Annotated in this window: 239 protein-coding genes, 4 pseudogenes, 1 riboswitch and 3 other annotated features (2 of these 247 only partly in view); of the genes and pseudogenes, 161 read left to right on the top strand and 82 right to left on the bottom strand. The window is 35.9% G+C overall.

Annotated elements, in window-relative coordinates:
* Both DN393_RS06030 and DN393_RS06025 read left to right on the top strand, forming a co-directional pair.
* Positions 1-16, top strand: partial view of a ferritin-like domain-containing protein gene (locus tag DN393_RS06030; protein ID WP_149173365.1) — the 3' end only. It extends 425 nt beyond the left edge of the window; 16 of the gene's 441 nt are visible here — the last part of the coding sequence; its start codon lies beyond the left edge, outside the window; the stop codon is at positions 14-16.
* A 324-nt stretch (positions 17-340) separates the two neighbouring features.
* Positions 341-1,483 (top strand): fused response regulator/phosphatase, encoded by a 1,143-nt coding sequence (locus tag DN393_RS06025; protein ID WP_149173364.1) that lies wholly within the window; start codon positions 341-343, stop codon positions 1,481-1,483.
* Between the two features lie 39 nt (positions 1,484-1,522).
* Here the strand turns inward: DN393_RS06025 and DN393_RS06020 are convergent, their stop codons facing one another.
* The 3 genes from DN393_RS06020 to DN393_RS06010 all read right to left on the bottom strand — a co-directional run bounded on the left by DN393_RS06020 (position 1,523) and on the right by DN393_RS06010 (position 5,543).
* The gene (locus tag DN393_RS06020) at positions 1,523-2,380 is read right to left on the bottom strand and encodes a CheR family methyltransferase (protein ID WP_064473792.1); all 858 of its coding nucleotides are present in this window, start codon (positions 2,378-2,380) and stop codon (positions 1,523-1,525) included.
* A gap of 16 nt (positions 2,381-2,396) precedes the next feature.
* On the bottom strand, positions 2,397-5,087 hold the full coding sequence (locus DN393_RS06015) for a response regulator (protein ID WP_149173363.1): 2,691 nt from the start codon (positions 5,085-5,087) through the stop codon (positions 2,397-2,399).
* 204 nt (positions 5,088-5,291) lie between these two features.
* On the bottom strand, positions 5,292-5,543 hold the full coding sequence (locus DN393_RS06010; protein WP_064473794.1) for a hypothetical protein: 252 nt from the start codon (positions 5,541-5,543) through the stop codon (positions 5,292-5,294).
* Positions 5,544-5,765: 222 nt separating this feature from the next.
* Here DN393_RS06010 and DN393_RS31420 point away from each other — a divergent pair, with 222 nt between their 5' ends.
* From DN393_RS31420 to DN393_RS05995, 4 genes are all read left to right on the top strand, one after another.
* On the top strand, positions 5,766-5,906 hold the full coding sequence (locus DN393_RS31420) for a hypothetical protein (protein ID WP_001004564.1): 141 nt from the start codon (positions 5,766-5,768) through the stop codon (positions 5,904-5,906).
* 36 nt (positions 5,907-5,942) lie between these two features.
* Entirely contained in the window at positions 5,943-6,473 is a 531-nt protein-coding gene (locus DN393_RS06005) for a general stress protein (RefSeq protein ID WP_001100080.1), read from the top strand.
* Between the two features lie 166 nt (positions 6,474-6,639).
* The gene (locus DN393_RS06000; protein ID WP_064473795.1) at positions 6,640-6,843 is read left to right on the top strand and encodes a DUF4028 family protein; all 204 of its coding nucleotides are present in this window, start codon (positions 6,640-6,642) and stop codon (positions 6,841-6,843) included.
* A gap of 138 nt (positions 6,844-6,981) precedes the next feature.
* Positions 6,982-7,293, top strand: a complete 312-nt coding sequence (locus DN393_RS05995) for a YbjQ family protein (protein WP_000637510.1) — start codon at positions 6,982-6,984, stop codon at positions 7,291-7,293.
* 791 nt (positions 7,294-8,084) lie between these two features.
* Here the strand turns inward: DN393_RS05995 and DN393_RS05990 are convergent.
* Both DN393_RS05990 and DN393_RS05985 read right to left on the bottom strand, forming a co-directional pair.
* Positions 8,085-8,390: a hypothetical protein gene (locus tag DN393_RS05990; RefSeq protein ID WP_064473796.1), complete on the bottom strand. Its 306-nt coding sequence runs from the start codon at positions 8,388-8,390 to the stop codon at positions 8,085-8,087.
* Between the two features lie 117 nt (positions 8,391-8,507).
* Positions 8,508-9,503: a zinc-dependent alcohol dehydrogenase family protein gene (locus DN393_RS05985; RefSeq protein WP_064473797.1), complete on the bottom strand. Its 996-nt coding sequence runs from the start codon at positions 9,501-9,503 to the stop codon at positions 8,508-8,510.
* 349 nt (positions 9,504-9,852) lie between these two features.
* On the opposite strand from DN393_RS05985, the gene DN393_RS05980 reads away from it, so the two are divergent.
* From DN393_RS05980 to DN393_RS05965, 4 genes are all read left to right on the top strand, one after another.
* A complete protein-coding gene (locus DN393_RS05980) occupies positions 9,853-11,070 on the top strand; it encodes a sensor histidine kinase (RefSeq protein WP_098103373.1) in 1,218 nt (405 codons plus the stop codon).
* On the top strand, positions 11,060-11,704 hold the full coding sequence (locus DN393_RS05975) for a response regulator (RefSeq protein WP_064473799.1): 645 nt from the start codon (positions 11,060-11,062) through the stop codon (positions 11,702-11,704). The genes DN393_RS05980 and DN393_RS05975 overlap by 11 nt, the downstream gene beginning before the upstream one ends.
* 159 nt (positions 11,705-11,863) lie before the next feature.
* Positions 11,864-12,298 carry a hypothetical protein gene (locus DN393_RS05970; RefSeq protein WP_064473800.1) on the top strand — a complete coding sequence of 145 codons (435 nt, stop codon included), beginning with the start codon at positions 11,864-11,866 and terminating at the stop codon, positions 12,296-12,298.
* A 104-nt stretch (positions 12,299-12,402) separates the two neighbouring features.
* Positions 12,403-12,801: a hypothetical protein gene (locus DN393_RS05965; RefSeq protein WP_064473801.1), complete on the top strand. Its 399-nt coding sequence runs from the start codon at positions 12,403-12,405 to the stop codon at positions 12,799-12,801.
* A 66-nt stretch (positions 12,802-12,867) separates the two neighbouring features.
* Here the strand turns inward: DN393_RS05965 and DN393_RS05960 are convergent, their stop codons facing one another.
* The gene (locus tag DN393_RS05960) at positions 12,868-13,008 is read right to left on the bottom strand and encodes a YflJ family protein (RefSeq protein WP_000273536.1); all 141 of its coding nucleotides are present in this window, start codon (positions 13,006-13,008) and stop codon (positions 12,868-12,870) included.
* Positions 13,009-13,161: 153 nt separating this feature from the next.
* Between DN393_RS05960 and DN393_RS05955 the strand changes: the two genes are divergently transcribed.
* On the top strand, positions 13,162-13,524 hold the full coding sequence (locus DN393_RS05955; RefSeq protein WP_000582796.1) for a hypothetical protein: 363 nt from the start codon (positions 13,162-13,164) through the stop codon (positions 13,522-13,524).
* A gap of 24 nt (positions 13,525-13,548) precedes the next feature.
* Here DN393_RS05955 and DN393_RS05950 read toward each other — a convergent pair whose 3' ends face one another.
* The gene (locus DN393_RS05950; protein ID WP_000539550.1) at positions 13,549-13,734 is read right to left on the bottom strand and encodes a YhzD family protein; all 186 of its coding nucleotides are present in this window, start codon (positions 13,732-13,734) and stop codon (positions 13,549-13,551) included.
* A gap of 334 nt (positions 13,735-14,068) precedes the next feature.
* On the opposite strand from DN393_RS05950, the gene DN393_RS05945 reads away from it, so the two are divergent.
* From DN393_RS05945 to DN393_RS05850, 19 genes are all read left to right on the top strand, one after another.
* The gene (locus DN393_RS05945) at positions 14,069-15,310 is read left to right on the top strand and encodes a metallophosphoesterase family protein (protein WP_064473802.1); all 1,242 of its coding nucleotides are present in this window, start codon (positions 14,069-14,071) and stop codon (positions 15,308-15,310) included.
* Positions 15,307-18,231, top strand: coding sequence for an ATP-binding protein (locus tag DN393_RS05940; protein WP_103656027.1), 2,925 nt, complete (start codon positions 15,307-15,309; stop codon positions 18,229-18,231). The genes DN393_RS05945 and DN393_RS05940 overlap by 4 nt, the downstream gene beginning before the upstream one ends.
* Positions 18,232-18,272: 41 nt before the next feature.
* A complete protein-coding gene (gene yhaM, locus DN393_RS05935; RefSeq protein WP_064473804.1) occupies positions 18,273-19,217 on the top strand; it encodes a 3'-5' exoribonuclease YhaM in 945 nt (314 codons plus the stop codon).
* Positions 19,218-19,712: 495 nt separating this feature from the next.
* The gene (locus tag DN393_RS05925) at positions 19,713-20,042 is read left to right on the top strand and encodes a hypothetical protein (RefSeq protein WP_000566281.1); all 330 of its coding nucleotides are present in this window, start codon (positions 19,713-19,715) and stop codon (positions 20,040-20,042) included.
* 676 nt (positions 20,043-20,718) lie between these two features.
* A complete protein-coding gene (locus DN393_RS05920; RefSeq protein WP_103656028.1) occupies positions 20,719-21,666 on the top strand; it encodes a ring-cleaving dioxygenase in 948 nt (315 codons plus the stop codon).
* Between the two features lie 27 nt (positions 21,667-21,693).
* A complete protein-coding gene (locus tag DN393_RS05915) occupies positions 21,694-22,671 on the top strand; it encodes a ring-cleaving dioxygenase (RefSeq protein ID WP_064473806.1) in 978 nt (325 codons plus the stop codon).
* Between the two features lie 188 nt (positions 22,672-22,859).
* The gene (locus DN393_RS05910) at positions 22,860-23,954 is read left to right on the top strand and encodes a response regulator aspartate phosphatase (RefSeq protein WP_064473807.1); all 1,095 of its coding nucleotides are present in this window, start codon (positions 22,860-22,862) and stop codon (positions 23,952-23,954) included.
* Positions 23,954-24,208 carry a Phr family secreted Rap phosphatase inhibitor gene (locus tag DN393_RS05905; RefSeq protein ID WP_064473808.1) on the top strand — a complete coding sequence of 85 codons (255 nt, stop codon included), beginning with the start codon at positions 23,954-23,956 and terminating at the stop codon, positions 24,206-24,208. Before DN393_RS05910 ends, DN393_RS05905 begins: the two co-directional genes overlap by 1 nt.
* Positions 24,209-24,445: 237 nt before the next feature.
* Entirely contained in the window at positions 24,446-25,318 is an 873-nt protein-coding gene (locus DN393_RS05900) for an alpha/beta fold hydrolase (RefSeq protein WP_064473809.1), read from the top strand.
* A 76-nt stretch (positions 25,319-25,394) separates the two neighbouring features.
* A complete protein-coding gene (locus DN393_RS05895; RefSeq protein WP_000449229.1) occupies positions 25,395-25,595 on the top strand; it encodes a sporulation YhaL family protein in 201 nt (66 codons plus the stop codon).
* Between the two features lie 214 nt (positions 25,596-25,809).
* On the top strand, positions 25,810-26,661 hold the full coding sequence (locus tag DN393_RS05890) for a DUF2935 domain-containing protein (RefSeq protein ID WP_088047884.1): 852 nt from the start codon (positions 25,810-25,812) through the stop codon (positions 26,659-26,661).
* Positions 26,662-27,010: 349 nt separating this feature from the next.
* Positions 27,011-27,460, top strand: a complete 450-nt coding sequence (locus DN393_RS05885; protein WP_064473811.1) for a helix-turn-helix domain-containing protein — start codon at positions 27,011-27,013, stop codon at positions 27,458-27,460.
* Positions 27,461-27,548: 88 nt separating this feature from the next.
* Entirely contained in the window at positions 27,549-28,109 is a 561-nt protein-coding gene (gene glpP / locus DN393_RS05880; RefSeq protein ID WP_000394295.1) for a glycerol uptake operon antiterminator GlpP, read from the top strand.
* A gap of 223 nt (positions 28,110-28,332) precedes the next feature.
* Positions 28,333-29,154, top strand: a complete 822-nt coding sequence (gene glpF, locus DN393_RS05875; protein WP_064473812.1) for a glycerol uptake facilitator protein GlpF — start codon at positions 28,333-28,335, stop codon at positions 29,152-29,154.
* 12 nt (positions 29,155-29,166) lie between these two features.
* Positions 29,167-30,657, top strand: a complete 1,491-nt coding sequence (gene glpK, locus DN393_RS05870) for a glycerol kinase GlpK (RefSeq protein ID WP_064473813.1) — start codon at positions 29,167-29,169, stop codon at positions 30,655-30,657.
* 133 nt (positions 30,658-30,790) lie between these two features.
* Positions 30,791-32,473: an aerobic glycerol-3-phosphate dehydrogenase gene (gene glpD, locus DN393_RS05865; RefSeq protein WP_064473814.1), complete on the top strand. Its 1,683-nt coding sequence runs from the start codon at positions 30,791-30,793 to the stop codon at positions 32,471-32,473.
* A 222-nt stretch (positions 32,474-32,695) separates the two neighbouring features.
* Positions 32,696-33,229, top strand: a complete 534-nt coding sequence (locus DN393_RS05860; protein ID WP_064473815.1) for a sigma-70 family RNA polymerase sigma factor — start codon at positions 32,696-32,698, stop codon at positions 33,227-33,229.
* 4 nt (positions 33,230-33,233) lie between these two features.
* Positions 33,234-33,641, top strand: coding sequence for a PadR family transcriptional regulator (locus DN393_RS05855; protein WP_064473816.1), 408 nt, complete (start codon positions 33,234-33,236; stop codon positions 33,639-33,641).
* A gap of 7 nt (positions 33,642-33,648) precedes the next feature.
* On the top strand, positions 33,649-34,914 hold the full coding sequence (locus tag DN393_RS05850) for an FtsW/RodA/SpoVE family cell cycle protein (RefSeq protein WP_149173362.1): 1,266 nt from the start codon (positions 33,649-33,651) through the stop codon (positions 34,912-34,914).
* A 6-nt stretch (positions 34,915-34,920) separates the two neighbouring features.
* Here DN393_RS05850 and helD read toward each other — a convergent pair whose 3' ends face one another.
* Positions 34,921-37,257: an RNA polymerase recycling motor HelD gene (gene helD / locus DN393_RS05845; RefSeq protein ID WP_149173361.1), complete on the bottom strand. Its 2,337-nt coding sequence runs from the start codon at positions 37,255-37,257 to the stop codon at positions 34,921-34,923.
* 277 nt (positions 37,258-37,534) lie between these two features.
* On the opposite strand from helD, the gene DN393_RS05840 reads away from it, so the two are divergent.
* The gene (locus DN393_RS05840) at positions 37,535-37,780 is read left to right on the top strand and encodes a hypothetical protein (RefSeq protein ID WP_064473819.1); all 246 of its coding nucleotides are present in this window, start codon (positions 37,535-37,537) and stop codon (positions 37,778-37,780) included.
* Positions 37,781-37,998: 218 nt separating this feature from the next.
* Here the strand turns inward: DN393_RS05840 and prsA (DN393_RS05835) are convergent, their stop codons facing one another.
* Positions 37,999-38,865, bottom strand: coding sequence for a peptidylprolyl isomerase PrsA (gene prsA / locus DN393_RS05835; protein ID WP_064473820.1), 867 nt, complete (start codon positions 38,863-38,865; stop codon positions 37,999-38,001).
* A 279-nt stretch (positions 38,866-39,144) separates the two neighbouring features.
* On the opposite strand from prsA (DN393_RS05835), the gene DN393_RS32370 reads away from it, so the two are divergent.
* On the top strand, positions 39,145-39,258 hold the full coding sequence (locus DN393_RS32370; protein ID WP_002007073.1) for a hypothetical protein: 114 nt from the start codon (positions 39,145-39,147) through the stop codon (positions 39,256-39,258).
* 30 nt (positions 39,259-39,288) lie between these two features.
* On the opposite strand, the gene DN393_RS05830 is transcribed toward DN393_RS32370, so the two are convergent.
* Positions 39,289-39,483, bottom strand: a complete 195-nt coding sequence (locus tag DN393_RS05830; RefSeq protein ID WP_000172690.1) for a hypothetical protein — start codon at positions 39,481-39,483, stop codon at positions 39,289-39,291.
* A 118-nt stretch (positions 39,484-39,601) separates the two neighbouring features.
* Between DN393_RS05830 and DN393_RS05825 the strand changes: the two genes are divergently transcribed.
* Positions 39,602-39,937: a DUF1878 family protein gene (locus tag DN393_RS05825; protein ID WP_064473821.1), complete on the top strand. Its 336-nt coding sequence runs from the start codon at positions 39,602-39,604 to the stop codon at positions 39,935-39,937.
* Between the two features lie 5 nt (positions 39,938-39,942).
* Here DN393_RS05825 and DN393_RS05820 read toward each other — a convergent pair whose 3' ends face one another.
* The 3 genes from DN393_RS05820 to DN393_RS05810 form a co-directional block, all read right to left on the bottom strand.
* A complete protein-coding gene (locus DN393_RS05820) occupies positions 39,943-40,500 on the bottom strand; it encodes an HTH-type transcriptional regulator Hpr (protein WP_000834920.1) in 558 nt (185 codons plus the stop codon).
* A gap of 298 nt (positions 40,501-40,798) precedes the next feature.
* A complete protein-coding gene (locus DN393_RS05815) occupies positions 40,799-41,161 on the bottom strand; it encodes a YtxH domain-containing protein (RefSeq protein ID WP_000030297.1) in 363 nt (120 codons plus the stop codon).
* 185 nt (positions 41,162-41,346) lie between these two features.
* Positions 41,347-41,781 (bottom strand): HIT family protein, encoded by a 435-nt coding sequence (locus DN393_RS05810; protein WP_001016840.1) that lies wholly within the window; start codon positions 41,779-41,781, stop codon positions 41,347-41,349.
* Positions 41,782-42,340: 559 nt separating this feature from the next.
* Here DN393_RS05810 and ecsA point away from each other — a divergent pair.
* Genes ecsA through ecsC form a run of 3 tightly spaced genes read left to right on the top strand, consistent with a single transcriptional unit; the run spans position 42,341 to position 45,009 of the window.
* A complete protein-coding gene (gene ecsA, locus DN393_RS05805; protein ID WP_064473822.1) occupies positions 42,341-43,084 on the top strand; it encodes an ABC transporter ATP-binding protein EcsA in 744 nt (247 codons plus the stop codon).
* A complete protein-coding gene (gene ecsB, locus DN393_RS05800) occupies positions 43,077-44,288 on the top strand; it encodes an ABC transporter permease EcsB (protein WP_098102753.1) in 1,212 nt (403 codons plus the stop codon). The genes ecsA and ecsB overlap by 8 nt, the downstream gene beginning before the upstream one ends.
* A gap of 13 nt (positions 44,289-44,301) precedes the next feature.
* The gene (gene ecsC, locus DN393_RS05795; protein WP_064473824.1) at positions 44,302-45,009 is read left to right on the top strand and encodes an ecs operon protein EcsC; all 708 of its coding nucleotides are present in this window, start codon (positions 44,302-44,304) and stop codon (positions 45,007-45,009) included.
* A gap of 39 nt (positions 45,010-45,048) precedes the next feature.
* Here ecsC and DN393_RS05790 read toward each other — a convergent pair whose 3' ends face one another.
* Complete coding sequence (locus DN393_RS05790; RefSeq protein ID WP_075310498.1) at positions 45,049-45,201, bottom strand: sporulation protein YjcZ; 153 nt, start codon at positions 45,199-45,201, stop codon at positions 45,049-45,051.
* 156 nt (positions 45,202-45,357) lie between these two features.
* On the opposite strand from DN393_RS05790, the gene DN393_RS05785 reads away from it, so the two are divergent.
* From DN393_RS05785 to DN393_RS05755, 7 genes are all read left to right on the top strand, one after another.
* On the top strand, positions 45,358-45,939 hold the full coding sequence (locus DN393_RS05785; RefSeq protein WP_149173360.1) for a TetR/AcrR family transcriptional regulator: 582 nt from the start codon (positions 45,358-45,360) through the stop codon (positions 45,937-45,939).
* Between the two features lie 8 nt (positions 45,940-45,947).
* Positions 45,948-46,133 (top strand): hypothetical protein, encoded by a 186-nt coding sequence (locus tag DN393_RS05780; protein WP_064473836.1) that lies wholly within the window; start codon positions 45,948-45,950, stop codon positions 46,131-46,133.
* A 206-nt stretch (positions 46,134-46,339) separates the two neighbouring features.
* Positions 46,340-46,816, top strand: coding sequence for a PH domain-containing protein (locus DN393_RS05775; protein ID WP_064473826.1), 477 nt, complete (start codon positions 46,340-46,342; stop codon positions 46,814-46,816).
* A complete protein-coding gene (locus tag DN393_RS05770; protein ID WP_098102751.1) occupies positions 46,809-48,248 on the top strand; it encodes a PH domain-containing protein in 1,440 nt (479 codons plus the stop codon). The genes DN393_RS05775 and DN393_RS05770 overlap by 8 nt, the downstream gene beginning before the upstream one ends.
* Before the next feature lie 190 nt (positions 48,249-48,438).
* Positions 48,439-49,092: a DUF975 family protein gene (locus DN393_RS05765; RefSeq protein WP_098102750.1), complete on the top strand. Its 654-nt coding sequence runs from the start codon at positions 48,439-48,441 to the stop codon at positions 49,090-49,092.
* A gap of 182 nt (positions 49,093-49,274) precedes the next feature.
* Positions 49,275-49,718, top strand: coding sequence for a hypothetical protein (locus DN393_RS05760; protein ID WP_098102749.1), 444 nt, complete (start codon positions 49,275-49,277; stop codon positions 49,716-49,718).
* Positions 49,715-49,978 carry a CPCC family cysteine-rich protein gene (locus DN393_RS05755; RefSeq protein ID WP_098102748.1) on the top strand — a complete coding sequence of 88 codons (264 nt, stop codon included), beginning with the start codon at positions 49,715-49,717 and terminating at the stop codon, positions 49,976-49,978. The genes DN393_RS05760 and DN393_RS05755 overlap by 4 nt, the downstream gene beginning before the upstream one ends.
* A gap of 65 nt (positions 49,979-50,043) precedes the next feature.
* Here DN393_RS05755 and DN393_RS05750 read toward each other — a convergent pair whose 3' ends face one another.
* On the bottom strand, positions 50,044-50,427 hold the full coding sequence (locus DN393_RS05750) for a hypothetical protein (protein WP_098102747.1): 384 nt from the start codon (positions 50,425-50,427) through the stop codon (positions 50,044-50,046).
* 332 nt (positions 50,428-50,759) lie between these two features.
* Here DN393_RS05750 and DN393_RS05745 point away from each other — a divergent pair, with 332 nt between their 5' ends.
* Together DN393_RS05745 and DN393_RS05740 are read left to right on the top strand one after the other, a co-directional pair.
* A complete protein-coding gene (locus DN393_RS05745) occupies positions 50,760-51,296 on the top strand; it encodes a TetR/AcrR family transcriptional regulator (protein ID WP_098707984.1) in 537 nt (178 codons plus the stop codon).
* Between the two features lie 171 nt (positions 51,297-51,467).
* Positions 51,468-51,560, top strand: a riboswitch (cyclic di-GMP riboswitch).
* A 59-nt stretch (positions 51,561-51,619) separates the two neighbouring features.
* A pseudogene (locus DN393_RS05740) lies at positions 51,620-55,828 on the top strand (SpaA isopeptide-forming pilin-related protein); the annotation flags it as partial.
* Between the two features lie 567 nt (positions 55,829-56,395).
* Here DN393_RS05740 and DN393_RS05730 read toward each other — a convergent pair.
* From DN393_RS05730 to DN393_RS05715, 4 genes are all read right to left on the bottom strand, one after another.
* Entirely contained in the window at positions 56,396-56,854 is a 459-nt protein-coding gene (locus DN393_RS05730; protein WP_098111966.1) for a CcdC protein domain-containing protein, read from the bottom strand.
* Positions 56,855-56,954: 100 nt separating this feature from the next.
* Positions 56,955-57,623 carry a response regulator gene (locus tag DN393_RS05725; RefSeq protein WP_064476893.1) on the bottom strand — a complete coding sequence of 223 codons (669 nt, stop codon included), beginning with the start codon at positions 57,621-57,623 and terminating at the stop codon, positions 56,955-56,957.
* Positions 57,620-58,777 (bottom strand): sensor histidine kinase, encoded by a 1,158-nt coding sequence (locus DN393_RS05720; RefSeq protein WP_098111967.1) that lies wholly within the window; start codon positions 58,775-58,777, stop codon positions 57,620-57,622. Before DN393_RS05720 ends, DN393_RS05725 begins: the two co-directional genes overlap by 4 nt.
* A gap of 233 nt (positions 58,778-59,010) precedes the next feature.
* The gene (locus DN393_RS05715; RefSeq protein WP_064476891.1) at positions 59,011-59,529 is read right to left on the bottom strand and encodes a hypothetical protein; all 519 of its coding nucleotides are present in this window, start codon (positions 59,527-59,529) and stop codon (positions 59,011-59,013) included.
* 234 nt (positions 59,530-59,763) lie between these two features.
* Here DN393_RS05715 and DN393_RS05710 point away from each other — a divergent pair.
* The 6 genes and pseudogenes from DN393_RS05710 to DN393_RS05685 form a co-directional block, all read left to right on the top strand.
* A pseudogene (locus DN393_RS05710) lies at positions 59,764-60,171 on the top strand (transposase); the annotation flags it as partial.
* A gap of 438 nt (positions 60,172-60,609) precedes the next feature.
* Positions 60,610-60,975 carry a hypothetical protein gene (locus tag DN393_RS05705; RefSeq protein WP_098103606.1) on the top strand — a complete coding sequence of 122 codons (366 nt, stop codon included), beginning with the start codon at positions 60,610-60,612 and terminating at the stop codon, positions 60,973-60,975.
* On the top strand, positions 60,962-61,402 hold the full coding sequence (locus DN393_RS05700; protein ID WP_098111968.1) for a hypothetical protein: 441 nt from the start codon (positions 60,962-60,964) through the stop codon (positions 61,400-61,402). The genes DN393_RS05705 and DN393_RS05700 overlap by 14 nt, the downstream gene beginning before the upstream one ends.
* A 525-nt stretch (positions 61,403-61,927) precedes the next feature.
* Positions 61,928-62,389, top strand: a complete 462-nt coding sequence (locus tag DN393_RS05695; protein WP_000486311.1) for a CarD family transcriptional regulator — start codon at positions 61,928-61,930, stop codon at positions 62,387-62,389.
* Positions 62,390-62,941: 552 nt separating this feature from the next.
* The gene (locus tag DN393_RS05690; RefSeq protein ID WP_000738547.1) at positions 62,942-63,088 is read left to right on the top strand and encodes a BC1881 family protein; all 147 of its coding nucleotides are present in this window, start codon (positions 62,942-62,944) and stop codon (positions 63,086-63,088) included.
* A gap of 265 nt (positions 63,089-63,353) precedes the next feature.
* The gene (locus DN393_RS05685) at positions 63,354-63,587 is read left to right on the top strand and encodes a hypothetical protein (RefSeq protein ID WP_000340042.1); all 234 of its coding nucleotides are present in this window, start codon (positions 63,354-63,356) and stop codon (positions 63,585-63,587) included.
* Between the two features lie 328 nt (positions 63,588-63,915).
* On the opposite strand, the gene DN393_RS05680 is transcribed toward DN393_RS05685, so the two are convergent.
* Positions 63,916-64,191, bottom strand: a complete 276-nt coding sequence (locus DN393_RS05680; protein WP_064476888.1) for a hypothetical protein — start codon at positions 64,189-64,191, stop codon at positions 63,916-63,918.
* A 976-nt stretch (positions 64,192-65,167) separates the two neighbouring features.
* On the opposite strand from DN393_RS05680, the gene DN393_RS05675 reads away from it, so the two are divergent.
* From DN393_RS05675 to DN393_RS05660, 4 genes are all read left to right on the top strand, one after another.
* Positions 65,168-66,040 (top strand): COG3014 family protein, encoded by an 873-nt coding sequence (locus tag DN393_RS05675; RefSeq protein WP_064476887.1) that lies wholly within the window; start codon positions 65,168-65,170, stop codon positions 66,038-66,040.
* Between the two features lie 249 nt (positions 66,041-66,289).
* Complete coding sequence (locus tag DN393_RS05670; protein WP_064476886.1) at positions 66,290-66,586, top strand: hypothetical protein; 297 nt, start codon at positions 66,290-66,292, stop codon at positions 66,584-66,586.
* 73 nt (positions 66,587-66,659) lie between these two features.
* Complete coding sequence (locus DN393_RS05665) at positions 66,660-67,136, top strand: PH domain-containing protein (RefSeq protein ID WP_088092249.1); 477 nt, start codon at positions 66,660-66,662, stop codon at positions 67,134-67,136.
* Entirely contained in the window at positions 67,129-68,547 is a 1,419-nt protein-coding gene (locus DN393_RS05660) for a PH domain-containing protein (protein ID WP_149173358.1), read from the top strand. The genes DN393_RS05665 and DN393_RS05660 overlap by 8 nt, the downstream gene beginning before the upstream one ends.
* 130 nt (positions 68,548-68,677) lie before the next feature.
* Here the strand turns inward: DN393_RS05660 and hmoB are convergent, their stop codons facing one another.
* Positions 68,678-69,181, bottom strand: coding sequence for a heme-degrading monooxygenase HmoB (gene hmoB / locus DN393_RS05655; RefSeq protein WP_002150035.1), 504 nt, complete (start codon positions 69,179-69,181; stop codon positions 68,678-68,680).
* Between the two features lie 128 nt (positions 69,182-69,309).
* On the opposite strand from hmoB, the gene DN393_RS05650 reads away from it, so the two are divergent.
* The 4 genes from DN393_RS05650 to hemY all read left to right on the top strand — a co-directional run bounded on the left by DN393_RS05650 (position 69,310) and on the right by hemY (position 75,054).
* On the top strand, positions 69,310-71,427 hold the full coding sequence (locus tag DN393_RS05650; protein WP_149173357.1) for a transglycosylase domain-containing protein: 2,118 nt from the start codon (positions 69,310-69,312) through the stop codon (positions 71,425-71,427).
* A gap of 189 nt (positions 71,428-71,616) precedes the next feature.
* On the top strand, positions 71,617-72,663 hold the full coding sequence (gene hemE / locus DN393_RS05645; RefSeq protein WP_000252608.1) for a uroporphyrinogen decarboxylase: 1,047 nt from the start codon (positions 71,617-71,619) through the stop codon (positions 72,661-72,663).
* Positions 72,664-72,677: 14 nt separating this feature from the next.
* Positions 72,678-73,613 carry a ferrochelatase gene (hemH, locus tag DN393_RS05640; RefSeq protein WP_064469230.1) on the top strand — a complete coding sequence of 312 codons (936 nt, stop codon included), beginning with the start codon at positions 72,678-72,680 and terminating at the stop codon, positions 73,611-73,613.
* A 19-nt stretch (positions 73,614-73,632) separates the two neighbouring features.
* The gene (gene hemY, locus DN393_RS05635) at positions 73,633-75,054 is read left to right on the top strand and encodes a protoporphyrinogen oxidase (protein WP_149173356.1); all 1,422 of its coding nucleotides are present in this window, start codon (positions 73,633-73,635) and stop codon (positions 75,052-75,054) included.
* Positions 75,055-75,093: 39 nt separating this feature from the next.
* Here the strand turns inward: hemY and DN393_RS05630 are convergent, their stop codons facing one another.
* Positions 75,094-76,446: a DUF4026 domain-containing protein gene (locus tag DN393_RS05630; RefSeq protein ID WP_098111604.1), complete on the bottom strand. Its 1,353-nt coding sequence runs from the start codon at positions 76,444-76,446 to the stop codon at positions 75,094-75,096.
* A 241-nt stretch (positions 76,447-76,687) separates the two neighbouring features.
* On the opposite strand from DN393_RS05630, the gene DN393_RS05625 reads away from it, so the two are divergent.
* Both DN393_RS05625 and DN393_RS05620 read left to right on the top strand, forming a co-directional pair.
* Positions 76,688-79,054 (top strand): DUF6359 domain-containing protein, encoded by a 2,367-nt coding sequence (locus tag DN393_RS05625; RefSeq protein ID WP_149173355.1) that lies wholly within the window; start codon positions 76,688-76,690, stop codon positions 79,052-79,054.
* Positions 79,055-79,157: 103 nt separating this feature from the next.
* Complete coding sequence (locus DN393_RS05620) at positions 79,158-79,457, top strand: hypothetical protein (protein ID WP_098102761.1); 300 nt, start codon at positions 79,158-79,160, stop codon at positions 79,455-79,457.
* 96 nt (positions 79,458-79,553) lie between these two features.
* Here DN393_RS05620 and DN393_RS05615 read toward each other — a convergent pair whose 3' ends face one another.
* Positions 79,554-80,408, bottom strand: coding sequence for a hypothetical protein (locus DN393_RS05615; protein ID WP_098102762.1), 855 nt, complete (start codon positions 80,406-80,408; stop codon positions 79,554-79,556).
* Positions 80,409-80,637: 229 nt separating this feature from the next.
* Here DN393_RS05615 and DN393_RS05610 point away from each other — a divergent pair, with 229 nt between their 5' ends.
* The 4 genes and pseudogenes from DN393_RS05610 to DN393_RS05595 all read left to right on the top strand — a co-directional run bounded on the left by DN393_RS05610 (position 80,638) and on the right by DN393_RS05595 (position 86,744).
* The gene (locus DN393_RS05610; RefSeq protein ID WP_098102763.1) at positions 80,638-81,039 is read left to right on the top strand and encodes a BlaI/MecI/CopY family transcriptional regulator; all 402 of its coding nucleotides are present in this window, start codon (positions 80,638-80,640) and stop codon (positions 81,037-81,039) included.
* Positions 81,040-81,041: 2 nt separating this feature from the next.
* Positions 81,042-82,991: pseudogene (locus tag DN393_RS05605) on the top strand (M56 family metallopeptidase).
* Between the two features lie 272 nt (positions 82,992-83,263).
* On the top strand, positions 83,264-83,836 hold the full coding sequence (locus DN393_RS05600; protein WP_061883872.1) for a TetR/AcrR family transcriptional regulator: 573 nt from the start codon (positions 83,264-83,266) through the stop codon (positions 83,834-83,836).
* Between the two features lie 214 nt (positions 83,837-84,050).
* Positions 84,051-86,744, top strand: a complete 2,694-nt coding sequence (locus tag DN393_RS05595) for a YhgE/Pip domain-containing protein (protein ID WP_149173354.1) — start codon at positions 84,051-84,053, stop codon at positions 86,742-86,744.
* Between the two features lie 47 nt (positions 86,745-86,791).
* On the opposite strand, the gene DN393_RS05590 is transcribed toward DN393_RS05595, so the two are convergent.
* Positions 86,792-87,505, bottom strand: coding sequence for a hypothetical protein (locus DN393_RS05590; RefSeq protein ID WP_064476874.1), 714 nt, complete (start codon positions 87,503-87,505; stop codon positions 86,792-86,794).
* 182 nt (positions 87,506-87,687) lie between these two features.
* Between DN393_RS05590 and DN393_RS05585 the strand changes: the two genes are divergently transcribed.
* Both DN393_RS05585 and DN393_RS05580 read left to right on the top strand, forming a co-directional pair.
* Entirely contained in the window at positions 87,688-87,900 is a 213-nt protein-coding gene (locus DN393_RS05585; RefSeq protein ID WP_002096814.1) for a hypothetical protein, read from the top strand.
* Between the two features lie 38 nt (positions 87,901-87,938).
* The gene (locus tag DN393_RS05580; protein ID WP_064476873.1) at positions 87,939-88,244 is read left to right on the top strand and encodes a DUF2087 domain-containing protein; all 306 of its coding nucleotides are present in this window, start codon (positions 87,939-87,941) and stop codon (positions 88,242-88,244) included.
* 34 nt (positions 88,245-88,278) lie between these two features.
* Here DN393_RS05580 and DN393_RS05575 read toward each other — a convergent pair whose 3' ends face one another.
* Positions 88,279-88,632, bottom strand: a complete 354-nt coding sequence (locus DN393_RS05575) for a PH domain-containing protein (RefSeq protein WP_141669148.1) — start codon at positions 88,630-88,632, stop codon at positions 88,279-88,281.
* A gap of 124 nt (positions 88,633-88,756) precedes the next feature.
* On the opposite strand from DN393_RS05575, the gene DN393_RS05570 reads away from it, so the two are divergent.
* On the top strand, positions 88,757-89,266 hold the full coding sequence (locus DN393_RS05570; RefSeq protein WP_064476871.1) for a GNAT family N-acetyltransferase: 510 nt from the start codon (positions 88,757-88,759) through the stop codon (positions 89,264-89,266).
* Positions 89,267-89,503: 237 nt separating this feature from the next.
* A complete protein-coding gene (locus tag DN393_RS05565; protein WP_064476870.1) occupies positions 89,504-90,520 on the top strand; it encodes a LacI family DNA-binding transcriptional regulator in 1,017 nt (338 codons plus the stop codon).
* A 39-nt stretch (positions 90,521-90,559) separates the two neighbouring features.
* Here the strand turns inward: DN393_RS05565 and yhfH are convergent, their stop codons facing one another.
* The gene (gene yhfH, locus DN393_RS05560) at positions 90,560-90,688 is read right to left on the bottom strand and encodes a protein YhfH (RefSeq protein ID WP_000567010.1); all 129 of its coding nucleotides are present in this window, start codon (positions 90,686-90,688) and stop codon (positions 90,560-90,562) included.
* Between the two features lie 179 nt (positions 90,689-90,867).
* On the opposite strand from yhfH, the gene DN393_RS05555 reads away from it, so the two are divergent.
* The 6 genes from DN393_RS05555 (at position 90,868) to DN393_RS05530 (ending at position 96,374) form a co-directional block, all read left to right on the top strand.
* Positions 90,868-91,602: an MBL fold metallo-hydrolase gene (locus tag DN393_RS05555; RefSeq protein WP_149173353.1), complete on the top strand. Its 735-nt coding sequence runs from the start codon at positions 90,868-90,870 to the stop codon at positions 91,600-91,602.
* Between the two features lie 9 nt (positions 91,603-91,611).
* The gene (locus tag DN393_RS05550) at positions 91,612-92,601 is read left to right on the top strand and encodes a lipoate--protein ligase (RefSeq protein ID WP_088047865.1); all 990 of its coding nucleotides are present in this window, start codon (positions 91,612-91,614) and stop codon (positions 92,599-92,601) included.
* A gap of 171 nt (positions 92,602-92,772) precedes the next feature.
* Positions 92,773-93,216, top strand: coding sequence for a hypothetical protein (locus DN393_RS05545; protein ID WP_088047864.1), 444 nt, complete (start codon positions 92,773-92,775; stop codon positions 93,214-93,216).
* 146 nt (positions 93,217-93,362) lie between these two features.
* The gene (locus DN393_RS05540) at positions 93,363-94,895 is read left to right on the top strand and encodes a fatty acid--CoA ligase family protein (RefSeq protein WP_064476868.1); all 1,533 of its coding nucleotides are present in this window, start codon (positions 93,363-93,365) and stop codon (positions 94,893-94,895) included.
* A 112-nt stretch (positions 94,896-95,007) separates the two neighbouring features.
* Positions 95,008-95,259, top strand: coding sequence for a hypothetical protein (locus DN393_RS05535; protein WP_064476867.1), 252 nt, complete (start codon positions 95,008-95,010; stop codon positions 95,257-95,259).
* Between the two features lie 89 nt (positions 95,260-95,348).
* A complete protein-coding gene (locus tag DN393_RS05530) occupies positions 95,349-96,374 on the top strand; it encodes an S-layer homology domain-containing protein (protein WP_149173352.1) in 1,026 nt (341 codons plus the stop codon).
* Between the two features lie 73 nt (positions 96,375-96,447).
* On the opposite strand, the gene DN393_RS05525 is transcribed toward DN393_RS05530, so the two are convergent.
* Complete coding sequence (locus tag DN393_RS05525; protein ID WP_088047861.1) at positions 96,448-96,993, bottom strand: TetR/AcrR family transcriptional regulator; 546 nt, start codon at positions 96,991-96,993, stop codon at positions 96,448-96,450.
* 168 nt (positions 96,994-97,161) lie between these two features.
* Here DN393_RS05525 and DN393_RS05520 point away from each other — a divergent pair, with 168 nt between their 5' ends.
* Both DN393_RS05520 and DN393_RS05515 read left to right on the top strand, forming a co-directional pair.
* Entirely contained in the window at positions 97,162-98,079 is a 918-nt protein-coding gene (locus tag DN393_RS05520; protein ID WP_149173351.1) for an alpha/beta hydrolase, read from the top strand.
* Between the two features lie 146 nt (positions 98,080-98,225).
* On the top strand, positions 98,226-99,332 hold the full coding sequence (locus DN393_RS05515; RefSeq protein WP_149173350.1) for a metallophosphoesterase: 1,107 nt from the start codon (positions 98,226-98,228) through the stop codon (positions 99,330-99,332).
* A 143-nt stretch (positions 99,333-99,475) separates the two neighbouring features.
* On the opposite strand, the gene DN393_RS05510 is transcribed toward DN393_RS05515, so the two are convergent.
* Together DN393_RS05510 and DN393_RS05505 are read right to left on the bottom strand one after the other, a co-directional pair.
* Entirely contained in the window at positions 99,476-100,366 is an 891-nt protein-coding gene (locus tag DN393_RS05510) for a type II CAAX endopeptidase family protein (protein WP_149173349.1), read from the bottom strand.
* 33 nt (positions 100,367-100,399) lie between these two features.
* Positions 100,400-100,753 carry a DUF5412 family protein gene (locus DN393_RS05505; RefSeq protein WP_149173348.1) on the bottom strand — a complete coding sequence of 118 codons (354 nt, stop codon included), beginning with the start codon at positions 100,751-100,753 and terminating at the stop codon, positions 100,400-100,402.
* A gap of 349 nt (positions 100,754-101,102) precedes the next feature.
* On the opposite strand from DN393_RS05505, the gene DN393_RS05500 reads away from it, so the two are divergent.
* Positions 101,103-102,080: an HD domain-containing protein gene (locus tag DN393_RS05500; protein WP_088047856.1), complete on the top strand. Its 978-nt coding sequence runs from the start codon at positions 101,103-101,105 to the stop codon at positions 102,078-102,080.
* 35 nt (positions 102,081-102,115) lie between these two features.
* Here DN393_RS05500 and DN393_RS05495 read toward each other — a convergent pair whose 3' ends face one another.
* Positions 102,116-103,240 carry an anti-sigma factor gene (locus DN393_RS05495; RefSeq protein ID WP_088047855.1) on the bottom strand — a complete coding sequence of 375 codons (1,125 nt, stop codon included), beginning with the start codon at positions 103,238-103,240 and terminating at the stop codon, positions 102,116-102,118.
* A 5-nt stretch (positions 103,241-103,245) separates the two neighbouring features.
* Positions 103,246-103,731: an RNA polymerase sigma factor gene (locus DN393_RS05490; RefSeq protein ID WP_064476859.1), complete on the bottom strand. Its 486-nt coding sequence runs from the start codon at positions 103,729-103,731 to the stop codon at positions 103,246-103,248.
* A 137-nt stretch (positions 103,732-103,868) separates the two neighbouring features.
* On the opposite strand from DN393_RS05490, the gene DN393_RS05480 reads away from it, so the two are divergent.
* Complete coding sequence (locus DN393_RS05480) at positions 103,869-104,771, top strand: AraC family transcriptional regulator (protein WP_088047854.1); 903 nt, start codon at positions 103,869-103,871, stop codon at positions 104,769-104,771.
* Between the two features lie 199 nt (positions 104,772-104,970).
* Here the strand turns inward: DN393_RS05480 and DN393_RS05475 are convergent, their stop codons facing one another.
* Positions 104,971-106,713 (bottom strand): sensor histidine kinase, encoded by a 1,743-nt coding sequence (locus DN393_RS05475; protein ID WP_098111241.1) that lies wholly within the window; start codon positions 106,711-106,713, stop codon positions 104,971-104,973.
* 9 nt (positions 106,714-106,722) lie between these two features.
* The gene (locus DN393_RS05470) at positions 106,723-107,427 is read right to left on the bottom strand and encodes a response regulator transcription factor (protein WP_149173347.1); all 705 of its coding nucleotides are present in this window, start codon (positions 107,425-107,427) and stop codon (positions 106,723-106,725) included.
* A gap of 140 nt (positions 107,428-107,567) precedes the next feature.
* Here DN393_RS05470 and DN393_RS05465 point away from each other — a divergent pair, with 140 nt between their 5' ends.
* From DN393_RS05465 to aceA, 12 genes and pseudogenes are all read left to right on the top strand, one after another.
* On the top strand, positions 107,568-108,425 hold the full coding sequence (locus DN393_RS05465) for a CPBP family intramembrane glutamic endopeptidase (protein WP_064476855.1): 858 nt from the start codon (positions 107,568-107,570) through the stop codon (positions 108,423-108,425).
* 149 nt (positions 108,426-108,574) lie between these two features.
* Positions 108,575-108,874, top strand: a complete 300-nt coding sequence (locus DN393_RS05460) for a hypothetical protein (RefSeq protein WP_064476854.1) — start codon at positions 108,575-108,577, stop codon at positions 108,872-108,874.
* Between the two features lie 11 nt (positions 108,875-108,885).
* Positions 108,886-109,074 carry a hypothetical protein gene (locus DN393_RS05455; RefSeq protein ID WP_064476853.1) on the top strand — a complete coding sequence of 63 codons (189 nt, stop codon included), beginning with the start codon at positions 108,886-108,888 and terminating at the stop codon, positions 109,072-109,074.
* Between the two features lie 134 nt (positions 109,075-109,208).
* Positions 109,209-110,477, top strand: coding sequence for a M48 family metallopeptidase (locus DN393_RS05450; protein WP_142387420.1), 1,269 nt, complete (start codon positions 109,209-109,211; stop codon positions 110,475-110,477).
* 135 nt (positions 110,478-110,612) lie between these two features.
* Positions 110,613-111,392 (top strand): annotated as a pseudogene (locus DN393_RS32600) (MCP four helix bundle domain-containing protein); the annotation flags it as partial.
* On the top strand, positions 111,387-112,340 hold the full coding sequence (locus DN393_RS32595) for a methyl-accepting chemotaxis protein (protein ID WP_412678090.1): 954 nt from the start codon (positions 111,387-111,389) through the stop codon (positions 112,338-112,340). The pseudogene DN393_RS32600 and the gene DN393_RS32595, both read left to right, overlap by 6 nt.
* A gap of 212 nt (positions 112,341-112,552) precedes the next feature.
* Entirely contained in the window at positions 112,553-113,455 is a 903-nt protein-coding gene (locus DN393_RS05440; RefSeq protein WP_064476850.1) for a DMT family transporter, read from the top strand.
* Positions 113,456-113,538: 83 nt separating this feature from the next.
* On the top strand, positions 113,539-114,210 hold the full coding sequence (locus DN393_RS05435; RefSeq protein ID WP_064476849.1) for an S-layer homology domain-containing protein: 672 nt from the start codon (positions 113,539-113,541) through the stop codon (positions 114,208-114,210).
* A 451-nt stretch (positions 114,211-114,661) separates the two neighbouring features.
* Positions 114,662-115,321 (top strand): S-layer homology domain-containing protein, encoded by a 660-nt coding sequence (locus tag DN393_RS05430; protein WP_064476848.1) that lies wholly within the window; start codon positions 114,662-114,664, stop codon positions 115,319-115,321.
* Between the two features lie 339 nt (positions 115,322-115,660).
* Complete coding sequence (locus DN393_RS05425; RefSeq protein ID WP_064476847.1) at positions 115,661-116,323, top strand: S-layer homology domain-containing protein; 663 nt, start codon at positions 115,661-115,663, stop codon at positions 116,321-116,323.
* 189 nt (positions 116,324-116,512) lie between these two features.
* On the top strand, positions 116,513-118,102 hold the full coding sequence (gene aceB, locus DN393_RS05420; RefSeq protein WP_064476846.1) for a malate synthase A: 1,590 nt from the start codon (positions 116,513-116,515) through the stop codon (positions 118,100-118,102).
* Positions 118,103-118,125: 23 nt separating this feature from the next.
* Positions 118,126-119,403, top strand: coding sequence for an isocitrate lyase (aceA, locus tag DN393_RS05415; RefSeq protein ID WP_064476845.1), 1,278 nt, complete (start codon positions 118,126-118,128; stop codon positions 119,401-119,403).
* Positions 119,404-119,494: 91 nt separating this feature from the next.
* Here aceA and DN393_RS05410 read toward each other — a convergent pair whose 3' ends face one another.
* Complete coding sequence (locus DN393_RS05410) at positions 119,495-120,286, bottom strand: phosphotransferase (protein ID WP_149173346.1); 792 nt, start codon at positions 120,284-120,286, stop codon at positions 119,495-119,497.
* Positions 120,287-120,659: 373 nt separating this feature from the next.
* Between DN393_RS05410 and cspA the strand changes: the two genes are divergently transcribed.
* Positions 120,660-120,863 carry an RNA chaperone/antiterminator CspA gene (gene cspA, locus DN393_RS05405; RefSeq protein WP_000301521.1) on the top strand — a complete coding sequence of 68 codons (204 nt, stop codon included), beginning with the start codon at positions 120,660-120,662 and terminating at the stop codon, positions 120,861-120,863.
* A 252-nt stretch (positions 120,864-121,115) separates the two neighbouring features.
* Here cspA and DN393_RS05400 read toward each other — a convergent pair whose 3' ends face one another.
* A complete protein-coding gene (locus DN393_RS05400; RefSeq protein ID WP_000391438.1) occupies positions 121,116-121,301 on the bottom strand; it encodes a hypothetical protein in 186 nt (61 codons plus the stop codon).
* Positions 121,302-121,585: 284 nt separating this feature from the next.
* On the opposite strand from DN393_RS05400, the gene DN393_RS05395 reads away from it, so the two are divergent.
* From DN393_RS05395 to DN393_RS05360, 6 genes are all read left to right on the top strand, one after another.
* Entirely contained in the window at positions 121,586-122,167 is a 582-nt protein-coding gene (locus DN393_RS05395; protein ID WP_064476843.1) for a competence protein ComK, read from the top strand.
* A gap of 389 nt (positions 122,168-122,556) precedes the next feature.
* A complete protein-coding gene (locus DN393_RS05380) occupies positions 122,557-123,150 on the top strand; it encodes a TVP38/TMEM64 family protein (RefSeq protein ID WP_000347517.1) in 594 nt (197 codons plus the stop codon).
* A gap of 56 nt (positions 123,151-123,206) precedes the next feature.
* Positions 123,207-123,770 (top strand): signal peptidase I, encoded by a 564-nt coding sequence (lepB, locus tag DN393_RS05375; protein ID WP_064476841.1) that lies wholly within the window; start codon positions 123,207-123,209, stop codon positions 123,768-123,770.
* Between the two features lie 116 nt (positions 123,771-123,886).
* Positions 123,887-127,402, top strand: a complete 3,516-nt coding sequence (gene addB, locus DN393_RS05370; protein WP_149173345.1) for a helicase-exonuclease AddAB subunit AddB — start codon at positions 123,887-123,889, stop codon at positions 127,400-127,402.
* Complete coding sequence (addA, locus tag DN393_RS05365) at positions 127,399-131,124, top strand: helicase-exonuclease AddAB subunit AddA (protein WP_149173344.1); 3,726 nt, start codon at positions 127,399-127,401, stop codon at positions 131,122-131,124. Before addB ends, addA begins: the two co-directional genes overlap by 4 nt.
* Before the next feature lie 12 nt (positions 131,125-131,136).
* On the top strand, positions 131,137-131,424 hold the full coding sequence (locus DN393_RS05360; RefSeq protein WP_064476838.1) for an RNA polymerase alpha subunit C-terminal domain-containing protein: 288 nt from the start codon (positions 131,137-131,139) through the stop codon (positions 131,422-131,424).
* A gap of 79 nt (positions 131,425-131,503) precedes the next feature.
* Here DN393_RS05360 and gerPF read toward each other — a convergent pair whose 3' ends face one another.
* The 7 genes from gerPF to DN393_RS05325 form a co-directional block, all read right to left on the bottom strand.
* Positions 131,504-131,719 carry a spore germination protein GerPF gene (gene gerPF / locus DN393_RS05355; protein ID WP_001141570.1) on the bottom strand — a complete coding sequence of 72 codons (216 nt, stop codon included), beginning with the start codon at positions 131,717-131,719 and terminating at the stop codon, positions 131,504-131,506.
* 42 nt (positions 131,720-131,761) lie between these two features.
* Positions 131,762-132,148 (bottom strand): spore germination protein GerPE, encoded by a 387-nt coding sequence (locus DN393_RS05350; protein ID WP_000902339.1) that lies wholly within the window; start codon positions 132,146-132,148, stop codon positions 131,762-131,764.
* 15 nt (positions 132,149-132,163) lie between these two features.
* Positions 132,164-132,358, bottom strand: coding sequence for a spore germination protein GerPD (gerPD, locus tag DN393_RS05345; protein ID WP_001102341.1), 195 nt, complete (start codon positions 132,356-132,358; stop codon positions 132,164-132,166).
* Positions 132,359-132,364: 6 nt separating this feature from the next.
* Entirely contained in the window at positions 132,365-132,979 is a 615-nt protein-coding gene (gerPC, locus tag DN393_RS05340; protein ID WP_149173343.1) for a spore germination protein GerPC, read from the bottom strand.
* A 68-nt stretch (positions 132,980-133,047) separates the two neighbouring features.
* Positions 133,048-133,254, bottom strand: a complete 207-nt coding sequence (gerPB, locus tag DN393_RS05335; RefSeq protein WP_048559586.1) for a spore germination protein GerPB — start codon at positions 133,252-133,254, stop codon at positions 133,048-133,050.
* A 14-nt stretch (positions 133,255-133,268) separates the two neighbouring features.
* Positions 133,269-133,490 (bottom strand): spore germination protein GerPA, encoded by a 222-nt coding sequence (gerPA, locus tag DN393_RS05330; RefSeq protein WP_001111187.1) that lies wholly within the window; start codon positions 133,488-133,490, stop codon positions 133,269-133,271.
* A 94-nt stretch (positions 133,491-133,584) separates the two neighbouring features.
* The gene (locus tag DN393_RS05325) at positions 133,585-133,764 is read right to left on the bottom strand and encodes an aspartyl-phosphate phosphatase Spo0E family protein (RefSeq protein ID WP_000462847.1); all 180 of its coding nucleotides are present in this window, start codon (positions 133,762-133,764) and stop codon (positions 133,585-133,587) included.
* Positions 133,765-134,010: 246 nt separating this feature from the next.
* Between DN393_RS05325 and DN393_RS05320 the strand changes: the two genes are divergently transcribed.
* A complete protein-coding gene (locus DN393_RS05320; RefSeq protein ID WP_154131398.1) occupies positions 134,011-134,910 on the top strand; it encodes a fumarylacetoacetate hydrolase family protein in 900 nt (299 codons plus the stop codon).
* A gap of 34 nt (positions 134,911-134,944) precedes the next feature.
* Here DN393_RS05320 and DN393_RS05315 read toward each other — a convergent pair whose 3' ends face one another.
* Positions 134,945-135,229 (bottom strand): hypothetical protein, encoded by a 285-nt coding sequence (locus DN393_RS05315; RefSeq protein ID WP_046956998.1) that lies wholly within the window; start codon positions 135,227-135,229, stop codon positions 134,945-134,947.
* Positions 135,230-135,338: 109 nt separating this feature from the next.
* Complete coding sequence (gene rocD, locus DN393_RS05310; protein ID WP_000616651.1) at positions 135,339-136,529, bottom strand: ornithine aminotransferase; 1,191 nt, start codon at positions 136,527-136,529, stop codon at positions 135,339-135,341.
* Between the two features lie 150 nt (positions 136,530-136,679).
* Between rocD and DN393_RS05305 the strand changes: the two genes are divergently transcribed.
* Positions 136,680-137,045 (top strand): YisL family protein, encoded by a 366-nt coding sequence (locus DN393_RS05305; RefSeq protein ID WP_000233490.1) that lies wholly within the window; start codon positions 136,680-136,682, stop codon positions 137,043-137,045.
* Between the two features lie 58 nt (positions 137,046-137,103).
* Here the strand turns inward: DN393_RS05305 and DN393_RS05300 are convergent, their stop codons facing one another.
* The gene (locus DN393_RS05300) at positions 137,104-137,658 is read right to left on the bottom strand and encodes a DUF2777 domain-containing protein (RefSeq protein ID WP_088047844.1); all 555 of its coding nucleotides are present in this window, start codon (positions 137,656-137,658) and stop codon (positions 137,104-137,106) included.
* A gap of 239 nt (positions 137,659-137,897) precedes the next feature.
* Here DN393_RS05300 and asnB point away from each other — a divergent pair, with 239 nt between their 5' ends.
* From asnB to DN393_RS05280, 4 genes are all read left to right on the top strand, one after another.
* Positions 137,898-139,745: an asparagine synthase (glutamine-hydrolyzing) gene (asnB, locus tag DN393_RS05295; RefSeq protein ID WP_149173342.1), complete on the top strand. Its 1,848-nt coding sequence runs from the start codon at positions 137,898-137,900 to the stop codon at positions 139,743-139,745.
* 188 nt (positions 139,746-139,933) lie between these two features.
* On the top strand, positions 139,934-140,893 hold the full coding sequence (gene hemH / locus DN393_RS05290) for a ferrochelatase (protein ID WP_064476831.1): 960 nt from the start codon (positions 139,934-139,936) through the stop codon (positions 140,891-140,893).
* A 59-nt stretch (positions 140,894-140,952) separates the two neighbouring features.
* Positions 140,953-142,419, top strand: coding sequence for a catalase KatB (gene katB, locus DN393_RS05285; protein ID WP_064476830.1), 1,467 nt, complete (start codon positions 140,953-140,955; stop codon positions 142,417-142,419).
* 60 nt (positions 142,420-142,479) lie between these two features.
* Positions 142,480-142,719: a hypothetical protein gene (locus DN393_RS05280; RefSeq protein WP_240368429.1), complete on the top strand. Its 240-nt coding sequence runs from the start codon at positions 142,480-142,482 to the stop codon at positions 142,717-142,719.
* Positions 142,720-142,884: 165 nt separating this feature from the next.
* On the opposite strand, the gene DN393_RS05275 is transcribed toward DN393_RS05280, so the two are convergent.
* Entirely contained in the window at positions 142,885-144,117 is a 1,233-nt protein-coding gene (locus tag DN393_RS05275) for an ammonium transporter (protein WP_064476828.1), read from the bottom strand.
* 212 nt (positions 144,118-144,329) lie between these two features.
* Here DN393_RS05275 and DN393_RS05270 point away from each other — a divergent pair, with 212 nt between their 5' ends.
* The 3 genes from DN393_RS05270 to DN393_RS05260 all read left to right on the top strand — a co-directional run bounded on the left by DN393_RS05270 (position 144,330) and on the right by DN393_RS05260 (position 148,284).
* Positions 144,330-145,643: an alpha-amylase family glycosyl hydrolase gene (locus tag DN393_RS05270; protein WP_149173340.1), complete on the top strand. Its 1,314-nt coding sequence runs from the start codon at positions 144,330-144,332 to the stop codon at positions 145,641-145,643.
* A 201-nt stretch (positions 145,644-145,844) separates the two neighbouring features.
* A complete protein-coding gene (locus DN393_RS05265) occupies positions 145,845-146,954 on the top strand; it encodes an RNA-guided endonuclease TnpB family protein (protein ID WP_149173339.1) in 1,110 nt (369 codons plus the stop codon).
* A 445-nt stretch (positions 146,955-147,399) separates the two neighbouring features.
* Entirely contained in the window at positions 147,400-148,284 is an 885-nt protein-coding gene (locus DN393_RS05260) for a helix-turn-helix domain-containing protein (RefSeq protein WP_088048320.1), read from the top strand.
* A gap of 861 nt (positions 148,285-149,145) precedes the next feature.
* Here the strand turns inward: DN393_RS05260 and DN393_RS05250 are convergent.
* Positions 149,146-149,637 (bottom strand): YajQ family cyclic di-GMP-binding protein, encoded by a 492-nt coding sequence (locus tag DN393_RS05250; protein ID WP_061678717.1) that lies wholly within the window; start codon positions 149,635-149,637, stop codon positions 149,146-149,148.
* A gap of 237 nt (positions 149,638-149,874) precedes the next feature.
* On the opposite strand from DN393_RS05250, the gene DN393_RS05245 reads away from it, so the two are divergent.
* Positions 149,875-150,729 carry a CvfB family protein gene (locus DN393_RS05245; RefSeq protein ID WP_064476825.1) on the top strand — a complete coding sequence of 285 codons (855 nt, stop codon included), beginning with the start codon at positions 149,875-149,877 and terminating at the stop codon, positions 150,727-150,729.
* 52 nt (positions 150,730-150,781) lie between these two features.
* Here DN393_RS05245 and prsA (DN393_RS05240) read toward each other — a convergent pair whose 3' ends face one another.
* Together prsA (DN393_RS05240) and DN393_RS05235 are read right to left on the bottom strand one after the other, a co-directional pair.
* A complete protein-coding gene (gene prsA / locus DN393_RS05240) occupies positions 150,782-151,639 on the bottom strand; it encodes a peptidylprolyl isomerase PrsA (RefSeq protein ID WP_064476824.1) in 858 nt (285 codons plus the stop codon).
* 130 nt (positions 151,640-151,769) lie between these two features.
* On the bottom strand, positions 151,770-151,901 hold the full coding sequence (locus DN393_RS05235; protein WP_001120851.1) for a DUF3941 domain-containing protein: 132 nt from the start codon (positions 151,899-151,901) through the stop codon (positions 151,770-151,772).
* Positions 151,902-152,001: 100 nt separating this feature from the next.
* Between DN393_RS05235 and DN393_RS05230 the strand changes: the two genes are divergently transcribed.
* On the top strand, positions 152,002-152,859 hold the full coding sequence (locus tag DN393_RS05230; RefSeq protein ID WP_064476823.1) for a YitT family protein: 858 nt from the start codon (positions 152,002-152,004) through the stop codon (positions 152,857-152,859).
* Positions 152,860-152,884: 25 nt separating this feature from the next.
* On the opposite strand, the gene DN393_RS05225 is transcribed toward DN393_RS05230, so the two are convergent.
* The 3 genes from DN393_RS05225 to DN393_RS05215 form a co-directional block, all read right to left on the bottom strand.
* Positions 152,885-153,082, bottom strand: coding sequence for a DUF3813 domain-containing protein (locus DN393_RS05225; RefSeq protein ID WP_000527398.1), 198 nt, complete (start codon positions 153,080-153,082; stop codon positions 152,885-152,887).
* A complete protein-coding gene (locus DN393_RS05220; RefSeq protein ID WP_000516816.1) occupies positions 153,083-153,223 on the bottom strand; it encodes a hypothetical protein in 141 nt (46 codons plus the stop codon).
* Positions 153,224-153,328: 105 nt separating this feature from the next.
* The gene (locus tag DN393_RS05215; RefSeq protein WP_071721617.1) at positions 153,329-154,138 is read right to left on the bottom strand and encodes a Cof-type HAD-IIB family hydrolase; all 810 of its coding nucleotides are present in this window, start codon (positions 154,136-154,138) and stop codon (positions 153,329-153,331) included.
* A 491-nt stretch (positions 154,139-154,629) separates the two neighbouring features.
* On the opposite strand from DN393_RS05215, the gene DN393_RS05210 reads away from it, so the two are divergent.
* Positions 154,630-154,809, top strand: coding sequence for a YjzC family protein (locus DN393_RS05210; protein WP_000531420.1), 180 nt, complete (start codon positions 154,630-154,632; stop codon positions 154,807-154,809).
* Positions 154,810-155,020: 211 nt separating this feature from the next.
* Positions 155,021-157,621 (top strand): ATP-dependent chaperone ClpB, encoded by a 2,601-nt coding sequence (gene clpB / locus DN393_RS05205; protein ID WP_098103609.1) that lies wholly within the window; start codon positions 155,021-155,023, stop codon positions 157,619-157,621.
* 37 nt (positions 157,622-157,658) lie between these two features.
* Here clpB and DN393_RS05200 read toward each other — a convergent pair whose 3' ends face one another.
* A complete protein-coding gene (locus tag DN393_RS05200) occupies positions 157,659-157,841 on the bottom strand; it encodes a YjzD family protein (protein ID WP_001211113.1) in 183 nt (60 codons plus the stop codon).
* 156 nt (positions 157,842-157,997) lie between these two features.
* On the opposite strand from DN393_RS05200, the gene DN393_RS05195 reads away from it, so the two are divergent.
* The 7 genes from DN393_RS05195 to DN393_RS05165 all read left to right on the top strand — a co-directional run bounded on the left by DN393_RS05195 (position 157,998) and on the right by DN393_RS05165 (position 164,082).
* Positions 157,998-158,732, top strand: a complete 735-nt coding sequence (locus DN393_RS05195) for a lipase family protein (protein ID WP_064476820.1) — start codon at positions 157,998-158,000, stop codon at positions 158,730-158,732.
* 29 nt (positions 158,733-158,761) lie between these two features.
* Entirely contained in the window at positions 158,762-159,634 is an 873-nt protein-coding gene (locus DN393_RS05190) for an NAD-dependent epimerase/dehydratase family protein (RefSeq protein WP_141556093.1), read from the top strand.
* A gap of 53 nt (positions 159,635-159,687) precedes the next feature.
* Complete coding sequence (locus tag DN393_RS05185) at positions 159,688-159,864, top strand: ComZ family protein (protein ID WP_001986215.1); 177 nt, start codon at positions 159,688-159,690, stop codon at positions 159,862-159,864.
* A 231-nt stretch (positions 159,865-160,095) separates the two neighbouring features.
* A complete protein-coding gene (gene fabH / locus DN393_RS05180; protein WP_001100551.1) occupies positions 160,096-161,028 on the top strand; it encodes a beta-ketoacyl-ACP synthase III in 933 nt (310 codons plus the stop codon).
* 31 nt (positions 161,029-161,059) lie between these two features.
* Positions 161,060-162,298 (top strand): beta-ketoacyl-ACP synthase II, encoded by a 1,239-nt coding sequence (gene fabF, locus DN393_RS05175; RefSeq protein WP_000412643.1) that lies wholly within the window; start codon positions 161,060-161,062, stop codon positions 162,296-162,298.
* Positions 162,299-162,404: 106 nt separating this feature from the next.
* Complete coding sequence (locus tag DN393_RS05170; protein ID WP_064476818.1) at positions 162,405-163,193, top strand: DUF2268 domain-containing putative Zn-dependent protease; 789 nt, start codon at positions 162,405-162,407, stop codon at positions 163,191-163,193.
* Between the two features lie 142 nt (positions 163,194-163,335).
* Complete coding sequence (locus DN393_RS05165; RefSeq protein ID WP_000966116.1) at positions 163,336-164,082, top strand: YjbA family protein; 747 nt, start codon at positions 163,336-163,338, stop codon at positions 164,080-164,082.
* Here DN393_RS05165 and DN393_RS31885 read toward each other — a convergent pair.
* The 3 genes from DN393_RS31885 to DN393_RS05155 form a co-directional block, all read right to left on the bottom strand.
* Positions 164,079-164,213 carry a hypothetical protein gene (locus DN393_RS31885; RefSeq protein WP_255295184.1) on the bottom strand — a complete coding sequence of 45 codons (135 nt, stop codon included), beginning with the start codon at positions 164,211-164,213 and terminating at the stop codon, positions 164,079-164,081. The two genes, DN393_RS05165 and DN393_RS31885, sit on opposite strands and share 4 nt — an antisense overlap.
* A gap of 74 nt (positions 164,214-164,287) precedes the next feature.
* A complete protein-coding gene (gene trpS / locus DN393_RS05160; protein WP_098850104.1) occupies positions 164,288-165,277 on the bottom strand; it encodes a tryptophan--tRNA ligase in 990 nt (329 codons plus the stop codon).
* 74 nt (positions 165,278-165,351) lie between these two features.
* Positions 165,352-165,568: a binding site (T-box leader), on the bottom strand.
* Between the two features lie 105 nt (positions 165,569-165,673).
* On the bottom strand, positions 165,674-166,054 hold the full coding sequence (locus DN393_RS05155) for a DUF3899 domain-containing protein (protein WP_001044992.1): 381 nt from the start codon (positions 166,052-166,054) through the stop codon (positions 165,674-165,676).
* 319 nt (positions 166,055-166,373) lie between these two features.
* Between DN393_RS05155 and DN393_RS05145 the strand changes: the two genes are divergently transcribed.
* The 5 genes from DN393_RS05145 to DN393_RS05125 all read left to right on the top strand — a co-directional run bounded on the left by DN393_RS05145 (position 166,374) and on the right by DN393_RS05125 (position 172,065).
* Positions 166,374-168,005, top strand: coding sequence for a peptide ABC transporter substrate-binding protein (locus DN393_RS05145; protein WP_064476817.1), 1,632 nt, complete (start codon positions 166,374-166,376; stop codon positions 168,003-168,005).
* Positions 168,006-168,132: 127 nt separating this feature from the next.
* Positions 168,133-169,062 (top strand): oligopeptide ABC transporter permease, encoded by a 930-nt coding sequence (opp3b, locus tag DN393_RS05140; protein WP_063224613.1) that lies wholly within the window; start codon positions 168,133-168,135, stop codon positions 169,060-169,062.
* Positions 169,059-170,075, top strand: coding sequence for an oligopeptide ABC transporter permease (gene opp3C, locus DN393_RS05135; RefSeq protein WP_064476816.1), 1,017 nt, complete (start codon positions 169,059-169,061; stop codon positions 170,073-170,075). Before opp3b ends, opp3C begins: the two co-directional genes overlap by 4 nt.
* 18 nt (positions 170,076-170,093) lie before the next feature.
* Positions 170,094-171,137: an ABC transporter ATP-binding protein gene (locus DN393_RS05130; RefSeq protein ID WP_000854348.1), complete on the top strand. Its 1,044-nt coding sequence runs from the start codon at positions 170,094-170,096 to the stop codon at positions 171,135-171,137.
* On the top strand, positions 171,130-172,065 hold the full coding sequence (locus tag DN393_RS05125) for an ABC transporter ATP-binding protein (RefSeq protein ID WP_064476815.1): 936 nt from the start codon (positions 171,130-171,132) through the stop codon (positions 172,063-172,065). Before DN393_RS05130 ends, DN393_RS05125 begins: the two co-directional genes overlap by 8 nt.
* A 146-nt stretch (positions 172,066-172,211) precedes the next feature.
* Here the strand turns inward: DN393_RS05125 and DN393_RS05120 are convergent, their stop codons facing one another.
* On the bottom strand, positions 172,212-173,606 hold the full coding sequence (locus DN393_RS05120) for an MATE family efflux transporter (protein WP_098103598.1): 1,395 nt from the start codon (positions 173,604-173,606) through the stop codon (positions 172,212-172,214).
* Positions 173,607-174,011: 405 nt separating this feature from the next.
* Between DN393_RS05120 and DN393_RS05115 the strand changes: the two genes are divergently transcribed.
* The gene (locus tag DN393_RS05115) at positions 174,012-175,658 is read left to right on the top strand and encodes a peptide ABC transporter substrate-binding protein (RefSeq protein WP_088048326.1); all 1,647 of its coding nucleotides are present in this window, start codon (positions 174,012-174,014) and stop codon (positions 175,656-175,658) included.
* A gap of 28 nt (positions 175,659-175,686) precedes the next feature.
* On the opposite strand, the gene DN393_RS05110 is transcribed toward DN393_RS05115, so the two are convergent.
* On the bottom strand, positions 175,687-175,890 hold the full coding sequence (locus DN393_RS05110; protein ID WP_000559978.1) for a hypothetical protein: 204 nt from the start codon (positions 175,888-175,890) through the stop codon (positions 175,687-175,689).
* 594 nt (positions 175,891-176,484) lie between these two features.
* On the opposite strand from DN393_RS05110, the gene spx reads away from it, so the two are divergent.
* The gene (spx, locus tag DN393_RS05105; protein ID WP_000258267.1) at positions 176,485-176,880 is read left to right on the top strand and encodes a transcriptional regulator Spx; all 396 of its coding nucleotides are present in this window, start codon (positions 176,485-176,487) and stop codon (positions 176,878-176,880) included.
* 49 nt (positions 176,881-176,929) lie between these two features.
* Here the strand turns inward: spx and DN393_RS05100 are convergent, their stop codons facing one another.
* Positions 176,930-177,604, bottom strand: coding sequence for a TerC family protein (locus DN393_RS05100; protein WP_000362605.1), 675 nt, complete (start codon positions 177,602-177,604; stop codon positions 176,930-176,932).
* 340 nt (positions 177,605-177,944) lie between these two features.
* Between DN393_RS05100 and mecA the strand changes: the two genes are divergently transcribed.
* From mecA to pepF, 4 genes are all read left to right on the top strand, one after another.
* Positions 177,945-178,628: an adaptor protein MecA gene (gene mecA, locus DN393_RS05095; protein ID WP_000350712.1), complete on the top strand. Its 684-nt coding sequence runs from the start codon at positions 177,945-177,947 to the stop codon at positions 178,626-178,628.
* A gap of 72 nt (positions 178,629-178,700) precedes the next feature.
* Positions 178,701-180,245, top strand: coding sequence for a cardiolipin synthase (locus DN393_RS05090; RefSeq protein ID WP_000799207.1), 1,545 nt, complete (start codon positions 178,701-178,703; stop codon positions 180,243-180,245).
* Positions 180,246-180,325: 80 nt separating this feature from the next.
* Positions 180,326-181,570 (top strand): competence protein CoiA, encoded by a 1,245-nt coding sequence (locus DN393_RS05085; protein ID WP_064476812.1) that lies wholly within the window; start codon positions 180,326-180,328, stop codon positions 181,568-181,570.
* Positions 181,571-181,621: 51 nt separating this feature from the next.
* Positions 181,622-183,448, top strand: a complete 1,827-nt coding sequence (gene pepF, locus DN393_RS05080; protein ID WP_064476811.1) for an oligoendopeptidase F — start codon at positions 181,622-181,624, stop codon at positions 183,446-183,448.
* A gap of 128 nt (positions 183,449-183,576) precedes the next feature.
* Here the strand turns inward: pepF and DN393_RS31415 are convergent, their stop codons facing one another.
* The 4 genes from DN393_RS31415 to DN393_RS05065 form a co-directional block, all read right to left on the bottom strand.
* A complete protein-coding gene (locus tag DN393_RS31415) occupies positions 183,577-183,750 on the bottom strand; it encodes a hypothetical protein (protein WP_046957017.1) in 174 nt (57 codons plus the stop codon).
* 230 nt (positions 183,751-183,980) lie between these two features.
* On the bottom strand, positions 183,981-184,874 hold the full coding sequence (locus tag DN393_RS05075) for a ClpXP adapter SpxH family protein (protein ID WP_064476810.1): 894 nt from the start codon (positions 184,872-184,874) through the stop codon (positions 183,981-183,983).
* The gene (locus tag DN393_RS05070; protein WP_000043382.1) at positions 184,874-185,272 is read right to left on the bottom strand and encodes a globin domain-containing protein; all 399 of its coding nucleotides are present in this window, start codon (positions 185,270-185,272) and stop codon (positions 184,874-184,876) included. Before DN393_RS05070 ends, DN393_RS05075 begins: the two co-directional genes overlap by 1 nt.
* 180 nt (positions 185,273-185,452) lie before the next feature.
* Complete coding sequence (locus DN393_RS05065; protein ID WP_064476809.1) at positions 185,453-186,031, bottom strand: CYTH domain-containing protein; 579 nt, start codon at positions 186,029-186,031, stop codon at positions 185,453-185,455.
* Between the two features lie 146 nt (positions 186,032-186,177).
* On the opposite strand from DN393_RS05065, the gene DN393_RS05060 reads away from it, so the two are divergent.
* The 4 genes from DN393_RS05060 to DN393_RS05045 are packed head-to-tail and all read left to right on the top strand — an operon-like array spanning position 186,178 to position 188,943.
* The gene (locus DN393_RS05060; RefSeq protein WP_001179996.1) at positions 186,178-186,549 is read left to right on the top strand and encodes a UPF0738 family protein; all 372 of its coding nucleotides are present in this window, start codon (positions 186,178-186,180) and stop codon (positions 186,547-186,549) included.
* A 30-nt stretch (positions 186,550-186,579) separates the two neighbouring features.
* A complete protein-coding gene (yjbM, locus tag DN393_RS05055; protein ID WP_064476808.1) occupies positions 186,580-187,218 on the top strand; it encodes a GTP diphosphokinase in 639 nt (212 codons plus the stop codon).
* Positions 187,219-187,236: 18 nt separating this feature from the next.
* Positions 187,237-188,034 (top strand): NAD kinase, encoded by a 798-nt coding sequence (locus DN393_RS05050; protein WP_000673190.1) that lies wholly within the window; start codon positions 187,237-187,239, stop codon positions 188,032-188,034.
* Between the two features lie 15 nt (positions 188,035-188,049).
* Positions 188,050-188,943, top strand: a complete 894-nt coding sequence (locus DN393_RS05045) for an RluA family pseudouridine synthase (RefSeq protein WP_064476807.1) — start codon at positions 188,050-188,052, stop codon at positions 188,941-188,943.
* A 47-nt stretch (positions 188,944-188,990) separates the two neighbouring features.
* On the opposite strand, the gene DN393_RS05040 is transcribed toward DN393_RS05045, so the two are convergent.
* The 7 genes from DN393_RS05040 to DN393_RS05010 all read right to left on the bottom strand — a co-directional run bounded on the left by DN393_RS05040 (position 188,991) and on the right by DN393_RS05010 (position 196,281).
* Entirely contained in the window at positions 188,991-190,379 is a 1,389-nt protein-coding gene (locus DN393_RS05040) for a peptidase G2 autoproteolytic cleavage domain-containing protein (RefSeq protein ID WP_064476806.1), read from the bottom strand.
* 155 nt (positions 190,380-190,534) lie between these two features.
* A complete protein-coding gene (gene prpE, locus DN393_RS05035; RefSeq protein ID WP_064476805.1) occupies positions 190,535-191,275 on the bottom strand; it encodes a bis(5'-nucleosyl)-tetraphosphatase PrpE in 741 nt (246 codons plus the stop codon).
* Positions 191,276-191,349: 74 nt separating this feature from the next.
* A complete protein-coding gene (locus DN393_RS05030) occupies positions 191,350-192,510 on the bottom strand; it encodes an FtsW/RodA/SpoVE family cell cycle protein (RefSeq protein ID WP_064476804.1) in 1,161 nt (386 codons plus the stop codon).
* Positions 192,511-192,656: 146 nt separating this feature from the next.
* The gene (locus DN393_RS05025) at positions 192,657-193,592 is read right to left on the bottom strand and encodes a glycosyltransferase family 2 protein (protein ID WP_088048328.1); all 936 of its coding nucleotides are present in this window, start codon (positions 193,590-193,592) and stop codon (positions 192,657-192,659) included.
* 6 nt (positions 193,593-193,598) lie between these two features.
* Positions 193,599-194,357: a class I SAM-dependent methyltransferase gene (locus tag DN393_RS05020; protein ID WP_064476802.1), complete on the bottom strand. Its 759-nt coding sequence runs from the start codon at positions 194,355-194,357 to the stop codon at positions 193,599-193,601.
* Between the two features lie 140 nt (positions 194,358-194,497).
* Entirely contained in the window at positions 194,498-195,343 is an 846-nt protein-coding gene (locus tag DN393_RS05015; protein ID WP_064476801.1) for a TylF/MycF family methyltransferase, read from the bottom strand.
* Positions 195,344-195,465: 122 nt separating this feature from the next.
* Positions 195,466-196,281 (bottom strand): BclA C-terminal domain-containing protein, encoded by an 816-nt coding sequence (locus DN393_RS05010; protein WP_149173338.1) that lies wholly within the window; start codon positions 196,279-196,281, stop codon positions 195,466-195,468.
* Between the two features lie 165 nt (positions 196,282-196,446).
* On the opposite strand from DN393_RS05010, the gene DN393_RS05005 reads away from it, so the two are divergent.
* From DN393_RS05005 to DN393_RS04960, 10 genes are all read left to right on the top strand, one after another.
* On the top strand, positions 196,447-197,547 hold the full coding sequence (locus tag DN393_RS05005) for a glycosyltransferase (protein ID WP_000932898.1): 1,101 nt from the start codon (positions 196,447-196,449) through the stop codon (positions 197,545-197,547).
* Positions 197,548-197,699: 152 nt separating this feature from the next.
* Complete coding sequence (locus DN393_RS05000) at positions 197,700-198,389, top strand: class I SAM-dependent methyltransferase (protein WP_001087871.1); 690 nt, start codon at positions 197,700-197,702, stop codon at positions 198,387-198,389.
* Positions 198,386-199,072: a glycosyltransferase family protein gene (locus DN393_RS04995; RefSeq protein ID WP_064476799.1), complete on the top strand. Its 687-nt coding sequence runs from the start codon at positions 198,386-198,388 to the stop codon at positions 199,070-199,072. Before DN393_RS05000 ends, DN393_RS04995 begins: the two co-directional genes overlap by 4 nt.
* Before the next feature lie 12 nt (positions 199,073-199,084).
* Positions 199,085-199,765: a glycosyltransferase family protein gene (locus tag DN393_RS04990; RefSeq protein ID WP_000651513.1), complete on the top strand. Its 681-nt coding sequence runs from the start codon at positions 199,085-199,087 to the stop codon at positions 199,763-199,765.
* A gap of 14 nt (positions 199,766-199,779) precedes the next feature.
* Entirely contained in the window at positions 199,780-200,517 is a 738-nt protein-coding gene (locus DN393_RS04985; RefSeq protein WP_000676179.1) for a sugar phosphate nucleotidyltransferase, read from the top strand.
* 8 nt (positions 200,518-200,525) lie between these two features.
* Entirely contained in the window at positions 200,526-201,071 is a 546-nt protein-coding gene (gene rfbC / locus DN393_RS04980; protein ID WP_088048331.1) for a dTDP-4-dehydrorhamnose 3,5-epimerase, read from the top strand.
* A 16-nt stretch (positions 201,072-201,087) separates the two neighbouring features.
* Positions 201,088-202,059, top strand: coding sequence for a dTDP-glucose 4,6-dehydratase (gene rfbB / locus DN393_RS04975; RefSeq protein WP_064476797.1), 972 nt, complete (start codon positions 201,088-201,090; stop codon positions 202,057-202,059).
* Positions 202,060-202,070: 11 nt separating this feature from the next.
* Positions 202,071-202,925 (top strand): dTDP-4-dehydrorhamnose reductase, encoded by an 855-nt coding sequence (gene rfbD / locus DN393_RS04970; RefSeq protein WP_000664550.1) that lies wholly within the window; start codon positions 202,071-202,073, stop codon positions 202,923-202,925.
* A gap of 109 nt (positions 202,926-203,034) precedes the next feature.
* On the top strand, positions 203,035-203,805 hold the full coding sequence (gene fabI / locus DN393_RS04965; RefSeq protein ID WP_000421885.1) for an enoyl-ACP reductase FabI: 771 nt from the start codon (positions 203,035-203,037) through the stop codon (positions 203,803-203,805).
* 141 nt (positions 203,806-203,946) lie between these two features.
* Positions 203,947-204,480 carry a spore coat CotO family protein gene (locus tag DN393_RS04960; protein ID WP_064476796.1) on the top strand — a complete coding sequence of 178 codons (534 nt, stop codon included), beginning with the start codon at positions 203,947-203,949 and terminating at the stop codon, positions 204,478-204,480.
* 60 nt (positions 204,481-204,540) lie between these two features.
* Here DN393_RS04960 and exsY read toward each other — a convergent pair whose 3' ends face one another.
* A complete protein-coding gene (gene exsY / locus DN393_RS04955) occupies positions 204,541-204,999 on the bottom strand; it encodes an exosporium assembly protein ExsY (protein WP_001277728.1) in 459 nt (152 codons plus the stop codon).
* Between the two features lie 125 nt (positions 205,000-205,124).
* Between exsY and DN393_RS04950 the strand changes: the two genes are divergently transcribed.
* Together DN393_RS04950 and DN393_RS04945 are read left to right on the top strand one after the other, a co-directional pair.
* Positions 205,125-205,484, top strand: a complete 360-nt coding sequence (locus DN393_RS04950) for a DUF1360 domain-containing protein (RefSeq protein WP_000899661.1) — start codon at positions 205,125-205,127, stop codon at positions 205,482-205,484.
* A gap of 101 nt (positions 205,485-205,585) precedes the next feature.
* The gene (locus DN393_RS04945) at positions 205,586-205,771 is read left to right on the top strand and encodes a hypothetical protein (protein ID WP_033657682.1); all 186 of its coding nucleotides are present in this window, start codon (positions 205,586-205,588) and stop codon (positions 205,769-205,771) included.
* A gap of 77 nt (positions 205,772-205,848) precedes the next feature.
* On the opposite strand, the gene exsF is transcribed toward DN393_RS04945, so the two are convergent.
* From exsF to DN393_RS04915, 6 genes are all read right to left on the bottom strand, one after another.
* Positions 205,849-206,352: an exosporium protein ExsF gene (exsF, locus tag DN393_RS04940; RefSeq protein ID WP_000492933.1), complete on the bottom strand. Its 504-nt coding sequence runs from the start codon at positions 206,350-206,352 to the stop codon at positions 205,849-205,851.
* A 167-nt stretch (positions 206,353-206,519) separates the two neighbouring features.
* Positions 206,520-206,990, bottom strand: a complete 471-nt coding sequence (gene cotY / locus DN393_RS04935) for a spore coat protein CotY (protein WP_064476795.1) — start codon at positions 206,988-206,990, stop codon at positions 206,520-206,522.
* A 143-nt stretch (positions 206,991-207,133) separates the two neighbouring features.
* Positions 207,134-209,200 carry an ATP-dependent helicase gene (locus DN393_RS04930; protein ID WP_064476794.1) on the bottom strand — a complete coding sequence of 689 codons (2,067 nt, stop codon included), beginning with the start codon at positions 209,198-209,200 and terminating at the stop codon, positions 207,134-207,136.
* Positions 209,201-209,299: 99 nt separating this feature from the next.
* Positions 209,300-209,722, bottom strand: coding sequence for a GNAT family N-acetyltransferase (locus tag DN393_RS04925; protein WP_046957039.1), 423 nt, complete (start codon positions 209,720-209,722; stop codon positions 209,300-209,302).
* Position 209,723: 1 nt separating this feature from the next.
* Positions 209,724-210,242 carry a YjcG family protein gene (locus tag DN393_RS04920; protein WP_000765870.1) on the bottom strand — a complete coding sequence of 173 codons (519 nt, stop codon included), beginning with the start codon at positions 210,240-210,242 and terminating at the stop codon, positions 209,724-209,726.
* Between the two features lie 92 nt (positions 210,243-210,334).
* Entirely contained in the window at positions 210,335-211,066 is a 732-nt protein-coding gene (locus tag DN393_RS04915) for an alpha/beta hydrolase (RefSeq protein ID WP_064476793.1), read from the bottom strand.
* A gap of 203 nt (positions 211,067-211,269) precedes the next feature.
* Here DN393_RS04915 and DN393_RS04910 point away from each other — a divergent pair, with 203 nt between their 5' ends.
* Positions 211,270-212,181, top strand: a complete 912-nt coding sequence (locus DN393_RS04910; protein ID WP_064476792.1) for a DMT family transporter — start codon at positions 211,270-211,272, stop codon at positions 212,179-212,181.
* 69 nt (positions 212,182-212,250) lie between these two features.
* The gene (locus DN393_RS04905) at positions 212,251-212,826 is read left to right on the top strand and encodes a Crp/Fnr family transcriptional regulator (protein ID WP_064476791.1); all 576 of its coding nucleotides are present in this window, start codon (positions 212,251-212,253) and stop codon (positions 212,824-212,826) included.
* Here the strand turns inward: DN393_RS04905 and DN393_RS04900 are convergent.
* A complete protein-coding gene (locus tag DN393_RS04900; protein WP_149173337.1) occupies positions 212,816-213,466 on the bottom strand; it encodes a DUF4386 domain-containing protein in 651 nt (216 codons plus the stop codon). The two genes, DN393_RS04905 and DN393_RS04900, sit on opposite strands and share 11 nt — an antisense overlap.
* 87 nt (positions 213,467-213,553) lie before the next feature.
* Between DN393_RS04900 and DN393_RS04895 the strand changes: the two genes are divergently transcribed.
* Positions 213,554-213,949, top strand: coding sequence for a PH domain-containing protein (locus tag DN393_RS04895; protein ID WP_088048333.1), 396 nt, complete (start codon positions 213,554-213,556; stop codon positions 213,947-213,949).
* A 24-nt stretch (positions 213,950-213,973) separates the two neighbouring features.
* Here the strand turns inward: DN393_RS04895 and DN393_RS04890 are convergent, their stop codons facing one another.
* Positions 213,974-214,372, bottom strand: coding sequence for an Ig-like domain-containing protein (locus DN393_RS04890; RefSeq protein WP_088048334.1), 399 nt, complete (start codon positions 214,370-214,372; stop codon positions 213,974-213,976).
* A 157-nt stretch (positions 214,373-214,529) separates the two neighbouring features.
* On the bottom strand, positions 214,530-216,008 hold the full coding sequence (gene putP, locus DN393_RS04885; RefSeq protein WP_048561494.1) for a sodium/proline symporter PutP: 1,479 nt from the start codon (positions 216,006-216,008) through the stop codon (positions 214,530-214,532).
* A gap of 306 nt (positions 216,009-216,314) precedes the next feature.
* Positions 216,315-216,552, top strand: a binding site (T-box leader).
* Between the two features lie 42 nt (positions 216,553-216,594).
* Positions 216,595-216,839, top strand: a binding site (T-box leader).
* Between the two features lie 52 nt (positions 216,840-216,891).
* Between putP and trpE the strand changes: the two genes are divergently transcribed.
* The 10 genes from trpE (at position 216,892) to DN393_RS04835 (ending at position 226,077) form a co-directional block, all read left to right on the top strand.
* Positions 216,892-218,310, top strand: a complete 1,419-nt coding sequence (trpE, locus tag DN393_RS04880; RefSeq protein ID WP_142315004.1) for an anthranilate synthase component I — start codon at positions 216,892-216,894, stop codon at positions 218,308-218,310.
* Complete coding sequence (locus tag DN393_RS04875) at positions 218,307-218,894, top strand: aminodeoxychorismate/anthranilate synthase component II (RefSeq protein WP_064476786.1); 588 nt, start codon at positions 218,307-218,309, stop codon at positions 218,892-218,894. The genes trpE and DN393_RS04875 overlap by 4 nt, the downstream gene beginning before the upstream one ends.
* Positions 218,891-219,916, top strand: coding sequence for an anthranilate phosphoribosyltransferase (trpD, locus tag DN393_RS04870; RefSeq protein ID WP_064476785.1), 1,026 nt, complete (start codon positions 218,891-218,893; stop codon positions 219,914-219,916). Before DN393_RS04875 ends, trpD begins: the two co-directional genes overlap by 4 nt.
* Position 219,917: 1 nt before the next feature.
* A complete protein-coding gene (gene trpC / locus DN393_RS04865) occupies positions 219,918-220,679 on the top strand; it encodes an indole-3-glycerol phosphate synthase TrpC (protein ID WP_064476784.1) in 762 nt (253 codons plus the stop codon).
* Positions 220,676-221,290: a phosphoribosylanthranilate isomerase gene (locus DN393_RS04860; protein ID WP_064476783.1), complete on the top strand. Its 615-nt coding sequence runs from the start codon at positions 220,676-220,678 to the stop codon at positions 221,288-221,290. The genes trpC and DN393_RS04860 overlap by 4 nt, the downstream gene beginning before the upstream one ends.
* Positions 221,287-222,480 (top strand): tryptophan synthase subunit beta, encoded by a 1,194-nt coding sequence (gene trpB, locus DN393_RS04855; protein WP_064476782.1) that lies wholly within the window; start codon positions 221,287-221,289, stop codon positions 222,478-222,480. The genes DN393_RS04860 and trpB overlap by 4 nt, the downstream gene beginning before the upstream one ends.
* Before the next feature lie 3 nt (positions 222,481-222,483).
* Entirely contained in the window at positions 222,484-223,260 is a 777-nt protein-coding gene (gene trpA, locus DN393_RS04850) for a tryptophan synthase subunit alpha (RefSeq protein WP_048561487.1), read from the top strand.
* A 74-nt stretch (positions 223,261-223,334) separates the two neighbouring features.
* Positions 223,335-223,694 (top strand): DUF4029 domain-containing protein, encoded by a 360-nt coding sequence (locus DN393_RS04845; protein ID WP_088048336.1) that lies wholly within the window; start codon positions 223,335-223,337, stop codon positions 223,692-223,694.
* A gap of 109 nt (positions 223,695-223,803) precedes the next feature.
* Complete coding sequence (locus DN393_RS04840; RefSeq protein ID WP_088048337.1) at positions 223,804-225,303, top strand: L-lactate permease; 1,500 nt, start codon at positions 223,804-223,806, stop codon at positions 225,301-225,303.
* 90 nt (positions 225,304-225,393) lie between these two features.
* Positions 225,394-226,077 carry a DUF2278 family protein gene (locus tag DN393_RS04835; RefSeq protein WP_064476779.1) on the top strand — a complete coding sequence of 228 codons (684 nt, stop codon included), beginning with the start codon at positions 225,394-225,396 and terminating at the stop codon, positions 226,075-226,077.
* Positions 226,078-226,091: 14 nt separating this feature from the next.
* Here the strand turns inward: DN393_RS04835 and DN393_RS04830 are convergent, their stop codons facing one another.
* On the bottom strand, positions 226,092-226,925 hold the full coding sequence (locus DN393_RS04830) for a hypothetical protein (protein ID WP_088048338.1): 834 nt from the start codon (positions 226,923-226,925) through the stop codon (positions 226,092-226,094).
* Positions 226,926-227,121: 196 nt separating this feature from the next.
* Between DN393_RS04830 and DN393_RS04825 the strand changes: the two genes are divergently transcribed.
* Positions 227,122-227,907: a zinc ribbon domain-containing protein gene (locus DN393_RS04825; RefSeq protein WP_064476777.1), complete on the top strand. Its 786-nt coding sequence runs from the start codon at positions 227,122-227,124 to the stop codon at positions 227,905-227,907.
* A gap of 19 nt (positions 227,908-227,926) precedes the next feature.
* Positions 227,927-229,162 (top strand): TcaA 3rd/4th domain-containing protein, encoded by a 1,236-nt coding sequence (locus tag DN393_RS04820; RefSeq protein WP_088048339.1) that lies wholly within the window; start codon positions 227,927-227,929, stop codon positions 229,160-229,162.
* Between the two features lie 45 nt (positions 229,163-229,207).
* On the opposite strand, the gene DN393_RS04815 is transcribed toward DN393_RS04820, so the two are convergent.
* The gene (locus tag DN393_RS04815) at positions 229,208-229,639 is read right to left on the bottom strand and encodes a hypothetical protein (RefSeq protein WP_064476775.1); all 432 of its coding nucleotides are present in this window, start codon (positions 229,637-229,639) and stop codon (positions 229,208-229,210) included.
* 199 nt (positions 229,640-229,838) lie between these two features.
* Between DN393_RS04815 and DN393_RS04810 the strand changes: the two genes are divergently transcribed.
* Positions 229,839-230,686: the 5' portion of an FAD-dependent oxidoreductase gene (locus DN393_RS04810; RefSeq protein ID WP_064476774.1), read on the top strand. It continues 487 nt past the right edge of the window; the window shows 848 of its 1,335 coding nt (coding positions 1-848); the start codon lies at positions 229,839-229,841; its stop codon lies off the right edge, out of view.

The raw sequence follows: 230,686 nt of genomic DNA, 5'->3' as shown, positions 1-230,686 counted from the left end.
GATGGTGTTAAATTAATAGTGGAAATTTACCCCACTTTAATGGGCAGTAAGACCCCCACCTCAAAATGCAGCGAAAGCAAAGAATTTAGGTGGGGGATCAACTGCCCATAAAAGTCCGATTGGTTCAACTAATAATCAGTGGGGGATGAAGAACCCCCCACTGATTAAAGTTTCACTTTATAGAGTGAAAGAACAAACCCTCATTTCTAGGGGGTTTGTTCTTTTGCTGTATAAATATGTTTGAGTAGGAAATTTTCATTTTGTAACTGAGTATGCAATACTAGAAAAATAGAAAATGATAATAGATTTACATTTTAAATAAGAAAAGGGGAAATAACTTGTGTCCATTTTAATTGTCGATGATAATCCGGTTAACATTTTTGTAATTGAAAAAATTTTAAAACAAGCCGGATATCAGGATCTTGTATCGCTTAATTCTGCACAAGAGCTTTTCGAATACATCCATTTTGGAAGAGATTCTTCCAGGCATAATGAAATTGATTTAATACTATTAGATATTATGATGCCTGAAATTGACGGACTTGAAGTTTGTAGGCGATTACAAAATGAGGAGAAGTGTAAAGATATTCCTATTATTTTTGTAACAGCTTTAGAAGATGCGAATAAATTAGCTGAAGCGCTTGATATAGGCGCAATGGATTATATTACGAAACCTATAAATAAAGTTGAATTGTTAGCGCGTATGCGTGTAGCATTACGCTTGAAATCGGAATTAAATTGGCATAAAGAACAAGAAGAAAACCTTCGTAATGAATTAGATTTAGCTACACAAGTACAAAGAAACTTATTAAGTAGCCCATTAAGAGAAGATCATATAAAAATTGAAGCAAGTTACTTACCTTCATTCAAACTAGCTGGAGATATGTATTATTGGTATAAAATCGATGAAAACCGCTATGGTATTATATTATTAGATGTGATGGGACATGGTGTATCTGCTTCATTAGTTTGTATGTTTATCTCGTCTGCATTACGTGAATCGATTAAATGTTTAATCGATCCAGAACTTGTCATTAAAGACTTAAATAAATATATGACCCTTTTACATAATGAAAATGACAATATCCCATATTATTTTACAGCGATATACTTAGTAGTGGATACAGAAAAGAGAACAATTGAATATGTAAATGCAGGACATCCTTCTGGGTACGTTTTAGTTGATGAAGCGAATGTAGTGGAACTAAATCGCGGGAGTTGTGCGGTAGGATTTTTTGATGAAATAAAAGTTGAAAAGACAGTTATACATTTTGAGAAGAACGCTCAAATCGCACTGTTTACAGATGGTGTTCTTGAAGCAATTGCAAATGATGAATTTGAGTCTGAAGAGAAATTACGTGCTTTTACAGAAAGAAAATGGGGAGATTTAGAAGAAGAGATAGAAGGGTTTTATAAGGAAGAACAGAAGAAAACACAATCAGATGATATGTGCCTAATTATGATACAAACGAATGCGAAATAAAAAGCGTATGAAATCCAAACAGAGGATTTCATACGCTTTTTATTGTATTTTTTGATAGATTTGTTCGTTAGGATTAAACTGGATATAATGCGGCATTATATGTGAAAAACGAAGAGTTTCTTTATTTCCTAAACATAGGAATCCATTGTGGCCTAAACTTTCATAAAATAGTTGCTGTACTTGGTTTTGAAGTTTACCTGTAAAGTAAATTAAAACGTTACGGCAAAGTATAATATGAAATTCGTTAAAAGATTGATCGGTTACTAAATTATGCTGCGCAAAAATAATGTTTTGTAACAGGGATGGATTAAAATAAGCAAAACGACTATCTGTTGAATAATAGTTAGAAAATGCTTGTGTACCGCCAGCTTGTAAATAGTTTTTCGTATAAGTTTGCATTTTATTTAACGGAAGGATGCCTTGTTTTGCTTTTTCTAACACATTTGTATTCATATCTGTTGCGTAAATAACAGCTTTTTCACTTAATCCTTCTTCGTGAAGTAAGATGGACATTGATAATACTTCTTCACCGGTTGCGCATCCAGCGTGCCAAATTCTAATTTCAGGATACTTTTTTAATTCAGGAATCACATGCTCTCTTAGTGCCTTAAAAAAAGCAGGGTTACGGAACATTTCAGTTACGTTAATGGAGAAATCATTTAATAACTGTTCTAAAAACCCTTCCTCATGAATTACTTTTTCAATTAATTTTGAAATGGTAGGGATATTAGAGAGCTGCATTCTATTACAAATTCTTCTATAAATAGATGTGCGAGCATATTGGCGAAAATCAAAGCCAGATAGTTTAAATACCGCTTCCAATAGTAATTCAATTTCTAAGTTCGTGCGCTTATCCATATCTACAGATGGGTCAAAATTATAATACTTATTTTCCACTTAAACTAAACCTCACTTATTTTATTAACCATACACTCATTACTGAATAGAGTTGATGTAAATTTAATGGTTTACTTATATAATCTGAAGCGCCAGCAGATAAACATTTTTCTTTATCATTTGGCATTGCTTTAGCAGTTAGTGCGATAATAGGTACTTCATGTAACCGTAAGTTCATTCGGATATGTTCCATCGTTTCATAACCGTCCATATTCGGCATCATAATATCCATTAAGATAAGGTCAATATTTGTATTGTTTTTTAGTATTTCTAAACACTCTATGCCGTTTTGTGCAGTAATAATGTTGGCATGTTGTTTTTCTAATGCATTTTGTAATGCAAATATATTTCGATGATCATCATCGACAATTAAAATAGTTTTCTCTTGGAAGACGTTATTTGTTTCTGCCGTCACAATAGTTTCCTCAATAACTTCAGCAGGAATAACATCTTCTATCGTTGCTGCGACTTCTAAATTGGATACTTGTATATCAGTTAACCCATTTGGAAGGTTAGGGATATATACGGTGAAAGTACTGCCTTCTCCTACGTTACTCTCTAACGTAATCCAACCACCTAATAATCTAGCAAACTCTTTACAAATAGATAACCCTAAGCCTGTACCACCATATTTTCGAATCGTTGCGCCATCTGCCTGTTGAAAGGCTTCGAAAATGAGTTGATGCTGTTCTTTTGCAATACCAATACCAGTATCTTTTACTGAAATTGTCATCCAATCTTTACTTATATACTGCATATCATGACTCAAATTAGTTGTTTCTATCGAATCGAAATGTAAAGTGACGGATCCTTTTTCCGTGAATTTAAATGCATTGGATAATAAGTTTTTAATAATTTGTTCAATCCGTTTTGCATCTGTGTAAAACAAATCAGGAATCGTATCACTGTCTTCAATCATAAATTCAACATTTTTTTGTGCAGCTATATGTAAAAAGTTTTGCTGCATATTTGCTGCCATGTCACTTATGTTCGTTGCTTCAAAAATCACATCTAGTTTTCCGGCTTCTACTTTAGATAAATCTAGTATGTCATTAATTAAAGTAAGTAAATCTTTCCCTGATGAATGAATAACGGTCGCTAATTCAATTTCATCATCGGATAAATGATTATCATGATTTTCTTTTAACATTTCAGATAATAGTAAAATACTATTTAACGGTGTGCGTAATTCGTGTGACATATTTGCTAGAAATTCTGATTTGTATTTTGAGCTACGTAATAACTCACTTGCTTTTTCTTCTAATTCTGATTTAGTAATTTGTAAGTCAGCTGTCTTTTGCTCGGCCTCTTCCGTTCTAGACTCTAGTTGTTCATTCGTTGTTCTTAATTCTTCGGCTTGCATTTGTAGTTCTTCAGCTTGCGTTTGCAATTCTTCTGATTGAACTTGTAACTCTTCTGTCATTGCTTGTGATTCATGTAAAAGAGTTTGAATTCGCATACGTCCCATAATACTATGGATCGTTAAACCTAGGTTATCAACAGTTTGTTGAATTAAATCTTGATGTAAGTCTGAAATCTCAGTTACACTTACTAACTCCATTACTGCAATCACTTCATCTTCAAATAAGATAGGGATGACTAGTAGGTTTTGAGGGCGTATTTCTAATAGGCCGCTAGTGACATAACGAAATTCTTCTGGTATTTCTCGAAGAATAAAGATTTGTTTTTCTAAAGCACATTGCCCAATTAAACCTTCACCCATTTTAATGGATTGTTTTCCGACATCAGAACCTTGATCGGCGAAAGAAGCTTTTTTCACATAGTAGACAGTTTCTTCAATTTCTTCACGTACATAAAATGCACCGCAAGAGGTTTGCGTTTTTTGTATAACTCCACTAAGAATTTTTTTACCTAACATCTCAATAGAAGGTACACCTTGATACATTAAAATTAATTCTGCAAGCTCGGTTTGTAACCACTCTCTTTTAGATATTTCGTCTAGTAGGTGGTTCGTTGTATGAGCAAGATCTTTTATTTCATCCCGCGTGTTTACATGAATTCTTTCAGTAATTTTTTCTTTAGAAGAAATGGATTTAATAGCTTGAATTACATTTTTAATCGTTTTTGTAATGGAATTCGAAATATAGAGTGAAATGATAATAGAAATACAAGAAAGTAAGAACAATAAACTGTATAACCAAATCTCTAATTTATTATTTTCAGTATCTAATTGTGCAGCTCTTTTTTTCGTTAGTTGCTCCTCTACACCACGGAAGTTAGTTATCTGCGATTGTAATGACTGAATTTGAGTCGTGTCGATTGCTTGTATGTTATTACTATTGTGATTTGTAATGAATGGGTGAATCTCTTTATTAATCCAACTATTGATGTTTTCATTAATCTGTTTTAATTTTTCTTGCTGAGAGGGGTTATCCTCTAATAGAGCAAAAAGATCTTGATAATGTTTTTCGTAATCCTTTTCCGCAGTGTTAAGGGATTGAACGTAATTTACATCATTAGAAGTAATAAATCCTTTCGCTTTATTTTCAATTGTTAGCAATTCTTTCTCCACTTGATTCGTTAAATTAAGAACTTTAAAATCGTGATCAATAATAAAATTACGAGATTTTTGTAGATTGGAAATCTCATTGTTTAACATAATGAAAGAAATAAGTAAGAACAAAATCATAACTAAATAACCAGCCATAATTTTGTAGCGAATACTAAATTTTGCTTTCGATTTCATTAAAAATTCCTACCTTCAAGGTTATTAAAAGTTTTCTATTGTAAAGAATGAAAAACGTAATATATATTATATCAGTTTTCATAAGGCCAAACTAGAAATCCCCCTATTGTATAAGGGGGTCTCGTTTTGAATAGAGGAAATCATTTTGAAATATAAACATATATGAAAAGTAACGATCGAGGGAATCGGGGGATAATAAAACTTTTAAGAAGGAAAGAGTGTGCTTAAAGCTTTTTTTGCATCTATTCCTTCAAAGATAAATAATACAAGCTCTCTCTTTTTTACAGTAAGGAAAAAGGATATTAATGTGCTTAAGCTTTTAATAGAAGTAAGTGTTCCATGTTTACTTATAAATAAATTAGTTTGAAATGTTGTCATTAAAGCATAAAAATGATGAATCTGCGTTATTGTAGGTGTTTCATTATAAAGAATAGTAGTAGATTGGATTGCATGCATCGAAATATTCCCTTCCATATAGTAAGCATAACAATATAAACATACCCGTTTTAAAAAATGTTAAACATATAAATAAGAAAAAATATAATTATAGTATTTTAGGTTTAGAAAGGGTTACGAAGGGTATACATATACTACAAAGAGATTGACTGAAGATGAATTATAAGATTTCTAGTCTATAAAAATATACTTTTACTTTAAATAAAAAGGAGTCTGGTATACATGAATGAAATGATGATTGATATTACATTTGATTTAATTTACTTGTTAAGTAGTTCGCTTGTAATCCTTTTATTATTCGCTTTTTTCGTAAATGGTTATGTTAATAAGAAGATTAGTGTATACAGAAATGAAGAAAGATAAAGATACACTATATAAAATTTTAGGAGGTTAATAGTTATGAATGTAGATAGAAAAATAGTAGGTGTTTTTAGAACAATTGATGATGCGGCATGTGTTATTAATGAATTAAATGATAAAGGATACTCGGCGGATAATATTTCAGCTATTGCGAAGGATCAAAAGGAAATTGAACATCTGGAAGAAAAATCGGGTGAAAAAGTGAATCATGAAACTGCACATAAAGCGGATATCTTTTCAGCGACAGGGCTTGTGGCAGGAGGAGTAGCAGGCGGACTCGGTGGTTTATTAACAGGTCTTGGTATACTTGCCGTTTCTGGAATGGGTCCAATCGTAGCAGCGGGACCTATCGCAGCAGCTATTGGAGGGGCCGGTATAGGCGGAGGAGCTGGAAGTTTAATAGGAGCATTTATCGGATTAGGAATTCCCGAAGAACATGCTAAGAAATATGAAGAATACATTTACGATGGAAATATATTAATTTTAGTAGATGCAAAATTAGATGATAAGTTAGAAATCTATAAAATATTTGATAAGCATAATGCTTATAACTCTGATTTCTTTAAATAATATTTACTTCACATATCAATGATGCAAAATATAAACATAGTGAATATCGTTTTTTGATCTTACAACTTTGGCGCGGCCGAGGAGTCGTATGACTATAAGAGAGGAAGGGCTTATAGTAAAAGATCAAGTTCTATTATGATATTAAAAAGGAAAGAGGTGTCTTTTCGTGATTGTAAAAATAGTAAAGGATAGTAGTAATAGTTTCCTTTGTACAGTTCAAAATCAAAATGGGGAGAAGTATGTAAAGAAATGGTTTCATAAACAGAAAAACAAGGAAGAAGTAGGGCGACCAACTTTTAAAGAAGTAGAAAAGGATTGGAAAGAAAATAGAGAATCATTTATGTATCCGAATGTTAAAGCAATTTATTAAGCATAATAGGCGCTTTAATCTTACAAAATTGTCACACTCCTGTAAGGTAATTCAATAGATTAGATACTTTTTCCGTGTCATAATAAAGACATAAGAAAGCGCATTAAAAAATTACAACTTATTAGGAGAGTGTCAGTCATGATTGTAACAACAACGTCTGGAATTCAAGGTAAAGAAATTATTGAGTATATTGATATTGTAAATGGTGAAGCTATTATGGGTGCAAATATTGTCCGCGACTTATTCGCTTCCGTTCGTGATGTTGTCGGTGGTCGTGCTGGTTCTTACGAAAGCAAGCTAAAAGAAGCTCGTGATATCGCAATGGATGAAATGAAAGAACTTGCAAAACAAAAAGGTGCGAACGCTATCGTTGGTATTGACGTAGATTACGAGGTTGTTCGTGATGGAATGTTAATGGTTGCTGTCAGTGGTACAGCTGTACGTATATAAGTAAATGAAAAACAGGCTCCCCCTTGAAGTTGATGCTTTGAGGGGATTTTTTTGTTTCATGATTAAAGTTAAAATGAAGAAGAGAGGATGGATTTTTATAAGTGGAAAAAATAAGATGAGGGCGAATGTACTAGCTTACTCAAATGATATAACCGTTTAAGTGATAAAGTTGAAAAGAAACTATAATTTACATATGTTTAAAGTGGCCAAAACTTTTTCGTCAAACGTTATTGTATAAAATGCTAGGATTGCTCCTAGCATTTCGTGAGGGGATATTGCACGGGAATTTAGACAATAAGCAGACGTACCCGCTTATTTCAAATGTAGTATATATTGTTTTCAAGGAGAAAAGTAAGAAGTACAACAATCTTTATATATGTATAATGAGAGTGTCAACTTTATGATAAATAATAAAATTGTTATTTGAGGTAAGGGGAGAAATAATGGTATGAATAACTTTAGAGGGTGTATAGTTTATAGAAATAAACGATTGAGCATGTAAGGCGTTGTATTACATAAAATTTATAAAGCATTGGAGGCAGTCACATTATGTTTTGGTTAGGATGTTTTTTAGGATATATTGTAGGTTCAGTTATTACATGTGCTCTACTTTACTATGGGTATAGATCCAATGAAAATAAAAAAGTGGATATACAAAAGAGGGAGGAGAGGAAAATCAATAAAAAAGGTGTATAGGATGTGAAAGGCAAGGTGATAGCATTGATGCAAAAGTAAAGGACAGTACATATTGTATATGACTACTATGTACTGTCCTGATTATTCTTTTTGGATTATGAAAAATTATCTCCTGTCTTACTATAAATTTCATAGGCGAAATAACCAAATAAATAGCCTATTCCGGCCCCTAAACTAACTGAAAGCAGGGAGAAGTCCGGGAAAAACATACCGAAAATCAAACCGATCATACAGCCAACAAGCATTCCCATAGGTATGAAACTATTTAATAACAGTTGAGCTTTTTGAGATTTTTTCTTACCTAATTTTCCGTTCTTATATTTATGTTCCAATCTTTTCATTACAAATACTACAATTCCACCAACTATTACAACAGGCGCGATTGCCGAAATGAACCACATGTGAAAATCTCCTTTTACCTTTTAATGGAATTATACCAGGTGTTTATAATTATATGTTTCTAAACGTATTATTTAGTCTATTTAAAAGGTCAATCAAAAAGACTTCTTCAATTGCATTTAATAACTCGTCAAAAACACTTTCCCTTTCGTTTTCTCAGCAGACTGCACGACATCAACTGCTGCTTTCACATCCGCTAAGTCATACGTAGAATGTACCGTCATAAAACGTAATTGCTTATTTTCTACTAAACGAATTAAGTGATGAAACGTTTCTTGCCATTTATATGGTGACACTTCTTTATTCCAATGTCGTAAGTGAAATATGTTCGCGTGCACTTTTGCTTTCGTGACAATCTCTGCCCAGTTCACTTGTATTCCTGATAGAAGACCGATCGTTAAAAAGTGCCCGTTTGGACGTAAGGAGAAAGCTAATGCATTTCCATCTGGTCCTCCGATAGAATCAATCGCAGCATCCGCACCGAGCCCGTTTGTTAATTCCATAACTGTTTCATAAAGTGGGGCAGTGGAAGTATCAATTACATACTTAGCACCAAGGCGTAGTAATTCTTCTGTATGCTTATTATTTCTTGTAATAGCAATTAATCGGAAGTTTAAAATTTGTGATAACTGTGCAAATAAATGTCCAATAGCGGATCCGCAAGCATTCACTAATAAAACGTCATTACGCTGTAAGTTTAACGTTTCTGTACATGTAACCCATGCCGTAAGTGGATTAATATACATTTGTGCCGCTGTGAAATCATCGATGGAATCAGGAATAGGGACTACAAAATCAGCTGATGTCTTCACATACTCTTGCCAAGTACCTTCGCCTCGTAACGGTAAAACACGTTTACCGATAAGCTCTCTAGTAACGCCCGTACCTACATCTTCGACAATACCAACACCTTCATAACCAGGTATGTTAGGTAAAGGGATTCTATGAGCGTATGCTCCGGTTATGGGAATTAAGTCAGATGGATTGATCGGTCTAACTAACATACGGATTAAAACTTCATTATCTTTTAATGGTTCTATATTTTTATATTCAACTTGTAATACATCTTTTGGGTTCCCAAACTCATGAAATCGAATGTGTTTTCCGTGCAAGATAAATGTGCCCCCTTAGTTTGATTGGGTTTATTATAGCATTTTCAGTTTAAATGATTATTTCATTAGCACTAAGTAAAAGGGAACAGAAAGTCGTCGTTTATACTTTGAGGAGATTTTGATTGTGCAAACTTTTAAAATATACATTAATTATGTAGCATTGCTGAATAATAATCTTACATAAATATCAATGCATTTCGATATACAATAATTAATATTTGTATTTGGTAATGAGGATGAAGAGGAATAAGTGACTTATCCCGCTATTTGTGGGAGTCGGGCTGTATGTAAAAGCCTTCACTTTATCAAAATGTAAGCTGTATCTTGTATAATATAATGGTGGAGGTCGAATATGAAAAAAATAAATTCAAATATAGATTTGGATAAAAATGTATTGGAAGCGGTATTTATTCCAAGAAGGTTTATTATTTTATGGATTACACTCGTATATATAGCTTCAATGCTTTTAGAATTTCGTAATAGTATTCTCTCAATGGATAGTTTCTTCTTTACAATAGTCATTGTTATTCATACTGTTTTTCATTGGTATGCTAGTTCATTAAGGAATAGGCAATTGTTATACTTCTTTTTTGTACAACTTTTCATTGTGTTTTTGGCTGCATTTATTGTACCAAATGCTTCGATAGCAATTTTTGTTGGATTAACACCTATTTTAATTGCCCAAAGTCTATATGTTTATCACAATATATTTAAAGTAATAGCAGTTTTTACTCTTATGTACGCCATATTTTGTACTGCAATTAGTATAAATTATGGTGTGAATAAATTAGCTATTCTTATTTCTATGTTTCTTTTAGTGTTAGCAATTATTATTCCTTTTTCTTATATTAATAAGCAGCAATTTGATGCACGTAATCGTATACAGAGTTATATTCAAGAGTTAGAGTCTGCATATATGAGAGTGGAAGAATTGACATTAGCTAATGAAAGACAGCGAATGGCAAGAGATTTACATGATACGTTAGCGCAAGGTGTAGCGAGCTTAATTATGCAATTGGAAGCAATAGATGCCCATATGCAAAAAGGGAATACAGTGCGATCTCAAGAGATTATGAAACAAACTATGATAAGAGCGAGACAAACTTTACATGATGCAAGGCTGGTTATTGATGATTTGCGTCATACTACCAATTCATTTAATAAAGCAGTAGAGGAAGAAGTTCAACGTTTTTCTGAGGCTACGTCTATACACGTGAGATTTACTATTCAAAGCCCTCCGCATATTTCAAGCGTAGTAAAAGAGCACTGCTTATATGTAATTAGTGAATGTTTAACGAATATCGCAAAACATTCGCAGGCAACAGAGGTAAATTTAAAAGTTGAATATATCGATGATCTTGAAAAACTTACTATTGAAGTTGAAGATAATGGAATTGGTTTTGACACTGGAGATATCGGTAAGAATCCTGGACATTACGGCTTAATTGGCTTAAATGAGCGTGTTCGATTGATGAATGGAGAAATACATATATTGAGTGAAAAGATGAAGGGTACGAAAGTGTATATTCAAGTACCTATCAATCATGAAGGAGATAGCCATGAAGTATAACGTATTAATTGTGGATGATCATTTCGTTGTAAGAGAAGGTCTGAAATTAATAATAGAAACGAGTGATTCATTTCAAATTATAGGTGAGGCTGCAAACGGAGAAGAAGCCCTTTCTTTCATAGAAAAAAAGAAACCTGATGTTATTTTAATGGATTTGAATATGCCTAAAATGAGTGGTTTAGAAACAATTGAGGCTTTGAATGAAAAACAAAACCATACGCCGATTATTATATTAACTACTTATAACGAAGATGAATTAATGTTAAAGGGAATTGAGTTAGGGGCAAAAGGATATTTGCTAAAAGATACGGATCGTGAGAATTTGTTTCGAACATTGGAAGCGGCTATTCGAGGTGAGATATTACTACAACCCAATATTATGGAAAAGATAGTGAATTATAAAAGGAAAGAAATACATGCTAATATGGTTGAAGAAAATAACTTAACAGAAAAAGAATTGTTTGTGTTGAAAGCTATTGCGCGTGGAAATAAGAATAAAGAAATTGCATTCGATATGGGAATAGCTGAGCGAACGGTAAAAGCGTATTTAACAAATATATACAATAAATTAGGTGTTAATTCAAGGTCAGAAGCAGTAGCTGTATCTATTGAAAGGAAATTAATTCATTTTTAAAACATTATATATGCCCAATCGTACATTATAGGCTTGCCCTTTTGTACGATTTTTTTATTTCTTTCTCATGTTATGCTTTAGAAAGTATGAGAGATTTAAGAACGCTCTAATTGCGTTACACAGACGTTTTTAATGTGGGAAAGGAAGAAGAATAATTAAATGGCAACTTTGTTTTTAATTTCTGTAGTAATTTTCTTTATTTGGCTGCAAAGCAAACAAACAAAATTAAACTGGATACATATTATTACTTTTCTCATGATGATAGGGATTATTACTTATACGGCGCCGCAACCAATGACTAGAGATTTACAAGCAGAGTTATTGGCAGTTATGCTTTTTTCTTTCGCTATTGGTGTTTGGCAAGGTGGGGGAATTACAGTCTGTTATGAGGATGGAATTTTATATATTACAAATGGAAAACAGTATTCCATTTCATGGATTCTCTTAATAATTGGCAACATAATTATTATTAATATATTTGAAGATGGATTTACATTTAATGGACCGTGGTTTCTTTTATGTAGTGTTGTCATGGCATCTGGGGTGAAAAACAGTATTCTATGTGTTCTGTACAAATTAACAGTGCGAAATTGAATAGGAAATCAAAGCTGTTTTCTTTTATCCCAACATAAAATGTATTGTTATAAGTTCATAAAAATGAGAAGAACGTATTGGAAGAATGGGGGGAGTTAACTTAGATGTTTTTACCTATTACTATATTTGATAGGTTTAATTGGCTGGGGAATGTTGCTTTCTCTTCAGAAAAGACTAGCAGGAATCGAGCACTTTCGAGGGCGGAAGAAAGCAATGTTAATTTGTGTGAAAATAAATGTAGAGATTCAGTTAATAATATTCATCAAAAAATAAATGTGGATGCTTTGGACTATAGTAATAGTCGTATATGGGGCCGTGCAGAACCTCATTCAACAATTATCATAACAAGTGGTGATATGTATGTTGGAAGCGGACGAGTTAATAAGTATGGAGAATTTAAAATATATACAAATGATTATCTGGAAGAGTATTTGGTACTAGAGATTCAGTTGATAATGGGTGGTTTCTATCAAGGAAGTATAACGGTAAAGTTAATAAGTTAAGGTATGATGATTTTCTTTTTATTTACTAAATAAAAAGGAAGCAACCGTAGTTGCTTCCTACATCAATTAAGCCGAAGCCTTCTTCATTCTCTCAAGTAAACTAGATAACACATGCGTACGATATGATTCTAGTTTTTTACCTTCGTAAGTACGAATACCTAATTTTTTAAGTTCTTTTACATACCAACCTTTGCTTCCGAAATACATGTGATCGCTCCCCTTCAACTTTGTTTTTTGTTTGTTCTGATCATACTTGGAGGTACGGGTATTAATGAAGGAAATGAATTTCGCGCGAAAATGGTTAACTTTGTTGCAAAAGACATATATACTAAGGATAGTATATAACGAGGTGGACAAGACGTGATTATAGAGAAGCACGAAATTCAAATTGACCAAATTACGAGCGGTAAAGTGAATATCTTTACTTTCTATAGGAATAGAAAGCAAGTTGATGATCATTTTTTACGATTGCAAGAACCATCGCTTACAGCAAACTACTTCTTCCATTTTCATTTTGATGCAGAGAGCTTGCATCTACTGCAGGAAGAGTTTCCGAGCGTATATCCGTACGCCGGTAGTGAAACGATTCACGACTGGACGGAAAAGATGAAAGCAGAATTGCAACATCAGATCCAAACAGGAAAATGGAATAAGCGCGTACGTATCGGTAATCGCATTCTAGATGTGGTGTTTACGTGGTGTGACGAAGATATAGTAGAGTAAAAAGAAGCGGATGACGCTTCTTTTTTAGCGCTGGAATAAAACGAGCTTACCTGCAGAAGATGTACAGCGATGTGTTTTTTCGTGCAATCCTTTTTCTTGTAAAATAGATTCACCTTTTGCTTTCGCTTCTTTTTCAGTTGCCGCCTCGAATGATTCATCTAATGCTTTTGAACCATCTTTTTCAAAGACTGTTAGAACGTATACTCCCATGAAAATTCCCTCCAATAATAAAAATCAGAATCTTATAACTATTTTGGCATAAATCACTAGAATATGCAAAGAAATATATGACATTGCGTGTTACAATAAAGTGAAACTTTAATAAGCAGGGGAGTTTTTTATCCCCTGCTTATTATTAGTTGAACCAATCGGGTATTTATGGGCAGTTAACTTTCAGATAAGCTTCTTTGTCTACTGCCCGTTAATACGGGGTAAGGTGAAACTGTAACTATTGGGGAGTCTATTCATGCCTACTTATTAAAGTTTTCAGCAATTTTAATATTGATAAAATGAAACTTTTGAAATATAGAAAGGATCGTTATTTGTGAAACAAGTGAAGTTTATACATGCGGCTGATTTGCATTTGGATAGTCCGTTTAAAGGGATGGAGATGAATGTACCACAGTCTGTTTGGGAGAGAATGAAACAAAGTACGTTTGAATCGTTCGAACGTATTATTGATAAAGCGATTCAAGAGCGCGTTGATTTCGTATTACTAGCCGGGGATTTGTATGATGCGGAGACGAGAAGTTTGAGGGCGCAAGTGTTTGTGCGCGAGCAAATGAAGAGACTGTCGCAGTACGATATCCCTGTTTTTATTATTCACGGTAACCACGATCATTTAGGGGGAAGCTGGGCAGCAATTGAGTTTCCGGAAAATGTTCATGTGTTTACGGAGCCTTATGTAGAAGAGAAATCATTTTATAAAAATGGTGAGCTATTCGCTTCTATTTACGGGTTTAGTTATTTACAGCAAGCGGTAACGGATAATATGACAGCGCAGTATATGAAAATGAGTGATGCGCCTTTTCATATTGGCATGCTTCACGGAAGTGTGGAAGGAGATGCAGAGCATAATCGCTATGCACCGTTTCAAATTCGTGAGCTGAAAGAAAAGCAGTTTGATTATTGGGCTCTTGGTCATATACATAAACGTGAAATTTTATTAGAAGAGCCGTGCATTATTTATCCAGGGAATATACAAGGGCGTCATCGTAAGGAAACTGGAGAGAAGGGCGCGTATCTTATTGAACTTACGAAACAGGGAACGCAATGTTCATTTTTCCATACAGCGGATGTTGTGTGGGATGAGGTAGAAGTGAGTATCGATGGACTGGAAACTGTTGATGAACTTATGACGGTGATATCAACCATGATGAATGAATGCCGAAGAGAAGAAGAAGGGACACTATTAACTGTCATATTTACAGGGCAGGGCCCACTTTCTCCTTATTTACGTGATGACAAGCGCGCGGAAGAGATTTTTCATATTTTAGCAGCGGGAGAAGAGCGAAAAGATTTCGTATATGCGATGAAGTGGAAAAATGAGACGGTTTCTTTTGCGGAAATCGAGCGTTTGAAAGAAGAAAATCATTTCGTCGGTAGTGTGCTAAAAGAGTTAGAAGCGTTCACTAATATGGACGGTGTGTTGCGCACGATTTGGACATCTCCTGTAGCGCGTAATAGTATTGAATCTTTTACAGAAGAAGAGAAGAAAGAGATTCAAAAGGAAGCGGAAAATATTATTTTAGAGCAATTATTCCAGCAAGAGAGGGATAAAAAATGAGAATTGAAAAACTCCATATTTATGGGTACGGAAAATTAGAAAATGTGGAAATGGATCTTTCAATGCTGACGGTGCTGTACGGTGAAAATGAAGCGGGGAAATCGACAATTCGCTCGTTTATGAAAAGTATTTTATTCGGTTTTCCGACGAGAGGACAGCGCCGTTATGAGCCGAAAGAAGGCGGCAAGTATGGCGGTGCGATGACTGTGCAAACAGAGAAGTACGGTCGTTTGAAAATTGAACGATTGCCAAAGACGGCAGCTGGTGAGGTGACCGTTTATTTTGAAGACGGAAAAACGGGCGGCGAAGAAATTTTACAGGACATACTAAGCGGGATGAATGAAAGTTTATTTGAATCTGTCTTTTCATTTGATATGCACGGTCTTCAAAATATTCACCAGCTAGGCGAAGCGGATATCGGCAATTATTTATTTTCGGCAAGTGCAGTCGGAAGTGATGCGTTATTACAGCTAGATAAAAAGCTAGAAAAAGAAATGGATCAGCGCTTTAAGCCGAGTGGTCGTAAACCAGAAATTAACGTGTCACTGCAAGAGATGAAGAAGCTTGAAGAGAAGATGAAAGAGTGGCAAGGGAAAATTGGCACGTATGAAAAGCAAGTGGAGCAGTTAAAAGAAAGTGAAGAGAAACTTGCTGCTGTTCGCGTGGAAAAAGAGAGTGCAGAAAAGCGAAAGCAAGATTATGAAATATTAGCTGCGCTTGAGCCTCTCGTTATTGAAAAGCGTGCGCATGAGAAAGTGTTACAAAACGAGAGCGGGCAATTTCCTGTAAACGGGATGGCGCGTTATGAAGCGATTAAGGCGAAGATGGAGCCGCTCCAATTACAAGTTGATTCGCTCTATAAAAAAATAGAGAATGTGCAATCGGAAATGGAATCGATTCAAATAGATGAAGAGTTTTTACAAAAAGAAAGTTATGTAGAAGAACTTCGTATGCAGCACATGTCTTACGAAAATGCACGCCAAGAAATGCGTGATATGACAGGAACGATTACGAATATAAAAGAAGAACTTACGGAGCTAGAGCAACAAATCGGTGCTACTTTTGAAAAAGAAACAGTTCTTTCGTTTGATATGAGTTTGGCAACGAAAGAGTTAATTACCCAAGCAGTGCAAAAGGCGCGCGAACTAGAAACGCAAAAAGCGCAGCTCGATGACCGTTTTAAAGTGGCGCAGGAGCAATTAGAAGAACAAGAAGAAAACATAAGACAGATTAAGCAACAAATGTTAGCGGAGGAAGAGCGAAATACGTTAGCGGAGAAAGAGAAGTCGTTCCAAGATGCGGCGTTTATCGGTATGGGCGCAGAGAGAATGAAGCGCAAGTATGAGGAAAAAGCAGGAGCAGCTATGCAAAAGAAAAAGCAGTGGCAAAGAGTTTGTCTTCTGTTACTTATTATTAACACGCTTGTTTTATTCACGAGTTTATTTATAGATAACCGCCTACTCTTATTTATTAGTGTCATTATTTTTGTAGGGATTGTTCTGGCCCTCGTTTTATATAAAGATCCGTCAAGTGGATTACAAGAAGAGTTTCTTACTCTTCAGCAAAGTGCTGGCGGGAGACAAAGTGAAGAAGCGATGTCTGTTCGCTATCAGTTAGAAAAAGATGAAGAGATTCGGAAGCTATTTGAGCGCGAGTCGTATAAGTTACAACAAATGGAACGAGCGTATGATAAAGTCGTTTCATCGTATGAGGAATGGGAGAGAGAAACGTTCCGCACTAGCGAACAAGTAGATGTGTATAAAATGCGCTATATGTTCCCTGAATTTTATACGTATGCACACATATTGCCAGCGTTTGAACGTATGGAAAAAATGCAGCAATTATATCGTGAGTTAGAGAAACAAAGCGCTCGGAAATCTTCATTATATGAAATGATTTCGCAATTTGAACATAAACTAGAAACTGTTATCGGTAGTGCGGAGTATAGTAAGCTGCACGAGGCACAAAGCCGTATGCAAAATGAGAAAGAAAAGCGCCAAACTTGTAAGCAGTTAAAAGAGAAGCTTACGGAATGGCAAGAAGAATATGAGTTCATGCAAGAGCAATTGAAACAACTGTTAGTAGAGCGAGATAGTTTATGGCATATCGCACATTCTACTGATGAAGAGATGTTTTTAGAAGCAGGTAAACTATCGGAAAAACGTGAAGATGCTGAGAAGCAAGTAGGGCGTTTATTACCGCAAATTGATTTGTTAGAACAGCGTTTAACGAGTTTATCATTAGCTGAACATTATGAGGCTGACGGTTATGAGGAAAAATTAAAGCAAGAACTGACAGTTGCACAAAACTGTCTTACGAAAGAGAAAGAACTGACAGAGCGCATGGCGAAACATCGTATGGAAATTGCGAATTTAGAAGAAGGTAGTACGTACGGTGATTTATTGCATGAATGGGAAATGAAAAAAGCGCAAGTACGTGAACAAGTGAAGAAGTGGGCTGCGTATGCGGCCGCAAAGACAGTGTTAACGAAAACGAAGCAATATTATCATGAAGTACATCTTCCTCGTATTTTACAAAAATCAGAAGAGTATTTCGTCTATTTAACAGGCGGACGATATAGTAAAATCTTTTCACCGTCAGAGGCGGAACCGTTCATCGTTGAGCGTAACGACGGTATGCGTTTTTACAGTCATGAACTAAGCCAAGCGACAGCGGAGCAGTTATATTTATCGTTACGATTTGCATTAGCGAAAACATTTGAGCATGACTATCCGTTTATTATTGATGATAGTTTCGTACATTTTGATGGGGTAAGGACAAATCGCACAATTGAACTAATAAAGGAAATTGCGCAAGATAGACAAGTAATCTTCTTTACATGCCATGTGCATTTACTAACGTATTTTACAGAAAAACAGATTATAAAATTAACGCATAAGCGTAAAGAAAATGAGTTGTAGTATGCTATACTAAAAGTAATTGATTTGGTGGAGGAATTCGAATGAAAAAGAAAATTGCAGAATATGAAGTTGGTGAACAAGTCGATGTTTTCTTGTTAATTAAAACAGCGACAAAAGGTTTAGCAAGCAATGGAAAGCCATTTTTAACAGTAATCTTACAAGATCCAAGTGGAGATATTGAAGCGAAGCTATGGGACGTATCACCAGAAGTTGAGAAACAATATGTAGCAGAAACAATCGTTAAAGTAGCTGGTGATATTTTAAACTACAAAGGACGTATTCAATTACGCGTGAAACAAATCCGAGTTGCGAATGAAAATGAAGTAACGGACATCTCAGATTTCGTAGAAAAAGCACCAGTGAAAAAAGAAGATATGGTCGAAAAAATTACGCAATACATATTTGAAATGAGAAACCCAAACATTCAGCGTCTAACAAGACATTTGTTAAATAAGCACCAAAACGAATTTTTAGAATATCCAGCAGCGACAAAGAACCATCACGAGTTCGTATCTGGACTAGCTTATCACGTCGTATCGATGCTTGATTTAGCGAAAGCTATTGCGGCTTTATACCCATCGTTAGATAAAGACTTACTATATGCGGGCGTTATTTTACACGACCTTGGTAAAGTAATCGAATTATCTGGTCCAATTTCCACAACATACACGTTAGAAGGAAATTTATTAGGCCACATTTCTATTATGGTGAACGAAATTGGTAAAGCAGCAGATGAGCTGAACATCGATGCAGAAGAAGTATTAATTCTTCAACACATCGTTCTTTCTCACCACGGAAAAGCAGAATGGGGTAGCCCAAAACCACCATTAGTAAAAGAAGCAGAAATTCTGCACTACATCGATAACTTAGATGCAAAAATGAACATGATGGACCGCGCATTAGGACGCACAAAACCAGGCGAATACACAGAGCGTGTCTTTGCACTTGATAATCGTTCGTTCTATAAACCGACGTTCCATAATTAATAATGTGAATCAAATGGCCTCATTAAGTGTTAATAAGCTTAGTGAGGCTGTTTTTTATTGAAAATGAAATAAAATAGTTAAGAAGTACGCATGGGTGTAACGAAGAACTAATAAAACATATCTTGCCACTAGAATGGGAGCATAGCAACTTTTTAGGTGAGTACCGCCAGCATTTCAGAAAAATATGCTAAGCAAAAAATACAATAAGCTGCCCATATGGGCAGCTTATTTACATAATTTTCGATATAGGAAGTAGTTTTAAGCATTAGGCAATATAAATTTCATTTCCTGGCTCTTATTTTCGGCGGGTTTTTAGCTTTCGCCAAGCTGAACCGCCAGTTAGCGAAAGGCAAGGCGGTGAATATATTTACAAAATGACAAAACTGTAAGAATACACGAATGTTTGTAAGAAAGTTCGATGTTTTCCTTTTTCTTTTTTTATTATAGTGAAAAAGAAGAACGAAATATTCTCTTATGTAGGAAAGGAAGATAATAATGATTGATCTATTAAACAAATGGATGTTAGAAAGTACAGGCAATTTCAATATCGTTGTAGGACTTACAGCACTTCTATTTTTGGGTTCAGTAATTGCACTTATTATTATTTATAAAAAAATTGGTAAACCAGATGAAAGAACAAATGCTATTTATTTTAAAATTATTTCTTGTATGTTTACTACTCAAATTCTAATGAATTGCATATTTATTTCTTTAGTTGGTAAAGATATCGAGAATTTCCGTCAAATCTTTATATTATTTGAAGCCTTTGTATTCTTCGTTGGAGCTATTTATTCGTTTAAATTATATAGACAGGAATACAAATAATTCACTTATAAGAAACAATAAAAAACAGTAGTGATTTTATACACTACTGTTTTTTATTGTTCATTTTCAAATGTAAACTTTTCATTTTTAGTTAACTGTATATTCTATACATATGAGGTTAACATAACGTCTCATTATCGGTAGCAAGGAAAAAGGAGAAGCCTGCTCTCACAAGGGAACCCTCTTTTTCTGCTCTATGAATCTATACATTTTTTTATACATTTCTATCCTGAAGGGGATTTTAAGATTTCTGTTTGTTACTGAATTAGCTGAAAAACTGTAAAAAACCTTGCATACTCTTAGCGTGTTTTTTGAATGCTGGCGATATCCTACATCCATCAACTTATGAATTTTATAATGTCTCCAAACCAAGAATTTCTTGTGTTTTTAGTCCGAAATTTTATGCAATAAAAAATATCTCGAATTTGAGATAAATAACTTGCTTTTTAATCACTTGAGTTGTAAAGTGATAGTAACGAAAGCGATTGAGTCATATGAAAAACATACACTCAATTGCTTTCGATTAAAAAAACGAAGTAACTTATTCAGTAAAAACTAAGATGAATTTACAAAAACATAATAAGCATAAATTGAAAAGTTAATAACCATATTATTTGTTGGAAATATTATTTTTTAGTTATCACTTGATTAGTAAAATGAAACGGAGGAATAAACAATGTATGAAATTAAAGGGCATCATCACATTTCAATGGTTACAAAAAACGGAAGTGAGAATAACCATTTTTATAAAAACGTACTTGGTTTACGCCGTGTGAAAATGACGGTAAACCAAGATGATCCATCCATGTATCACTTATTTTACGGAGATAGAACAGGAAGTCCAGGTACGGAACTATCATTTTTTGAAATGCCTTTAGTAGGAAAAACGTACCGTGGTACGAATGCAATTACTCGAATCGGATTACTCGTTCCTTCAGAGGAAAGCTTACATTACTGGAAAGAACGATTTGAGAAACTTGGTGTGGAACATAGTGAAATAACAACATATGCAAATCGTCTTGCTTTGCAATTTGAGGATGCGGAAGGTCTTCGTCTCGTACTACTCGTTTCAAACGGAGAAAAAGTAGAGCACTGGGAAACGTGGGAGAAATCCGAAGTTCCTGCACAGCATCAAATTCAAGGAATGGGTTCTGTGGAAATGACAGTGCGTAGACTTGATAAACTGGCGAATACATTAACAGATATATTTGGTTATACAGAAGTTAGCCGAAGCGATGAAGAAGCGGTTTTCCAGTCTATTAAAGGAGAAGCCTTCGGAGAAATCGTTGTGAAATATTTAGATGGTCCTACTGAAAAGCCGGGCCGCGGTAGCATTCACCATTTAGCAATTCGTGTAAAAAACGATGCAGAGCTAGCTTATTGGGAAGAACAGGTGATACAAAAAGGTTTCCATTCTTCTGGCATTATCGATCGTTTCTATTTTAAAAGCTTATACTTCCGCGAATCAAACGGAATCCTATTTGAAATTGCGACAGATGGACCAGGATTTACAGTTGATGGAGATGTAGAACATTTAGGAGGAAAACTTGATTTACCGCCGTTCTTAGAAGATCAGCGAGCAGAAATTGAAGCGAAATTAGCACCTATTGAAGAGAAAATATAAAATTAAAAACCATTGGAGGAATATAAAATGAACCAATTAAAAGGAATTCACCACGTTACAGCAATTACAAGTAGTGCAGAAAAGAACTATGAGTTTTTCACTCACGTTTTAGGAATGCGTTTAGTTAAAAAAACAGTAAACCAAGATGATATTCAAACGTATCATTTATTCTTTGCAGATGATAAAGGTAGTGCAGGAACAGATATGACATTCTTTGACTTCCCAGGTATTCCAAAAGGAGTACACGGTACAAATGAAATTTCAAAAACTTCATTCCGAGTGCCAACTGATGCAGCGTTAGCATATTGGGTAAAACGCTTTGACCGTCTTGAAGTAGAACATACAGGCATTAAAGAGCAATTTGGTAAGAAAACTCTTTCTTTCGTTGATTTCGATGATCAACACTATCAATTAATCTCTGATGAATTAGATAAAGGGATCGAATCAGGTACACCATGGCAAAACGGTCCAGTTCCATTAGAATATGCAATTACTGGCTTAGGCCCTGTATTTATTCGTATCGCAAACTTTAGTTTCTTCAAAGAAGTGTTAGAAAAAGTTCTATTATTTAAAGAGATTGCGCAAGAAGGAGAATTCTATTTATTTGAAGTAAACGAAGGCGGAAACGGTGCTTCTGTCATTGTAGAACATAATACGGTTCTTCCGGAAGCACAACAAGGCTTTGGTACAGTGCACCATGCTGCATTCCGCGTAGAAGATCGCGCTGTATTAGAAGAGTGGATTGAGAGAATCGGTAGCGCCCAACTTCCGTCATCTGGATATGTAGATCGTCACTTCTTCGAGTCATTATACGCAAGAGTAGCACCACAAATTTTATTTGAATTTGCAACAGACGGCCCAGGATTTATGGGGGATGAGCCATACGAAACACTTGGCGAAAAGTTATCATTACCTCCGTTCCTAGAGCCAAAGCGTGAAGAAATTGAAAAATTAGTTCGTCCAATTGATACAGTAAGAAGTACGAAGGAATTTATTAAAGAGTAAAATAGAAATAATAAGTAGGAGAGCAAGTAGTTTTAGCGGATCGCTGGAACTGCTTGCTTTTTTATTTGGGCTATAAAATTTTCTGACAATTGTTTTTCAATACATAGAAAAGAGGTGGTGATATACAATTTGAATAATTGTATAAATATCCTAATTTTGTAAGTTTGGAGAAAAGGGGATGCGAGTGTATGGGAGCAGATGTAGTAACACGGGAGCAAATGAAACATCCTTTAGATGATTGGTATCGTGTAATGTTGCAGCAAGATATAGAGAAAGCTAGGGAAATGAAGGAAGATATTGAGAGTGAATTTTCTAATGTAAAAGAGGATGGGGATTTATGGCTATATTACTCTTTATTAGATTTTAGATATAAAGTGCTGGCGGATGGCTTACAAATTACTAAAAATAGTTTTGATAAAATTGATGAAATTTATAAAACGTCTGAAAATCGTTTGTCATATTACTATTATTTTTTTAAGGCAATGCATGCAACTCTAATATCAAATTACAATGATGCAAGTAGATGTTATGAGAAGGCCAAAACACTAATAAAATATATTCCTGATGAATTAGAATATGGGGAATTCTGTTATCGTCTTTCTGCATTTTTCTACAATACAAGGCAACCAATGAATACAATGAAATATGTAAATAAAGCTAAAGAAATTTTTTCAAAACAATCAGGACAAGATATGAATATTGCTTTATCTCAAAATCTTTTAGGACTAACTGCCATACAAATAAAGCAATATGAACAAGCAGAAGAGTGTCTAAATTCAGCGATAGATATTCTACAAAAACAGGATAACGCTATATTGCTTTTAAGGGTACGTCATAATTTAGGATGGCTATACGCAAGTCAAAACCTTTCTGCACTAGCTATTCGACATCTTTCGGAAGTAACAGAGAAATTCCCAGCACATTTCAAAGCGATTTTCCTACAAGCTAGGGAACATTTTAAACTGGGAGAAACAAACATTGCTGAAGAATTAATTGATAGAGGATTAAATATTTGTATGGAGTTAGAAAATGAAGAGTATATACATCATTTTAGTATTTTAAAAGCAGTAAATGGTAATGTTCCTATTAAAGAATTAGAGCAGATTATCCTTAAAGGAATTACTTATTTTGATAAAGAATCTTTATATAGTTACACTCAGGAATATGTGGAAAAACTTGCAATAAAGTTTCGTGAGGATGCTAATTACATGAAAGCAAGTGATTATTTTTACAAAGCATTACAGGCAAAAGAGAAGAAGATAGAGAGAGGAGCATTAAAATAATGTTTAAAAAAATAGGTATGGCTGTAACTAGTATAGTGTTAGTTGGTATTGTATCTGTCGGTTTAAATAGTTCTTTTGTACAACAAGCGGAGCACGGTGATGTTCCAGCACCAGCAAGACCAGACTACGTTAACATTGGAGAGACAGGTGGAGCACCAGCAGATAATAGAGGCGATGGAGGAGCACCGGCCAACTTCAATAAAGGTGACGGTGGCGGTATTAGCAAGCAAGACTCACACGCTGACCATTTTTAAATTAAATAATAAAGTGAAGGGACCTCATAACGAGGTCCCTTTTCTTTTTGGTCGTAAAAAGAATTGACTTACTTTAAATATGTAACTATAATAGTTACAAAGTAACCATCACTAATGGCAATGAGTAATATTTTTTTAGTATAATTGTAACTATCGTGGTTACAGTTAAAAATAATCATAAAACAACCAAATAATGTAAAAACTTTAAGTAGCAACTTGAGAAAGGAGACGGGAATTTTGAAACGGTTTAAATTTTATTTCATTAGCGGTATTGTGCTCGTTTTGTTAATTGTATGTAACTTCGTTGATAAGCCGATTGCGAAGGTTGGAGAAGTGAAAAATACTGTTGTGATGAAGCTGCATACGAAAGAGAGTATGGCGCAAATTGATGGGCAGACGATTTACTTTAAGCAAATTGGTGAGGGGAAGCCGCCTTTACTTATGCTTCACGGGTTTGGTGGTTCTTCAGATGGGTTTAGTGATATTTATCCGGAACTTGTAAAGGACCATACGATTATCGCGGTTGATATTTTAGGATTTGGACGTTCTTCGAAGCCGGTTGATTTTCAGTATTCGTTTCCTGCGCAAGTGAATTTATATTATAAGTTAATGAAGAAACTCGGATACGATCAATTCGCAGTACTGGGTCATTCGATGGGCGGAGAGATGTCTCTAAATTTAGCGTATTTATATCCGGATGCAGTAACGCATCTCGTTTTAGCGGATTCTACAGGGATAGAGTCTTTCCAGCAAAAAGAAAGCTATGAAGTGCCACCGCTATCAACGGACTTACAAACTGTAACAGAGATTACAGATTATAATAAAAATGCAGTGAAAAATAGTCGCGATGATAAAGAGCATTATGATCAACTGACGAAAATGAGAGAGCGCCGCATTGCGATGGAAGCCGATAAAATTAAGGTGCCGACTTTAATTATATGGGGACGACACGATAAGAGCGTTTCTTGGAAAAATGGTGAACTGTATCATGAGCTATTTGCAAATAGTACGTTTCATATCATTGAAAAAGGATACCACGCACCGTTTCGTCAGGAACCAATAGAGTTTATGGAATATGTACAAGCGTTCTTCGCGAAGAATCCGCAATAAATTTTAAGCATAAATCCACTTCTTTCCTCATACAGTGAAACTAATAAGGCTTGTCTAAGGAAAGGAATGAAGTACAGTGGAAACTTTACCATGGTGGGTGTATCTTGTAATCGTCGGGATCGTATTAAGTGGCTACATGGTTTTATATACTTCAAAAAAAGAGCAAGAGATGGATAATGAGTTTATCGAAAAAGAAGGCGAAGTGTATATGAAGCGTTTAGAAGAAGAGCGAGAGAAACGGAATCAGGATAGTGATAAAGATTCGGTATTGCTTTAATAGACATTTTGAAAGGCTACCAACTAGGAGAACTTTACATCTAGGTGGTAGCCTTTTTTCTTTTTTTGGAGCAGTATATGTTCATCAAGCTAAGCTTATATAAGCTTAATTCTACATGTATATGATATTCATCATGAACTTTTATTGATGGTATTTATATATATGTTCACTCATAAGAATGGAAATAGCGCAGTATCTACAGGGGGGATTAACAATGCATGGGGATGAAACAACATTACATCCTGATACAGGTGTTACATCTGTAATGTTTGTTGAGCGTTCATTAAATGAAATTCGTTTTTGGTCTAGAATCATGAAGGAGCATTCTTTTTTTCTTCGCTTAGGGTTTAGATGTGAGGATACGCAACTAATCGAAGAGGCTAATCAATTTTATCGATTGTTTGAACATATCGAACAAATAGCGCATTCCTATACAAATGAAACAGATCCTGAGCAAATAAAAAGATTTAATTCAGAAGTACAACAAGCCGCAACTAATATTTGGGGATTTAAACGAAAAATTTTAGGGTTAATTCTCACGTGTAAATTGCCAGGACAAAATAACTTTCCACTGTTAGTTGACCATACAAGTAGGGAAGCTGATTATTTTAGAAAACGTTTAATACAATTAAATGAAGGGAAATTAGATGCTCTTCCTGATGCTATTATTAAAGAAAATGTTTTCTTTTTAAGGATTATGGCAGATCACGCTAAATTTATTGGTCATCTTCTTGATCCATCGGAAAGAAAGCTTGTAGATACAGCTCGGAATTTTAGTAATGATTTTGATGAATTGATGTATCAAGCAATTGACTTAGAATCTATGAAGCCACAATCCCAAACAGTCCCTCTTTTAGATCAATTTTTAGATCAAAATCGTGTGTCGGTTACATCTCTTCGGGATTTTAAGAAAACAGCGCGTGATTTAATTGAGCAATGTAAAATAAAGAGTATCATTCATCCGTTATTAGCAGACCATGTTTTCCGTGAAGCTGATAGATTTCTTGAAATCATTGATATGTTTGATGTTCATCTTACAAATATTCAATCACAACCTAGATATTAGAAGATAAGGAAAGATAATATTTTATTTTCAGCTGAGAAGTTAACAGTTTATGGTTAGCTTCTTTTCTTTGTGATGAAAATGTTTAAAAATGAAACTGTACGTTATTCTTTCTGGAGAATGATAAGAAAGGATGGCGTATTTTTTATGCTTAATCTAGTCTTAACTAGTATCTGTTCGTTATATTATTGTTCGGGAAATTATTATAGGAGCATATCATATGAAATATACACACTACATAGCGCCATTACAACCTGTAACGTAAAAGTTGCACAGCTAACGCAACGACAACTCGCTTTACTCTTCATCAGTTATTTGACCATACTAGACGTAGAGAGGTGATAAACACAGTATGATTTTTAGTGAACGTTTAAAACAAGAACGAGAGAAACGAAATTGGTCGCAAAATGATTTGGCTGAAAAAATTCATGTAAGTAGGCAGTCTGTTTCGAAATGGGAGACGGGAAAGAACTATCCGAGCATTGAAATTATTATTCATTTAAGCGATCTGTTCGGTATTACGATTGATGAATTATTAAGGAGTGACGAAGAGTTGACGCAGAAAGTAATTGAAGATAGTAAACAGTTAGCATATCCAAAATGGAAGGTGTTTTTCGATAGTTTATTTATGATGGGCGTATTTTTGTTTATTACAAAAATCGTTTTATGGATGTTAAATAAGTTTGCCGGAGCAAGCATTACACTTGTAGCAGATGCACCATATGTAATGAATTTTTTACCCCTCATACTAATGGTTATAGGTGGCACGGCTTCTGATAAGTTGAAGAAAATATATAGATAGAGGAAATAATTCCACCGCACTAGCTGTTCTTTCTACTCAAATTGTGTACTATAAAGGATAGGATGACATAAAGAAGGGGACATTTAGAATGGAATTTCATGAACAGAAGATTTTGCCGGCAGTGAGGCAAATTAAAGATTTGGAAAAGCTATTACATAGTTCGTATGAGTATATTGTTATTTTAGATATTCATGTTGGTCAATTGAAGAGTGTTGTGTCACTTGCGAAGCAGCATAGTAAAAAGGTGTTTTTACATGTTGATTTGATCCATGGATTACAAAGTGATGGGCATGCGACGGAGTTTTTATGCCAAGAATATAAACCGTACGGGTTACTTTCGACAAAGGCGAGCGTGATTATGAAGGCGAAGCAAAAGGGTGTCGTCTCTATTCAGCGCATCTTTTTAATTGATTCTAGCGCGATGGAAAAGAGCTGTAATTTGCTAGAAAAGACGAAGCCGGATTATATAGAGGTGCTTCCTGGTGCGCTAACGGATGTGATTGCTGAAGTGAAAGAGCGTACTGGTGTCCCGATTTTAGCGGGTGGTTTCATTCGTACTGTGGAAGATGTTGAAAGAGCTTTAAATGCTGGTGCGACAGCAATTACGACATCAAAAAAAGAACTATGGAAACATTACCAAAAAAAGTGACGAAAATGTGAAAAAATTCTGTTGACACCGCTTTCATGAAAGGTTAACATTATAGACAAGTTAATAAACGTGACGGAGAAAAGAAGAGATCCACATTTTATTGTTTCTATATATTATATAGAAGCATGTAAGCTGTGGATCTTTTTCTTTTGAAAAAACGAATGGCCATTCATTTTACCTCTATCACATTTGAACGCATTTAAATTGATTGTGGAGGGATTTTATGTCAGCATTTTTAGGGGAGTTAATAGGGACTGCATTGTTAATCTTACTTGGTGGCGGCGTTTGCGCTGGTGTAAGTTTAAAGAAGTCGTTTGCAAAAGATTCAGGTTGGATTGTCATTACAATGGGCTGGGGCTTAGCGGTAGCAGTTGCAGCGTACGCGGTTGGATCAATTAGTGGGGCACATTTGAATCCAGCTTTAACGATAGGACTAGCATTTAAGGGAGCGTTCCCATGGAGTGACGTACCAGGTTATATCGCAGCACAAATGATTGGGGCAATTATCGGGGCAGTTCTTGTATATTTACATTACTTACCACACTGGAAAGAAACAGAAGATCCAGGAACAAAATTAGGTGTATTTGCAACAGGTCCAGCAATTCCGAACACATTTACAAACCTTTTGAGTGAAATGATTGGAACATTCGTTTTAGTATTTGGTATATTAGCAATTGGAGCAAATAAATTTGCAGATGGTTTAAATCCATTTATCGTAGGTTTCTTAATCGTAAGTATTGGTTTATCATTAGGTGGAACAACAGGATACGCGATTAACCCGGCTCGTGATTTAGGTCCGCGTATCGCACACTTCTTCCTTCCGATTGCAGGAAAAGGCGGTTCAAACTGGAAGTATGCATGGATTCCAGTAGTCGGTCCAATTTTAGGTGGATCACTTGCAGGATTATTCCATCAAGTTGTATTTGAAGGAAAACAAAATGTAGCACTTATTTATGTGATTATTGCAACTGTGATTGTACTAGCAATCTCTTATATGACAAGTAAAAAAAGTGAAAGCAATACAAATAGTAGAAAAGTAGCATAGGGGGAAACCGATATGAAAAAATATATTCTTTCTTTAGACCAAGGAACAACTAGCTCACGCGCAATTCTGTTCAATAAAAAAGGTGAAATTGTTCATTCAGCTCAAAAAGAGTTTACACAACATTTTCCAAAGCCAGGTTGGGTAGAGCATAATGCACAAGAAATTTGGGGATCTATTTTAGCAGTTATCGCAACTTGCTTAAGCGAAGCTGATGTAAAACCAGAACAAATCGCTGGTATCGGTATTACGAACCAACGTGAAACAGCGGTTGTTTGGGATAAAACGACTGGAAAACCAATTTACAACGCAATCGTATGGCAATCTCGTCAAACAGTTGAAATTTGTGATGAGTTGAAAGAAAAAGGTTATAGCGAAACGGTTCGCGAAAAAACAGGTCTTTTAATTGACGCATACTTCTCTGGTACGAAAGTAAAATGGATTTTAGATAACGTTGAAGGTGCAAGAGAAAAAGCAGAAAACGGCGATCTATTATTCGGAACAATTGATACGTGGCTTGTATGGAAACTATCTGGTGGAAAAGCGCACGTAACGGATTACTCAAATGCATCACGTACATTAATGTTTAATATTCACGACTTACAGTGGGATGATGAGCTTCTAGACATGTTAACAGTACCAAAGAGCATGCTTCCAGAAGTACGTCCATCATCTGAAGTTTATGGCGAAACAATCGACTATCACTTCTTCGGTCAAAATATACCGATTGCAGGCGTAGCCGGTGACCAGCAAGCAGCATTATTTGGACAAGCTTGTTTCGGTGAAGGTATGGCGAAGAACACGTACGGAACTGGTTGCTTCATGTTAATGAACACAGGTGAAAAAGCAGTAGCTTCTGAGCATGGTCTATTAACAACAATTGCATGGGGAATAGATGGTAAAGTAAACTACGCATTAGAAGGAAGTATTTTCGTAGCAGGTTCTGCAATTCAATGGTTACGTGACGGAATGCGTATGTTTAAAGATGCAAGCGAAAGTGAAGTATACGCATCACGCGTTGCATCAACTGAAGGTGTATACGTTGTACCAGCATTCGTAGGTTTAGGTACACCGTACTGGGATAGTGAAGTACGCGGCGCTATGTTTGGTGTAACGCGCGGTACGACGAAAGAGCATTTCATTCGTGCAACGCTAGAATCTTTAGCATACCAAACGAAAGATGTATTATGCGCAATGGAAGCAGATTCAGGTATTGAACTGAAAACATTACGCGTTGATGGCGGAGCAGTTAAAAATAACTTCTTAATGAAGTTCCAAAGTGATATTTTAGATGTTCCTGTAGAGCGTCCGGTGATCAATGAAACGACAGCTTTAGGGGCAGCGTACTTAGCTGGTCTTGCAGTTGGATATTGGAAAAACCAAGATGAAATTAAAGAACAGTGGCATATGGACAAACGCTTTGAACCAACGATGGAAGCGGAAACAAGCGAAGAGCTATATGCTGGATGGAAAAAAGCAATTGAAGCAACAAAAGCTTTCAAATAATCATAAACAGTGTTATAATGGTGACAAGTTAATAATTCGGTAGGAGATTTGGAGAGACCACAACACGCTATAGAGGCGAAATCTATAGCGGAGTTCGTGGTCTCTTTTTTCGTTATCAAAGGGAGGAATTACCATGAAATTTTCAAGTAAACAACGTAAAGACGTATTAAACGGAGTAAATAAACAAGAGTTAGATGTGATCGTAATTGGTGGAGGTATTACTGGTTCTGGTATTGCATTAGATGGAGCAACACGCGGGTTATCAACAATTGTGTTTGAAATGCAGGACTTTGCAGCAGGTACATCAAGTCGTTCAACGAAGCTTGTACACGGTGGTCTACGTTATTTAAAACAACTTGAAGTGAAAATGGTAGCAGAGGTGGGGAAAGAGCGTGCAATCGTATATGAGAACGGTCCCCATGTAACAACACCAGAGTGGATGTTACTTCCGTTCCATACAGGCGGTACGTTCGGATCATTCAGTACATCAATTGGTCTTCGTGTATACGACTTCTTAGCAGGCGTAAAACGAAGCGAGCGCAGAAAAATGTTTAACCGTGAAGAAACATTAAACAAAGAGCCTCTTGTGAAAAAAGAAGGATTAAAAGGCGGCGGTTACTACGTAGAATATCGTACAGACGATGCTCGTCTTACAATTGAAGTAATGAAAGAAGCAATTGAACACGGTGCAAAAGCTGTTAACTACGCAAAAGTAGACGGTTTCTTATATAAAGATGGAAAAGTATGCGGTGTACGTGTAATCGATTTACTAGATGGCGAAGTATATGAAGTGTACGGTAAGAAAATTGTAAACGCAGCTGGCCCTTGGGTAGATACACTTCGTGAAAAAGATAACTCGAAAAAAGGGAAAGTACTTCAGTTATCAAAAGGTGTCCACTTAGTAATTGACCAAAAACGTTTCCCGTTAGGGCAAGCTATTTACTTCGATACACCAGATAAACGTATGGTGTTCGCGATTCCTCGCGGCGGAAAAACATACGTAGGTACAACAGATACGTTCTATGATAAAGACGCAGCTGTACCGCACATGACAACAGAAGATCGCACATATATCATTAATGCGATTAACTACATGTTCCCAAGTGTAAAAATTACAGAAAAAGATGTAGAATCAAGCTGGGCTGGTGTACGTCCATTAATTTATGAAGAAGGTAAGAATGCATCTGAAATTTCTCGTAAAGATGAAATTTGGACTTCTGAATCTGGCTTAATTACAATCGCAGGTGGTAAATTAACAGGATACCGTAAAATGGCTGAAATGGTAGTAGACTACGTAACAAACCTATTACAAAAAGAAGGTCATAGTGCATATCCGAAGAGCGACACGAAACATATGCCAATCTCTGGTGGACATGTAAGTGGTTCACACGGATTCCCAGCATTCGTTGCGAAAAAAGCAGACGAAGGTACGAAATCTGGTTTAACGAAAGCACAAGCAGAAGAATTCGCGAAATTCTACGGCTCTAACGTAGACGTACTGTTCGACTTAGCGAAAAAACATAAAGACGAAGCGAAAGAATACAACATGCCACTAGACGTTCTAATCCCACTTGTATACGCAATGGATTACGAAATGACAGCAAAACCAGTTGACTTCTTCGTACGCCGTAGAGGCGCTGTATTCTTCAACATCCACTGGGTATATGAGTGGAAAGAAGCAGTAATCAACTACATGGCTGCGAAACTAGGCTGGAGCAAAGAAGAGCAAATGAAATACACAGCTGAACTAGAAAAAGCATTAACAGACGCTGTAATTCCTGTAGATCAACAAGAGCAGGCAGCTGCATTAGCGTAAAATAGAGAACCACCTGAAGGGGAGCCTTTAGGTGGTTTTTTGTTTTATTATGAATGTGCTAAAGTCTCGATTAAAGTGTTGTATCACAATAAAAGGTTTACTCTTAGTGAAGAAAAATTAAAGTTAAAAAACGATACGGACACTATCATCCGTATTTTTTTATAAATTAATAAAACTTTTCCATACGGTGCGTCGTCTAATATATGGGGAGGAGGAAATGGTGTGGATGAATTAACGGTAGAAGCGTTTGAAATAGAAGATAAGGAACTCCTTATCGATGAAATCATGAATAAGTATGGACAAGAAGTCTTACAGCTTGTGTATTCATATGTGAATAATAAAGAGGTTGCTGAGGATGTAACGCAAGATATATTTGTGAAATGTTATAAATCTCTTCATACATACAAAGGGAAGTCGAATGTGAAAACGTGGTTATGGAGAATTGCGATTAATCAATGTAAGGACTATGTAAAAAGTTGGTATAACAAAAAGGTGATCGTGACAGAGGATGAATCGGCTTATATTGGGGTTCAAAATGATAGTGTCGAACAAACTGTCATTCAAAATGCGGAGGACCGTGAGCTCGCTTCTGCAGTAATGAATTTACCGATAAAATATCGAGAAGTCATTTATCTATTTTATTATGAAGAATTACCAATTAAAGATATTGCCATTGTAATAGACGTGAAAGAAAACACGATAAAAACGAGACTGAAAAAAGCGAAGGAGCTTTTGAAGAAAGGATTGGAGGAGTAATCAAATGGAAGATCGATTAAAAGGCCTGCGAAAATCAATGGAGAATACAACGTTTAAACATTTGAGTTTTTCCGATCAACATCGAAAGCAGGTGCGCGAAAAAATCAATGCTTTAAACGAAAAGGAAGAGGACATCTCTTTAGCAATTTTACAACTCCTCAGTAATGAAAAAACAGGATACGAATTGTCACAGTTACTACGAGGGAGAGGGATTCGAAAATTCGAAGGAAATGAAGGGTTTTTATATACCGTATTACATCGTCTAGAACAGAATCGTTTTATTCAATCAAGTTGGTATCATGAAGGAGCGAAATATTATCAATTAAATGATAAAGGAAGAAAGATGCTGCGAAAGGCAGAGAAAAATGCTACGAAGGTACAATTTATATTAAAAGGCTTAGTGCAGGAGTGAGGCGAAATTGAATAAAAAAGGGGAGCGTTTTGTAAGCGAAGTTACGAACCATATTAAATCAAAAGAAGCAAAGAGCTTTGTAGCAACTGAACTAGACTTTCACTTAAAACAGGCGAAGAACACATGGATAGAAAAAGGATTAAGTGAGGAAGTCGCTGAAAATAAAGCTGTGGAACAAATGGGAAGTCCGATTAAATTAGGGCAGGAGCTTAACAAACTACATAAGCCAAAGGTGGATTGGTTCTTACTTATTTTATTAGTGGCTGCTATGGGGTTAGGGTTTTTGCCAGTTTTAGCTTTTGAATATACGAATGATGTAATAATGAATAAGGTGATATTTGTTATTCTCGGTGTTATAACAGCGATTGGGATGATGTTACTTGATTATCGGAAATTAGAGAGAATGGGATTGTTGTTTTACACAATCGGAGTAGTTGTCCTGTTAATGCTATACTGTTTTCCAAACGCTTCAATGATTGGAGAACCGTTAATAAAAATTGGTCCAATTGCAGTTGACTGTTTAATGGCAGTACCTTTCTTTTTTCTAGCTTGGGCTTCTTTTTTCAATAATAATAGGCTAAAGGTTATACATCTTGTGGTTTTATATTTATTTTCTTTGTATTTATTTTTAATTGTATCCACCCTTTCGTCAATTTTTGTTTATATGACAATGGTATTCGTTATGCTTTGGTGGAGTAAGTTAGGAAAGAAAACGGCGTTGATTATTACGATTGTACCCATTTGTTTATTTATTATTAAGGCATCGGTATCCTGGTCTTCAGGATACCACTTAGATAGAGTTTTAGGGTATTTAAATCCTGAGAGTGATGCAGGTGGCGCAGGATTTATGTATATACGTTTAAAAGAGGTAATGTCGTCGGCTGGTTGGTTTGGTACATCTGGAGATACAAAGTTCATCCCTGCTGCGGATACTGATTTTGTGTTTGCAAGTTTGACTTACTATTATGGGTATGTGCTTGCGCTAATTCTTGTTTCCGTTCTTTCTCTTTTTGTAGCAAGATTAGTAATCATATCTTATAAAATAAATGACCGATATGGTAAATTGCTTCTCGTTGGAGGAATGACTCTTTTCGTAGTCCAGTTTATTTATAACGTGGGCATGATTTTAGGTTTATTACCGATTGCTTCTATATCGTTGCCTTTTATTAGTTATGGATTAACACCAACTGTATTCCATGCGCTTTTAATAGGGATCGTGTTAAGTGTATATCGACGTAAAGATATGTCGTTTAACATGAGAAAAACACCTTGATAATTATCAAGGTGTTTTCGTTATAAGCTCAAAACTCTCCGAATCAGCCCGAAGTATAAAAGGACTAACCTCGCCAACGCTATAAAGTTGCAGTTTATGCATCGCGCGCGTACAAGCAGTGTAGAACAATCTACGAACGCTCTCATCGCTGTACACATCTTTAGAAGCATCGTAAATAATGACAGCATCAAATTCGATACCTTTCGCTAAGTAAGCAGGGATCACGACAATGCCTTGCTCATACTCGGCTGAGTTACTTTTCACGAGTTTAATATTCTCGATATGACTAAGTGCTTCGTAGGCAGCGGCGCTTTCAGCTGCAGATTTACATATAATTGCGATCGTATTATGCTGCTCTTTTTGTAGTTCAGCAACTTTGGCAGTAATATGTTCGTGCAGTTCGCTGTCATTCGATACTTTCGTCACTGTAGGTTTCTCACCGTCACGTTCAAAGGCGTGAATGTTCTCTCCTTCCGGTACGAGAGCACGTGTAAATTCAATAATCGGTTTTGTTGAGCGATAGCTACGAGTTAAGTTGATACCGTTCGTTTCATCTGGTCCGTATAAGCTAGTAAGTGTATTGAAATTCACTGCTTCACTCGCATGGGCAAATATCGCTTGGTTAAAGTCTCCAAGTACAGTCATTCTTGCAGCAGGGAAGAGACGTTTTAAAAACTCAAATTGAAACGGCGAATAATCTTGTGCTTCGTCTACGAGTACATGTTTAATCGATCTATTCGTTTGGAAGCCTTCAATTAATTCTTTTAAAAGTAAGAATGGAGTCGCATCCTCATAATATAGCTTTCCTTCATCGAGCATGTTTACTGTTAATGAGCAAATGTCATCCCACTCTTTCGGTTTTTCCTCAGCAACCCATGATGCATCTGTGAAGAGTTGTTTATATATGCCTGTGAAGTTGATGAAGCGCAATGTTTGAACACCTTTACGAAGCGGCTTCAATTTTTTACGGACAATCATACGTCCAAGTACTTTCGTTTCTTTCTCAAAATCATTAAAGGAGTTGTCGTCAAACTCGCCTTTTTTCTGTAAATATTTATAAGCCTTTTGGTATTCATCTTTACTAAGTAATTCAATTTCCTCTTCTACCCAAGGCTTTTTCAGTTCTGTTTTTTCAATTGCATCTATTTGTTTATTTAGCCAATCCGTTAACTTTTCAATTCGATTATGGAAGCGGAGGGAGGAGTCAGTATTGTAAAACTGCTCTGTAATTTCTTTAGCAGAAGCAATTAACTTTCCTCTAAATTTCATTCCTCTAAATAGCATGCCTGAAGATTCAAGAGATTGTCTGTACGCTCGAATCATCTCGAAAAATTGGGTGGATGCTTTAAATCGAATGCTCGCATTTCTCGTTTTATAGGTAGGGCTATCCGTTTCAGTTAACATATATTCTAATTGTTCATAAGGATCTTCAACGTCAAATGACTTGCTTAGTCTATGGTTTAAATATTCTTGGAATGTCACTTGCTGCATATTTTCTTCACCGAGTTCAGGTAGTACGTTAGAAACGTAGCTGTTGAACATAGAGTTAGGGGAGAAGAGAATAATTTGATCCGCTTTTAACCATTCGCGATATTTATATAGTAAGTAGGCGATTCGTTGTAGGGCAGCTGACGTTTTCCCGCTACCAGCAGCTCCTTGCACGATAAGTAGTCGGCCTTCATCGTGACGAATAATTTCATTTTGCTCGCGCTGAATCGTAGCAACGATACTTTGCATATGTTTGTTCGTACCTTTTCCGAGCGCTTGTTGCAGAATTTCATCGCCAATTGTAAGACTCGTATCGAACATAGAATCAATCTCGCCATTTTGGATAATGTATTGTAATTTTTTCTCCACATTACCGTGGATTACGCCGCCTGGTGTACTGTATTCAGCCGGTCCTGGTGGATAATCGTAGTACACACTCGAAATAGGTGCGCGCCAGTCATATATAAGGAAGTTTTCTCCGCTTGCATCAGTAAGTGTAGCTACGCCGATATAAATTTGATCCGCAGCAGATTCTCCTTCTTCTTTGAAATCAATTCGTCCAAAGTAAGGTGCTTTATGCATACGTCGTAGTGCAGCAAGTCGATTAAAGGTGTGCTTATGGGTAATTTGTGTGACAGCTAGTGACTGAGCTTGTTGTCTTAAGTTGATAACTGTTTCAAGATAATCATCAAAAGTATCAGTATTCACTTTTACGTCATCCCAAAAGTGTTTACGAATATGGATTACTTCTGCCCGGCGTCTGCCAGTTTCGTTTTCCAGTTTATCAATTTGCGCCGTAATCGTTTCTATTACGGTATCCAATCGTTTTTGCTCTAAATCAAGTTTTTTGTTCATACGGTAAGCACTCCTTTAAAAGTGAAAAATAGAGGTTGACTGAAGATGTGTTTTGGTGTACAATTAAGATACGGATAAATACGTTCTGTATATTTTCTAAAGCGTGTTTCTGTACTAATTTAACATAGTTTTTTAATTTAATCAATGATAATAAGATAAACCTTGGTTCCGTGTGTGATGGAATCAAGGTTTTTGGTTTTTCTTTAAGAAAGAATTGAAATTTTGTCGAGGAGAACTTAAGTAAAGCATAAAAGAAAATGAGGAATAGGGGATACTGATGGAAAAACATTTTGAGGAAGCGCATCGCTTTTGTTCTCGTAATAGAAAACATTTAGAAAAAGATGTTGTATGTGGTTGTTTTTATTGTTTGGAAATTTTCAATCCAGGCAAAATTACAGAGTGGTGGGATGATGATAACACAGCAGTTTGTCCGCATTGTGGGATTGACGCTATTATCGGAGAAAGCTCTGGATTTAAAATCACAGAAATGTTTTTAAGTGAAATGCATAAAAGATGGTTTTAGTTAAATGAATGACAAAATCAACTTCTGTTAACGAAGATTATGTAAATATATAAGTAACTAAGATTTTACACGATCCATAAAACGAAAAAGATGTTAACCTTTCTGTAGAATCGGGGAAGTAATCATATAATTTCATTTATCCAATCTACACGTAATGTATCACGAGAAGAGAGCATACAAAAAAAGCTTGGGCCGAAGCCCAAGCTTTTTTCACTTCATTATTTCTTTTCTTCTTTCTTATCGTCAGCTTTTTGCTCTTTGAAAAGATCTTTTAAATCTTTATCGTCAACTTTTACGTCAGCTTTTTTGATTTCTTTCATCATAAGATCGTTCATGAATTCAGCGTCTTGTGCTTTCTTCGCAACTAGCTCTTTTTTCAGGTCAGCTTTTGATTGCTCGAATGGTTTTTCTGGCTCTTTAATGTCTGTAACTTTAATGATGTGGTAACCGAATTGTGTTTTTACAGGTTCGCTTACTTCATCTTTTTTCAGTTTATAAGTAGCATCTTCGAATTCTTTAACCATTTTACCATGTTCGATGAATCCTAAGTCGCCACCTTTTTCTTTTGAACCAGTATCTTCAGAGTATTGTTTCGCTAACTCTTCGAAAGATTTACCTTGTCCAAGTTCCTCTTTAACTTTTTTCGCAGTCGCTTCATCTTTTACAAGAATGTGGCTTGCTTTAACTTCAGGCTTGTAGTTATCTTTTAATTCTTTATCAGTGATTGTTTTCTCGATAGCTTTTTCTTGAGCTAATTGAGCACGCACACCAGTTTTTAAAGTTTCTTCTTTAATACCTTGTTGTTTTAATAGTGTATCGAATTGATCACCGTATTGTTTTTTCATTTCATCGAACTTTTTGTCTACTTCTTTGTCTTCAACTTTGTAGTTTTTAATAAGTACTTTTTCCATAACCATGTTGTTTAGTACTTGTTTACCAGCTTGTGTCTTCATTTGATTGTAGAACTCGTCTTTTGTAATGTCACCAGCTTTAGATGTAACGATTTTGTCTGATGATGATCCTGTTCCACATGCTGATAATGCGATTACACTTGTTGCGGCTAAGGCAAGCATAGCTTTCTTCATTCGATAAACACTCCTACTATTATGTATTTTTAATTTATCCTACACCAATGAATTTTGGTTCATAAGAGCCCGATTAAGTCTCACTGATACTTTTGCTTTTTTCGTTGGTAAAGCGCGCTTAACAGGGCTTACCGAGGCTGAGGATAAAGTTAAGATGCGTGTCATTTATTTCATAGTATAAGCAATATGTACAAAATTTAATATATCATATTTCGACTCAATTTCATATTGATAAAGAAAATTTAACCAGTACGTGTCAGATTTTGAAGGTGTTCCGTATTGGGCGCATGCCGCATATATAGAAAAGAGGAGGGGATGGGGATGAATTCTCAACTTATTTTATTACTTGTACTGTTTATTTTATTGGTTATAGTAGGTATAATTTGCTTATAGAGGAAAAAAGTGAGGAAGGGGCTTCCTTCCTCACTTTCCATGAAATATAATTTCTATATAACTAGAAATTAATAAAATTGTTATACATACATTGATAACCCGAAAGACACCGGGTTGGCGGCTCGCAGCTATTTGTTTTCGTTCACACAGTGTATGTGTCATAAAATTCGTGTAAAATATAACAAGAAGTGCGAATGCGACAAAAACAACTGTTATAAGTGTCATGAGGCGAGACCTCCTTTTGGCTAAAATACATATACTTTATATATTGTATCATACGATATTTTGTTCGTGTTATAAAATTCAGAAATAGAAGACTTTGTGTTAGAAAGTGAGGGAGAAAATGGACGTTGTTAGAAGATTAGAACAAGCTGAATACTACGTAGACCTACTATTTAAAATGATTGATGAAGAAAAGTGTCCATTTTATTCTTTAATCATAAAGAAAAAAGCTCGCAAAAAAGATGTTGAACGTATACTACATCTTTGTGAAATGCTGAACGAGCAATATGTAGTGGAGAAAGCAGAAGGGCTTCTTTTGTTCGATGCGCTGTTAGAGCAATTTGAAAAAGCGCTTCCACATCAGCTCGAAGTACACGAAACTGCGGAAGCGCTAGCAAAACAAGGTTTATTTAAGCCGCTTATGAATGAATTCTTAAGCATGATTGAGAATAAATAAATAGGTTACTTCTTAACTAACTTCTGATCGGATTCCGTAAAATTCTCCTCAATATTCTCTAATGATTTCTCAAAAATATCGATGAAGTCTTGTCCGTAAATGTTGCGCAAGATAGCGATAAGTTCGATATTTTCTGGGAACTTACCATAGAAATTACGAAGTGCAAGAGCCCCATTAAATACAGAGTTATTTTCAGGATCATACTCCTCCATTAAGCGAAGTAGTAATTCTTCCCCTTTGTCTGTAATCTCAATGTACGTATTTCGTTTATCATCTTCTTTTTTCGAGAACACAAGATAGCCGCGTTCTTCTAGCTTTTTCGAGAAGTTAAACGCCGTTGATACGTGCATAACTCCAAACTTAGCAATCTCAGAAATAGAAGCCCCTTTTAAATGATAAGCGATTGACAAAATATGATGCTCATTAATGTTTAAATCGTAAGGCTTAATCCACTGTTGCCAATCTTTCTCTACGCATTTCCATAACGCTTTCGATAATTGAGCAATGCGTTGGCTGAAAATCATCGCTTCTTTTACCGAGTAATCTTTTTCTCCACTTTTCATTTACTCACCCACTTTAACATTCTTTTTCATTACTATCTATTATGCCAGTAAAGTAAAAATTAATAAAGTCTTTTTGTGAGAATTGTGAAAATTTTTCGGAAAAATGACATTCTATACAAATCATGCATAAGCATGGAAGCGTTTTATGAGTCGTGAATACATGTGTTGTCCTTACATGTTAAGTGATAACATATATTGTAAATGCATAAAAACACGGCATATCTGTGTGATATGCCGTGTTAAGGTCAATTTATATAAAAAATATTTGTTATATGCAAAAAACTAAGCAGGAATTTGTTTACGCTTTTTCCGGAACAGCTTCTTGTAGTTTCTCAATTGATTTTTGAATGTCCAAAATTTCTTGCTCAATATGTCGTTTGTTTTGAGAAATATCTTGCTTCCAGTTAGAAAGCGTGTCTTGCATATCTTCTTTTAATTCTTGAAACACTTCTTTACCTTCCGAAGCAGTTTCAACGATTTGACGTTTTAATAATTTTGTATCAGCTGTAATATCAGCTAAAGTCTTTTTAATATCAGTTCCTTTTTCTTTCAGCTTACCGCGCATAGCTTTACCAGAAGAAGGAGTAGAGAAAAGAACGGCTAATCCAGCAACTGCTCCGCCGCAAATGACACCTGTAATAAAGGATTTAGCTTTTGACATAAAAGGAAACCTCCTTATTTTTTGTTCGTATTCATGATGTGAAAAAATATGCATATCTTTAAGACGAGGGAAAGAAAAGTGTGCAATGCACATTCCCTGGCATCTTGAATGGAGAAACAAGCCGTGCAATATGTAATCACTTTAGGAAAGTGGCTTGTTATGTATTACTTCTTATTATAGTGTCATTATTTCACACTATTTGCAATTGTACTTGCGATGTTTTGTAAATTTTCCATTGTGTATTCATTTTGATGTGATTTCCAAACAGCACCGAAACCATCGTTTTCACCGTAGCGTGGAATTAAATGAAGGTGGAAGTGGAACACAGTTTGTCCAGCTTTTTCACCGTTATTGTTAAGTAGGTTGAAGCCAACTGGATTAAACTCTGCTTTAATCGCATTTGCGATTTTCGGAACGACAGAAAAAATGTGTGATGCGATTTCTGGCGTTAACGCAAAAATGTCTTGTTTGTGAACTTTTGGAATAACAAGAGTATGTCCTTTTGTTACTTGACTAATATCTAAAAATGCAAGCACATGTTCATCTTCGTATACTTTTGAGCAAGGGATTTGCCCGTCAATAATTTTACAAAAAATACAATTATCCGCTGTATGGTTCATTGATCTCATCCTTTCAAGTAGCCTTAGCCGTATTTTACCATAATTATATAAGAGAACAAACACGAAAAACAGGAAGCTGAGTCAGCTTCCTGTTTTCTGAAGAGGGATTGAAAAAGCATTATCGTAATTTACGTTTCGCAGACACCTCATTTATTTAAGAAATGCACGGTAAATCGGCTAAAGTTTCCGCCGTAGACACCCCATTTTCAAGTGAAATGAATTGCAATCTTTATAAAAGGAAATTGTTTATTTTTTAAAACAGTATATGCTCTTTCGGAGACACCCCGTTTCTAAAATGAAACAAATGATCTGGTTATGTGTAAATTTCTTTGTCCAACATGGACACCCCATTTCATGATGACTTCACTATGTTGTTGTACTCATCAATTGGTGGTCGCTTTTTCAATGTGTTCCTTCTTCACTAATTATGATGTCCGCTTTCGTAAAAATATATGCGAACAAATTTAAATTTTTTTTGAGGGCATCGATACTATGTAGTACAGCGCTATTTTTGGTAAGATGAATATAGAATGAATACTAATGAAGAAAGTGGTGTCGTATGAGCGAGTTATTGCGTGTAGAAAATGTTACAGGAGGATATACGAAACGACCTGTACTAAAAGATGTTTCGTTCTCTGTGAATAAAGGCGAACTTGTCGGCTTAATCGGTTTAAATGGAGCCGGGAAGAGTACGACGATTAAACATATTATCGGTTTAATGGAACCAAAAAAAGGAGCTGTCACAATTAATGGGAAAACAATTCGTGATGATATGACAGCGTACCGTTCTAGTTTTTCGTTCATCCCAGAAACACCGGTATTATATGACGAGCTAACGCTAGAAGAACATTTGAAGTTAACAGCGATGGCGTACGGTGTCGATGAAAAACAATATGAAGAACGTGTAGGGCAACTATTACAAGAATTTCGCATGAAAAATCGTTTAAAATGGTTTCCATCTCATTTCTCAAAAGGGATGAAACAAAAAGTAATGATTATGAGTGCGTTTTTAGTGGAACCATCTCTTTATATTGTGGACGAACCTTTCGTTGGGCTTGATCCGTTAGCGATTCAATCACTTCTTCAAATGATGGATCAAATGAAAAAGAGCGGTGCAGGAATCTTAATGAGTACACATATTTTAGCGACGGCAGAGCGTTATTGTGATTCGTTTATTATTCTGCATCAAGGCGAAGTAAGAGCGAAGGGGACATTATCTGAACTGCAATCCGATTTTAATATGCCAGGTGCAACGCTAGATGATATTTATATTGCATTAACGAAGGAAGAAGATTATGAATAGCACAGCATTATGGAAAGAACGATTTCGTCACTTTCTAAAAGAAGTTCGTACATATAGTAAATACGTATTTAATGATCATTTGAAATTTATTTTCGTATTCATCATCGGCGCAGGAGCGTATTATTACCAGCAATGGTTACAAACGTTAACACCGTCGTTTCCGACAGCGCTCGTTATGGCAGTGTTGCTTGGACTCGTATTAACGGCCGGATCGATACAAACGTTATTAAAAGAAGCGGATCTCGTTTACTTGCTGCCAGTTGAACAAAAGTTAAAACCTTATTTTACAAAGGCATTTCTCTTTACGTTTATGATTCAGTTATACATAATCGCAATCGTAGCGGCAGCGCTTGCCCCGTTATACTTCCAGCAAATGAAGCAAACAGGAGCTGCTTACATATGGATTGTACTCGCGTTTGTCATTGTAAAAGCGTGGAACTTATTCGTCGCGTGGGAAAAATCATTTTTAACAGACCAAAATATACAAAGAGCTGATTGGTTCATTCGTTTTATTTTAAACGGATTATTTGTATACTTCCTTGTAGAGCGTACTTCCGTCATTTTTGTTGGCGGAATCGTCCTTCTCATGATGTTATACCTTGTAGTACTACATCAAATGGTGAAGGGAAAGCCGCTAAACTGGGAGTATTTAATTTCTGAAGAAGGTAAGAAGATGATGCTGCTGTACCGCATCGCGAATATGTTCGTTGATGTACCTGCATTAAAAGAAAGAGTAGCACGTAGAAAATGGCTTGATTTCATTCTTTCAATGATTGGTGAAAAGCGTACATATTTATACTTATATACAAGAACGTTTTTACGATCTGGTAACTATTTCGGTTTATATGTGCGTTTGCTCGCTCTTGGAGGAGTTATTCTTTACTTCATTCCATTTTTATATGGACGATTTATCGTAAGCCTTATTTTCCTATATTTAATCGGTTATCAGCTATTAACTTTATGGAAGCATCACCGCATGAAGATTTGGCTTGATTTGTATCCCGTCGGGGGAGAAGAGAAGAAGAAAGATTTTCTTGTCTTATTAAATACGATCCTTATTACCGGCAGCGTTGTATTTACAGTTATATTCGCCTTTGCGACGAAAAATTTCATGATGACGGGAATTTTACTAGTCGTAAGCATAGTATTTAGTATCGGTTTCGTTTATCAATACGGGGTGAAACGTATTGAGCGTTTAAATTGAAGGGAATGAACCTATGATTACATACGAAGAGAAGGTTATAAAAGAATTGGAACAGTGGAAAGCTACATTCATGAAAGATTCTTCGATGATGACACGGTTCTCTAAGAAAGTGCAGACGAAAGTACAACAGCTTATTCCGGCGAAAGTGCAAAAAGTATTAACAGAAACGATTCGGATGATGGTGCAAACAATTAGTGCCGGATCAAACTTTATAAAGCCAAAATTAAAAGAGACGAACTGGTCATTGCAAAGAAGAGACGACGAAGTACGTAAAAAAATGGATGAGTACAAAAAAATAGCAGCGGCAGAAGGAGCAGGGACGGGAGCTGGCGGTATTCTCCTTGGTCTTGCTGATTTTCCGCTTTTACTTGGCATTAAAATTAAATTTTTATTCGATGCAGCAACGTTGTACGGATTTGATACGAGCGATAAAGAAGAGCGCCTTTTTATCCTTCACGTTTTCCAACTTGCTTTTTCAAGTGACGATTACCGAAAAGAAATATGGAAAGCAATCGAAACGTGGGATACAGAAGAAGAAAATCATATGGACTGGGAAAAGTTCCAAACAGAGTACCGAGACTATATCGATTTAGCAAAAATGCTTCAGCTCGTACCAATAATCGGTGCCCCAGTCGGCGCATATGCGAACTATCAACTACTGCAAAGACTCGGAGAAGTGACGATGAATTGTTATCGTATGCGATTACTGAATAGAAATTAAAAAGAAAGCATCCTAAATTGTGGTTTAGGATGCTTTTTTTTAGAAGTTAATGCCGTTATAGCCAACTCCGACTACAATCAATACGATAAAGAGCACAATGAGTACTATATACCCACTACTAACGCTCTTGCCATCTTGTCCAGCTTCACCGCCACCAGTGCCACCACTACCGCCTTTACCGCCAAGTCCCATAGGAATATCCTCCTTATTGTTATAGGTTGCTTTTACTTTATACTTTTCTGCATTTACCAATAAATCCCTTCTGTTACTCTAACTAACTTGCAAATCATTTCGTTTCATTTTATAATTTATTTACCGACCGGTAAGTAAAAATAAGTGGGGTACAGTATGACAAAGAATTTACAAACATCGCAAAACATTGTAGAAGCATCATTTAAACTCATGGCAGAGCACGGCATTGAGAAGATGAGCCTTTCCATGATTGCGAAAGAGGTAGGTATTTCAAAACCGGCTATTTATTATCATTTTTCTTCTAAAGAAGCGTTAGTTGATTTTTTATTTGAAGAAATTTTTTCTGGGTATCATTTCGTGAGTTATTTCATTAAAGAACAATATACGAAAGAAAATTTTGCAGAAAAGTTAATCGCTGATGGTTTACATATGCTCTCTGAGTATGAAGGACAAGAAGGCATACTACGCGTCATAAATGAATTCATCGTAACTGCATTGCGAAATGAAAAGTATCAGAAACGCTTATTTGAAATACAAGAAGATTTTTTAAATGGTTTCCACGATTTATTGAAGAAAGGTGTGGAACTTGACGTTGTGTCACAACAGGCAACGGAAGAAAATGCACATACGTTAGCGCTCGTGATCGATAATATGAGTAATTACATGTTAATGGGATTCCAGTTAAAGTATAAAGAAATTTGGATTCGAAATGTGAAAAATGTAATGAAGGAGGAATAAAAGTGAAAATGCAAAAAAACTGGTGGCTCGGTTTTCTTGGATTCATTGGGCTTTATCCCGCATTAACGGGCAGTAAGACCCCCACCTCAAAATTCAGCGAAAGCAAAGAAGTTAGGTGGGGATCAACTGCCCGTAAAAGCCTGATTGGTTCAACTAATAATCAGTGGGGGATGAACAAAACCCCCACTGATTAAAGTTTCACTTTATAAAATACCAGGTATAATAGAGGCTTTTCAAGCGGATGGAAGTTGGCTGAAGTTAATCGGTTTCATTTGGTTACTTTGGTTCGGATATTTTATCCCTGAGAAGAAAGATAATTAAATTACAATTTTCTGTAAAGTTATGTAAAATATAGTTTGAGAGTATTCGTATATTAGATTACTAGATTTGGAGTGGTTACATGGATCCATTGAAAAATGAAATTCATCCTGACATGGTCAAGGTGTGGAAAGTTCGTGCTGTAATTGAAGAAGGGATCGGTATTCTTGTCATTTTAGCTTACCTTTTCCTCATGATAAAGTTTGATTGGTGGGCGTGGATTTTGTACGTGTTAATCGGCTTAACGGTTGCACTAGCACCATTTGAGTACTTCGTATTCCCGAAACTTCGTCAGCGTTATTATAGCTATCAACTAAATGAAGAAGAACTTGAAATTCAGCACGGTCTTTTCGTCGTAAAGCGCGTATTAGTACCGATGATTCGTGTGCAGCACGTGACGATTGAACAAGGGCCAATTATGAGGAAATATGGATTAGCAGAATTACACATTTCAACAGCGGCAACTTCTCACAGCATCCCAGGCTTAACGATGTATGAAGCAGAAATGTTGAAAACGAAAATTGCAGAATTAGCGAAAGTGAGTGATGAGGATGTATAAGAGGCAGCATCCCATTACGATGTTATTAGAATTAAAAATAACAGATTTTATACCACTCATTATTTTTATGTTTAGTTTAAACGGAAAGTTCCCGTTTTGGTATTTAATTCCCGCTGCATTCGGTTTACTTACCATCTTTTCAGCGTTTGAAAAATGGTATTACACAACATATTGGGTTGAAAATAACGTATTACATGTGAAACAAGGGCTCTTTGTGAAGAAGGAGAGCTACTTAAATAAAGAACGTGTGCAAACGATTAATACAAGTTCTAACGTGCTATATCAAATGCTTGGTTTAAAGAAAATTCAGATTGAAACAGCTGGTGGGGGCGATGATGCAGAAGTTAGCTTAGCTGGCATTACAGTAGAAGAAGCAACCGAGCTTATCGCAATGCTAAATGAGCCAACTCGAGAATTGAAAGCAGAAGAAATATCAGAAGAAGTAGTAGAAAAAGAAATCGTTACAGAGGAAAAGCAAGCGACAGAATACAAATTAACTTGGAAAGAAATTCTATTAGCATCTGTTACATCTGGGCAGTTTGGATTGCTATTTTCTTTAATATTCTTCGTTTATAATCAAGTGGATGAATACATTCCGAAATGGATAAAAAATAAAGTAGAGTCATATGTAATGGATCATGATATATACGGCTGGATTTACATGGTAGCTATTTTACTTGTCATTTCTTGGATGATATCCACAATCGGTTATGCGTTAAAACATGGAGATTTCACAGTGAATCGAAGAAATGATGAAGTCCGCATTTTGCAAGGATTACTTGAGAAAAAAGAACTCGTCCTAAAGTTACATCGTATTCAAGGTATTACGATAAAAGAAAGTATTTTACGTCAGCCATTCGGTTATTGTGCTGTGCAAGTAGAAGTCATTCAAAGTAAAGGACTGGGTGACGAGAAAGAAAAAGTTACACTGCATCCTATCATTCGAAAAGATCGCGTACAACAGTTACTTGCACATTTACAATTACCATACGAACTGAATACAAACATTATTTCATTACCAAAAGCAGCATTACGTCGTTACTTAATTGATAGTTTTATATTCTTCGCAATGCTAGCAATCCCGCTTACTGGAATAAGTATATACTTTGAAAAGTATTACATCATGTGGGCGTTGATTCCACTCGCGATCCTTATCTTTACACTTGGATACGGAACGTTTAAAACAAATGGTTACAGTGTAAACGGGGAGCAAATTACGCTTGTATATCGTAGCGTCGGAAAATATACAGGGCTTGTTAGAAGAAGACATGTCCAATCAATGGAAAAAACACAATCATATTTCCAGCGCCGAGCGGATTTATGTACGTATAAGTTCTCTAACGCATCATCGAATTATAAACTAGAGCATACGAGAGTAGAAGATGCGGAGAGAATGCAGAATTGGTATAAGAAGAGAATGAGTGAGAATTAACTTGAAAAAGCTTGCCTATTATGAAAGGCAGGCTTTTTTTATTATAGGAAAATGAGGGGCTTAATCCATATATTAGTACAGCTACAGCGCACATATATCGAAAAAGTAGTATACTTCTATTTCAGGGAAATCTGTGGAATTTTTCATATAAATGGTATACTAATATAGAAAAAATATTAGGAGGCTATATATGATAAGTCAGTTAAAAAGAGCAGCACTTGATGCATTAAAAGGAAAATGGGGGTTAGCGGTAGGGGCAACCTTATTAGTCGGAATCCTTATTGGAGCTGTTGAAATGCTAACCACAGGTATTTTCTCGATGTTTTGGGGTTGGGAAGAAGCAAATGAGTCACTTACAGTAACTATTATTGCAATGTTTATTATCGGTCCGTTAACAGTGGGTGCTTCTTATTTTGTTTTAAATGTAATTCGTGGGACTAATGCTCGTATCGGTCATATATTTAGATGGTTTAACGATGGAAGTAAGTTTATGAAATCGTTTTTAACATATTTACTAATGAATGTGTACTTGATTCTATGGACATTACTTCTTATTATTCCAGGTATTATTAAATCATTTTCTTATTCTATGACATATTTTATTTTGAATGATCATCCAGAATATACAGCGAATCAAGCGATTACTGAAAGTCGTCGTATGATGAATGGACATAAAATGGATTACTTTTTACTATGCTTAAGCTTCTTAGGTTGGTTCATTTTAAGTATTCTTACTGTAGGAATCGGTTTCTTATGGTTAGTACCGTATTTCTACACGACATCAGCTGCATTTTATGAAGAGATTTCAAAAGAATATTATAAAAAAGAAGACACTACTTTCTAATAACCACCTATCCCCTAAAGAATATAAGGCACAGATAGTTTAGATGTTCTGTTTATGGGGAGCACTTCAGGATAAGGTATAGGTTATTATATAAAAATTCGGCCCTCTATGTTTTAGCATAGAGGGCTATTTTTTCATGTGAAAATAATGAATAATATATGTGAAACAAAAAAGCGAGGTGAATGAGAGTGAGCAAGTTTTTAATTCCGTATTCATTTTCTATATTAAGTTTCTTTATTTCAGCAACAGCACTTGATTTATATGATAGGATGGGAAACAATAGTGAGCTGGTTTCGCCGAACATAATTGGTAAGATAATTCAATCTACTGCGCAAATGGGAGTCCTTACATTGTATTTCGGAGTACCTATTATTTTAGGTGGCTGTCTACTTGGTGAGTTATTGTTTAGAGGTATCATTTTACGATTTAAACTCAGCTATATTATATCTTTATTACTATATTTACTTTTAGCTTGTAGTATTGTTTCCGTAACGGTTGGGATTCCAACTACATATGAAGATTCTAATGTTTCTTTCATGGGAATAACTATGATTTGCGCTATTACATTCTTTGTGGGCCGGAATATATGGGAGAAAAAAGAAATGAATAATGGAGTGACAGAATGAAATACACATGTCCGTGCTGCGGGTATAGAACAATAGAAGAAGAACCACCAGGTACATATGAAATTTGTAATATATGTTATTGGGAAGATAATGAGGTTCAGTTTAACGATCCTGATTTTGAAGGCGGGGCGAATATAGTTTCGTTAAGACAAGCACAGAAAAATTTCATTGCATTTGGTGCTTGCGAGGAATACTTTGTGAAATCAGTTAGAAAGCCGACTAGTGAAGATGTGAAGGATGCTAGTTGGAAGCAAATTTAGTAAGGAAAATGTTATTACTCAATTTATCAGGAGTAATAACATTTTTTTATGCAATGATGAAAGAATTAACACCGTCTTATAAGATAAAACATTAAAGATGATACAGTAATAGGAAGGCCAGTATTCAGAAAGGTTTCTAAAGTAAAGGATAGAAAATCTCTGTCGTTAAACCACATAAAGAATAAATGACTGTAGGAAATACCTAACAATATAAATAAAGGAATTCCAATCTTTAATTCGTGACTTCTTTTTATTTTTCTATAACAAAATTCACCTAATAAACAACCGATAAGAACAGGGATGCTTCCAAGAATTGAAAACATAATAATAGATACCCAAATCGGTCCCCAGGAGTCAGCATAATTTGGAACTAGTGTATACTGTAAAACGTTCACAATGATAGAAAAAACCAGTAAGCATATTAAATAACTAATAGAAAATTTTTTCAATGGAATCATCCTTATAAAATTTCACTTTATTTTTATGAAAATATAAACCTCTTTAAATTATAGATTAAATATATAAGGATAATCAATTTGTATGCATTTCTTGTTTATGGATATATTTTCAACGAATATAAATGTATAGATGTATAGTCAATTGTGAGTGTTTGATGTTATCATATTGAATGATATGGAAATTTTTAATAGAAGAAGCAACGAACAATTCAAAGGTAGTGAAGCCTTTGTTGTATACAGAAAATATTTATTATTACTCAGCAATATTAAAAATAAGATACGTATTTATATAAATTTAGTAGAAATGGGGGTTTTAAAAAGGAATGAGTATAAGTATAACAAGGCAAAAGATTTTAGCAGCCGCTTCTCAAATTGTGCAATGTAAAGGGGTTGCTAAGTTAACTTTAGAAGCGGTAGCAAAAGAGGCGGGGATAAGTAAAGGTGGATTGTTGTATCACTTTTCAACTAAAGAAGCTTTAATAGAGGGCATGATACTCAAAGGGACGGAGGAGTATCAAGATGCTATTCACAATAAAGTAGCGGAGGACTTAGAGAAGAAAGGAAGGTGGGTACGCTCTTTTGTAGAGGAAAGATTAAGTAATGAGAGAAGAGTAGAAGAGCTAGGTAGTAGTATGATGGCAGCATTAATGCTAAAACCTGAATTACTTGAACCGTTACAACAATCATTTCAGCAACTGCAAAATAAAATAGAAAATGATGAGATAGATTCAGTTTGTGCCACAATTATTAGATTAGCGGCAGATGGATTATGGTATTCAGAATATTTAGGGGTTGGAAGACTAAGCCCCGAATTAAGAGAAAAAGTGATTCAAGCTCTTATTTGTAATTCGTATAAATAGAATATACGAACTATATAATGTAAAATAATTCACCATTGCTTATTTAATGCACTGGTGAATTATTTTTTTTATTAGAAAAATAGAACAATTTTATAGAGTATTGAATTATAACCGTCCAGACGGTATAGTAATATTTGGTTTAAGAGGAAAATGAAACAAAAAAAGAATAAAAAATATTTTTAGCACACTATTCGAAAGGATAGGCCGCAAAGCTTAGAGTCTACGGTAATACATATTGGTTACTAAGATCGTCTGGTTGCACATTTTTGATGCAACCGGACGGTCTTTTTTTGTTATATAAATATAAAAAATAGGAGGGAATTATGCAAATGAAAAGTACTAAAAGGCATATTTCGATGGTTTCATTAGTTTTTCTAGTATTATTTTCAGTACTAAATGTGTGGGCTCCAGTTATTCAAGCCGCTGTGATAAAAAATCCAGTGGACGAGATTAATATCTCCCGTACTGATGGTACAACGTCTGAACCATATCAAGCCTCAGATGGTATGAAAGTAGAAGTGAAGTGGTCAGCTAAAGAAAAAATAAAAAGTGGAGATCAATTCACAATTGATATGCCAAAAGAATTCAGAAAAGATCTTATGAATATGAGTTTTCCTTTAAAAGATGCTGAAGGAAAAACAGTTGGTACATGTGAGATGAAAAAGGGTCTATTGACATGTACTATGGGTGATTACGTAGAAGGAAAGAATAACATTAAAGGTTCTTTATTCGTAGAATTTTATTTTGGTCTAGAAGCATATGATGGTATTAAAAAAATCCCATTAGAATTTAACGTTGATGGTCAAATCGTAAATAAAGAAGTAAGTGTAAATAATACGACAGAGAGACCGAAGCCACAGCCCAATACAGATAATCTATTGAAATGGGGTTCTTATAATCAGGAAGACCCTTCAATTGCAGACTGGACGGTATATGTAAATGCAACTGGAACAGAAATGCAAGATCTTAAATTAACAGACACATTAGGACCTGGGCATGAATTAATTACAAATAGTTTAGTATTAGAAGAGGCTGTATTTGAAGATGGCTATGCACCAACAAATGTTAAGCCAGCAGATTTATCTAAAATTAAAATTAATGCAATGAAAACTGGATTTACAATTGAATTTCCAGACAGCTCAAAAGGTTATATTTTAAGATATAAAACAAAGATTACTAATCCTGCTGCAAAGCCTCATAAAAATACAGTGAAATTAGAAGGTAAAAATATTGTAACTGAAGAAAAAGTGGGAGAAGTATTCGTAAGTGGTGGGGGAGGAACCGGTTCAGGTGACGATAATCCACCTAGCATTGAAAAAAATATAGTAGATGAGAATGGTAAGCTTGTAGAGAATCAGCAGTTAACACAAATGGATCAAGCTATTCAATACCAAGTTGGTACACATATACCGAAAAATTCACCTAATTATACGTCAATGGTAATTAGTGATGATTTAGAAGATGTTTTAGAAGTATTAGAGGCAAAAGTATATGATCAAAATGGTCAAGATATTACTTCTAAAGGAACGTTAAATATAGATAAACAAAGAAGTGAAGTAACATTTGCGTTTGGTGAGAATTTTGACTATAAGTCATATGAAGACCAGGTAATTAACCTCAGCATTAAGGCGAAAATTAAAGCTAATGCAGATGTATCTTCTTACGTAGATAAGAAGATTCCTAATAAAGCGGAATTACATTTTGATGATAAAACATTAACATCGAAAGAAGTAATTGTTACGCCGCCTGAAGCTCCAAAAGAAGGTACAGTATCGATTCATAAAATAGATGCTGAGAATCCGAACAAAGGGTTGAAAGGTGCTGAATTTGAAGTTCGAAATAGTGCAAATGAAGTTGTTGCAAAACTGATAACGGACGAAAACGGCTTTTCAATACCTCAAACTTTAGCTCCTGGGACGTATAAAATTTATGAAACAGTAGCACCAGAAGGATATCAAAAATTAACAATTCCAGTAGAGGTTACGCTTCAAGCTGGTGAAACAAAAGCCATTGAAGTCAAAAATACTTTGCAAAAGGGTCAAATCGAATTAAAGAAAATTGATTCGGAAAATGGTGAAAAACCATTAGCAAATGCAGAGTTTGATATAGTAAAAGACAGTGTAGTAGTTGAGCATATTGTTACAGATAAAGATGGTAAGGCAATCTCTAAACCGTTAGCGCCAGGGAAATATATTTTAAAAGAAACGAAAGCGCCTGAAGGATACCAATTAAAAGAAACAGAGTTCGAAGTAAATGTAACAGGGGACGGCATATTCCCAATAACAGTAAAAAATGCAATGACAGACAAAGGTAATGTAGAAATTACAAAGGTGGACAAAGAAAACGGTTCAGTATTAGCGGGTGTCGAATTTGAAGTTCAAGATGAGAAAGGTGAAGTAGTAAAAAAAGTAACGACGGATAAAGAAGGAATGGCAAACGTTTCAGATCTTTCAGTAGGAAAGTACAAATTAGTAGAGACGAAAAGCTTACCAGGTTACAAGAAACTAACAGAGCCAGTATCGTTTGAAATTACAAAAGGTATGACGAAAGTCCTATCATTGAAAGTAGAGAATGAACAGTTAGATAAAGGTTCAGTAGAAATTACAAAAATAGATAAAGACAGCCAGAAAGCATTAAAAGGCGTAGTTTTCGAAGTACGAGATGAAAAAGATAAAGTAGTAAAAGAAGTAACAACAGATAAAGAAGGAAAAGTGAACGTTTCAGATCTTTCAGTAGGAAAGTACAAATTAGTAGAGACGAAAAGCTTACCAGGTTATAAGAAACTAAAAGAACCGGTATCATTTGAAATTACAAAAGGTATGACGAAAGTCCTATCATTGAAAGTAGAGAATGAACAGTTAGATAAAGGTTCAATAGAAATTACAAAAGTAGATAAAGACAGCCAGAAAGTATTAAAAGGTGTAGTCTTCGAAGTACAAGATGAAAAAGATAAAGTAGTAAAAGAAGTAACAACAGATAAAGATGGAAAAGCAACAATTTCAGATTTATCAGTAGGAAAGTACAAATTAGTAGAAAAAGAAAGCTTACCAGGATATAAGAAATTAATAGAGCCAGTATTGTTTGAAATTACAAAAGGCATGACCGAGATCTTATCATTAAAAATAGAAAATGAAATGGTAGATACGGGGAATGTAGAGATAACAAAGATAGACAAAGATAATAAAGCACTGCTAGCGGGAGTAACGTTCGTTGTCCAAGATGAAAAAGGTAACGAAGTTAAAAAAGTAACGACAGATAAAGAAGGAAAAGCAAATGTTGCAGATTTACCTGTAGGCAAGTATGAATTAGTAGAGATAGAAAGTTTACCAGGTTATAAAAAGCTAGAAAAACCAGTATCATTTGAAATTACAAAGGGCATGACCAAGATACTATCATTAAAAGTAGAAAATGAAATGATGGATACTGGAAATGTAGAGATAATAAAAATAGATAAAGATAGTAAAGCACCATTAAAAGATGTTGTATTTGAAGTACGTGATTCAAAAGGAAAAGTAGTAAGAAAAGTAACAACAGATAAAGAAGGAAAAGCAAACATTTCAGATCTATCTGTAGGAAGTTACAAACTAGTAGAAGTAGAGAATTTACCAGGCTACAAAAAATTAACAGAGCCAGTATCATTCGAAATTAAAAAAGGTATGACAAAAGTCTTATCATTGAAAGTAGAGAATGAACAGTTAGACAAAGGCTCAGTAGAAATTACAAAAGTAGATAAAGATAGTCAAAAAGCATTAGCAGGCGTAGTCTTCGAAGTACAAGATGAGCAAGGCAAAGTAGTAACGAAAGTGACAACAGATAAAGAAGGAAAAGCAAACATTTCAGATCTATCTGTAGGAAGTTACAAACTAGTAGAAGTAGAGAATTTACCAGGCTACAAAAAATTAACAGAGCCAGTATCATTCGAAATTAAAAAAGGTATGACAAAAGTCTTATCATTGAAAGTAGAGAATGAACAGTTAGACAAAGGCTCAGTAGAAATTACAAAAGTAGATAAAGATAGTCAAAAAGCATTAGCAGGCGTAGTCTTCGAAGTACAAGATGAGCAAGGCAAAGTAGTAACGAAAGTAAAAACAGATAAAGAAGGAAAAGCGAAAATTTCAGATCTATCTGTAGGAAGTTACAAATTAGTAGAGACGGAAAGCTTACCAGGTTACAAAAAGCTAAGCGAACCAGTATCATTTGAGATTAAAAAAGGTATGACAGAAGTTTTATTACTAAAAGTAGAGAATGAACAGTTAGATAAAGGTTCAGTAGAAATTACAAAAATGGCTGCTGAAAGTAAGAATGTATTATCAGGGGCAGTGTTTGAAGTTCATGACGAAAAAGGAAAAGTAGTAACGAAAGTAACAACAGATAAAGAAGGAAAAGCGAAAATCTCAGACTTATCTGTAGGTCACTACACACTTGTAGAAGTAGAAGCACCAAAGGGTTATGAAAAATTAACTAATCCAATTCCATTTGAAATTACAAAAGGAATGATAAGTCCAGTTCAATTAGAAGTATTAAACAAATTGACTTCTTTAGCACCACCAGGCCCAGAGAAACCAGAAACGACGGATCCAGAAAAACCAGAAACAACGGATCCAGAAAAACCAGAAACAACGGATCCAGAAAAATCAGAAACAACGGATCCAGAGAAACCAGAAACGACGGATCCAGAGAAACCTGTAACAACGGATCCAGAAAAACCAGAAACAACAGATCCAGAGAAGCCTGAAAAAGAATTACCGAAGACAGGACAGAAAATGCCTGTGGAACCATATATGGGAGCACTTCTTATTATGATGAGTTTTGGATTGCTCGTATTAGGTAGAAAACAGCAGAGATAATAAAAATGAAAAAGGTATCCTCAAAGTATTGGAGGATACCTTTTTTATTTGGCATAAAAAAACATTTAGCAAAAGGGGTAGCAGCACATGCCCATCAAGCTAAAAGTACGAATTACCCCAAAACAATAAGTACGAGCAAAATGCACAAAATTTTCGCTCTGGGGTATTTGCTTTTCTTAGCTTGATAGCAATGTGTTGGTGTTAGAAAAACACTGAAATTTGCTACACTACAAAAATTACCCTTAGCAATACTTAATGTTTTGAATGCATCAAACTTTTTGCTTTTAAGTATAGAATCACTCTTTTTATACACGCACTCGCCGCAATAAAGCAAAAAATACCATTCGTTACTAAGCCTAGCGCATACTGACTTGAACCTTTAAAAATATACGTTACGATAAAACGTAAAATAAATACAACAACCCATATACCTAAGGCGATATAAGAACTTTTAGCATAAACCTTCCCATTACTTTTATCGATTCGTATTATAGTTGTAGAACCACGCACAGCTCCTACAATTCCTCCAAGAGCAAGTAATACTACAAATAAACCAGTTTTGATTAATGTGAGATCATTAAATACATGAGTAAATGTATAGTATGCGATTAATACAGGAGCAATCCACATTCGTTGAAATTTCAATTCCTTTTCTTTTAGTTGAAGGAGAATTATAAGAATTAAAATAATAAGACCAGTTGTATTATCCATGCTATACTCTCTTTCTTTTTTATTATGATCTGTTTAATTTCAATTAGAAAAACACTATGTTAATTTAAAATTTTATTCTTTTTACTACATACAGCAGATATCACTTTACAATTTTTTTTCGAATTGCCATTACAGCTGCTTGTGTACGATCTGTTACATCTAGTTTTTGAAGAATATTGTGGATATGAGTTTTGACTGTCCCTTCGGAAACATAAAGGATTTTAGCTATTTCATGGTTTTGTTTTCCATAAGCTAATAATTGTAAAACATCAATCTCCCGCTTAGTTAGAGTTTCCGTATGTTCAAGTTCTTCGCTAACTAAATTATAATCATTATTATCGTGTTTTATAAATTGTGTAAAAGCTTGATTTGCTGTCGTGCTATTATAAATCATTGCCCCTTTATTCATAGATCGAATACTATCTAACATTTCCTCCGTTTCAGTATCTTTTAATATATAACCCACTGCACCAGCTCGAATACCGTCTAAGACATACTGTTGTACATCAAAAGTCGTCAATAGAACAACTTTTGTATTTGGTAATATACTCATAATGTTTTGGGTAGCCATAATACCTGATAAATCAGGCATTTGAATGTCCATAATTACCATATCTGGTGCAGTTTCTAAGGCAACTTTAATTGCTTCCTTCCCATCTTTACATTCCCCAACTATCTCCATATCATCTTGCATTTCAATAATATAGCATAGGCCTTTTCGAACAAATGGTTCATCATCAGCTAGCACAATACGAATCTTTTCTGTCATATTTCTCCTCCATTTTTCTGAATTGGAATAGTGGCTTCAACTCGAAGTCCTTTTGGTTCATTTAGAAAAAAGGAACAATTACCTCCAACTGATTTACAGCGTTTTATCATACCATTGAGTCCAAAGCCATATTCTAATGGCTTATCCCCTGTATATATACCATTATCATCAATTGTGAGTTTTACTACTCCGTCTATTTCTGTTACGTTTACAATAACAGAATCTGCATTAGAATGTCGTAAGACATTAGTTAAAGACTCTTGTAGAATGCGATACAGAATTGTACTTTCCTCCATCGTCCACTCTGTTATATTTCCAGCTTGAATGAACTCAATTTGTAATAAAGAATTCGCTTGAACCTGTGAAATCAATCCTTTTAATGAAGTAAGCCCGAGATCTTTTTCATCACTTGTCCATTCTCTAACAGCAACTCGGATTTCTTCCATTCCTTTTCGTGCCACCTTTAAAAGTTCTTCAACATGAACTTGGGCAGCAACAGGATCTTTCCTTAACATAATCTTAAGAGCCTGTAATTGAATAATAAGTGAGGTCATTTGATGTCCAAGTCCATCATGAATCTCTCTTGCTAATTTTGTTCTTTCCGTAAAAGCTGCATATCGCATAGAAAATACCGTTGTTTCTTGTAGTTCAGCATGTGCTTCGTCTAATTCTTTTAGTTGTTTTTGATTTTTTTGATATGCGTCTCTTAGCTTGGATGTACTTCGGATCGAGACATAGAGGCCGATAATAATTAATGTTTCTTGATAAGGAAACGTATTCGTATGTATAAATAGAATAATAACTATCCCTGTTATAGCAACTAAAATTGTCGTTACTCGTGTCCACTTTGGTTCTGCAGCGGCAAGAAAAACTATGAGTGGCCATAACGCATAATTCGGAAAATTTGGATGAGAAAAATATAATACACATGATATGCTTATTAATATACTCGTAAATAAAGCGTACTTCCTTGCATTCCACCAAGATTTTGGTGAATACAACATCCATAGATAAATTGTTACAAAAACGCTACAAACCCATATTGCAAAGGTACCATGAGGTGCGAAACCTTGATAAAAAAATACGCATAATAAGATGATTCCTATCGCATTTCCTGCATGACTATCAATAATTTTTAAAAATACTTTTTCCATGTACTTATTCCCTCCCAACCTTACTGTTTAGTTTCTATATTTTTTGGCTATAGATGAATATCAATTTCTTGATTTAAAGGCTGGAAATTTACAACTCCCAATTATAATAGTTCATAGATGAGTTAAATTCCTTTAATGCATATCATCTAAAATCTGAAATTAAAAGAATAATGAAGTAGTTAGTATAGTGTGTTTGTTTTACCTACTTCATTATGCAAAAGAAGTTGTTTTTCTTAACCTATTTCTTTAATTTGCTTTAGATTTTTTCTATATCTTTGTATCCTAATCACAATTCCAATAGTACGAATAACTACCATCGCAATTGTAAAAAATACGAAAGCAGGGGCTATAACATTAAAATCCAAATGATTCGATACCATGAAATCTACAAATTGTTGTGGATACCAGTCTGTCGCTACATAAGCTAATACGACACGCCATCCAAGTCCAATAATCCATAAACATAAATAAGGAATACCAGCAGTTACGTACGCTTTATTGTCAGAACCATATTCTACTTTCACTGTAAAAAGCATTAGCCCTCCCATGATCATGCCGACCATTGTCATGATTATGAGTGCGGTCATATTTGAACCTGAGGTAGGTATTTCCTCGACGAATAAATAAACACTTATACCACAAAGAATAAATGGCAATACAGCCTTTGTGGTTGTAAATACTTTCCTTCCGATTTGTGTTAATAATACAATTGTTAAAAATGCACCAATCATTATCCAAGCTTGAGTATTCAAATTAAAACCCCCATAAAGTATAAATTTATTGTTTATTTGCTTACTTACTGGAGGATTGTAACATCCCTAATATTTTAGAACATCTATCTGAAAGATGATTTTTTTGAATACCCTCTATCTATAGATAGAGTTTTTTATGATTCTTTTGTGAAAAAAGCCACTTGAATATATATAACTGGATATATGGGACGCATTGAAAAAACACTGTTTATCCTAGACTATATTTCTAGCGAAACTTTACGCTGGCAAATTGAAATTTTGTTCAAAACATGGAAATCTTTCTTTCAAATTCACAAGTGTAAAGAAATTAAGAAAGAACGCTTAGAATGCCATTTATATGGGCAACTTATTAGCATTTTACTCTGTATATCTACCATGTTTAAAATGCGTCAGTTACTCTTGAATAAGAAAAAGAAAGAGTTAAGTGAATACAAATCCATTTATATGATAAAGAATTATTATCTATTGTTTTACCAAGGATTACAAAAGGGCACCCAAGAATTATCAAAGATTTTCCTACGTCTGTTCAATCTTTTAGAGAAAAACGGACGGAAATCTCACCGTTACGAAAAGAAAACAGTCTTTGATATCCTAGGCGTTATGTATGAGTGTACGTTGTTAAAGGGTTTCAAAGTTGCATAATATTTTTCAAAACACCCTTTTGGTAGGTTTATTTGTTATGCATATTTTTAGTGTAGCCGTAGAAATTTCAAAAAAATACACTCACATATACCCTCTTGATATCCTTAGCTTGATGGGCATGTGGTGCTACCCCAATATACACTTTTTATAATGACATTGGATACTCTTCAACAACAATCCCAAAAGGTACACCTTTTGATACACGCTCCCATCCACAGTAAAAACATATATTCCTATAGATTTGATACAAAACATTATTCAATATTTGTAAATCCTAGTTGAACTTTAAATCAGAGAAAAAGGCATCCTTCTAATTTTCATTGAGAGCTGCGACTCTATTTTTATTTTCATTCGACAAAATATGACAATATACAAATAACTTGTTTACTACCATGAGATAAGAAATCTTACATTTTAACAACCGAAAGAGGTAATTACATGCAAATATTAATGTCATTATTCTTTATAGCTACAGTCGTTTCTTTTATATTAATGACTAAAGCTTCTAAGAAAAACCAAAGTAAAAAGAGGTATTTCATTTCCGGATTAGCATGCTTTGTGTTAATGATGATTTTTTACGCACTGTCTCCGAAAGAAGAAATCAATAAAAATGAAGCTAAAATCGCTAACACTGAGGTGAAAAAAGAAGATACACCTAAAGAAGGTGCTTCTAAACAAAAAGAAGAACAACAAAAAGCTGATGAGCTGAAAAAATTAGAAGAGAATCGTAAAAAAGAAGAGGAAGCCTATTTTTATAATAGGTGGTTTAATTTTAATTGCTTTTGGAGTTATGGGATGGAATAAGTATTCGGATTACAAATACGAAAAAGAACGTGCGCAAATTCATGCAGATTACGAAAAAGAACTTATAGAAATGGAAAAAGAACAAGCCAAACAGCTAGCTGCCGAAAAGAGTAGGTTAGAAAAGATAGAAGAACAAAATCGAAAAGAAGAAGCTAGACAGCAGCGTATGATGGATACTTTCAATAATTTACGTCGCGGTATGTCTTACGAAGAAGTTGCAGCAGCATTCGGTGAAGAAGGAGATTTAAAAAAACAAGGTACATATAGTAATGAATGGAAAGATTATATAAAGAATCATCCCTCTTATTTTTGGAACTATGACAGTATGTACAATATAGTTTGTGAGTTTAATTATAACAAATTAACCTCATGCAAGAAAAAGGAAATTGTGAAAGTAAAAGTAAACGGCAATTGGTATTATAATTAGGAGTAACGTCTCCAATAACAAAATATAGATTTTGTTCACTTTTACGATACATTTATGAAACATTCGTATGTTACGTTATATAAGTCCTTTTTTGAATCATTTTCATTCTGTCAAAAAGTCCCAGTCCCCTCTAGGGCTTTTTACGTTTAAATAAAGAAATGTACCGTATTTCTCAATGCACAACATTACTTAACGTGGTAAAATAATAATTGGATGGGAGTCCAATACATATTATTAAAATTAAAGTGGTTCAAGTCGGAGGAAGGCACCTTAGGGTGTCTTTTCTTTATGGAAAAATCCCTACATAAAATGTAGAGATTTCAGAATATAAGCGGGGAAATTCCTCTTCCCTTTATGCGGAATCTGACACACTCCCTATCATTTTTGGAGGTCTTTTTTACTTAATTTAATTTTTTTTTAAAAGTAGTTGACTACAAAAATATCTTTATGATATTATTAAATATTTGATAAAAAAACACATATATGTTAAAGTTAAGAAGGTTACCATATATGGAGGTGGATTATATGTTTCAAATTGGCGATAACATTGTTTATCCAATGCACGGAGCAGGTATAATTGAAGCCATAGAAGAAAAAGAATTCTCAGGAAAAAAACAACAGTATTATGTTATAAAAATGTCAATCAGTAATATGAAAGTCATGATTCCTATGGGGAAAATATTAAGTTCGAGTATACGCCCGGTTACTGATATACTTGCATTAAAACACATTATACACATTTTTCAGCATGGAGAATCAGATAGATTATTAACGTGGAAACAAAGGTATAAAGTGAACACGGACAAAATAAAAACGGGTGAAATACAAGAAGGTGCTGAAGTTGTACGTGATTTAATGCGTATGAAGAAAGAAAAGGCACTTAATACAAGCGAAAAAACAATGTTGGATAACGCACATGAATTTTTGATTAGTGAACTAGGATTAATTAAAGGGATCACTGAAAATCAAATAAAAAGTTTCTGTTAGGATTCATTATAGATAATGTATTACATCCCCCGAAAATATCCTGAATTTTTCGGGAATATGATGATTATTAAAAGTAAATCATTTCAAAGACATTCAACTTCTTCAACTCACTTTTAGAGTAGGAACCTCTTTTGTTATTACTTCAATCTAATCCATTTTTATTTTTAAATTTCTTTTACGAACGTTCGAAGTTTCATCAAATAACTCGATTAAATAGTCACTTGATTTTTGCAATCCTGATTCACACTGGCACGGACAAGGATCCGTAAGGATGAAAGAGAGGTAGGGCTTTCATTGTTTTAGGTAATATATTATCTAGGTCATTATTTCTAGAAGAAAAAACAATCGATCTCACCGCTATCTCTTTAAGAATTCTTTATATCTACTGAGACAGTGAATAGGTAATTGTTTATCTCTTCTTTACGTAAAATTGATAAACGAACTGGTAACACCATATGGTCAACTACAAAAAAATGGTTTCCAGACCAGGAAACCATTTTTAACTTCATTTACATAACAATAATAAATTAAGCAGTAAAAAGGAGTACACACATGAAAAAAATGTTAACAAAAGAATTAAGTAATGAATTAAAGAAGCGGGAAGGGATCATTTCTATTACAGTTGAGCCTTATGAAAAAATCGAAGTTGGTGGCATTCGTGTAGATGGACCAGCTGTTATTCTAATTAATCAAGAATAGTTGAATGCATGAAGAAAAGGATCAACCTTTAAAAGAAGGGAGGATCCTTTTTGTTTGCTACTTTTATCTGATGTGTTGGAGTTAAAACGGAAGGAGAGGGTCGGGATTATCATGGTGGAAAGCTTAATATTGGTAGGATTTCTTTTTACGTTATATAAATTAGTTGATAAAAAAATAAGCTGATTATTTAAAAAGATATATTCTTTCCCTTTTAAGGGCGAGATTTATTTGATAGTGAAATGGATAATGTAAAGGAGGAATTTAGATGGATGCAAGGAAAGAACGCATAAAATACAAGAAGATGTCAAAGAACTATGAACATATTTATTTAGTTTCGTTACTACTACTAATTGTACTTGTTTGTAGTAGTGTGGTTATCATAGGAGCGACAGGGGGAACATATGGAGTGTTTTTGTTGTTAGCAATTTTACTTAACGCACGTATTACGAAAGAATCTCAAAAAAAGTATGAGCACTATTCTAATAAAGGGCGTATTTAAAATGATACATAGCCTGAAAGGAACAACCTAGATGTACATGCAAAGTATCCCTATATCATTACCTATTAACTAGTAAAAAAAGAATTGTATATAAATAATTTAGGAATAGAAAACGTAACTTATTAAAATGTTATTTTCGTTCATATAATGAATTATCCTTCTAGCATATTTATAGATTTATATCATATAGTAAGAGAAAGAAGTCTTATAGAATGAGTTATTTGGAGGGAAATGACTTTAGTGAACAAAATATGGTAAGTGTACCCAATCCCTTAATTTGATTTATAACAGATTGGCGTCATAGACGACCAAATAAAAACACAGTGTTTTATCTCTGTGTTTCTTCAAATTTCCGTTTTTGAATATATGCTTGGGCATGAATAAGTTCTTCCTGAAGTTCTTTTAATTCTTTTATAGATTCTGATTCAATAGCGATGTAAGTAATAACTAAACTGATCATCATATCCATCTTGTCTACTATATTTTGAATGACCTGTTCAGAATGCTCTTTTTTAGGGTGTTGTATTGCCTTTAATACATTTTCCATATAATTGTTTTTTCTTTGCTGGATATCATAAATAAACTGTTTTGTGTTTGAGTTCATTTGTTGTTCCTCCGTTTTGGATATACTTCTATTCTATCATATTTGAATAGAAAATATTGGATTCCCTTAAATTCACACCTGTCTCGTACATCTCCTCAAATATACAAACTAATTCCTTAACTTACAGGGAACAAATCAAAAGGTGTCAATTTTATGTCTAAACATACAATTTTCTTTTTTAGGTATAGTGCCCCCTATTATATAATTTCACGTACTATATCAGATGTGTAAAATCTAATTCTTCAATAAGGGGTAGCACCAAAAGAACTCGATACAAATAAAAACAAAAAGGAAGACAAAGTTCGTCCTATTTTCTTAATGCGTTTATATCAAAAAAGTTAGCTATATATATTTAATGTGAAAGTAAAAGGTTAAAGGTCTTCGTAATGTTTGGGTGAAAAAAGAGTTATCTATGTAATTAATTTGAGTACTTTAAGAAAGAGGGCTTTTTCCTAAAGTATTCAAAGGATGATAGTCCAATAGCAGGTGGGAGATGAAACTCGTTTTAGCACTGTATTAACACCTTAAAATGTAGATAGGGGAAAATAATGTAAAAAAACTATTGTATGTATAAAAACCTTATGTTACATTTATGTTACAGGAGAGTTACGAAAGGTAACTTATATTACAGTTTGTTTTCTTTTGTTTTTCGGTATGTTACGAATTGTGGTTCGTATCCAATCAACCAAGAATATGTAAAGCTGAAAAAATAGCAAACTAAAAATAGTTTTTCTATGTGTATAAGAGTGTGTGTAGTAAAGAGCCTGGTGAGAACTTTACGCACATGATTAAAATTCCTTTCTGTCTTAAAAGAAGAAAACCAACTACCAACTATTTAGGAGTTTTAAGTAATGATAGTAAATGAAATGTACTTCCTTTCCCACACACAAAGTACATCTTTATTTTCAGTCTAATTACTACACAGACCTTTATACATATGAAGTTATTGTTTTAGGAACATATAGGGGGAGAAAGAATGAAGAAGTTATTAACGGTAATTGGAATTACATTTTTAATGTTAGCTGGATGTAGTAATGGAGATTTTGAAAAAGAAATGGATGCAGGGAAGACCGCGTTAACGAATAAAGAATATAAAAATGCCTTATCATCATTTGAAAAAGCGCTAGATGAGAAACAAGACGATTCAGATGTAATGGTGCTTGTAGAACAAACGAAAATAATGATTGAAGCAGTGAAGTTAAAAGAAGAAACAAAGGTAGAAGAATCAATCAAGTCATTTGAAAAAGTAGAGAACATGAAGGATGGGAATAATACACTTATAAAGCAGGCAAAGGAAGAACGAACAGCATTACTAGCTGTATTAGAACAAAAAAAGAAGTATAGTGAGCAATTGGCGAAAAGTGAAGAGTTAATAAGTAAGAAAAATTATGCAGAAGCGAAAGAGATAGTAAATAAGCTAGTTGCAGAAACAAAAGATAACAAGAATCTTGAAGAATATAATAAAAAAGCGGTAGGATTAGTTACTAAAATGAATGAAGAGGAAAAAACTGCAAAGAGTGAAGCGGCAGCGAAGGCACAAAAAACAAATGTAGTAACGAATCAAAAAGTAGCAACAGAAAAGACTCAAAAAACTGAGGCAGAAAAGAACCAAAAAGTAGAGACAGGAAAGAATCAAAATGCATTTACTTTTGAGAAAGCGAAAGAATATATTAAAAATGAATATAAAGAAGAATATGATTACACGCTAGAGAATACGCAAGTAGAGAATGGAAAGAAGTATTATCAAATTAGAGTGCGTACGACATATAAAATAGAAGGCGCAGCTGGAGCAGGATTTACTGGCGTATTGAAAGTATTCGAAGATGGTACAATTATTGAAATGCAATAAATCGATGAAAAAGGTATCCTCAAAGTATGTGAGGGTACCTTTTTTAGCATAAAAAAAGGCATCTAGCAAAAGTACTAGATGCAAATAAAAACACAAGGGAAGATAAATATCTTCCCGTTTCCCGTATGTAATTATATCAAAAAATTTATAAAAAACTAGCTTTATTTTTTATATAATTGAAGTGTAAAGCCATGAAAGTGTAAGATTACACTATTTTCATAGTGTTTTATTAAAAAAGGAGCTGCGTATATGATTAATTTTAAACCAGAAAATTTGAACCAACTATTAAAAGTGATGTTAATTAGTGCGAATAAGTCTTATGATGCGATTAAAGATTATGAATTTACGGGAGAAGCAGTAGTATTCCGTGTAGATTTCGAATATATTGACGTTTCTCTAATGATTGTAGATATGTTAGGAAGATCTGCTTCTAAATTTAACATTTTGCCATATGCCCGTCCGAATAGGAATGAAATAGATTACATTCAGTTTCAAGTGCATTCGATTAATGAAGGGAGTTTTAAAGAAATAATCGATACGATATAAAAACTATAATTTTACAAATATGTATATACCAACTAATATATAATTAATAAATTCATATAATTGGAGTGATGAAATGCAACCGTTAGAAAGGGAGATTCATTCTAATATGCTGAGAGTGTGGCGAATCCACGCTTTAATTGGGGCGGCGGTTATACTAGCAGTCGTAATTGCGTATTTCTTTTTTATGATCAATTTTAATTGGTGGGGCTGGTTGTTTGGCTTGCTAGTAACAGGAGCTATTACATTTATCCCGCTTGATTATTTTGTGTTTCCAAATTTACGTCAACGTTATTATAGTTACAGATTAAATGAAGAAGAGATTGAGATTCAAAAGGGAATGTTCATTGTAAAACGCGTACTTATTCCGATGATGCGTGTGCAGCACGTAACGATTGAACAGGGCCCAATTATGAGAAAGTATAATTTAGCAGAATTACATATTTCAACAGCGGCAACTTCTCATAGTATTCCAGGCTTAACGAAGGAAGAAGCAGAGCAGCTGAAAAGACAAATTGGAGAACTTGCGAAAGTGAGTGATGAGGATGTATAAGAGGCAACATCCGATCACAATTTTATTAGGTATTCGAGTTGCGACTTTGTTGCCTTTTATTTTTCTTGTTTTATTTCAATCTGATGGTCAAGTGAAACCTTGGTATCTCTTACATCTTGTTCTTTTATTTGTATTATTTATTATGGCAATTTTCTCAGCTATAAAATGGTATTTCAAAGTGTACTGGGTTGAAAATAATATTGTACATATAAAGCATGGTGTGTTCGTTAAGAAAGAAAGCTACTTAAATAAAGAACGTGTGCAAAATATTAGTACGTCTTCTAACATCATTTATCAAGTGCTCGGACTGATGAAATTAAATATAGAAGTAGCGGGCGGCGGTAGTGAGCCAGATGTGATGTTAGCTGGTATTAAAGAAGATGAAGCGAAGGAACTGATTGCTTTATTAAATAAAAAAAGAAGCGCTGCGAGTGAAGAAGTACCCATGCCAGAAGAAAGTAAGACGATTTATCAGTTAACGATGAAAGAGATTTTAGCAGCTGCCATTACGTCTGGTAGATTCGGATTAGTTTTTTCAGGATTACTTCTTATTTACACAGAGTTTAATCAATTTCTTCCAGAATGGCTCATAAATAAAGTGGAAGCGTATGTGATGGATAACGATGTATATCAATTAATCGTTATGGCCGCGATTTTAATGGCGGTTTCGTGGGTCGTTTCGACAGCTGGCTATGCGTTAAAATATGCAAACTTTAAAATAGAGCGAAACGGAAATGAAGTTCGCATCGTGCAAGGGTTATTTGATAAGAAAGAGTTTGTTTTAAAATTACATCGCATTCAAGCAATTACGGTGAAAGAAGGAATTCTCCGCGAGCCTTTCGGTTATTGCTCTGTCGAAGTAGAAGTTATTCAAAGTATAGAAGCAGCTGGAAATGAAGTGATGTTACATCCTTTTATGAAAAAGAAAGATGTCCAGCAGTTACTTACATATTTGCAGTTACCGTATGAAATGGAAGAGGAAATCGTTCATTTACCGAAGGCTGCATTACGTCGTTACGTCATAATGGGCTGGATTACAAGTGCTATGCTCGCACTGCCAATCATCGGTGCGAGTATATATTTCAAACAAAATAATGCGTTATTCACGCTAATACCACTATTTATCGCATTTACGTTACTTGCATACGCTCGGTATAAAAGTGGCGGATATTTGATACGAGACAATCAATTAGTCATGGTATACCGCGGCCTTGCCAAATATACAGGAATCATACGAAAAAGGCATGTTCAAGCAGTAGGGTACAATCAATCGTATTTTCAAAAGAAAGACGAGTTATGTACAGCTGCCGTATCAGTAGCGGGGCATAGATATAAAGTGAAGCATATGCGAAAAGAAGACGCGCTTCGCATATATAATTGGTATAAAGAAAAAGGAAACACCGGTGCGTAATGGTGTTTCCTTTTTTTGTGTTGTGGTTTGTCGATAAGTCGATATATTTCGAGTTGCGCCGATATATTCGAAAAATCGTCGATATAATTTCATGTACCGCAACCTTGGAGAAACGATAGTACAAAACCCCTTAAACTAGCACATCAAAAGTAGTCACAAATGATGGACGAGAGAAAATACTTTTCTGCTGTTCCGCATGTGGATGCGCCTGAGCCTGAGCTTGTCCTTCTGCTTGTGCAGGGCGTTTTTTATGAGCGTTTTCGAATGAACGTGATTCTGTCCAGTCTTTAAAGTTTTGCTCTGTTTCCCACATTGTTAAGATGACATATGTATCGTTACTTAATGGGCGTAGAACGCGAATTGCTTGGAATCCTGGTTCGTTTTCAATAAGGCCTGCGCGGTTTTTGAATCGATTTTCAAATACTGGGCGACCTTCGTCTGTGACAGAAATGTTGTTACAAACGATGTAGCCAGGTTGTCCTTTAAATTCACCAACAGCGTCTAGTACGTCATACTGAAGAGAACCTTCTACAGATTCTTCTGTATTTTCTTTATAAAACATATCTTTTTCATTATTTTTTGCAGTGAAATGTGCTTGTTCTAGAGGTGTTTCGTATGAAATAATAGCCTTCATTTTAATGCCCCCTTTAATTGTTTGTTTCTATTATATCAACTCTCGTAAAAAACTTCGAAGATTATATACATAAAGATACTTCTTTTTCAAATAATAAATGTACCATCATTTGGAAAGAAGGCCGATGTATGAAGAAAGTAAAGTGGACTTTATTAGGTGGGTTAGCAACGCTCGTATTAGCGATTGTATTTTATAAACTTATTGTGTTAGCTGGTGGCTATATGACGGATGAAAAGCAACTCGTTTTTCACTCTTCATCACGTATCGTTGACCAGAAAGGGAAAGAAATTACGAAATTATACGTAGAAAATAGAGATCTCGTACCAATCGAGCAAATTCCAAAATACGTGCAGCAGTCGTTTATTGCGGTGGAAGATTCTCGTTTTTATGAGCATCAAGGAATTGATTACCCGTCTATATTCCGGGCTCTTTATAAAGATACGTTAGCTGGAGAAAAGGTCGAAGGTGGTAGTACGATTACACAGCAACTCGCTAAAAACGTTTTTTTAACTCGTGAAAAAACAGTTACGCGTAAATTGAAGGAAGTCGCAATTTCCCTTCAATTAGAGCAAAAATATACGAAGCAACAAATTCTTGAAATGTATATGAATCATATTTATTTTGGCCATGGGGCATACGGTATTCAAGCAGCAGCAAAGTTGTATTTTAATAAAAGTGTAGAAGATTTAACAGTAGAAGAAGGAGCAATGCTTGCAGGTCTTCCGAAGTCACCAAACGGATATTCACCTTATTTCTCTCCAGAGAAGAGTAAGGAGCGCCGTGATCTCGTATTGTCACTGATGCATAAACAAGGCTATTTGACTGCCGAAGAGAGCGTACGTTATCAAGGAAAGACCATTGCTCTTTACAAAAACCTAGACGAGAATGAACTCGCATATATGCCGTATATTGATATGGTCATAGATGAAGCAGCACGTTTATACGGGTTATCTCATCAAGAAGTACTCCGAGGAGGATATACGTTTGTCGTTCCGATGGATGAAAAGATTCAAAAGGTAGCGTATAACCAGTTTCAAGATGCGAGGAATTTCCCTGGTAAAGAAGAGGGGACGCAAGGTGCTTTTTTATTAATGGATAATCGTACGGGCGGAATTAAAGCAGCGATTGGGGGAAGAAAGTATGTCCCGAGAGGCTTTAATCGTGTTTTTGCAAAAAGACAGCCGGGATCTGTGCTAAAACCACTTATTGTCTATGGACCAGCACTCGAAACGAAAAAATATAATCCGTATTCTTTATTAAAGAATGAAAAAACTTCTTTTGAAGGTTATGAACCTCGAAATTACAATCGTCAATATACGAAAGAAATGACGATGTATGATGCGATTTTAGAGTCAGCAAATGTACCGGCAGTTTCTTTATTAAATGAGCTAGGGGTAGAAGAAGGAAAGCAATATTTAGAGAAAGGCAATGTTCCTATTGCCGATGCTGGTTTAAGTACAGCGCTTGGCGGATTGAAAAATGGTGTTTCAACATTTGACCTTGTGAAAATGTATCGTGCATTTTTAGCAAATGGCGCTATTATTGAGCCGCACGTTATAGAAAAGGTGTTAAATAGACACGGCACAGTCATTGGAGAATCGCCAAAAGTAGAAACGAAAATTTTCTCGAAACAAACGGCATGGTATATGACGAAAATGTTAGAAGGGGTTGTGAAGGAAGGGACAGCGAAAGCAGGCATATATAGCGGTGCATTAGCTGGGAAAACAGGTACAACTTCCTTACCAAATGACGATAATGGAGCTAGAGATATGTGGTTCGTTGGCTATACGCCAAATTTAGTAGGTGCTGTTTGGATTGGTTATGACCGTACGGATAAAGAGCATCAGTTGCAAGGAGAAAGTGCGTCAGCAACGAAATTGTTTAAGAAAATTTTAACGAAGGCAAATGTAGAACAGAAAGAGCAGTTTATGAAACCAGAAGGTGTGGAAACAATCGGTACTCCGATTCGTTTGCGCAAGATTGAAGATGTGAAAGTGAAATTAGCGTTTAGCCCTTTCGGTTTATTTAAAGCGAAATTAAGCTGGACACCACTTCCAGATGAAAGAATTATGTATCGCATTTATAGAGTGGAAAATGGAGTCCATACGCATGTAGGCACTGTAAATGGTGCCGGGGAATATGAGGAAAAGTTCGTTAACATCTTTTCAAAACCGAGTTTTTACGTTGTACCATATAACACACAAACGAATCGCGAAGGAGAAAAGTCAAAAGTAGCTAAACCATAGTTTTTCTCTGTGCTATAATAAGAATGTTGTGAAAATAGTAAGCGGTTTTACGAATGTTTGTGTCAATTTCATGAACAACGTACATAATGTTATGCATTTTGTTTTTACAAGCTGTATAGTAAAAAAAGATAAATATCGGAATAGAACGTATTTAGAGCAAAAGCATTGGCAAGGAAGGGAGCAAGGGTCTTGGTAAGAACTATAAATGAGACATTTTTAAAAGCATGTAGGGGGGAACGTACTGATTATGTACCAGCATGGTATATGCGTCAAGCAGGTCGTTCGCAGCCGGAATATAGAAAGATAAAAGAAAAGTATTCTTTATTTGAAATTACACATAATCCAGAGTTATGTGCTTACGTTACAAAGTTGCCAGTTGATCAATATAACGTAGACGCAGCAATTCTGTATAAAGATATTATGTCACCACTACCTGCAATTGGTGTGGATGTAGAAATTAAATCAGGTATTGGCCCAGTTATTGATAATCCAATTCGTTCTTTACAAGACGTAGAAAAACTAGGGGAAATCAATCCAGAAGATGACGTACCGTACATATTAGATACGATTCGTTTATTAACGACAGAAATGCTAGACGTACCGTTAATCGGTTTTTCAGGGGCTCCATTTACACTAGCGAGCTATATGATTGAAGGCGGTCCATCTCGTAATTATCATAATACGAAAGCGTTCATGTATGCAGAGCCGAAAGCTTGGTTCGCTTTAATGGATAAGCTAGCAGATATGGTTATTACATATTTAAAAGCGCAAATTAATGCAGGAGCAAAAGCAGTTCAAATTTTCGATTCTTGGGTTGGAACAGTAAATGTAGCAGATTACCGCGTATTTATTAAACCAGCAATGGAGCGTATTTTTGCAGAAGTTCGCCCGATGGGTGTACCGATGATTATGCACGGCGTAGGAGCTGCACACTTAGTAAATGAATGGCACGACTTACCGCTTGATGTAGTAGGCTTAGATTGGCGCTTACCGATCGAAGAGGCACGCGCACGCGGCGTTCATAAGGCGGTACAAGGAAATATGGACCCTTCATTCTTACTTGCGCCATGGTCTGTTATTGAAGAACATGTAAAAGGTATTTTAGATCAAGGGATGAAAGAGCCTGGTTATATCTTTAACTTAGGACACGGTGTATTCCCAGAAGTAAATCCAGATACATTAAAACGTTTAACTACATTTATTCATGAATACTCTAAAGGGCAGTTAGCGAAGTAAAGGAGAATTGTTGTATGAAAAAGAAAATTGGTTTGCTTGTAATGGCATACGGAACGCCATATAAAGAAGAAGATATTGAACGTTACTATACACATATTCGCAGAGGAAGAAAGCCAAGTCCTGAAATGCTAGAAGATTTAACAGAGCGTTACCGTGCAATTGGTGGCATTTCTCCTTTAGCTACTATTACATTAGAGCAAGCTAAAAAGTTAGAACAGCGTTTAAATGAAGTACAAGATGAAGTAGAGTACCATATGTATCTTGGCTTAAAACATATCGAACCGTTCATTGAAGATGCAGTGAAAGATATGCATAACGACGGTATACAAGATACAATAGCACTTGTTCTTGCGCCGCACTATTCTACATTTAGCGTGAAATCGTATGTAGGACGAGCACAAGAAGAAGCTGAGAAACTTGGAAACTTAACAATTCACGGCATTGATAGCTGGTATAAAGAACCGAAATTCATCCAGTACTGGGTTGATGCAGTGAAAGGTATATATAACGGTATGTCAGAAGCAGAGCGTGAAAAAGCAGTATTAATCGTATCTGCACATAGCTTACCAGAAAAAATTATTGCACTTGGCGATCCATATCCAGACCAATTAAATGAAACAGCTGACTATATTGCAAGAGGTGCTGAAGTAGCAAACTATGCAGTAGGTTGGCAAAGTGCAGGAAACACGCCAGATCCTTGGATTGGTCCAGATGTACAAGATTTAACGAGAGAACTAAACGAAAAGTATGGATACAGTTCATTCGTATACGCACCAGTTGGATTTGTTGCGGAACATTTAGAAGTTTTATATGACAATGACTTTGAGTGTAAAGTTGTGACAGATGAAATTGGCGCAAAATATTATCGTCCAGAAATGCCAAATGCATCGGACGCATTTATTGATTGCTTAACAGATGTTGTATTAAAGAAAAAAGAATCTGTATTGTAAAAAGAAAGGGGGAGCATGCTTGAGGAAAAAAGTTGTAATCATCGGCGGTGGCATCACAGGATTAACAACAATGTATAACTTACAAAAAGATATTCATGACAAGAACTTGCCGATCGATACATTACTGATAGAAGCATCGGGTAAACTTGGCGGGAAAATTCAAACCGTTCGAAAAGATGGATTTACAATTGAACGCGGACCGGATTCTTTCTTAGCACGAAAAGAAAGTGCAGCTAGATTAGCGAAAGAATTAGGTCTTGGCGATGAACTTGTAAATAATAAGGCCGGTCAATCATTTATCCTCGTAAACAATCGGTTACATAAAATGCCGAGCGGATCGATGATGGGAATTCCAACGCAAATTACGCCGTTTCTATTTTCCGGGCTGTTCTCCCCAATTGGTAAGCTAAGAGCTGGTTTTGATCTGTTAATGCCGAGATCAAAGCCAGTATCTGACCAATCACTCGGGCAGTTTTTCAGACATCGCCTCGGCAATGAAGTGGTTGAGAATTTAATCGAACCATTACTATCGGGTATTTATGCAGGGGATATTGATGAAATGAGCTTAATGTCAACATTTCCGCAAATGTATCAAATTGAGCAGAAGCATCGCAGTATTTCACTCGGTATGCGTACACTTGCTCCGAAAAAAGAGACATCTGAACCGAAAAAAGGAATCTTCCAAACAGTGAAAACAGGTTTAGAATCTATTGTAGAATCTCTCGAAGTGAAGATGCATGAAGGTACGATAATAAAGGGAACCCGCATTGAAAAAATTGCAAAACTTGGTGATGCTTATACGATTGCTCTTAGTAACGGAAAAGAAATAGAAGCGGACGCGGTCGTAGTGGCAAGCTCACATAAAGTATTGCCATCTATGTTTGCGCAGTACAAGCAGTTTCGTTTCTTCCGCAACATTCCGTCCACATCAGTTGCGAATGTGGCAATGGCTTTCCCGAAATCAGCCATTCAGCGCGATATTGATGGTACAGGATTTGTCGTATCTCGAAATAGCGACTACACAATTACAGCATGTACGTGGACACATAAAAAATGGCCACATACAACGCCAGAAGGAAAAATGCTACTTCGTTGTTACGTTGGACGCCCTGGTGATGAAGCAGTTGTAGAACAAACAGAAGAGGAACTCGTTCAGCTTGTACTAGAAGATTTACGAAAGACGATGGATATTACAGAGGATCTAGAATTTACAGTCGTAAGTCGCTGGAAAGAAGCGATGCCCCAATATACAGTAGGCCATAACGAGCGAATGAAGAAACTCACAACATTTATGGAGAAAGAGTTGCCAGGTATATACTTGGCAGGTAGTTCTTACGCTGGTTCTGGTCTTCCGGACTGTATTGATCAAGGTGAGAAAGCCGCAAAGCGTGTACTCTCTCATTTGGAGAAAGTAATGGATACCGAATTAATTGCACAATAAAGTGAAACGCCTTCAATCACATTGAAGGCGTTTTGTTACTTATTCACCAATAAACATATATAAGTTATTTGGCTTTATAACGGCATCTCCTGCATAAATAACCCACTCTGTTAAGTTTTCAAACTCTAAATGATAACTATTTCCTTCACTCATATCTTCTATAAAATATGGTTCATTAATGAGTATTCCTTGAATGAAATCTTCCGCGATTTCTTGCATTTCAAACCACATATGTTCACTTTTTCCTTCTTCGTAGGAGACACCAAACTTAGCGAGGAAACGAAAATCTTCATTCGATTGTTCAATGTGAAAAATGTTGCTGAAATATCCGAAAGTATTCTTCGCATTGTAAGCCATACGATCGGTTTCACTATTTGTTTTATAGAACATGAGCCCTGTAGCTTCCTCGTGTTCTTGGAAAAAGCTTTCAATATATTCTTCTGAAGTATTACATTTGAATAAGAAAACGGATGGAGATTGATGGTATTCATCTCGGTCATCCATACCGCCTAAGAATGTGTTTTGCGAATCTATTGGTTGTAGTTTCACTTCTTCATCCTCGATTGAAGATAATTGATCCATGCTCGTTTTATGCCCAATATAAGATAATCCCTTTTCCCATGGAACAGCTACTGTATGTATAGAACCTTGCTGACTATGCGCGATAACGATAGGCTCATTCATAGGGACTTGTCCATTCTCAATGGCATTATTAGCAAATGTTTGAAAAAGATCGCCAATGCCGTAGTAGGAAGAGATGCGATTTGGAATAATTAATTCTATTTCTGTTACGCCTGCTCTTAAAAGGCCATGTGTATGAAACCAATATTGCGTAGGCGCACCTTCTTTATCGTCTTCATAAACAGAATGAATAACGTACAAGTCAGGAATGTCAGGTAATAATTCATTTTCAACGTGATATTCAATATAGCTTCTAGATATCACTTTCATTGCTGCACTTGAATCGATTACAAATAACAAGTCTGGAGCGAGGTTCCATAAAAACTGTAACTGCTGGAAAAAGCAGTCCAGCACATCGCCTACAAATAGCGTACGAGTGAAAATTTCAGTTCCATAAGCAGCATCTTCAAAATTACGATCTACGAGTGTAGAATCTTGTCTATTGTACATTTTATATTCTTCTGGGTCATTCGCCTCATCAATATGCAGTTCATACGGTGTAATTTTTTCATCCATATGTAACTCAACAATAATGCTTGTCTCATCACTATAAACAATTTTCAATTCGTCAACTTTAGTAGCGATTGTTTCTAGCCGCAGTTTTAACTGCTCAATTGTAATTTTAGTTGGTATAACGGCAATCATATCTGAAAAATGACGTTCTAATGTTCCATTCATAGCTGCGCGGTATGTTTCTGTTTGCACTTCCATCCAATCACTCCTATTCAAATGAATCCATTTTACATGCCAATGAAATTTCGATATTTTCTGTTTTCTCTCTCTAACATTATAGAGTGCATTCGTAGAAGGTGTAAAATTATTATTTTGTATTATAGTTTGAAAGCTTGTAAATTAAATAAATTTTTTGTAAAACTTGTCGAAATATAGTTCTATATAACGAATCATTTGATATGATAGAAATGCTGAGAAAATATGAAATAGGGAGAGGAAAATGACTGTGAAGAAATTGTTAAGTGTCTTTTTATCATTCATACTATTGCTTTCATTTACTGGAACTTTAGTACAAGCAGAAGAAAATACTTCTATGTCAGTAGAAAAAGTAATTCAAGTATTTAAGCAGCAAGGGAAAACGAAGGGGACAGTGGAAGGATACATCGTTGGATATACGCAAAGTCCTTCTAAATACACGAAAGATCCTGCTAAGTTTGATGATACAAACGTAGCAATTGCGGATTCGCCAAATGAAACGAATCCAGACAAAATCATGCCTGTTCAGTTGCCAAAAGGCGATGTGAGAGCGGCAGTAAACGTGAAAGATCATCCAGAAAATATCGGGAAGAAAGTTAGTTTAACAGGAACGCTTGAATTATATTTTAGTAGCCCAGGTTTAAAATCGGTAACAGCTCATAAGTTTCAAGGGGAAGGACAAAACCGTGTTAGCGATGTAGTAGCTTCGCCTGGTAGCGGAGAAGTTGCGAAGGGAACAGCGGTAACATTAACAACGAATACAGAAGGAGCAACAATCTACTATACGTTAGATGGCTCTAACCCTACAAATAAGAGTGTTCGTTATAACGGACAAATTGTAGTGAATGAAAATAGTGTGATTAAAGCAATTGCAGAGAAAGAAGGGCTTACTTCTTCAGCCATTTCAACATTTTCATTTATTATCGTAAATAATGAACCAGTTCGTATTCATGATATTCAAGGGAAATCACATATTTCTTCCTACAAAGGAAAGAAAGTATACAATGTGGAAGGCGTTGTAACAGCGCTTGATAAAAATGGTTTTTATATAGAAGATAATCAGCCGGATAATGATCCAGCTACTTCAGAAGGTATGTACGTATACAAAAAAGATGCGAATGTAGCAGTAGGAGATCTTATTCAAGTTGATGGAGAAGTAGAAGAATATGTTGGGCCTGGATATGCAGAAAGGTTTGACACAGATTTAACAACGACGGAAATTAAGGCGAGCCGCGTTGCTGTAATTGCAAAAGATCAACCTTTACCAGCGCCGATTGTACTTGGAGAAAACGGTGTAAAAATTCCTGATCAAATCATCGATAATGATGCATTCGGTTTATTTGATCCAAATGAAGATGCAATCGACTTTTATGAAAGTATAGAAGGTATGCGCGTTACGATGCCAACACCAAAAATTATTGCACCTCAGAAAAACGGGAATTTATATGTAACAGTAGAAAATGGTGGAGATAAAGTCGTAACGAAATATGGCACACCTGTATTAGATGAAAATCAATTAAATCCAGAGCGTCTTTCTGTAAAAGTCCCTCGTGATTATGTAGCAAAAGTAGGAGATACTTTCACTGGAGATATAACAGGGGTAGTCGGATATGATTACGGTTCGTTCCGCATTTCGCCAATAACGGAATTACCATCAGTAGTGGACGGTGGATTTAAGCAAGTAGGAGCGAATATTCAGCCTCGTCTTGATAAGTTAACAGTTGCTACATATAACATTGAAAACTTCTCGGCGAATAAAAAAGAAACAACAGATGAAAAAGTAAAAGCGTTAGCGTATTCTATTAAATACAATTTAAAAATGCCAGATATTATCGGTGTAGAGGAAATGCAAGATAATAACGGAACGATTAATGATGGTACAACAGATGCTTCGTTAAGTGCAAAACGTATTATTGATGCAGTTTTAGAAATTCGTGGACCAAAGTATGAGTATGTAGAAATTGCTCCGAACAATAATCTAGACGGAGGAGCACCAGGAGCGAATATTCGCGTCGGTTTCTTCTACAATCCATCACGCGTGAAATTAGCAGCAGTACCGAAGTTACTTGATAAAAATGTCGTTCGCATTGGAGACGAAAGTTCATTATTTGAAAGTACACGTAAACCGCTTGCAGCAGAATTTACGTTCCAAGGACAAAACGTTGTTGTCGTTGCAAATCACTTAAACTCAAAAATAGGGGATGCAACGCCATTTGGAAAAGTGCAGCCGCTCGTATTAAAGAGTGAAGAAAAACGAATTCAGTTAGCGCAAGAAGTAAATCAATTTGTACAAGTAATTCAGAAAAAGAACACAAATGCACCAGTTGTTGTGTTAGGAGATATGAACGATTTTGAGTTTGCTAAACCACTAAAAGCACTAGAAGGAACAAACTTAAAGAATATGTTAAACACAGTGCCGAAAGAGAACCGCTACACGTACATTCATGAAGGAAATGCACAAGTGTTAGATCATATTTTAGTAACAAACAACATCGCACCATACACAATTGTAGATCCAGTACACTTAAACTCAAACATTATGAAAGAACATGGACGTGTAAGTGATCATGACCCAGTACTTGCTCAAATTGATTTGAAGAAAGCTTCTTAAATAGTCATGAAAGAACGCTTAGAGATATGCTGAGCGTTCTTTTTCTGTGAAAATCATGTTAGAATTAATTAAAAATTCAGTTTTTATAATGAGGAGGTTAAAGATGCAAGCATGGTTAAATGGAAAATTAATGAATCAGCTTGCGATTTTGTTTTGTACGATCGTCATGCTCCAATTTGTAGCGGAGGTAACGGGGCTTACTCAAAATTTGGACATTACGTATAACTTAATACATACAGCATCTTCCTATGTAACATTTAGTTTCGCAGTCATTTTTACTTTAATAGGCGCAAGAAGAGAACTAAGTAAATATGCAATTATTTTATTATGTTCAGTTGTAGGTATTAAAGCGATTTACTTTACAGCGGTCGTTATTTTATGGGGATTGGCAGGTACGCCGTAAAGGGGAGATGATTATACGAGTGATAAATGTAAATGGTAATAAGAGCATAATTCTCTAAGCTAACTTAGGGAATTACGCTCTTATTCGTACAATCATTTAGTCTGAAATTGCTTGAAACGCTTTTCTACACCGATCTCTTTTTTGCAGTCTTCTTCTATATTTTTTTCTATCCCGCTTTACTCCTTGTATATACATAAGTAAGCTAACGAAAAGGAAGAAAGCACATTGCATCATTAAAATGTACGGTGACATGCCTTGCAATGGTTGTTTCGGATCATATAAATGAATAGGTGCTCCGCCTATTGAAGGAAGTATTGTATTTAGCAGGACGTACGGAATGGAGGCAGCTGCGAATGGAAAGAGAATGGCCATATAGTCTTTTTGTGACCATACAGATGCAGCAAGTCCTAAAAGGGCCATTAAACCTGCAAATAAAAAATTAATTCCGATATATACAGTAATGTAAGTGAGAGGCGCATCGAAATATAGGTTTGCGAACATTCCATCAGCATTTATGATGCCTGAACCAATCGTAGGTGTTCCGTCTGGAATGGTTAATTTGCAAAATAATAACGATAAGATGAATGGAAATGTATAAAGAAATCCTCCGCAAAAAAACGTAACGATATATTTCGCTACTGAATAAGGAAATATAGAAATCCCTTTACTCACAAATGGTTTAAAACCATCTGACTTATCCGAATTGTAACTTGTACTAAAGGGGAAACTCGCAATAACTGGCATTAATAATAAATAAACATCCATTTCATTGTCGCGAAATCCAATCCATTTTAAATCTGTTGATATAGGACCATTCGCAGCGTCGCCTAAATAACGAATGACATAATAATAGTGATAGATGCAAATAAGAACGAATCCACTAAGCATCATAATTAAAGAAATACGACTACAAAAAGCTTGCTTTATATTTAAACGAAGCGCACGCATCATGACTGAAAAAGCCTCCACTATTTTGATAAACTTGTCTATTTTCTATATTACTATTAAATGTAAAGATTTTCTTGTTTTTTTATTTGATTATTTGAAAAAAGGGAAATTTGTTGTCGTTAAGTAAGGTTTAACGGAAATTATATTTTCTAAAATATGGTTGACAATTTAGTATTACATTTGTAATCTTAATTGCAGATTACAAATGTAATACTAAGGAGTGAAATATACTATGACAAATCAATTACCTAAAATATCTGAAGTGGAATTAGAAATTATGAAAGTACTTTGGTCTAATTCTCCACAAACAGCGAATGAAATTATAGAAGTACTAGAAGATGAAATGGACTGGAAACCGAAAACAATCCGTACATTAATTAATCGGTTAGTACAAAAGGAAGCAGTTTCTTATCATCAAGATAAAGGGCGTATGTATGCTTATTATCCGTTAGTATCACAAGATAATTATTTACAAGTTGAAACGAAATCTTTGCTAAAGCGTTTTTGCGGCGCAGCGTTTAAGCCATTACTTGTTAATTTCTTAAAAGAGGAAAAATTGTCTTCAGAAGATATTAATGAACTGAAACGCATTTTAGATGAGAAGACAGAGGAGAATAAGAGGAAGGATAGATAACAATGAAAGACATGCTTATAAATGTATACCTTCCTCATTTTTTTGATTGGCTTATAGAAACGTCACTTATGGCGAGTATACTAGTTGGATTTATTTTATGTATAAAAGTTTTATTTAGAAATAAGTTAACGCCCCGGTGGCAATATATGCTGTGGATCGTACTAATGATACGACTCCTTTTACCGTGGTCACCGGATAGTTCTTATAGCATTTAATCATTATTTTCCTATAGTTCTAGTGTATCGGAAGTTATTCAAAAAAATACACCTTTACATGAGAATACAGTGAATAACGAGATAAAACAGACAGTAGAAGTAGAATCCAATGCTGAAACCGTGACAAAAAATAGCGAACCTGAAGTAAACGTGAGTTCGGAACGACAGGCTACATTGTCTGTATACAAAGTTGCTCTATATGTTTGGTTAGCTGGAGTAATCATATTAGTAGTCATGACGTTTATTACAAATAGACGTTTGTATTCTTACATAAAGAAACAACCGGATATTACGGATGAACAGGTCGCTACAGTGTTTAATCACTGTAAGCAGTCTATGAAAATGAAGAAGGCAGTTTCATTACGTTTTGCAGGAAAGATTGCAAGTCCAACGGTTTTTAGTTTCTTTCGCCCGAAAGTATTACTATCAAAAAAACATATGAAAGTATTAAATGAGCAACAATTACAATATGTCTTTTACCATGAGTTAGCTCATATTAAAAGAAGCGATGTAGCTGTAAATTGGATTATGTACAGTTTACTCCTATTAAATTGGTTCAATCCGATTCTTTGGTACGCCAATTTCTGTATGCGAGAAGATCAAGAATTAGCCTGCGATGCATATGCGCTTACGTTTATAGATAAAGAGGAGCAAATTGCATACGGCCATACAATTATTACCCTTTTAGAACATTATTCCTATCAAGTACCAAGCCTAGCAAATTTAAGTAGAAATAAACGAACATTAAAAAGGAGAATCGTTATGATTAAAAAGTTCCAAAAGAAATCGTATCGTCTGTCTTTACTTGGCGTTATTGCTATAGCAGCTATAGCAGGCGGTTTTTTGTTAAATGCAAGGATAACTGAGGGAGATGAAAGACAGAAGGAAAAGGTTGTAGAAAACAAGCAATCTAAAGCGGCATTTGAAAAAGCGATAGAAACCGTATATGGTACACCAGAGAATGCAAGTAGAGAATGGGGTATGTCGATAAAGTCATATAAAAGAGATACAGATCTTTTGTATTTGGCAGAGAAGAATTTTACAAAAAAAGAATTTGAACAATATGTCCAATTATTTAAAGAGGCTAGTGAAATTCAGAAACAAGCAATGGTTAAGAAAAATGTGCCTGAGAATTATGATGGAGATACAAAGGAAATTAATCTTGAACGTTTGAATAAAACTGATCAAGAAAAATTAGCTAGTATTCAGAAGAAATTAAACCCTTTTAATGATAAATTGCAGAAGTCTTTAACATATACTATGGAAGAAGCAAAAGAACATGTACCGTTTCAAATTAAGCAGCCGACTTATATACCTGAAGGTTATGAATTAAAGAGAGAATGGGCTGACTCATATTTTGGAAAAGATGTAGAATTAGTTACTAAATCAGAATATACAAAAGGGAAATATGGTTTTACAATTTATCAGTCAAGGATGTATATGGATGGTAATGTTAATGGTGGTAAGGATCCACTACACTATATGATGCCTGGAGAAGAGAATTTAGTAAATTATAGCTTAGACGGAAAAACAATGGTCTATAATAAATATTCTGGAGGAGAGAGTAAGTTAAAAGGGCTCAAAATGTTTGTACCAGCACAAGGTAAGAATAGTGAGTATCAAATTGTAATAGTAAATGATATTTTTACAAGAGATACAAAGATATACGAAGAGATAATTGATGATGATCTAACTAAGAAAGAGATGGAGAAAATATTACTGTCTATGTCAAAATAAAAGACAGTGTTCTTAAACTTTTTGCTTTAAGAACACTGACTATTTTATTAAATTTCTAGTGGGATTTAGCCAGCAATTATTATGAATATATTCTTGCTTTCCATATAAGCATTCTTTTTGATACACTATGGACAGTATTATATAATTTGACTGGAATTTTTTATACTGGAAATAATAAAAAAGAGAACTTGTATAGAATGTAAGCGTGTGGTAATATCAAAGATGTACTGATTGACTATATTATCCAATTGGTCATTTTTGGAGGTGACGATGTGGCGATAGATCGAAAACGTTCTATTATTGAAGCTGCAACAAAGTCTTTTTCAGCGTTCGGTTATAAAGCAACAACGATGGATCAAGTAGCGAAGTTAGCGAATGTAGGAAAAGGAACGATTTATACTTTTTTCAAAAATAAAGAAGAGCTATTTGGTGAAATTATTTCTAATTTAATTACAGAAATGAAGCAAGTTGCAGAAAATGCAATTCGTTCAGATGTTTCATTTTTTGAAAATGTACATAGAGCATTATATAGCATATTAGAATTCAGAAAAGAACATCAGCTCATGATTAAGTTAATTCAAGAAGAGCGTGATATGGGAACGAAAGAAGTACAAGAAGTGATGCAACAAGTAGATGTGGAAATCGTTTCTGTCATTCAATCGTATTTAAAGATTGCGATTGAAAAAGGTGAAATTAGCAAATGTGATCCAGAAATTACAGCATTTATTATGCTTCGCTTATACGTATCTCTTATTTTTGATTGGGAAAAAAATCATAAACCGCTAGAAAAAGAAAAAATTGCAGAATTATTTGAACTTTATTTATTAAAAGGATTGTCAAACTAAGATAATCCTTTTATTATTATAAAAAGTGACTGTTTGAACGAAACAGTCATACATTTATTTTAGGAGGGATAATATAAATATTTACTTGATATTAAGGAACAGTTGCATAGTATAAATTCGGGGATAAGGCATATGTATGAATAAGTATAGCCTTTTTATTTGGGAGAAAATGACCAAATGAACAATTCGGTCATTTAGAAAAGGGGGAGAAATGATGAAATGGAATCAGTTACTTCGTAAAGAGTTTACTGAAATTATAAAAAGTAAAAAAATATTAATTCCAATTATCGCGGTTTTATTCGTACCGATTTTATATGCAGGTATGTTTTTATGGGCCTTTTGGGATCCGTATAAACAGTTAGATGATTTACCAGTGGCGGTAGTCAATTTAGATAAAGGTGCAGTATTTGATGGTAAACCAATTGAGGTCGGAAAAGGCCTCGTTGATAACTTAAAAGATAATACAAGTTTTAAATGGGAATTTGTAAGTGAAAAAGAAGCGAAAAAAGGAATGGAAGGTAGAAAGTATTACATGTTAGTACGCATTCCAGATGACTTCTCAAGTAACGCTACAACGTTATTAAAAGATGATCCAAAACCATTAAACTTAGAATACATTCCAAACGAAAGCTTAAACTTTTTATCTTCACAAATTGGCGGAACAGCCATTGAAAAAATTAAAGGTGAAGTATCAAGTACGTTAACGAAAACATACGCAGAGAAAATGTTTGATTCCATTCAAGATGTCTCAAAAGGGTTAGCAGATGGGGCAGAAGGAGCAAATGAACTACACGACGGATCAAGTGAGCTGCATGATGGTTCAAGTAAAGTGACGGATGGCCTTCATACACTTCAAGGGAAGTCTGGAGAGATACAGACAGGTGTAGGGAAACTATTTGATGGATCTGGGAAAGTAACAGCAGGTTTAAATACGTTAAACAGCAAAACAGGTGAGATGCAAACAGGTATCGGAAAGTTAGTAGATGGCTCGGGCAAAGTAACAGATGGTTTACATGCACTAAATAGCAATGCAGGTATCGGGAAATTAGTAGACGGCTCGGGCAAAGTAACAGACGGTTTAAATACGTTAAATAGCAAAACGGGTGAATTGCGTGATGGATCTGAGAAAGTGACCGGTGGCTTGAACAAATTAGTAAGTAAATCCGGTGAATTAAAAGCAGGAACAACTGACCTATCAAATGGTATGGGAAAACTTGTTGAAGGGAAAAGTCAATTAGAGGAAGGTTCTCAAGCGATCCAAAAGGGTTTGCAAGATTTAAATAGTAACGTACAAAAGTCAGCTGCAGGCTTAGAGGAAATGCAGTTAAAAGTTCCTTCTATATTGAATACAGTAAATGAGAAAATAGATGGAGCTGGGGCGAATGTAAATCAGTTAAATGAACTTACGCAATCAACAGCAGGAGATGCAAAAAATGCAGCACAAGATGTAGCGAATTTACAAAAGCAAATTGAAAGCTTACCAAAAGAATATCAAGAGCAGTTACAACCATTCATAACAAGTGCTGTAAAAAGTACAGCGACAGTTCAGCAAAAAGCTGCCGGAGTAGCAGGTGGAACAAATAAATTAAATGAAGAAGTAAAACAAGTAAAAGGTGAAATACATCAAAAAACAAATGGATTGCAAAACAACTTACCAAATCCAGCAGGGATAAAAACTCTGGCAGGTGGTATTGAGAAACTAACGAGCGCACAAAATGAATTTGTTAGTAAGTTTCATGGATTTGGTGAGGGATTAGATAATGCAAAAATAGGTGCCGATAAATTAAAAGATGGATCAGTTCAATTAATTGATGGAGTAACGCAATTACAAAGTGGCTCTGGAAAAGTGACAGCAGGATTAGGGCAATTATCTGCAGGAGTAAATCAATTAGCAGATGGTTCTGGTCAAGTAACAGGCGGTTTAGGCACAGTATCTGTAGGAGTATCCAAATTAGCAGACGGCTCAAACCAAGTAACAGGCGGCTTAGGTACATTATCTGCAGGAGCGGGCCAAATGTCAGGCGGAATAACGCAATTAGCAAATGGCTCTGGCCAAGTAACAACAGGGTTAAGTGCATTGTCAACAGGCTCAACCCAGCTAATCGACGGCGTAAATAAACTAGCAGACGGATCTGGTAAAGTAACGGATGGCCTCGTAAAAGTAAATGATGGCTCAGGTGAACTTGCTGAGAAACTTGGCGAAGGGGCTGAGAAAACTGGTGAAGTGAAAGGGACGGATAAAACGTATGATATGTTTGCAAGTCCTGTAAAAGTGAAGACGGAGAAAATGGCGGAAGTTCCAAACTACGGAACTGGATTTACACCGTATTTCTTATCACTCGGTTTATTTGTTGGGGCATTACTATTATCAATCGTATATCCATTACGTGATACAGTTGGCGTTCCAAAATCAGGATTTAGTTGGTTTATTAGTAAGTTCGGTGTTTTACTATCAGTCGGTATTATTCAAGCGATAGTAGCAGATATTATATTACTATTCGGATTAGGTGTAGAAGTACAAAGTATTCCGTATTTCATACTCTTTAGCATCGTTACAAGTTTAGCGTTTATCGCATTAATTCAATGTTTAGTAACAGCATTCGGTGATGCAGGGCGTTTCATTGCCATCATCACATTAATTATTCAGCTTACAACAAGTGCTGGAACATTCCCACTAGAATTGATTCCGAAGTTTTTACAACCATTCAATGCTTGGTTGCCGATGACATACTCTGTATCAGGATTGAAAGCAGTCGTATCAAGTGGAGACTTTAACTTCATGTGGCAAAACGTAGGAATACTCATGATTTTCATCGTGGTATTATCACTTGGAACAATCGCATCCTTAACTTGGATGCACAAACGACAATTTAGAAATATTGCGGAAAACCAATCGGTTGAAGCGTAAATAAGACCAATAAAAAAGGCACTGAAAAGGTGCCTTTTTTATCGGTTTTATTTTATTGGATGAGAAATTTTATTTGTTTTTTTATTTTTACGGAACAAGTGTATAACAACACTTATGAGGAGAATAGTAGCTACAATCCAAACAAATGGACCATATCTTTCAGCAAAAGTATATAGTTTCATGTTCCTGGCAATATCCTCTTTTGTTTTTCCTATTAGAATTTCTGAGCCACTATAGCCTTCAAGTGTATCGCCTTTTTTTATACCAAAAATAAGAGTATCTGATTTGTTTTCTATTCCTGTATATCGGTAGCCCTTACCTTTAATTGTTAATTGAGTATCATCCTTTTTTAGTGAGTAATCTTCGGCAGAAATATCTTTTCCTAACAGTGTAATTGGCTCCATTGAAAAACGGGTTTCTTTTAATGTAGGAAGAGTTTCATTGTTTAATAAGAGTTGCTTTGCAATATGCTGCTCAGTATCAATGTTTATCCAATTTGCCTTTCGGCGTTTATACGTATTAATTTCAAGGAGTGCGAATTCTTTATTTTGAAGTTTTTCTTCTGTAATAGGTTGCGCAGTAGTTAACGTCCCTTTTAATAAAATTACACCGTCTTTTGCAGATTGAAATGAAGAGACTTCTTCCGTTTTTTTTAATGTATTGATAGCACTTCTATAATCTTCTTTTCCTAAAAGAACAGCTCCTGTATGTACAGTTAAAATCAGATATAGGATGCTTAATACTATAATAGCTTTTTTCACTATGTACCCTCCAAAGTATGTATAAGTTAATTATAACATAATTTACCATATGAAATTATTGATTTGAATAATAAGTTACAAGTATAAAGATGATGAATAAATTAAAAAAGTGTGGAGGAGAGGATTAAAAGTGAAAAGGAATTACAACAATTTACAGAGAAACATAGGGTAGAGGAGCTGATATGATGAGAGGAAATCTTACTTATTATTTCATCGTAAATCCGCTAATCATCTTTCTTGTTTACGCCCTTTCACCTATCTTGTTTCACAAAGAAAAATATATAAATATGAAAGATGCACTAGGAATACTTTTAGTTTACTATGTGCTAATTAGCGGGTATTACCTTATGGATGTTATAAGTGAAAGAATGAAGAAAAACGGTAAAGACAAATAAAAAGTTTTAGTACATAAAAACAGATGGAGGATAACAAAATGACCGAAAGTAAAATGAAATTCAGGGATACGACGATTCGTAACTTTTTCGATAAAGAGGACCGCCTAAAATCGATTCCAGGTCAAAAGAAGAAAAAACTAGTATTGTTAGAGCATTTAGTTAGCAAGTTAAATACTGAAAATCAATATACAGAAACAGAAATTAATACATTTATAAAACAATATCATGATGATTTTTGTACAATTAGACGCGAGTTTATTGTGCATGGGTTTATGGATCGAGAGGATAATATGTACCGTATAAACGGGAGAGAAGTGTGGACGAAGTGGGAGGAGTTAAAATAATGAATCAGCGGGGAAATCCCCACTGATTACGAGTTTAAGCTAGTTGTGCATTTTTTTTTAGTAAGTCTAAGAACTCTTCAATATTTAAACTTGTAATGTATCCCAACGTTATATATTCATCTTCATAGTAAAATATTATTTTTTTATCAAAGATTCTTTTCTTCGTTTCTATAGATACAATTTTTTTATACTCGAATTCGGCAATGAATGTATTTTTAGACTTTCCATAAAAGAGAAGCCTTCTATTAGTAGCCAGTAGCATGCCTGGATGCGGAACTTTATGCGTAATCATATAGCCAGTAAGTGAACAATTTAAAGTAGATATAATAACTTCGTCTTTATGTAATAGTTGTTTTGCAGCTGTTAAAATTGGATTCATTGTATACATTCCTTTTATTTTGATATATGAATATTGTATCAAGAGTAAAAAAATTCTCAATATGTAATATTGCATATTGAACGTTTTATAGTTGTAATATTATTTTTAAAAAGAAAAAGTACGAGGTGATTCAATGATACGGTTAGCAAAAGAGGTTGATGCAGAATCAATTATAGATATTAGAAAAGAAATTATATTATCGGAAACTACTACAAAGTTTTTCATAGTATCTCCAAAGAAATTACCAAATGATATGAATGCAGAAAGAGAAAAGATACGGAAAAGTAATGAAAAAGGTAATCTTTACATAGTTTATGAAGTAGATAAAAAAGTGGTTGGCTTTTTAATTTTCAATCGATATGAACTAGAACGCTTACGACATGCAGGTACAATGGGAATGGGGATTAGGGAGGCGTACTGTAATCAAGGCATTGGTACGAAACTAATTGAATTTCTTATTAGTTGGGCTAAAGAGCAGAAGGGTTTAGAGAAAATTTGTTTAGGCGTAGTTTCTGTTAATGATAGAGCGATTAAGGTGTACAAACGTATGGGATTTGTAGAAGAAGGAAGACAAAGAAAACAAATTAAATATGAAGATGGATCGTATGGAGATGACGTATTGATGGGTTTTTATATAGATTAAAATTTGATTTTATAAAGGACGTATTAATAAGCTGATGTATATACGTAATGTTATGTACATCTTTTTTTATGCCTACTGTAAACTTCTAAAAGTAGTATAAACTCTCCTCCCATTAACAGACTTTTCCCTATGTATAATATTAATATAGTAAAATCATAACAACCCATATTGCAGTTTCCAATAATATACTATATAATCAGTTTAAGAAAACGTTTTCATGCAAAGGGGGAGAATTTCGTGTCGACTATAGAGGACGTGGCGAAATTAGCGGGGTTATCAAGGACAACGGTTTCTAGGGTGATTAATAATCATCCATATGTTTCAGATGAGAAGAAAAAAAGGGTTCAATTAGCAATGAAGCATTTAGGTTTCGTTCCTAATTCTGCGGCGAGAAGGCTTCGTAAACAAAAGACGGAAACAATTGCGGTGCTAGTTCCAAGGATTACAAATCCTTTCTTCAGTCGATTTATTGAAGCAATCGAGATTGCTGCTTCTGAACATAAATATAAACTGATTATTTGTCAAACAAGATATTTACCGGAAAAAGAGATGGAGTATTTACAATTATTATCTACGAAACAAGTAGATGGGATTATTCTATGTTCACTAGAAAATCCTTGGGAAGATGTAGAGCCATACTTACAGCACGGTCCAATCGTGTTATGTAATGAATATATTGAGGAAGCAAATGTTCCAACAGTGAAGTTTGATCATGCGCAAGGAGCATACATAGCTGCTAAGCATGTGTTAGAACAAGGATATCGTAATCTTATTTTTTGTCGTGGTAACGAAACCAAAGTGGTTAGCCAGCAGCGAAAAATGGGCTTTTTACGTGCAATAACTGAGAAGAGCCGCCAAGTAGAAGCGATCGATTTTCTTGAAAACGCTTTCGCTTGGGATGATGGAAAGAGAATATTCCATGAAGTATTAAAGGACAAAAAAAATCCTACCGCGATTTTGGCAGGAGGCGACGAGGTTGCAGCTGGAATCATTTCAGAGGCAAAACGCCATGACTGGAGCATTCCAGATGATCTCGCTGTTATCGGTTTTGATAATCAAATATTATCACAGATTACTGAGCCAGGTATTACGACAATTGAACAGCCAATCGATGAGATGGCCCGAAAAGTTGTCGACCTGATGATGGATAAAATCCATACGAAAAATTATCGACAAAAAGAATTGTATGAGTTTGAATTGGAGCTCTTGGTGAAAGGTTCAACGATGAAGAAGGATACGATGTTATTAGCCTAGTAGACTATGTCTGCTAGGTTTTTTTATGTCCATAAATTACTATTCTTCGTGAACGCAGTCATCACATTTGTTATGGTATGCTTCGTGCTGCTCATCAATTTCTTTCCCACAGTGCGCACAAGTTTTCGTCGGTAAATTTCTGAAAAACTCCATTGGTTGATCGATCATGTCAATCCCTCCATTTCCATTTCTTACTATCATTGTATTAGTACAAAAAACAAAAGTCAACAACTGTTTTATAACAAAATGAAAATTAATGAAAAAGTTTAGGAAATGGATTATAGTTAACAATGTAGAATGTAAGTGAAACATGCATTCCTACTCGGTTTTAGAAAGGATGGATACATATGAAAATGACTGTTGTCGGCTTTTGGGGCGGCTTTCCAGAAGCGGGAGAAGCAACGTCGGGGTATTTGTTTGAACACGATGGTTTTCGTTTACTTGTCGACTGTGGTAGTGGTGTACTAGCACAGCTTCAAAAATATATAACACCATCTGATATAGATGCAGTTGTACTGTCACACTATCATCATGATCATGTTGCAGACATTGGGGTATTGCAATATGCGAGATTAATTACAAGTGCGACAAAGGGACAACTACCGGAATTACCAATATACGGTCATACGTTTGACGAGAATGGCTTCCATTCTTTAACACATGAACCGCATACGAAAGGAATCGCGTACAATCCAGAAGAAACACTTCAAGTTGGACCGTTCTCGATTTCATTTTTAAAAACTGTTCATCCTGTTACCTGTTATGCGATGCGTATTACAGCTGGTAGTGACGCTGTCGTATATAGCGCGGATTCCAGTTATATTCCTGAATTTATTCCATTCACAAAAGATGTTGATCTTTTCATTTGTGAGTGTAATATGTATGCACATCAAGAGGCGGCGAAAGCAGGGCATATGAATAGTACAGAAGTAGCAAGTATTGCGAAAGATGCGAATGTAAAAGAACTTTTATTAACGCACTTACCGCATACAGGAAACCCATCTGATTTAGTAACAGAAGCAAAACAAATTTTCAGTGGCCATATTACGCTAGCGCATAGTGGTTACATCTGGAACTCATGAGGTGATACGATGTTATTTATTGATAATAAAGGGATTACAGATCCTAGAATAAACTTAGCGATTGAAGAATATTGTGTGAAGAATTTAGATATTAACGAAACATATTTACTGTTCTATATTAATGAACCTTCTATTATCATTGGTAAAAACCAAAACACAGTAGAAGAAATTAATGCAGATTACGTAAAAGAACAAGGTATCCATGTCGTTCGTCGTCTATCAGGCGGAGGCGCAGTATATCACGATTTAGGAAACTTAAACTTTAGCTTTATTACGAAAGATGATGGAGACAGTTTTAGCAACTTCAAAAAATTCACAGAGCCTGTAACGAAAGCGCTTGGTAAATTAGGCGTAAATGCAGAACTAAGTGGTCGTAACGACATTTTAGCTGAAGGTAGAAAAATTTCAGGTAACGCGCAGTTTTCAACGAAAGGTCGTATGTTCAGTCACGGTACGTTACTATTTGACTCTGAAATCGATCACGTCGTATCAGCGTTAAAAGTAAAAATGGATAAGATCCAATCAAAAGGAATTAAATCAATCCGTAGCCGCGTTGCGAACATTACAGAATTTTTAAACGAAAAAATGACGACAGAAGAGTTTAGACAACTTCTTCTAGAAACAATTTTCGAAGGGGAAACAGAAATTCCAACGTATGAATTAACAGAAAATGATTGGAAAGAGATCCACAAACTTTCTGAAGAACGTTACCAAAATTGGGACTGGAACTACGGAAAATCTCCGAAGTTCAACTTACAACATTCACACCGCTTCCCCGTTGGACAAGTTGACGTTCGTCTTGAAGTGAAAAAAGGAACAGTAACAGAATGTAAAATTTACGGTGATTTCTTCGGATCATTAGATGTGCATGACATTGAAGAGCGTCTAACAGGCGTACAATTTGATAAAGATGCATTCACTACAGCTTTAGAAGACGTAGATATTAAACGCTACTTCGGTAATATTACAACAGAAGATTTCTTACATTTATTCTTTTAAAAATGAGGGAGGCTACCGTAACTGGTAGCCTCTTTTTTTTCGCAGATTGTCACGTTTTGTCGGTAAGTCGATAAATTCAAAAAATCGCCGATATAATTTCATATACCGTAAAATCACAGGACATTTGCCCCTTGTAAAGGAATATATATATTCAAAAGGAGGCGGTTCGAAATGAAAAGGGTAATGTACGTCGTATTATTGCTCGGCTTCGTCATCGGAATGACAGCCTGTAACGATGAAACGTCCTCAAGTCGTACACTTTTATCGATTGGAAAGCTAGGGAAGGATAATGTCATATATTTTACGCATACGGATAACAAACGAAAGATAGATGATATACAAACTATGTTTCAAAATAAGAAATGGAAAAGAAATGAAACGTTTAGCGCTGTGAATAAAACACCGGATCTTGTCTTGTCGATAGATGAGGCCAATACCGGGTTACCGACATTATATGTTACATTGTTTTTTCATGAAAATGGAGCGGATGCAATCAACTTGTATGGGGAGCAGACGAGCTTGAATAAGGAGGAACTAGAAAAACTTAGCGAAAAGATGAGTGCATATTATCCTGAAATGATTTTAGCCTTCGTTTCATCATTTGCTAATAAATAAAATTCCCTTATCCTTCCAAAGAGAGTCAACAGGAGGTGATCGTTGTATATGCAATTAATGGAATATCACTTGCTACTTTAATTTTCTTTTAATATAATTAATTTAGAATTTTTAAATATTCTAAATTTTATAAAGGTGGGGTTTTTGTGAATCTCGTTCAATCTTTGGCTGAAACGGCGAAAAAGAAGGGGGATAAACCGGCTTATATATTTATGGATCAGTCGGTCTCGTATGACCAATTAAACAAAATGGTCACAAGGTTTTCTAGCAATTTAGCAGCAATGGGCATTGGAAAAGGGGACAATGTCGCATTAGTTGTTGGAAATTCACCACATTTTTTGGTCGGTTTATACGGAACAATGAAAGCTGGAGCAACTGTCATTCCAGTTAATCCAATTTATACAGCAGACGAAATGCATTATATTTTACAAAATGGAGATGTAAAAACAATCATCGTACTCGACGTCCTTCTACCTGTTATACAATCTCTTACAACAAGACTTCCTTCACTTGAAAACATCATCATATGCGAAACCTCATCAGATTTTAACCATACAGAAACCGAAAAAATGAAAACGTTTACGAGAATGATAGGGGCTGGAGATTTAACTTACGAAGGCCCAGATCTAGATGAAGAAGATGTAGCGGTTATTCTATACACTTCAGGCACAACTGGAAAACCGAAAGGCGCTATGTTAACACATAAAAATTTATATAGTAATGCGAGCGATGTGGCGTCGTATTTACAATATACGGCTGATGATCGCGTCGTTGCGGCACTGCCGATGTTCCATGTATTTTGCTTAACAGTAGCAGTAAATGCGCCAATTGTGAACGGAGCAACTATTTTAATGTTACCGAAATTTAGTCCGAAAGAAGTATTCCGTATTTGTCGCACGTACGAGCCAACGATTTTTGCTGGTGTACCGACAATGTACAATTATTTATATTTATTTGAAGAAGCAAGCGCAGAAGATGTGAAGACGCTTCGCCTTTGTATTTCAGGTGGTGCATCAATGCCTGTTGCTCTTCTGCAAAACTTTGAAAAACGATTTGATGTAATTGTTTCAGAAGGATACGGTTTATCAGAAGCATCACCAGTTACTTGTTTTAACCCGCTAGATCGTCCGCGTAAACCTGGATCAATCGGTACAAATATTTGGCATGTAGAAAATAAAATTGTGAATGAACTTGGGGAAGAAGTACCTGTTGGCGCAGTCGGTGAATTAATCGTTCGCGGACCTAACGTTATGAAAGGATATTATAACGCGCCGGAAGATACAGCTGCGACATTGAAAGACGACTGGCTGTATACAGGTGACTTAGCGAAAATGGATGAAGAAGGTTACTTCTATATCGTTGATCGTAAAAAAGATATCGTCTTAGTTGGCGGTTATAACGTATACCCTCGTGAAGTAGAGGAAGTATTATATACACACGAATCTGTAGCAGAAGTTGTCGTAATTGGCGTTCCTGATGAAAACTTAGGAGAAGCAGTGCGAGCTTACGTCGTTCTAAAACAAGCTAACGTAACAGAAGAGGAACTTATGCATTATTGCAAGTTACATTTAGCGAAATATAAAGTGCCAATGAGTATCGAATTTTTAACAGAGTTACCAAAGAATACGACAGGTAAATTGTTAAGAAGAGCTTTGAGAGAAAAAGCGATACAAGTATAAAAATAGGGGCAACCATCTTTATGAAGATGGTTGCCTTTGTATTTTTTAGAATTGGTTAAGCTATAACCCCATATATTTAAACCGTAATATGACTAATAAGGAGGAGATATACGTGGAGCAAAAGGAATTACGTTTACGGAGAGTTCAATACCTTATTTGTGACATTATGGATGAAATGAATTCTGAAAATGAGAAGAAAAACTTAGAAATTTTGCAGCAAGTAATCGATCATCTTTCAGGTGCAATAGGTGATTTAGTCGATCCATCAAGCTCGTATTCTATTGATTATTTGGAAAGAAAAGTTCACACGGCGCATTATTTACTTTTTAATAACGAGCGGAAGGCGTACTTATGTAGGAAATAGTATTATTAATTTTATTTGACATTGATAATCATTATCAATATGATAGTTATGTTGGGTATATTCATATAAAAGGAGATGTCGTATTGATAATGATTAAGAAAAAATATGTTAATGCGTTCGTTATAGCAGCAACTTTAGCAGTTCCATTCAGTGGTATTATGGCACCGATTGCGAAAGCAGAAGCGGCAGTAGAAATGAAAGTAAATAGCAAACTAGCAGATGGCACATATGACGTTATTTTAAAGACTTATAAAGATCAAACGAATGATACATCAGTTGCGTCTACATATTTGAAAAATGCAAAAGTAACCATTCAAGGTGATAAAAAAATCGTTACGCTAACAGTTCAAGATAGTAGCTATTTTCAGTATCTTAGAGTAGAAGATCCAAATAAAGTAGGGACATTCCATGATGTAAAAGTAATCTCCGAAGATAAAACGAATAACGGTACGAAAGTTGTTCAATTTGAAATTGGGGAGTTCTCGAAAAAATATAATATGCAAATGCATATATTAATTCCAGCAATTAAATATGATCATAAATATCAACTGCAGTTTGAAATTGATGCGAGTACAATTAAAAAGGAATCTAAATTCCCAGATGTACCAGCTTGGGCACAAGAGTCAGTTCAATATTTAGTAGATAAAGGAGCAGTGAACGGTAAGCCAGATGGTACATTTGCTCCGGCTGAAAATATCGATCGTAGTTCAGCTGCAAAAATATTAGCAACTGTTTTAGGGTTAGAAATTAAGAAAGATGCGAAGCCATCATTCCGTGATGCACAAAATCACTGGGCTACACCGTACATCGCAGCTGTTGAAAAAGCAGGTATTGTAAAAGGTGATGAGAAGGGTAACTTTAATCCGAGCGGGTTAATTAACCGTGCATCAATGGCTTCTATGCTAGTAAATGCATATAAATTAGAAAGAAATGAAAATATGAAACTACCAAAAGAATTTGCTGACTTAAACAATCATTGGGGTGCGAAGTATGCCAATATTTTAATCCAAGAAAATATTTCAATTGGAACAGATAATGGCTGGGCTCCAGATAAAGCAGTAAGCCGCGCAGAAGCAGCACAATTTATTGCGAAGACGGATAAGTTGAAGAAATAAATTGAAACGTATACTAGATTTAGCATAAATAAAAAAGGAAAATTTGCAGTTCAAATTTTCCTTTTTTGCATTGTTATATATTCCTCTTCATTAACTCCCCAACCTGCGTCGCAACATACTCAATATCATTATCAATTTCATCCAATACGTAAGATTCCAAAATGCCCATGACAGCTGTTCCTAAAAATTTTAAAACGATGTGTGTATCAATGTTTTTATTTACTGACGTATTCGTGTTTAGTTTTTTCGCTAGTTCCCCCATGATGAACGTTAGGAACTTTTTCTGAAACGATAATGTGCTGTTGCTTCTAAATAACGATGCGAAAAATGGTTTGTGTTCTTTGAAGTATTCAAACCATATGACAGTTCCTTCTATATAGCCTTTTGTTTGTTTTATATCGCATATTTCTCTTAATTGATTTAAATGGTCGTCCACAATTTTGTCTAATAAATTGTATTTATCTAGGTAGTGTAGGTAGAAAGTTTTTCTGCCGATGTTTGCTTTTTCTGTAATGTTTTTTACTGTAATTTCATCAAAGCCATCTTCAATTAACATTTCGATAAATGCGGATTGAATGGCGTTTTGTGATTTTATAATTCTTCTATCGATTTTCTCCATATAATGTTCCTCCGTTATTGATACACATATTTCGTTATGTGTGTATTATCACCCAAATGCGCAAATGTGGTCATTGAAACAAGTGGTTGCTCGCTTTATTATAAATATACACGTGAGTATTAACTCTCACAAGTGTAAATTTAAAATACAGTAAGGGTGGTTTTATATATGGCAGTTACGAAGAGAAATGTACGTTTTTATGCAAGAGGATTACAAGTTGCAGGTATTTTAAATATTCCTGTAGGTGCTGAGGAAAAGAAACAAAATGCAGCGATTGTTTGTGTGCATCCAGGTAGTAGCTGTAAAGATCAAACAGCAGGATTATATGCGGAGAAATTAGCAGAACGAGGTTATGTTACGCTTGCGTTTGATGCATCGTATCAAGGTGAAAGTGAAGGGGCACCGAGATATATGGAAGAACCAGCTGCGCGCGTTGAAGATATTCGCTCAGCAGTGGATTATGTAACTACTCTCCCTTATGTAGATGAAGAACGCATCGGTGTGTTAGGGGTTTGTGCAGGCGGTGGTTATGCGGTAAATGCCGCAATGACAGAGCGCCGTATTAAAGCAGTTGGCACAGTTGTTGGTGCAAATATTGGGCGATTAAACCGTGAAGCTGATCCGATTGGGGTGTTAGAGGCGATTGGTAAACAACGTACTGCTGAAGCGCGCGGAGCAGAGGCAATGATTACAAACTGGATTCCTAAAAATCAGGAGGAATTAAAGGTAGCAAGTATGACGGATATAGATATTGTAGAAGCAGTTGAGTACTATACAACACCGCGAGGGCAAAGTGTTAACTCTCCAAATAAGTTAAATTTTACGAGCATGGGATCGGTAATTGGTTTTGATGCGTTCCATTTAGCAGATACATTATTAACACAGCCGTTACAAATTATTGTCGGCAGCAAGCAAGGCGCATTCGGTTCTTATAAAGATGGTCATGAGTTGTATGAGAAAGCAGCTTCAGAGAAAAAAGATTTACTTGTTGTGAAAGGTGCGAGTCATTACGATTTATACGACCAACCAGAACCAGTAAAAATTGCAGTTGAAAAATTAACAAGTTTCTATAACGAAAATCTGTAAAAGTAATTTTGTTTTGAATTGCGCCTCTAATTGCTAGATTTGCATCTAGCAGTTAGAGGTTTTTATTGTAAAGATTGCTGTGCTTAATATTTACGTTAAACGTGCATAACAAGATATAATAGAAGAAATTAAGAAGGAGGCTATCTGTGAAGAATTTTCGTTATTTCAATATATTTACTATTTTAATTGTATACACACTACTCATGTTTTACATCGGCTGGAACGGTTGGGTTTGGCTCAGTGCGGTGTTTGGCTGGGAATCTTGGGGATATTACGCTTTCGTAGTCGGTTTTATTTCATATGCGTACATTCTCGTGCAAGTGTTTAAGTTTTTGCCATTTCTACGAACAATAGGTTCAATTTGGTTTGCGGTCATACAATACGCGCTTATGTTGTTACCACTTGCTGATATTACAGTTTTCCTTCTACAGTTTGGGGTGGAGAAAGAGACCGCAATTATTTGGACAGGAACGGCCGTGTTACTTGCGTTCATCTTCATTTTTGCATATGGAGTATTCAACGCATATAGCCCAGTAGTAAGAAAATATGAGGTGCACATCCCGAAAAAAGTAGAGGGACGTAAAAGCTTACGCATTGCGATGGCTTCGGATATGCATTTTGGTAAATTATCTGGCGTTTCGCATTTGAAAAGACTTGTCCGTCATGTAAATGAGATGGAGCCTGATATTATTTTACTGCCAGGAGATATTATCGATGATCATCCAGGTGTGTTCATTCAAAAAAATATGGGGCCAATTATGAAACAAATGAAGGCTCCATTAGGCGTATATGGTGTGTTAGGAAACCACGAATATTACGGACGAGCGGTTCCGGAATTTTTACAAGAGATGGATAAGATTGATATTCGTATTCTGTTAGATGAAGTGATTACAATTGAAGATCATTTTTATATCGTTGGAAGAAGAGATAAAACAGAGCGAGATCGCCAAAGTTTTGAAAGTTTAATGAGTACGGTAGATAAATCCATGCCAGTTATCGCAATGGATCACCAACCATTTGAGTTGAAACAAGCAGCGGATGCTGGCGTCGATTTACTATTATCCGGTCACACGCACCGCGGACAAATGGCGCCGAATCATATTGTAACGAGAAGAATGTACGAACTAGATTGGGGATACGCACAAAAAGGTGCATTCCACGCGATTGTTTCTTCTGGTTTCGGATTCTGGGGACCACCGCTTCGACTTGGAAGTAGGTCGGAGATTGTACAGGTGGAAGTTACGTTTGAATAGTGTTATAAAATTTTACTTATTTAGAAGTAGAATCACATACGCATTAAGCTGAAAATTTCATCCGTTACTAGCATTTGAAGTGTAAAAAGAGGATTATACATGACTAATATGTATAATCCTTTTTTGTTTCGCAACCGCGCCCTTTACTTAAATAAAATTTCAATTAGTTGTAGTGGATGTGCATTAATTAGTCCATGGACAATAATAATTGCCCATACTTTGCGATAACGTACCCACAAATATCCGAGGAATAGACCTACGATACCAAGGTTCACAATAACTGTAGCTGTATCAATATCCCAATGACCAGAGCCATGTAATGCGATATGCCAGCTCGCCCATAACAATGATGTAAGAAGAATAGCCGGCCAAGTGCCTATTAATAATTCCAAACGTGTTTGCAACCAAACCCTATAAAAAAACTCTTCCAGTACACTATTTATAAGAAAGCCTACAAGTAAAATTAATATTAAAACTATGGGTTCCATTTTAGCCGAAACAAATGGTGTAGAGAATGTAGAAAAGAAGTTGAAGTACCCCCATATTATAATGACAATAAGTGGTGTAAAACGATACCATTTATGATTTTCTATTGATTTCATAGATTTCAGTCTCTCTTTTTGGGGATTACTTTTATAAAACAAAAGAAGCATGAATGGGGTGAATAATAATAAAATGATTTTAAATATCATAAACCAAAATTGTAATGCCATCCCTTCAAAGTTCGTGGTGAGAAGACTAATTGTGAAGAGGGATCCGCTCAAGAACAAGACAATAGCTTGAATCATGATGCGCCTTTGTTCAAACTGTTGAAGAGGATTATAGTTTTTATGATGAGACGGTAAGAAACGGATAAGGAGTATACCGATCATAACAGGGACCCACTTGTGCCAAAAAGGCATCGTGTCCTTATGATCTCCACTATAACGAATATTTGTTTCGCCAATCCATATAAGCCAAAGGGATGAAAGCAAAATGACAAGTACACATAATCCACCAATTAACTGCCCTATTTTTGGAAAATAACTGTCCATAGATTCCCGACCTTTCGTACTATAACTGTAAAACTAGTTTTTTCTAAAATCATACGTGTCCGTCTCTACATGTAATTTATGTTTATTAATCATCACTGTATGATCGTCTAACCATTGTACAGTTGCATCTTCTTCACGATAATTCCAGTATAGATTTTTCGTGTTCATAAATTTTTTATTATTTGCTACAAGCTCTCCTCTTATAGCAAAGCTAGTCGTTGCGCCGCCATTATGCCTGTATATATGTAAAGTATACGTTGTATCTGGTGAGTGGATAGATTGAATCTTTTCACCGCCTGAAACCCCAGATAAAGTGAAGAATTTCCAATATCCTAAACTAATTAATAAAATAATGATGAATAGAATGGTGAAGAAAACCTTTTTCATGTTTCCCCTCTTTCCCTTAACGGCCATACTTGTATTAAATCAAAGAAGAATAAAACTGGCAATATTATCCTTTTTATCGCCGGAATATGTACGTTTCTATTTCTAGCGTCCTGTTCACGATTTGGAATGAAAGTCCCCATATTTTTCAATAAAAAAAGGCTCCATATAAGGAGCACTCAATAAAAAATGAATTAAAAGAAATAACAGAAATAACAGAAATAACAGACATGTATAATATACAATATTAAAAACTAAACATCAATATATTTAGATTTGATATTTATATTGATGTTGATTTCATAAAAGAGGTACGATTATAAGACTAGGCTGAAATAAAGGGGGATTATAAGTGATCATATCAGATGTACTATACGGTGAGTTTGAAGTAGATCGAGTAGTAGAAGAATTAATTTTAAGTAAGTCTGTGCAAAGGCTGAAAGGTATTCATCAAGCCGGTGCAAGTTATTTAATGAACGAGAAATGGAATGTAACGCGCTTTGATCATTCAGTTGGCGTTATGTTGTTAATTAAGAAACTTGGTGGTTCAGTAGAAGAACAAATTGCTGGTTTACTGCATGACGTATCACATACTGCTTTTTCCCACGTGATTGATTACGTTTTTCATAATGAGGATGAAAGTTATCATGAGGAGATATTTAGTTCTGTTGTGAAAAACTCAGAAATTCCAGCGATTCTTTCAAAGTATGGTTATAACTATGAAGATATTTTGTTAGATGATTCGAAGTGGACGTTACTGGAAAGGTCAGCACCAGAATTATGTGCAGACAGAGTGGATTATACGTTACGAGATATGTATACATATGGGTATATTCCGTTAGAAGAAGTTCACAGTTTTTTAGAGGATGTCGTCGCTGTAGATGGGAAAATGGTTCTTCAAAGTATCGAAATGGCTGAGTGGTTTACAGAAACGTATTACAAAGAAGTAATCGATTTCTTTATGAAGCCAATGAATATTTACGGAAATGATATGTTAGCGAAAACGTTAAAGTTAGCTCTTCATAAAAAGGTTATTCATGCAGATGATTTTCTTCTTGAAGATGATGAGCTAATTTCGAAATTGAAGCAATGTAGTGAGCCAGAAGTAGATGCTTTATTAAGCAAAGTTCATCCGAATGTAAAAGTAAAAGAAGATAGAAACGATTATGATTTGTATCAGAAAAATAAAGTTCGTCTTATTAATCCTCTATTACTTCGTGAAGGGGAAGTTGTTCCATCGTCTGTTGTGTCAGAACGAATAAAACAGATGAGTGAGGTCGCTTATGAAAAAGCGGTGAGAGGGATGTATGTGAAAGTGATTTCGGATTAAAAAAGGAGAGCATCACTTTGCTCTCCTTTTTCTCATTAATAATCAAACCAATTCCAAACCTCAATATCTCCAAGAGTCGCATAACGCACGTGCGGTGAGTTTTGTAATTTTAATAACTCTTTCGACGGACCAGTAATGACAATGCCGTATACTTTTACACCGTTATCTTTTACATACTGATAGCGCTTATCTAAGTTCAGATCTTTTTCACGAGTCCGAGTAGCTTCACTCACAGTTTTTTTATATTCAGAAAGAATGCGCATCATTTCAATTACTTCATCTTCTTTTGTCTTCGGTTGTTCTGCTTCACTATCAGGAAGATCTATATGTTCTTGAAATCCGATAACCTCTCCGCTATGCAAGATAAAATCGTCTTCATTTATTCTCTCTTGTCCTGTGTCTAAAGCGTACCATATAGGAGTTGGCGGCATTTCTTGTGCTTCAAATGCGCTATATAGAATTGATTCTAATTCTTGTAAAGCGTAAGGTTTGTCAAACGATAGCGCTACTTCTGCAACGGTTCCCTCATGTACCTTTCCAAGTGTATCCCACACTTTTTTAGATGATTCTTTCAAAGAAGCATCTTCCTTGATTTTTGGATGAACAAAGGAAAGTTTTTTTGAATAGGCTCTGTTTTCCCAAGATTGATTTGTGACAGTTACAGATGATAAGAAACTACTCATTGTTACTGTACCAATTGGAAATTCTTTTTTGCCGATTGTTTTATATAAATTCATTTCAGTCTCTGTACGGAAGAAGGGTTTAACCTTCGTATTTCCTCCAGCGGAACGACTATTTGGCATTGTTGCTTCTAGTGCGAGTGCTGGTATATCATCCACTTTCCGGAAGTTTTTCATTTCGTTCGAATAGAAGTAAAAGGAAGATGAAAAATGACCAATAAAATAGATTGCTATACAAACAGCAAGGACAAAACTAACGGTTTGCCAACGCTGTTTCCATTTTATTTTCCAAAATGAGATTTTAAGATTTTGTGGTGGTAGTCTTTTCTTTATCGGTTCACTCTTCGAAAGCAACTCATCTAAGTAAGCTTCACACTTTTCACATGTTTCAATATGATTTTCTAACAGCTCCTGTTCATCATGCGTAAGTGTTCCATTTTCGTACTTCTTCCATAGTTTTTTAAACTTTGTACAACCCATCCCTATCACTCCTTTATGCTTTTCGTTTCTTTTCGTCCCCGGTGTAATTCAATTTTTACTTTCGCTAGTGAGAGACCAGTCATTTCGGCTATTTCCTTATACGAGAATTCGTAGTAATCTCGTAGTAGTAACACATTGCGTCTTTCAAGAGGAAGAGCAGATAAACTGTCTAACCAACTAGCAATCTCGTGTTTTACGAAATAAGAGTGCTCTGTACTTGGTACGTTTGGTAAATGGAATTCTGCAATTGTCGTTGTTTTATATCTTTTTTCTTTTCGATACCAATCGATAAAGGCGTTGTAGGCAATCGTAAATAACCAAGGCCTAATTTCTTCTCCTTTATAATAGTCAATATGGACGAGCATTCGATAAAATGTTTCTTGCATGAGATCTTCCGCGTAGTGGGAATCTCCGGTTAGGGAGAGAAGATAGCGAAATAAATCTTGCATATGTTCGGAGTAAATTTCTTCTAATGATTGTTTGCGTTTCACTACATTTCCCTCCCTTCATACATAACAACGAAATACATATAAAAAAGTTACAATTTTTCATGGAATTATAGTAAAAAACGTCAAGAATTGGATAGGATTCTCTTTTATCATAATACATATAAGGCGGGTGAACAGAGATGGAAAGCTATGAGACACAAATTCAAAGGTCAATTGATTATATTGAAGAAGATGTAATGGAAAAACAGACGCTGCGTAATTTAGCGCGTATTGCAGGTTTTTCTGAGTCGCATTTTCATCGTGTATTTCAGGCGTTAGTAGGTGATACAGTAATGGAGTATGTTCGAAAGAGGAGGTTAGCTCGGGCAGCTTATCAACTTTCTCATACGGATGAAAAAGTTATTGATATTGCATTTGAGCATGGCTTTCAATCTCATGAAACGTTCACGAGAGCCTTTAAAAAAATATTTCAAATGACACCGAGTGAATATCGAAAACAAGAAATTGAAACACCGATGTATTACAGCGTGAATGTAAAGCAAAGAAAATTAAATCCGTATTTAGGAGGCATACAAATGGAATATCGTATTGTAAATAAACCAGAATTTTTAGTGGCGGGTTATGAGCTGAAGACGACAAGTAAAGAAGGGAAAAACCATCAAGACATCCCAGCATTTTGGCAAGAATATTTACAGAAAGATCTTGGAACGACAATTCCGAATCGTAAAGATACGAGCCAATGGGTAGAGCTTGGATTATGTACTGATTTTAATTTAGAAACAGGGGACTTCACTTATATAATTGGAATGGAAGTTACAGGATTTGAAAATGTACCAAATGGAGTTGCGAAGCGTACTTTCCCAGCAGCGACATATGCTGTATTTACAACGCCGAAAGTTCCTCATGACGAAATGGTATCGTCTATCCACCAAACGTGGAATGCGGTATTTTCAGAATGGTTCCCGCATTCAGGATACGAACATTGCGGCGTTAATGAATTTGAACTATACGATGAGCGTTCCCATGCAGATAAAAGTGAGTTCGCTCAAATTGAACTTTGGATACCGGTGAAGAAGAAATAATAGAAAGAAAAGCGAGCCACTGAGTGGTTCGCTTTTCTTTCATATAGGTTGCTATATTTGATGATTTTTGTCGGTAAGTCGATATATCTTGAAAACCGCGGATATATTTTGAGTTGCTCCGATATATTTGAAAAATCACCGATATAATTTCACTTACCTCTGAACTCCGCCAAAAAAAAGACGCCACATAGCGTCTTTTCTACGAATGAAACGGGAACACAAGTATAATCGTTGTTCCTTTTCCAAGTTCGCTATCAATAGAAATCGTTCCGTTATGAGCATGAACGAGCTGTTTCGTAATGGCGAGGCCAAGCCCCGTTCCGATGTTGCTTTCTTCTGTATTTGTTCCTCTGTAATATCGCTCAAATAGAAGTTCTTTCGTTTTGTCATCCATTCCTTTTCCATTATCTGAAATAGAGAGTGTAAATGAAGTAGCGTTTTGGGAAAGTTTTACGCTCACATTTGTCGTTTCATTATTATGTTTTACAGCGTTTACGAGTAAGTTTTCGATAATACGCTGGAACCATTTTTCTTCAATGAAATATTGAATTTTATTTGAGCTCGGTACGAATTCAATATTTTGATTTTGAAGTGTCGGATTATTAATAAATTGTAATAATACTTTTTGGACGAATTGATTCATTTCAATGTTTACGTGCTGCGCAGGAAGACTGTTATTTTTTAATTGATACGTTAAGCTTAAGTCATCGATTAATGTCGTCATATATTGAGATTTCTCTTTCATAACGCTGCCGAATTGTTGAATGTCGCGATCAGTCCAGTTGTACTGCTGTGATTCTAGTAATAATGCGTAGCCATATATAGAACTAAGTGGTGTTTTTAAATCGTGCGTTAGACCGGTAATCCATTCTTCACGTGTTTGCTGCAGTACTTGCCTCATTGCATCATTTTTTTTGAGTGTAATAGAAAGATGCTCTAGTGAATTTGTTACATCACTAAATAAGCGGAATGACCATTTTTCTTTCCCAGATCGCCGGAACCTGACAGGTTTCCCTTTTTTACTAACAGGTTCTTCGTACTTTCCACCAGCGATGTTTTTAAGCCAGCGCATCGCATGGAGTAACGGTTTTCCAAATTTATTACCGTACCAAATAGAAAGAATGACTAAATAAACAAATACGATAAGAAGGATTAATCCGCATCCGATTAGAAACTTTTTAGTAAATACATCGTCTATTTCATCATCTGGATAGTAGTACTCATTTTTGGCAGTTACAACAAGAAGATGATTGCTATTTGTTTCGTAAAAGCTAGACGTGTTTTCTTTATGATTCCACGGTTCCTTTTCGCTAAGAGCAGCTTGTATGGCAGAAAACGTTTTTTTCTTTCCAGCTGGATAGGAGAATACTTCTTCGCCATCACTATTAAAGATTTGAAGTGCTGCTTTTTCTTTAGAAAGTAACTGTTTTTCTTCTTCTGTTAATGTGAACGAATCCGTAGATACAGACGGGTGCTCTTTCTGGATTGTTTTCAGTAATACATTGCTTTTTAACATACCGCCGTATATAACAAGTACGTTCTTTTCTTCTAGTTCAATTTCCCAATATGTAAATGTATAAGGGCTTTCTATATGATTCTGTATATACGAGAATAAAGATGTTTTCGTATAAGATGTCGGTACGTCAATCGGCGTATTAAAGTGATAGAGAACTTTTCCGTTTTCCGCTACAACTTGAATCCAATCATTTTTTTCTTTAATTAGGTCTTTTACTTCAGCTTTTAACGAAATATCGCCATCTTCTGAAGAGATATATTTTGAAATCATAAAATTATCAGCATCTGGAATATTCGGTTCGTATGAAGTACTAGTAACAAGGAAAATTAAATAAGTGAAAGCAGCTACTACAGCAAGCAGTAATGTAACTAAAACAAATACGTGTTGCATGATAAACTGGATAATAAGTCGTTTATTAAAATTCATATCGTCACCCTACTTTGTAATGAACTTATAGCCAAGTCCTCGAACGGTTTTTATATATTCTGGTTTACTTGGGTCTTGTTCAATTTTTTCACGTAGTTTTCGAATGTGAACCATAACGGTATTATCATCGCCATTATAGGCAGGTGCTCCCCAAACTTTTTCGTATATTTCTTCTTTCGAAAATACGTAGTTCGGATTCTCGCAAAAGAAGAGTAGTAGCTGAAATAGCTGGGCGGAACATTCGACAACATGTCCACCTACTGTAAGCTCTGCGGAATATCGATCAATTTCAAATCTACCAAATGAACTGAAGTTTGCTTTTTGTTCGTGTGGTACTGCTTGTTTCATATGTCTTCGGAGTTGTGCTTTCATACGAGCGACTACTTCAAGTGGATTAAATGGCTTCGTAATATAATCATCTGCACCGTGTGAAAATCCAGATATTTTATCTAAATCAGATGTTTTGGCTGTGAGGAAGAAAATAGGACAATCGGTTTTTTGGCGAATGATTGGACAAATATCAAAACCAGATTGTCCAGGAAGCATGACATCTAAAATAATTAAATCGTAATCGTTTTGCTCGGTGAGAGATAAAGCTATTTCAGCGGATGTTGCAGTTGTAATATGAGAAAAACCTTCTTTTTCAAGAATGGTAGTTAGTAATTGTAAAATTGCTGTTTCATCATCAACGAGCAAAATATTTGCTTCATACATAAAAATCCCTCCTAATTTCCTCGAATATCATATCATCTTTCTGTAACTTATGGAATTTTTAAGGAAATTTTAAGGTTTTCTTTCGCAAAAAATTAAGAATCAAATGATATGATAAAAGTAACATAGGGGAGGAGAAGAGTGTGAATCCGTTTCAAACGATGCGAGCTAGATATTTTTTAATTGTATTTGCACTATTAACTTTAGTTGCAAGAGTCAGTAATGAATTGATAGAAAATACATTTCATATGCAAAATTCTGCTTTTATAAATATTCTTATATTCTACATCCTTCCGATTACATGGATTTTTTATGAGTATAGAAAACACCGTGTTTCCTTTTCATTATTTGTTAATAAAAATGAAACATTTAACCTGGTGCAAGTTTTATACATTGCGATTATGTTATGCGTATTTAGTTACGGGTATCTTATTTTGTACATGTATAGCTTTGCGTGGATTACACCGGAATTTATTATGAACGCATTACGTGAACCGATTATAGATAGTACAGGGGGCTATGTATATCAAGTTATTATGGTCGTATTCATCGCACCAATTATTGGTGAATTTGTTTTTCGCGGATTTTTACTGCAACGCTTTGCAGCAAAATGGGGAACGAGTATAGCGATCATTGTAGTAGCGATGTTGTTTGCGTTGCTACATGTTGATTTCCTAGGCGCAGTTGTATTTAGCGTTGTACTATCGATCGTATATATTCGTACGAATAGTTTACTCATGCCAATTGCTATTCACATGTTAAACAATGCATTTGTAATCGGTGCTTCTTTTCTAATAAATAAAGAAGAGATAATGAGTTTTGCAGATTTCTCAAATTATACGACGTTCTTTCCAGGACTAATTATTTTTATAACGGGATTAAACTTAGTACTCATCTTTTTATTTGTTAACCGCAAATATTGGAGTAAAGAAATGCCAGCTATATATGTAGAGCAAGAAAAGAGTTTTTCAGATGTAGTGGGGGATAAAGTGAAACTATAATTAGCCATCATCAATCTGGCGTTTACGGACAGCTCGACTCTGACCTAACTTCTTTGCTCCAACTGAATTTTGATGTGGGAGTTTTACTGCCCGCAAATAGCGGGATAAATGAGATGAATAAGGCAATTGAAAGGGATGTATAAAATTATATGAATGAAACAATATCATCAAATAAGTTTTTTTATTTGATTTTGCTTAGTATTGTGCTGATAACGACAGTCAATGTTATTCTTCGCTGGGAGGAAGCTTATTTCTTTATGTATTTAGCACTCCATTTGTTAGGAATATTATGTATAAGCGGCGGAATAGTTGCTGAAAAAAAGAGTGAAGAAAGCATTAATTATATGTGTGTGACCGGTCTAATTTTACTTTTAGCTGTACAAGGTATTATGAAATATAGTTCTTTTTCTTTACAAGATTTTAGTCTATTGATGGATGTACTTCCTTAAGGGGGCACGTTATGTTATGTAAGAAGCAAATAGGATACGTACTAGTTTTAATTGGATTTTTTACGCTTATTGTAACGACGTTATTTTTTCAGGACTATGAATATATACGCTATATAAAAGGCGCTGGTTTCATATGTTGGGTTGTAAGTATATTTCTTATCCCAGATTATGAACCGAAGAAAGTGTCTAAAGGTAGGTAAAACTCTTCTTTTTGTAGAAGAGTTTTTTTATATAACTAGAAGGCTCTCGAGCAATTCGCGTAATAAGCTTGTTCTAATTTAGCATGTACGAACTTACAATAATAATAGACAGGCAGCATAGAGGAGGGAATAGCGTGAGGAAGGTTATTGGGTGGTCGCTTTTTTTGTACGTTGGGTTTGCATTGCTTATATATTGGTATTTATTTGGATGGAATCATGAACTTATTCCGGACATGTATAAAGGAACGAGTGCAGATCCAGAAACGTTTATGAATGCAAGAGAGCTTACGCTAAGCCAAGATTATTCGCGCGTGAAAAATTTACTGTACTTTTTAGCGACGCCTCTTGAATGGATTATTTTATTATTTGTACTTGTGCTCGGTGTTTCAAGAAAGTTTGAGAAATGGTCGAAGGAAACGACGAAAATAAGTGTCCTGCAAGTTGCGATTTATTTCTTTTATTTATCACTACTCACAACAGTTCTTGCCCTGCCGATGCAATGGATTAGCCGAAAAGTGTCCGTTGATTATGGCATTTCAACGCAAAGTACACAAAGCTGGATAAAAGATCACGTTATCGGTTTTTGGGAAAGTTATGCGACGATGTTAATTGTAGTTGCCGTTCTTCTATGGCTTATCCGTAAATTTCCGAAGAGATGGTGGCTAGCAGGATGGGCACTCTCTGTTCCATTTACAATCTTTTTAACATTCATACAGCCTGTCGTTATTGATCCACTGTATAACGACTTCTCGACGCTGCAAAATAAAGAATTAGAAACGAAAATTTTAGCGATAGCAGATAAAGCTGATATTCCAGCTAAACATGTATATGAAGTAAATATGTCGGAAAAAACGAATGCGTTAAATGCATATGTAACAGGAATTGGCCCTAACGCCCGTATTGTAATGTGGGATACAACGCTTAAGCAATTAAAAGATAAAGAGATTTTATTTATAATGGCCCATGAAATGGGACATTATGTTATGAAACATATATATTGGGGCGTAGCGAGTTATATGTTGCTATCGTTTATAGGGATGTATCTCATTAGCCGTATTATAAATATGTGTATTCGAAAATGGGGAGGTACGCTGCAAATTTCAAAAGTAGCATGTTTTTCAATTTTACCTTTATTTTTCTTAATTTCTTCTGTATTCTCTTTTGCATCACAACCAGCAACAAACTACGTTTCACGAATAGAAGAACGAGCGGCAGATCAATATGCTTTAAATATGACGAAAGATGGAAAATCTGGTGTGAGAACGTTTCAATATTTATCAAAAACAAGCTTAAGCCAAGTGAATCCACCTGCGTTAGTAAAATTTTTCTTATACACACATCCACCGATTTTCGAAAGAATTCATACGTTTGAACAATATGAGAAACAAAAAAACAAGAAGTAGCGATTATGCTACTTCTTTTTTATAGAAATATAAGTTTGGTATTGGGAATATTTATCATTGCTTTTTATTGTGATTTTGTAAATAATAAGCTATAAAATTCTAAAAATCTATATATAAAGGAATAAAGGTGAAAAAATGTATTTTTTAAAAAATTTAAAAGTGAAATATAAATTATTATCGCTTATTTCATTAGCAGTATTGAGCATGGTAATTATGAGCTGCGTAGCAATTAATTCTATTAACAAGATTAAGCATGATACAGAGGTTGTAGTAGATGATTATCAACATTCTGTAGTTTTATTAGAAGGAATGCTTCGTACACAAAATTCACTAGAGTATAACTTACTAGAATTAATTACAGCGTCACCAAATGAGGGGACAAATAAAGAGGGGATTATTGGTAATATTGAAAAGGATCTTGAAAAATATGATTCTTTATTAAAAGAATATGATGATGGCTTCAATTTAAGTAAGCAAGAGGATGAACTGTTTCAGAAGATGAAGAAATCTTTGCCAAGTTATATGGAGACATATAAGAAGTTGTTTGACAAAGCGAAGGGAACAAATGAATCTCAAATGGTAAACGAATTTCATAAGGAATTAAAACCGAAGGGAGTAGAGTTAGCTAGTTATGCTGTAGATCTAGAAGCGTATGTTTCAAATTTAGCTGACCAAGTATTTAAAGATTCTCAAAAAATGATAGATCGGTCCGTTATTACTTTTATCATTCTTGTAGTAGTTACTACAATCATTATATGTATAGTAAGCTATATTATTAGCAAGCTTATAGTTGCTCCTTTACAAACGGTTAGTCGTATGATGGAAAGAGCAAAAGAAGGAGATTTAACTGTACATGGTGAGTATAATGCTAAAGATGAATTAGGTGTATTAGTAAGTGATTTTAACGAAATGATTGCAGGGCTAAGAACGAATATGCAAGAAATAGAGAATAATATTCAGCTTTTATTCCAACATGCAGACGGAGTAGTATCTGCATCGGAAGTATCTAGTGGTGCAGCGAAGAAAATCACTATAGATATTGAAGAAGTTGCAAATGGCGCAGAGAGTCAAATGCAAGCAATGGAGCAAACTGCGGGTGCGATGGAAGAGTTGACACAAGGAATGCAGAGCATAGTGAATACATCATCCTCTGTAAATGAATTGTCTGCTCAATCAGCATTAGATGCAGAGAGTGGTAACAAATTAATGAAACAAATGATTCAACAGATGGATACAATCCAAAATTCAGTACATAGCGGTGTGAAACAAGTAGAGACTATGAAAGAACAATCAGAAGAAATTGTTAAAATCATTGATGTTATGCAAGGTATTACCTCTCAGATTAACTTATTAGCATTAAACGCCGCAATTGAGGCTGCACGTGCTGGGGAAAGTGGTAGAGGATTTGCAATTGTGGCAGATGAAGTAAGAAAATTAGCAGAACAATCTAGTGATTCTGCAAAACAAATTGAGAAGCTTATTACTCAAGTTATGGGAACAACGAACCATACGGTACATATGATGGGGAAAGTAGATAATGAGGTACAGGCAGGTACACAAGTAGTAATGCATACAGAAAAAGTATTTGGAAAAATTACAGAAAAAGTACAGCAAGTATCTGAGCAAATTCAAACGGTATCTATGTCTACAGATGAAATTGCAGCGAGTAGTGAAGAGATTTCGGCTTCTGCAGAAGACATGGCTCAAATTTCCCAAAGATCATCTGACCGAACTGATAGGGTAAAAGAGTCTATTCAACAGCAAGAAAAATCTGTTCAAGAGATCTCGGTTTCAATTGAACATATGCATAATGCAGCCGGAGGATTAAAACAAATAGTTGCCCAATTTACTCTTCAAAAGTAGTAGTATATTTAAGTTTTAATATGGAAAAATTCTTCTCAATGAATAAAAAGATCATCCTATGTAAAAAAGGATGATTTTTTTATGGGAATTTTGTGCGGGTACTATTTTGTATATTCTAATTTTTTACAATTTTCCAATTCTAATATATAATAATACGTAATGTTTTGGAGATTTTTCGTTTGTAAAAGGTAGGTTATAGGAGGAGAGAAAGGGTGTTCAATAAAAAATCAATGCCGGCTATAAAAATGATCCTTTCGATGTCTATTTTCGGATCAATTGGATTTTTTTCTGTTCAAACAGGTTTACCGTCTTTTGAATTAGTATTCGTTCGTTGCATTTGTGCGACTATATTTTTAGCATTATGTTGGCTCGTAACAGGACAGTATAAAAGTGAGAAATGGAATAAAAAAGAAGTAATGCAAATATTAGCATGCGGTGTATTTCTCGTTTTTAACTGGGTATTTTTATTTAAAGCGTTTGAAGTGATGTCGATTACAATTGCGATTTCAGTTTATCATCTTGCACCCATTATCGTATTAATGATTGGTAGTATTGTATTTAAAGAAAGGCTTACAGTGTTTGCGGTTATGTCCATTGTCATTTGTTTTATCGGTACCGTTTTAGTAGCTGGAATAGATGGAAGTCTATCGCTCGAAAAACTGATGTCGTCTGGAATGGTATGGGCACTTCTTGCAGCTTTATTTTATGCTTTTACTACTTTATTAGGAAAAGGAATTCAGCATACGAGCGCATATGCAATGACCTTTTTACAAACATTTTTAGGTATATTTTTATTGCTACCATTCGTAGATTTTGGCAAGTTTCAAGGGTTAACAGAGATGAACTGGATGATGATCACAGCGACAGGACTTATACATACGGGATTTGTATATTACTTATTTTTTGACAGTTTAAGAGGTTTATCGACGAGATTAATTTCTGTATTGGTGTTTTTAGATCCTGCGGTTGCAATCCTATTAGATACAGTGTTTACAGGATTTAGACCAACTAGTATGCAAGTAGTAGGGATTGTTCTTATATTTGTAGGAATGGCATTTACTTTTCGAAAAACAAAGGACGAAAAAATAGCGGTAAAAGAAAGTTTGTATTCTTAATTGTAAATAATTAGGTGTATTCTATTGGAAATTTTTTTATTTTTTGTACAATATAAAAGATAGGAAAATAAAGGAAAAGGTAGATGAGAGAGATGAAAAAGCTAGTAAAGGTAGCGACATCGTTAACTTTAATGGGAGGAATATTTGTAGGTGCAAATGGCGTGTCTGCAAATACAGATGTTATCGAAAAATCTGGTCCTAATATTATGATAGAGTTTGATGATGTAACAACAGGTCATTGGGCATATGATGAAATTACGAATTTAGTATATCATCGCATTATGTATGGGTATGGAAATGGTAAGTTTGGGACAGAAGATAATATAACACGCGAACAGGCGGCGGCAGTATTACATCGTGCACTTCATTTAAAGCGTAGTGTGTTTAATGAAAATCCATATGGAGATATTAGTGGGAAATCGACAATGTTTCCTTACGAAATTTTACATTTAACGAATATTGGTATTTTTAAAGGAGATGAAAATGGAAATTTCCGTCCGAAAGATACACTGACTCGTGCAGAATTAGCACAAATTTTAACGAAAGCATATGAGTTGAAAACAAAGAGTCCACATACATTTACAGATATACCAGAAAACCATTGGGCAAGAGATGCAATTAGCGCATTACAGTCTAATAATGTAGCGGTAGGAACGGGAAATGGCAAGTTCGAGCCTGAAATGCTCGTTACACGCGGGCAATTTGCGAAGTTTTTACAACGATCAATTGATAATTCTCCAGGGAAAATGGAATAGATAAAGAGAAAGCTCATAATTTGTAGAGGAGACATCCTTCGCTCATTATGGGCTTTTATTAATAGATAGGTTCTTATTTTCGTATGTTGTAGTCCAGTGGATATTCTTTGTCGAAACGTCGATATATAAGGAGTAACAACATATATTTGCGTTTTTTGTCTAGAAAATGAACTTTTAAAATGTGAAGGATTTCTTTTTTAGAAAGTAGAATATTTAATGTATAGAAACACCTTTAAATGACCATAGGAAAGGGAAATGATTTGCGTACAATTCGGTATAAAAATTGAAATTGAGAGCGAATTGGCTCTCCTTTAGTAGTGATTTTCACAATAATAGATTTTTTAAATGTAATATATTGCATAATGGGTGCGAAGGCAACATATGTAATATTGGAAAGGATTGCAGTCTATTATTTTCCGTTTTTTCAAATGGAGATAAAGGGGAGAGGGCAATGAAGAAGAACATGTTACGTATAATGGCAACGGTAACTATTATGGGCGGCTTGTTTGTAAGTACAAATGTTCCAAACGTAAAAGCAGAAGAATATCCAGAAATGATTGTTTTTGATGATGTTCCAGTAAACCACTGGGCATATGACGATATAATGGACGTAGTATACAATAAAGTAATGTTAGGCTATGGAAATGGTAAGTTTGGTGTAGGAGATAATGTAACACGAGAACAAGTAGCAGCAGTACTCTATCGTACATTGAATTTGAAAAAAGAAGGACCTTTAAAAAATCCATACAAAGATATTTCTGAGAGGGCAACAATGTTTTTAGATGAAATTTTAGTATTAACAAAGCATGGTATTTTTGAAGGTGATGAAAAAGGAAACTTTAGACCAGCCGCACCTGTGACACGTGCAGAAATGGCGCAAATTCTTACGAAGGCATTTACATTTGAGGTAAAGAAAAACCATACATTTAAAGATGTACCAAATAATCATTGGGCAAAAAATGCGATTAGTGCACTGCAGTCTAATCATGTCATAGTAGGAACAGGAAATGGGAAATTTGAACCGAATACAGTTGTAACACGTGAGCAATATGCAACGTTTTTAAATAAAGCTGTTTTTTATTTTCCTGTAAAAGATGAAGATTATGAATAAAAGTTAAAATATAAGGACATTTAAAATATATCAATATAATATAAAACAAGAAAAAAGCGCGGAAATCCCACGCTTTTTTCTTGTTTTATATTATTTATAAGTATATCGATTTTCTGTTCATAATTTATTTGTTGGAATTTAGTGGATAAGAAGAGGTTGAATAAAGTAACTTTTTCTTGCTTAAATATACGATTTAGTAACTTTATTATTAATAGAGTGTAAATAAAAGTATATGAAATATAGTTCATAAATTAGACAAAAATCACATGGGAATTGTATTGTTACGCTTTCGTTAATTCTTTATATTAGAAAAAAATATGTTTTTAGGGAGAGAATACTTTGAAGAAAAAAATTTTAAAAGTAGCAACAGCTTTAACAATTATGGGTGGAGTAGCATTTAGTGCTGAGGGGAATACAGCAAAAGCTGAATTAGCTGCAAAGCCACAACAAGCAAGTCCAGTTATCTTTAAAGATGTACCAGCAGGACATTGGTCTTATAAAGCAATTCAAACTTTAGCAGAACATGAAATTATGCTTGGTTACGGAAATGGTGTGTTCGGTTTTGGACATAACGTAAATCGTGAACAAGTAGCCGCTTTAATTTATCGCGCACTAGATCTTGATGAAGAATTTGGTGAAGATGAGGTATTAGAAAGCCCATATAATGATATTGTTGATGATAACTCAACGATGTTTCCTTTTGAAGTGTTAGCAGTAACAGAATTAGGTATCTTTACAGGTGACGAGAATGGAAACTTCAGACCAAAAGCTACGTTAACACGTGCAGAAATGGCGCAAGTTCTTACAAGAGCATTTGGATTACAAGTACAAGGAACAGCAACATTTAAAGATGTACCAAAGGGACATTGGGCAGAAAATGCGATTAATGCAGTAGGTTCAAATGGTATTTCAGTAGGAGATGGAAAGGGTAACTTCGCTCCGAACATGAAAGTAACACGTGAACAATATGCGCAGTTCTTATTTAATTCAATGTTTAAATAAATAATAAAGAAGGAGCTAGTGTTGTATAACATTGGCTTCTTTTTTTATGTGTAATACCGGTAAAAGAATACAGTTTTATAAAAAAACGATTAAATTTTCAAAAAAAACTTCCTTTTCTGAAGATTTGTTATATAATATAAAACATAAAATCAAATCTGTTATAAAACAGTTTAAGAAGGGGATGCTAATATGTCGACGCAAACTTCACGGGTTACATTGCCCGGAGGAATGTTACCAGCGTACAATGAAATATTGACACCTGAGGCGCTTAGTTTTTTGAAGGAACTACATGAAAATTTCAATGAGCGCCGCATAGAACTTTTACAAAAGCGTGCGGAGAAACAAAAGAGAATTGATGCAGGAAAGTTTCCGAAGTTTTTAGAAGAAACAAAGCACATTCGTGAAGCGGACTGGACAATTGCCAAATTGCCAAAAGATTTAGAGGATCGCCGCGTAGAGATTACTGGACCAGTGGATAGAAAGATGGTTATTAACGCTTTAAATTCAGGAGCGCATCTTTTTATGGCAGATTTCGAAGATTCGAATTCACCAACTTGGGAAAATGCGATTGAAGGTCAAATAAATTTACGAGATGCAGTGCGGGGAACGATTTCACATAAAAATGAAAACGGAAAAGAATATCGTTTAAATAGTAAAACAGCAGTATTAATTGTGCGTCCAAGAGGATGGCATTTAGAAGAAAAACATATGCAAGTTGATGGGAAGAATATGTCTGGTAGCTTAGTAGATTTCGGACTTTATTTTTTCCATAATGCAAAGGCTCTTTTAGCAAAAGGAAGCGGTCCATACTTTTACTTACCGAAAATGGAAAGCCATTTAGAAGCAAGGTTATGGAATGATGTTTTCGTATTTGCTCAAAAATATATCGGTATTCCAAACGGAACGATTAAAGCGACGGTGTTACTGGAAACGATTCACGCTTCGTTTGAAATGGATGAAATTTTGTATGAGCTTAAAGATCATTCTGCTGGGTTAAATTGCGGAAGATGGGATTATATTTTCAGCTTTCTAAAGAGTTTCCGTAATCATAATGAATTTTTGCTTCCAGATAGAGCGCAAGTCACGATGACGGCGCCATTTATGCGCGCGTATTCTTTGAAAGTCATTCAAACGTGTCACCGTCGTAATGCACCAGCTATTGGAGGAATGGCAGCACAAATTCCGATTAAAAACAATCCAGAAGCGAATGAAGCAGCTTTTGAAAAAGTGCGTGCAGATAAGGAGCGCGAAGCTTTAGACGGTCATGATGGGACATGGGTTGCCCACCCGGGACTTGTACCAGTCGCGATGGAAGTATTTAATCACATTATGAAAACACCGAATCAAATTTTTAGAAAACGTGAAGAAATACATGTTACAGAAAAGGATTTATTAGAAGTACCAGTGGGAACGATTACAGAAAATGGGCTTCGCCTAAATATTAGCGTAGGTATTCAATATATTGCATCTTGGTTAAGCGGACGGGGAGCAGCACCCATTTATAACTTAATGGAAGATGCTGCAACAGCGGAAATTTCTAGGGCACAAGTATGGCAATGGATTCGTCATGAAGGTGGAAAGCTAAATGATGGTCGTAATATTACGTTTGAATTGATGGAAGAGCTAAAAGAAGAAGAATTAGCAAAAATAGAAAGAGAGATTGGTAAAGAAGCCTTTAAGAAAGGGAGATTCCAAGAGGCGACAACGTTGTTTACAAATCTCGTTCGGAATGATGAATTCGTACCATTTTTAACATTACCGGGTTATGAAATTTTATAAAAAACAAAAAGGGGATGGAACAAATGAAAAACGAAAGAATCGAGAAATTACAAGAGAGCTGGGAACTAGATACGCGCTGGAAAGGGATTACACGTCCATATTCGGCAGAAGATGTAATTCGCTTGCGCGGGTCAATTGATATTGAACATACATTAGCGCGCCGCGGTGCTGAAAAGCTTTGGTCATCGCTTCATACGGAAGATTATATTAACGCACTTGGCGCATTAACAGGAAACCAAGCGATGCAACAAGTGAAAGCTGGGCTAAAAGCAATTTATTTAAGTGGATGGCAAGTCGCTGCGGATGCGAACCTTTCTGGACATATGTATCCAGACCAAAGTTTATATCCAGCGAACAGCGTACCTGCTGTAGTAAAACGAATTAATCAAACACTTCAACGTGCGGATCAAATTCAGCATATGGAAGGAAGTGGTGATACAGATTATTTCGTACCGATTGTAGCAGATGCAGAAGCTGGATTTGGCGGACAATTAAACGTATTTGAACTGATGAAAGGTATGATTGAAGCGGGTGCATCAGGTGTGCACTTTGAAGATCAATTATCTTCAGAGAAAAAATGCGGCCATTTAGGCGGAAAAGTATTACTACCAACGCAAACAGCGGTGCGTAATTTAATCTCGGCACGCCTTGCAGCAGACGTAATGGGAGTGCCGACAATTATCGTTGCAAGAACAGATGCGGATGCAGCAGATTTAATTACGAGCGATATCGATCCGGTTGATAAAGCATTTATTACAGGAGAAAGAACTCCAGAAGGATTTTACCGTACGAAAGCAGGTCTTGATCAAGCAATTGCACGTGGTTTAGCATATGCTCCTTATGCAGATCTCGTTTGGTGTGAAACATCTGAACCAAATTTAGAAGATGCAAAACGATTTGCGGACGCAATTCATAAAGAGCATCCAGGGAAATTACTTGCATATAACTGTTCACCTTCATTCAACTGGAAACAAAAATTAGATGAAAAAACAATTGCAAGCTTCCAAAAAGAAATCGCATCTTACGGTTATAAGTTCCAGTTCGTAACACTAGCTGGATTCCACTCATTAAACTACGGCATGTTTGAATTAGCACGTGGCTATAAAGAGCGCGGCATGGCAGCGTACTCTGAACTACAACAAGCAGAATTCGCAGCAGAAAAACACGGCTACTCTGCAACTCGTCACCAACGCGAAGTAGGAACAGGTTACTTTGATGAAGTAGCACAAGTTATTACAGGTGGTACTTCATCGACGACAGCGCTAAAAGGATCTACAGAAGAAGCACAGTTTACGAAATAAAAGGAAGGGGCCCCTTTTTGAAGGGTGCCCCTTTTTATTTTCGGAACGATTTTTCACATATATCGACTTACAGACAAAAAAGACGATATTATTAAATCCACTCAGCTCTATGATCGCGAATAAACTTCATATCTTTCTCATAATGCTCTAAATGTCCTTCATCAATCATTCTTTTGAAATTCAAGTCGCCTTCTTGTGCTTTTCTTTTCATATATGTACATAATGCTTCTAATCGTAGTAACACTATTCCTAAGTAGTCTTCGTCCATACTTTTACCGTAGGACTGGACAAACAATTTCACTCTTTCTTTCATACGGCTAGCATGTTGTACCGATTCATAATGAACTGCCTCACCCGATTCTGTATAATACACTCTACTTAAAGGTACACAAGTATAAAGCGTATAAGCGATATCCCAAATTCTTGGACCAGGAGCAGCAACATCGAAATCAATAATACCTACTGGTTTCTCGTCATTAAAAATAATGTTATATACAGCAAAATCGTTATGGCAAATAACCTCAATGTTATTTGGAGTAAGATCCATCGGTTGCCATTCATCTGATAAGGGAAAGTCACTTACCGCATCATGATAAAGGCGGAGCATCTTTGCTATTTCCTTTAAAGCATCATTAGATCGCATATATTCTTTTAAAGGATAATTCCCAGCGTCTCCTTCAATAAAGGATAAAATCTCTCTATCTTTTTCATCTACACCTAAAAACTTTGGAGCATGATGAAATCCTTTGTTTTCTAAGTGCTGTAATAATGTATGAATTTTTGCACTGCCTGGCTTTAATTCTCGCCGAACAGTATTTTCAGAACGATACACATTTGATACATTTCCACCTGTAAGCTTTTCTTCGTTGGTGTAGTTTGACATATAATCCCCTCCAATATAACGACTGTACGATTATATTGTAACACTTCAGAACAAGGGATGTAATCGCGTTCAAATGATGTTTGTGTTCACTTTATAGTGAAATCCACACATACTAAAATCAATTATTTACGAATGTATAATCAATTTAATTTGTCAGTTATTTTCAAAAAAGATTGTACATTTCATTTTAAGTATGCTATGATGAAGTCAGTTGAATAGTTAAATTAAGCAATCCATATATTATCAAGTGCCGAAAAACGAACGAGAAAAAGTATGTGAGAACTAGTTTATGTTTCGTGTTTGATAATGTGTGGATTCTTTTTTTATACAGGAAGACTAAAATAAATTGTGTTTTCTTTAGGAGGAAATAATTATGGCAGTAACAGGACAAGTAAAATGGTTTAACAACGAAAAAGGATTCGGTTTCATCGAAGTTCCAGGCGAAAACGATGTATTCGTACATTTCTCTGCAATCGAAACTGAAGGTTTCAAATCTCTAGAAGAAGGTCAAAAAGTTAGCTTCGAAATCGAAGATGGTAACCGTGGACCTCAAGCTAAAAACGTAATCAAACTATAATTTTATAGTTTATTATGGAAAAAAGGGATGGCTGCTGCCATCCCTTTTTTGTTGTAATATACGAGCATAATGATTATAGTTTGGGGAAAAGTATACAAATGAAGTCATACTCGATGTTCGTAGCGGGAATAAAGAAGATCTACACAATACGATTGAAGAAATCTTATTCGCCCGTTTTAGATGAATAAGAAAAAATAGTCATTTTTTTTGAGGACGAAGAAGAGTAAAAGGCTTTCCAAAATGGAAGGCCTTTTACTCTTCTTTTCCAATCTTTTTCTTCTCGCGTTTCTTACATTCAGAGCATTTCGATTTACGAAAAGGCTTTGCGAAGAATAGTAGAATGAAAAACAAACCGAATATAATACTAGCTGAATTTTTCACGATTACAATGCTACTATTTTTCATTTGAATCGTTGGTTGCATTTCTTTTTCTTCCATAGTGGACCTCCATATATTGGATTTTCCTTTTAATTATAGCAAAGTTAATTGTCGTAATGATGCGAAATGAGGAAGTAGTTGTAAATATTTATAGGTATTATAAATACATTTTATATAGGCTTTTTATTATGAAATCACTATAGTGTTAATTTATAATTTAAAAGATATTTGATAAATGATAAATTATTGTAAAAAATCGGAATCTGTAAACCATTTCCTTTTCATAGATGCTAAAATTATATATGCAGCTGCTAATATAAATGTAAAAAAGGAGACAGTAGAATATGGAAAGTAAAGTAGAACGCTATGTCGAAAACTATGTGGTAAATAAAAATACAATGGCCTTACTTCCTGTTATTCTAAGTGAAAAGAAAATTGTTACACGAGTTGTTGAGATGGAAGATTCTTTTTTCGTGTTTCAAAAGCCCCTAGATATTATAGAAAGAAGTTGCCGCAAGCATGGCTCTAGTTTCTTAGGCAGAAAAGAAGGAACGAAAGAGTTAACTCATATTACACATAAAGCACCGATTGCGATTAGTCCGGCAGATCAATTTTATTTTTTCCCTACGTATTCTTACTCTAGAAAAGAGTGCGCTTGGTTGTCTCATTTTTATATTGAAAGTAATAAAGAGTTAAAAGATGGAAATGTTATTGTTAGATTTATAAATGGCTTTGCTGTGAAATTAGAAATATCAAAAAGTAGTTTTGAAAATCAACAAAATCGTACAGCGAAATTGCGTACTGAATATGAAGATCGTAGAAAAAAACAAGGAAATCCTTCCTTTAAATTAATTGATAAAAATGAGGAATCTAGATTAAAACCAGCATATGAGAAAGTGTATTTTGTTAAGGAAGGCGAAATGTGAGAGGATGGGGGAACCCCCATCTTTTTTTATTTGTCAGCTTTTGTCGGTAAGTCGATATATTCGAAAAATCGCTGATAAAAATCGAGTTGTGGTTGATATATTTGAAAAATCGCTGATAAAATGCGAGTTACAATCGATATATTCAGAAAACCGCCGATATAATTTCAGTTACGGAGGAATTTGCAATTAAAACAAAAGGATTATTTCCAAAATCGCAAAACATTCTGTCGAATATTGATAGATTATCATAGCGTAATAATGAAGGAATTCTAATGAGAGATATGGAAACTTAATAATTACATCTCCATATGACGTATCTACCATTTCCTCTTTCATATAAGCGATGATACAGTAGAGGTAGTACTTAGAGTAAAGGGGTAAAGTGTAGAATGGATTTTCAGACAATCAAAGAGTATTTTTCACCAGAAAATATGGATCATATTGTTGAAAGCTATAAAGCGTTCGGACCACTTCTTGGTATTGGTTTACCGATGATAGAAGCGTTGATTCCGGCATTGCCGCTCATCGTATTTGTACTGGCGAATGCTGTTGCATTTGGATTTTGGCTCGGTTTTCTTTATTCTTGGCTTGGATCAGTAATGGGCGCCTTACTTGTCTTTTTCATTATCCGCCATTTTGGCCGAAGTCGTTTCTTTTCTTTTGTAAATAAGCATGAGAGAGTACGAAAGGCAATGGGGTGGATTGAAAGGAAAGGGTTTGCTCCAATTTTCGTCATATTTTGTTTTCCGTTTACACCGTCTGCGCTTATAAATGTTGTCGCTGGTTTATCTCGCATTAGTGTAAAGCAGTTTGGACTTGCGCTCGCGTTCGGAAAGCTTGTGATGATTTTTATTTTAACGTATATCGGTCATGATTTAATGTCATTTATTCATAATCCGGTGAAATCCGTCATTGTAGCAATTGGTATTTTTATTTTATGGTATGTCGGTAAGAAAATCGAAGTAAAGTTAGAACTACATTAAGAATAGTCTTCTTTATAAATGCAGGCTTCATTATTAAAGGGTAAGGGGAGAAGCGGATGAAGAAAACTTTGAAAAAAGAAGGCATAGAGTGGATACGAACAATTTTAATTGGTGTATTATTAGCTGTATTTTTTCGAACGTTTTTCTTTTCAACGTACGTTGTAGAGGGGAAGTCAATGATGCCAACATTGCAAGATGGCAATATGCTCGTTGTAAATAAGGTGAGTTATCAAGTAGGGGACTTGAACAGGTTTGATGTTGTTGTGTTTCATGCGAATAAAAAAGAGGACTACGTAAAACGAATTATCGGTCTACCTGGGGATCAAATTGAATATAAGCATGATAAACTGTATATAAACGGACAATTCGTAGATGAACCTTATTTAGAGACGTATAAGAAAGAGGTAAATGGACGACAACTAACGGGTGATTTTAAACTAGAAGAGTTAACGAAAGAAAATTCGGTGCCGCCTGGATATATTTTTGTAGTAGGTGATAATCGCCTCGGGAGCTGGGATAGTAGACATTTTGGATTTGTAAAAGCTGATACAGTTGTCGGTAAAGTTGATTTACGATATTGGCCAATTCAAGAGGTGCAAACGAATTTTTCAAAAGGTTGATATAATAGGTAGAAGTATAGAAAAAGACAAACTACTCTGTTTGTCTTTTTTCGTGTCCTATAATACAATTATAGTAGCAAACTAACGTTCGTTATGTAAGTGAAAGGTGGGGTTACATGTCACTTCGATTTGTGATTGGTAGAGCGGGAAGTGGAAAAAGTACACTTTGTTTACACGAAGTGCAGGAAGAGTTAAAGCAACGCCCAAGAGGGGAAACAATATTATATCTTGTGCCAGAACAGATGACATTCCAAACGCAGCAGGCGTTAATCGGGAGTGAGGATGTAAGAGGTTCTATTCGGGCACAAGTTTTTAGTTTTTCACGATTAGCGTGGAAGGTGCTGCAAGAAGTTGGCGGAGCGAGTCGTCTTCACATTGATGAAGCGGGCGTACATATGTTGCTTCGTAAAATTGTTGAGTCTCGTAAAGAGGGATTATCGGTGTTCCAAAAAGCAGCGGAGCAAAACGGTTTCTTTGAACATCTTGGTAGTATGATTGCGGAGTTTAAACGTTACAATGTGACGCCATCTAACGTATATGAAATGTGGCAACAATTAGACGCACATAGTAGCAGTGCAGAACAAAAGCTATTAGCGAATAAAGTGTATGATTTACAACTATTATATGATGATTTTGAACGTGCTTTAATCGGAAAATATTTGGATTCAGAAGACTACCTACAATTGCTAGTCGAAAAGCTTCCACAGTCTGAATATGTAAAAGGGGCTGAAATTTATATAGATGGATTTCATTCATTTTCACCGCAAGAACTAGAAATTTTAAGACAGCTTATGATTTGCGGAGCGAGAGTTACGATCACGTTAACGATAGATGAAAAAACGTTAGCGCAGCCAGTAAATGAACTAGATTTATTCTATGAAACGACGTTAACGTATGAAAAAATAAAGCAAGTGGCGCGTGAAGAGAAGATAGAAATTGAAAAAACGATTCCACTTATGGAACAACCGCGTTTTCATTCGCAAGCATTAGCGCATTTAGAAACGCATTATGAAGCACGTCCAAATGAAAAGTTTCACGGAGAAGCAAGTGTAACGATTAGTACAGCAGCGAATTTACGGGCTGAAGTAGAAGGTGTTGCTCGTGAAATTCGTAGACTTGTGGCGGATGAAGACTATCGTTACCGAGATATTGCAGTTCTTCTTCGTAACGGGGAAAGTTATTACGATGTGATGCGAACGCTATTTACAGATTATAATATCCCGCATTTCATCGATGAAAAACGCCCGATGTCACATCATCCGCTAGTAGAATGCATTCGTTCTGCACTCGAGATTATTAGCGGAAATTGGCGTTATGATGCAGTGTTCCGCTGCGTGAAAACAGAGCTTTTATATCCACTAGACGTAAGAAAAGAAACGATGCGCGAAGAGATGGATGAGTTTGAAAACTACTGTTTAGCGTACGGTGTACAAGGGAAGAGATGGACTTCTGAGGATCCGTGGATGTATCGCCGCTATCGTTCTCTTGACGATACGGACGGGATGATTACAGACAGTGAACGGGAAATGGAAGAGAGAATAAATCGACTGCGCGATGTTGTAAGAACGCCTGTTATTCGTATGCAAAAAAGGCTGAAGCGTGCGGGAACAGTTATGCAAATGTGCGAAGCGGTTTACTTATTTTTAGAAGAGCTAGACGTTCCGAAAAAACTAGAAGCATTACGTATTCGCGCAGAAGAGAGCGGAGATTTCTTATTTGCGACAGATCATGAGCAAGTATGGGAAGAAGTAATGAGTCTTCTTGATACGTTCGTTGAGATGCTTGGCGAAGAGAAAATGTCACTTTCTATGTTCGCAGATGTTATGTCGACAGGTCTTGAGGCGCTTCAATTCGCAAACATTCCGCCGTCATTAGACCAAGTGTTAATTGCTAATATTGATCGTTCAAGATTATCAAATGTGAAAGCAACATTTGTCATTGGCGTGAATGAAGGAGTTATTCCGGCAGCACCAATGGATGAAGGGATGCTTTCTGATGAGGAAAGAGATGTTCTTAGCGTTGCAGGTATCGAATTAGCACCAACGACGAGACAAACCTTATTAGAAGAACAGTTCGTTATGTATCAAATGGTAACGAGAGCAACTGAGAAATTATATATTTCATGCCCTCTTGCAGATGAAGAAGGGAAGACGTTACTTGCGTCTAGCTTTATTAAGAAAATAAAAAGAATGTTCCCTGATGTGAAAGATACATTTATTACAAATGACGTAAATGATTTATCACGTTCGGAACAAATTTCATACGTAGCAACGCCAGAAGTAACGTTGTCATATGTTATGCAGCAACTTCAAACGTGGAAGCGATATGGATTTGAAGGGAATTTAGATTTTTGGTGGGATGTATATAACTTCTACGTAACTTCAGATGAATGGAAACAAAAAAGTAGCCGCGTATTATCAAGTTTATTCTACCGAAATCGTGCGCAAAAGCTAAGTACAGTTGTAAGTAGAGATTTATACGGGGATAAAATAAAAGGAAGCGTATCTCGTATGGAACTATTTAACCGTTGCGCATATGCTCATTTCGCGCAGCACGGTTTATCCTTAAGAGAGCGTGATATTTTCAAACTGGATGCACCCGATATCGGGGAACTATTCCATGCAGCGCTGAAGAGAATTGCGGACAGGCTATTACGTGAAAACCGTACTTGGGCGGATTTATCAATAAAAGAGTGTGAGCATCTTTCTACTGTAGTAATAGAAGAGATTGCACCGTTATTACAAAGACAAATTTTATTAAGTTCAAATCGTCATTTCTATTTAAAACAAAAACTACAACAAATCATTTTCCGTACATCAATCATTCTTCGTGAACATGCGAAGTCAAGCGGTTTCGTACCAGTTGATTTAGAAGTGCCATTCGGTATGGGCGGTACAGGGTCGCTTCCGCCGATGGAGTTCTCATTACCAAATGGTGTGAAGATGGAAGTAGTTGGTCGTATTGACCGTGTTGATAAGGCGGAAGATGAAAACGGAACGTTCCTACGCATTATTGACTATAAATCAAGCTCAAAAGCGTTAGATTTAACGGAAGTGTATTACGGATTAGCACTTCAAATGTTAACGTATTTAGATGTTGTTACTTCAAATGCACATACGTGGATGAAAAAAGGCGGCACGGCATCACCGGCTGGTGTACTGTACTTCCATATTCATAACCCGATCGTTGAGATGAAAGGTGACGCATCTGAAGCAGAAATTGAGAAAGAAATTTTAAAGAAATTTAAAATGAAAGGGCTCGTACTAGGAGACGCTGATGTTGTTCGTTTAATGGATAACAAACTTTCAACAGGAAGTTCTGATATTATTTCTGCTGGTTTGAAAAAAGACGGTAGCTTTAGTGCGCGTTCAAGTATTGCAAGTGAACAAGAGTTTAACGTACTTCAAAAATACGTACACCATACGTTTGAAAATATCGGAAAAGACATTACAGAAGGCGTTATTGATATTGCTCCTTATAAGAAGGGGAATAAAGCGGCGTGTACGTTCTGTAACTTCAAATCTGTTTGTCAGTTCGATGAATCACTTGAAGATAACCAGTTCCGTACGCTAAAAGATATGAAAGATAGCGAAGCGATGGAGAAAATTAGAGAGGAGGTTGGCGGAGAATGATTGGAAATTGGCCTAAAAAACCAGTAGGTAGTCAGTGGACAGATGACCAGTGGAAAGCGGTTGTAGCGAACGGACGTGATATATTAGTCGCGGCAGCAGCTGGATCAGGGAAAACAGCAGTATTAGTTGAACGTATTATTAAAAAGATTATAAGTGAAGAAAACCCAGTCGATGTCGACCGCCTGCTCGTTGTAACATTTACGAATGCAGCGGCGCAAGAGATGAAAAACAGAATTGGGGAAGCGCTAGAAAAAGTATTAATTGATGAGCCAGGCTCGCAGCATGTAAGAAAGCAGCTTAGCTTATTAAATAAAGCTTCTATTTCGACAATCCATTCATTTTGTTTACAAGTAATTAGAGGATACTATTACATGCTTGATGTGGATCCTCGTTTCCGCATTGCGAATCAAACGGAAAATGAACTGTTAAAAGAAGAAGTATTAGATGACATATTAGAAGAAGAGTACGGAATTGAAGATAATGGTATTTTCTTTGAACTCGTTGATCGTTATACGAGTGACCGTAGTGATGATGACTTACAGCGTATGATTTTAGCGCTTCATACAGAATCAAGAGCGCATCCAAATCCGGAAAAATGGCTCGATAAATTAGTAGAAGCATACGACGTGGAAGGAAAGACAATTGAAGATTTAGTGTATGCTTCTTACTTATTAGAAGATGTGAAATTCCAGCTTGAAACAGCAGAGGCACATATTCGTAAAGCGACGGAACTTGCAATGCTTCCTGACGGTCCGGCGCCCCGCGTTGAAACCCTGCAAGCAGATGCAGTTTTACTTGGAACGTTATCATCATCAGCTTGTGAGTCATGGACAAGTGTATATGAAGCGATGCAAAATGTATCGTGGCAAACGTTAAAGCGCATTAAGAAAAGTGATTACAACGAGGATGTTGTAAAACAAGTAGACTCACTTCGTAATAAAGCGAAAGATGAAGTGAAGAAATTACAAGAAGAGTTATTTAGCCGTAGACCTGAAAGTTTCTTACGAGATTTTCAAGATATGCATCCTGTATTAGAAAAACTCGTACAGCTTGTAAAAGTATTTACAGAGCGTTTTCAAACGATGAAGCGAGATAAAGGAATGGTTGATTTCACAGATTTAGAGCATTTCTGTTTACAAATTTTAAGTGAACAAAATGAAAACGGTGAAATGAATCCATCAGCAGTAGCGCTTCAATATCGTAATAAATTTGCTGAAGTACTAGTTGATGAATATCAAGATACGAACTTTGTGCAGGAATCCATTATTAAATTTGTAACGAAAGATTCTGAGAGTGAAGGAAACTTATTCATGGTAGGTGACGTGAAGCAGTCGATTTATCGTTTCCGACTAGCAGAACCAGGCCTGTTCCTAGGGAAGTATAAACGCTTCACACAAGAAGGATTAGACGGTGGAATGAAGATAGACTTAGCGAAAAACTTCCGTAGTCGTCATGAAGTGTTAGCGGGTACGAACTTTATCTTCAAACAAATTATGGGCGAAGAAGTCGGAGAAATCGATTATGATGCTGATGCTGAATTAAAGCTAGGTGCTAGCTATCCAGAAGGTGAAGATGTAGCGGCTGAACTACTATGTATTCAGCAAACAGAAGAAGAAGTGCCAGAAGGTGAAGAAGGTGCAGAAGTAGAAAAAGCACAACTTGAAGCTCGTCTTATGGCGCAGCGTATTAAAGCGATGGTTGATTCAGGTTATGAAGTGTATGATCGTAAAACGGATAGTATGCGCCCTGTACAATACCGTGACTTCGTTATTTTACTTCGCTCTATGCCGTGGGCGCCGCAAATTATGGAAGAGTTAAAGCTGCAAGGAATTCCAGTATACGCTGATCTTGCGACTGGTTACTTTGAAGCGACAGAAGTAAATATTATGATGAACGTATTCCGCGTGATCGATAATCCGATGCAAGATATCCCGCTTGCCGCCGTACTTCGTTCACCAATCGTTGGACTAAATGATGAAGAACTTGCGACACTTCGTGCTCACGGAAAGAAAGGTTCGTTTTATGAAGTAATGAGCTCATTCTTAAAAGGGGCACCGCTTGAAGAGGAACAAGAATTACATGATAAATTACAGTGGTTTTATAACTTACTGCAAGGATGGCGTGAATTCGCGCGTCAACAGTCACTTTCTGATTTAATTTGGAAAGTGTACGGTGAGACAGGTTATTACGACTTTGTCGGCGGTTTACCAGCCGGAAAGCAAAGGCAAGCAAACTTACGTGTACTTTATGACCGTGCAAGACAATATGAAGCAACATCGTTTAGAGGATTATTCCGTTTCTTACGCTTTATTGAGCGTATTTTAGAACGCGGTGATGATATGGGAACAGCGAGAGCTTTAGGTGAACAAGAAGATGTGGTTCGTATTATGACGATTCATAAAAGTAAAGGACTTGAGTTCCCAGTCGTATTTGTAGCGGGACTAGGTCGTCGTTTTAATACACAAGATTTAATGAAACGTTTCTTACTGCATAAAGACTTCGGTTTCGGTTCACAATTTATCGATCCTCGTAAACGAATTAAATATACGACATTATCGCAACTAGCAATTAAGCGTAAAATGAAAATGGAATTAATCGCGGAAGAAATGCGCGTGTTATACGTAGCGTTAACGCGTGCGAAAGAGAAGTTAATTTTAATTGGAACGGTTAAAGATGCCAATAAAGAAATGGAAAAATGGCTCGATGCAAGGGAGCATAGTGAATGGTTATTACCAGACCATATACGTGCCGGAGCGTCTTGTTATTTAGACTGGATTGCACCTTCATTATATAGACATCGTGATAGTGAAATGCTTCTTGAATTAGGACAAGGAAGCATTCCGGGTGAAATTTATGGATATGACACGAGCTGGAAAGTAGAAGTTGTTGACGGCAAAACGTTACTTGCACCGGAACCGGTTCAAGAAGAGAAACAAGAATTGTTAGAAGCACTTCGTGAAAAAAAAGCTGTTCCGCTACAAAGTGAACGGAAAGAAGAAGTGTACGACAGATTGATGTGGAAGTACGGATATGAGGAAGCAACGTCTCACCGTGCGAAACAGTCTGTTACAGAAATAAAGAGAAACTACCAATCAGAAGAAGGTAGCGATAATGCCTTTATTAAAAAACTGCGTGCACCAATTAAAACACGCCCTCGTTTTATGGAGAAAAAAGGATTAACGTATGCTGAAAGAGGTACGGCAGTTCACGCTGTTATGCAGCATGTTGATTTGAAGAAGCCGATTACAGAAGAAGTGATTCGAGAGCAAATTGCCGGAATGGTAAATAAGGAGTTATTAACATTCGAACAAGCTGAAGAAATAGCAATTGAAAAAGTCATTTCATTCTTTGACAGTGACCTAGGTAAAAGGGTATTAGCGGCGAAAAGTGTTGAGCGTGAAGTACCATTTACGATGATGCTTGCAGCAGAAGAGGCGTATCAAGATTGGCAAGGTAAGAATGACGAAACAATACTTGTCCAAGGGGTTATCGACTGCATGATTGAAGAGGAAGACGGTATCACTTTAATTGATTTTAAAACGGATACGATTGAAGGAAAGTTCCCAGGTGGATTCGATCAAGCAAAACCAATTTTAGAAGATCGATACAAAGTGCAGCTTTCGTTATATGCAAAGGCACTTGAAAAAAGCTTGCAACATCCCGTGAAAGAGAAATGCTTATACTTCTTTGATGGCAATCATGTTGTGAAAATTGAAGAATAGAGGGACTTGAAAATGGCAACGGAAAAAACGTTAAGAACGTGTGAAAAAGGACATGAATACTATAAAAGTAGCGATTGTCCAACTTGCCCAGCTTGTGAGAAAGAAAAGAAACCAACAACAGGGTTTCTTTCACTTCTTTCATCACCAGCACGAAATGCGTTGCAACATCATGGCATTCACACGATAGAAGAACTCTCAAAGTATAGTGAAAAAGAAATTTTAAAACTACATGGTATGGGACCAGCATCTTTGCCGAAGCTTAGAAAGGCTTTGGAGGAGAGCGGATTATCATTTAAATAAAATGAAACAGTAAACAGTGTTTTTTTGATAATCTTGAATGAGATAAAAGAAAAAAGTAGGAGAATATCTCCTACTTTTTTTATGCTGTTCCGATCTGATCTTGATCGGCCACATCAGAATCAAACGTATTTGTTGCACTAACACCGCTAAAAGTGTTCACGACAAATCCAACATTGGAAGCTCCGGATCCATTATAAGCTTTCGTATTTTCTTTTGGAGACACGTTATAAAAATCCCCTAAATTGAACGAACCATTACTGTTTTGAACGACGAGATTTCCAACAACAGAAGGCATACTATCCACCCACTTTACTAAGCTTTTTAATTACTATATGAATTATTGTGCGGAAGGTTCATCCGTAATATATTGGCGAATTTGCATAATACGAGAGTTATTAAAAACATAATCAACATTTCCAATTTGAAAGCAACCAGAATTTAAAAGTGTTCGCAATTCAACATTGTTTACTTCAATAAAAGGGCATTCATTTACAATGTTTAATTTTACATCTGTCGTTCGTTTTGGGATTGTAATGTGTTCATCTGTAAAGATTTCAAATGCGTCTAAGCGGCCTTCGTCTTTTATATAACAAGGAATTTCCCTGTGGACGGCAAGAGCTCTACTTTTTAATTCCATTTGATTTGCATCTCCAACTTGAAATACAGCAGTAATCCCCAAAGAAATAATAGAAACATTTTGGACAACAGACACATGATGTAACATAATTTCTCAGTCTCCTTAACCTGGAGTAGGAGGGACATCTGTGACTAATGGTACAAATGGACCCTCTGTAACAGTTTCAAATGGTGTATCGAGAATAGAAGATAGTATGAGGAAATTTGCATCCCCAATTAAAAAGAGTGCGGATGACGATACACCGTTCATTTTAATCTGTCCGACTTTTAACTCGCGATTTACAACGTTAACATTCATACATACTTACTCCTTTCGGAAATTACCCGGTATGTGTTGAATAAAAGATAGAAAGGCGTTGTCGATATCATGTTTCATTGCTTGGAGAATGATATCGCGTAAATAATCTGGATTTGTTGAAGAATCTTCGTATGATTGTGCTTGTGATAAATAATAAGGAAGCCTATGCTCCATCTGTTTTTTTATGTCATCAACCATCATTTGTCGATACATTTCATCGAGCGGCGTTCTCTCTTCTTGTTCAAAATGGAGAATTCGATTATATGCTTCTTCATCTAAGTAACGATGCATTTCTTGAAGGATACCTTGGTAAAAATCTGGGTTTGTATCTGTTTCAGGATTTACTTTTAACGTTTCTGTATCCACTTGAAAATCTTCAATTTGCTGTCCTTTTGCTGAAAACGGATTTAAACCAATATTTAAAGTGCCATTTAAATTTTCTACTTTTAATTGATCGAATTTGTATTCCACTTTTCCTACAGAAGAGGAGGGGCGATTTTTTAATTCGGTAAGCTCTTCTTGTAATAGGCGCACTTGATCTTCTAGATGAAGGATGGTTGATTGCTGTGCTTGAAGAGCTTGTTGAAGTTGGTGTAAGTAAGTATATATATCTTGATTCATTTTGTGAAACCTCCTTTTCAGTAGGGAGGGTAAAAATATTCCTGCTATATATTTATGACAAGGATGTCTTAAGAAGAACTAGTTGATGGTTTGATAGAAATAATTTGTCCTTTCGCCTGCAATGGGCGAAGGGGCTCTGTAAATCCACCACTATTTGAGAATTTAGATAGAGCTTTAATACTTCCTGCAGTACCAATTTGGAATACAGAAGAGGTTGTAATGCTATCAATTTTAATGCTATTAATGATGATGCTTTGGTTTACATAAAGATTCAATGCAATCGCCTCCTCTAAGTTGAACCAATTATCGCTTGATCAATTACATCTGAATCATTGACAGTCGTTGCGCTTTGATAATTGTAGACAGAAACGTTATCTCCAACATTAAAAGAGCCGGCCCCGGCGAAAGCGCGTGAATAACTAATAGGCCTAATCGCAAATACATCTCCGATATGAAAAATACCACTTGATCCAATATTGACGATACGAATATGTCCGACCATAGCTGGCATACAAAACACCTTTCGTTTTTAAAATTTTCTTTTCTACTATTGTATGGGCGTTTTCAATAAAATGTGTTTTTTTTTTATAAAAGAAACACACACGTTATTGCGTGTGTGTATTGAGTGTTTGATTAGGGTGAAAATCCGTATGTACATGCCAAATTACATTTAAGAGCCTGTCCAGTTCTTGGCTACAATCCACTGTTTTTTGAGAAGTCATTCCGTAGCGTTCAGCAAAGTAAATCATTTTTTCACGTTTTTTTTCAATCGCTTGCTCAAACATTGAAATCGGCTCCATCTCTAAATGAAATTTTTAGTATATATGTAGTACATATTATACAAAAAACCCATAAAAAAGAAATACCTTCGCTAAAAAAAGTAAAATTTCTACATTTTATGCCAAATATAAAGGAGTAACGAATAGGATATGAGAAGAATATTGTAAAAATTAGCGTGCATGAGAAGGTTTTTTTCTTACGGATGCGAATACAATTAAAGGGTATGAGTTTTAGGATGGAGAGTGGAAATATTGCGTTTGGTAACGGCGAAAAAAGATGAAAAGGTATTTGTAGGTATTGTGGATGAAGAGGAAGAAAAGGTATTGCATGTAAGAGAAGCGCAAAGACAAAAAGGGGAAAAGGTTACGATTCCGATTACAATGTTAGAGTGTATTGAAAGAGGAACCGAATGCTTTGAAAAAATATGTGATATTGTAAATTGGGCGAAGGAAAATGAAGGGGCGGCGTATTATCCGTTAACTGAGGTGAAAATATTAGCGCCAATTCCAAGGCCAAGGAAGAATATTCTTTGCGTTGGAAAAAATTATCGTGAGCATGCGATAGAGATGGGCGGAGTAGAATCAATTCCAGAAAATATAATGATCTTTACGAAAGCGCCGACGACAGTTATTGGAATGGATGAAAAAATTAATAGTCATCCCCACGCAACGAATGAACTAGACTATGAAGGAGAACTAGCTATCATCATTGGTAAGCGAGGGAAACAAATAAAAAAAGAAAAAGCGCTTGAGCATGTTTTTGGTTATACCATTATAAATGATATAACTGCTCGCGACATTCAAAGGAAGCATAAACAATTTTTCCTTGGAAAAAGTTTCGATACATTTTGTCCGATGGGACCGTACCTAATTCATAAATCAATGGTTGAAACGCCAAATGCGTTACACATTGAGACGGTAGTAAATGGGGAAATAAGGCAAACTTCAAATACAAATAAAATGATTTTTTCAATAGAAGAAATCATTTCAACGATAAGTAAAGGAATGACGTTAGAGCCAGGCGATATTATCGCAACAGGAACGCCGGCTGGTGTCGGAAAAGGTTTCACACCACCGAAGTTTTTGCATGCTGGTGATGAAGTGGTCATTACAGTAGAAGGAATTGGTACTTTGCGAAATGTAGTGAAATGAAAAAAGAGCTATCTTGTGAAAAGATAGCTCTTTTCTATGGTCTTGGGTGATAGAGGTAATCGATAACCGAAAAAGTGTAAAGACCAACGAATGCAAGTGTACAAATACCAAATAGTATAACCGTAAGTGCGCTTTTTTCTCGTCCAAAACCAATGATAGTAAGGGTAACAGCAGTCCAAAATGATGCTTTCAGTAGTGTGAATGTAGTAGAAGTTGAGTAGTGACTAAGCAATGTTACGGAAAGGAGGAAGCCAAAGAATGTAACTAAAATAAAAGATGTAGCTAAATAGTTAATATGTTTACCATATCGTAATAACATATCGTACCTGCTTTCTAAAATAAAATACAGAAAATTGCAATTTTATTTTAGTATAAATCAATATAAAAAGAAAGAGGTTGTCCCAACATGTAGGACAACCTCTCTATTATTACGATAATACCGCTTTAATTTTTTGGAACGCCCACTCTAAATCTTCTTCAGAGATTACTAGAGGTGGTGCGATACGAATTACATTTTCGTGTGTTTCTTTACATAATAGACCAGCTGCTTTTAGTTGTTCACAGTAAGGACGAGCTGGCTCGTTTAATTCGATACCGATGAATAAGCCTTTACCACGAATGTCAGTAATCATTGGGTTATCAATTTCTTTTAATTGCCCAACTAATTTTTCGCCTAATTGAAGAGAACGCTCTGTTAATTTTTCTTCTTCTAACACTTCAAGAGCTGCGATAGAAACAGCACATGCAAGTGGGTTACCACCGAATGTAGAACCGTGAGAACCTGGCTCGAATACGCCTAAAATGTCGCGGTTTGCTGCTACGCAAGAGATTGGGAATACGCCGCCGCCAAGTGCTTTACCAAGTATGTACATGTCAGGAGTTACATTGTCCCAGTCACAAGCAAATACTTTACCAGTACGGCCTAAACCTGTTTGGATTTCATCTGCTACAAATAAAACGTTTTCTTTTTTACATACTTCAAGAGCTTCTTTTAAGAAACCAGCTGGTGGGATGTTAATTCCTGCTTCACCTTGGATTGGCTCTAAAATGAATGCAGCTGTATTTGGTGTAATTGCAGCTTTTAACGCTTCTAAATCACCGTAAGGAATTACGATAATGCCAGGAAGCATTGGACCGAATCCACGCTTGTACTCTTCGTTTGAAGACATAGAAACAGCACCCATCGTACGGCCGTGGAAGTTATCTTCACAAACGATGATTTCAGCACGGTTTGCTTCTACTTTCTTCACGTCATAAGCCCAGCGGCGTGCTGTTTTAATTGCAGTTTCAACAGCTTCTGCACCTGTATTCATTGGAAGTACCATTTCTTTATTAGTTAGTTTCGCAACTTTTTCGTACCAAGGACCTAATTGATCGCTATGGAAAGCACGAGAAGTTAACGTAACACGATTAGCTTGGTCAATTAAAGCGTTAATAATTTTTGGGTGACGATGACCTTGGTTTACTGCAGAATATGCACTTAATAAGTCCATATAGCGGTTTCCTTCAGGATCTTCTACCCAAACACCTTCTGCTTTAGAAATAACGATTGGAAGTGGGTGATAGTTATTTGCCCCGTATGTGTCTGTAAGTTCGATAATATCCTTAGTTTGAATCATGATTGTTCCCCCTTTTGTTATTACAAGAAGTTTGTAAATACTCTAAATATTATAGCATTTAAATGTAAAAAAGCGAAACATTTCCTGAAAATAAATGAACATGTTATCATATAGAGTGAAAAAGTGTGAAAAGAGGAGGTAGGGGATACGATGGTACATATGCATATTACAGCATGGGCGTTAGGTTTAATTTTATTCTTCGTTGCGTATTCACTTTATTCAGCAGGAAGAAAAGGTAAAGGTGTACATATGGGGCTTCGTCTTATGTACATTATCATTATTGTGACAGGTTTCATGTTGTACATGGGTATTATGAAGACTGCAACAAGTAACATGCACATGTGGTATGGTTTAAAAATGATAGCTGGTATTTTAGTTATCGGTGGAATGGAAATGGTTCTTGTGAAAATGAGCAAGAACAAAGCAACAGGGGCAGTTTGGGGATTATTTATTGTTGCACTAGTAGCAGTATTTTACCTTGGACTGAAATTACCAATTGGTTGGCAAGTATTCTAATAAAAAATAAAACCACCTTATAATCTCAAATGTTTGGGAGATAAGGTGGTTTTTTATTTTAGGTCGCATCGATATGCAACTCTTCTCCGTTTACTTTCGTAAAACGAAACATGTTTTTATTTGACGTAGCGTGACGAACGAAATGGTGCTGCAGCGCACAAATCATCTCTTCGTTATCGAACAAAAGAATATTTACTCCTTCGCAAGCTTCCTCTTTCGGTAAGAAAGATAAATAATTATGACAATACATGCAATCATATAAAGAGTAGTGAAGCGATTGCAATGATTCGGTTAATAACGTAAAGACAGAGTCAGGTAATTCCTCGAGCCATTCCGTATAGCTAAGAAGTAATCTTTTTCGAATTCGTATCATTTCTCCGTTTTGCAAATGATGCTGTTCATTGGCGATTTGTAATACATCTTGTTCATAGAAACGAGCTGGTAGCCAGTTGTTGTTATATAAAATCTCAAAGCCATCTTCGGCAATATCTTCTAATAAAAATGCTTCATCATTTTCATCATCAAAGAACACCCATTCATTGTTTATATATTCTACATTACCGACTGTATGAGCGCGAGGCTGGTTATATAAAATATGGTTACGTTTTATCATACATGATTTCTCCTTTATGAAAAGTAGTTATTTCTGTTATAGACAGTTCGTGCATTCTTTATAACTAGACACACCTAGACATAGGTGGGCATACAATAAAACACGTTTTACTGAGTGAAAATGCTATTCCGTATGTGGATGGTAGGTTATCGTCAAGTTTTTCATTTTTTGATCCGCACCTCTAAGGGTGGGGATTACTGCTCGTTTAGGAAAAGAAATAAGATGGAAGGATGATTCGTATGTGCGGAATTACAGGATGGGTGGATTATAAACGCTCATTAGAAGGAGAACGGGACGTCGTTACGAAGATGGCTGAGACGTTAGCGAAACGTGGCCCAGATGATAATAAAGTTTGGATTAAAGGCAATGTCGCATTTGGGCATAAACGGTTAATCGTTGTTGATCCTGAGGGTGGTAAACAACCGATGACTTGTTTAAAAGATGAGACGAATTATGCAATTTGCTATAACGGTGAATTGTATAATACAGAAGATATTCGAAAGGAATTATTAAGAAGAGGATATACGTTCAAAGGTCATTCTGATACGGAGGTGCTATTAGCGTCGTATATTGAATGGAAAGAAGAATGTGTCGATCATTTAAACGGTATATATGCGTTTGCTGTATGGGATGAACAGAAAGAACAAGTATTTATTGCGCGAGATCGATTAGGTGTAAAACCGCTATTTTATAAATATGATAGTGGACGATTACTATTCGGTTCAGAGTTAAAAGCGATACTAGCGCATCCAGATGTGAAGGCGGAAGTAACGTTAGAAGGGTTATCTGAAATATTCGGTCTTGGGCCGTCTAGAACACCTGGTCATGGCATTTATGCTGGTATAAAAGAATTACGCCCAGGTCATGCGATGACATTTTCAAAGAACGGTTTATGTATATGGAGATATTGGAATGTAGAAAGCAAAAAACATGAAGACTCCTTTGAAGAAACAGTAGAGAAAACACGCTTTTTATTACAAGATGCGATTACAAGGCAGCTCGTTTCTGATGTACCACTATGTACTTTTCTATCAGGCGGTGTAGATTCGAGTGCAATTACAGCAATTGCTGCGAAAGAATACGCAAGGTCAGGAAAAGGGCAATTACACACATACTCTGTTGATTATGAAGATAATGACAAATACTTTAAAGCGAATGCGTTTCAGCCGAATTCAGATGCGCCATTTATTCATTTGATGACTGAGACGTTTCAAACAAACCATCATCGCTGCGTCATTTCAAATGAACAATTAGCACAGTATTTAACAGAAGCGGTACTCGTTCGTGATTTGCCTGGTATGGCAGATATCGATTCCTCATTATTATGGTTTTGCCGCGAAATTAAACAAGATTTTGTCGTCGGTTTATCTGGGGAATGTGCAGACGAAATATTTGGTGGTTATCCGTGGTTTTATAGAGAAGATGATTTACAATCGAGTGCATTTCCGTGGATGCGCTCTACAGAAGCGCGTGAACAACTGCTAAAGAAAGAATGGAGAAATAAATTAAACTTACAACAATATGTACAGCAGCGTTATGAAGAATCTATTCAAGAAGTTCCTGTTTTAGAGGGAGAAAGCCCAATTGAAGCAAAGAGACGACAATTATTTTACTTGAACATGGTATGGTTTATGACAACATTATTAGACAGAAAAGACCGTATGAGTATGGGGGCAAGCTTAGAAGTACGTGTTCCATTTGCGGATCACCGACTTGTCGAATATGCGTGGAATATTCCTTGGGAAATGAAAATGTATAAAAACCGCGAAAAAGGTCTATTGCGTAAAGCATTAGAAGGGTTACTTCCAAATGACATCTTATATAGAAAGAAGAGCCCATATCCGAAAACGCATAATCCGCACTATACGAAAGTGGTAACAGTATGGCTACAAGATTTATTAACGGATAAAGGATCAATTTTACACGAACTATTTGATAAAGAACAGCTGCGCGGATTAATTGAGTCAGGTGGTAGTGCATTTCAATCCCCTTGGTTCGGTCAATTAATGACTGGTCCGCAGCTTTTAGCTCATTTAGCGCAAATTCATGTTTGGTTTAAAGAGTATGGGGTAAATATTAAAGAATAGAAGAAAAGCGACTTACATAAAAGTAAGTCGCTTTTCTATTAAATAAATTGTCAAATAAAATTCAAAATCATATTAGAAAGAATACTTATTTAGAATAATTATTTTGACGTACTTATTATTAGTTGTTATAATTGGAAACGAATGTTCTTGAAAAAGATTCTCATTTATAAAATTGAGGTGTTATATAGATGACAAAGAAAAAAATAGGTTTACTCGTAATGGCGTATGGAACGCCAGAATCATTAGATGATGTAGAAGCATACTACACACATATTCGCCACGGGCGTAAACCTTCAGAAGAAGCGCTCCAAGACTTAATCGGGCGCTATAAAGCGATTGGCGGAATTTCACCACTTGCAAAAATTACGAAAGAGCAAGCGCATAAATTAACAGATGCAATGAATAATATGTTTACAGAGTATGAATTTACTTGTTATGTAGGCTTAAAACATATCGCTCCATTTATAGAAGATGCAGTAGAAGAGATGAAAGAAGATGGAATTGAGCAAGCGATTAGTATCGTATTAGCGCCGCATTATTCTACATTTAGCATTAAAGCGTATAATGACCGTGCTATTCGTCTTTCAAAAGAAATCGGTGGCCCTGTTATTGAACCAATTGAACAATGGTACGATGAACCGAAATTTATTTCCTATTGGGCAGATCAAATAAAAGAAACATTTACAAAGATTGAAGATAAAGAGAAAGCAGTCGTAATTTTTTCAGCACATAGTTTGCCAGAGAAAATTATTTCAGCAGGGGACCCTTATGTGAAGCAATTGCAGCATACAGCAGATTTAATTGCGGGGGCTGCCAATATTCAAAACTATACAACGGGTTGGCAAAGTGCCGGAAATACGCCTGATCCATGGATTGGTCCAGATGTGCAAGATTTAACGAGAGATTTATATGAAGAGCATGGATATGAATCTTTCATATATTGCCCAGTTGGCTTTGTCGCAGCGCATTTAGAAGTTTTATATGACAATGATTACGAATGTAAAGTTGTAACTGATGAGTTGAATTTGGCATATTTTAGACCAAATATGCCAAATTCACAACCTGTATTTATCGATTGTTTAGCTGAAGTTGTTTCCAAAAAAATGAAGGAAATAGTTGACAAGAATTTAGTTTTGAATAATAATTAGTTTATAATAATTTTAAATAAATAATAATTACTATGAAAGAAAGAGGAGGATCCCCCTAGATGAATCCAAATAATCGCTTAACAACAAACCAAGGTGCTCCAGTTGGAGACAACCAAAATTCTCGTACAGCAGGTCGCCGTGGACCGGTATTATTAGAAGACTATCATTTAGTAGAAAAACTGGCTCACTTTGATCGTGAACGTATTCCAGAGCGTGTTGTGCATGCACGTGGTGCAGGTGCTCACGGTGTATTCGTAACGAAAAACAGCATGAAGCAATATACGAAAGCAGCATTTTTACAAAATGAAGGAACTGAAACGCCTGTATTTGTTCGTTTCTCAACGGTTATTCATGGTCAAGGTTCTCCGGAAACAGCTCGTGATCCACGCGGGTTCGCTGTTAAATTTTATACAGAGGAAGGAAATTACGATATCGTAGGGAACCATCTACCGGTCTTTTTCATTCGTGATGCAATTAAATTCCCTGATATGGTGCATTCTTTAAAACCAGCACCTGATACAAATGTTCAAACACCAGATCGTTACTGGGACTTCATGACGTTAAGTCCGGAATCTACACATATGATGACGTGGGTATTTTCTGATTACGGTACACCAGCAAGCTATCGCGAAATGGAAGGTTTCGGTGTCCATTCATTTAAATGGATTAATGCAGAAGGTAAAATCGTCTATATTAAATATCACTGGAAACCACAGCAAAGTGTACGTAACTTAAGTGCAAAAGAAGTGCAAGAAGTACAAGGAAAAGACTTCAACCATGCAACTCGTGACTTGTTCGATGCAATCGAAAAAGGAAACTATCCGAAGTGGGATTTACACGTACAAGTGATGCAACTAGAGGAAACGGATTCTTTAGATTTCGATCCATTAGATCCGACGAAAGTATGGCCAGAAGATCGCTTCCCATTAATGGAAGTAGGGACGATGACGTTAAATCGTAACCCGAAAAACTTCTTCGCAGAAGTAGAACAAGTGGCATTTTCTCCAAGTGCAACTGTAAATGGTATTGAACCATCTGAAGATAAATTATTACAAGGTCGTTTATTCTCTTATCCAGATACACAGCGTTACCGTCTTGGTGCGAACTACTTACAAATTCCTGTAAACTGCCCGTACGCAGCTGTTCATAACCAACAACGTGATGGTGCGATGCAAATAAATCAAAATCCATCTACAATTAACTACGAACCGAGCCGTCATACTGAAAATCCAGTTGAAGACCCGACTTACCGCGATTCAACTATGAAAGTAGAAGGTTATGTATCTCGTGAAAAAATTGATAAACCAAATGATTTCAAACAAGCAGGTGAGCGTTATCGTTCATTCTCTAAAGAAGAGCAAGACAATTTAATTGCAAACTTAACAAATGACTTAAAAGACGTAAATGAGCGCACGAAATTACTAGCTATTTGTAACTTCTTCCGTGCAGATCACGATTACGGAATGCGTTTAGCACAATCTTTAAATGTTGATATTACGCAATATGTGGGAAATGCTCCGAAATAAATAGGAAAAGACGACTGTTAAGCGGTCGTCTTTTTATTTGTAGTGTTTGCTATTATAAAAATGTTTATAGCGATTGGGAAACAAGGTGATGAGCGCGCTGCGTTTATAAAAAATAAAGCGATGGCTGAGACGTTTCAAATTGCGATGGGGCTAATGGTACTTGAGGTGATTCCTTTTATTTATCATCGTTTTAATGAAACGGTAGGAATACTGTTTAATCCAGTTCGCTTTTTAGCTGTAATAGCGATTGCGTTTCTTATTATATTAAGTTTGAATAAAAGTAAGTATGGTGATTCGTAAGTTATACCGGAGTATTCTTCAGTTTCGTCATGTAGGAATTTATTGGTAAATCGATATATTTAAAAAATCGTCGATATATTCACTGGAATACTAGGTGGGGTATCTAACGCTGACAAGTACAATAAAAAGAGATGCAATCTACTACTAATAGACTGCATCTCTTTTTTAGTTCACCCGCTCAGTGTACTCGTAAGCTTTCTCTCCGTGCATCGAAATATCAAGTCCCATATGTTCTTCGTGTTCATCTACCCGAACAGGGAGGAAGAAGTTAATTATTTTAATAATGGCATACGTCATGATGATCGTGAATGCATATGTTGCGCCGATTGCTACCAGTTGTTTGAACAGTAAAGCGGCGTTTCCGTAAAATAATCCGTTCGCGCCATCACTGTTTACAGCAGTAGTTGCAAATAGTCCTGTTGCAATACCGCCCCAAGTTCCGCCGATACCGTGGCATCCGAATGCATCAAGTGTATCGTCGTATCCGCATTTCATTTTTAAGAAGAAGACTGCGCCGAAGCATAATACGCCGCCAATTGCTCCGATAAGAAGAGCGGAGAAAGGTGTAACGAACCCGCAAGCTGGTGTAATAGCGACTAGACCGGAAACTACACCACAAGCAGCTCCCATCGCAGTCGGTTTTGATTGGAAGAACCATTCTGAAAGCATCCAAGTTAATGCAGAGGCAGCAGCGGCTATATTTGTATTAATAAATGCAGTTAAAGCTACGTCGTTTAAAGATAATGCACTTCCGACGTTAAAACCGAACCAGCCGAACCATAGTAAGCCTGCGCCTAACATTGTGAATGGTAAATGGTGAGGAGAAGTACCGTTTATATTTTTTCGTTTTCCAAGAAAAATGGCTAATACAAGGCCGGCCACGCCAGATGTAATATGAACGACGTTACCACCAGCGAAGTCTAACGCGCCAAGTTCTCTTAGCCATCCACCAACGCCCCATACCCAATGAGCGACAGGATTGTAAACGATTGTTGTCCATAGAAGGATGAAAATAAGGAAAGCAGAAAATCGCATTCTTTCGGCGAATGCACCTGAAATTAAAGCGGGAGTTAAAATAGCGAACATGAGTTGGAACATCATAAATAAATTGTGAGGAATAGTAGATGAGTAGTCTGGATTTGGTGCGTAGGTAACGCCGTTTAAACCGAACCAATCGAGTGTACCGATAAGTCCGTGCCAGTCTGGTCCGAATGATAAAGAATAGCCGATCACAATCCACTGAATCGAAACGATAGCCATTGCGCTATAGCTATGCATTGTCGTACTGAGTACGTTTTTACTGCGAACCATGCCCCCGTAAAAAAGTGCCAATCCTGGTGTCATTAACATGACCATTACTGTCGTTACAAACATAAAAACCGTATCTCCCATATTCATTCTCTCTCCTCCTGTAATGTTAGAAATAATAACATCAACTTGTTATGTTTCATATCATATTCGAAATGAAATGAAAAATCAACTAAAAATTCAGAAAATTTATACTTCATGTTAGAAAATCTAACATGAAGTATTTTGAGGAGAAAGAAATCAACATATGCGATTTGTTCGGAAAATTGGTATAATATTCTTATAATTAAAAAACATGGGGGATGCGTGTGGGAAAAATACGGACTAGGAAACTATTCATTTGTTTTTGTTTAGCTGTCGTCTTATTTGTACCAATACATACGTTTGCAGACGGAAAAAGAGAGTGGAGAGACGAAGTTATATATTCCATTATGATTGATCGCTTTAATAATGGAGAACCGAAAAATGACAAGCAGTTAGAAGTTGGTAATTTAGAAGGATATCAGGGCGGAGATATAAGAGGGACTATAAAAAGACTGGATTACATAAAAGAAATGGGCTTTACCGCTGTTATGCTTTCTCCACTTTTTGAAAGTGGAAAGTACGATGGGTTAGACGTGCACAATTTTCAAAAGGTAAATGAACATTTTGGAACAGAAAATGATGTGAAAGAATTTGTACAAGAAGCGCACGCAAAAGGAATAAAAGTTGTACTTCAATTTCCGCTTGGAGAAAACGAACAACAAGTCATTGACGCGATGAAATGGTGGATCAAAGAAGTTGATTTAGATGGAAGCTATGTGATGCATAGTGAAAAAATGTCGCGTTCTTTCTGGGATGACGTGCAAAAAGATATGCAAGCGATAAAGAAAGATTTTCGTATTATGACAGAGGAAGATAGTGAATATAACGAAAAAATAGTAGAATCTTTTTCTAAAGTGGATGTATCGGTGAAACCTTTATATGATGTGAGTAAAAAAGAAGGGGAATCCGTTACATTTTTAGATAATCAAGATACAAAAAGGTTTGCCCGTATTGCAAAAGAGAATATGAATTATCCGCCATCTCGTTTGAAACTAGCTCTTACATATTTATTAACAGCACCAGGCATTCCGAATTTTTATTACGGGACTGAAATTGCATTAGATGGAGGAGATACACCGGATAATAGACGATTAATGGATTTCAAATCAGATGAGAAATTTATGCAACACATAACGAAACTCGGTGAACTGAGACAAACGAGACCGTCTTTACGACGCGGTACGTTTGAGCTTTTGTATGATAAAGATGGAATGAGTGTACTAAAACGAAAGTATAAAGATGAAGTGACAGTAGTAGCGATTAATAATACGAAAGAAACACAAAAAGTTGCTTTACCTGTAAGTGTGATTGGTGAAAAACAAGAGTTAAAAGGATTGTTAGAAGATGAAATTATAAGAGAAGAAAAAGGAAAGTTTTATCTCGTTCTAAAGCGCGAAGAATCAAATGTGTATAAAGTTAATGGAGAAACAGGTGTGAATTGGTTATTTATCTCTTTAATCGTCGGTGTGAACGTATTGTTTATTGCGTTTTTAACATATATCCGAAAGAAGTCTCCTTCCTCAGGCGCGTGAAAGACGATAGTCTAGCGGCAGGTGGGAGATGAATTTCGGTTTGGCGTAGCCAAACATTTGGTTTTCCTATTTATTTTGCCTCTGATATAATCAGTCTTATAAGAGGGGAATTTTGGTATAACAATGAAAGTAGATAATAATCTTGTAGTGTTCAGGTTGTGTGATCACCGTCATAGCTTATGGAAAATGAGGTGAATGGATATGCCAAAGCAGAATAAGGCGTATAAATTTCGTCTGTACCCAACAGAAGAACAAGCACATCTCATACGAAAAACATTCGGGTGTGTACGTTTTGTGTATAACAAAATGCTGGCTGAACGAATAGAAGTATATGAAAAATATAAAGAGGACAAGGAAGAATTAAAGAAAAAAATCCCTACTCCTGCAAAATATAAGACAGAATATGAATGGTTGAAAGAAGTTGATTCATTGGCATTGGCCAACGCGCAATTAAACTTGCAAACTGCGTATAAGAATTTTTTTAGTGGTCAAAGTGATTTTCCTACATTCAAAAGTAAAAAGAGTAGAAAATCCTATACAACGAATCGAGTAAACGGAAATATTATGTTATTTCATGGTTATATCAAATTACCAAAGTTGAAAATGGTGAAACTGAAGCAACATAGAGAAATCCCGCCAAAACATATCATCAAATCGTGTACGATTTCGATGACACCTACTGGTAAATACTATGTGTCCATCTTGACTGAATATGAAAAAGAGATTGTACAAAAAGAAGTACAAAGTGTAGTTGGATTAGACTTCGCAATGGCTGAATTGTATGTGAGTAGCGAAGATGAGAAAGCCAATTATCCTCGCTTTTATCGTCAGAGGTTAGAGAAATTAGCGAAGACACAACGAGTATTAGCAAGACGTGTGAAAGGTTCAGAGCGCTGGAAGAAACAACGCATTCATGTAGCGAAATTGCATGAAAAGGTCGCCAATCAACGTAAAAATTTTCTTCATCATAAGTCTAAGGAATTAGCTACGAGTTTTGACGTTGTAGCAATCGAAGACTTACATATGAAAGGAATGTCACGAGCATTTAGATTTGGTAAGAGTGTAGCGGACAACGGTTGGAGGATGTTCACGACATTTTTAGCATATAAGCTACAAGAACAAGGGAAACAGCTTGTAAAAATAGATAAATGGTTTCCTTCTACAAAGATGTGTAGTAATTGTGGAAATAAAAAAGAAATGCCATTATGTGAACGCATGTATGCGTGTTTGTGTGGACTCACAATTGGCCGTGATTATAATGCAGCGATCAATATCAAAAAGGAAGCCATTCGCTTATTAGTGTTGGCATAAATAGTAACAAAATAACCTTTGGAACAAGGGAGTTAGCTCGGCTGTCCTAGGACAAATTCGTTAGCTATCAAAAGTAGCGATGAACCGAGAAGCCCCCACTCGGGGTAAGCTCGTAAGAGGTATTAAGTGGTGGGTAGTTCACTTGCGGTTAAAAAGAGACGGAAATGAGTCGCGTTGTTCTTTAGTAGCTCGTCTTCAGTTTAAGGTAAGGCGTTGCTTTTAAGGAGTATGAAAAGGCCTCTAATGAGAGGTATTCCCAGGCTAGGGAGAAAACTTTCTCCCTAGCCTGTTTTTGTGTGGAGTGCTATCGCCTTGAAATGCAGCTGAGCAAAGAAGTGAAAAGACCTATAGAACAAACAACAATTGCAACTATACTAATTTTACATTACATTAAAGGGTGAAAAATATTCTGATACTCATTGAGAGCTATATTTGAGGAGGAAAAATGGAATTTTACGATTTGGGTATTACCATTAAAGAACTTAGAATGAAAAAAAATATATCACAATCCGAATTATGTCATGGAATATGTTCACAAAGTCAAATTAGCAAGATCGAAAAAGGTGTGATTTATCCATCTAGCATATTGTTATATCAATTATCAGAAAGACTTGGTATTGATCCAAATAATATATTTGCACTAACTCAAAACAAAAAATTTAAATATATAGAAAATGTAAAATGCGTAATGAAGGATTGCATAAGACAACATCAATATAAAGAGCTTTATGAAATAGTAACAAAAGAAAAAAACTTAAATAATTTTCGAATAAAAGAAGATAAACAATTTCTAATATGGCATGAAGCAATTGCTATATATCGTGTGAATAACTCAATAAAAACGGCTTTAACTCTTTTAAATAATGCATTAAAAATAACTGTAACGAATATTGATTTTTTAACAGAGAGAGAAATAGATATTATGCAGACAATGGCTATATTTCATGCAGAAAATAAAGAATATAAAGAGAGTATTAATATATTAAAAAGATGTTTAAATAATTTTAATAAGCTAGATTTTCCTAGAGATAAAGAAATTAAATTAAAAATCATTTATAATTTAGCAAAATGTTTAAGTTACACATATCAATACGAAGAAGCAAAAAAATACATTGATAAGGGTATCAAATTAGCTATTAATCTAAATACTTTATACTTATTGGGTGAACTATACTATGAAAAAGGTTCGAATTTATTAAAGCTTAAACAATCTAATAAAGAAAAAGTTGCTAATAACATGAAAAAAGCGTTATTTATATTTGAATTAACAAAAAACGAAAAAAAATTACAAATAATTAAAGAAGAATATTTCGAAAAACATAATTGCTAAATAAATACTTATAGTACAATAAAACCCACAGGAAAAGTTCCCGTAGGTTTTACACTTATAAACCTCTTAATATTTTTTATAAACTTGATTCTAAAATATTATTACTTAATATGAATTTTTGAATGAAAGTTTACTTAACGTACTTTTTATTTTGAAATCTGCATCCTTATTAACACCTTATACTTCTTTTCCTTCCATATTACAATTAAGATGGTTCAAGTAAGAGGAAGGCAACTTAAAGTGTTTTTTTATGACCTTTATCATCAACTATTTAGTGCTTCTTTAAATTATTACATAACATAGGTTTTTTGTACCAAGCTTTGTGAATGCAATTAGATTTATCCTTTAGTGTAGTCATATTATTAGAACATCCTTTAATATTTAGAGAGAATATAGCCAATAAAAAACATATTATTAATTTCTTCAAATAACCACTTCTAACTCTTTTATAATTAACTTTTTTTCACAAAATAAGATCCCTTATTAATTTTACATTACATTGAAGGGTGGAAAATATTCTTATACTCATAAATTGTTACGCTTGATTAGGGAGAGAGATTTTGGTTTATGGAGGTAGTTGTGGTGACTTTGGTTTGGGATTCAATTGATAAGGAAAGTGATTCAAGTTGAAGGGAAACGTCCTAAGAAGTCTTTTCCTTATTTTTAAAAGGGCATGCTCAATTCCATGTATAAAAAAATTCTACAATGAGACCTAGTCTAACTACGCGGTCACCTGTAAGGTATTCGTATGAATAGACTCTGTTCGCTCAGTAATTTTCACCGTAAATACCCTCTTGTCCTTGTCATATTGTTCCTATATGACAAAAAGAAAAACTCCTCTAATTAGAGGAGTTTTTCTTTTTAGCGGTAGTTAATAAATTGTACGTCAATCGGTAAGTCAGCGCTGCGAACTGCTGCGATAACTGCTTGTAAGTCATCACGGCTTTTCGCTGTAACACGTACTTGGTCATCTTGTACTTGTGTTTTTACTTTTAATTTCATTTCTTTAATGATGTTGTTAATTTTTTTCGCGTTATCTTTATCGATACCTTGTTGAAGTGTTGCGCGTTGGCGAACAGTGTTACCAGTCGCTGCTTCAACTTTTCCGTAATCCAAGTTTTTAATTGGAACGTTACGTTTTACAAGTTTAGCAATTAGAACGTCTTTTACTTGGTCTAATTTGAACTCATCGTCAGAAGTTAAAACTAGTACTTCTTTTTCTAATTTAATATCACTTTTACTTCCTTTAAAGTCATATCGGTTTTGGATTTCCTTTAATGCGATGTTAATTGCGTTTGTTACTTCAGGTAATTCTACTTTCGAAACGATGTCAAAAGAACTCTCTTTTGCCATAGTTAGCACCTCCAAATAAATTTCTAATCTTTTTATGTACTGTACATACTAAAGTATAGCTGAAAACGAGTCTGGACTTAAGTGTTTTCATACTTATATTTATGTAACCTCATTTTATTATAGTGAATTTTGGGCAGTTGGACAAATAAAGGAAAAATCGTGTTATAATTAACTTTTGTTTGGAATGATAAAAATATAAAAAGTTAATTTTATATATATAGAAGGGAATTAAAAAATATGTATTTACAATTAGGAGCGATTGAACAGGTAACTGTTTTACGCGAAACGGAAATCGGATATATGGTTGGGAATGAAGAAGAAGAAATTTTCCTACATAAAAACGAATTAGTTGGGGAAATTGAAGAAGGCGATACGATTGATGTATTCTTATACCTTGATCATCAAAATCGTGTTTCAGCAACAATGAAGGAGCCACTTATTACAACTTTTGATTGGAACTGGGTAAAAGTTGTAGAAGTTATCCCTAGTTTAGGTGTGTTTGTTGATATTGGTGTATCAAAAGATATACTAATCCCAGCTGACGAGTTCCCAATTTATATGCCAGTATGGCCTGAAGTTGGAGACGAATTATATTGCACGTTAAAATTAACGAATCGTGATCGACTTATCGCTCTTCCGGCAAGAGACAGTGATATGCAAGAGATTATCGTAGATGCGACACCATCTATGCGTAATAAAAACGTAAATGGACGTGTGTATCGTTCACTTCAAGTTGGTTCATTCATACTAACTGATGAGCATTTCCGTGCTTTCTTACACCATACTGAAAGAAAAGAACAAGTCCGCATCGGTGAACGTGTAACGGGCCGTATTATTGACGTGAAAGATGACGGTACAATTAACATTTCACTTCTTCCTCGTAAAGAAGAAGGAATGGAAGATGATGCTGCTGTAATTTATGCATATATGGAAGAACGAGGCGGAGCAATGCCGTTTTGGGATAAGAGCCACCCAGAAGACATTAAAGAACGCTTCAACATGAGTAAAGCTGCATTTAAGCGCGCGCTTGGTAAGTTGATGAAAGAAGAAAAGATTTATCAAGAAGAAGGTTGGACGTATTTTAAGAAGTAAATTAAATAAAAAGCACCGCCTTATTTTGCTGTAAAAATAAGGCGGTGCTTTTTTAATTCTCTTGCTCATGCGCAAGAGTAAACGTATCTTTCAAGTCACTATCATTTATTTTAATATTTGCCTTTTTTAATTCTTTTTGTAGTAATTTGTGACTAAATGTAGGATCGGCAATACGTTCTTCTTCTAAGTTTTTACGAATAGAGTCTTTCACTTCATCATAGGGCTTTAACTCTTTTTTATCAGTTAATTTAATAATATGATAACCGTTTGTTGATTTAACGGGATTGCTAATTTGTCCGACTTTTAGTTTATAGGCCGCTGTTTCAAATTCAGGCGCCATTCTGCCTGAATTGAAGTATCCAAGGTCTCCGTCTTTTTCTTTTGATAGTAGATCTTGCGATTCTTGTTTTGCTAGTTCTTCAAATGAAGCACCAGCATCTAATTTTTTCTTTATTTCTTTCGCTTCATTTTCGTCACTTACTAAAATGTGACTCGCTTTAATTTCTGGTTTATAGTGATCTTTCACGTCTTTTTCTGTAACACTTTTCTTAATCGCTTCATTCATAGCAAGTTTGAACTTAATTTGATTTTTGAAATCAGCTTCATCTTTTAAACGATTGTTTTCTAGTACTGCTGTGAATTGATCTCCGTATTGATTTTTCGCTTTTTGTACTTCTTTATCTACATCATCGTCAGATACTTTATATTTTTTCGTGATAACGTCTTGTGCCATCATTTCGTATAGCATGTCTTTTCCGTAACGATCTTTCAACTGTTTTTCGAAGTCGCTCTTCGTAATGGTTGAGTCTGTTGCCGTAGCGACTGTAGCTGAGCTATTTTTTTGTCCGCAAGCAGCTAGCATTAATATACTTATTAGTGCAGTAATAATGAAAATGTGTTTCCCTCTCATGCCAACACCTCATCCGAATATGTTATCGCTATTGTAGAATATAGAAGTGAACATGAAGTGAATTTTTAATGTTTTTTCCTGTGAAATGTAAAAAAAAGTACATCAACAATACTGTTGATGTACGATGGAATCAAAGGTGATCGGTCTTTTTAGAATAGGCACGTTTCCCTTGCTGAATATTTTTTTGTTCTTGCTCATTTTTTTGCGTACGCTTTGCGTTATTATCGCGTGCCTTTTTGTCGTTATCACTCGTATGTGGCATATGTATCAACTCCATTTCTAAACGTTGTACGTTTATCATTTCCTTTTTCGTAAAGACTATGTATAGCAGTGCATTCATGAATAATAAAGGTGGATTAGAAATGGATTTGAAGTTGAATTATACCGAACTTATAAAGAAGTTAATCGTTGTAATCGTCGCTGGTTTGTTAAACGCGATTGGAATGAATTTATTTTTAACGCCAGCGAAAGTGTACGCGAGTGGCTTTGCGGGATTATCTCAATTGTTATCACAAATATTAGGTGACTTTTTATCTATTCACATATCAACGGGGGTGTTGTTTAGTTTGTTTAATATTCCCGTCGTTATTTTAGCGTGGAAAAAGGTTGGAAAGGCCTTTACTTTCTTTAGTTTTCTTTGCGTTATATTTATGACTTTGTTTCTAGAAATTATCCCGGTTAGGGCGGTTTCGAACGATATCATATTGAATGCGATTTTTGGCGGGATTATTTCAGCGATTGGAGTAGGAATTGCGTTGAAGTGGGGGGCTTCTACAGGTGGTTTAGATATTATCGCCATGATTTTATCAAAGATTAAAGACAAGCCTGTCGGTACGTACTTTTTCTTCTTTAATGCACTGATCATTATCGCCGCTGGCTATGTGTATGGATGGGAAAAAGCATTATATACTTTGGTGACTTTGTATGTTTCAACTCGAATTATCGATGCGATTCATACGCGGCATGTGAAGATTACAGCATTAATCGTTACGAAGAATGGGACAGATGTACGAAAGGCGATTCATTCACGCTTAGTGAGGGGGATTACAACTATCCCAGCAACAGGTGCTTATACAAATGAAAATAAGGAAATGTTAATGATTGTTATTACTCGTTATGAACTGTATGAATTAGAGAGGGTTATTAAACAAGTGGACCCAGGTGCATTTACAAACGTACTGCAAACGGTCGGGGTGTTTGGATTATTTCGAAAAGATTAAAGAGGACCAAAGCTGGTCCTCTTTTTTAATGTAAATTCGTAATGTTTTGCAACTGCTCTTGCATTTCGCGTAGCTGAACTTTTTCAGCTGTTGAAGAGTTTGCATAAGCAGAGTGCAAAGCATTTTTTGCCCTATATACGAGATCTTGTTGCTCAGTACCGCTTGAACAAGATACGGCATTTGCAACGGCATCTCTAGCTTGTTGGAATAGTAAGTTCCCCATTTAAACCCCTCCAAAAGAAGAGTTACTTCTCGCTTTTTCTGCCTCAGCTAATGTACCTCTGTACGGGAATCTTGCATCATGCTTCATAACAGCATCGGCTCCTTGTTGGATAAAACGTTTTGATTTGTTCTTTTTACCCATTCGAAAAACCCCCTTTATTTAGCTGAAAACAATCGACGCGCTGACTTTTGCGTCTAATAATAGTATGAGCGTTTGGCGAGAAACTATAAGCAGGGAATTTTTAGATTATAATCCAAGAACCTCTTCTAAATATAGCGCAATACCATCTTCTTCATTCGTTAATGTCGTATGATTTGCGAGTGATTTTAATTCAGGAATTGCATTACCCATTGCGATGCCATGACCAGCAAATTCAATCATTTCAAAATCGTTATCTTCATCACCGAAAGCGATAATTCGTTCTTGTGGAATGTTGTAATGACTAGAAATTTTTTGTAATCCGACAGCTTTATTTAACCCGCTTTTCACAATTTCAATAATTGGCCAAGGTGCGCCCCATTTTCTATGGTCGATTACTTCAGCGTGCATATCAGTTAAATGTTGACGAATTGCACTAGAATGCTCATCATGTGCGTCAATTAATAAGCAAGTTGGATGATCGTTTAAAGTATTTAATAAGTCTCCTGTAAAAATCTTTGGAGAACCGAATTCGAAAATATGTTTTTTATCTTCATCAATTTCACGAACATACACATCATCCATTACTTCAGCGTATATATTTTTCACGCCAAAATCAAAGCAAGCTCGGACAATTTCTTGGGCTGTTGCTAGCTCAAGGGGAGAGTGATGTGTTCCCCACTTTGAATCAAGAGGATGATGTACGTAAGCGCCGTTAAAGTTTACGATTGGTGTATTCAGACCAAGTTCTTTATAGTAATCAAAACTAGCACGGAATGGACGCCCTGTTGAAATAACGACAATATGTCCTTGTTCCTTTGCTTTTGCAATTGTATGTTTCGTTCGAGTGGAAATTATTTTGTTGTCTGTCAATAAAGTGCCGTCTAAGTCTAATGCGATTAAATGCTGTTTATTCATAATTTCACCTCTTATAATAATTTTTTTGTTTCTATCTGTATTTCCGTTTTTAATATGCAGAAATAAGAGGTTAAACTGGGTGAGAACACCAAAGATGGAAAGTTCACTATATATCCATCTTACGTCGCAAAGTGCTACGGTGTCTACTATTTCTCGCTGGAAATTAGGGAAAGTCAACATCTTTTTAGAAAGTTCAAACAATGTTTCTTTCATTATGTACAAATTGTGAAAAGGGTTACATTGCTCGTATGATGAGGCTTATAATGAACATGTAATCTTCTCGTATATGTTTGACTCTCCTTTGAAGCTGGCCTATAGTAGGTTGGTTTCTTTTTTTCTACAAATAGGAAAGAAATCCCTTCCTAAGCTTGTGTCATTCATGTATATGTACAAGAACGAAATGTAGTACTTGTTTCCTAAACATGACAGAAAAGCTTTCTTTTAAAATGGATATACTAATGAGGCAAAGACGTCATGGAAGGAGAATGGAAATGGGACAAAATCGCAGGTTTCGTTCTGGACAAAAAGCGCCAAACGATGGTATTTACGTAGAAATTGGTGAAACAGGAAGTATGGTAAAAGATCCGCAAATGGTGAAATTAACTGCTGGTGAAAAGTTTCCAGATAACGCGAATCATAACCGTCAGTGGACATATAAAAGAAAACCGTAACAGAAGCCGCAATCATTATTGCGGCTTTTTTGTCGTTACAAATTATAATTTCATTTACCGTATATTTTTCAACTGTATAATGAATGTTCCTTTTTTCTTTTTCCAATAATAAGTTTGAAAATACATAAGCAAAATTATTGTATAAAAAAGTCAGTTGGCGTATAATCAAATCAAAGGTCAAAGAAAGTCAAACATTTGGAGGACTGTAAAGATGGACTTAAATCAAATGACAACAAAAACACAAGAGGCGATTATGAGTGCTCAATCTTTAGCGGTATCTCATCATCATCAAGAAGTAGATACTGTTCATCTCTTGTTTACATTATTAGAAGAGCAAGATGGGTTAGCAGTACGTATTTTTCAAAAAATGAATGTCGATATAGAAGCGTTAAAGCAAGGCGCTGAAAGTTTAATTAAGAAAAAACCTTCTGTAACGGGAAGCGGTGCAGAAGCAGGGAAATTATATATAACAGGTGCTCTGCAACAACTACTTGTAAGAGCAGGAAAAGAAGCAGAGAAATTGCAGGATGACTACATTTCAGTTGAACATGTACTGCTTGCTTTTTCTGAAGAAAAAGGCGATATAAATCAATTACTTACAAGATTTCATATTACGAAAGATAACTTATTACAGTCTTTAATGACAGTTCGGGGGAATCAAAGAGTGACTAGTCAAAATCCAGAAGCAACTTATGAAGCGTTAGAAAAATATGGTCGTGATTTAGTGGCGGAAGTGAGAGCAGGGAAAATTGATCCTGTTATCGGTCGAGATAGTGAGATTCGACGTGTAATCCGCATTCTTTCACGTAAAACGAAAAACAACCCGGTTTTAATTGGTGAACCCGGTGTTGGTAAAACAGCAATCGTTGAAGGATTAGCACAGCGTATTGTGAAGAAGGATGTACCAGAAGGATTAAAAGATAGAACAATCTTCGCATTAGATATGAGTGCGCTTGTAGCTGGAGCGAAATTCCGTGGTGAGTTTGAAGAGCGTCTGCAAGCTGTATTAAATGAGATTAAAAAGAGCGAAGGACGCATTTTATTATTCATTGATGAACTTCACACAATCGTCGGCGCTGGTAAAACAGAAGGTGCGATGGACGCAGGAAATATGTTAAAACCGATGCTTGCGCGTGGTGAACTGCATTGTATCGGGGCGACAACGTTAGATGAGTATCGTAAATATATTGAGAAAGATCCAGCGCTAGAAAGACGTTTCCAACAAGTATTAGCAGAAGAACCAACTGTTGAAGATACAATTTCGATTTTACGTGGTTTAAAAGAGCGTTTTGAAATTTATCACGGTGTAAATATTCATGACCGCGCGATTGTAGCAGCATCCGTTTTATCAGATCGATATATTTCGGATCGTTTCTTACCAGATAAAGCGATCGATCTTGTTGACGAAGCGTGCGCAACGATTCGAACAGAAATTGATTCTATGCCAACAGAATTAGATGAAGTAACGCGTCGTATTATGCAGCTAGAAATTGAAGAAGCGGCTCTTGGAAAAGAGAAGGACTTTGGTAGCCAAGAACGCCTGAAAACGTTGCAACGTGAATTATCGGATTTAAAAGAAGTTGCAAGTGGTATGAGAGCGAAATGGGAGAAAGAAAAAGAAGACATTCATAAAGTGCGTGACTTACGTGAACATTTGGAGCGTCTGCGCCGTGAGTTAGAAGAAGCAGAAGGAAATTACGATTTAAATAAAGCAGCAGAACTTCGTCACGGGAAAATTCCAGCTATCGAAAAAGAATTAAAAGAAGTAGAAGAAATGGGCGCACATAATAAACAGGAAAATCGTTTATTACGTGAGGAAGTAAGTGAAGAAGAGATTGCGGATATTGTTTCACGATGGACTGGTATTCCTGTCGCAAAACTCGTTGAAGGGGAACGCGAGAAATTACTACGCTTAGAGCAAATTTTATCAGAGCGTGTTATCGGTCAAGAAGAAGCGGTAAGCCTTGTATCAGACGCAGTTCTTCGTGCGCGCGCTGGTATTAAAGATCCGAATCGTCCAATTGGTTCATTTATTTTCTTAGGACCGACAGGTGTTGGTAAAACTGAGCTTGCAAAAACATTAGCACAAACGTTATTTGACAGTGAAGAGCAAATGATTCGTATCGACATGTCTGAGTATATGGAGAAACACGCTGTGTCACGCTTAATTGGTGCGCCTCCTGGATATGTTGGATATGAAGAGGGCGGTCAATTAACAGAAGCGGTAAGACGTAAACCGTATTCAGTTATTTTGTTAGATGAAATCGAAAAAGCACATCCAGAAGTATTCAACATTTTATTACAAATGTTAGATGATGGACGCATTACAGATTCTCAAGGACGTACAGTAGACTTTAAAAACACGGTTATTATTATGACTTCAAATATAGGATCTGCTCATTTGTTAGATGGATTAGAAGCAGATGGCTCCATTAAAGAGGAATCAAGAGAACTTGTAATGGGGCAATTAAGAGGACATTTCCGACCAGAGTTTTTAAACCGTGTCGATGAAATTATTTTATTCAAACCTCTTACAACGAATGAAATTAAAGGTATTGTTGATAAAATTGTAAAAGAATTACAAGGTCGTTTAGCTGACCGTCATATTACGGTAGAATTAACAGACGCAGCGAGAGAGTTTGTTGTAGAAGCTGGCTTTGATCCGATGTACGGAGCTCGTCCATTAAAACGATATGTACAGCGTCAAGTTGAGACGAAATTAGCACGAGAATTAATTGCAGGAACGATTACTGATAACAGTCACGTAGTTGTTGATGTAGAAAATAACGAATTAGTCGTTCATGTAAAGTAAAATAAAAAAGAGTTCGGATAAAATCCGGACTCTTTTTTTAGTGTTGTTCTACTGGCTCGTTTGGAATTGTAGCTGAAATTGCTAGTACTAATACCGCAAGAACAACTGAGAAAATAGACGCTTGGTTAAAATCGTATGTACCGCCAGTCATAGAGCCGATTACGTAGCTCATCATATGTACAAGCGCGAACGACCAAATTAATGCCCAAATGAAACGCATATTTTACACCTCTATTCGTTCAATCTGTCCTTATTGTAACACAATTGAAAAAAGAATATAGAAAAATATTTGTAGATTTTTCAACGCAAATTTGCATTCCGTTCATACATTATAGAAGAGTACTTTTATACGTTTAGAAAATAAGGCGGGGGAAAAATGAGTATTACGGAACGTTTTTTTTATTTAGAAAAAGAACCATGTGTCATTTATTTACCGGAGAAGCCAAATGGGTTTTCTGTTATGCTTCTCGGTGATTACAACTACTTTATTGAGAATGGTACAAGTTTATGGACACAGCATGCAGGAAGGTCTTATTTTTTACATGGCCTTATTGCGGAAGGCTATACGGTCTTTTCCTCTAATTTATATGGAAGACATTGGGGAAACGACCAATCTATTCGTCTAGCAAAACGCTTATATGACGTTGTTTTGAGAAAAGAGACATTAAATGCGAAAATGCACATTATGGCAGATGGTATGGGTGCACTTGTAGCACTTGAAATGATGAACAAATACCCTGAATGTATACGCTCTGTCATTATGTTAAATCCGTGTTTAGATTTACCAGAATATGTGGAGTTTGAAAAAGAGCATAAGTTTTTTTACAAAAGATTAGTGAAGGAGTTAAGTTTGGCGTATGATTCCAAAGAAGAAGAATTAGAATCTAAAATAAATAAGAAATCATTTACGCTTCTTCCGTCTTGTGTACCTGTTAAAGTTTTCGTATCAACACAAGAAAAAAGAGGAAGAAAACAGTTGTTACGTAAATATGAGAAAATGAGGCAATTCAATCAATGCGATACTTCTGTCTTATTCCATCTGCAAGATGTGAAATATAAAATGGTTAGGCAAACGACTGATTTCTTTAAAAAATATGAAGAAGAATTGTGAAGCTCCCATATACATAAATGAGGAGCTATTTGTTTCAAGGAGAAAGGGTTGGTGGTATGGAGCGCGTGCTAATTATTGGTGCACTTACGTTTGTAGGTTATCACCTTGTGAATAAAATGATTGCAGAAGAAGTAGAAGTGTACGGTCTTGATTTTGATGAATTCGAGAACATGACAAAAATTAATGAAGAGAAGTTATTGTTGATTGGACGAAATGCGTTATTTACGTATTATTCGATAAGAGATGAAGATGGATGGAGATCAGTAGAAGGAGAGAAGTTCGATACGGTTTACTTTTGCTTGTATGAGCCAAATCAACAAAGTGGCTTTCGGAATGAAAGAGTTATATTACAGTATTTAAAGCGGATTATAAGACTGTGTGCAGAACAGAAAGTAAAGTTAAATCTAATTTCTTCTATTGAAGTAGGAAACGCAGATGAATCTGAAAGTAAACGTTTATTTTCGAAAGTGGAAGAAGGATTGAAAAAAGGAGAGGCACCATATAGTGTATTTCGAGTTCCTACATTATATGGGCCATGGCAACCATCTTTTATGATGTATCATCAGCTCATTTTATCAGAACTGGATGAGAAAGAGTGCTATTATGCGAGTGAGGAAAATGGAAGTGATCTATTGTACGTGGAAGATGTATGTGAATACTTATGGGAAAATGGAATGAACGAGGAGCATCTCGGCATATACAATTTACTTAGTGGTAAAAAGTCATTATGGAAAAAAGGTATGAACCTTTTACGTGCAGCGGATAAAGTGCATAAAAAGAGCGAGGAAGAAAGAGATGATACTGTCGAGGTTATTTCGATAAAAAGAAATACTCCGTTAGAATACGGTTTAAATAAACAATTGGCACATATGAAAAAATATAAAGAGTTATACGAAGGATAGCGAGCGTGTTACACTATGTATGTGAAAGTTTTAATGGAGAGGAAGAACATAATATGAATGAGAAAAGCATGCAATTTTTACAAATCGCAATGAAGCATTTACCAGAAGCAAAGGCCATTTTAGATGATAATGGAATTGCGCTTGATATGGAGAAAGCACAACCAGTATTAGAGTTATTGATGAAAGTTATGAACGAAGCATATGAGCTTGGGAAAGCAGATAAAGAATAAAACCTTCTTTTTTGGAAGGGAAGAGAGGCTCGAACCGCGGATAGAAGCGGTTCGGGCCTTTTTATATTTCAAAAGAAACAGGAAAGGTATGTTTCTGTTTCTTTTAATAAACAATAAAGTGAATAATGCTGGATTTATGTTTGAGCTGAAATATATTCTAGACAAAAATACATTTATGTTTTAAAATTAGTACCAAGTCATAATAATTGATATAAAACGGAGGGCTGCGATGTGAACGTGGGCATTTTAGGAATCGGAAGATATGTGCCAGAAAAAGTAGTCACAAATCACGATTTAGAGAAAATCGTAGATACATCTGATGAATGGATTCGTACGAGAACGGGAATTGCAGAAAGACGCATTGCCGATGATACAATAGATACTTCATATATGGCGGTAGAGGCTTCTAAAAAAGCACTTGAAGATGCCGGGATTAGCGGAGAGGATATCGATCTGATTTTAGTGGCAACAGTAACACCAGATCGGGCATTCCCAGCAGTAGCTTGTGTCATTCAAGAGGCCATTGGCGCAAAACACGCAGCCGCAATGGATTTAAGTGCAGCGTGTGCTGGTTTTATGTACGGAATGATTACAGCGCAGCAATTTATTCAAACGGGAACTTATAAAAATGTATTAGTAGTTGGTAGTGATAAACTATCTAAAATTGTAGACTGGAATGATCGAAATACAGCAGTACTATTTGGAGATGGAGCCGGTGCTATCGTAATGGGGGCTGTTTCAGAAGGAAGAGGCGTTCTATCTTTCGAATTAGGAGCAGACGGAAGTGGCGGTAAGCATCTTTATCAAGACGAGTATGTTATGATGAACGGCAGAGAAGTCTTTAAATTTGCTGTTCGCCAACTTGGTGATTCCTGTCTTCGCGTGTTAGAAAAAGCGGGACTTACGAAAGAGGATGTGGATTTTTTAGTACCACATCAAGCGAATATTCGTATTATGGAATCTGCAAGAGAGAGATTAAATTTACCACAAGAAAAAATGAGTATGACAATTGAAAAGTTTGGTAATACATCAGCTTCTTCAATTCCAATTGCAATGGTAGAGGAATTGCAAAATGGACGTATTCAAGATGGTGATTTAATTATACTTGTTGGTTTCGGTGGCGGATTAACATGGGGAGCAGTTGCTCTTCGTTGGGGTAAATAAGGACTGAGAGAAAAAAAGGAGTGTATTTTGTATGGAGAAAAAGAGGGTCGTAATTACAGGACTAGGAGCTGTTACACCGATCGGAACAGATGTTGAAACAGCGTGGGAAAACATTAAAAAGGGTGTATCTGGAATCGGACGACTTACAAGAATTGATCCGGAACTATTTCCAGCAAAAGTAGCAGCAGAAATTAACGACTTTGAAGTCGAGAAATATATTGATAAAAAAGAAGCGCGCCGTATGGATCGCTTTACACAATATGCAGTAGCAGCAGCGAAAATGGCAGTTGCAGATGCAAAGCTTGAAATTACAGAAGAAAACGGACCTCGAATTGGTGTATGGATTGGTTCTGGTATTGGCGGTATGGAAACATACGAAGAACAATTTAAGATTTTTACTGAGAAAGGTCCGCGCCGCGTGAGTCCATTCTTCGTACCGATGATGATTCCAGATATGGCAGCAGGTCAAGTATCGATCGCAACAGGAGCAAAAGGAATTAACACTTGCTCTGTAACAGCTTGTGCATCTGGTGCAAACTCAATTGGTGATGCATTTAAAGCAATTCAGCGTGGTGATGCTGATGCAATGATAACAGGTGGAGCTGAAGCGCCGTTAACAAGTATGGCATTTGCAGGATTTAGTTCAGCGAAAGCATTAACATTTAATGAAGATCCAGCAACAGCTTGCCGTCCATTTGATAAAAACCGTAGCGGTTTCGTAATGGGTGAAGGTTCAGGTATTTTAATTCTTGAAGAATTAGAGCATGCATTAGCTCGTGGTGCTCACATTTATGCGGAAATCGCTGGTTACGGTGCAACTGGTGATGCATTCCATATTACAATGCCGGCTCCTGGTGGTGAAGGCGGCGTGCGTGCAATGCGTCAAGCTTTAGCAGATGCAGGTCTACAGCCAGAAGATATTGATTACATTAATGCGCACGGTACAAGTACGGATGCGAATGAAAAGTATGAAACGATGGCAATTAAAGAAACGTTCGGTGAGCATGCGTACAAAGTAGCAATTAGCTCAACGAAATCAATGACAGGTCACTTATTAGGAGCAGCTGGTGCTGTTGAAGCGATCTTCTCAATTAAATCAATTACAGACGGAGTAATCCCTCCAACAATTAACTATGAAACACCAGATCCAGAATGTGACTTAGATTACGTACCAAATAAAGCGAGACAACAAGAAGTAAATGCAGTATTAAGTAACTCACTAGGATTCGGTGGTCATAACGCAGTATTAGTATTTAAATCGTATAAATAATAGATGAAATAAGGAGTTTTTTCGTAGCATATTACGAAAAAACTCCTTATTTATTTTTACGCCTTTTTCTCCTTTTGCATATACATAAGAAAAAGGAGGGATAAAGATGGGGATTATTGAAACTGCTGAGTGGTTACATCTATATTATGGACGGCCAGAAAAGCTGTGTGAAAAGTTTACGAAGTATATCCCGTTGCCAAAAGAAAGGTTGTATCGCTTTTTAATTTCTAAAGGTATGTACCGCCCAGTTATACGAGGAGAACAAGAAGTTAAAGAGTTAGAGAAAAAGGAAGTTTGGAAAGAGTTACGTACGGAGTATGAGAAACTGAAAACCTGGTTAAACGGTCCAGATGTCCCTGTCTTTATTTTATTATCAGATTCCTATAATCGAACTGTACAAGAAGAGTATAACGGTAGGGCTGGATTATCTATGCGTCACGTTATTTTCTTATTCGTATGTGGACGGAATTCGGTGGAAGAATTAAAGGTGTTATTGGCGCATGAATATCATCACATATGCAGGTTACATCAAATTGAGACGAAAGAAACAGAATATACATTACTTGATACGATGATTATGGAAGGGCTAGCTGAGCAAGCGGTAACGGAAAGATATTCAGAAAAAAACAATGCACCGTGGACGATGTATCTTTCAAAAGAAGAGGCTATTTATTATTGGAAAAATGTTGTACATGAAAGAATAAGTATAAAACGAGGAACAAGGGAGCACGACATCTTATTAAATGGATTTCACTCTTATCCAAAGATGCTTGGCTATGCGCTTGGATTTCATATTGTTAAAGATTGTGTAACATTGGAAGGAGAAGATACACTTTCTTTATTATCTATAGATGCAAAAGAAATATTGAATAAAGCAAATACATTTCATATATAAAAAACAGGAGCTCTATTTCCTGTTTTTTTAGTATTAATAGAAGAAAAAATAATAATTAGAATATATTTCCTTAGGTGGAATAAAGTTAAGAAAAATTGAACATAATGATTGATACAAACAGTAGTGAAGTGAGGGGTAGTGAATGTTATATCTACATGATGTATGGGTAAATTGGTTTGAAGGTGAAGAGAATGGGTATAACGTTTGTCATTTTTACGAATGGCGGAAAGATGATACGATTGAGCTATTAGATCAAGTGCCATTATTAAAAGTAGATGCCACATTATATCATTACATCGAGGACGAATTGTTAGAGCTTCCGCAAAAATTGTTGGAAGACGTACATCATAAGGCATATATTCGTAAAAATCATGAACGTTTGCAGCAAGAGTATTGCTTTGTTGTTACAGATGGAAAAGGAATTATTGCGATTGACACAATTGGTTACAATGTACCAATTCGAAAGAGCAGACTTATACCGCGCCAAGAGCAGATGGTATATGAGATGGTAGAAAACGTACAAGCAGAAAAGTATGAGTTCCAAGTAGAAGAAATGGAAAAAGAACATCATATTTTATCACCATCACCTTTCATTATGAATGGCTTAACTCGTAAAGAAAGACAGCTTAAACAATTATTATTTATGGCGTTAGATCAATTACATACAACGAAAAACACAGCAGAAATTCGCTATTGGTTCACAGAGTGGGATCCATCAGCATACGGAATGGTTCAACATATGGAATTTGAAGATATTTGGGCTAAACTGTATGATGAAGCGAAAACAGGCTGGTCTGAGAAGCACGAACAATTATGCGAGCGTCTCGTAAAAGGACAGCCATTTTTTGAAAAGTTATGGGAAATGGAAAACGAGCAAAAGGTAAATTAAAAAACCGCCAATTGGCGGTTTTTTAATTTGTTGTAACTTAGATCCAGCGAACATTCTGAACGAGCTGCCTCCGCTTTTGGTAGTAATCCAGCTCCGGCTCCTAGCCCTTCGCGTCTAAGAACCTTCCCCACGAGAAGGTAAAAAGCACCTTCTGTGGGAAAGAACCTTAGCCTTCAGGGATAAACAGTCGCCTCCGCTTTATACATTACCTACGTTTTCTACTTAACCCCATTGCATTTTCTACTTTGCGTAGTTGTTTGAATGCAACACGGTTTGCTTTTTCTGCACCTTTGTCTAGAATTTCGTCTAGTTCGGGTGAGTTGATTAGTTCGTTATATTTGTCTTGAATTGGACGAATTGCTTCTACGACTACTTGTGCTAGGTCGCCTTTGAAGTCTCCGTATCCTTTTCCTTCATACATTGCTTCTATTTCTTTAACTGTTTTTCCAGAGAATGAAGAGTAGATTGTTAATAAGTTAGAGATTCCAGGTTTGTTTTCTTTATCAAATTTCACGATACCTTCAGAATCAGTTACAGCACTTTTAATTTTCTTTTCAATTGTTTTTGGTTCATCAAGCATACTGATCATTGCCTTTGGATTCGGATCAGATTTACTCATTTTTTTCGTAGGTTCTGTTAATGACATAACGCGAGCTCCTACTTTTGGAATACGAATTTCAGGAACAGTGAACACTTCACGGAAGCGTTTGTTGAAACGCTCTGCTAGATCGCGTGTTAATTCCATATGTTGCTTTTGATCATCACCAACAGGTACGATTTCAGTGTTGTAAAGTAAAATATCAGCAGCCATTAATGGTGGATACGTTAGTAATCCAGCTGGAACTGAATCTCTACCAGAAGATTTATCTTTATATTGCGTCATACGCTCTAATTCTCCAACGTAAGCAACTGATTGCATAATCCATCCTAGTTGAGCGTGTGCTGGTACTTCTGATTGTACAAATAAAGTAGCTTTTTCAGGATCGATGCCGCATGCTACATAAAGTGCAGCAAGACTGCGAATGTTTTTACGAAGTTGTACGGGATCTTGAGGTACTGTAATCGCATGTTGATTTACAATACAGAAATAACAGTCGTGTTCATTTTGAAGCTCTGTAAATTGCTTCATAGCTCCTAAATAGTTTCCAAGTGTAATCGTTCCACTCGGCTGAATACCAGAAAAGATAACTGACATAAGTAATTCCTCCTAAATTTGAATGCGTGATGGGGAAGAGAAGGCAAACAAAAAAGCCCATTCATCCCAAAAACTATAGGGACGAATGGACCGCGGTACCACCCTAATTATTTCACTACTGTGAAATCTCTCTAATCCATAATAACGTTTGGATATAACGCCAAAGCCTACTACTTTCGGTTCGGTTTGGTGCTCAAAAGCCCATTCCATACTGCGCAATTACTTGTTCACACCAGCCACAAGCTCTCTGAAATTGCCTCAATATGTACTCTTCTTTATCATCGCATACATATAAATGTATTTATTGTTACCTAAGCTCCTTTAATATGAAAGAACTAAAGTTTTATAACAAAATGTTTTGCTGATTATTATATCATATGGGATAGTGTTTGCAAACTACATCAAAATAGTAAAGCTAATGAGGGTCGAGAACAACCCAAGAACGATACCGGTAATGCAAATTGGATACGTCCATTTGAATGAATATGTTTTATAAATACGTTCTTTCTTATCGACAGGTTCCTCTACTTCTTCAATTAAAGACTCAATTTTTTTGTTCGTACCAAATACTCTTTGGAAGGCGTAAATTGTTACGTTAAAAAATCCATTTTGAAATATGAATAAAAAACCGCCTATAAGAATAAAAAATAGTGCGACATAAAACGATATATTGACAAAATTCAACAAAAATTGCGATGAAACGAGGAATGCGCCAATACTAGAAGCAATTATCGCTATGAAAATTAGTATACAAGTATGAAAAAAAACTTTATTCAAAATGTTCCCCTCCGTCAAAATATTACTAGAATTATTATACTATAAAAGCTATAATATGTACTAGAATTAATTTTTTGAAAATTATACGCAATTAAAGGTCTGATTTCAAGATGATGGTAGCAATGTTAACGTATCCCTTTACAAAAAAATAAAAAAATAAACATTTTATTAAAAATTTTAACAAAAAAACAAAAAACTATATTCACAATTGTTATATTATATGTATAATGAAAATTGTAGAAACTTGGAGATTATTCTTTCAATTCTACATTTTTACAAGTGAGGGTACAGGAAGTGCAATTAGGGGAGGCAACACAACATGAAGAAAAAGATACCGTTATTACTTGCATCGACGTTGACTGTCAGTATGTTAGGAGCTTGTAGTTACCAAAAAGAGGATAATAAAGCAGGCGCAAAAGAAAAATCCTCAAACAAGCAAGTTTTAAATCTAACCGAGACAGCTGAAATCCCAACTATGGATACGACGTTATCAACAGATGCAACATCTTCTAACATCATGAATAATACAATGGAAGGATTATATCGTCTGGGTAAAGACGATAAGCTTGTTCCAGGTGTCGCTAAATCTTATGAGAAATCAGAGGATGGCAAAAAGTATGTATTTAAGTTACGTGAAGATGCGAAATGGTCTAATGGTGAACCTGTAACAGCAAAAGACTTCGTTTATTCTTGGCGAAGAGCTGTAGATTCAAACACGGGTGCCAAGTTTGCTTACATACTATTTGATGTTAAAAATGCGGAGAAAGTTAACAAAAAAGAATTACCAGTTGAAGAACTTGGTGTAAAGGCAATTGATGATCATACACTTGAAGTGGAATTAGATAACCCTGTTCCTTATTTTGTAAGTTTAACAGTCTATCCAACATTGTATCCTTTGAATGAGAAGTTTGTAACAGAACAAGGAGCAAAATTTGGATTAGAATCCAATACGACACTTTATAATGGTCCATTCGTATTAAATGAATGGAAGCATGAACAAAGTTTCCAACTTAAGAAAAATCCAACGTATTGGGAAAATAAAGAAGTAAAACTTGAGGAAATAAACTTCAATATTGTTAAGGATCGTTCAACTGCTATAAATTTATATGAAACGAAAGCGATTGATCGTGTCGTGTTAACATCAGAGTTTGTAGATAAATACAAATCAGATGCTGACTTTAAAACGATTAAGAGACCATCTACACAATTTATTCGCTTAAATGAAAAGAATAAATTTTTAGCAAATAAAAATATCCGAAAAGCAATTGCAATGTCCTTTGAACGTGAAAATATCGGAAAAGTGATCTTAAACGATGGTTCAGAGGGGATATATGGTTTTGTTCCGAAAGGCTTAGCAAAAGGTCCGAATGGAAAAGACTTCCGTGAAGAGAACGGAAAGCTTATAAAAGAGGATACTAAAGAAGCTCAAAAATACTGGGAAACTGGTAAAAAAGAACTTGGTGTAGACAAAGTAGAGTTAGAGCTATTAAACTTTGATACTGATGATGCTAAAAAAATTGGAGAGTATTTAAAAGGCCAATTTGAAAAGAACTTACCAGGTTTAACAGTTTCAACAAAAATGCAGCCATTTGCACAAAAATTAAAACTTGAAGCAAGTGGAGATTACGCAATGTCATACGCGGGATGGAGTCCAGATTATATGGATCCAATGTCATTCCTTGAAATGTATACGACAGGTAATGCGCAAAACAAAGTAAATTACGCAAATGCAGCGTATGATGATTTAATTAAAAAAGCGAAAACAGAAGTTGATGTACAAGTTCGCTGGGATGCATTATTACAAGCAGAAAAACAACTGCTTGAAGATGCAGCGATTGCTCCAGTATATCAACCAGGAAAAGCTTATTTACAACGTGGCTCAATTACTGGCATATTAGAACATAAATATGGCGGAGAATTTAGCTATAAGTGGGTTGAACTCAAAAACTAAAAATGGTTTCCATCATGAATAAGGGTATATGCCTATGATGGGCATATGCTCTTATTTTAAAAAAATAAAAGTAAGAATATTTTAAACTATCTTATTGCTTTTGAGAAAAACGGGGAGGTGCTTGACTATGGGACGTTATGTATTAAAACGTTTCGTGTACATGGCTTTGACATTATTTTTAATTACTACACTGACTTTCTTTTTGATGAAATTACTTCCGGGTTCTCCGCTTAAAAACCAGGAGAAACTATCACCGGCACAAAAAGAAATCATTCTTGAAAAATATGGTTTAAATGATCCAGTACCAGTTCAATATGCACGTTACTTAGGTAACTTAGCAAAAGGTGATTTAGGGGTATCATTCCAATATGATAACCGTCCAGTAACAGATATGATTGTGGATCGTATTGGACCATCAGCGCAACTTGGTTTACAAGCGATTATATTAGGAACATTTATCGGTTTAATTTTAGGAATCATTGCGGCACTTCGTAACAACACGTGGGTCGATTATGGGGCGACAATTATTTCCGTACTCGGGATGTCGGTACCATCGTTCGTATTTGCTGCATTACTACAATATTTCGTAGGGGTAAAACTCGGATGGTTCCCAGTAGCATTCTGGAAAGGACCAGAGTTTACAGTAATGCCTACAATCGCTTTATCGATGGCAGTTATCGCAACAATCGCACGTTTTGCTCGTGCAGAGTTAATTGAAGTTATGCAAGCTGACTACATTTTAACAGCGAAAGCGAAAGGGATTAGCCAAGGCGTTATCATTATTAAACACGCGCTTCGTAACGCATTAATTCCAGTTGTAACAATTCTAGGACCAATGGTTGCAGGATTAATTACAGGGACATTAGTTATTGAGCAAATATATGCTGTACCAGGACTGGGGGAACAGTTCGTTAAATCTATTACAGTGAATGACTATACAGTTATTATGGGAACTACAATTTTCTATAGTGCGATTTTCATCTTAGTTATTTTCATTGTTGATATTTTATACGGAATTATTGATCCTCGTATTCGTTTAGCGGGAGGGAAAAAATGATGAAAGATGTACAAAAATTATCTCCAGATTTATTTCAACAAGCCAATCAAAATAATGTTGATAATGAAGTCATTGCCCGTCCAAGCTTAACGTTTTGGCAAGATGTAAGAAGACGTTTGTTCCAACATAAAGGGGCAATGTTCGGTTTCATTTTATTAGCGTTTATTATATTACTAGCAGTTTTAGGACCGATGGTAAGTAAGCATTCTTATAAAGAACAAGACTTAGGTCGTGCGAAATTACCACCGAAAATTCCTGTTATTGAAAATGTTCATTGGCTACCATTTGACGGTACAGATCAATATGGTGTTGACCAATATGAAAAACGTGACATTAAAGAGTATTTCTGGTTTGGTACAGATGATCTTGGACGTGATTTATGGACAAGAACATGGGAAGGTACACGCGTATCGTTATATATCGCTCTTTTAGCAGCGGCGATTGACTTAGTAATTGGGGTTGCTTATGGAGGTATTTCAGCGTTCTATGGCGGTAGAGTAGATAATATTATGCAACGTATTATGGAGATTATTAACGGTATTCCATACTTAATCATCGTTATTTTAATGGTAATCATTATGGGATCTGGTATATGGTCAATTACACTAGCAATGGCGATTACAGGTTGGATAGGGATGTCGCGTATCGTTCGTGGACAAATCCTGAAATTAAAAAATCAAGAATATGTATTAGCATCTCGTACATTAGGTGCAACAAACACACAATTAATTGTAAAACACTTAATCCCGAACGTAATGGGACCAATTATCGTAATGACAATGTTTACAATTCCAACAGCAGTGTTTGGTGAGGCGTTCTTAAGCTTCATCGGTTTAGGTATTCAGCCACCATTCGCATCACTTGGTTCTCTTGTAAACGATGGCTATAAATCAATTCAAACGTATCCACATATGATGTTCATCCCAGCGGTTGTCATCAGTATGTTAATCTTAGCATTCAACTTAATGGCAGACGGATTACGCGACGCGTTAGATCCAAAAATGCGTAAGTAAAAGAGGGGAGAAGTAAAAATGAAAACATTGCTAGAGGTAAAAGATTTGCAAGTCTCCTTTGATACACATGCAGGTGAAGTACAAGCTGTACGCGGTGTTACTTTTGATTTGAAAAAAGGAGAAACATTAGCGATTGTAGGAGAATCTGGTTCTGGTAAATCAGTTACTTCTAAAGCTTTAATGGGATTAATTCCGAATCCTCCAGGACGTATTAAAAACGGTGAAATCGTATTTGAAGGTCGTGACTTAACGAAATTAACAGAAAAAGAAATGCAACAAGTGCGCGGGAAAGATATCGCGATGATTTTCCAAGATCCAATGACATCATTAAACCCAACGATGACAATTGGAAATCAAATTATGGAAGGCCTTATTAAACACCAAGGGATGAGTAAAGCAGATGCACGTAAAGTTGCGTTAGAATTAATCGACCTTGTAGGTATTCCAAATCCAGAAGCGCGCTTAAAACAATATCCTCACCAATTCTCAGGTGGTATGAGACAGCGTGTAGTTATTGCGATGGCGTTAGCTTGTAACCCAAAATTATTAATTGCCGATGAGCCGACAACAGCGCTAGACGTTACAATTCAGGCGCAAATTTTAGAGCTTATGAAAGACATTCAGCAAAAAACAGAAGCGGCAATCATTTTCATTACGCATGACTTAGGTGTAGTGGCAAACGTTGCGGACCGCGTAGCAGTTATGTACGCTGGTAAAGTTGTTGAAATTGGAACGGTTGATGAAATTTTCTACAATCCAAAACATCCGTACACTTGGGGCTTAATCGCATCTATGCCAAGTTTAGATGGTTCAGAAGAAGAGTTATATGCAATCCCTGGAACGCCTCCAGATTTATTAAAGCCGCCAAAGGGAGATGCTTTTGCACCACGTAACCCACAGGCACTGAAAATTGATTTTGAAATGGACCCACCTTTATTTAAAGTAAGTGATACACACTATGCGGCAACTTGGTTACTTCACGAGCAAGCTCCAGAAGTAAGACCGCCGGCAGTTGTTGAAAAACGCATTCTTCAAATGAAAGCAGGTGAACAACATGACTAAACAACGTGAGAAATTAATTGAAGTAAAAAATGTAAAGCAGCACTTCGACGTGAGTGGTGGTGTTGTCAAAGCGGTTAATGATATTTCATTTGATATTTATCGCGGAGAAACATTTGGTCTTGTAGGAGAATCAGGTTGTGGTAAATCAACAACTGGAAGAACGATTATTCGTTTATATGATGCAACTGCTGGTGAAGTGTTGTTCGATGGTGAAAATGTACATGGTAAAAAATCTCGCGCAGAGCTGAAGAAGTTCAACCGTAAAATGCAAATGATTTTCCAAGATCCATATGCATCATTAAACCCTCGTATGACAGTAGGGGATATTATTGCAGAAGGTATTGATATTCACGGACTAGCAAAAGGCAAAAAAGAGCGTATGGACCGTGTTCATGAATTATTAAACACAGTTGGTTTAAATAAAGAGCACGCAAACCGTTTCCCGCATGAATTCTCAGGTGGACAACGTCAACGTATCGGTATTGCTCGTGCACTTGCTGTAGAACCTGAATTTATCATTGCCGATGAGCCAATCTCAGCACTTGACGTATCAATCCAGGCGCAAGTTGTAAACTTACTGAAAAAGTTACAAAAGGAAAAAGGTTTAACATACTTATTCATTGCCCATGATTTATCAATGGTAAAATACATTAGTGATCGCATCGGCGTAATGTACCGTGGTCAAATCGTTGAGCTAACAACAAGTGAAGAGTTATATGCGAATCCAATTCATCCATATACGAAATCACTATTATCAGCAATTCCGCTTCCAGATCCAGATTATGAGCGCAATCGTAAACGTATCGTATACGATCCATCACAACATGATTATGGTAGTGAAGCACCAACAATGCGTGAAATTCGCCCAGGACATTTCGTATTATGTTCTGAAGCAGAGTATAAGAAATATAAAGAGATTTATCAATAATAAAAAAGCCAATCTTCCGTTACGGAAGATTGGCTTTTTTTCTACTATATAATAGATTTGTCAACATTTCTTGGTAAGTCGATATATTTAAAGAATCGCAGATATAAGTTTCCTTTACCAATGAATACACCTTAATTAAAGGAGTATTACTGTGCCTGAACAGAAACACTCTCCTCTTGTTCTGCAGGTTTAACGAGTGCATAACGTTCCCACGCTCTACTTTTCCAGCGGAAGAACATAATGATGGCACGTGTCCATTCATCGATAGCAATCGCTAGCCAAATACCAACGAGCCCCATATCTAAATGGAAGGCGAAAAAGTAACCGAGTGGCAAACTCATTAATACCATAGAGAATGCACCGATTAAAACAGGGTACTTTGCATCACCAGCTGCACGAAGTGAATTGATGATGACAATGTTCATTGTACGCCCTGTTTCTAGTAGGACACTTAGTAAAAGAACTGACGCACCTAATGTAATAATGTGCGGATTATCTGTAAATAGCCCCATTAATTGTGTGCGGAATGTAATAACGAGAGCGACCATACATAAAGTGACGCCAATAGCCCATTTCACACTTTTCCATACGCGTTCATACGCTTCATCTTTTTCGCCACCGCCAACGAGGCGTCCGATAATAATGGCTGTTCCCATACCGATCGCAATAGCAAATAAATAAGTGAACATAGAAATGTTCGTAGCGTATTGTCTAGCCGCTAATGATTCCGTTCCTAAGTATGTTGCATAGTATAAGAAGACAATTTGGCAAGCTTGATACATAACCTGCTCAAATGCAGATGGAATCCCGATCTTTAAAATTTTCCCGATGTATTCTTTAGATAAGGTGAAGTAATATTGTAATTTCACACGGTATTCCATAACGCGGTACAGTAACCAGAAGAAAACGATAAGTGCGATTAATCTGCTGACAGCAGAAGAAATGGCAGCCCCTTGTACACCGAGCTCTGGGAAACCAAATTTCCCAAAAATGAGTACGTAGTTTCCAGCGATATGAATAATATTCATTCCAAGTGAAATAAACATCGCTTGCTTTGTGAAGCCATGTACGCGGATAATTGCGGCTAATGAATTAATAATAGCTTGAAGGAAAATAGCGCCTCCGACGATGGATAAATAGCCTTGCGCATACATGAGTACATCGCCTTGTAAGTTCATTGCCATCATCATATGTTTTGAAAATAATAGAAAACCAGCGCTTATAATGAGTCCGACCACTAAATTTAATGTGACGGCTAAAGCTGATATTTTTGATGCTTCCATAAAACGTTTGGAACCGAGGTATTGAGATACGACGATAGCTGCGCCGTTCCCGATGACTTCAAGTACCAAAATAGCGATATGGAGGTATTGATTCGCTGCACCAACCCCGGATACAGCATCGTCTGATAATGCACTTAACATGAAAGTATCAGCGATCCCCATTAACATAAATAGAAAAACTTCTAGAAAAATAGGCCATGTTAATAAGAATAAACTTAATTTCTCTGTCGGCCCGTTTTTTGCTTGAATTGCTGTCATGTCCCGTCCCCTCTTTACCGATATCTATTTTTAGCAAAGTGTATCGTAACATACTTTCTTATCCTTTGCACTCATTTTAACCTACATATCTTTAATATGAAGGTAGCACTATTTTATGATAAAAAGAGGGGGATAATTATGCGTAAAGTATTATAAGATATAAATTATATTTTTCTCTGATAATTTAGAAAAATATAAAAATAGTTATTTTTAACACTTAAGTAAGGAAAAACGGCAATATAAAACGTTTACAAAGGTTTATTTTTTAACAGAAAATTTTAATGAAATAGAAATATAAATATACAAAAAATATATTTGTGTGTATAATATGAATTATTAGAACATATATATATTTCTTTTTGTTTGAAAATGAAAGGGCTAACATTTTTTGTGGAGGGTGGAAGTATGAAAAAAAAGATGCCAGTTTTTGTAGTATCAACAGTAGCGATGAGCATGATGTTAGGGGCATGTAGCTACCAAAAAGATGAGCCGCAAGCGAACGCAAAAGGGGATAGCGGGAAAAGCGGTGCAAAGCAAGTTATTAACTTAATTGAAACACAAGAAATTCCAACGATGGATCCAGCGTTATCAGCTGATGCAGTTTCTTCAAGAGTAATGACTAATACGATGGAAGGCTTATACAGTTTAGGAAAAGATGATAAGCTAGTTCCTGGTGTAGCGAAGGAATTCCAAAAGTCAGAAGACGGTAAAAAATATACATTTAAATTACGTGAAGACGCAAAATGGTCAAATGGTGAACCTGTGACGGCGAAGGATTTCGTATACGCATGGCAAAGAGCGATTAACCCAGATACAGCTGCGAAATCAGCGTACATTATGTATGATATAAAAAATGCAGAGAAAATTAATAAAAAAGAGATGAGTCCAGATCAATTAGGCGTAAAAGCGATTGATGATCATACATTAGAAGTGGAATTAGACAATTCAATTCCATACCTTGTAGATTTAATGGTATATCCAATCTTCTATCCTGTGAATGAAAAGTTTGTGAAAGAGCAAGGTACGAAGTTTGGTTTGGAAGCGAATACAACACTTTATAACGGGCCATTTACATTAAGTGATTGGCAACATGAACGTAGCTTTAAAATGACAAAGAGCGCGTCATATTGGGACAATAAAGAAGTGAAGATTGAGGAAGTAAACTTTAATATTGTAAAAGATACGTCTACGCCAATTAATTTATATGAAACAAACGCAGTCGATCGAGCGACGTTATTAGCAGAGTTCATCGATAAATATAAAGGAAAACCAGATTTCCAAACGGTAGAAGATACATCTGTATTCTTCCTTCGTTTAAATCAAAAAGACCCAGCTTTAGCAAATAAAAATATTCGTAAAGCAATTTCACTTGCTTTTGAACGTAAGCCGTTCGTTGATACATTATTAAATAACGGTTCTAAGCCAGCAACAGGATTAATTCCTGATAACTTCATTAAAGGGCCAGATAAGAAAGACTTCCGTGCTGTAAATGGAGATATTGTAAAACCAAACGTGAAAGAAGCGAAGAAATATTGGGAAGCTGGTAAAAAAGAGCTTGGTAAAAATGAAATCGAATTAGAGTTATTAAATGAAGATGTTGAATTATCGAAGAAAACAGGTGAATATTTAAAAGGTGAATTAGAAAAGAATTTACCAGGTTTAACAGTGAAAATTAAACAACAACCATTTGCGCAAAAACTAAAACTAGAAGATGCGGGCGATTATGTGATGTCATTCTCTGGATGGAGTGCAGACTTCCCAGATCCAGTTACATACCTTGATATGTTCGTAACGGACGGATCACAAAATAAAATGAAATACTCTAATCCGAAATATGATGAAATTATCATGAAAGCGAAGAAAGATGGAAGTGATGTAAATGCTCGTTGGAAAAACTTACTGGAAGCAGAGAAAATGTTACTTGATGATGCTGCGATTGTTCCAGTATATCAACGTGGTAGAGCATACTTACAAAGAGAATCAATTAAAAATATGTACAACCATAAATATGGCGGCGATTTAAGCTTTAAATGGGCGTCAGTAGAGAAATAAGAAAAAAGCAGGTGATTACCTGCTTTTTTTAATACGTACGTTTCTTATAAATACCTTTCCCCCCAACTTGGTTCCAGCCGGATTGTACATCCAAACTTTTATTAACAAACTTCATCTTTTCTTTTCCGCCAAAGAGTTTTTCACCAATGCTATTTGTAATGACACCAATCAATGCTGTGATTCCGATGATGAGGGCAGCAACGGTGACAAAATCAATAAAAAAAGCAATCATTTGAAAATTCCCCCTTTGCCTGTCTGTATGTTTATTGTATGAGATAAAAGATAAAAAAGAAAGAAATGTCAGAAAAATAATTGATTTATTTTAGAAATCGTATAGACATGGATGAGGATGTTTGTTAAAATAAGAACAAGTGTTCCTTTTGATTCTCACTTGTATAGTCTTACATATCTTAATTGATTTATCAAGAAAAGGTAAGAAAACGTTCTCTTTTTCATAGAGAAGATTATGGGGAAATAACTGTATATCACATGAAAAATCTATGACAAGCCAGTATTAAGAGGGTTGAAGGTTATTGTTCAAGTACAGCTGAAGTTAGTGTAATTATGTTACATAGCAGTGGAATACACGGATGAGTTTTCTCAATTAGAAGGAAATTTACTGTATATTTCTTGCAAAATCTATTGTATAATGATTATAGAAGTTACTTATTAAAAGTAATTGTTGTTTGCTAAAAGTTGTTGCTTACATGAAATGCGATTTTTTGCACTTTGTTATAAGACAAGGTATTGTAAAAAATTGCTGAATTTAGAAATTTAAACTGTAATTAGTACAGAATTTGTACTCTTTAAGGAGAGTGAGCTTTGTATGGTAACATTATATAGTTCTCCAAGCTGTACGTCTTGTAGAAAGGCGAAATTATGGCTAGAGGAAAATCATATTCCTTATACAGAACGTAATATTTTCTCAGATCCATTAACGATTGAGGAAATTAAAGAGATTTTACGTATGACAGAAAGCGGAACGGATGAGATTATTTCTACTCGTTCAAAAGTTTTCCAAGAATTAAATGTAAATTTAGAGTCTTTACCACTTCAAGATTTATATAAGATGATTCGTGACTATCCAGGGATTTTACGTCGTCCAATTATGATTGACGAGAAACGCCTTCAAGTAGGTTACAATGAAGACGAAATCCGCCGTTTCTTACCACGTACAGTAAGAACGTTCCAATTACGTGAAGCACAGCGTCTTGTAAATTAATTATAATAATATGAAAACCTTCTACCTATTATATAGTAGAAGGTTTTTTTTAATGTTTCACGTTTCGTAATCGAACTTGTTGCACGATAATACCGATGCATAGAACAGTGAAAATGAATAAGAAAGGCATGCTTGTGGTGAAATTTGGATTATTATGAAAGAACGTTGCAAGCCTGTCTTCATGTGTAACCATTTTTCCTGCTGTATAGGCGAGAATCGCTGCTCCGCAATAAATGAGGAATGGAAAGCGTTCCATAAGTATTAAAATAAGTTTGCTACCCCAAATAATAATCGGGATAGAAATGAGTAAGCCGATTATTACGAGTAAAAATCTTCCGTGAGCTGCACCTGCAATGGCAATAACGTTATCAAACCCCATAACGAGATCCGCGAATACAATTGTACGCACAGCTTGAAATAAAGTTGTTTTCCCCTGAATAGCAGAAAGATCGTTGCTATTATCAGTTAGTAAATTCACTGCAATTAATGTAAGTAAAACGCCCCCGATAAGTTGTAGAAATGGAATGTCGAGTAAATAGACAGCTAGTATAGTAAGGATAATTCTTAGTACGATTGCTAAAAGAGTACCAATCAAAATGGCTTTATTTCGTTTCGATTCAGGTAAATTTCGGCTAGCTAGTGCGATGACGATTGCGTTGTCACCACCTAATACAACATCGATACCGACAATCATTAGTACAGATGTTAAAAACTCTAAGTCCATTCGTCTGCCTCCATTTATGAAGTTTTAATAAGCGAACTGTATGTATGTGGTGAAGAGAGACTAAATAATCTTCTCTAATAAAAGTTTCACTTTATTACAGTGTACGGGGGAGGGGGGAAATGTATGTCCAAATTTTTCATAAGTGAGAAATCGCTATAATGATATATTTGTGTAGGTGGTCGAATGAAGATAGGCATATAACTATTTTTGTAAAATAAATCGATTTTATTTCCATTCTGGAGAATCTTATCATAAAATGAGAGTACAAGAATCTATTGATTTGTCATATGAGTGGGGAATCCCTTCATAACAATTCTAAGCAGGAAGGGAGAGTTGTATTTTGGATATTGAAAGAATTAATGACCATACGATGAAATTTTTTATTACGTACATTGATATAGAGGATAGAGGGTTTAATCGTGAAGAAATTTGGTATGACCGCGAACGAAGTGAAGAGCTCTTTTGGGAGATGATGGACGAAGCTCGTGATCATGATGATTTCTTTATTGATGGACCGTTATGGATTCAAGTGCAAGCAGTCGATAAAGGGATTGAAGTACTTGTAACGAAAGCAGAGCTTTCAAAGGATGGACAAAAGCTAGAACTACCAATAGGTGTAGATAAAATTATAGACATTCCTCTAGATGAAGGCATTGAATCATTATTCCAGCAAGAATTAGTGGAAGAGGTAGAAGAACAAGCAGGAACAAACTTTAACGAAGATGGTACGTTTGGCTTTTTAATTAAGTTTAATGATTTTGAAGATGTCATTTCATTAAGCCACCGTCTTATCTTTGAAGATATAAAAGATGAGCTGTATTCATTTGAGAACCGCTATTATGTATATGTGGAATTCGATGAAGTGCTACATGATGAAGAAGAAATTGATCGTATTTTAAGTATTGTTTTAGAATACGGAGAAGAATCAACTTTAACAATTCATCGTGTAAGTGAGTATGGGAAACAAATTGTGAAAGAGCGTGCGCTTGAAACAATTCGCAATAATTTTCCTGCTAAAACGTAGGCCGATTTCTGTAGTATGAAATCGGCTTTTTATATGAAGAATAGGAAAGCTTTCTTAGTAAGGAGGTAAGAGATGAAAAATACATTAAAGTTGATTTTCTTTGTTCTACTATTGTTCGCATTATTTGTTTCGTTACGTATGTTTATTGATGTAGCATTTTATTCGGATGTAATTGGGATAAAAGATGTTTCGATTTTAGGTATTATTAGTATTTTATTTACGGTGTCTGCATTTTTAATTGGCTGCGTTATTTTCTTAGAGAACCGTCATCCGTCTAAAACACTTACATGGCTCATTGTGTTAGGTATTTTTCCGGTATTTGGATTCTTCGCTTATTTATTATTTGGACAGAACTTTCGGAGGAAGAGAATGTTCCAAAAGAAGGCGTTGCTCGATGAACAAGCATTTTTACAATATAAGGGGCATGAAGATTACGAAGAACGGATTTTGCGCAATCATAAGCATCAAGAGCTGTTATTTCGTTTAGCGGACCGCTTAGGCGCTTTAAATATTTCATTTCAAACTGAAACGAGAACATTAACAAATGGAGATGAAACGTTTCAGGCCATTTTAGATGGATTAAAACGAGCGAAACACCACATTCATATGGAATATTACATTGTGCGTGATGATAAGCTTGGAACAGAAATTAAAGATATTTTAATACAGAAATCAAAAGAAGGTGTTGTCGTTCGTTTTTTATATGATGCGGTTGGAAGTTTTAGATTATCGAATTCATATATTGAAGAATTGAATGATGCAGGAGTAGAAATGATTCCGTTTTTCCCTGTGCGCTTTCCGATTTTAAACGATAAGATTAATTATCGAAACCACCGGAAAATCGTTATTATTGATGGAAACGAAGGGTTTGTCGGTGGATTAAATATTGGTGATGAATATTTAGGAAAGGATAAATATTTCGGTTTTTGGCGAGACACGCATTTATATTTGCGTGGTGAAGCTGTTCAAAGCTTGCAACTTATTTTCCTTCAAGATTGGTTTTATATGACTGGTGAGGCTGTGCTGGCCCCTGAATATTTACAAGCGAAAGCAGTTGAGGGTGATCATTGGGGAGGCGTACAGCTCGTTGCAGGTGGACCAGATAATAAATGGGAAACAATTAAACATTTATACTTTGCCATGATTGCTTCTGCGCGGAAATCCATTTGGATTGCGACGCCGTATTTCATTCCGGATGATGATATTTTATCCGCATTAAAGGTAGCGGCACTTGCTGGTATTGATGTCCGTTTGTTAATGCCAAGTAAGCCTGATAAGCGCACCGTCTTTTACGCATCGAGATCGTACTTCCCAGAGCTTTTAGATGCAGGGGTAAAGATATATGAATACGAAAAAGGTTTTCTCCATAGTAAAGTTGTCATTGTGGATTCTGATTTAGCTTCAATTGGGACTGCTAATATGGATATGAGAAGTTTTCATTTGAACTTTGAAGTAAATGCCTTTTTATATGATACAGACAGCATTCGAAAACTTGTTCAAGATTATAAAGAGGATATAGAAGAATCAAGTGAAATTCATGTCGATCGTTTTCATAAAAGGCGTCTTCATAGACGAATTGTTGAATCGACGTATCGATTATTATCACCTTTATTATAAAAAGAGATGTCCGAAATTGGGACATCTCTTTTTTAAAAGGAATTTGTAATAAATTGTAGAATATAAGGAGCTGAAAGGGTGTGATTCCGATGTTTATCGCCAAAAGAGAAAACGGAGAAAAAATTCATCTACTCTATCATCATGATGAAGAGCTTTTACATCGTATGCGTAAAATGGAAAGCTTCTTTTGCATAGCTTGCGGGAAGGAAGTGCAAATGAAATTAGGGAAACAAAAAAGTTGGCATTTTGCTCATAAGAAAATGGACGCGTGTCTTGCCTTTTATGAAGCAGAATCTATGTATCATATGCACGGTAAAGAATTGTTATATAGGTGGTTCAAACGTCAAAACTTTCCTGTGTATATAGAGCACTATCTTCCGGAAATTCAGCAACGACCAGATATTTTCATAGAGAGAGCAGGGAGAACAATTGCGATTGAATATCAATGCGCTAATCTCTCTATAGAGCAGCTGTACAAACGAACCTATTCGTATTGGCGAGCTGGTATACAGGTCATTTGGATCATTGGTGGAAATCAATTGAAAAGGCAATCAGCATATTGGATGAAATTCTCCTCACTTATGGCTTTCTCCTTACAATCTTATCCTCAGCCATTTCTTATTTTCTTCTGTTCGAAACAAAAATTATTTATGAAATGCGCGTTTCTCACTTCATTTTCTACAAGCGTCTCTTTCTCACATATTATCTACTTACCAACTGAAACGACTACTTTTGAAATGCTCTTTTCTCCCGTCTCTTTCCGAAAAAAAACATTAGGTGAGGAATGGAAAAAGCGAAAGAGCTATTTTCGGCAAAATGCGCTGCCGATTTGGAATTACAATCATAAGTCACTATTACGCCTCTTATATCAATGTAAATGTACCCCAGCAAATTTTCCTTCTGAAATCGGTGTGCCACTCCCGTCCTCATTTGCTTTTCAAACAAATCCATTTATATGGCAAGCTTTTCTATATATAAAGTGTATAGGTGAGCTTGCGGTAGGGGATTGTATTTCCCTTCAATATGTATGTAGTTATGTGAAAACGTATGTGAAAAGGCGCATGCTCCCGTACTTTTCACGGCATATATGGAAAGTAGCAGTTGCTGAATATATGACATTTTTATGTTATACAGGTGTATTGCAGAAAGTAGGGACTTATAAGTACCGGAAAAAAAGAGAGGTAGTTATGTTAAAAACAGAGGAGGAAGTTATGAAATATGATGAAATTTGCTTAGCGTATGCCTTATCTTTATTTGAGGCAAAGTACAACATGAGAGAAGGAAAAGGGGATATAATAAAGACTGATCGTGAAGGAATTACATAAGAAAAAATCGAATTGTATGTAAGTAGAGATATTTAAAGGAGGGCTTAAAGGATGTCTGAACAAAACACAGTAAAAACATTACCAGATCGCAAAGAAATTGAAGAATCAAGTACGTGGCGATTAGAAGATATTTTCCAAACAGATGCAGAATGGGAAAAAGAATTCCAAGCTATTAAAGAGCTATTACCGAAGTTAACTGAATTTAAAGAGAAACTTGGTGACTCTGCGAACAATTTACTTGAAGCATTGCAATATGAAGACGAAATTTCAATGCGATTAGGTAAGCTATATACATATGCACATATGCGTTACGATCAAGATACAACAAACTCTGTGTATCAAGCGTTAAATGACCGCGCAACAAATTTATATTCACAAGTATCTAGTAGCACAGCATATATTGTGCCTGAAATTTTATCGATTTCAGAAGATACACTGCAAACATTCTTGACAGAAAATAGAGACTTAAGTGTATATGAACATGCATTAGAAGAAATTACGCGTCAACGCCCGCACGTATTATCTGAAGCGGAAGAGGCTCTATTAGCAGAAGCATCTGAAGTAATGAGTGCGTCAAGTAATACATTTGGTATGTTGAATAATGCGGATTTGAAATTCCCATCTATTAAAGGTGAGGATGGAGAAGAAGTGGAAATTACACATGGTCGTTACATTCAGTTTTTAGAAAGTGATGATCGTCGTGTGCGCGAAGATGCATTCAAAGCTGTATATGAAACGTACGGAAAATATAAGAACACATTTGCAAGTACGTTAAGCGGAGCTGTGAAACGTAATAATTTCAATGCGCGTGTTCGTAAATACGATTCTGCACGTCAAGCGGCATTAAGTAATAATAATATTCCTGAAGCGGTATATGATCAACTTGTTGAATCTGTACATGATAATTTACACTTGCTACATCGTTACATTGATATTCGTAAGCGTGCACTAGGACTTGATGAGCTTCATATGTATGATTTATATACACCACTTGTACCAGAAGTGAAAATGAACGTGAAGTATGAAGAAGCACAAGACATGTTATTAAAGTCTTTAAATGTACTTGGTGATGAGTATGTTGACATTTTAAAAGAAGCATATGAAAATCGCTGGGTAGATGTGTATGAGAATAAAGGAAAGCGAAGCGGAGCATATTCATCTGGTGCATATGGAACAAATCCGTATATTTTAATGAACTGGCATGATAATGTAAATAATTTATATACACTTGCTCATGAGTTCGGTCATTCCGTGCATAGTTACTATACAAGAAAGACGCAGCCGCACGTATACGGTGATTATTCAATCTTCGTTGCGGAAGTAGCATCAACTTGTAATGAAGCACTTCTAAACGATTATTTATTAAAAACGACAGAAGATAAGAAAGAGCGTCTATACTTATTAAATCATTATTTAGAAGGATTCCGTGGTACTGTATTCCGTCAAACGATGTTCGCAGAGTTTGAGCATATTATTCATAAGAAAGTACAAGAAGGACATGCGGTTACGCCAGACATGTTAACGGAGATCTACTATGATTTAAATAAGAAATATTTCGGTGATGCTTTAGTAATCGATGAAGAAATTGGTTTAGAGTGGTCTCGTATTCCGCACTTCTACTACAACTATTACGTATACCAATACGCAACAGGATTTAGTGCAGCAACGGCTTTATCTAAACAAATTTTAGAAGAGGGGCAACCAGCAGTAGAACGTTACATTAATGAGTTCTTAAAAGCAGGAAGCTCAGATTATCCAATTGAAGTGCTGAAAAAAGCTGGAGTAGATATGGCATCTCCAGAACCGGTAAAAGAAGCGCTACAAGTATTTGAAGAGAAATTAAATGAATTAGAAGCATTATTATTTGAAGAGAAGTAATTGTAAAGACGAGGAATTTCCCTCGTCTTTTTTGTTTTAAATATTTTTGTCGATATTTGTCGAAAGAATAAGGTGAATTTCTTTCTTTTTTCTAAATTAGAAGGCAGTTTTACAGGTGATTTTTGTAGTTAAAACCCTTTAAATCGTTTTTTATGGTTGAAATAAGAGAGAGCGATGACAATGACTCCAAATAAAAGAGGGAAGGCAATAATTTTAGGAAAAGCTTGTAGTAGAGAGAGGATGTACAAGAAAAAAGAAACGATGACAGCTAGTAAGATAAGTAAAATATATGTTTTTTTCATACAGAACACCTCCAAAATAGCTTTTTTATAGCTTATTCAGAAATGAAAACGTTTAGAATGTGACAAAAGTGTGAAATTCGACAAAAGGGGTTGTCATCTGACGTCGAATCTTGTAATATAATAAGCGTGAACGAATTCACATACAAACATATACCCCTTTGTTTGAACGTGAAAATTTCTCCCATCCCCTTTAATATTTTTATAAGCCGTAAAGAAGAAGACCTGGTGTTTTACACCAGGTCTTCTTCTTTTGCTATCCATTTCCAATAACGCTCACATTTTACGTCAATCATTTGTACTTTTCGTTTCAGTTGTAATTTTTTCAGTTCACGCTCGATTTCTTGCTGCGAGCAGTCATATATAAATGCTACTTCTTTTGAAGATATAAATTGCGTTGCTTCTAGTAACACTTCTAAAGGTGGTAATGGTTCTGGCTCGATTTCACATTTTACAAGTTCTTTCAATAATTGTACGTATACGTCGTAGGAATATGTTCCAGCGATTTTAATACCTTCTTCATCTGAATTTGCATGAAAGAATACGAGAGAAGGTATTTCTGTAATATGCATCTCATTTGTAAATTTCAAGTCACATTGGAAAGCTTTTTTTGCGCTAGCGGAATGTAGGTCTTTTTTAAATTCTTCTACATCAATATCGCTATCTCTTGCACAGGCAAGTAATAATTCGCAGTCAGGGTTTGATACATTTTCAAGGAAAATGTATTCTTGGAGTTTTCGTAAAAACTTCGAACCTGCTTTTCGGCCCTGTAACTCCGCTGCCTTAATTGCCATCGAAACTAAATATGGTGTTGACGATGCTTCTTGCATATGTACCTTTCCATCACATGAAAAACCTTGTAAACTTGTTGTCTTTTCCCACACAAATCGAATATTAGCAGGTTTATTCCATTTGTGTGAGGAAGCGTTCGTTCCGTCCACTTTTCCTGTTACGATATGACGAATAGAGAAGTATTTCCCGTATTCAAGCCATAGTTTAATAATAAAGGGCTCAATTTCCCAGCAATCTTTACAAAGTGGATCAATAAATAAATATGCTTCTACAGACTTATGCTCACATGCGGAAGGAGATGGCATATTTATATGCTTTGCTTCCTGCTTATCCATTACACTTCACCTGTTTCGTTTGGAGTATTAACCATATGCTGAGCGGTTAACGCTAAACGTTCAAAAACGAACTCTCTTATATGACCGTGCACTCCTGTGTCATCCATTGCTTGCTCCATACATGATAGCCAAGCCTCTGCTCGTTTTGGAGTAATCTCAAACGGAAGATGGCGTGCTCTTAACATAGGATGACCATGTTCTTCAGTGTACAAATTAGGACCACCTAAATATTGCGTTAAAAATTGTTTCTGCTTCCTAGCGGTTTCTGTTAAATCATCCGGGAAGATGGGAGATAGGTCAGGGTGTTTACTGACATAGGAATAAAACGTGTCTACTAATATTGCAATGCATTGTTCACCGCCAATTGCTTCAAATGGTGTCATCGGTTGCTTGCTCATCCTTTATAAACTCCTTTTTCCATGAAATGTATATCTATTGTAGCAATGGAATGTTCTAGAGGGCAAATAAACAGCCTTCATAACGTTCTTTGCTTATTTTTCAAATGTAAAAGAATCTTTTCCTTTTAAAAAGTGAGATATATCCACTAGTAGAACGTATTCACTAGTGGAATTTTCACTTTAGCGTGCTTTGTTTTGTTTGGCAAGGAAAAAGCGTTTTACTTTATTATTTGTATGACGGATTGGTATGTCGTGCTGTTTTAATAAATGAATAAATGCAGCTTTTCCTGTTTCTTCATCTTGCACTTCAAATTCAATTTCATAATCATCGTGATTGTAATAGAAACTATGATCAAAGACAAGCGTTCCGCCTTCAAATAGTGTTTCGGCTCTTTCAGTTGTTAAACTACCCATATAAGTTAAAGTGGAAACAGGAATTTGTAATTTGTGTAGTTGATCCATTACAGTCCCTGGAATGATTACGTTTGTTTCCATCATCATTCTTGCTTCGTCTTCTGTTACGACTTGATGCGTTTCTAACAAGCCGACTTCTGCAGGTTGTTTCAATGTTAATGTATAAATTTCGCCTTTATGACGAATACGAAGTGCAGAGCCAGCTTCTTTTAATGAGAAGCCTGGTGTTTCAAAGTAATGATTCACCTGTTTCGTAAATACTTCAATAGAGAATGATTTACATAATGTATCGAATTCTTCTTCTGTCACAATATTTTTAAATTCAATTTCAATTTCTTGTGTCATTGTATGCGCGCTCCTTTTAAAAAATAATTCTTTACACATTATCGCTTTTTCATAAATTTGGTTCAATGTTTTATTTGTTTGCGTCCATGTTATGATACAATAATACTGTTAAGTAAGACAGGAAGTTGAGATGGAGGAGTTAGAGCATGCAAAATAAAATTCAAGTTAAGAGCGTAGAAAAGAGAGAGAATGCGCTTATTTTTTGTGCGGAAAATAATGAAATAGAGGTAAAGGAGTTAAGTGCGCGTAATCACGTACTTGTCGACTCAGACAATTTATCATTTTTATATATTTTAGAAAACGAATCATCTTTCATTTATGTAAGTATTCCGCACACATGCTGGGAAGCAATGCATGAAGCGATGAATAACGATATAGTAATGTTCGTTCGTGTGAATGACGTTGAAATGGAATTAGAAAATTTAAAAGAAGAAGTAGAATATTTAGTTGAAAATATTGAAGGTAATGCAAATTACGGAGAAGAACTAGTAACTGCTGTAGAAAAAGTATTTCTATAAGCAAATGGATTGATTTTGGTGGTGGTTGAAATGAAGCGAAATTGGGAAGAATTTTTAGCACCTTACCATCAAGCGGTGGCAGAGCTGAAAGTGAAACTAAAAGGAATGCGTACTCAATTTGCAATGTTAACAGAGCATTCTCCAATTGAGTTTGTAACAGGAAGGGTAAAGTCGGTTGCTAGTATTATTGATAAAGCGGAGAAAAGAAATGTACCGCTGGATCGGCTCAGAGAAGATATGCAAGACATCGCGGGCCTTCGAATGATGTGTCAATTTGTTGATGAGATTAAGCCTGTTGTAGAATATCTTCGAAAACGAAATGACTTTGAAATCGTGGAAGAACGTGATTATGTCACGCAAAAGAAAGATAGCGGCTATCGCTCTTATCACGTTGTCATTAGTTACCCCGTTCAAACGATTCAGGGAGAAAAAAAAGTATTGGTAGAAATCCAAATACGCACGTTAGCAATGAATTTTTGGGCAACAATTGAGCATTCTTTAAATTATAAATATAGTGGACGTTTTCCTGAAGATATTAAAATACGCTTGCAACGCGCAGCGGAAGCGGCGTTTTTATTAGATGAAGAAATGTCTTCTATTCGTCTTGAGATTCAAGAAGCGCAGAAAGCTTTTTCAAGAAAACAAGAAACGAAGGATTCCGAATCATAAACTAAAGGGTGTTGGGCGATGAAATTTACAATTATGTCAAAGGGAGATCAATCATCAGATACACTGGCAAGCACGATGAAAGAATACTTGCTAGATTTTGGATTTATAATGGATGAAAAGGAACCCGATATTGTAATTTCTGTTGGGGGAGATGGAACGCTTTTATACGCGTTTCATCGTTATTATAATCGATTGGATGAAACAGCATTTGTTGGTGTACATACAGGGCATTTAGGTTTCTATGCAGATTGGTTACCGACAGAAGTAGAGAAATTAGTAATTGCAATTGCTAAAACACCATTCCAAGTGGTGGAATATCCGCTTTTAGAAGTGATTATTCGCTATGTGAATGGGAGTAAAGAATCACAGTATTTGGCGATGAATGAAGCAACTGTAAAAAGTGCAGAAGGTACATTAGTAACAGAAGTAGAAATACGCGGAGAGTACTTTGAAACGTTCCGCGGAGATGGTCTTTGTATTTCTACTCCTTCGGGAAGTACTGCGTATAATAAGGCGCTTGGCGGAGCGATTATTCACCCTTCTATTGAAGCGATTCAAATTGCAGAAATGGCATCTATTAATAACCGTGTGTTTCGTACTGTAGGCTCGCCACTCGTATTGCCGAAGCATCATACATGTGTGTTGAAGCCGGCTGCAGGAATGAACTTACAGATTACGGTGGACCATTTAACGATGGTTCATCAAGATGTGAAATCAATCCAGTATCGCGTTGCAAACGAGAAAGTACGATTTGTTCGTTTCCGTCCATTCCCGTTCTGGAAACGAGTTCGTGACTCGTTTGTTGCAGATAAATAGAAAGGGTTTATATATTTGAACAGATTTACATTGAAATGGGATATAGAATCGGCTGAAGAGGGAACTTTAGTTAGAGAATTTTTAAAAACAAAAGGGATTTCTAAAGCCGCCTTAACGGATATAAAATTTCGCGGCGGAGCTATTGAAGTAAATAATCAACATGCGAGTGTTCGTCATCAGTTGCAAGCTGGTGAAGAATTACGTGTCTTTTTTCCAGTGGAAGAAAGAAGTGAAGGGATGATTAAAGAAGATATCCCTTTAAGTATTGTATATGAAGATGATGCGGTTCTTGTCATAAACAAAGAGGCGAACATGTCAACGATTCCGTCTAGAGAACATCCGGCAGGGAGTGTTGCGAATGCGCTCTTATCTTATTATGATAAGCAGCATCTTGCAAGTACGGTGCACATCGTAACAAGATTAGATCGTGATACTTCAGGGCTTATGCTTATTGCAAAAAATCGTTTCGTGCATCATCTTTTATCGAAACAGCATCAACAAAAAGCTGTGAAAAGAACATATGAAGCAATTGTTCACGGTGAGATGATAGAACGAGAAGGAACGATTGATGCACCGATTGGACGAAAATCGGATAGCATTATTGAGCGAACCGTTTGTGAAAATGGGCAAAGAGCAGTTACTCATTTTAGAATGATGGATAGCGCCAATCATAAGACACATGTATCACTTGAGCTTGAGACCGGAAGAACGCATCAAATTCGTGTACATATGGCTCATATAGGCCACCCGTTACTTGGTGATGATTTATATGGAGGACGAAGAGATGTGATAAAACGTCAAGCACTTCATAGTACATCTTTGACGTTTTATCATCCTATTTTAGAGAAGGAAATGTCTTTCACTACAACGATTCCAAGCGATATGGAAGAGGTATTAAGGCATACTTAAAAAGGGAACAAAATTCTTATGTAACGAAGAATTTTGTTCCCTTTTTCTTAGCGGAATAATATTAAAATTTGATTTTCACCCGTGCGCTTTATAACGAAAAAGCCACTTTCGGATTTTGTAGCAATGCCATCGTTATTTGGACGACAATATCCATGCGTTTCGCAAGTGCCGTCATCGCGTACTAACATTTGTCCAATTAATCCGACAGGAAGCCACTCGGTACGATCTTTTCTTGCTATATATTTGCAAGTTGGATCCCATTCTGTATTTAAAAGAGGTTGTATGTCTTGCGATTCCGTACGTACATATTGGCGTTTTCCAAAGTTATCTGTTTTATAGCGTTTTTGCCAACTTAAAGCACCGCTATTTCCTATAAGGGCAGGGGTTGCACTAGATATTCCTAAAATGAATGAATCATTTGAAGTAGCGATCCGAATTTTTTCTTCGCTACTAAATGTAACGAAATAACCTACATCAATAAAATGATTGTCTGCTGTTTCAAACATTTGTGCAAAATCAGTTCCACTTGCATTGTAAGAAGCGCCATCAATATACATTTCCCCATTATGAGCAAGCCACTTTGCACCGATATTATGATCGGTTTCATTTGTGCCGTTTGCAATAAACCAAGAATAAGATTCTTCTGCTATGCCGAAGCGCCCCATAATATGGCTACCCGCAAAATGAGCTGTTGATGTATGATTACCTTCCGCATGAGAAGAGAATCCGTTAGCGATAGTCGCGGTTCCTTCTGCATGTGCTGCTTCGCCTAAAGCGATTGTATGTTTACCTTCTGCATGAGAATAAGAGCCACCTGCTGTCGTTTCACTTCCTTCACTATGGGAACTATGTCCAGTTGCTTTCGTTTTTGATCCTTCCGCATGAGAGAAAGAAGCTTTTGCGTGTGTAAGAAGCCCTTCTGAATGTGAAGCTGTACCCTCTGCATTAGAGTGAAGCCCCTCTGCATGTGCATACCGTCCGCCTTTTTTTACTTTTGTATTTTCAGGTGTAGGAGTTTGAATTATGATCGTTTTTTCTGTTTGTATATCATTGGATGGTGCTAATGCTTCTCTCATTTTTTTCACTTGATTTATAATAGCAGCTGGAATTTCTGATTCTGCTTTTTTATTAATTGCTACAGGGATGTCTTCTTCTGTATTTTTCTCTGTTTGCTCAGAAGGCACAATCTGTTCAGGGTGAGTAGAGAGAGGTTTATTTTTTTGCTGCATCTTTGTTTTTCTATTATCGATTATGCGGCTCATTACAGCATTTTCTAAAGAGACATATTTTGGTTTAGCTTTGTTTTTGGGGGAAGCCCCTTGTCCGTCCGGTTCTTCTAAAGCTGCAGCTCGAATGCTGCACCAGTTGTTAATTCCGTACATGGGTAGATAAAAAGGCGGGCATTTTCTTTTTTGTTTAGAAGATTTTTTCTTCATTCTGTCACCTCCTGCGACAGTATATGCCGTGTAATTAAAAAAAGATGCACTTTATTGCATCTTTTTTTAATTACTTTACCTAGTTTTTATAGGAGAACAGCCTAAATGATACGGTAATCCTCGTAATTTGTGAATGGTATCTGAAATAAGGATAGTTATGAAATTGGGCGAAATTTTTCAGGGACAAAAGACAGGGAGGAAGGGACGGACACGGTTTCCATCTCAGGGTAACGTAGTCCGGTTAGTTTGCCACCAAATACAGCGCCAGTGTCAATATTGACTGTATGATTTACGAAGCGAGGTTCTTTAACGGGTGTATGTCCATATACAATCCAAGCTTTTCCTTTATATTCTTTTGCCCAGTCGCGACGGACAGGAGAGCCGTCAGCATGTTTTTCTCCTGTAATATCGCCATATAATACAAAGGTTTGTACTTTTTTATCTTGTCTTCCTATGTAATCTTGCCGAATTCCAGCGTGACATACAATTAACCTTTTCTCATCGAGTACGTGATATAAAGGGGATTGCTCATAAAGTGTGATGAATTTTTCTTTTATAATGTTTTGTTTATGAGAAGGCAGTGCTTCATATTCGGCAACAGTTGTTTCGAGTCCATGAGCGATTGTCACATTACGCCCAAGGAAAAAACGGTATAGTTTATTACAGTGATTTCCCGGAGCGTAATAAGCTATTTTTTTATTTATGACAAGTTCCCATACAATTTCAATCATACGTAATGAATGAGGGCCGCGATCTGTAATATCACCAACAAATGCAAGCTTACGTTGGTCAGGGTGAAACGGCAGGTCACTATTCCAGTTGTATCCGAGTTTCGTCGTTAAATCTTGAAACTCTTGAAAGCATCCATGAATATCCCCTATAATGTCAAATTTCATATTTAAACCTCCACCATATTTTTCATTAGTATATCTAAAAAAGGATAGAGATAAAAATATACTGTTTTTGTACGTCATTTAAACATAAAGATTTTCGTTCTTGAGCGAACGTTTAAAACGAATCCAAGCGCTATCATGTATGTGAGTAAGGAACTTCCTCCGTAGCTCATAAGGGGCAATGTGATTCCTGTAATAGGTAGTAATCCGATGGTCATCCCGATATTTTGAAATACTTGAAAAGTAAACATTCCGATTGTACCAGCACAGATGTAACTACCGAAAGGGTCATTACTTTCTAAAGCTATATGAATCATGCGGAAAATAAGTAAGAAAAAAAGTGAAATAATGACACTTGCGCCTAAAAATCCGAATTGCTCAGCGACATTGGTGAAAATAAAATCTGTATGTGGTTCTGGAAAGTATACTTGTCCATTTTCCCAACCTTTTCCTTGCATTTCCCCTGATCCAGTAGCTAAGAAAGCTTGTCTTAATTGATAGCCTTGTGCATCATATTTGTATGGCGCTAACCAGCCGTAGAAGCGATTTAGTTGATATTCTTGTAAAATGTGTGCTTTAAAGAATTTTGTATGAGTAAAAAAAATATACGTTAATGTAACGCCAGCAGCAAAGATACCGGAAACTAATCCGAAAATAAACCGCCAACGTATACCAGAAACTAGTATCATTGCTGCGAGCATAGCTGAAATTACCATTGTGTTTCCTAAATCAGGTTCCTTTGCAATAAGTAGTAGGGGTGGCAAACTCGTTGCACATATTTTTCCGAGTAATAAAAAATCGCCGTGTATTGTCCGGAAAAAATATTTCTCATTGTGATTTGCTATAATTCGTCCAGTGACGATAATTAAAAACAATTTCATAATTTCAGACGGCTGGAAATTTCCGAGGCCGGGAAGCCTGTACCAAGCGGTAGCACCTTTTATTGTAACAGCACCTGGTACTTGAAGTTCTAGTCCAATAAGTAGTACCAATGCAAAGCTATATAAATACCAAGCAATTTTTTGATAACGATCGAAATCAATAATCATAATCATACCAATGGCTATAAATCCAATGAAGTACCATTGGATTTGCTTTAATACAAAATTTACGCTTTGCAAAAATGGTGGTAAAGAGGCTTGTGCACTTGCAATTGCAAAGCAACTAACAGTCCCAATGGCAAATAAGATGAATAGTAATACGTAGTCTATTTGATATTGAGAATTTGGATCTTTCAATGTATGTATTCCTTTCTATTGCCTAGTAAGTATATGGATCATTTCATGATAAAAATAATATACAAGCAGACTATGCATACATTTATTCCACTATTTGTGGGAAGTCATACATCACGAGGAAGGAATAGCTCCTCCCTTGTGATGGACTATATTGCACGGAGCTCTTTTGTAATGATATTTAAACAATAAGAAAGTCGTGCATGTGTATTTTTATCTGGAATGAGGTTTGGAAATAGATCGTAAAATTTGGTCGCATTTTTATACCATCCGTAAGCTCTTATCAAACCTTTTTTATAATACTTGGCGTCTTGTAAGAAACCATACTTTTTCGAGGTTAAAACGAGCTGAGAAAAATCTTCACAGCCCTCAAGGAATTTGTGACGTACTTGCTGTCCAGTATGGAGACGGAATGAACTTAAGGGCTCAGTTATATACATTGCATCACCTTTTGAAAGTAAACTTATCCAAGAGGCCATATCAACACTACAACCATATTTTCTGCCATTTAAAGTGCCGAAAGGTTCCGTTAATAGGCTTTTTCTAAAGAGTACGATTGTAGGCTCACCGATAATATTTTGTCCTGCCATAAGCATACGGTTTCCAAAATCTTTCCCATTTAGTAGAGTATCTTCCTCATATAATTTTTTCATGGAGGGATGTTGTTCAATTATATCTCCATTATCATCAATCCAAGTGCGATAGGATGTGATAAGTGCGAGATTTTTATTGAGGTCTTGTTGGAAATAAAACATCATTTTTTCGATTTTATTATTATAAAATGTATCATCGTCCATTAAGAAATTTATGTACTCTCCATTTGACTGTTCTAAGAGCATAAGGGCGTTATGAAATTGTCCTAGAGTAGAGGCATTTCGAATGTATGTTATATGTTTATGCTTATGTAAATAATGTCTGTATATTAATTTTTCTGTTTCATTATTTGTACTATCGTCCCCTACAATAATTTCAATATTTGAATACGTTTGTGCTAATGCACTTTCTAAAGCAATTTTAAAATAATGTGGTCGATTATAGGTGGGAATAAGGATGGAAACGAGAGGCGGATTTTTTATATTATTCATATACAACTACCTTTCAGAAGTTTTTTGTGTAAGAATAATATCTTGATAACTTGTGTGTTCAGTTCTGCTACACCATGAACCATAATGAGGGGGGGACTGTATTTCTAGCCCATATTTATTTAATAGGGTACGAATATCTTCCTCAGGATAGGCAACTGCGAAATTAGGGATATCTTTATTTAGAACATAACAATTGTCAATTTGATGATAAAAACCTAACGTACTTAGTCCTGCATTTAAATAATAGGATGATTCAGGGGTAATTAAAAAGAAAGTAATAAAACATCTCCCATCTTTTTTCAGAACTCGTGCGATCTCGCATACGTAATGTTCTAATTCTTTCGGAAGGAGATGGGTAAATACAGACGTTAAAAAAATAAAATCGAATGATTCATCTTCATATGGAAACTTGTATTGGGAAGCATCTTCTTTTCCATCGGGATTGTAGAATTGATTATATATATCGACATGTTCAAAATGGAAATTGTTACGGCGTGTAGAAATGTTATTTTTGCACCATGTAATTCCCGCATTGAATAAGTCAAATCCATAATAAGTACCTTCATCGCTTAAATAGTTCATTAATGGAACCGCCATTCGGCCAATGCCGCAGCCTACATCTAACACTGTTTCATTTGATTTTAAATTGCCAATTTCAATAAAATACTGCATAAACTCTTTTCCAACTTCTTCAAAATTACCACCTACATATTGAACGAGTTCTGGTGGTGGAATTAATGTGATTTTTTTCTCGTTTTCGTTCATACATTCACTCCGTCCTTGTAGTAAAGTAGGGGATTTCTATTGTATATATAAGTTAATCATTTATAGTGAGGGGAACTTTACACAATTAGTTTTTATAAATAAGTAGTGTAATAGGACCCCTCAAAAAATAAAGTTATATTCTATTCTTTTCGCCAATAAATACCGAAATCATCAATTTTAGTAATAGGAGCTTGTAAGTTTCTTTCCTTTCTGAAATCAATTACAGCCTCTGCACATGTTACCAATCCGTAATCATCAATAATAATATAGCCACCTGTTGAAACTTTATCGTATAAGTTTACAAGACTATCCATCGTTGATTCGTACATATCACCATCAAGGCGAGCAATTGCAATTTTTTCTACCGGTGCTGAAGGCAATGTATCTTTAAACCAACCCTTTAAAAATTTCACCTGATCATTTAATAAATCGTATTTTCTAAAGTTTTCTTGTACTGTTTCTAAAGAAACCCGTAAGTAATCGAATGTGTGTAAATAATCACCGTAATCTTTCGGATATTGTTCTAAGTTAGGTGCTGGCAGACCTTCAAACGAATCGGCAACCCACACAGTACGATCCGTAATGTTGTTTGCTTGTAAAAAACCATTCATAAAAATGCATGATCCTCCGCGCCATACACCAGTTTCAATAAAATCACCTTCTATATTTTCCCTTACAACAGTTTCCATAGCCTCATGTAATTGATTCATACGTTTTCGACCAACCATACTGTGTGCTGCTCTTGGCCAATCCTTTCCACCTTGACGCTCACTTTTTGAAACGTTAGGATCAACGATTTTCAAATTGTGATTTTCTACGTATTGCTTGAGAAATAAAGGAAGCGGAACTGTAACTGGTTCATAGGATAGCTCTTTAGATATATGTAACGAAGCAGGTAAGTATGGTTCGTATTCTAACCATATTTCAAATAAAATTGTTTTCTTTAATAGCTCAAGATAAAGCTGAACAGCTGATTTATTTTCCATATAAGTGCCTCCCGCGGAATGTCATACAACATTATGACTATGTAGAAAAGAAAGATTTAATGATTGAATTTAATAATGAAAAAGCAGTAAAACTGATATCAGTTTTACTGCTAAGTACAAAATTAAGCGATTTTTTCAATAATAATTGATGCACTTGTACCAAGAGCTAGTGATAATCCAATTCCTGTAACAATTGCTTCAACGAGTGATGGTGTTGTAGTAATTTGTGTAATGGCTTGGATAACGATAGGAGCTCCAAGTGAAATTAAGCTTGTGCCCGCACCTGGTACATTAACTCCATTAACTTGAATTCCAAGACTTCCTAATAAACTTACTGCCGCTGTATAAGCAATAACAGTAATTTTATAGAAACCAGTTTCACTAATTACGAAAGTATCGGCATCCATTTGAGAAATTGCTGTACCAAACTGAGATCCAACGGTATTAAATGGTACTGGATCATTAATTCCAAGAGCTAAAGAAACTGTAGCTGAGTTAAAGGCATACAATCCTGCTGGAAGTCCTAAGCCAGAAGGCCCAGTCGGCCCAGTTGGCCCAGTTGGCCCAGTTGGTCCAGTCGGTCCGGTAGCGCCAGTCGGTCCAGTAGCACCAGTTGGCCCAGTTGGCCCAGTTGGCCCAGTTGGCCCAGTTGGCCCAGTCGGCCCAGTCGGTCCAGTCGGCCCAGTCGGCCCAGTCGGTCCAGTTGGTCCAGTCGGCCCAGTCGGTCCAGTCGGTCCAGTTGGTCCAGTCGGTCCAGAAGGTCCAGTTGGTACAGTTGGCCCAGTCGGCCCAGTTGGTCCAGTCGGTCCAGTCGGCCCGGTAGGAAGGGTAAACGGTGGTATTGGTGGTAATGTTGGTCCTACAAGATTAGGGTCAAATGCACTAGCTGATAAAGATTCATCGGGATTTAATCCATCTGAATAATTATTATTTGACATAAATTCACCTCCATAAAGCGTTCATTATATAGTAGATGCAAAACCGGAAGAAAATGACACGGACATTTGAATTATTGAAAAGAAATCTTAAACTGCTTGTGCAAGTTAAAAAAGTGGAAAGTTTATTGTATGTATAACATATGATTGATTTGGAAGAGGGTGATTATGTTGAACAAGCAAGGAATTACAATTAGTCTATGTATGATTGTTCGAGATGAGGAAGATACAATCGGTCGATGTTTAGATGCAGTAGAAAAAATCGTTGATGAAATTATTATAGTTGATACAGGTTCCATTGATCGAACGAAAGAAATTGTAGCTCAATATACCTCTAACATATATGACTTTCCATGGATTAATGATTTTGCGGCAGCTAGAAATTTTTCTTTTTCAAAAGCAACGCAAGAATATATATTATGGCTAGATGCTGATGATGTGTTATTAGAAGATGCTCAAGAGGCATTGAAGCTATTAAAAAAAGAATTAGATTCTAATGTGGATGCTGTTTCGATGCCTTATCATCTTGTAATGGATTCTAATGGGAAACCTTTATATTGTACAAAAAGATATCGGCTTGTAAAGCGTGAAAAAGAATTTCAATGGTTTGGAAAGGTGCATGAGTATTTAGCTATTTTTGGTGAGATTTTTAATAGTAATGTTGCGGTTACGCATAAAAAAGAAAAGAAAGTAACGAACCGCAATTTGAAAATTTTTCAGGATGCTGTAGCAGCTGGAGAAGAATTGAGTCCGAGAGATTTGTTTTATTACGCGAATGAATCTATGGATAATCAAAAATATGATGATGCAGTTTTACTTTATAAAACATTTCTTAATCAAGATGAAGGTTGGTATGAAGAGAAAATTTATGCATGTGGTAAATTAGGAGATTGCTATGCAAAGCTTGGAATGTGGGAGAAGGCAGTTGAATCTTGTGTAAAGTCATTTCGGTATGATGTCCCTAGAGGAGAGAATTGTACAAGAATAGGATATATATATATGGATCAACAAAAATACAATGAAGCAATTTTTTGGTTTAAACTTGCAACAGAAGTGACAATGGCAACAGAGAGTCCTTTTCACAGTCCAGCTAGCTACACATGGATTCCCTATTTACAAATGTGTATTTGTTATAGCAAGTTAGGCGAGCAAGATAAAGCTTATTATTACAATGAATTAGCAGCTTCTTATGTTCCAAATAATGCTGCAATTGAATATAACCGTAAATATTTTCGGAGTGTTTTTGATAAACAATATAAATCGTTATAGGTTGCGTTTTTCTAGAAATGATGTAGCACGATTCTAACTCTAATAGATTGGCTATATAGTAAAGTATCGGCAATGTAACCAGTACTGGTTACATCTATAGACTTTAGATGAGATTTATATTTCAAATTCAATTTGCATAAGGAGTGTGTAAAATGAATTCCCCAAAAAATTCTTTATACGAAGAAAAGTCCGGGCATTATTATAATGCAGTGAATCCGAATTTATTAAAGCATATAAAAAAGGAATGGAAAGAAGTTCTTGATATCGGTTGCTCGAGTGGTGCATTGGGAGCTGCCATAAAAGAAAATGGCACACGTGTATCAGGAATTGAGGCATTCCAAGAGGCGGCAGAACAAGCAAAAGAAAAACTAGATCATGTTGTTTTAGGTGATATAGAAACAATGGATATGCCGTATGAGGAGGAGCAATTTGATTGCGTTATATTTGGTGACGTACTAGAGCATTTATTTGATCCGTGGGCTGTAATAGAAAAAGTAAAACCATATATAAAGCAAAATGGTGTAATTTTGGCTAGTATCCCGAACGTTTCTCACATTTCAGTATTAGCGCCCCTACTCGCTGGAAATTGGACGTATACAGAATATGGTTTATTAGATAAAACACATATTCGTTTCTTTACATTTAATGAAATGCTACGAATGTTTTTAAAAGCAGGCTATTCAATTAGTAAAGTAGATCGTGTATATGTTGATCATAAAATGTATGAACCGCTTATTGAGGAATTATATGGAATTTGTAAAAAATATCGTCTTGGAAGTGGCTTCATGGCTGAGACGGTTGTATTTCAATATATTATTGAAGCAGAAAAATCACAATTATGAGTGCGGCAGATAAAACAATATTATTTGTTACGTGTATAAATGATCGGAAAATGTATGCACAATGTGCGCGACATATATTACAATTGCCAGTTCCTCCAGGATATACGATACAATTTATGCCGATTCGAAACGCAGAAAGTATGACGAGTGGATATAATAAAGCAATTTCGCATCCAGCAAAATATAAAGTGTATATACATCAAGATGTTTTCATTGTAAATGTAGGATTTTTATATGGATTACTTCAATTGTTTCAGGAACATGAACATCTTGGAATGATTGGTATGGTTGGAGCCCAATATGTTCCTCCAAATGGAATATGGAATGTAGGCAGAGGAGTTGTTGGAAAAGTCATTGGTTATATGAATGATTTATTTTATATGGCGAGTCAAGAAAAGCCGTATCATGACTCAAAAACATTTATGCCAGTTGAATGTATTGACGGATTATTAATGGCAACGCAATACGATATTCCGTGGCGGGAAGACTTGTTTGATGGATTTGACTATTATGATGTGTCTCAATCATTTGAATTTAGAAAAGCAGGCTATACAGTTGGGGTTCCTGTACAGCGTGATGCGTGGTGCATTCATTATCATATTGATGTGAATATGACAAACTATGAAAAGTATAGAAAAATATTTGTGGAGCACTATATGTCAGATGTAAATCAAGACGAATAGAGGGGCTACAAAATGAAAGATCATACAATATTAGTCGTTGTTTGTATAAATAATGAAGAGCTATTTGAACAATGTGAGAGACAAATAAGAAACCTTTTTGTTCCCCCTGGTTATGTCGTACAAATTTTTCCGATACGAGATGCGAAAAGTATGGCAAGTGCATATAACCGAGCACTTTCATATCCCGCGAAGTATAAGGTTTATATACATCAAGATACTTATCTTATTAATCGTGAGATGTTTTATACACTCATTTCACTTTTTAAAGATAACGAAAAACTTGGTTTAATTGGCGTAGCTGGTGCTCAGTTTTTACCGAGTAACGGGATATGGTGGGAAGGGAAAAATTTGGTCGGGAAAGTGATTGAGTACAGAAGACAGAATTATCAATTATTAAATTTAGATCAGCTGTTTTATGGGAATCAATCATTTATGTCAGTTCAAGCAATTGATGGATTATTAATGGCCACACAATATGATATTCCGTGGCGAGAAGACTTGTTTCAAGGATTCCACTTTTATGATGTGTCGCAGTCTTTAGAATTTCAAAAGGCGGGTTATTTAATTGGTATCCCTAATCAAGCAAATTTATGGTGTATTCACTACAACGGGGATGAGTTTGATGCGGATACATATGAGAAGGATCGGAAAGTGTTTGTAGAACATTACAAAGATATACTATCTCCATCATAAGGGAGAGATGCAGGATGAAAGGAATTATTTTAGCAGGTGGAACTGGATCGAGATTATATCCTATAACGAAAGTAACGAATAAACACTTGCTTCCTGTTGGACGTTATCCAATGATATATCATGCGGTATATAAGCTAAAACAATGCGAAATTACAGATATTATGATTATTACAGGTAAAGAACATATGGGAGATGTTGTTAGTTTTTTAGGGAGCGGTCAAGAGTTTGGTGTGTCTTTTACGTATCGTGTGCAAGATAAGGCTGGCGGAATTGCACAAGCATTAGGGCTCTGTGAGAGTTTCGTCGGGAACGATCGTATGGTAGTTATATTAGGCGATAATATCTTTTCTGATGATATTCGTCCGTATGTTGAAGAGTTTGCAAGTCAAAAAGAGGGTGCGAAAGTACTGCTACAATCTGTAGATGATCCGGAGAGATTTGGTGTAGCAAATATTCAAAACCGAAAAATAATTGAAATTGAAGAAAAACCGAAAGAGCCGAAAAGTTCCTATGCAGTTACAGGGATTTATTTGTATGATTCGAAAGTTTTTTCTTATATAAAAGAATTAAAACCTTCCGCAAGGGGAGAACTTGAAATTACAGATATTAATAATTGGTATTTAAAACGAGGGGTACTTACTTATAATGAAATGAGCGGTTGGTGGACAGATGCGGGAACTCATGTTTCTCTTCAAAAGGCGAATACGTTAGCGAGGGATATAAACTTTGGGAAACAGTTTAACGGAGAATAGGTGAGAATATGAAAGTTGTAGAAACAAACTTTACCGACGCAAAATTGTTAGAACCGAGGTTATTTGGAGATGAGCGTGGCTTTTTTACAGAAAGTTATAATAAGAAGGTGCTAGAAACATTAGGGATTACTTATTCATTTGTACAGGATAACGTATCTTATTCAGCTAGGTCGGGAACGATTCGGGGATTACACTTTCAAAAAAATCCGAAAGCACAAACGAAACTTATTCAAGTTATGCAAGGAGCAATCTATGACGTTATCGTCGATTTACGAAAAGATTCCCCAACGTTTCAACAGTGGAGAGGATATATTTTAAGTGCAGATAATTACCGGCAATTATTAGTGCCAAAAGGATTTGCACATGGTTTTTGTACACTTGTTCCGCATACGATTGTTATGTATAAAGTAGATGAATATTATAGCGCCGAGCATGACTCAGGGTTACTTTGGAGCGATAAAGAATTAGCAATTCCATGGCCGGTAACAAGTCCTATTTTGTCTGATAAAGATCGAATATTACCGTTACTTCAGGAATGTGAAGATAGCTTTTGAGTAGGAGAGTTGTTATATGAATATATTAGTAACAGGTGGGGCCGGATTTATTGGAAGTAATTTTGTTCATTACATGTTACAAAGATATGAAACATATAAAATTATTAATTTCGATGCATTAACATATAGCGGGAATTTAAATAACGTGAAGCCTCTTCAAGGGCATCCGAATTACTCTTTTGTAAAAGGGGAAATTCAAAATGGAGAGCTGCTAGAGCATGTCATAAAAGAGCGAGACGTCCATGTGATTGTAAATTTCGCAGCTGAATCACATGTGGACCGTAGTATTGAAAATCCGATCCCTTTTTATGATACAAATGTAATTGGGACAGTCACCTTATTAGAATTAGTAAAAAAATATCCACATATCAAACTCGTGCAAGTATCAACAGATGAGGTGTACGGCTCTTTAGGGAAAACAGGGCGATTTACCGAGGAAACCCCATTAGCTCCAAATAGTCCATACTCTTCAAGCAAGGCGAGCGCCGACATGATAGCTTTATCTTATTATAAAACATATCAATTACCAGTTATAGTAACGCGTTGCTCCAATAACTATGGGCCGTATCAATATCCTGAAAAATTAATTCCATTAATGGTTACGAATGCGCTGGAAGGAAAAAAACTACCGTTATATGGCGATGGATTAAATGTAAGAGATTGGTTACATGTAACGGATCATTGTAGTGCGATTGACGTTGTTCTGCATAAGGGACGTATAGGAGAAGTATATAATATAGGTGGAAATAATGAAAAAACGAATTTAGATGTTGTGGAACAAATTATCTCTCTCTTAGGAAAAACGAAAGAAGATATTGCGTATGTTACAGACCGTTTAGGGCATGATCGTCGTTATGCGATTGATGCACAAAAGATGAAGAATGAGCTTGGGTGGGAACCGCAGTATACGTTTGAACAGGGGCTAAAAGAAACTGTGGAATGGTATGAACATCATATAGAATGGTGGACACCACTAAAAGAAAAGTAAGGGGCATAGAAATGAAAGAACGGCTTATCATAACGGGAGCAAACGGTCAATTAGGAAAGCAACTACAAGAAGAGTTAAATCCTGAAGAATATGACATATATCCATTTGATAAAAAGTTACTAGATATAACAAATATATCCCAAATGCAGCAAGTGGTACAAGAAGTAAGGCCACACATAATTATTCATTGTGCAGCGTATACGAAGGTTGATCATGCTGAGAAAGAACAAGATCTTGCTTATGTAATAAATGCAATAGGAGCTCGAAATGTAGCGGTTGCTTCACAATTAGTAGGGGCAAAGTTAGTTTATATTAGTACTGATTATGTATTTCAGGGCGACAGACCGGAAGGGTATGATGAATTTCAGAATCCGTCGCCAATAAATATATACGGAGCTTCTAAGTATGCAGGAGAGCAGTTCGTCAAAGAGTTACATAATAAATATTTTATCGTTCGCACATCGTGGTTATATGGTAAGCATGGAAATAATTTTGTGAAAACGATGATGCGATTAGGGAAAGACAGGACAGAAGTGTCTGTTGTAGCGGATCAAATCGGCTCTCCTACTTATGTGGCGGATTTAAATGTGATGATTAATAAGCTCATTCATACTTCTTTATATGGTACGTATCATGTATCAAATAGAGGCTCATGTTCTTGGTTTGAATTTGCAAAAAAAATATTTGCGTATGCAAATATGAAAGTGAATGTATTACCAGTTTCAACTGAAGAATTTGGAGCAGCGGCAGCGAGACCAAAATATTCTGTTTTTCAACATAACATGCTACGATTAAATGGTTTTTCACAAATGCCTTCTTGGGAAGAAGGATTAGAGCGGTTTTTTATAGAAACAAAAAGTCATTAACAAAATTTAAGTTAATGACTTTTTTGTTTGCCTTTAAGAGGTTTTATGGTACTATAATTATAGTATCAGGTACTAATAACAAGTATAAGCAATTCTGGGAGGATATATCATGGAACTATTACAAGGGAAAACATTTGTTGTTATGGGCGTTGCGAACCAAAGAAGTATTGCGTGGGGAATTGCTCGCTCTTTGCATAATGCAGGTGCAAAATTAATATTCACATATGCAGGAGAACGTTTAGAAAGAAACGTTCGTGAATTAGCGGACACATTAGAAGGACAAGAATCACTTGTATTACCTTGTGATGTAACAAATGATGAAGAACTTACAGCTTGCTTTGAAACAATTAAGCAAGAGGTTGGTACAATTCACGGTGTTGCACACTGTATTGCTTTTGCAAATCGTGATGATTTAAAAGGTGAATTTGTAGATACTTCTCGCGATGGATTTTTACTTGCACAAAATATTAGTGCATTCTCTTTAACAGCTGTAGCAAGAGAAGCGAAGAAAGTAATGACAGAAGGCGGAAATATTTTAACGTTAACATACCTTGGCGGCGAGCGCGTTGTGAAAAATTATAACGTAATGGGTGTTGCGAAAGCTTCATTAGAAGCGAGCGTGAAATATTTAGCTAACGATTTAGGTCAACACGGCATTCGCGTTAACGCTATTTCTGCAGGACCAATTCGTACGTTGTCTGCAAAAGGTGTAGGCGACTTTAACTCAATCTTAAGAGAAATTGAGGAGCGCGCACCACTTCGTCGTACAACAACTCCAGAAGAAGTTGGCGATACAGCAGTATTCTTATTCAGTGATTTAGCACGCGGCGTAACAGGAGAAAACATTCACGTTGATTCAGGGTATCATATCCTAGGATAAATATAATTTTCATTTTTAAAGGACAATCTCTAAATGTTGAGATTGTCCTTTTTATTTGTTCTTAGAAAGAATGATTTTTAACGAAAGTTCTTACCACGTTATGAATATAACTATAATAGTACACGATTTATTCAGCTACGTATGGAAGTGGGAGGGACGAGTGTGAAGAATAAAAATAAAAGTTCAACAGTTGGAAAACCGTTGTTATATATTGCGCAAGTAAATTTGGAACTTGCTGCACCGAAAATAAAAAGGATTATCTTAACAAACTTTGAAAATGAGGATCGAAAAGAGCGCAGTAATAGAAACGAAAATGCTGTAAGTAGTGCTGTGGAAGAAGTAATAGAACAACAACAAGAAGAGCAACAAGAAGAACAAGTAGAAGAAAAAATAGAAGAAGAGGAACAAGTACAAGAACAGCAAGAGCCAGTGAGAACTGTTCCGTATAATAAATCATTTAAGGATATGAATAATGATGAGAAAATTCATTTCTTATTAAACCGTCCTCATTACATTCCGAAAGTAAGGTGCAGAATAAAAACGGCTACAGTTTCTTATATTGGATCAATCATATCGTATCGTAATGGCATTGTATCCATTATGCCGCAAAATAGTATGAGAGATATTAAGTTGTCTATAGATGATATCCAATCGATTAGTATGGCCGGCTTTTAAATATGTAAAGGTGGTAGAAATCTTCTACCACCCCAATAGTTTTTTAGTTTACTTCACTTATTAGATAGAAACGTCGCGTAAGCACTGAATCGCACAGAAGCAGCTTAAATCAACAGTAAGACAAGTGTTAGTCGATACTAATCTTGCATTTGGTACAGCTAAAAACGTACAAATTGGATCATTATCAGGTGGTACAGGAGAAGTATCACCTAATACTACAGTTAATACACGTAATACAGCACAGCTATCATCATCTACACTTTCCACACGGAAAATTGGAGATCGGCAGCTTGAAAGGCTTGCAGTTGGTGCAAATGCTTCAAAAGGTTCTCCAGTTTTTGTGTATAAAATAAAAGGGCGTGTATTTGCTACTGAAGCACTATTGTGTGCTCCTAAAAATGGGATTTCACAACCAGATCCACACGTTGTTGTAGAACAATCTTGTAATTCATTGATGAATTTTACAACGTCAACTACACAATGAGAAGAGCCATGGTGTTTATTTTCGTTACAACTCATTAATGTCACTCCTTATCTTCTTGTTTGTATTTACATTAATAAGATATTGGAGTCGAGGAGATTTGGTCACAATCTCAAGAGCTTTTTTTTTAAATAGGCGAAAGAAGATAAGGGAAGGTGGAATCATGCTGTTTACAAGTTGGCTTTTATTTTTCATTTTCGCGTTAGCTGCTTTTAGGCTCACCCGTTTAATTGTTTATGATAAAATTACAGCTTTTTTGCGAAGACCGTTTATTGATGAATTAGAGATTACAGAGCCGGATGGAAGTGTATCAACTTTTACAAAAGTAAAAGGTAAAGGATTAAGAAAGTGGATTGGAGAATTATTAAGCTGTTATTGGTGTACAGGTGTATGGGTTAGTGCTTTTTTATTAGTTTTATATAATTGGATTCCTATCGTTGCAGAGCCGTTACTTGCATTATTAGCTATTGCAGGAGCAGCAGCAATCATTGAAACGATTACAGGATACTTTATAGGAGAATAATATATTTTCATAATACGAGAAAAAGCGGAGTTTAAAAGAATGAGGGAACGGAAATAAAGAGTTGTTCATATAGTAAATAGACAGAATTGACAGTAGAGGAGATGTTTGCTGTGAGTAATAGTCCAAGGCAAAATTCATATGACCTGCAGCAATGGTATCATATACAGCAACAACACCAAGCACAACAACAGGCATACCAAGAACAATTACAACAACAAGGATTTGTGAAGAAAAAGGGATGTAATTGCGGGAAAAAGAAGAACACAATAAAACATTATGAAGAATGAAACACTCATATTACTGTGAGTGTTTTTTATTATAAATATAAAAAGCGGTATTTCTAAGGAAGAAATACCGCTTTTTACTAGCTAATTTGTGCAACTGTTAATGCTGCCGCACGGATGTCTACGGTTCCAATTAACTCAACTGGTACAATTTGAATTAAATCGCCAGGGTTTAAGTTAATCAGAATAACACCACTGGATACGTCTACTTCACCAGTACCAATAACGTTAGAACGAACTGCTGTACCTGATCCAGGAATAATGTTAGCTGGCGTACCTAATGATAAGAAGAAACGACCAGCTTCTGGTGCAACAGGTGCGTTATCAAGACTAATTGTTAATGTATAACTGATTTGATAAATACCAGCTCGTAGAATTCGAATGCCATCTCCGACACTTACTGTATCATTTATTACAGGAACAGTAATATTTGGGTTTGGACTTACGCTAGGTAATAGTAATGGTGTGAATAATGAAGCGAACTGAGGGGCAGAAGCGTTGAAAGCAAAACCGAAGGCAGGTAGTGTACTAGCTGGTTTCGCCTCACAATCGATTTTAGTAAATTCGCAATCAGAAGAGAACATGTTTTTCACTCCTTTATCTGTTTCTACTTTCAGTTAATGAAAAGGACAGGTTCTATGTTCTAGACAAGTTCCCAATTTTATAAAAAATACATAATAATACCTTTTAAGCATGGATTGGGTGGCAGAAAATTCTGCCACCCAATCCATGCTTAACTCATTATTTAGTTTTAAATCGTAACATCACGTAAGCATTGAATAGCGCAGAAGCAACTTAAATCAACAGTAAGACAAGTGTTGGTCGATATTAATCTTGCATTTGGTACAGCTAAAAACGTACAAATTGGATCATTATCAGGTGGTACAGGAGAAGTATCACCTAATACTACAGTTAATACACGCAATACAGCGCAATCATCATCGTCTATACTCTCGACACGGAAAATTGGAGATCGGCAGCTAGAAAGGCTTGCAGTTGGTGCAAATGCTTCAAAAGGTGCTCCAGCTTTAGTGTATAAAATAAAAGGACGTGTATTCGCTACTGATGCACTATTATGTGCTCCTAAAAATGGAACTTCGCAACCAGATCCACAGGTTGTGGTTGCACATTCTTGTAATTCATGTATAAAACGAACGACATTTGATACACAGTTGAAATCACAATCGTGATGATGATGGTCTTCGTTACAATTGCAGCTCATTATGTTCACTCCTTATCGTGAGTTCTGACATACACTATTACAATATGAATGGGATATGGTTGATATTACGTTAATTCTTATGATAAGAACATGGAATTTATATAGGAGGGATGTACATAATGCAATATGAAAAAAAGACATCCTTATTTAGTGGATGTCTTTTCAGGTAAATCTTTTCGCGTAGTATATAAAAAACGAGAGATATCTAATTTTTTCCCTCTAAAAAATTGAGGAGAGGAAATGTAAAGTTCTTCTTTCGCACGTGTAATTGCGACATAAAGTAGTCGGCGTTCTTCCTCTAAAGCTTCAGAAGTCTCTGTAACACGATCATTCGCATCTTTTAAAGAAGAAGTATGGGGGAGAATACCATCGCTCGCTCCAAGTAAAAAAACGCATGGAAATTCAAGGCCTTTTGCGTTATGAATAGACATAAGCGAGACAGCATTTTTTTCCGGCATTGTTTTTAATGCTTCCATTTCTTTTTGACCTTGAATTGCTTCATCAATAAATTGTAAGTATGCTGGAATATCGGTGAAACGAGTTGCTGACTCCATTAATTCTTCTAACATTTCTTCTTGTATATCTTTATGCATCGTGAAGGAAGAACGATCGTTACTTTTTAAGTACTCTAAATACTTTCCTTTACCATGAATAATTTCTTTTAATGCCTTTTTCGGTTCTAATTCTTTTATAAATTTAATAAAATCGATACGCTCATTTACCTTTTTCACTTGAAAAGGTTTTAAGCTCGGATTTAATAATAAGAAATGAAGAAGAGAAGGGAACCGCCCCTCACCATATTTCCATTGTTCACGTTCAATAAATGAAATACAATCATCACGCCCGATATACATCGTTGGCAATATATTTGAAAGTGATTCTAGTCGAAACGGTTCAATCACCAGTCTTAAATGATCTAATACAGGCTTAATTAAAGAATGTTCATAAAATGATTGACTCGCCCCGTGCTTAATAAACGGGATTTTGTGAATTGTAAGCTGATCGAGTAACGAACGGCTTACAGAATGTGTGCGATACAGTAAACAAAAATCTTTATAGTTGCGTTCGCCGCTATCTACTTTTTCTTGAATGAGCTGCAAAATTTGATTTGCTTCATCAAGAGTCGTAGCAGGTCTTGCGTAAAAAGGTTGTACACCTTCTTCGCGCACAGAATATAGCTCTTTATCAAAACGCTCCTGATTTAGTTTGATAACTTCATTTCCAAGTCCGACGATAAAAGGATTGGATCGATAATTCGTATTAAGTGCGATAATCGTAGTGTTATCAAATTCTTTTGGAAAAGATAAAATAATTTGGTGACTTGCTCCTCGCCAGCCATATATCGCCTGATCGTCATCACCTGCGATAAATAAATTATTTCTTGGCGTGGCTAACAATTTTACAATTTCATATTGTGCATACGATGTATCTTGGAACTCATCTACTTCAATATAGTGGAAACGTTGTTGTAATTGGGTAAGCAAAGGAGTGTTATTTTCTAACATATAATATGTTTCTAATAAGATGTCATCGAAATCAATATAATTATATCGTTGTTTCACTTCTTCAAAACGTTCGTATACTTCTTTAAATTCTTGTTCAACGGGTGTTTTTGCTTTTACATCTTTCGGACGATTCAATTTGTTTTTCTCAAGTGAAATCATAGCGAGCATCGTTTCAGCATCATAATCGTCTTTTAAGCGTAACTCTTTTAAGATTTTCTTTATCATAATTTGTTTATGTTTTTCGTTTGCTAAAATTTGCTGATTATATCCTTGACTACGAAGCAATTTTAAAAAGACGGAGTGGAACGTACCAGCAACAACGTAGCTACTTGCAGCACGATTCATACCAGGTAAATTTGCTACACGGTTTCGGATTTCTTCAGCTGCTTTTTGTGTAAATGTAAGCAGTAAAATATTGCGTGGATGAACTTGTTTTACATTTACTAAATAACCTACGCGGGTTGTTAAAACAGAGGTTTTCCCGCTTCCGGCACCAGCTAATGTAAGGACAGGACCTTCTGTCGTTCGCACGGCCTCTAATTGTTTCTCATTTAAAAATACATTTTGTTGCTCGAGAGCGCGGAAATACGCTGCATCAGCATCTTCTTCCATAATTAAATGGGTAGATGTTTTTGGAATATGGTATGTTGCACGCGGAATATCAGCGTGCGTTAATGATTTTTGTGAAAATTTTTCTTGTGTCATATATTCACCTTCAAAACTATAGCATCAACATTTAACTTTAGCGGAAGAAAAAGAAAATAGCAATGTAAAAAACAGGAGGGGATACCTCCTGTTTTCAAATTACAATTCTTTTATCATAACGATGTGAGGAATATTTGCTTCCATGAATACATCAGAATGCGTTACATATCCAAGTTTCTTATAGAAATCTTCAGCATGTGTTTGGGCATGCAGCTTTAATTTTGGTAGCGAGTTTTCATTCGCATATGCTTCAAGTGCATCCATAACAATTTTTCCAATGCCTTTTTTACGATGGGAAGCTAGTACGCAAATACGTTCCATTTTTCCTATTCCATCCAGTATGCGAAAACGACCAGCACCAACTGGAACATCATTATCATATATAACAACGTGTGTTGAAGTTTCTTCAAACTCATCATACTCTTCGTCAGCAGAAACTTGTTGCTCATTCACAAATACTTGCTTACGTACAGAGAATGCATCTCTTAGTTGTTCGTCCGTTTGTACGATCTGTGCGTGCAAATTAGTTGTTCCCCTTTCCAAGGTGGAATGTTTCGTATACAGTCCACGTTCCGTTTTCTAATTGATATAGAAGATGGAAGCGATCAATTGGTTGTTCATAATAGAAATCTTTCATACGTAATCGACCTAATACATCAGCATGCTCTGCATCTGATAAGCCTTGTCCGATTGTTAAATGAGGTACGAAAGCGTACTCGCGTTCTTGTATAAAGAATTCGCTATGCATTTCCTCATTTAAGAAAGTAAGTTCAGGTGTTTTTTCTACTTTAAAATAAAGAACATTATTAACAGGTGCGAATGAACCAACTTTTCCGACATGAAGGGTGAAAGGGTTCGTTTTACTTGCGATTGTATGTAACTCTTTTACAATCGATTCTAATTGTTCATCTTGCGTCTCAAAGGGTGTTTTCAATGTAATATGTGGCGGAACTAATGCGTAGTGCGGATCATAACGTTTACGCAATCCGTTCGCTTTATCTTGAATCATTTTAGATGGAAAAATTACAATGCCTAATTTCATGTTCCAATTCCTCCCTTTGTAAGTCTAGTTAGATTTTGAGAAAATAAATCTCTTAATCTATTATATCAAATTATTCTGAATACTGCTCTCTATTATTTCATTGATAGAATATGAGAGAAAGCTTTCGGTAAATCAGTTTGCCAATATTTCCACGTGTGGTTACCTTCAAACTCCTCGTAATGCGTGATGAAATTTCTATCTGTCAGAAGCGTATTGAGCTCACGGTTCGGTTGTACGAAATCAGAAACTTGTCCATCAGTGCGTTTTACGGCTGTTTCTTCTGTCCCAATGACGTGATAAAGGTCTAGCGCCTCCGGATTTTTGAAGTCTTTTGCTAAGCTCATCACTGTTTCATCCACAAATGGTGATTGCATAATGACTTTACCGAATGTATGCGGATACATAAGTGCAGTCATGAAGGAAACTGTCCCGCCAAGAGAATCACCAATTAACACACGACCTTTTCCCATTTGGTAAGTTGGATAATTTTCATCGATATATGGTGCAAGTTCATGAGCAAGGAAACGAATATACGCAGCGTTTTTCACTTCGTTTGGAAAATATTTTTCTTTACGATCGTGTACATTTTTATATGGAATACCGACAATAATTGTACGGTCAATTTCTTCAGTTTCACGAAGGCGCTCAATTACACGGTGCGCTTTACCAAGCTGAAAATAATCTCTACCATCTTGTGCAATTACAACTGTATGTTTGTGCAGTGGTGTGTAATTTACCGGTAAGTAAACAAGAAGTGTAACATCTTCTTGAAGTGATGCGCTATAAAATGAAATTTCTTCAATTCTCCCTATTGTTTGATTCATGTAGATCCCCCTAAATAAAAATTTACTGTAATGATTGTAAGAGCGACGCTTGTAGTGAAAAAGAAAGAAATATTCACTAATAGGTGCTTTCGTTTCTATTTTACCATAATGGTACGAAGAATCTAAAAAATTAGTATTTAAGTTGTGAAAGAAAACGGATATAATGAAGTGGGATTTTTGACAGGTGAGAGGGGAGACGGAATTTGAAACAAGAAAGATCAATCGCACTACCATTAGCAATTTCCATTATAGCCATTTCATTCGCAGCAGTTTTTGTAAAGATGTCCTCAGCACCATCTTCCATATTAAGTATGTATCGATTATGGATTATCGTACTTATTATGCTGCCTATCGTTTGGAAAAAACGGGAAGAGTTTAGTAAGATTCAAATAAAAGATTGGGGATTTTTAATTGGATCTGGTTTCTTTTTAGCGCTGCATTTTCTTTTATGGTTTGAATCTTTAAAGCATACGACAGTTGCTAGTTCGACGATTATTTTAGCGCTTCAACCAATTGTATCTTTAGTTGGAGGTTTTTTCTTATTTAAAGAAAGAACAACATACTCAGCCATTGCAACAATGGGAATTGCAATACTAGGCGTCATGTGTATTGGGTGGGGAGATTTAGGGCTAAGTGAACAAGCAATTTATGGAGATATATTATCCTTTTTAAGTGTCATAGCGGTTGTCGGTTATTTATTTATCGGGCAAACAACAGTAAAGAAAGTATCACACTGGATTTATAGCTTTACAGTTTTTGCATTCGCAGGTATTTTTATGGGGATTTATAATATAGTATTGCAAGTGCCTTTTACAGGTTATACGAAGTGGGACTGGACCGTTTTTCTTTTACTTGCAGTTGTGCCGACAGTGTCACATGTCATTAATAATTGGTTATTAAACTACGTAAATGCAACAACAATTTCAATGAGTATTTTAGGAGAACCCGTTGGAGCATCTATACTAGCGTTCTTCTTACTCGGTGAAAGACTAAATGTAATGCAAATTATCGGTAGCATGCTCGTATTGTTTGGTGTATCTGTTTTCTTACTACAGCAACAAAAACGAACAGCAAAAAATGTAGTAAACGAGCCGGCGTATACACAGGAAATATAATGTTAGAGAAGAAAAGAGAAGTTGTGATACTTCTCTTTTTGTTTTACAGAAATATAGGGGAGGAAGGGAATGGAAGAAATATTAAAGAAGTATATGCAAAACCTTACAACACTAAGTGAAGAAGAGCAACACATGATTCTCAGTGAATTAAAAATTGGAGAATATAAAAAAGGAACAGTGCTCCTAAGGCAAGGAGATGTCCCTTCGAAATGTTATTTTGTATTAAAGGGATGCATTAGGCAACATCGTATAGATGAAACAGGGAAAGAGGTTACATCAAATTTTTATACAGAAGAACAAGCAATCACAAATTTTAATCATCATAAACAAGATAAATCATCCCCGCATACGTTAACGTGCCTAGAAGACTGTCTAGTTGTAATTGGCGACCTGCATAGTGAAAAGGACGTGTATAAGAAATATTCACAATTAGAAGAAATGACACGCCAAATGATTGAATACAATTTCGGTGAGATACAAGAAGAACTTTCATTATTTATTGCATCGACACCAGAAGAGCGCTACAAATCATTATTACAAAAACGACCTCATTTAATCAATCGTGTTCCTCAATATCAATTGGCAAGTTATCTAGGTATTACGCCAGAATCATTAAGTAGAATTAAGAAAAGACTCAAACAGTAGCGTTTTTTCCACCTCTAATCAATAGCCATATACTAAATCCGAGTTCACCTGCAATCATTGGCAGTTGGAACAGTGTTTGTATGATTGAAAACATCGTATTCATGACGTGAATTACGATATAACCGATAGACGCGAAGAATAGTAGTATACTAATACATTTCGGTATATGTTTAGCTAGAAAAGCTACATAACCTAAAAAGAAAAGATGTAAGCCGAAAATGATTAATCCTACAGACCAAATGTATTCGAATACACTGAGAGACAACATCACATATGTTTCTGGATTCGCAATCGTACTTTTTGAAAGTAGCAATGCCAATATTAGATTGAATATGGCGATTCCAAGTATCGCTGTATACATAAGACGAAGCAAGGCAGCTAGTAATGAGAGGCTAGTATGAATTGGTTTTAGAAAGAAATAAAGAGCCCACGCGGCGACAATATCAGTAATGAAAATGATAATCCAACCGAAGATTTCCGCTTTGAAAAGTGAATTTGAAGTTTGGATATTATGGAATGTCGCGCTCGCATCTTCTTGTACAACGAGATTTCCATGAACAAAACCGTAAGAAAAAAATGCAATGAATGCCATAACAAGAAGAGAAAAGCCAGCAAATAAAGCATACTTTCGTTCAGTCATAATACGTCCTCCTATTCTAATGTTGTTTTCATTGTAATAGGGAAGAGGAGGAGATTCATTGACTTAAATCAAGAGAGGGGAAGTTTAATGGAATTTCCATCAAAAAAAGATATATGGTTATATCCGATTTTTTTCGTTGTCATTGGAGCGTGTTTTGCTCCTCTATTTGCAGGAAAAGAGTATTTTCTTTTATTTTTTACAATTCCGTTAGCAATATTATTTATGTGGAGTTGGTTTTCGACAAAATACATCGTCGGAGAAGAAACAATTACAATTAGATCAGGTCTCGTTAAAAAACGCATATTTATACGAGATATAAAACAAATTTCAAATACGAAAAATCCAATAGCTGCTCATGCATTGTCATTGGAACGACTTGAAATTGTTTACGGTGCACATAAAACAGAAGTTATTTCTCCTAAAGATAAAGACCAATTCATCAATCTTGTTACAAGTAAAAATTCAAACATTGAAATGAAGTAAAAGAGTGGCTAGGAAGCCACTCTTTTACTTTGGATTTGTCATATAAGGTTGTACATGAATCATACATAGGTCACGGAACTTTCCTTCAGTAGTTGTGACAATTACTACTGCTCTTCCTGCACTTTTTCCAGTAATCGTTACCGTATCACCTTTTGGATACATTGTGATAACATCAGCATTCATATTTGTCCAAATAAGTTCTTTATTCGTCGCTTGCATTGGTAAAACGGAAGCTGATAGCTCAGTGCTTTGTCCAGTTCTTACCTTTAACTTATTTTTTTCCATATGAACACCGATGACTGAAATAACAGAAGGAGCAATTGAAATTTTAGGTGGATTAGGTTGTATGTTCAAACAAGAGGTAGAAGTATTTGTGATAGGTGAAAATTTTCGTGTGTGTTGTCGCTGAAAAGCTGCTAACATGTTGAAGTCCCCTTTCTGTATAAGTGCTGATATTCATACTATAAAGGAGTAGTGTTATGTTAAATTTAACGAAACATAAAGAATTTGTTAAATTTGAGAAGAAGATTGTCGAACTGTAAAAAAGCTCTGCTGTTATCATAACAGCAGAGCTTTCTTTTTATAGATTATGACTATGTTGTTTTTCGAAATCCTCAAATTGCTCTTCAACTTCTTTTGAAGGTTGTGTTAGTAAACTAACAATTACGATTACTAGTAAACTAATAGTGAAACCAGGAATCATTTCATATAAGAATTCTTTTAAGAATTTGAATTGAGTCCAAATAATTACTGTAGCGGCACCAGAAATCATACCAGCAAGTGCGCCCCACTTCGTCATACGTTTCCAATATAAGCTTAATAAAATAGCAGGTCCGAATGAAGAACCAAATCCAGCCCAAGCGTATCCAACAAGAGCTAAAATCGTATCATCTTGTTTAAGTGCTAATGCACATCCAATTAAAGCGATAACAAGAACAGCCATACGACCGACAAATACAAGTTCTTTATCAGAAGCAGAACGTTTAAAGAATGTACGATATAAATCTTCTGTTATAGCACTCGAAGTAACGAGTAACTGAGATGAAATTGTACTCATAACCGCTGCTAAAATAGCTGCTAATAAAAATCCAGTAATAAGTGGATGGAATAAAATAGTGCCAAGTTCAACGAAAATCGTTTCTGGATCAGAAAGTTTTAAACCTGCTTTTGAATAGTATGCAATACCGATAAGGCCAGTAAACATAGCTCCGACAACAGAAAAAATCATCCAGCTCATACCAATACGTCGTGCGCTTTTAATTTCTTTTACAGAAGAAATTGCCATAAAGCGTACGATAATATGTGGTTGTCCAACATAACCAAGGCCCCATGCGAATAATGAAATAATTCCTAATACAGAAGTACCTTTAAAAATATCTAATAATGCCGGATCGATAGATTTAATTGTTTCAAATGCTGGACCAAGTCCATTTACGTGCATAATTGTTACGACTGGAACAAGAATAAGAGCGACTACCATAATGATTCCTTGCACGAAGTCTGTCCAACTTACAGCTAAAAAACCACCAAATAATGTGTAAGCTACGACAACTCCACCAACGATAAGAAGACCAACATGGTAATTGAGTCCAAATGAATTTTCAAATAATACAGCGCCAGAGACAAATCCTGAAGCTACATAAAACGTGAAAAATATCATAATAACAAGTCCAGATACTAGGCGTAGCATATGGGATTTGTCGTGGAAACGGTGTTCCAAAAATTCTGGGATAGTAATAGAGTTGTTTGCAATTTCAGAGTAGGTACGTAAGCGAGGAGCGACATAGATCCAGTTTGCGTATGCGCCTAATGTTAGGCCGATCGCAATCCAACTACTACTTAATCCAACGCTAAACATTGCACCGGGTAATCCCATTAAAAGCCAACCACTCATATCAGCTGCTCCAGCACTTAATGCTGTTACTGCGGGGCCTAGTGTACGCCCGCCAAGCATATAATCTGTTAAGTTGGATGTTCGTTTGTAGGCGAAATAGCCAATTACTAACATCCCGAGCATGTAAATAGAGATAGAAGTTAAAGTTAACATCTGCGTACTCATGTAGTTCCCCTTCCTTTTGTCATGTCTTTTGATGCGTTATGCATATTTATAATCTATCATGATTATTCTGAAAAATCCATACAGAAATATGAATTTTCAGAAATGTAAGCGTTTTTTGACATCATTTTACTTTTTTAATATATAATATTCATGCAAAAAACCTTATTTTTAATAGAGTATTTATTATATTTACATAAAAAGAGGTTGTTTTGTCAATATAATATTGAAAGGAGAGAAAAATAAAATTCTTTTAAAAGTATTGACTTATGAAAAAAGTTAGGTCTATAATGAGTGCAACTTAAAAAAATGCAAGCGTTGATGAAGAAGAGTACACATGATGAACATGTCAGAGAGCTGATGGTTGGTGCGAATCAGTATGGGATTGATGTGGAATGGGCTTCGGAGCTTCCAAACCGAAACGAAAGAAGTAGGCTTTGGCGACATGATCTCATCGATACAAGAGACACGTATTGTTTTTGATACGGTAAAGTGCGTTACATTTGTAACGAATTAAGGTGGCACCACGGGAGTACCCGTCCTTTCTATAGGATGAGTACTCCCTTTTTGTGTACAAAAAATTAAATAAATGAAATCGTTGAAGTAAGAAGAGTACGTATATTGGAGACGTTACAGAGAGCCGGGGATAGGTGGGAGCCCGGTGCGGTGCCATATACGGAATGGGCTTACGAGAGGTATGCTGAACAATTATTTTCAGTAGGCAACCCGGGTTCCGCCGTTACAAGGATAAGGTATATATTTTGTACCTGAATAAAGCGGGATGCTTTTGCGTCCAACATGAGGTGGTACCACGGTAAATTTATCGTCCTCTACATATTTTCGATATGTAGAGGACTTTTTTATTTTTCAGATTGAGGTGAAAGGCATGATGACAAAAGAGGAATTTATGAAGCAAAAAGAAAAGGGAAGAACATTTGTAGTAATCGCTGAAGAAGAAGGAGATAGCATTACGCCAATTTCTTTATATAGACGTATGAAGGGAAAGAAAAAGTTTTTATTAGAAAGCTCCCAGCTTCATCAAGATAAAGGACGCTATTCATATTTAGGATGTAACCCGTATGGTGAAGTGAAAAGCGTTGGTACGGAAGTGGAACGAACGATTTATGGCCAAACAGAAAAGCTGCAAGGTAACGTAATACAAGTGTTAGAAGAAGTAATCAAGTCAGCGCAAGTAGACAGTCCATTCCCATTTTGCGGAGGAGCAGTTGGTTATATTGGCTATGACGTCATTCGGCAGTATGAAAATATAGGCGTGGATTTACACGATCCATTGAATATTCCAGAAGTACACCTTTTACTGTACCGTGAGTTTATCGTGTATGACCACTTACGCCAAAAATTATCATTTGTATATGTATGCAGGGAAGACGATTCAGCTTCTTATGAAGAAGTATATGAAAGGTTGCAAGTATACAAAGAGGAAGTGTTACAGGGAGAAGCAGTGGAAGTAATTCAAATAAGGTCAACATTATCATTCACTTCTTCTATAACGGAAAAAGAGTTTTGTGAGATGGTAGAAACGGCGAAAGAACATATAAGAGCCGGGGACATATTCCAAGTCGTACTGTCACAGCGTTTGCAAAGTGAATGTATTGGTGATCCTTTCGCGCTATACCGAAAACTTCGCATTGCAAACCCGTCACCGTATATGTTTTATATCGATTTTCAAGATTATATTGTACTCGGTTCTTCGCCGGAAAGCTTGTTATCAGTTAGAGAAGATAAGGTGATGACGAATCCAATTGCGGGTACGAGGCCGAGAGGGAAAACAAAGCAGGAAGATGCGGAAATCGAAAAAGAACTGTTAGAAGATGAGAAAGAACGAGCGGAGCACATGATGCTTGTAGATCTTGGGCGAAATGATATTGGCAGAGTGAGCGAAATTGGATCCGTGACGATAGATAAATATATGAAAGTAGAAAAATACTCTCACGTTATGCACATTGTATCTGTAGTTTACGGAATATTGCGAAAACAAATGAGTGGATTTGATGCATTAGCGTATTGCCTACCAGCAGGAACAGTGTCAGGTGCTCCGAAAATTAGAGCGATGGAAATTATAAATGAGCTAGAGAATGAAAAAAGAAATGTATACGCCGGTGCAGTTGGGTATGTTAGTTTTTCTGGAAATCTTGATATGGCACTTGCCATTCGAACGATGGTCGTAAAGGATGAAAAAGCATACGTTCAGGCAGGAGCGGGAATTGTTTATGATTCAGACCCAGTAGCTGAATATGAAGAAACGTTAAATAAGGCGAGAGCGCTATTGGAGGTAATGAAATGATTGTACTAATTGATAATTATGATTCATTCACATATAACTTGTATCAGCTGTTAGGTGAATACGAAGAAGATATTGTAGTCGTAAGAAATAATCAAATAACGATAGAACAGCTAGAAGGGATGAATCCAACAGGAATTGTGCTTTCACCAGGACCAGGAAAACCAGAGGATGCTGGCATTTGTATCGAAGTGATTCGTCATTTTTATAAGAACGTTCCCATACTAGGTATTTGCCTCGGACATCAGGCGATTATATCAGCATTTGGAGGAGAAATTGTTAGAGCGGAGCGCATTAAACATGGAAAAACATCTCGTGTGAAACATAATGGAACGTCAATCTTTTCATACGTGACCCAGCCGCTAACAGCGATGCGCTACCATTCCCTTGTTGCAGCACAAACGAGTTTGCCAGAGTGTTTTGACATACTAGCGACAGCGATGGACGACGGAGAAATTATGGCAGTTCGTCACAATTATTATCCGCTATTCGGATTACAGTTTCATCCAGAATCAATCGCGACAGAAGAAGGCGGAAAGTTAATACGTGCCTTTTTAACAGAAGTGAAGGAGGAGGAAAGAGTATGAATAACTATCTTCGTAAATTAGTGGAGGGACAACATTTAACAGAAGAGGAAATGTATAGAGCAGGGCTTCTTTTATTAAATGAAAACATATTGGAAAGTGAAATTGCAGCCTTCTTAGTATTACTGAAAGCGAAAGGTGAAACAGCAGAAGAAATATACGGCCTTGTTCGAGCTCTTCGCGAAAAGGCATTACCGTTTTCGAACCATATACAAGGAGCAATGGACAATTGCGGAACGGGTGGTGACGGTGCACAAACGTTTAATATTAGTACAACATCGGCATTTGTACTGGCAGGAGCTGGCGTAAAGGTTGCAAAACATGGTAACCGTGCTGTATCTAGTAAAACAGGAAGTGCCGATTTATTAGAAGAACTCGGTGTAAATATTAGCAGTACGCCAAACGAAATTGATTATTTATTAGAGCATGTCGGCATTGCATTTTTATTCGCACCAGCTATGCATCCAGCATTAAGGCGCATTATGAAAATAAGAAAAGAATTAAATGTACCGACGATCTTTAATTTAATTGGCCCTTTAACAAATCCGGTGAATTTAGAAACACAATTTGTCGGCATTTATAAACGAGATATGTTACTACCAGTTGCGCAAGTATTACAGAAACTAGGAAGGAAGCAGGCGCTTGTTGTAAACGGAAGTGGATTTTTAGATGAAGCATCATTGCAAGGAGAAAATCATGTTGTCATTTTAAAAGATAATGAAATAGTAGAAACGAGTATTGAACCCGAGAAATACGGTTTCTCAATAGTGAACAATGAAGAGATTAGAGGCGGGAATTCGAAAGAAAATGCAAAGATTACGCTCGGCGTATTAAGAGGAGAAAAGAGTGTTTACCGCGATACAGTTTTATTCAATGCAGGTCTAGCCCTTTTCGCAAATGGAAAAGCAGAAACGATCGAAGAAGGAATTACACTAGCGGCACATAGCATTGACTCTGGAAAAGCATTAGCCAAACTAAACTTATTAATTGCAGCAAGCAATGAAAAATTAGAAAGGGTGAATTAAAGTGGGGACGATTTTAGACAAAATTGTAGACCAAAAGAAAAAGGAAGTTGCGGCATTATATGAAACGTATACACCATTAAAAGAAATTAGAAAGACACATTCACTTGTAGAAGCGTTACAGCAGTTTACTGTCATTGCAGAAGTAAAGCGAGCATCACCATCAAAAGGAGATATTAATTTACACGTTGATGTACGAAAACAAGTGAAAACATATGAAGAATGCGGCGCAGGAGCAGTTTCTGTTTTAACAGACGGTCAATTTTTTAAAGGATCGTTTCATGATTTACAAACGGCAAGAAGAGAAAGTAACATTCCGCTTTTATGTAAAGATTTCATAATCGATAAGATTCAAATTGATAGAGCGTATGAAGCTGGTGCAGATATTATTTTACTAATCGTAGCGGCGTTAACGAAAGAAAAATTAAAAGAGCTGTACAGCTACGTACTAGAAAAAGGATTAGAAGCGATTGTTGAAGTTCATGATGAACAGGAATTAGAAATTGCAATCCAATTAAATCCGCACGTTATCGGTATTAACAACCGTAATTTAAAAACATTCGAAGTTGATTTAAGCCAAACAGAAAAGCTTGGAAAACGATTAAACGAGGAGAAATTACTTTGGATTAGTGAAAGCGGGATCCATTCAAAGGAAGATATTATCCGTGTTAAAAAAGCGGGAGCAAAAGGTGTATTAGTTGGAGAAGCAATTATGACATCATCTTCTATAAGTACCTTTTTCGAAGACTGTAAGGTGAACATATGAAAGTGAAAATTTGCGGCATCACTGATGTTGAAACAGCAAAGCGTGCTTGTGAATACGGAGCAGATGCACTCGGATTTGTTTTTGCAGAAAGTAAGCGGAAAATCACTCCAGGGCTAGCGAAAGAAATCATTGAGGAGATTCCAGCAAACGTGTTAAAGGTCGGTGTTTTCGTAAATGAATCAGTAGAAGAAATACAGAAAATTGCAGATGAATGCGGGTTAACGCATGTGCAACTACATGGGGATGAAGATAATCACCAAATCAGAAGATTGAATATTCCGTCTATAAAAGCTCTCGGAGTGACTTCGGAGGACGATATGAAAGATGCTCAAACATATGAAACGGATTATATATTGTTTGATAGCCCGAAAGAAAAGTTTCACGGAGGAAATGGAAAGAAATTTTCATGGGAACTACTTGTGCATATGCCAAAAGAGTTGCGAGAGAAAACGATATTAGCTGGTGGATTAAATGCACTTAATATAGAAGAAGCGATTCGAACTATTCAGCCATACATGGTCGATGTAAGTAGCGGAGTAGAGACAGAAGGAAAGAAAGATCTAAAGAAAATAAAACAATTTATTATAAAAGCGAAGGAGTGTTCCAAATGAACTACGCATATCCAGATGAAAAAGGTCACTACGGTATATATGGAGGACGATACGTTCCAGAAACGTTAATGCAATCTGTATTAGAACTAGAAGAAGCGTATAAAGAAGCGATGCAAGATGAAGCGTTTCAAAAGGAATTAAATCATTATTTAAAAACGTACGTTGGAAGAGAAACACCGCTTTATTTCGCTGAAAATATGACGAAGTATTGCGGCGGTGCAAAGATTTATTTAAAACGTGAAGATTTGAACCATACAGGAGCTCATAAAATTAACAATACAATCGGTCAGGCACTACTTGCAGTACGAATGGGCAAGAAAAAAGTTGTCGCTGAAACAGGAGCAGGACAACACGGAGTTGCAACAGCTACTGTATGTGCCCTACTCGGATTAGAATGCGTCATCTTTATGGGAGAAGAAGATGTGAGACGTCAAAAATTAAATGTGTTCCGAATGGAATTACTCGGAGCGAAAGTAGAAAGCGTAGCGGCAGGTAGCGGTACATTAAAAGATGCGGTAAACGAGGCGCTTCGCTACTGGGTTTCACATGTACACGATACACACTACATTATGGGATCCGTTCTTGGACCACATCCATTCCCGCAAATTGTTCGTGATTTCCAAAGTGTAATTGGGAAAGAAACGAAAAAACAATATGAAGCGTTAGAAGGGAAATTACCAGAGGCAGTCGTTGCATGTATTGGTGGTGGTAGTAATGCGATGGGCATGTTTTATCCGTTCTTACACGATGAAGAAGTCGCTCTTTACGGCGTAGAAGCAGCTGGGAAAGGTGTTCATACAGAAAAGCACGCAGCTACTTTAACGAAAGGAAGCGTTGGTGTTTTACACGGATCAATGATGTACCTTCTGCAAAATGAAGAAGGACAAATTCAAGAAGCGCATTCTATTTCAGCGGGACTCGATTATCCAGGTGTTGGGCCAGAACATAGCTTGCTAAAAGATATTGGACGCGTTTCGTATCATTCAATAACAGACGAAGAAGCGTTAGAAGCATTTCAATTATTAACGAAAAAAGAAGGGATTATTCCGGCGTTAGAAAGCTCACATGCTGTCGCATACGCATTAAAATTAGCGCCGCAAATGAAGAAAGACAAAGGACTTGTCATTTGTTTATCTGGTCGCGGGGATAAAGATGTAGAGAGTATAAAACGTTATATGGAAGAGGTGTAAAAAATGGGAGTAGAAAAAATTAAAGCAGCGTTTGAAAATGGTAAGAAAGCATTTATTCCGTACGTAATGGGCGGAGATGGTGGCCTTGAAAAATTAAAAGAAAGAATTTGTTTTCTAGATGAAGCAGGAGCGAGCATCGTTGAAATTGGCATCCCGTTTTCAGATCCAGTCGCAGACGGTCCAACGATTCAAAGAGCAGGGAAACGAGCACTAGATAGCGGTGTAACAGTAAAAGGTATTTTTCAAGCATTGATAGAGGTAAGGAAAGAAGTGCAAATTCCGTTTGTACTCATGACATATTTAAATCCAGTACTCGCATTCGGAAAAGAACGATTCATCGAAAACTGTATAGAAGCAGGTGTAGACGGCATCATCGTTCCAGACTTACCGTATGAAGAGCAAAATATTATTGCTCCGTTACTTCGAGAGGCAAACATTGCGCTAATTCCACTCGTTACCGTAACGAGCCCAATTGAGCGAATCGAAAAAATTACGAGTGAATCAGAAGGATTCGTCTATGCCGTTACAGTAGCAGGCGTAACAGGAGTACGTCAAAACTTTAAAGGTGAGATTCATAGTTACTTAGAAAAAGTAAAATCACATACGCATTTACCGGTAGTGGCAGGGTTCGGTATTTCAACGAAGGAACATGTAGAAGAAATGATTACAATATGTGATGGAGTAGTCGTTGGAAGTAAAGTCATTGAGCTGTTAGAAAATGAAAAGCGAGAAGAAATATGTGAATTAATACAGGCAACAAAACAAAAAGAAGAGGCATAAGTCTCTTCTTTTTGTTTTACGTAATAAATGTTAAAATATACAGAAAATACATATAACTTAGAGGGTGAGAAAGCATGCTAAGACGAAAACTACTATATCTTCTTTTAACTGTACCACTATACGCTTGGCTCATTAGCATGACGAAAATAGAATTGATGGCTCTATTTATAGGATATGTATTTATCTTTTCCAACTTAAATCGCATTCAAGAGCAATCTATTTTAGAAATATGTATATTTTCGATTAGTATAGAACTATTTAGTATCGTTTCGATTGTATTATTAAACGAATTATTTCGATGGATCCATTCATTTGAATTAATGAAATTTGGAAATGTTGTATTGCAAGTAATATGTGCTTATATTGTGTTTGTTTTGTTAGATAAAATAGTCGGACAGCAGAGCGTTTTTCAGGATAAAAGAAAATGGGAGTGAAAGGAGCCATTTGGCTCCTTTTTTGAACCTGTTGTAAAAACAATTGAAAATTATGACATCTGTTATATAATAGTTAAAAATTGTATTTTTAATGAAAAGAGATGATAACATGGCCATATTGTTGGCACTTATCCCAATTATGATGATTTTCATTTGTTTATTTTTATTTAAACAAACGTCATTAAGATCCTCTTTAATTGCTTACGTTGTGTCTGTTGGAATCGTTTTACTCTCGCCAACGTTTCAACTAGGGATAAGTGAAACTGTGCACGCAACGATTAAAGGTTGGTTAATTTGTTTTATTGTTGGGTACGTTTTGTTTTTCGGTATTTTTTTATTTCACCTCATGAACAAAATGGGGTACATCGATCAAGTAGCGCGTTTTTTAGAAGAAGTGACGCACGATCGTTTATTACAAATGCTCCTTATGTGTTTTGGTATTTGTCCGCTAATCGAATCAGTAAGTGGGTTCGGAATTGGCTTCATGGTTGCAGCACCTATCTTTCTATCATTGGGCTATAAACCGTTTCAGGCTGTACTGCTTTCATTTATCGGCTTACTAGCTAGTTCGTGGGGCGCAATGGCAACTGGTACGATTATCGGTTCGCAGCTAATAAATATGCCGCTTACAACACTTGGTGCAAATACGGCACTACTAAGTATTCCGATGTTTGCTTATTTCGTCATTCTTTCTTTACACGTTGTTGGTGGCTGGCGGGCCGTAATTGAAAAGTGGAAAGAAGGATTCGGTTTCTTTCTATTATTTTCTCTCGGAATCTATCTTTCTAACGCATACGTAAGTGTTGAACTAGCAGGTATATTAAGTTCTATCGTTACAATTACATTTGGCTTTCTTATCATTAAATTAAAAGGAAAAAGTGAGCAAAATTTAATAACAGAACATGCTGCAGCAACGGAGAGAGAAGTATCTATTATAAAAATTATTAGCCCTTATATATTCTTAACTGTTTGTATTTTGCTTTCTCGCCTCGTACCAGCATTACATGATGTATTCAGATCATATGCCGTTCTTGATTTGAAATCATACTCTTACAAGCTAGAGCTACTATATTCACCAGGATTTTGGCTCGGTATGACATGCTTATTTACTATTATCTTCTTCCGTATTCCATCTCATATTATTAAACAATCACTCTCGCAAACGATAAAACAATGGATTCCTTTTGCGATTACAACGACGATGTTTATCGCCATTTCAGAACTAATGGGTGCATCTGGCATGCATTCATTACTGGCAAAAACAGCTGGTGAAACATTTGGAACGTTTTTCGTTTTCGTTGCCCCGTTTATCGGCGGAATCGGTGGCTTTTTAACAGGTAGTAACGCCGGATCAAATGCGATGTTTATAAAACTACAAATGCAAACTGCGCAAAACGTAGCGCTTCCGTGGCAATACGTCACAACACTGCAAAACACCGCATCGTCAGTAGCGACAATCGCTTGCCCGTCACGGATTACACTAGGGGCGTATTTATGTAACATTCCTTATCGTGAAAATGAATTGTTAAAGAAGACGACGTTAATGATCTTTGGTGCAATTTTGCTAGTAGTGGTAGAGGTTATTGTTTGGTATATGTTGAGAAATTAAAAATCCTCCTAACATAGGAGGATTTTCTTTATGATTGGATAATGTTTTAAATATGAAAAGCTTCTACTAAATGAATAGGAGATGAAATGTATGCCCCTAAAAAACTACGGCGTGTTAAAAGGTACAGTTATACAATCAAAGATTGGAAAAGGGAAAACACCTCATTATCAAGTTCATTTACAAGGTGAAGCAGAAGTAGATTATCGTATTGCAATTAACGTCAAATCGCAAAGTTATCCGTCAGAAGTTTTATATTTTGCGAGCGACAATATTCGGTCAGAAGCAATTAATATTTTACCGACATTACCATTCGGTTTTACAGAAATAAAAAACAATGAACCGAAAGTAGCTTTAGACTACGTAAGAGGTAATGTATTTGAATCGAAACAAATGATTCCTTTACCTGCTGAAAAAGCAGGTGTTGATAATGATTTAAATGAAAAAATAGAACGTTATATAAAACGAGCGATAGAAGAAAAAGCGATTATTTACGCATTTGGTGAAAGATGGGGGCCAGAAGAAAATACACCGGATTCTTACTTCCATTTCGAACCAGGAAACGGTATACACGATATTCATATGAACCAAGGGAATGTAGAGAAATGGAAAGGTGATAATGGTATATGGCAAGACGGAGGTATACTCATTCACTTCGAAAAGGAAGAATCATGGATCGGTATTTTTCTTGCCTTCCAGTCGCAGTCATGGTGTACAGATGAAGATGGGCACGCTCGTGTTCCGGTTGAGCATTGTGATTATAAGAACAATAAGTGATGAGAGGAGGGCGTTCAAAAAGAACGCCCTCCTCTTATTTTATAAAACCCAAAACTAACAAGTGTAGAAAGACAAGAGAACAGTAGTGCCACACTAGAAAATGCGATGAGGTACATATTATACTTTATCACTTTGCCGATTAGCTGGTTACTGTCGTACTGAAATAGTCCTGCGATTATGTTGAATAAAAATAATACGATAAACATGACGATGACACCGTCTATTGATCCTTTAATATCTGGTTTACTTAAAGCGATATGTGCAGAAATACAAATGGCGATAAATAAAAATAGCCAAAAGGAAGGATTCAATAAATTACTTATTGTAAATAAGCTTTTCAATAATACGAACGTCGACAAGAGCATGTTTTGAACCATTTCTATATTAATAGAAGTAGAAGCGATTGTTTTTTCGAGAGTGGTACTAAATAAGAAATATGAATTTGGTACGAAATAGCGCATTAAAAGGATTAGTGCAGTAATACCAGAAATAATAGGACCGATTCCAATGAAGAAGTTCCCAATTCGTTGATATACACTTTTTTGATTGTATTGATGCTGTACGTAGCCTAAAGCACCTTGACTTGTATCTGTTGGGAAAAACTGCGTTGCTACAATTTTATGACGAAATAGTACACACATAATGGCATGTCCAAGTTCATGAATAGGAACACCGATCCACGCCGTTAAAAGGAATCCTTTTCTTCCGAAAGCTCTCGACCAATACATGCGTGTGAGAGATTCTAAATAGCCTAATAGAAATCCAATTACAATGATAACGCCAATTAAAGAAAATAATTGGATTACGCTTGTAAGGAGTATTTGAAAAATTGAGTTTACCAATTCCATTGCCAGTCATCCAATCTGTTAAAAATGTTATTTGTTCTGTTTCATAATAGCATTATTTTTCAAGATTGCTAGCACATATATTTCTTTTGAAAGAAGGATTTCATAATCTTTTTCTTGTAGTCATGTTTTATGTACAAAGTCATATATTGAACTTGTAACACCCTATATGGTATCTGCTTAAGGAGGGAATGAGAGAATGAAATGTCCAGCGTGTCAGACGGAAAATGCAGCAGAGGCAAAATTTTGCGGAAAGTGTGGACATTCGTTGACGGAGGAAGCAGTAGCGAGTGGTGCACAAGAAGAAGGTGAGCAACAAGCACGCGTAGCACCAAAAAAGGAAACTCGACAAAATGAAACAGTAGAGCAAGCGAAGCGGTTTGCAAGTGGCTATTTTCAGTTCTTTAAACATGCTTTCAAAGCACCGACAGCGATTATGAAAAGCGGCAAGGTTGAAGTACGAAATGGAATTGTAAGTCTTGTTCTTATTTGTTTTTTAGGGGCATGTATTTTTTATAGAATGATGAGTGCTGGGGCAGCAGTTACGAGAACGTTAGTGCCAGATGTTTCTACTCTTACATTTTTTGGAGAAGCTGTAACGGTCTTTTTCTTTTTATTGATTTTAACTTTGTTTGTCGGATTTATTATTTTTGTAAGTGGTAAGATGATGAAATCTTCTTTTTCATTTCTTGAAGTATTTGGCGTATGGGGAACGATAGCAACGCCGGCTATCGCTATATTAGTTCTTACTTTTCTTTTTAGTTTTCTATTAATCTTTTTCTTACCAATATTATTATCTGTAGCTACAACTTATATAGGGATTAGTGTAACTGTTGCCATATTAAAATTAGACAACGGCGGATTAGATCTTGTTTACACACTTATTATCGCAAATGTTTTAATTGGAATCGCAACATTCATTGTACTTTGGTCTTACATTAGCACGATAATTCAAACCATTACTCAGGGATTAACTGGCCTCTAAAGAAAAGGTGGTTGAATGGATGAATGTATGTACAAATTGTGGGACTCATTTTGAAGACGGTGTGCAATTTTGTCAAAACTGCGGTCAGAAGAGGGAAAGTCTTGTAGTAAAGAAGACAATGAGCAGCGGTACAAAATTTGGCATTACACTCTTAACATTACTTGCTGTAGTGATTGTGGGACTGTATTTGTACGGATCATCGTATTATAAGCAGGCGGCACAAGTAGATCGAATGATTACTATTGTACAAGAGAGGGACGGGGAGAAGTTAGCTGAAATCGTCACGGCAGATGATCCATCAGTTATTGCAACGAGAGAGAGTCTAATGCCGCTATTTTCGTATATAAAAGAAAATCCATCTTACTTGAATGAATTGAAAGAACAGTTGAGGATAGGTGAAAAACAAGGGAATGGAATTGAAAGAGCAGACTTTTCGTTAACGAAAGACGGAAAGTATTTCTTTATCTTTGATCGGTATAAATTGAAAGCGAAGACGTATTATACGACGGTGCTTACAAATGAAAAAGGTACATCTTTAAAAATGAACGGAAAAGAAATTGATAAGTCTGATGACAAAAAGTTTGAGAAGCAATATGGACCGTTTCTTCCAGGGGCTCAAGTGTTTCAAGCAGAATATAAAAATGACTATGTAAAACTATCACGTGAAGAAAAGGTTGTACTTATAAAACAAGGTCAAAATAATGTAACGATAGATTTAACGTTGCAAGGGCAATATATTACTGTCCAAACGAATGCACCTGGTGCAACATTGTATGTGAATCAAAAGCCAGTTACAGCTCTGGCTGGAGAAGAAATTAAGTGGGGACCGGTAGCAACTGATGGAAGTACGACGATTTATTTAGAACGAAATGGAGAAAATGGAAGGGAGACGACGAAGGTAGAAACGGTAACGGCACTTCCGTCTTATAATCTTCCATTCCACAAGAAGAGTACAGAAAAAACAGTTGTTTATAATGTTACTCCTCCCTCCGCGACTCGGTATGTATATAATGGTTTCATCTTACCGGATAGTGATATTCGAAAACTAACGAGTGCAGACTTAACATATTTATCGAAAGAACAATTGAAAATAGCGAGAAATGAAATATACGCAAGACATGGACACATGTTTCAAACGAAAGATATGCAAGCGTATTTCTCAAAACAGTCTTGGTATAGAGAAAATCCGTATTTTACAGGAAAGCTAACAGATATTGAATCTTATAATGTTGAACTCATCAAATCAAGAGAATAGAACACGTGAAAAAAGGTACAGTGCATAACTGTACCTTTTTTATGGTTATTTATCTGAACCAGGATCCCTTGAGAAAAAGATGTGAAAGAGAAATGTGACTTTGCTTGATCCTCCTGATGTACTAGCTTGTATATGGGATAAAGGACCAGACGTTAGAGCTGCCTCGGAATGGGGTGGCACGACTATTTTGAGCGCATGATCTGATTCTGGTGAGGCAGTAACGGTTATTGTATCATCAGAAAAGTTCATAATTTTAACAGAACCGACTGGAAAGATGGACTTGCCAGCATGTGATGCTGAAGCGAATTGGGTAGCTTTCCAAATATCTTGCGCAAACGTATCATCGTTAGATAACCAAGCACGGGCACTATATATTGTTGCATTAATGGAAAATTCTTGGTCAAGTGAGAGAGCGGGTTTCGGTTCTTTTGGTTCTTGTGGTTCCTCTGGAAGCTGGGCGAGAAGGCCGGCGCACATGTATGTTTCACCTACTTTCAATAGTAACTGTTATAGCATATTAAACATGTTGTTTTTAAGACACGACGATTACCTATTAAGGCATAGGTTCGTGCACCAAATTTGAAGATGGAATTCTCTTTCTTTACAATGGGAGTAGGTGTTATTTCTATAAAATATGGAAAACGTAAAGAGTATGTAAAAAATAAGGAGTGGTAAAGTGAACTATGTCATTATTGGTGGAGATGCAGCTGGTATGAGTGCAGCTATGCAAATTGTTAGAAACGATGAAAATGCAAATGTTGTAACATTAGAAAAAGGTGAAATTTATTCGTACGCGCAGTGTGGATTACCGTATGTCATTAGTGGTGCTATCGCTTCAACAGAAAAATTAATCGCGCGCAATGTAAAGGCGTTTCGTGATAAATACGGAATTGATGCGAAAGTGCGTCATGAAGTAACGAAAGTCGATACGGAAAAGAAAATGGTGTACGCAGAGCATACAGAGACGAAAGATATTTTTCAATTTCCATATGACCGTTTACTAGTTGCAACTGGAGTACGCCCTGTTATGCCGGAATGGGAAGGACGAGATTTACAAGGCGTTCATCTTTTAAAAACAATTCCGGATGCTGAGCGCATATTAAAAACGTTAGAGACGAATAAAGTTGAAGATGTAACGATTATTGGCGGCGGTGCAATTGGACTTGAGATGGCAGAAACATTCGTCGAACTTGGTAAGAAAGTAAGAATGATTGAGAGAAATGATCATATCGGTACAATTTATGATGCAGATATGGCGGAGTATATACATAAAGAAGCAGATAAACATCATATTGAAATTTTAACAAATGAAAATGTAAAAGCGTTTAAAGGAAACGAAAGAGTGGAACAAATTGAAACGGATAAAGGTACGTATAAAGCGGATCTTGTTTTAGTATCTGTTGGAGTGAAGCCGAATACTGATTTTCTTGAAGGAACAAATATACGTACAAATCATAAAGGGGCAATCGAAGTAAATACATATATGCAAACGAATGTGCAGGACGTATATGCAGCTGGTGATTG

Source organism: Bacillus sp. BPN334, from assembly GCF_008368885.1.
Taxonomy (GTDB): Bacteria; Bacillota; Bacilli; order Bacillales; family Bacillaceae_G; genus Bacillus_A; species Bacillus_A wiedmannii.
The sequence above is the reverse complement of the archived record's forward strand: the minus strand, read 5'-3'. Positions and strand labels throughout refer to the sequence as shown.

What these genes read in the sequence shown, in the direction of transcription:
- DN393_RS06015 (WP_149173363.1), bottom strand. Translation starts at nt 5,087, where the DNA reads ATGAAATCGAAAGCAAAATTTAGTATTCGCTACAAAATTATGGCTGGT.
- DN393_RS06010 (WP_064473794.1), bottom strand. Translation starts at nt 5,543, where the DNA reads ATGCATGCAATCCAATCTACTACTATTCTTTATAATGAAACACCTACA.
- DN393_RS31420 (WP_001004564.1), top strand. Translation starts at nt 5,766, where the DNA reads ATGAATGAAATGATGATTGATATTACATTTGATTTAATTTACTTGTTA.
- DN393_RS06005 (WP_001100080.1), top strand. Translation starts at nt 5,943, where the DNA reads ATGAATGTAGATAGAAAAATAGTAGGTGTTTTTAGAACAATTGATGAT.
- DN393_RS05995 (WP_000637510.1), top strand. Translation starts at nt 6,982, where the DNA reads ATGATTGTAACAACAACGTCTGGAATTCAAGGTAAAGAAATTATTGAG.
- DN393_RS05990 (WP_064473796.1), bottom strand. Translation starts at nt 8,390, where the DNA reads ATGTGGTTCATTTCGGCAATCGCGCCTGTTGTAATAGTTGGTGGAATT.
- DN393_RS05980 (WP_098103373.1), top strand. Translation starts at nt 9,853, where the DNA reads ATGAAAAAAATAAATTCAAATATAGATTTGGATAAAAATGTATTGGAA.
- DN393_RS05975 (WP_064473799.1), top strand. Translation starts at nt 11,060, where the DNA reads ATGAAGTATAACGTATTAATTGTGGATGATCATTTCGTTGTAAGAGAA.
- DN393_RS05970 (WP_064473800.1), top strand. Translation starts at nt 11,864, where the DNA reads ATGGCAACTTTGTTTTTAATTTCTGTAGTAATTTTCTTTATTTGGCTG.
- DN393_RS05965 (WP_064473801.1), top strand. Translation starts at nt 12,403, where the DNA reads ATGTTTTTACCTATTACTATATTTGATAGGTTTAATTGGCTGGGGAAT.
- DN393_RS05960 (WP_000273536.1), bottom strand. Translation starts at nt 13,008, where the DNA reads ATGTATTTCGGAAGCAAAGGTTGGTATGTAAAAGAACTTAAAAAATTA.
- DN393_RS05950 (WP_000539550.1), bottom strand. Translation starts at nt 13,734, where the DNA reads ATGGGAGTATACGTTCTAACAGTCTTTGAAAAAGATGGTTCAAAAGCA.
- DN393_RS05940 (WP_103656027.1), top strand. Translation starts at nt 15,307, where the DNA reads ATGAGAATTGAAAAACTCCATATTTATGGGTACGGAAAATTAGAAAAT.
- yhaM (WP_064473804.1), top strand. Translation starts at nt 18,273, where the DNA reads ATGAAAAAGAAAATTGCAGAATATGAAGTTGGTGAACAAGTCGATGTT.
- DN393_RS05925 (WP_000566281.1), top strand. Translation starts at nt 19,713, where the DNA reads ATGATTGATCTATTAAACAAATGGATGTTAGAAAGTACAGGCAATTTC.
- DN393_RS05920 (WP_103656028.1), top strand. Translation starts at nt 20,719, where the DNA reads ATGTATGAAATTAAAGGGCATCATCACATTTCAATGGTTACAAAAAAC.
- DN393_RS05915 (WP_064473806.1), top strand. Translation starts at nt 21,694, where the DNA reads ATGAACCAATTAAAAGGAATTCACCACGTTACAGCAATTACAAGTAGT.
- DN393_RS05910 (WP_064473807.1), top strand. Translation starts at nt 22,860, where the DNA reads ATGGGAGCAGATGTAGTAACACGGGAGCAAATGAAACATCCTTTAGAT.
- DN393_RS05905 (WP_064473808.1), top strand. Translation starts at nt 23,954, where the DNA reads ATGTTTAAAAAAATAGGTATGGCTGTAACTAGTATAGTGTTAGTTGGT.
- DN393_RS05890 (WP_088047884.1), top strand. Translation starts at nt 25,810, where the DNA reads ATGCATGGGGATGAAACAACATTACATCCTGATACAGGTGTTACATCT.
- DN393_RS05885 (WP_064473811.1), top strand. Translation starts at nt 27,011, where the DNA reads ATGATTTTTAGTGAACGTTTAAAACAAGAACGAGAGAAACGAAATTGG.
- glpP (WP_000394295.1), top strand. Translation starts at nt 27,549, where the DNA reads ATGGAATTTCATGAACAGAAGATTTTGCCGGCAGTGAGGCAAATTAAA.
- glpF (WP_064473812.1), top strand. Translation starts at nt 28,333, where the DNA reads ATGTCAGCATTTTTAGGGGAGTTAATAGGGACTGCATTGTTAATCTTA.
- glpK (WP_064473813.1), top strand. Translation starts at nt 29,167, where the DNA reads ATGAAAAAATATATTCTTTCTTTAGACCAAGGAACAACTAGCTCACGC.
- glpD (WP_064473814.1), top strand. Translation starts at nt 30,791, where the DNA reads ATGAAATTTTCAAGTAAACAACGTAAAGACGTATTAAACGGAGTAAAT.
- DN393_RS05855 (WP_064473816.1), top strand. Translation starts at nt 33,234, where the DNA reads ATGGAAGATCGATTAAAAGGCCTGCGAAAATCAATGGAGAATACAACG.
- helD (WP_149173361.1), bottom strand. Translation starts at nt 37,257, where the DNA reads ATGAACAAAAAACTTGATTTAGAGCAAAAACGATTGGATACCGTAATA.
- DN393_RS05840 (WP_064473819.1), top strand. Translation starts at nt 37,535, where the DNA reads ATGGAAAAACATTTTGAGGAAGCGCATCGCTTTTGTTCTCGTAATAGA.
- prsA (WP_064473820.1), bottom strand. Translation starts at nt 38,865, where the DNA reads ATGAAGAAAGCTATGCTTGCCTTAGCCGCAACAAGTGTAATCGCATTA.
- DN393_RS05830 (WP_000172690.1), bottom strand. Translation starts at nt 39,483, where the DNA reads ATGACACTTATAACAGTTGTTTTTGTCGCATTCGCACTTCTTGTTATA.
- DN393_RS05825 (WP_064473821.1), top strand. Translation starts at nt 39,602, where the DNA reads ATGGACGTTGTTAGAAGATTAGAACAAGCTGAATACTACGTAGACCTA.
- DN393_RS05820 (WP_000834920.1), bottom strand. Translation starts at nt 40,500, where the DNA reads ATGAAAAGTGGAGAAAAAGATTACTCGGTAAAAGAAGCGATGATTTTC.
- DN393_RS05815 (WP_000030297.1), bottom strand. Translation starts at nt 41,161, where the DNA reads ATGTCAAAAGCTAAATCCTTTATTACAGGTGTCATTTGCGGCGGAGCA.
- DN393_RS05810 (WP_001016840.1), bottom strand. Translation starts at nt 41,781, where the DNA reads ATGAACCATACAGCGGATAATTGTATTTTTTGTAAAATTATTGACGGG.
- ecsA (WP_064473822.1), top strand. Translation starts at nt 42,341, where the DNA reads ATGAGCGAGTTATTGCGTGTAGAAAATGTTACAGGAGGATATACGAAA.
- ecsB (WP_098102753.1), top strand. Translation starts at nt 43,077, where the DNA reads ATGAATAGCACAGCATTATGGAAAGAACGATTTCGTCACTTTCTAAAA.
- ecsC (WP_064473824.1), top strand. Translation starts at nt 44,302, where the DNA reads ATGATTACATACGAAGAGAAGGTTATAAAAGAATTGGAACAGTGGAAA.
- DN393_RS05790 (WP_075310498.1), bottom strand. Translation starts at nt 45,201, where the DNA reads ATGGGACTTGGCGGTAAAGGCGGTAGTGGTGGCACTGGTGGCGGTGAA.
- DN393_RS05785 (WP_149173360.1), top strand. Translation starts at nt 45,358, where the DNA reads ATGACAAAGAATTTACAAACATCGCAAAACATTGTAGAAGCATCATTT.
- DN393_RS05780 (WP_064473836.1), top strand. Translation starts at nt 45,948, where the DNA reads ATGCAAAAAAACTGGTGGCTCGGTTTTCTTGGATTCATTGGGCTTTAT.
- DN393_RS05775 (WP_064473826.1), top strand. Translation starts at nt 46,340, where the DNA reads ATGGATCCATTGAAAAATGAAATTCATCCTGACATGGTCAAGGTGTGG.
- DN393_RS05770 (WP_098102751.1), top strand. Translation starts at nt 46,809, where the DNA reads ATGTATAAGAGGCAGCATCCCATTACGATGTTATTAGAATTAAAAATA.
- DN393_RS05765 (WP_098102750.1), top strand. Translation starts at nt 48,439, where the DNA reads ATGATAAGTCAGTTAAAAAGAGCAGCACTTGATGCATTAAAAGGAAAA.
- DN393_RS05760 (WP_098102749.1), top strand. Translation starts at nt 49,275, where the DNA reads ATGAGAGTGAGCAAGTTTTTAATTCCGTATTCATTTTCTATATTAAGT.
- DN393_RS05755 (WP_098102748.1), top strand. Translation starts at nt 49,715, where the DNA reads ATGAAATACACATGTCCGTGCTGCGGGTATAGAACAATAGAAGAAGAA.
- DN393_RS05745 (WP_098707984.1), top strand. Translation starts at nt 50,760, where the DNA reads ATGAGTATAAGTATAACAAGGCAAAAGATTTTAGCAGCCGCTTCTCAA.
- DN393_RS05730 (WP_098111966.1), bottom strand. Translation starts at nt 56,854, where the DNA reads ATGGATAATACAACTGGTCTTATTATTTTAATTCTTATAATTCTCCTT.
- DN393_RS05725 (WP_064476893.1), bottom strand. Translation starts at nt 57,623, where the DNA reads ATGACAGAAAAGATTCGTATTGTGCTAGCTGATGATGAACCATTTGTT.
- DN393_RS05720 (WP_098111967.1), bottom strand. Translation starts at nt 58,777, where the DNA reads ATGGAAAAAGTATTTTTAAAAATTATTGATAGTCATGCAGGAAATGCG.
- DN393_RS05705 (WP_098103606.1), top strand. Translation starts at nt 60,610, where the DNA reads ATGCAAATATTAATGTCATTATTCTTTATAGCTACAGTCGTTTCTTTT.
- DN393_RS05700 (WP_098111968.1), top strand. Translation starts at nt 60,962, where the DNA reads ATGGGATGGAATAAGTATTCGGATTACAAATACGAAAAAGAACGTGCG.
- DN393_RS05695 (WP_000486311.1), top strand. Translation starts at nt 61,928, where the DNA reads ATGTTTCAAATTGGCGATAACATTGTTTATCCAATGCACGGAGCAGGT.
- DN393_RS05690 (WP_000738547.1), top strand. Translation starts at nt 62,942, where the DNA reads ATGAAAAAAATGTTAACAAAAGAATTAAGTAATGAATTAAAGAAGCGG.
- DN393_RS05685 (WP_000340042.1), top strand. Translation starts at nt 63,354, where the DNA reads ATGGATGCAAGGAAAGAACGCATAAAATACAAGAAGATGTCAAAGAAC.
- DN393_RS05680 (WP_064476888.1), bottom strand. Translation starts at nt 64,191, where the DNA reads ATGAACTCAAACACAAAACAGTTTATTTATGATATCCAGCAAAGAAAA.
- DN393_RS05675 (WP_064476887.1), top strand. Translation starts at nt 65,168, where the DNA reads ATGAAGAAGTTATTAACGGTAATTGGAATTACATTTTTAATGTTAGCT.
- DN393_RS05670 (WP_064476886.1), top strand. Translation starts at nt 66,290, where the DNA reads ATGATTAATTTTAAACCAGAAAATTTGAACCAACTATTAAAAGTGATG.
- DN393_RS05665 (WP_088092249.1), top strand. Translation starts at nt 66,660, where the DNA reads ATGCAACCGTTAGAAAGGGAGATTCATTCTAATATGCTGAGAGTGTGG.
- DN393_RS05660 (WP_149173358.1), top strand. Translation starts at nt 67,129, where the DNA reads ATGTATAAGAGGCAACATCCGATCACAATTTTATTAGGTATTCGAGTT.
- hmoB (WP_002150035.1), bottom strand. Translation starts at nt 69,181, where the DNA reads ATGAAGGCTATTATTTCATACGAAACACCTCTAGAACAAGCACATTTC.
- DN393_RS05650 (WP_149173357.1), top strand. Translation starts at nt 69,310, where the DNA reads ATGAAGAAAGTAAAGTGGACTTTATTAGGTGGGTTAGCAACGCTCGTA.
- hemH (WP_064469230.1), top strand. Translation starts at nt 72,678, where the DNA reads ATGAAAAAGAAAATTGGTTTGCTTGTAATGGCATACGGAACGCCATAT.
- DN393_RS05630 (WP_098111604.1), bottom strand. Translation starts at nt 76,446, where the DNA reads ATGGAAGTGCAAACAGAAACATACCGCGCAGCTATGAATGGAACATTA.
- DN393_RS05625 (WP_149173355.1), top strand. Translation starts at nt 76,688, where the DNA reads ATGACTGTGAAGAAATTGTTAAGTGTCTTTTTATCATTCATACTATTG.
- DN393_RS05620 (WP_098102761.1), top strand. Translation starts at nt 79,158, where the DNA reads ATGCAAGCATGGTTAAATGGAAAATTAATGAATCAGCTTGCGATTTTG.
- DN393_RS05615 (WP_098102762.1), bottom strand. Translation starts at nt 80,408, where the DNA reads ATGATGCGTGCGCTTCGTTTAAATATAAAGCAAGCTTTTTGTAGTCGT.
- DN393_RS05610 (WP_098102763.1), top strand. Translation starts at nt 80,638, where the DNA reads ATGACAAATCAATTACCTAAAATATCTGAAGTGGAATTAGAAATTATG.
- DN393_RS05595 (WP_149173354.1), top strand. Translation starts at nt 84,051, where the DNA reads ATGAAATGGAATCAGTTACTTCGTAAAGAGTTTACTGAAATTATAAAA.
- DN393_RS05585 (WP_002096814.1), top strand. Translation starts at nt 87,688, where the DNA reads ATGATGAGAGGAAATCTTACTTATTATTTCATCGTAAATCCGCTAATC.
- DN393_RS05580 (WP_064476873.1), top strand. Translation starts at nt 87,939, where the DNA reads ATGACCGAAAGTAAAATGAAATTCAGGGATACGACGATTCGTAACTTT.
- DN393_RS05575 (WP_141669148.1), bottom strand. Translation starts at nt 88,632, where the DNA reads ATGTATACAATGAATCCAATTTTAACAGCTGCAAAACAACTATTACAT.
- DN393_RS05570 (WP_064476871.1), top strand. Translation starts at nt 88,757, where the DNA reads ATGATACGGTTAGCAAAAGAGGTTGATGCAGAATCAATTATAGATATT.
- yhfH (WP_000567010.1), bottom strand. Translation starts at nt 90,688, where the DNA reads ATGATCGATCAACCAATGGAGTTTTTCAGAAATTTACCGACGAAAACT.
- DN393_RS05555 (WP_149173353.1), top strand. Translation starts at nt 90,868, where the DNA reads ATGAAAATGACTGTTGTCGGCTTTTGGGGCGGCTTTCCAGAAGCGGGA.
- DN393_RS05550 (WP_088047865.1), top strand. Translation starts at nt 91,612, where the DNA reads ATGTTATTTATTGATAATAAAGGGATTACAGATCCTAGAATAAACTTA.
- DN393_RS05545 (WP_088047864.1), top strand. Translation starts at nt 92,773, where the DNA reads ATGAAAAGGGTAATGTACGTCGTATTATTGCTCGGCTTCGTCATCGGA.
- DN393_RS05530 (WP_149173352.1), top strand. Translation starts at nt 95,349, where the DNA reads ATGATTAAGAAAAAATATGTTAATGCGTTCGTTATAGCAGCAACTTTA.
- DN393_RS05525 (WP_088047861.1), bottom strand. Translation starts at nt 96,993, where the DNA reads ATGGAGAAAATCGATAGAAGAATTATAAAATCACAAAACGCCATTCAA.
- DN393_RS05520 (WP_149173351.1), top strand. Translation starts at nt 97,162, where the DNA reads ATGGCAGTTACGAAGAGAAATGTACGTTTTTATGCAAGAGGATTACAA.
- DN393_RS05510 (WP_149173349.1), bottom strand. Translation starts at nt 100,366, where the DNA reads ATGGACAGTTATTTTCCAAAAATAGGGCAGTTAATTGGTGGATTATGT.
- DN393_RS05505 (WP_149173348.1), bottom strand. Translation starts at nt 100,753, where the DNA reads ATGAAAAAGGTTTTCTTCACCATTCTATTCATCATTATTTTATTAATT.
- DN393_RS05495 (WP_088047855.1), bottom strand. Translation starts at nt 103,240, where the DNA reads ATGGGTTGTACAAAGTTTAAAAAACTATGGAAGAAGTACGAAAATGGA.
- DN393_RS05480 (WP_088047854.1), top strand. Translation starts at nt 103,869, where the DNA reads ATGGAAAGCTATGAGACACAAATTCAAAGGTCAATTGATTATATTGAA.
- DN393_RS05475 (WP_098111241.1), bottom strand. Translation starts at nt 106,713, where the DNA reads ATGAATTTTAATAAACGACTTATTATCCAGTTTATCATGCAACACGTA.
- DN393_RS05470 (WP_149173347.1), bottom strand. Translation starts at nt 107,427, where the DNA reads ATGTATGAAGCAAATATTTTGCTCGTTGATGATGAAACAGCAATTTTA.
- DN393_RS05460 (WP_064476854.1), top strand. Translation starts at nt 108,575, where the DNA reads ATGAATGAAACAATATCATCAAATAAGTTTTTTTATTTGATTTTGCTT.
- DN393_RS05455 (WP_064476853.1), top strand. Translation starts at nt 108,886, where the DNA reads ATGTTATGTAAGAAGCAAATAGGATACGTACTAGTTTTAATTGGATTT.
- DN393_RS32595 (WP_412678090.1), top strand. Translation starts at nt 111,387, where the DNA reads ATGATTGCAGGGCTAAGAACGAATATGCAAGAAATAGAGAATAATATT.
- DN393_RS05435 (WP_064476849.1), top strand. Translation starts at nt 113,539, where the DNA reads ATGAGAGAGATGAAAAAGCTAGTAAAGGTAGCGACATCGTTAACTTTA.
- DN393_RS05430 (WP_064476848.1), top strand. Translation starts at nt 114,662, where the DNA reads ATGAAGAAGAACATGTTACGTATAATGGCAACGGTAACTATTATGGGC.
- aceB (WP_064476846.1), top strand. Translation starts at nt 116,513, where the DNA reads ATGTCGACGCAAACTTCACGGGTTACATTGCCCGGAGGAATGTTACCA.
- aceA (WP_064476845.1), top strand. Translation starts at nt 118,126, where the DNA reads ATGAAAAACGAAAGAATCGAGAAATTACAAGAGAGCTGGGAACTAGAT.
- DN393_RS05410 (WP_149173346.1), bottom strand. Translation starts at nt 120,286, where the DNA reads ATGTCAAACTACACCAACGAAGAAAAGCTTACAGGTGGAAATGTATCA.
- cspA (WP_000301521.1), top strand. Translation starts at nt 120,660, where the DNA reads ATGGCAGTAACAGGACAAGTAAAATGGTTTAACAACGAAAAAGGATTC.
- DN393_RS05400 (WP_000391438.1), bottom strand. Translation starts at nt 121,301, where the DNA reads ATGGAAGAAAAAGAAATGCAACCAACGATTCAAATGAAAAATAGTAGC.
- DN393_RS05395 (WP_064476843.1), top strand. Translation starts at nt 121,586, where the DNA reads ATGGAAAGTAAAGTAGAACGCTATGTCGAAAACTATGTGGTAAATAAA.
- DN393_RS05380 (WP_000347517.1), top strand. Translation starts at nt 122,557, where the DNA reads ATGGATTTTCAGACAATCAAAGAGTATTTTTCACCAGAAAATATGGAT.
- lepB (WP_064476841.1), top strand. Translation starts at nt 123,207, where the DNA reads ATGAAGAAAACTTTGAAAAAAGAAGGCATAGAGTGGATACGAACAATT.
- addB (WP_149173345.1), top strand. Translation starts at nt 123,887, where the DNA reads ATGTCACTTCGATTTGTGATTGGTAGAGCGGGAAGTGGAAAAAGTACA.
- addA (WP_149173344.1), top strand. Translation starts at nt 127,399, where the DNA reads ATGATTGGAAATTGGCCTAAAAAACCAGTAGGTAGTCAGTGGACAGAT.
- DN393_RS05360 (WP_064476838.1), top strand. Translation starts at nt 131,137, where the DNA reads ATGGCAACGGAAAAAACGTTAAGAACGTGTGAAAAAGGACATGAATAC.
- gerPF (WP_001141570.1), bottom strand. Translation starts at nt 131,719, where the DNA reads ATGCCTTCTGTTGTTGGAAATCTCGTCGTTCAAAACAGTAATGGTTCG.
- DN393_RS05350 (WP_000902339.1), bottom strand. Translation starts at nt 132,148, where the DNA reads ATGTTACATCATGTGTCTGTTGTCCAAAATGTTTCTATTATTTCTTTG.
- gerPD (WP_001102341.1), bottom strand. Translation starts at nt 132,358, where the DNA reads ATGAATGTTAACGTTGTAAATCGCGAGTTAAAAGTCGGACAGATTAAA.
- gerPC (WP_149173343.1), bottom strand. Translation starts at nt 132,979, where the DNA reads ATGAATCAAGATATATATACTTACTTACACCAACTTCAACAAGCTCTT.
- gerPA (WP_001111187.1), bottom strand. Translation starts at nt 133,490, where the DNA reads ATGCCAGCTATGGTCGGACATATTCGTATCGTCAATATTGGATCAAGT.
- DN393_RS05325 (WP_000462847.1), bottom strand. Translation starts at nt 133,764, where the DNA reads ATGTTTGAGCAAGCGATTGAAAAAAAACGTGAAAAAATGATTTACTTT.
- DN393_RS05315 (WP_046956998.1), bottom strand. Translation starts at nt 135,229, where the DNA reads ATGTTATTACGATATGGTAAACATATTAACTATTTAGCTACATCTTTT.
- rocD (WP_000616651.1), bottom strand. Translation starts at nt 136,529, where the DNA reads ATGATTCAAACTAAGGATATTATCGAACTTACAGACACATACGGGGCA.
- DN393_RS05305 (WP_000233490.1), top strand. Translation starts at nt 136,680, where the DNA reads ATGGTACATATGCATATTACAGCATGGGCGTTAGGTTTAATTTTATTC.
- DN393_RS05300 (WP_088047844.1), bottom strand. Translation starts at nt 137,658, where the DNA reads ATGATAAAACGTAACCATATTTTATATAACCAGCCTCGCGCTCATACA.
- asnB (WP_149173342.1), top strand. Translation starts at nt 137,898, where the DNA reads ATGTGCGGAATTACAGGATGGGTGGATTATAAACGCTCATTAGAAGGA.
- hemH (WP_064476831.1), top strand. Translation starts at nt 139,934, where the DNA reads ATGACAAAGAAAAAAATAGGTTTACTCGTAATGGCGTATGGAACGCCA.
- katB (WP_064476830.1), top strand. Translation starts at nt 140,953, where the DNA reads ATGAATCCAAATAATCGCTTAACAACAAACCAAGGTGCTCCAGTTGGA.
- DN393_RS05280 (WP_240368429.1), top strand. Translation starts at nt 142,480, where the DNA reads ATGTTTATAGCGATTGGGAAACAAGGTGATGAGCGCGCTGCGTTTATA.
- DN393_RS05275 (WP_064476828.1), bottom strand. Translation starts at nt 144,117, where the DNA reads ATGAATATGGGAGATACGGTTTTTATGTTTGTAACGACAGTAATGGTC.
- DN393_RS05270 (WP_149173340.1), top strand. Translation starts at nt 144,330, where the DNA reads ATGCGTGTGGGAAAAATACGGACTAGGAAACTATTCATTTGTTTTTGT.
- DN393_RS05265 (WP_149173339.1), top strand. Translation starts at nt 145,845, where the DNA reads ATGCCAAAGCAGAATAAGGCGTATAAATTTCGTCTGTACCCAACAGAA.
- DN393_RS05260 (WP_088048320.1), top strand. Translation starts at nt 147,400, where the DNA reads ATGGAATTTTACGATTTGGGTATTACCATTAAAGAACTTAGAATGAAA.
- DN393_RS05250 (WP_061678717.1), bottom strand. Translation starts at nt 149,637, where the DNA reads ATGGCAAAAGAGAGTTCTTTTGACATCGTTTCGAAAGTAGAATTACCT.
- DN393_RS05245 (WP_064476825.1), top strand. Translation starts at nt 149,875, where the DNA reads ATGTATTTACAATTAGGAGCGATTGAACAGGTAACTGTTTTACGCGAA.
- prsA (WP_064476824.1), bottom strand. Translation starts at nt 151,639, where the DNA reads ATGAGAGGGAAACACATTTTCATTATTACTGCACTAATAAGTATATTA.
- DN393_RS05235 (WP_001120851.1), bottom strand. Translation starts at nt 151,901, where the DNA reads ATGCCACATACGAGTGATAACGACAAAAAGGCACGCGATAATAACGCA.
- DN393_RS05230 (WP_064476823.1), top strand. Translation starts at nt 152,002, where the DNA reads ATGGATTTGAAGTTGAATTATACCGAACTTATAAAGAAGTTAATCGTT.
- DN393_RS05225 (WP_000527398.1), bottom strand. Translation starts at nt 153,082, where the DNA reads ATGGGGAACTTACTATTCCAACAAGCTAGAGATGCCGTTGCAAATGCC.
- DN393_RS05220 (WP_000516816.1), bottom strand. Translation starts at nt 153,223, where the DNA reads ATGGGTAAAAAGAACAAATCAAAACGTTTTATCCAACAAGGAGCCGAT.
- DN393_RS05215 (WP_071721617.1), bottom strand. Translation starts at nt 154,138, where the DNA reads ATGAATAAACAGCATTTAATCGCATTAGACTTAGACGGCACTTTATTG.
- DN393_RS05210 (WP_000531420.1), top strand. Translation starts at nt 154,630, where the DNA reads ATGGGACAAAATCGCAGGTTTCGTTCTGGACAAAAAGCGCCAAACGAT.
- clpB (WP_098103609.1), top strand. Translation starts at nt 155,021, where the DNA reads ATGGACTTAAATCAAATGACAACAAAAACACAAGAGGCGATTATGAGT.
- DN393_RS05200 (WP_001211113.1), bottom strand. Translation starts at nt 157,841, where the DNA reads ATGCGTTTCATTTGGGCATTAATTTGGTCGTTCGCGCTTGTACATATG.
- DN393_RS05195 (WP_064476820.1), top strand. Translation starts at nt 157,998, where the DNA reads ATGAGTATTACGGAACGTTTTTTTTATTTAGAAAAAGAACCATGTGTC.
- DN393_RS05185 (WP_001986215.1), top strand. Translation starts at nt 159,688, where the DNA reads ATGAATGAGAAAAGCATGCAATTTTTACAAATCGCAATGAAGCATTTA.
- fabF (WP_000412643.1), top strand. Translation starts at nt 161,060, where the DNA reads ATGGAGAAAAAGAGGGTCGTAATTACAGGACTAGGAGCTGTTACACCG.
- DN393_RS05170 (WP_064476818.1), top strand. Translation starts at nt 162,405, where the DNA reads ATGGGGATTATTGAAACTGCTGAGTGGTTACATCTATATTATGGACGG.
- DN393_RS05165 (WP_000966116.1), top strand. Translation starts at nt 163,336, where the DNA reads ATGTTATATCTACATGATGTATGGGTAAATTGGTTTGAAGGTGAAGAG.
- trpS (WP_098850104.1), bottom strand. Translation starts at nt 165,277, where the DNA reads ATGTCAGTTATCTTTTCTGGTATTCAGCCGAGTGGAACGATTACACTT.
- DN393_RS05145 (WP_064476817.1), top strand. Translation starts at nt 166,374, where the DNA reads ATGAAGAAAAAGATACCGTTATTACTTGCATCGACGTTGACTGTCAGT.
- opp3b (WP_063224613.1), top strand. Translation starts at nt 168,133, where the DNA reads ATGGGACGTTATGTATTAAAACGTTTCGTGTACATGGCTTTGACATTA.
- opp3C (WP_064476816.1), top strand. Translation starts at nt 169,059, where the DNA reads ATGATGAAAGATGTACAAAAATTATCTCCAGATTTATTTCAACAAGCC.
- DN393_RS05130 (WP_000854348.1), top strand. Translation starts at nt 170,094, where the DNA reads ATGAAAACATTGCTAGAGGTAAAAGATTTGCAAGTCTCCTTTGATACA.
- DN393_RS05125 (WP_064476815.1), top strand. Translation starts at nt 171,130, where the DNA reads ATGACTAAACAACGTGAGAAATTAATTGAAGTAAAAAATGTAAAGCAG.
- DN393_RS05120 (WP_098103598.1), bottom strand. Translation starts at nt 173,606, where the DNA reads ATGACAGCAATTCAAGCAAAAAACGGGCCGACAGAGAAATTAAGTTTA.
- DN393_RS05115 (WP_088048326.1), top strand. Translation starts at nt 174,012, where the DNA reads ATGAAAAAAAAGATGCCAGTTTTTGTAGTATCAACAGTAGCGATGAGC.
- DN393_RS05110 (WP_000559978.1), bottom strand. Translation starts at nt 175,890, where the DNA reads ATGATTGCTTTTTTTATTGATTTTGTCACCGTTGCTGCCCTCATCATC.
- spx (WP_000258267.1), top strand. Translation starts at nt 176,485, where the DNA reads ATGGTAACATTATATAGTTCTCCAAGCTGTACGTCTTGTAGAAAGGCG.
- DN393_RS05100 (WP_000362605.1), bottom strand. Translation starts at nt 177,604, where the DNA reads ATGGACTTAGAGTTTTTAACATCTGTACTAATGATTGTCGGTATCGAT.
- DN393_RS05090 (WP_000799207.1), top strand. Translation starts at nt 178,701, where the DNA reads ATGAAAAATACATTAAAGTTGATTTTCTTTGTTCTACTATTGTTCGCA.
- pepF (WP_064476811.1), top strand. Translation starts at nt 181,622, where the DNA reads ATGTCTGAACAAAACACAGTAAAAACATTACCAGATCGCAAAGAAATT.
- DN393_RS31415 (WP_046957017.1), bottom strand. Translation starts at nt 183,750, where the DNA reads ATGAAAAAAACATATATTTTACTTATCTTACTAGCTGTCATCGTTTCT.
- DN393_RS05075 (WP_064476810.1), bottom strand. Translation starts at nt 184,874, where the DNA reads ATGGATAAGCAGGAAGCAAAGCATATAAATATGCCATCTCCTTCCGCA.
- DN393_RS05070 (WP_000043382.1), bottom strand. Translation starts at nt 185,272, where the DNA reads ATGAGCAAGCAACCGATGACACCATTTGAAGCAATTGGCGGTGAACAA.
- DN393_RS05065 (WP_064476809.1), bottom strand. Translation starts at nt 186,031, where the DNA reads ATGACACAAGAAATTGAAATTGAATTTAAAAATATTGTGACAGAAGAA.
- DN393_RS05060 (WP_001179996.1), top strand. Translation starts at nt 186,178, where the DNA reads ATGCAAAATAAAATTCAAGTTAAGAGCGTAGAAAAGAGAGAGAATGCG.
- yjbM (WP_064476808.1), top strand. Translation starts at nt 186,580, where the DNA reads ATGAAGCGAAATTGGGAAGAATTTTTAGCACCTTACCATCAAGCGGTG.
- DN393_RS05050 (WP_000673190.1), top strand. Translation starts at nt 187,237, where the DNA reads ATGAAATTTACAATTATGTCAAAGGGAGATCAATCATCAGATACACTG.
- DN393_RS05040 (WP_064476806.1), bottom strand. Translation starts at nt 190,379, where the DNA reads ATGAAGAAAAAATCTTCTAAACAAAAAAGAAAATGCCCGCCTTTTTAT.
- prpE (WP_064476805.1), bottom strand. Translation starts at nt 191,275, where the DNA reads ATGAAATTTGACATTATAGGGGATATTCATGGATGCTTTCAAGAGTTT.
- DN393_RS05025 (WP_088048328.1), bottom strand. Translation starts at nt 193,592, where the DNA reads ATGAATAATATAAAAAATCCGCCTCTCGTTTCCATCCTTATTCCCACC.
- DN393_RS05020 (WP_064476802.1), bottom strand. Translation starts at nt 194,357, where the DNA reads ATGAACGAAAACGAGAAAAAAATCACATTAATTCCACCACCAGAACTC.
- DN393_RS05015 (WP_064476801.1), bottom strand. Translation starts at nt 195,343, where the DNA reads ATGGAAAATAAATCAGCTGTTCAGCTTTATCTTGAGCTATTAAAGAAA.
- DN393_RS05010 (WP_149173338.1), bottom strand. Translation starts at nt 196,281, where the DNA reads ATGTCAAATAATAATTATTCAGATGGATTAAATCCCGATGAATCTTTA.
- DN393_RS05005 (WP_000932898.1), top strand. Translation starts at nt 196,447, where the DNA reads ATGTTGAACAAGCAAGGAATTACAATTAGTCTATGTATGATTGTTCGA.
- DN393_RS05000 (WP_001087871.1), top strand. Translation starts at nt 197,700, where the DNA reads ATGAATTCCCCAAAAAATTCTTTATACGAAGAAAAGTCCGGGCATTAT.
- DN393_RS04995 (WP_064476799.1), top strand. Translation starts at nt 198,386, where the DNA reads ATGAGTGCGGCAGATAAAACAATATTATTTGTTACGTGTATAAATGAT.
- DN393_RS04990 (WP_000651513.1), top strand. Translation starts at nt 199,085, where the DNA reads ATGAAAGATCATACAATATTAGTCGTTGTTTGTATAAATAATGAAGAG.
- DN393_RS04985 (WP_000676179.1), top strand. Translation starts at nt 199,780, where the DNA reads ATGAAAGGAATTATTTTAGCAGGTGGAACTGGATCGAGATTATATCCT.
- rfbC (WP_088048331.1), top strand. Translation starts at nt 200,526, where the DNA reads ATGAAAGTTGTAGAAACAAACTTTACCGACGCAAAATTGTTAGAACCG.
- rfbB (WP_064476797.1), top strand. Translation starts at nt 201,088, where the DNA reads ATGAATATATTAGTAACAGGTGGGGCCGGATTTATTGGAAGTAATTTT.
- rfbD (WP_000664550.1), top strand. Translation starts at nt 202,071, where the DNA reads ATGAAAGAACGGCTTATCATAACGGGAGCAAACGGTCAATTAGGAAAG.
- fabI (WP_000421885.1), top strand. Translation starts at nt 203,035, where the DNA reads ATGGAACTATTACAAGGGAAAACATTTGTTGTTATGGGCGTTGCGAAC.
- DN393_RS04960 (WP_064476796.1), top strand. Translation starts at nt 203,947, where the DNA reads ATGGAAGTGGGAGGGACGAGTGTGAAGAATAAAAATAAAAGTTCAACA.
- exsY (WP_001277728.1), bottom strand. Translation starts at nt 204,999, where the DNA reads ATGAGTTGTAACGAAAATAAACACCATGGCTCTTCTCATTGTGTAGTT.
- DN393_RS04950 (WP_000899661.1), top strand. Translation starts at nt 205,125, where the DNA reads ATGCTGTTTACAAGTTGGCTTTTATTTTTCATTTTCGCGTTAGCTGCT.
- DN393_RS04945 (WP_033657682.1), top strand. Translation starts at nt 205,586, where the DNA reads ATGTTTGCTGTGAGTAATAGTCCAAGGCAAAATTCATATGACCTGCAG.
- exsF (WP_000492933.1), bottom strand. Translation starts at nt 206,352, where the DNA reads ATGTTCTCTTCTGATTGCGAATTTACTAAAATCGATTGTGAGGCGAAA.
- cotY (WP_064476795.1), bottom strand. Translation starts at nt 206,990, where the DNA reads ATGAGCTGCAATTGTAACGAAGACCATCATCATCACGATTGTGATTTC.
- DN393_RS04930 (WP_064476794.1), bottom strand. Translation starts at nt 209,200, where the DNA reads ATGACACAAGAAAAATTTTCACAAAAATCATTAACGCACGCTGATATT.
- DN393_RS04920 (WP_000765870.1), bottom strand. Translation starts at nt 210,242, where the DNA reads ATGAAATTAGGCATTGTAATTTTTCCATCTAAAATGATTCAAGATAAA.
- DN393_RS04915 (WP_064476793.1), bottom strand. Translation starts at nt 211,066, where the DNA reads ATGAATCAAACAATAGGGAGAATTGAAGAAATTTCATTTTATAGCGCA.
- DN393_RS04905 (WP_064476791.1), top strand. Translation starts at nt 212,251, where the DNA reads ATGGAAGAAATATTAAAGAAGTATATGCAAAACCTTACAACACTAAGT.
- DN393_RS04900 (WP_149173337.1), bottom strand. Translation starts at nt 213,466, where the DNA reads ATGACTGAACGAAAGTATGCTTTATTTGCTGGCTTTTCTCTTCTTGTT.
- DN393_RS04895 (WP_088048333.1), top strand. Translation starts at nt 213,554, where the DNA reads ATGGAATTTCCATCAAAAAAAGATATATGGTTATATCCGATTTTTTTC.
- DN393_RS04890 (WP_088048334.1), bottom strand. Translation starts at nt 214,372, where the DNA reads ATGTTAGCAGCTTTTCAGCGACAACACACACGAAAATTTTCACCTATC.
- putP (WP_048561494.1), bottom strand. Translation starts at nt 216,008, where the DNA reads ATGAGTACGCAGATGTTAACTTTAACTTCTATCTCTATTTACATGCTC.
- trpE (WP_142315004.1), top strand. Translation starts at nt 216,892, where the DNA reads ATGATGACAAAAGAGGAATTTATGAAGCAAAAAGAAAAGGGAAGAACA.
- DN393_RS04875 (WP_064476786.1), top strand. Translation starts at nt 218,307, where the DNA reads ATGATTGTACTAATTGATAATTATGATTCATTCACATATAACTTGTAT.
- trpD (WP_064476785.1), top strand. Translation starts at nt 218,891, where the DNA reads ATGAATAACTATCTTCGTAAATTAGTGGAGGGACAACATTTAACAGAA.
- DN393_RS04860 (WP_064476783.1), top strand. Translation starts at nt 220,676, where the DNA reads ATGAAAGTGAAAATTTGCGGCATCACTGATGTTGAAACAGCAAAGCGT.
- trpB (WP_064476782.1), top strand. Translation starts at nt 221,287, where the DNA reads ATGAACTACGCATATCCAGATGAAAAAGGTCACTACGGTATATATGGA.
- trpA (WP_048561487.1), top strand. Translation starts at nt 222,484, where the DNA reads ATGGGAGTAGAAAAAATTAAAGCAGCGTTTGAAAATGGTAAGAAAGCA.
- DN393_RS04845 (WP_088048336.1), top strand. Translation starts at nt 223,335, where the DNA reads ATGCTAAGACGAAAACTACTATATCTTCTTTTAACTGTACCACTATAC.
- DN393_RS04840 (WP_088048337.1), top strand. Translation starts at nt 223,804, where the DNA reads ATGGCCATATTGTTGGCACTTATCCCAATTATGATGATTTTCATTTGT.
- DN393_RS04835 (WP_064476779.1), top strand. Translation starts at nt 225,394, where the DNA reads ATGCCCCTAAAAAACTACGGCGTGTTAAAAGGTACAGTTATACAATCA.
- DN393_RS04830 (WP_088048338.1), bottom strand. Translation starts at nt 226,925, where the DNA reads ATGGAATTGGTAAACTCAATTTTTCAAATACTCCTTACAAGCGTAATC.
- DN393_RS04825 (WP_064476777.1), top strand. Translation starts at nt 227,122, where the DNA reads ATGAAATGTCCAGCGTGTCAGACGGAAAATGCAGCAGAGGCAAAATTT.
- DN393_RS04820 (WP_088048339.1), top strand. Translation starts at nt 227,927, where the DNA reads ATGAATGTATGTACAAATTGTGGGACTCATTTTGAAGACGGTGTGCAA.
- DN393_RS04815 (WP_064476775.1), bottom strand. Translation starts at nt 229,639, where the DNA reads ATGTGCGCCGGCCTTCTCGCCCAGCTTCCAGAGGAACCACAAGAACCA.